A 164,900-nucleotide genomic window follows, 5' to 3' on the forward strand; every position below is an offset into this window, starting at 1 on the left:
CGCGGCCCTCGATGCGGGCCAGGTCCAGGTAGGCGAGCATGCCGCTGTAGTCGTCGGCCGATGCAGTCAGCGGCGCGGCAATCACCGCCAGCAGCGGCCAGGCCAGGGCCTTCATTTGCCACCTGCCGGGGCGGTGCCCTGCAGCGGGAACTGGCCCAGCGCGCCGCGCACCGTATCGGCGATGCCACGGGTGCTGTTGCCGACCGCGCCCAGCGGGCCACTCATTGCGCCGCCCAGACTGCTGCCGACCATGCCGTCGCCGTTGCGGCCCAGCGTGCCGCCCAGGGCCTGCTGGGTAACGCGTTCAACGGTGGTGCCGCCCGGCGCGGTCGTGGGAGTGATATGGCCTGCACCCATTCCCGCGTAGTCGGCATCGCTGAGCTCATCCATTCCGGAGGCCGGGTCACCGCTTCCGAGCGCCGCGGCGACCTCACGCTGCGGCTTCGGATCGGCGATCAGCGCGATGCCCGGTGGCGCCATGCGGTAGGCCGGCCGGGCCGCGACATCGCGCAGCAGGACTATTTCGCCCGGTTGTGCCTTCACACCCTGGCGAGCGCCGGACGCGCCTGCACCCGTGGCGACGGCCAGCAGGGCAAGGGCCAGCGATGCAGCCAGGCCACGAATCAGGGTGGTGCCGTCCATGCCGATCTCCCGCGATGGGTGCGGCGGAACCACGCATCAACCGTGCCAACTGCCAAAGGCTGGTGCAGCAGCCGATGCCGGTGGTGCGGGGGGGTGGGGTGCTGCCGGACTGTTACAGCGGCGTCGGGAAATTGTTGGGGTTGCGCAACCCGCAGGCGCCACAGGGCAAGGGGACGGCCGACTGTCGCATTGTTGTTACAGGTGCCGTCGCGGACTGCAACGGTGCCGCTTCAGCCGGTGATTTCTTGACGCGCTGCCCATTGCGCCGCCGTTTAGCGCGGCGCTAGGATCCGCCCAACAAAGGCCGCCGAGGTGGCCGTGGAAATCCCGGCGGAGGGCGGCACGCCGGCGATCGACTGACAGTCCGCCGACGGTGTCCGGATGCTGGGGGAAGCATGGCGGCGGTCCCGGAAGCTTCAAGCTCGCGCTGTGTGTTGTGGTTTGGCCAGCCGCTGCCGAACGAGCGCAGCGCGCTCGCGGCCGCAGGCTGGTACGTGCGCAGCATTCAACCCGACCCTGCCATGGCGATCGGGCTGCGTGGCCGTGATCGATTGCTGGCCGTGATCGATCTCCGCCACCTGGACGCAACGGCGTTGCAGCTGCTCGCGCCATGGATCGAACAGCACCTGCATCTGCCCTGGCTGGCAGTGCTGCCGCCGGGCGCAGGCGCCACACCGTCGGCATGGTTGCCCGTGCTGCAGCACTGTCCTGCGCGGTTCACCCTGCCATTCGGCCTGCAGGACCTGGTCTGCGCGATGCGCAGCCAGTTCGATGCGGATGATCCGCCCACCGACGAGGCCTGTGCAGGGCAGGGGCCGCGCGCATTGATCGGCGAAAGCCCGGCGCTGCATGCGGTGCGCACGGTACTGCACAAGTTCGCACCGGTCGAGCTGCCGGTGCTGGTCACCGGCGAAACCGGCACCGGCAAGGAGCTGGCCGCGCATGCGCTGCATGCGCTGTCCGGGCGTGCCGGCAAGCCTTTCATCGCAGTGAACTGCGGTGCGATTCCGGCCAACCTGGTGCAGTCGGAACTGTTCGGGCACGAGCGCGGTTCCTTTACCGGCGCCGACAAGCGCCAGATCGGCGTGTTCGAATCCGCGCAGGGCGGCACCGTGTTCCTGGATGAAGTGGGCGATCTGCCCGCCGAGGCGCAGACCAGCCTGCTACGGGTGTTGCAGGAGGGGACGTTCGAGCGTGTCGGCAGCAGCCAGTCGCTGCGTGCCGATGTCCGCGTGCTGGCCGCGACCCACGTCGAACTGGAACAGGCGGTGGCGCAGGGGCGGTTCCGCAGCGATCTCTATTACCGGCTCAACGTGCTGCGCCTGCTGATGCCACCGCTGCGCGAGCGCGGCGCCGATGTGCTGCTGCTGGCCGAGCACTTCCTGCGTTGCTTCCGGCGGCGCCACACGGTGCGCGCACGCGGCTTCTCGCCCACAGCGAGCCAGGCAATGCGGCGCTTTGGCTGGCCCGGCAATGTGCGTGAACTGCTCAACCGGGTGCAGCGGGCGGCGATCATGGCCGAGGGCGAGCTGATCAGCGAGCGTGACCTTGAACTGGGCGAACCGGCAGAGGTAATGCCCAGCGCGATGCTGCATGATGCGCGCGGCCAGGCCGAACGCGATGTACTGCTGCAGACGCTGCGCCACACCGGCTACAACGTGTCCGAGTGCGCACGGCAGATGCAGATTTCGCGGGTGACGGTGTACCGGCTGTGCCGCAAGCATCGGCTGGAGCTGCCGGCACAGCGCTGAGCCGGGTTGACGCCGCCGCCCGTACCACCGAGTCTGCGGCCAACGACCGCCGCCCTTGCCCTGCGCGAATGAACCAGAGCCCCGAACTGCTGCGCCGCCTGCTGCGTGCCAAGGACCGGATGGACCGGGCCAGCCATGAAGACTGGCCGGTTGCCCGCCTGGCCGAGGTCAGCGCGGTTTCCCCCGCCCACTTCGCGCGCTCGTTCAAGCAGGCCTTCGGCCTGCCACCGCACCGTTACCTGCTCAGCCGGCGCATCGAACGGGCGGTGGCGCTGCTGCGCGAGACCGAGCTGGCGATCACCGAGATCGCGGCGCAGACGGGCTGGACCAGCCTGGGGACCTTCGGCCGGATCTTCCGCGACATCACCGGCGACAGCCCGGGCAATGTGCGGGACCGCGAGCGCGCCGGGCACGCCGCGGCGGAGAGCGTACCCGAGTGCCATGCCCGTGCGGCGCAGCGGCCTGACCTCAACATCGCAGTTTTGGAGAAGCGCCGCCGCCAGGCGGTTGCTAACGTGGACCGCACCTGAGGGAGGTCCCATGACGAATACCGTGAACACGGTCGGCCTGTATGTACGCGACCAGGATGAAGCACTCGAATTCTACGTTGGCACGCTCGGTTTCGAGGTGCACACCGACGTGCGCAATGGCAGCTACCGCTGGTTGACGGTACGCAGCCCCGGCCAGGACGGTTTCCAGCTTGGCCTGTTCGTTCCCGGCCCGCCGACCCATGACGCGGCGACGGCGCAGGCGCTGCAGCGGCTGGTGGCCAAGGGGGCGATGCCGCCATTGGTACTGGCGGTGGATGACTGCCAGGCACGCTATGCGCAATGGCAGGCAAAGGGCGTGGAGTTCACCCAGGCACCGGTCGAGCGCTTCGGCGCCATCGACGCCGGATTCCGTGATCCGTCCGGGAACGGCTGGAAGATGATTGAAGCCCTCTCCGAAACGAGGCGTGGTCAATGAGTCGCGGTGGTTGGGCGCGGCCGGTGCACCGCTGGACCTCGATCGTGTTCACCCTGGCGGTGATCGCCAACTTCGTGGCGCGCGGGATGGGGCAGGGTGAACCTGCGGCGTGGATCACCTACTCACCGCTACCTCCGTTGTTCCTGCAGCTGTTCACCGGCCTGTACCTGTTTGCGCTGCACTACGCGGGCAAGCGCCGCAGCGCCTCGCTGGGCGCTGCGGGCTGAGCGTGGATCAGGCGACGGCGTCGACCGCGTAGCCGGCAAGCAGGGCCGGCAGGTCTTCCATGCGCTGGAAGATCACCTGTGCGCCGGCCGCGCGCAGCGCCTCCGGCGTGCTGTGGTGCGGGCCACCTTCGCTGAAGCCGAACACGGTCGCGCCTGCCGCAACGCCGGCGGTCGCCCCCGTAACGGTGTCTTCGATCACCGCGCAGCGCTTCGGGTCCACGCCCAGCGCGGCGGCGGCCGCCAGGTAGACATCCGGGTGCGGCTTGGTTTTCGGCATGTCCTGGCCGCTGTAAACGTGGTCGCCGAAGGCATCGAGGATGCCGACCTTGCCCAGCTGCAGCTGCACCTTGTGCAGGTCGGCACCGGAGGCACAGGCGATCCTGCCGCGGGTGGCCGCCGCAATCGCACGCACCGCCTCCGGCGCACCCTGGATGGCCTGCAGGTCACGCTCCAGCGCGATGTTGCGCTGCAGGCGGAATTCCTCCAGCCATTCCTCGGTGAACGGCTTGCCGGTGCGTTCTTCGATCAGGCCGGCCAGATGGGCCACCGACTGGCCGAGGAAGACTTCACCCGCCTGCGCCGGGGTCAGTTCCCAGCCACGCTCGGTGAGCATCTCGGAAAGCACGCGGGCCACCAGCGGCTCGGAATCGACCAGCACGCCGTCACAGTCGAACAGCACGGCATCGAAGGGAAAACGGGACATCTACAGCTCCTGGGGCAGGCGGTTGGGCGCGGGTATCCGCCATTTTCCCATAGCCGCGAGGCCGAGGCACCCGACGATCGCAGGTGCCTCGACGCGACGGGCCGATCAGCCCAGGTCGCAGCCCGCCGGCTGCGGCCAGGTGGTGGCCGGCAGCATGTTCTTCAGCGAGGCCGGTGCATTGATGGCCACGTAGCTGGCACCCAGCAGCTCTTCCAGGTCGGCGATGGTGACCAGGTAGCTGTCCAGGCTGCCCAGGTTGGCTTCATTGGGGATGATCCAGCTGATCGCCTTGGCGGTGCCGGTGTTCGGGTCGCGGGTGATGATCGTCTTCCAGAAGAATTCCGGGGTCGGGATGCCATGGCTGGCCAGGAAGTAGTCGTTGGAGGCGTCGCCGTAGACCACGCCGCCGTAGACGTCCACCGGCGCGATGTCGCGGTAGCACTCGGCCACGTTCTCAGCCTTCACCCAGATGCCCTGGTTGAAGCTGGACACCTGCGGCACGATGTTGGTCATGTAGTTGGCGCGGCGGATGTAGGTCGTGTTGTAGTCCATGTGGTTGGAGGTCACCAGGTGGCCACGGTCATAGCCGGACCGGATGCTGGCGTACGAGGCGGTGCTGGTCTGGCCGAGGCAGCCGGCCGGCAGGTCCGGGTCCTTGTAGAAGCTGGACGGACGCGCGGCCGAGCCGGTGTCGGCGGTGAGTGTGTATTCGTAGCGGGTGGCGCTGTGGATGCTGCAGTCGTAGGTCAGTACGAAGCCGCCCTTGTTGAGAGTGACGACCTGGGCCTGGGCGGCGCCGGCAAAGGCGCTGAGGACGAACGCGAAGAAGAAGCTTGCAAGACGCATTGCGGTGCTCCAGCAGAAGATTCAGGGCGCAGCCGTCCGCCCCGACCAGGCCGGTGCGAGGTTGGGGAATCGGTTGCGGAGAGGGGTGCTGCGGACTGCGGTGGAACGTGACCGCGACGACAGGGCCGCAGAGGCCGTGCGGTGTCGTAAGCGTCACAAGCTGGCGTCTTTCGGTCAATGACGAAACGACGAAGCTGTGACAGCGCGCAAGCACTGGCAATGTGTCAGACGGAGGAGGACGTCGCTGAAACGCGGGCGTGCTAGAGCGTCGCGATGCCTGTGGCTGTCGTCAGGGGTTCGCCTTCAACAGGTAATCACCCTTGCGTGTTCCCGGCACCAGCGACCACCCCGGCTTCAGCGACAACGACCATCCCGGACCCCATAGCGGCGGGTCTGCGTTTGCCGGTGCCTGCACGAACACGGCCTTCCAGTCGCCCTGCATCAACGCGCCGTCAGAGACGTCCAGGCTGCCCCAGGTGTCGGTCAGCCGCATCGTTGGATACACCGTGCCGTGGCCCGGCAACGGTTGCATCGCGTTGGGATTGAACTGGATGCGCATGCTGTGCAGATCCAACCGCACCACCGGGCCTGTCACGAAGCGCGCACGGTTGTGTTCCAGCTGCGCAAGGCGCTGTTGTTCGCGCAGCGTTTCGGCTTCGTGCAGCAACGGCCCGTCGTAGCGCGCGGCAGCGGCGCGCAGCGCGGTTGCATCCACCTGCATTGGGATGCGTGCCGCTTCGGCCAGGTGCCTGCCGAGATCCCGCGCGTGGCCGGCCAGATCGCGGCGCCAGCCAGGTGCGGCCTGGTCCAGCAGCAGGCCATACGCCGGGCCGGTGGCATAGGCGAAAGAGCGGACGAAGCTGCGATCGTCAACGTGTGCGCGAAGGTCATGCAGCGCTGCCTGGATCCGTGCCGACGGCGTTGGATTACCGACGAACACACCGGTGTACTCGGCCAGGCCCTCGTTCAGTTCCAGCGCCGCTTCTTCCTGCGCGGCTGCTGGGAAATGGCGGTATCGCTCGGCGCGGAATGCCAGCGCATCCGTCATCGCGCTGCGCAGTGCCACCGCATCGGTGGCTTCGAGTGCGTGCGCAAGTGCGCGCCATTCCAGCTGCAGCCAGTAGCGCCCTTCAAGCGTGTCCAGGTGTTCGTTTCCGCCCTCGCTCGGCGCGATGATGGGCAACGCCGGTTGCAGGCGATGGAACATTTCGTGAGCGAGCAGCGTGCTGCGACGGGACGCGTCCTGTGGCAACGGCCACAGCAGCTGCGTCCAGCGTGTGCCCGACCAGTCCACGGCAGTGTTGGCGACGATTGCATCCGCCGGAAGCTGGCCTGCGAACACGTTGCCACGTTCCTTCAGCACGCCACGTGCGTCTGCATGCGAGGCGATGACCTGCCGGCGCTTTGGATCAACCAGCATCATCGGCCCGCACAGGGATTGCCCCCATAGCCGGCCCCGGTCTCCATCGCAGAGCTGTTCGGCGTGCTGGAAGATCCTGTGCGCCGCCGCGTCGGATAGTTCCTGTTCGCTGGCCATCGCGGTACGCAGGGGACATAGCGCCAGGGCGACAGTAAGGACGAGGTGTGGCCTCATGACGTCGATCCATCCTTGGGATTCAGCGCTTCTAGCATCGATTCAAAGGGTGGGCAATGCAGCAAACGTCATGCTGCGACGCAAGGTGCCAGCCACCATTCGCACTGGTACGGTCCGAGCCGTTGCACCACCACCGACGGGGAGAGACGACGATGCGCAAGGTTCTGCTGCTGTTGCTCCTGCTGACCGGGTTGGCCCCCAGCGCCTGGGCGGCCACGGTCAAGACCACCCACCGGACCATTCCCAGCTGGGATGGAACGCCTCTCGGGGCCTTCGTCATCGAACCGCAGGATGCGGGCAGCGGCCGCTACCCGCTGCTGGTGATGCCCAGCAGCTGGGCCGTGCCCAGCGTCGAGTACGTGGGCGTGGCGCAGGCGCTGGCACGGCGCGGCTATGTGGTCATCAGCTACAGCTCGCGTGGCTTCTGGGAATCCGGCGGCAGCATCGACATCGCCGGCCCGGCCACGGTCGAGGATGTCAGCGCCCTGATCGACTGGGCGCTGGACAACACCCGCGCCGATCCGGCCCGCATCGGCGTTTCGGGCATCTCCTACGGCGCCGGCACCAGCCTGCTGGCGGCGGCACGCGATCCGCGCATCAAGGCGGTGGCCGCGCTCAGCGGCTGGGCCGATCTGCAGGCCTCGCTGTACAGCAACGACACCCCCAGCGCGCAGGGGATCGCCCTGCTGGTGGCGGCCGGATTGGCCACCGGGCGCCCCGGCACGGAGCTGGCCACCATCAACCGTAATGTGCTGGTTGGCAATTACCAGGGCGCAGTGGACTCGCTGCTGCCGGTGGCGGCCCAGCGCAGCCCTGCGGCCAGCATCGACGAGATCAACGCCAACCAGCCGGCCGTGTTCCTGGCCAACGCGTTCAACGACAGCCTGTTCCCACCGGGCCAGCTGGTGGACTTCTTCAACCGGTTGAAAGGCCCCAAGCAGCTGCAGCTGCGCCACGGCGACCATGCGCTCAACGAAGCGTTCGGGGCGCTGGGCATTCCCAACGAGGTCTATGACCAGGTGGGCGACTGGTTCGATCACTACCTGAAGGCGGTGGCCAATGGCATCGACCGCCAACCGGCAGTGCAGTTGAAGTCACAGAAGGGCAGCTGGAGCCGCTACCCGGACTGGAAGGCGACCAGCGACGGCGCTGTCAGCTACGGGTTGACCGCACCTTCGGGCCTGCTGCTGCCGACCGGCGGCCTGGCCGAGATGGGCGGCACGACCGGCTGGAACTACCGCATCGGCAGCGGCCTGCTGACCACGGCCAACTCCGGCGTGGCGATGGCCTCCGGCGCGCTGCAGATGATCAACCTGCCGCCGGGTGCCTATGTGCCGTTTGTCGGGCGTAGCGCTGCCGGGGTCTGGCAGGGGCCCGTGCTGTGGAGCCCGCGACGCCTGGACGGCGCGCCGGAGGTGCGCCTGACCGTCACCCCCAGCCGTGCCAACACCACGCTGTATGCCTACCTGTACGCCGAGGATGTGCTGGGCAATGGCCAGCTGATCAGCCACAAGCCGTACACGCTGCGTGGCGCCACGCCAGGGCAACCGAAGACGCTCGACCTGCGCCTGGAAGCGAGCAGCTGGAACCTGCCGGCCGGCAGCCGACTGACCCTGGTGGTCGACACGGTGGACCTGCGCTACTCCGGCATCAGCCAGCTGGGTGGGACGGTGACCTTCAGCTCGCCGGCCGGCGCGCCCTCGATGCTGAAGGTGCCGTTGCATTGAGACTGGCCAGGGGAGGAATGGGCCCATGACCATCGCGCGGCTGCTGCTTGCCGCGGTACTTGTTGCGCCAGGCGCGGCAGGCGCAGCGACGGATTGGCGGGGTACGCTGTTGACGGACCTGGCGGCTGCCGACGCGGCGATGCGCGGCAGTCATCCTGGCACGGTTGACCGGCAGAACCCGGGATTCGTGTTCCAGTTGCGGGATGCGCTGGCCGTTGCGCGGTCACGCGCGGACACGGTCGACAGCTTCGCCGGCTACTGGTGGGCCATGAAGGGTTTCGCGGCCTCGTTCAATGATGGCCATGTCAGCCTCAATGCGCGTGCCGCTGCGCCGGAGCTGCCGACGCAGTGGCCGGGCTTCCTGACCGGCTTCGATGGCGACGCGCAGGTGGTGATGAGCGTGGACGATGGCCCGGACCACCCGCCATTGGGTGCACGGCTGCTGTCCTGTGACGGCGTCGATGCGGCGACGCTGGCCGCGCGCCGGGTGGGCGACTTCAATGGGCGCTGGAACCTTCAGGCCAGCCGCATCCAGAGCGGTGGCGAGGTACTGCTGGAGCAGGGCAATCCTTTCCTGCCCACGCCGCACCGCTGCGTGTTCCGCGTCGATGGGCGCGAAAGCACCTACGCGTTGCGGTGGACGGCGCTCGATCCAGGGCAGCGCACGCAGCGGCTGGCCGACACCCGCCGCAGTTTCCGGCCGGCCAACGGCTGGCATGCCCTGCCCGGGGGCGGCTACTGGATCACCACCAGCAGCTTCAATGCCGACCCGGCCGCGCAGAATTTCAAGGAGCTGACAGCGCTGCTTGAAGCGCTTGCGCGGCTGCCCGAACCGCTGCGGCAGGCACCGCGGGTGGTGCTGGATGTACGTGGCAACACGGGCGGCGCGTCTCAGTGGAGCATCGAGCTGGCGCGATTGATCTGGGGACGTGCCGCGGTCGACGCGCTGCCGGAGCACAGCTGGGTGGAATGGCGGACGTCGGATGCCAACATCGCGCAGCTGCGCGGCTTCCTGCAGAAGCTGGAACAGGCGCCGGATGCATCGCCGGAGCTGGTTCGCATGCTGGAAACCGTCACAGCGGGGATGGCGCAGGCGCGAGGGCGGGGGGAAGCCCTGTGGCGTGAGCCGTCGGAGGCCGAGGCGAGTGCGGCGCCGGCGCCCGCCGTACCCGTGCGCGCGGGCAGGGTGTTGATCGTGGCCGATGCCGCCTGTGGTTCCGCCTGCCTGGATGCGCTGGACCTGTGGAAGCGCCTGGGTGCGGTGCAGGTGGGTGTCGAGACCTCGGCCGACAGCCTGTACATGGATGTGAGGCCGGACATGCTGCCCAGCGGACTGGCCCGGATTTCGGTACCGATGAAGGTGTTCCGCGGGCGGGTGCGCGGTTCGAACGAGCCTCACGCACCGGATCGCCGCTATGGTGGCGACATGCGGGATACGCCGGCGCTGGAAGCGTGGGTACTTTCGCTGCAGCAGCACAGTGGTACCGGGCCAGCGGGCCCTCCATAGGAGACCACCGTTTGAACACCCCAGGCCCTGATCCTGCAACCACGCCCTCCCAGGGCAGGGCGCTGCGTCGCTGGATGCTGACACTCGCCGCGTTGTTTGGCGTGACCCTGCTGATCTACCTGGTCAGCGCCCTCCTGCCACTGGCCAGGCCCGGTGGGATATATGGCGGAATGGGGGTGATGATGATGCTGCCGATCCTGTTGGCGTGCGCGGCATTGGCGGCACTGCTGGGCAGCTCGGTGGTTGCGGCGATTGCATGGTGGGTCGGGGTGCGCCGGATCGGGTTCGTTCTGGTGATGCTGATTGCTGCGTGCCTCAGTGCAGTCAGCTTCATTGCGGGCTATGACTCGCCACTGGGCAGGTGATCAGCGCAGGTCCGGCGGATTCATCGACGCATCGCGCACATGGGCATCGCCAGGCTCAGGTCGCAATCGCACTTCGATGTCCGGCGGGAACATGGGAATCCTGCTGGTCCGCATCACTGCCCAGCGCATCATTGCGTGCAGGTGGTTGAACGGCAGCATGGTCAACCACATCACCGCGGGCATCTGCGCGTCGGCGGCGAAGATGCGTTCCTTGCAGAATGCAAGGCTCTCGCGCTTGCCGTCCACCGGCATGCAGTACTGCACCGCATCCAGCACCGCTGCCGGCCCTTCCTCCATGTAGCGCCGCAGGAATTCCCAGTGCGCATGCGCATTCTCGATGCGGGAGGAGGCGATGCAGAAGGCGAATGTTTCCCTGACCGTCGCGCCGTCCGCGTCCAGGATCAGGCCGCGGACATCCCAGTTGCGCCAGCCGAAGGTTCCGGTTCCGCGACCCAGGGTGAAATAGATCTGGTCCCATCCCGCGCTGAGGATCGTCCCGTCCAACCGGAACACATGAACCTGGCGATGCTTGCGGTCGAGCACGATGGGGTAGTAGGTCCAGCGGAACAGTTCGCGGCACGCTACCCGCGCACTTGCTGCAGTGAACGCCGCAAGCATCGCCATGCTGATGAACACGGCTGCCCAGAGGCCATTCTCGTCGGGCAGCTTCTCCAAGACCAGCATCCACAGCAGCATCGACATGACGCCAACTCCGAACGCCACGCCTATCGCACCCAGCAGGGCGACAAAGCCGCGCGGGCCGTACCACCGATCGACTGAGACCAGGCAGTTCGAGTTCATCTTCACGACGCAGAGCTGGGCCAGCAGAGGCACGTCAAGACGCGTCTTCTGCCGCAGCCGATGCTCTCGATCGAACGCGGCGAGGGGACGGTTGCTGGGAAACCCCGAGGTGAAGCCGGTGAAGTCCATGGTCGCTCCTTGCTGCGTGGATTCTAACCAGTTCATCAGCGCGGCCGGAAAACGAAGCGCAGTCCTCATCCAGTGGCTTGCGTTGAAGGGCGTATCCCGGGAGACTCAGAGCGTTGGCGTTCCCGAATCGATAACAAGGATGCTGTCATGGCGCTTCAGCAGGAACTTCGCGACCTGATCAATCTGTCTCATGCGTTGGCCTGGAAGGGCGCGGGAGAATCGCCCAGCGCATCCAACATTCCCGACGAGCCCGGGCTGGTTTCGGCGTTTCTCGATGAATCCATACAGAATCAGCTCGAAGCCAGCCTTCAGAACGCGCTCGGCAGCAGCGCAAGCGTACAGGTCAACAGCATTTTCACCCACAAGACCCCATTGGTGACGCCTGAAGGCCGCAGTGCGGTGGAGATCGGTGATCTGCTGCTGGTGCGGCAGCACTTCGTTACGACAACGGACTCCGTCGAGGGGCGGGCGCTGCTCCTGCAGGCCAAGAGGAACAAGCATCCGGACAGCGGCGACATCTCGGAAGGCAAGCCGCAGATCCAGTATCTCCTGTACAAGGACTGGCCGCGTTTTCACGGTGACGGTCGCCTCGGCCACTGTCCGGACCCGACGCCGACGGGGGGCGTGGAGCAACCCTGGGACTTCAGTCTTTCCAATCCACTGGGCAGGTTTGGCCAGTATGTGGCCATCTTTGATGGCCAGGCCCACCCGCATCCGGCGGTATTACCGCTTGCTGTGCCCACGGCGGCTTTTGATGCATCACGTTATCCGCCTGATGGCGGGAAGGGGACGCCGAGGACAACATGGGCATGCGGACAGGTCCAGCCGACCCCAGCGGTCACGAACATTGCCTGCAAAGATGACTTTGCCGCGGTACTGGAGCAATTCTTCCTTGGCACCGTGGGTGAACACTTCACGCCCGGCACGGTGAGTGGCGACGACCATTGGTCGCGCTTTGTAACCACCATGCTGGGGGCGGCCACGCAATCCAGCTACACATTCCTGTCCTCCCGTACGAACGTGCTGAAACCCACTTCGCGCGGTGCGAAGATAAATACGCTTCTGGGTATCCAGCCCCTGCTCAAACTGGCGATCATGAAGGAGATTGATCGCCACTTTCGCAGTGCGGCGTTCACTGCATCGTTTGACTACGACCACGAGCCGCACTTCTTCCGCCGGGCGACTGAGCGTTCGGAATTCGTCAATCATCTCGCCCACATCCGGCAGAGGCTGCGCCGGGACCTCGATATCGAGTATGGCGGGTGGCTGCCGCCGGACGATATGCCCGGGCCGGACAGGAGTGGGGGAGGTCATGTTCCGATCCTCTCGATCGCCAGCAGTGGACCGAAACCGCTTCTGCTCGAGCCAAGAGAACCCCGCTTCCGAGGCGATTAGCATCGGTGCCAGTGCGCTGGCGGGGCACACTCTGGCCCCGCCCGGTTAGGGTCGCCCCGGATCATGCATGCCCCGCAGCTTTTTCTTGTTGATCTTGCCCACGCTGGTGCGCTCGATGGAATCCACGAAACTGACGCGTTCCGGAATCGCATAGCGTGAGATGTCGCCTGCGCGGCTGCGGGCTGCGATCAGTTCGATGATCTCGGCCTCGGTCACGTCACTGCCCGGCTGCCTGACCACCAGCGGCAGCGGCCGCTCGCCCCATTTCGTATCTGCGATCCCGATAACCGCCACTTCGCTGACCGCCGGATGCAGCGCGATGATGTCTTCCAGCGCCAGCGACGAGATCCACTCGCCGCCGGTCTTGATCACATCCTTGATGCGGTCGGTCACGCGCAGGTAACCGCCTTCGTCGATGTTGCCGATGTCCCCGGTATGCAGGTAGCCGCCCGCCCACAGCGCCTCGGACGCCGCCGGATCGTGCAGGTAGCCTTCGGTGAGCCAGGGCGCGCGTACCACCACCTCGCCGGTGGCGATGCCATCGTGGGGGACATCGTTCATGCCGGGGTCGACGATGCGCAGCTCGACCAGCGGCACCGGTATGCCGGCCTTGGTGCGCAGCGAGAGAACTTCGTCCGCATCGGTCACGGCCTCTGCATCGATCTGGGCGACGGTCAGCAGCGGGCAGGTCTCCGACATGCCATAGCCACCGAAGATGTCGATGCCGCGTGCCAGTGCCCGTTGCGCCAGCGCACGCGGCAGGGCTGCGCCGCCGATGATCACCTTCCAGTTGGCCAGATCGGTGTCCGCTGCAGCGGGGTGTTCCAGCAACATGTGCAGGATGGTCGGTACGCAGTGCGAGAAGGTCACCTTCTCGCGCGCGATCAGTGCCAGCAGGTTGGCTGGCAGGTAGCGTCCCGGGTACACCTGCTTGATGCCCAGCAGTGTGGCCACGTAGGGCAGGCCCCAGGCGTGCACATGGAACATCGGGGTAATCGGCATGTAGACATCACCGCGATGCAGGCGCCCCTGGGTGGCTGCACTCCCCAGCGCGGCCATGCCGGTGAGCGAATGCAGGACCAGTTGCCGGTGGCTGAAATGGACGCCCTTGGGCAGGCCGGTGGTGCCGGTGGTGTAGAACATCGTGGCACGGGTGTTCTCATCGAAGTCCGGGAACTGCGTGACTGCAGGGGCGCCGCGCAGGCCAGCCTCGTACTCGGTCACGAAACCCGCCGGCAAGGGTCCGACGGCATCCTCCAGCAGGATGCGCGTGCGCAGATCCGGCAGCTGCTCGTCGATACCGTCCAGTATCGGCAGGAAATCGCGATGGGCGAGCAGGACCCGCGCGCCACTGTGGTTGAGCGTGTAGGCAATCTGTTCGGGGGCCAGGCGCACGTTCACCATCATCAGCACCGCGCCGATCATCGGCACGGCGAAGTAGGCCTCCAGGTAGCGGTTGCTGTCCCAGTCCATCACCGCCACGGTGTCGCCGTGCTTGACCCCAAGCGAGGTCAACAGACCGGCCAGCTGGCCGATGCGTGCCTGCAGCGTCCGGTAGTCGAAGCGGACCGAATCGCCATAGACAATTTCCTGGCCTGGGTTCACCGCCAGTGGCGTGTGCAGCAGCTGCTTGATCAGCAGCGGACAGGTGGAGGCGCCGGCAGCAGCGGGGATTGGCATGGGGTGTCCTCGTGGGCGACGTATGGGTGGCCGCCCTTCATGCCGCCACACTAGCCGCACGCCCACGCGGCGCCAGCGTACCTAGGTACGCCTCCCCGAGGCGGGGCGATTTGCTACTCTCGCCTGCACATGCCAACCCTGCTCATCGCCGACGATCACCCCTTGTTCCGCGCGGCGCTGCATCGTGCGGCCGAAGAGGCGGTGGCCGACCTGCAGATCAGTGAGGCCGATTCACTGGACGGCGTGCTTGACGTGCTCGAGCGCCAGCCGATCGACCTGATGCTGCTGGACCTGCACATGCCGGGCAACCACGGCCTGGCCGGACTGGCCACGCTGCGCGCGTTGCAGCCGGGGCTGGCGATCATCATCGTTTCGGCCAATGAAGAGCCGCAGGTGATCCGCCGTGCCATCGACCTCGGCGCCGCCGGCTACCTGCCCAAGAGTTCAGGCCTGAACGAACTGCACTCCGCGCTGCAGTCCGTGCTGGAAGGCGAACGCTGGATACCTTCACTGCTGCGCGAACCGGTGGCCCGGGTCGGGGCCTTCAGCAAGGACGCCGACCTGGCCGCGCGCCTGGCCAGCCTGTCGGCGCATCAGTACCGGGTATTGAGCCTGGTGGCCGAAGGCCTGCTCAACAAGCAGATTGCGGACCGGCTCGGGGTGCAGCTGCGCACCGTCAAGGCGCACATGACACGGATCATGGAACGGTTGGGAGTCCGCAATCGCGCGCAGGCGATCCGCGTGCTGCATGAGATGGGACTGGCCGATCCGTCCCGGCAGATCGAAGACACAGCAGAGCGCTGACCGTTCAGGGCGTTGCCGCTGCGGGAGAGGCCAGCAGATGGTTGATCGCCCAGCGCAGCGCCAGTGGCCTGAAGGGCTTGCTCAGCAGTGACAGCCCTGTGCCGCGCACTGCCTCACGGGTTTCGGCGCCGGTATCCGCACTGAGGATCACCGTGGGCCGTGGCCCGTGTGCTGCCGCCAGGCGCGTGAACAGTTCAACGCCGGTATCGCCGTCATCGAGGTGGTAGTCGAACAGCCACAGTGCCGCATCGTGCGCAGCCGCTTCGATGCCTTCGGCACCGCGCAGGGCGATGACATCGCAGCCCCAGGACAGCAGCAGCTGCTGCATGGCCGCCAGTGCGTCGGCATCGTTGTCGACCACCAGCACACGGGTGCCCCTGAGGGTGCTGCCGGCGTTGGCAGGCGGCTCGATCCGCGGAGCCGCCGGTGCAGCACTGCGCGCCACGCAGACCGAGAACACCGCACCGCGATTGACCACGCTGCGCAACTGCAACGGTGCGTGCAGCAGGGCCGCGATGCGTTGCGCGATGGTCAGCCCCAGCCCCAGGCCCTGGCCATTGCTGCGGTCCACCCGATGGAATTCCTCGAACACCACCGCCTGCTGCTCGGCGGCGATGCCGGGCCCGGTGTCGTGTACGCAGATGGACAGGCATTGGCCGTGGCGACGCACGCCCAGCAGAACGCCACCGTGCCGGGTGTAGCGGATGGCATTGGCCAGGAAGTTCTGCAGCACGCGGCGCAGCAGCAGCGGATCGCTATGCACCCAGGCGTTGGTGCGCAGGTAACGGAACTGCAGACCGCGTGCCGTTGCCAGTACTGAAAATTCCTGCGCCAGCGGGTCCAGCACGGTTGAAAGTGCGAACGGGCGCGGATCGGCCACCAGCCCACCCGCTTCCAGCCGGGAGATGTCCAGCAGGCCGGACAGCAGGTCATCGGTGGAATCCAGCGCACCGCGGATCTGGCGCAGGAAACTGTCCAGGAAGCCGGATTCGATGTGCTGCGACATGGCATCGGTCAGCAGCTGTGCCGCGTGCAGGGGCTGGATCAGATCGTGGCCGACGGCCGTGAGGAAGCGGGTTTTGGCCGCGTTCGCGCGCTCGGCGTCCTGTACCGCCTGCTGCAGCCGGGCGGTACGGTCCTGCACGCGGCGCTCCAGTGTTTCGTTGCTGCGCTTCAGTGCATCCTCGGCGCGACGGAATGCGGTGACATCGGTGAAGGTGGCTACGTAGCCGCCACCGGGCATCGGGTTGCCGCGGATCTCGACGATGGTGTTGTCCGGGAAAACCCGCTCGGAGAGGTGCGGGGTGCCGCGCTGCATATGCGCGACGCGACGCTGCAGTGCCTGCTGCGGAGAGTCAGCGGGGCCCTCGCCGATCTTCAGCTGCGCCAATGCCCAGGCGGTGAGGTTGATCACCGGCTGCCCGACCTGCAGCAGTTCAGGCGGAAACCGGAACAGCGCAGCGTAACGGCTGTTCCAGGCCACCAGCTGCAGTTGCGCGTCGACCACGCTGATGCCCTGGCTCATGTTTTCCAGCGCCGCTTCCAGCAGGCGCTGGTTGAAGCGCAGTACCTGGGTCGCTTCGCCGACGGCACGGGTCACCGCTTCCAGTGGCGCGGCGCCCCCGTCGCGTGCGGCCTCGACCAGCAGGCGTGCCATGCCGGCGCCGACAACGGCGGTCAGTTCGCGTTCGACGGCAGTGACCCGGTCATCATCCAGCAGTTGCCCGGCATCTCCTGCCAGCAACTGGCGCGCACGCTCCTGGCCGAGGAAGCGGCCGGCGGTCTTCCGCAGCGAGGCCGCTGCCACCGCGTCGCGCCGCCGCGGCAGCGAAGGGCGCACCGCCCGCGATACCAGGGCAACGGTGAGCAGGTTGACCGCCAGGCTCGCGCCCATGCTGATGGCGATGTGGCCGGGCTGCATCCGCAGCGAGACCACCGTCAGCCAGTGCAGGCCCTCCGGGCTGGCGGCCGGTGCAGGGAGCACCATCGGCAGCAGTACCAGCCACAGCCAGGCCAGTGAACCCAGTACGATGCCCGCGACGATGGCCGGGGAGGGCGTGCGTGGGCGGTACACCGCCAGCAGCACCGCCGGTGCCAGCTGCGAGAGCGCGGTGAAGGACATCAGGCCGAAATCGCTGAGCGCCTCGGTATCGCTCATCGCGCGGCTGTACAGCCACGACATCAGGAACACGGCGAGGATGCCGGCACGGCGGAACGCCAGCACGCGCGGACGCAGGTCGGCATGCGCCACGCCGCCCTCGAAGCCACTGATCAGGCGCGAACCCAAGCCGTGGTTGCCGAGCATGATCGACAGGGTCAGGCCGGACAAAATCATCATGCCGGTTGCGGCGCTCAGGCTGCCCAGGTAGGCCAGCAGCGCCAGCAGGTGGTGGCCACCGGCCTGCGGCAAGGCCAGCACGTACAGGTCGGGCGTCACCGACGCCGGCAGCTGCGCGGCTCCGGACAGTGCCATCGGCACCGACGGCAGGCCGATCAGCAGCAGATAGACCGGAAACATCCAGCGCGCCGTTTTCAGGTCCGAGCTCTGGCGCAGTTCCACCACCCCGACATGGAACTGGTGGGGCAGGGTGAAGGCCGAGATCGCACCCAATGCGACCATGGTGAGGTAGTCCGGCACGATGGCCGGTGGCGGCAGCTGCGCCATCCTGTCCAGCAACGGCATGCCGGCCCGGTGCACCGACAATGCCGCATACAGGCCAATGGCCAGCAACGCGGCCAGCTTCAACAGTGATTCCAGCCCCAGCGCGACCACGATGCCACGGTTCGGTTCGGTGGCCGAGGCCTTGCGCGCGCCGAACAGCAGGGTGAAGGCCGCCATCGTCAACGCGAACCAGAACGACATGTCCAGGTGCGCGCCGGCCGGTGCGAAGCGACCGCCAAGCAATGCCCCCAGTCCCTGGCTGACGGCTTTCAGCTGCAGCGCGATATAGGGAATGATGCCGAACAGAGCAACCAGAGTGATGGTGAAGCCGAGGCCGCGATCTGCGCGCAGCCGGGCCACCACCAGGTCGGCGATGGTGGCACTGTTGTGCTGCTTGGCCAGGCGCCCCAGCCGCACCAGGAAGGGCAGGCCGAAGGCGAAGATCAGCGCCATCCCGGCCAGGGTCGGTGGAATCGGAAAGCCCCATTGCAGGCCCTGCGAAGCGGCGCCGTAATAGGTCCATGCGGTGCAGTGCACCGCCAGCGACAGCGCATAGATGGCCGGCCACGCGCGGGCCAACCGGTGCCCCTGGCGCTCGCCCCAGAGGGCCACGCCAAACAGCAGTACGGTCCACGCAATACAGGCGAACAGGACGACAGTGGGCGTCAACATCGCTCCAGTGTAGGCAGGGAGCCGGGCAGGCGGGTGCTACGGGGCAAGCACGATCAATGACAGCTGCTCAGCAACCAGTGCCAGCTCGCCATCGTCAACGCGTTCGACGGCCTTGCGCTGGGTGAGCAGCCACTGCCCCGGCTGGCGTGCATCCAGCGACACCAGCTGCGAGCGCACCCGTACGTCGGTGCCGCTGGGTACCGGCGCCAGGAAGCGGACCTTGTTCAGGCCGTAATTGAGGACATGGGCGATACCGGGGAATCCGGCCAGGGCCTCCACGTCGTCCTGCACGGTGAGCGAGAGCAGCAGGAAGCCGTGCGCGATGGTGCGCCCAGCGGGCAACTGCGCCTGTGCGCGCCGCGGATCGACGTGGATCCAGTTGTGGTCGCCGGTGGCGTCGGCGAAGGCGTCGATCGTTGCCTGCGTGATGCGCATGCCGGCGCCCACGCGTTCCTCCGCGGCCCACCGCTGCAGGGCCTGCAGCGCACTGGGCAGCGCGTCCGCCACAGGGCCGCTGCTCACCGCACACGCTCCAGCAGGGCCAGGATCGCATCGCGTGCTTCCGGCTCGGACAACATCGGTGCATGGCCGACGTCGGGCACTTCGACCAGGCGGGCACGCTCCGATGTCGCCGCCATCTGCCGGGCAACATCGGCCGGCAGGATATCGGACAACGCACCGCGCACCACCAGCACCGGCACCCGCGCGGTCAGCCCGCGCACCGCGCGCCACAGCACGGGGCGCAGCAGCCACAACAGCCAGGGACGCGTCGTGCGGATCACCGCCGGGTCGTAGTCCAGTTCCAGCCGCCCATCGCTGCGCGGGCGGAAGGTGCGCACCGCCATCGCCCGCCAGTCTTCGGTGCTGAAGCGCGGAAACGCGGCCTTGCCGATCGACGCCACATAGGCCGTGGCCTGCTCCAGATCCATCGGCGGCACCGGCTTGCCGGCGTACTTGCCAATCCGCGCCAGCGCTTCGCGCGGCACTTTCGGGCCGGCGTCGTTCAGCACCGCTGCGGAAATCAGCTGCGGTGCGCGCGAGGCGAGGGTGATGGTCACCAGGACGCCCAGCGAGGTGCCGATGAACACCGCCTTGTCGATGTTCTGCGCGCGCAGCAGCGCCACCATGTCATCTGCGTAGGTGCGCGGGTTGTAGCTGGACGGATCATGCGCACGTTCTGATCCGGCGCGGCCACGCAGGTCAACCGCGATCACGCGCCAGCCCACGGCAGTGAGGATGCCGGCGAGCGCATCGAAATCGGCGCCATTGCGGGTCAGGCCGGGGATGCAGACCACCGTGCCGCGGGCCGCCTGCCCGGTATCCGGTGCATGGTCACGCGCGTGCAGGCGCAGGCCATCGTCGCTGTTCCAGTACAGATCTACGTAAGACTGCATCATGCACGGGGTTTCCTGGAAATCGTATCGGATGCTCTAGAAATCGTAACGGACGCTGAGGCTATATTGGCGTGGCGGGCCGTAGAAGCCAATCAGCGTGCCGACCGCCGGGATGTTGTAGCCGGTGGTGCGGTACTCCTTGTCGGTCAGGTTGGTGCCCTGCAGCGAGAAGGTCCAGGCATCATCCAGACGCCAGATCACACCGGCATTGACCAGCCCGTAGCCGTCCTGGCGGATCACCGGGCTCAGATCAGTGGTCGGCCACACTTCGCTCTGGTAGCTGTAGCTCACCCGTGCCGACAGGTTGCTGCCGTTGGCCAGCTCGGTGCGGTATTCCACGTTCAACGCACCGGAGAATTCCGGCGCATTGGTGAACTTCATCTGCCTGGCCACGTTGACGCCGCGGTCCACGTATTCGTCGTACTTGGTGTCCAGCCAGGCCAGGTTGCCGGAGATCAGCCAGTGCTGGCTGGGCAGGTACTGGTATTCGACCTCCAGGCCCTTGACGGTGCCGGCGCCGGCATTGGTGAAGTCGCCGAAGAAGGAATCATCGATGCCATCGCCATTGGTATCCAGGCCGGTGAACACCGACAGCTGGATGTCCTTGTACTTGTTGTAGAAGGCCGACAGGTTCAGGAACAGGCGCTGGTCGAGGAAGGCCATCTTGCTGCCCACTTCATAGCTGTCGACGGTCTCGTCGTCGAACGGCTCGGCCGAGCGCGGTACCGCCACCGCGTTGGCGCGGATGTTGTAGCCGCCGGACTTGAAGCCACGCGTTGCCAGGCCATAGACCATGATGTCCGGGGTGATCTGGTAGTCCAGCGAGACCTTGGGCGAGACGTTCCTGAAGGTGGTCTTCTTGTCGAAATCCGCGGTCACCGCCACCGGCCGGCTGAAGCCCGGGTCGGCATAGAGGCGGTTCAGCACGATCGCCCGCTTGTCCTCATCGGTGTAGCGGGCGCCCACATCCAGCTTGAGCCTGCGGGTCAGGTCGAAGGTCCAATCCGCATACAGCGCGATGCTGTCGGTCAGCACCTTGCCCTGGTTGTCGGCGAACTGCGCGCTGAAGTAGTTGTTCTGGATCTGGCCACCGGCCTCGCCGCTGAACTGGTACAGGCCGACCACGCCGCGCACGCGACTGCCCGCATCGTAGTTCAGCTGCACTTCGTTGCTGACCTGGTTGTCGTTGTAGGTGCCGCTCACGTCGGCCAGCTTGACCGGCGTGGTATCGAAGTCGATGTTGGCCTCGCTGTCCGATTCGCGCTTGGCCACCACGTACTTCACTGCGATGTCTTCGTTCGGCCGCCAGTTCACCGTGGCCGACGCGCCCTTGGTTTCCACGTTGTTGAGATTGCGCATGCCCGAGCGGATGTCGTAGCGGCTGTCCATCGGCGGGTAGGGACGCAGGAACGGGTTCGGCGCCAGCATCTTCGAGCCGCGCATGCCGGACTGGTCGTCGATCCAGTCCAGAGCGAACTGCACGTCGAAGTCGTCGCCCGCATAGGCGCCAAGATTCAGGCGTGCCGCGTTGATCTGCTTGTCGCTGACCGGTTGGCCGTTGAAGGTGTTTTCGCCAAAGCCATCGTGATTCATGCTGGCCACTGCCACGCGCGCACGCAGGCCGCTGTCGGCGCCGCCGATCGGGCCGCCGATGGCCGCCTTGGCATCGAGCTGGCTGTAGTTGCCCACGGTGATCTGGGCGAAGCCCTCGGTCTGGGTGGGCAGGCCACGCGAGATGTACTTGATCGCGCCGCCGATGGTGTTCTTGCCGTAGAGCGTGCCCTGCGGGCCGCGCAGTACTTCGATGCGCGAGACATCGAACACGTCCAGCAGGGCGCCCTGCGGGCGCGCGATGTAGACGTCATCCAGATAGATGCCCACGCCCGGGTCGGCGCCCCAGGTCGGGTCGGACTGGCCGATGCCGCGGATATAGGCGGTGACCGTGCTGCTGGCGCCGCGCGCAGCGTAGATGGTGAGGTTGGGCACCTGCGCATCCAGGTCACTGATGTCCTGGACATTCATCCTGTCCAGCGCTTCGGAAGTGAAGGCGGTGACCGCCACCGGCACTTCCTGCAGGGTTTCCTCGCGCTTGCGGGCGGTGACCTTGATGCTGTCCAGGTTGGTCGGCGAGGCCGACCGGCCGGCCGGCGGCGCTTCCTGTGCCAGTACCGGCCCCGCGGCCAGCCATGCGCCGATCATGAGACTCAAACCATTCCGCTTCATCCGCTCCTCCCCCAGGCATGTCCGTATTGATGGCCCCTTGCCATCCCTGCAGCCAAGGCTAGCGGTGTCATCCGCCGCCAGCGAGTGGACCTAGGTCCAGTCGGCAGTGGCCATGGGATGCGGATACTGGGGGCGCCCCCGGCCGGGAACGCTCCCCGGTTCGCCTTCATCCACGACCCACGCATGAGGATCTGGCCATGAACTCCACAATCGATTCGATCAAGCGGGTGCTGCTGATGCTGTGCTTCTGCCTGGCAGCAGGCAGCGCTTCTGCCGCAGGCCCGGCCGGCCATTGGGATATCGGCCTGTACGGCAATCTGTTCGGCGCCCGCGAGTACCAGGTCTGGGTACCTGCCGGCTACGACGACGCCCAGCCGCTACCGCTGCTGCTGGTGCTGCACGGCTGCGTGACCGGGCCGAACCTGATGGGCGAGGCCTCGGGCTTCAACGATGTGGCCGATACCGAGCGCTTCATCGTGGTCTACCCACGACAGAACGTCACTGCCAACCCGGCGCGTTGCTGGAACTGGCAGCTGCCGATCAACCAGGCGCGCGACAGCGGTGAAGCGGCGATCCTGGCCGGCATCGTGGACAAGGTAAAAACCGGCTACAGCGTCGATCCGCACCGCGTCTACGTCACCGGCATTTCCGCCGGCGGTGCGATGACCTCGATCATGCTGGCCTGCTACTCGGACGTGTTTGCCGCCGGCGCCATCCATTCCGGTGGCATGTTCAAGGGGGCGACCACGATCTCCGGCAGCGCCTATGCACTGCTGGCCGGCAGCATCTACTCGCCCGACAGCAATGGCCGGCTGGCCTGGCAGTGCTCCGGATCGCCGTCGCCGCGACCGCTGCCGGTACTGGTGTTCCATGGCAGCGCCGATCTCACCGTCAACCCGGTGAACGGGCAGCAGGCCGTGCGCCAGTTCCTGCAGACCAACGATCTGGCCGATGACGGCCAGGACAATGACTCGGTGAAGTATTCGCCGACCAGCACCTATCACGGGCAGGTGCCGGGCGGCCGCGCCTATACGGTGGATACCTATGCCTACGGCGGCCGCACGCTGGTCCAGCATTATGTGGTGCAGGGCATGGGCCATGCGTGGAGCGGCAGCCAGTCGGGCCTGCCGTTCACCGACCCCAAGGGGCCGGATGCCACGCTGATCACCTGGTTGTTCCTGAAGGACTACCAGCGCTGAGCCTGCGCTTCAGCGCCAGGCCCGCGCAGGCGGGTGCTCCGTTCGGCCAGGAAGCGCTTGGGCGGAGCACCCACGGTCTTGCGGAACATGGTCACGAATGCGCCCGCGCTGTCGTAGCCCAGCTCATCCGCAACAGCCTGGACGGTCTTGCCACCGGCCAGCATCGGCAACGCGACCACCACATGCATCTGCCGGCGCCAGCGCCTGACACTCAGGCCGGTTTCAGCGGAGAACAGCCGGGACATGTTGCGCTCGCTCATGCCGATCCGGCCGGCCCAGACGTCCAGCGTTGCCCGCTCGGCGGGCGCGCCCAACATCGCACTGGCCAGCCGGCGCAGCCTGGACTCGGACGGCATCGGCAGGTGGATCCACTCTGGCGGCGCGGCAATGAGTTCGTCCAGGAGCACCGCCATCAGCCGCGCCTGTGCGCTGCCGTGCTCGTACTGCTGGGGATGATCTGCCACGCGTTCCAGCAGGGCCTGCATGAACGGGGTGATCGCCATCGTGCAGCACTGCGTAGGCAATCCCGGTGCCGCTCCGGGTTCAACGAAGACGACGAATCCATGCGGCTTACCGCTGCTGCTGGCCCGATGGGTCAGACCGCCCGGAATCCAGACCGCCCCCTGCGGCGGAACCACCCACAGGCCGGCATGGGTTTCCAGCGTGATCAGTCCACGCGTGGCGACCATCACCTGTGCCTTCCGGTGCTCATGGAAGGGCATTTCCCAGGCATCGGGAATGGGTTCCAGTCCAAGCACCATCACCGGCAGGTCGATCCGATCGGGGTAGTCAGGACCGACCTCGTCCTGCCCTGCAAGCGAAATCGTCACTTCGCTACCCGCCCGGTGTGCGTTGGGCGGGCCCTGTAGTGCCGTTCAGGCTCCGTCACGTGCCTGCTCCGGGTCGCGCCTGTGCCAGACGCAGATGAAACCCATCAGGACGTGGACGATGGGCGGGTCAGCACAGGGGGCGGCGACGGCCGCGGTGGTATCGTTCATGTGGGCATCCTCTGTCGTCGAGGATGGGAAGCGTATTCGGCGGCCGGAGCGGGGTCATTCGACAGTTCCGCCAGGTGATTCATCAATCCGGCCAGATGAGCGCAGCCAGATCCGATCGGGATGTCCAGCGCGCTGTGGCCAACGCGCAGCGCACGGCTACAGCAGCAGCAAGGCGCCGATCAGCGCGGGCGGCATCACCAGCGCACCGACGCGCAGGAAGTCGAGCGCGCTGACATGCTCGCCTTCGCGGCGCAGCGCTACCAGCCACAGCATCGTGGCCAACGAGCCGGTCACCGACAGGTTGGGGCCCAGGTCCACGCCCACCAGCAGCGCGGCCCGGGTCTGTGCCGGCAGATCGGCCATCTGGCCCAGCGATCCGGCGGCCAACCCCACTGGAAGATTGTTGGCCACGTTGCTCAGCAGCGCGGCAGCACCCCCGGCCAGCCAGCTGGCCTGCCCGGGCGATGCCTGTGCCAGGGCCTGCAATGCCCTGGCCGTGCTCTGGATGGCACCGGTCTGTGCCACGGCTTCCACCAGCACGAACAGGCCAGCCACCAGCGGCAGCACGCCCCACGACACGTGGCGCAGCATCGGCAGCGGGCTGCGGCGCTGCCGGATCGCCACCACGGCGACGCTGAGCGCCCCTGCACAGAACGTGGCCAGGCCCAGCGGGCCGTTCAGCGCCGAGGTCAGCAGCAGCACGCTGCCGGTGAACAGGACGCCCAGTGCGCTCAGCCGGCCACCGTCGGTCAGCGGCCGATGCTCCGGTGCCGCCACCAGCGGCTGGGCGATCTCGCGCCGATGGACCCAGCGCAGCACCAGGTAGGTGGCGCCGATCGCGGCCAGCGAGGGCAGTGCGAACTGCGCCAGCCACTGCAGCAGCGGTGGCATGTGCTGGCCGTACACCACCAGATTGGCCGGATTGGAAATGGGCAGCACGAAGCTGGCCGCATTGGCGATGAACGCGCAGACGAACAGGTAGGGCAGGGGGTTGGCACGCGCTGCCCGGCAGGCGGCGTAGACCGCGGGCGTCAGCACCACGGCCGTGGCATCGTTGGACAGAAACACCGTCACCAGCGTGCCGACCAGGAACACCAGATCGAACAGGCGCCGCCCCGAGCCGCCGGCATGGCGGACGGCATAGAGCGCCAGCCAGTCGAACAGGCCTTCGCGACGGGCGAGCTCGGCCAGCACCATCATGCCGACCAGGAACAGATAGACGTCACGGCCCTCGGCCACCGCACCCCAGGTCATGTCCAGCGATACCGCACCCAGCAGCGGCAGCAATGCGGCAGCCGCCAGCGCCCACACGTATTCCGGAATGCGGAACGGACGGAACAGCAGGCCGACCGTGGCCACGGCCACAGCCGCCCAGATCAGCAAGGGTGAGTAGGAAGCGGGCATCGGGCGGGGGATCTCGGCTGCGCCGGCACGCCACGAAGAGCAACGCGCCCGCTGCACCCACAGCAGTTCGGAGGGAGGCGGCATCATACCCTGCGAACTGTGCTGCAGCGGGCAACGACGCCCGGGCCGGGGTCAGGCCGAGAGTTCCTCGCGCACGATCCTCGCGCCTTCGCTGAGCGCGCGCAGCTTGCCCCGGGCGACATCGCGGGCCAGCGGTGCCATGCCACAGTTGGTGCTCGGGTACAGCTTGTCGGCATCGACGAACTGCAGTGCCCTGCGCAGGGTGCTGGCCACTTCCTCGGCGGTTTCCACCGTGCTGGAGGCCACATCGATGGCGCCGACCATCACCTTCTTGCCGCGCACCAGTTCGATCAGGTCGATCGGCACGTGCGAGTTGTGGCATTCCAGCGAGATGATGTCCAGGCTGGACGTCTGCAGCTTCGGGAACGATTCCTCGTACTGGCGCCACTCCGAGCCCAGCGTCTGCTTCCAGTCGGTGTTGGCCTTGATGCCATAGCCGTAGCAGATGTGCACGGCGGTTTCGCACTTCAGTCCTTCAACCGCCCGTTCCAGCGCGGCCACGCCCCAGTCGTTCACTTCGTCGAAGAACACATTGAAGGCCGGCTCGTCGAACTGGATGATGTCCACGCCGGCGGCCTCCAGCTCCCTGGCTTCCTCGTTGAGGAGCTTCGCGAACTCCCAGGCCAGCTTCTCGCGGCTCTTGTAGTGCGCGTCGTACAGCGTGTCGATCATGGTCATCGGGCCGGGCAGGGCCCACTTGATCGGCTGCGAGGTCTGCCGCCGCAGGAACTTCGCATCCTCGACGAACACCGGCTTCGGGCGGCTGACCGCGCCGACCACGGTGGGCACGCTGGCATCGTAGCGGTTGCGGATGCGCACGGTCTCGCGCTTCTCGAAATCGACGCCGCTGAGGTGCTCAATGAACGTCGTCACGAAGTGCTGCCGGGTCTGCTCACCGTCGCTGACGATATCGATGCCGGCATGCTGCTGTTCCTGCAGGGACAGGCGCAGCGCGTCCTGCTTGCCTTCGGTCAGCGCGTCGTCCTGCAGCTTCCAGGGCGACCAGAGCTTCTCGGGCTCTGCCAGCCAGGAGGGCTTGGGCAGGCTGCCGGCGGTGGAGGTGGGGAGCAGTTTCTTCGTCGACATTACGTGTTGTGTCCTGGGGGCGAATGGAAATCGATGGATCAGCGGGCAGCCCACTGCTCAAGCACGGCGCGGTACGGCTTGATGAAGTGCTCTTCGGTGAACCGGCCCTGCTTGACCGCCAGCTGGCTGCGCTCTTCGCGGTCGTAGACGATGCGGGTGGAGGAATAGTCCTGGTGCTTCAGGCTGGGCTGGTAGACCTTGCCGGCCACGGAATTGGCGTTGTAGATCTCCGGGCGGTAGATCTTCTGGAACGCTTCCATGGTGCTGATGGTGCCGATCAGTTCCAGGTTCGAGTAGTCGCCCAGCAGGTCGCCGCGGAAGTAGAACGCCAGCGGCGCGACGCTGCCCGGCGGCATGAAGTAGCGCACCTGCAGGCCCATCTTGTCGAAGTACTGGTCGGTGGGGGAGAACTCGCCCTGGCGGTACTCCACGCCCAGGATCGGGTGGTGGTTCTCGGTGCGGTGATAGGTCTTGCTGCTGGACACGCTGATGCAGATCACCGGCGCCTTGCTGAAGTTGGCGCGGTAGGCGTCCGACGCCAGGAAGTGCCTGAACAGCTTGCCGTGCAGGTCGCCGAAGCCGTCGGGAATGCCGAAGGTGGCCTTGCCCTCGTTGCTGGCCGGCAGCACCACGCTGAAGTCGTAATCGCGCACGTAGGACGAGAAGTTGTTGCCGACGATGCCTTCGGTGCGCGTGCCGGTCTGCGTGTCCACGATGGTCGGCCGCAGCACTTCGATCAGTGGGAATGGATCACTGCCATCGCTGCCGTCGATGTGCATCTCCACCGAGATGATGTCCAGCTCGACCGCGTAGCGGTCGGCATTGGGGTTGTCCCAGTGGGCCAGGTCGTTGAAGCGGTTGTTGATCATGCTGATCGTGTTGCGCAGGTTCTCCTGCCGCGAGGCGCCACGGGCCAGGTTGGCGAAATTGGTGGTGATGCGCGTGCCGTCAGCGGGCTGGTAGTCCTCGTTGAAGGGGATGCGCGTGATGCTGAAGGTAAAGCGGTCGGTCGTCATGGGTGGCGTTCCGGGTTGCGGGGTGACATCCGAATGCAGGCCTGCGGCATTCGGCATTCAAAGGGCTGCTGCGATCTCGGCGGTGGCCGGCGCGGCGCGATGGGACAAGGCAAGCAGCGGCAGCGCCCGCTGTACCGCCAGCCGCGCCCGCTGCATCAGCGCCTCGTTGTGCACGCGGCCATCGGCGAAATCGCGGTCGGTGGCATAGACGCCCAGCGGCAGCGTGCGGGCCTGGAAGAAGCTGAAGAGCGGCCGCAGCTGGTGGTCGATCACCAGCGCATGGCGTTCGCTGCCGCCGGTGGCGGCCAGCAAGATGGGGGTATCGACCAGCGAGTCCTGGTGGATGAAGTCGAAAAAGTGCTTGAACAGGCCGGTGTAGGAGCCGCGATAGACCGGCGTGGCCACCACCAGTACGTCGGCCTGCTCGACGGCGGCCAGCTGCCGCTCCACCGCCTCGGACAGCTGCGAGCGCCACAGCGCACCGGCCAGCTGCGGCGCCAGCTCGCCCAGCTCGATCAGGTGCGGTTCACAGGCAACGTCTTCGCCGATCAGGTCCATCAGGTGCTCGGCCAGGGTTGCAGCCCGCGAGGGGCGCTGCAGTCCGCCGGAAACGGCGACGATACGGAGGGGGCGGGTCATCGGTCTGCTTTCAGCTGGGGAGGGGCTGCTTCGGGCGGTCTGCGCGGACGCAGTCCTGCAGGCCGGCGGGGTGGCCGGGCGTACAGGCAACCGAAGGCATGGGCCGATGCTAGCCATGCCCTTCCATGACGTAAAATGGTATTACTTCACCAATCCATGAGCGGGATTCATCATCATGCTGGAGCGGATCCATCTCAGCATCGTGCAGCAGGTCGAGCAGCAGGGCTCGTTGACCGCCGCTGCCGGCGTCCTCAACCTGACCCAGTCGGCGCTCAGCCACAGCATGAAGAAGCTGGAGCAGCAGCTGGGCACCGATGTCTGGTTGCGCGAAGGGCGCAGCCTGCGCCTGACCCAGGCCGGGCAGTACCTGCTGGCGGTGGCCAATCGCGTGCTGCCGCAGCTGGACCTGGCCGAGGAGCGATTGGGCCAGTTCGCGCAGGGCGAGCGCGGCGCGCTGCGCATCGGCATGGAATGCCATCCCTGCTACCAGTGGCTGCTGAAGATCGTCTCGCCCTACCTGGCCGCGTGGCCGGACGTGGACGTGGACGTCAAGCAGAAGTTCCAGTTCGGCGGCATCGGCGCGCTGTTCGGCTACGAGATCGACCTGCTGGTCACGCCCGATCCGCTGCTCAAGCCCGGCCTGAAGTTCGTGCCTGTGTTCGACTACGAGCAGGTGCTGGTGGTGGCCAGCAGCCACGCCTTGGCCAGGGTAGACCACGTAAAGCCGCGCCAGCTCGGCCAGGAAGTGCTGATCAGCTACCCGGTGCCGTTCGAGCGGCTGGACATCTACAACCAGTTCCTGCTGCCGGCCGGCATCACGCCGCGTCGCCACAAGACCATTGAAACCACCGACATCATGATGCAGATGGTGGCCAGCGGGCGTGGCGTGGCCGCCATGCCGCGCTGGCTGGTGGAAGAGTACGCCGCGCGCATGGACGTGGTGCCGGTGCGCCTGGGTGCGAAGGGCATACCCAAGCAGATCTACCTGGGGGCACGCGAGGCGGACACCGCCATCGACTACCTGCAGGCCTTCGTCGAACTGGCCCGCAACAGCACGCCCATCGCCAGCAACGTGCGCGGGGGCGGGTGATGTCCGCACGTGCGCCTGCCCGGGCAGAGGCTTTCATCAGCAGGTATTCACTGGAGGTCAGCGCGAAGGCCCTGCCCGCGTTGCGCGCCGAAGCAGATCGCATCGCGCCCGGCACGATCATCTCCATTCCGTACCTGGCCAGCGAAGACGACAACGCGCGGCTGGCAGCGGCACGCATTGTGCGCCAGCTGGGTTTCGAGCCGATGCCACATCTGTCGGCGCGCCGCATCGAGTCGCGGGCTGCGCTTGAGCGTTTCATGCAGCGTGCCGCCAGTGAGGCCGGGGTGGAACGATGCCTGTTGATCGCCGGCGATCTGGCAGCGCCGGCCGGGCCGTTCGCCGACAGTGCCGCCATCATCGACACCGGCATTCTCGAAGGCTCCGGCATCAAGGTGGTCGCCATCGGCGGGCACCCGGAAGGCCATCCGGTGATGGGCAGTGGCGAACGCTGGCAGGTGCTTGAACGCAAGTGCCAGGCCATCGAGGCACGGCGCATGGCGCCGCTGATCATCACCCAGTTCGCCTTTGATGCCGACATCGTCCTGGCCTGGCTGGACGCACTGCGTTCGCGCGGCATCCGCGTTCCGGTGCTGGTCGGCGTGCCAGGGCCGGCCAGCATCACGCGGTTGGCGCGCTACGCCGCGATGTGTGGCGTGGGAGCCAGTGCCTCGATGCTGGCGCGGTACGGCATCTCGATCGGCCGGTTGCTGGGAACGGCCGGGCCGGAGGTATTTGTCGACCGCCTCGTGCAGGGGCTGACCGACGCCCATGGCGCGGTCAGTCCGCACTTCTTCCCGTTTGGCGGCATTGCAGCATCGCTGGCGTGGATCGAGCGCTACCAACGGCACGCACTGGCCTCCAGCCCCTCATAGGCTATCCGTCAGGTCAGCCCGGCAGGTCGCACTTCATCCGGCCGTCCACATAGTAGGGCTTCGGCACGTTGGGGTTCTCGCTGGTCTTCTCGAACACCACTTCGAACGAGGCGGCATCGGGCGTGCCCTTGCGGTCGGTACACGCATCCTGCAGCTTCTTTTTCACCGCCGTGATGCCGGCCTCGCGGTTGGCGCCGTCGGCGCTGTTGGTCAGGTTCACGGTCTCGGCCGAGGCCAGCGGGCTCAGGGCGAGCAGGCCGCCGGTCAGCAGCAGGGTGTGCAGCTTGGTCATGGGTCGCGCCTCGTGGGTTTCCAATGGACCCCAGCATAGGGTTGGGCCGTTAACGGCATGTGGCCGCAGGGGCCTGAGTCGGTGCACATCGCAGCGTAATCCGCGATGGCTGACAGCTGTCACTGGCCGCAACCCGCGTGGAAGCGAATAGTGAGCGTCAAGACGTAGACGCTCCGCCACCATTCAGCCGAGGGACGACCCATGAACATGCTCCAGCACCTTGCCTCGCAGACGCCGACCTGGGTCTGGCTGCTCCTGGCCTTCCTGATTACGCGCGGCATCGCCGCCATGAAGCCGGGCGAAACCTCCCTGCAGAAGCTGGCCGTCGTGCCAGTCCTGTTCACCGTCTGGGGCGCCTGGTCGATCAGCCACCGCTACGGGATATCCCTCAGTGCATGGGGTGAGTGGCTGGCCGGCATCGGCTCGGGCGCGGCGCTGGGATGGCTGCTACTGGGCCACGTGAAACTGACGCTCGACAGCGCCACCGGGAAGCTCTGGCGCAATGCGGACTACAGCGTGTTGCCGCTGCTGCTGGTCACGTTCCTGGTGAAGTACGGCTTCGAAGTCGCCTTTGCGGTCTCGCCCGCATTGACCACCCATGCCGGCGCCAGCGCGGCGTACCTGCTGCTGTCGGGTGGGTTCACCGGCCTGTTCATCGGCAAGTACTGCCGCTACCTGGCCTCGTTGCGGCTGGACGCGGCGGGCAAGGGGCTGGGGATCGCGGGCTGAATCGGTCGGTCGTGATGCGTCACGTTAATGCCGGGTCACGAAGTCGCGCAGCACGGATCGGGTTGATCGTATGGCCTTCGGGAACCCACTTGACAGGCCTGTGAACTGACCCCAATCTCGGCGCGGGGTTGCGCACAATGGAAGCTGCGCAGGGAATGTTATGTCACAGGGAGACGCGGCACCTTCGGTGCTGGGGGGAGAGCGTGCGCAGGATCGACAGGATCTGGCGTTGCGTGGTCTGGTACTGCTTGCTCAATTTCATGGCATTGCGGCCGACGCCAGTCAGCTGGCGCACGACGCTGGCCTGGGCGATGGCCCGATGGACGAAACGACCCTGGTGCTGGCGGCCCGCAAGCTGGGCTTCAAGGCGCGGATGGTATCGACGCCAGCTGCGCGCCTGGCGCTGTCCAACCTGCCTGCGCTGGCGCTCGGCGACGACGGTGATGCGTTCATCATCGCCCGCATCAGTGGCGATCAGGTACTGATCCACGACCTGGCCGAGAAACGTCCGCAGAGCATTGACATGGCCGCGCTCCGGCAACGCTACCGCGGGCGCCTGCTGCAGGTCGCATCGCGGGCCTCGGTTCTCGGTGAGCTGGCCCGGTTTGATTTCAGCTGGTTCATTCCGGCGGTGATCAAGTACCGGAAGATGCTGCTGGAAGTCTTCGTCGTCTCGTTCTTCATCCAGTTGTTCGCGCTGGTCACGCCGTTGTTCTACCAGGTGGTGATGGACAAGGTGCTGGTGCATCGAGGCCTGACAACGCTGGATGTGATTGCGATCGGCCTGGTGTCGATTGCCGTGTTCGACGTGGTGCTCAGCGGGTTGCGTACTTATGTGTTCGCCCATACCACCAGCAAGATCGACGTCGAGCTGGGTGCCCGGCTGTTCCGGCATGTACTGGCGTTGCCGCTGGCGTACTTCGAATCCCGGCGGGTTGGCGACACCATTGCACGCGTGCGCGAGCTGGAGAACATCCGCAACTTCCTCACCGGGCAGGCATTGACCTCGGTGCTGGACCTGCTGTTCACCGTCGTGTTCCTGGCCGTGATGTTCTACTACAGCGGCTGGCTGACCCTGATCGTGGTGATCTCGCTACCGCTCTACGCGCTCGTTTCGGCGGGCATCACTCCCGTTCTGCGCAAGCGGCTGGATGAGAAGTTCGCACGCGGCGCGGACAACCAGTCCTTCCTCGTTGAAACCATCAGTGGCATCGGTACGGTCAAGGCGAATGCAGTCGACCCGCGGGTGACGCGCACCTGGGACAGCCAGCTGGCCGGATATGTCAATGCGGGCTTCGGGGTCACCAAGATCGCGACCGTCGGCCAGCAGAGCGTGCAGCTTGTGCAGAAGCTGGTCAGCGTTGCCATCCTGTTCTGGGGGGCAAAGCTGGTCATTGATGGCGAGCTGTCGCTGGGCCAGCTGATCGCCTTCAACATGCTGTCCGGGCAGGTCGCCGCGCCGATCATCCGCCTGGCCCAGCTGTGGCAGGACTTCCAGCAGGTAGGCATTTCCGTCCAGCGCCTCGGCGATATCCTCAACACCCGCACGGAACTTCCCGGCAGCCGGATGGCATTGCCGCCCATCCGCGGTGACATCACCTTCGAGCAGGTCGGCTTCCGCTATCGCCCGGATACGCCGGAGATTCTCGCTGGCATCGATCTGCACGTACCGGCCGGGCAGGTGATTGGCATCGTCGGGCGTTCCGGGTCCGGCAAGAGCACGCTGACCAAGCTGGTGCAGCGCCTGTACACGCCCGAACGTGGGCGGGTACTGGTGGACGGGCATGATCTGGCCCTGGCCGATCCTGCCTGGCTGCGGAGGCAGCTGGGCGTGGTACTGCAGGAGAACTTCCTGTTCAACCGCAGCGTGCGCGAGAACATCGCACTGAGTGATCCGGGCATGCCGCTGGAGCGGGTGATCAAGGCGGCAACCCTGGCCGGCGCGCACGAGTTCATCTCGGCGCTGCCTGAGGGCTATGACACCAAAGTGGGCGAGCACGGTGCAGGCCTGTCGGGTGGCCAGCGGCAGCGCGTGGCGATCGCGCGTGCGCTGATCACCGATCCCCGCATCCTGATCCTGGATGAGGCCACCAGCGCCCTGGACTACGAGTCGGAGCATGCGGTGATGTCCAACATGCGCGAGATCTGCAGGGGGCGCACCGTCATCATCATCGCGCACCGCCTTTCCACCGTGCGCAGGGCCAACCGCATCGTCGTCGTCGACCGTGGCCGCATCGTCGAGAGCGGAACGCACGATGAGCTGCTGGCACAGCCGGGCGGACACTACGCGCAGCTGCACCGCCTGCAGCAGGGGGCAGCATGAAGCACATCCGTGATGCAGTCGGCGTCTTCGCCGCGCGCTACCTTGCCGTGTTCCGTAGCGCCTGGCAGGCCCGCCACGAGATGGACCCGCCGGCACGCAGGGCCGACGAGCGGTCCTTCCTGCCCGCACACCTGGAGCTGATTGAAACCCCTGCCTCGCCCACCGCGCGGTGGACATTGCGCATCATCATCGCGTTGTTCTGCGTGGCGGTGCTGTGGGCCAGTCTCGGCAAGCTCGATATCGTTGCGGTGGCGCCCGGCAAGACCGTCGTGGACTCACGGACCAAGGTAGTGCAGCCGGCGGAAACCAGCGTGGTGCGACGCATCCTGGTGCGTGACGGGCAGGCGGTGAAAGCGGGGCAGGTGCTGATCGAGCTTGATGCCACCGCTACGTCGGCCGACGTGGCCAAGGCAGGCGATGCATTGTTGAACGCGCGCATGTCCGCCCTGCGCCTGCGTGCCCTCGCCGAGGCCCTGGAGGATGGTGCAGCGCCGGTGTTCCATGTTGATCCGGACCTGCCCACAGACCGGGTACAAGCCGAGCAGTCGCTGGCGCGAAGCCAGTACGAGGCACTGCAGGCCAAGCGCCACAATCTGCAGGCCCTGATCGCGCAGCGCCGCGCGGAACTGGAAACCACCCAGGACTCGGTGAAACCCCTGGAGGAATCGGCGCGGATCTCCCGCCTGCGCGCCGACGACTATCGGCGCTTGCTGCAGGGCAACTACGTGGGGCGTCACGACTACCTGCTGCGCGAGCAGGAGCGTATTGCCGGCGAGCGCGATCTTGCTGCGCAGCGCAATCGCGTGCAGGAGATCCGGTCGGCCCAGCGCGCCGCCGAGGAAGAACTGAGGGTGCTGGTGGCCGACTTCCGGCAACAGACCCTGGATGGCCTGCGCGAGGCGCAGGAGCAGATCGGGCAGATGACGCCTGAAGTGTCGCGGACGGGGCAGCGTGACTACCAGATGACCCTGCGGGCCCCGGTTGATGGCACCGTACAGCAGCTGGTCGTGCACACCGTGGGCGGCGTGGTTACGCCGGCGCAACCGCTGTTGGCCGTGGTCCCCAGCGAGGAAGCGCTGGAGGTCGAAGCCACCATCCTCAACAAAGACATCGGCTTTGTGCGCACCGGCCAGGCGGTAACCGTGAAGGTGGAAAGCTTCCCCTATACCCGCTACGGCTACCTGACGGGGAAAGTAGTAAGCGTCTCCCACGATGCCATGCAGGACGAGAATCTCGGCCTGGTCTTCCCGGTGCGGGTGAAGCTCGACAACGCCACCCTGCAGATCGACGGGGTGCGTGTACGGATGACTGCCGGCATGAGCCTGAGCGCCGAGATCAAGACCGGGAATCGGCGGGTCATCGATTACCTGTTGAGTCCATTGCGCCAGCATGCAGGCGAGTCGCTGCGCGAGCGTTGATCCACCTTGGCGCCTGCGACGGGCGTCCATGCCACTCTACAAATGAGGTCATTCGTGCGAATGCTGCGCTTGCTCATGCTTCCGCTGCTGGCAATCCTGTCCGCGTGCCAGGACCCGCCACCCCAGCGCCCCGTACATGTGATGCTTCGACCCTACCTGCTGCGGCCCGGCGTTGACCCGGCTGGCGGCAACGCGGTGGTGGTCTACCTGAACCGCGACGACGGCCGCGTAAGGGAAGGGCCCGGCAGAGCGGCAGGGACGCCATGGACGACCGTCCGCCTGCTTGTCGGCGTCGGCGCCACGCTGCCTGCCTCGATGTCACTTCGAGGCGATGAGCGCGTCACTGATGAAGGCGATGGATTCCAGCGACTGGAACGCGACAGCGGGTCCCGGGTGCACAGCATGCTTCGCTTCATGGGCCCCTGCGGACACGAGGTGCTTGCCACCGCATGGTCGAACGACTCGCCGGGCAGGGGTATCTACCGTGCAGAAATGCAGATGGATGGATTGTACCTGCAGTACTCCTATGGCGCGGAGAGCCACGCCGACCATCTGCGCTTCGCGGCCTGGGCATATGCCTGGTACATGGGGGAACCCTGCTCGCAGCCGACGCAGGACACCGAGGGGGTATCCAGCAGCAGAACGCGCATCGCGCCTGGCGGGCATACCCCCTGATGCATTTGCAGTGCACTTCGTAGTGGTCTTGTTTTCCCCTCAACCTTCACCATGCCGCATCAAGGAAGAACATGTCCGGTATTCTCAATCTCGATTCGTCCCAGCGCACAACGCTGCAGAACTACAGCAACTCAGGCCAGCATGCCGAGGCCTATCGCTACCTGAGAGATCTTGCTGCATCCCAAGCCCGCACCTCGGACGCTGCCACGGCTGCCGAGCTCAACAGGATGTCCAACTGGTTCGATTCCGCTGGCAAGATCAATGCGAATGACGGCAGCCTGGTAAGCGACCTGGTCCGTGGTGCCACCATGTGGCAGGGCACAGTCAATGGACTCAACGCCAATGAGGCATGGTTCCAGCAGGGCTCCGATCTCCTTGCCAACACAGTGGTGAACGACGTCCTGGGCGGCCACGTGCAATCGCTGGGTGACATCATTGGCAAGGATGTGATGACCGCCGTGCAGGATATGCAGCTCGGCGAGGCTGACCGATGGGCGGGCACGCTGGGTGACCAGTTCGATCCGCCGCTGGGGCTGGGCGAGGATTTCGTCCAGGTGCAGAGCGAGGACGGATCGGTCACCGGCTACGTGCAGGATCTTGCCGCTGCCATCCTGTCGAACATCAACGGCGTGCTGCGCGCGGCCGGCCTGGAAGCGCCGCTCAGCGAGGCGATGGGCTGGGTCATGGACCATGGGTTCGGCCGCTTCCTTGACCTGCTCGGCGAGGGAATGGGCTGGGCCATGGACAATGGCCTGGGCCGTTTCATCGATCGGTTCGAGGATCTGGCGCGGCGCATCCGCGGCGACAACACCTACCGGATCGAGCGCTACGACCCCCTGGCACTGGATCTGGACGGAGACGGCCAGGTGCGCACGGTGGCCGAACGCGGCTGGGCCGGCACCCTGTTCGACCATGATGGCGATGGGATCCGCACCGCCAGTGGCTGGGTGGATGCGCGCGATGGCCTGCTGGTCCGTGACCTGGATGGCAACGGGCGAATCGATTCGGGTCGCGAACTGTTCGGCGACCAGACGCGCCTGGCGAATGGCCAGCGGGCCGCCAATGGTTTCCAGGCACTGGCGGCGCTGGATGACAACGCCGACGGCCGGATCGATCTGAATGATGCGTCGTTCGCCTCGCTTTCGGTGTGGCGCGACGCCAATGGCAACGGCATCACGGATGCAGGAGAACTGCTGACCCTGCAGGAGCTGGGCATCACGTTCCTCGGAACCACCATGGGCGGGGCCAGTGGCGACGTGGAGGGTGGCGCGCTGCTGGGCTCGTCAACATTCGGCCGCCGCGATGCGAACGGCATCGAGCAGACGCATCTGCTTCAGGATTTCAACTTCGACAACGACAGCCTGCGCTCCGACTATGCCGAGGATGTCGCGGTGCCCGAGGCCATCCGTGGGCTGGTCAACAGCCGCGGCATCGGCAACCTGCGCTCGCTGCACCAGGCCGCAGCGCTGTCCCCCGCGTTGCAGGCCCTGCTGATCAGCTTCTCTGCGGGGGAGACACGCCAGGTACAGCGTGACCTGCTGGACGATCTGATCCTGGAATGGGCACGCACCAGCCCCTACTTCTCTTCGCAGGCCATCCGCATCAACAGTGGCGGCGGTGTGGAAGATCCCAACTCCACCAACGTGGTGCGGCTGCGTCCCAACGAAGTACTGGTGTGGCCGGAGCCGACCTGGCTGGATGACGTCCAGACCATGAAGATGCGCGTGGTTGAAGCGATCATGGGCTACGCGCCGATTACCGATGTCTGGTGGGGAACGCAGACCGTGCAGCAGTACGTGCAGGTCTACGACGCGATCTTCGAAGCGTTCTATGCAACGCTCAGCAGCAAGTCGCGCCTGAAGGGCTATACCGACCTGATCCAGCCCACCTGGGATGTGCAGGCGGGCCAGGTCAGCTTTGCCTTTGCCGCACTGGAAGCCAAGCTCAACACGCGCTTCGCCAGCAGCCAGGCCGATGCCATCATCGACCTGGCTGAGCTGTTGCGGGCGCAGGGGCGATTCCTGCTGGGCAACGGCTGGGCCGCGGGCGAGACCATGCTGCGCAGCTGGCTGCTGCAGGCGGAGTCCCAGCCCGACCTAGGTGCGGCACTGGCCGCCGCAGGCCTGCAGCTGAGCAGCGTGGCGACGGACGGCTCGGTGGCAGGCAGCCTCGGCAGCAATGATGGAATCCTTGTCGGCCGCGACCAGGCCGCCGATGTGCGCGAGCAGTTGCGTGGTGGCGCCGGCGATGACCTCATCCTCGGCGGCGCCGGCGACGATCTGCTGGACGGTGGCCAGGGCAGCGACACCCTGTTCGGCGGCGCAGGCAACGACACCCTGTCGGGCGGCGCAGGCGCCGACCTCCTGTCCGGGGGCCAGGGTGAAGACACACTGGACGGCGGAGAGGGCGACGATCTGTTGTACGGCGACGCAGGCAACGACAGCCTGAGCGGCGGCGCCGGCACGGACCGTCTGGAAGGCGGGTTGGGTACCGATGCGCTCTACGGCGGTGCGGGCAACGACGTCCTTGACGGTGGCGCCGGCGACGACTACCTGCAGGGCGGAGAAGGCAGCGACCGCTATCTGTTCGGCCGTGGCAGCGGTCATGACCGCATCAACAACTACGACGCCTCCAATGGCCGTGTCGACACGCTCGAGATCGGCGCGGGCATCCTGCCTTCAGACCTCAAGGTCTGGCGCAGCGGCGACTATCTGTGCATCCAGATCATCAGTACCGGCGACCGTGTCGATATCCAGGACTACTTCCGCGCAGACGGCCAGAGTGACTATCGCCTGGATCGCATTCGCTTCTCCAACGGGGTGCAGTGGAGCATTGCCGATGTCAAGGCGCTGGTCCTTATTCCGGTACCGGGGGTGGACGATCTCTACGGCTACGACAGCGACGACATCATCCATGGCGGAGACGGCAACGAGTGGTTGAGTGGCCGCGGCGGCAACGACACCCTGACCGGCGGAGGCGGTGCGGACACGCTGAACGGTGACGATGGCAACGACCAGCTGGACGGTGGCGAAGGCGACGACCGCCTCAATGGCGGTGACGGGCAGGATCTGCTGGTGGGCGGCAGCGGCAACGATACGCTCGATGGTGGGGCCGGCGACGACCAGCTGTGGGGTGGCGTCGGCAACGATCAGCTGCGCGGTGGCCAGGGCAATGACGTGTACGGGTTCGCCGCTGGATTCGGCCAGGATGTGATCGACAATCATGACGACAGTGCAGGACGCCTTGACGCGATTTCGTTCGCCGCGGACATCGCGCCGACGGACATCATTGCCAGCCGGGTTGGCGACGACCTGCTGCTGGTGCGTGCGGGCAGCACCGATCGGCTGACGGTGTCGCGCTACTTCCAGAACGATGGCAATGGTCCCTCGCGCGTGGACGAGATCCGCTTTGCCGATGGCACGATCTGGACCGTGGCCGCCGTGCGCCAGCGGGTGCAGGTGGCCACCGCTGGCGATGACCATCTGCAGGGCTATGAAGGCGACGATGTTCTTTCCGGCGAGGGCGGCCATGACACCCTGTCCGGCGGGCAGGGCAACGACCAGCTGTTCGGCGGCGAAGGCGATGACACGCTGCAGGGCGGCGAGGGCAACGACCTGCTCGATGGCGGCCAGGGCAGCGATACGCTGGATGGCGGCGAAGGCGATGACCAGCTGTCCGGTGGGGCCGACATGGATGCGCTCTACGGCGGTGGCGGCAATGATGTGCTGGACGGTGGCGAGGGGCGCGATTGGCTGGCCGGGGAGCAGGGCAACGATGAGCTGCGCGGCGGTGCCGGCGACGATGAGCTGATGGGCGGGGACGGCAATGACATCCTGCAGGGCGATGCGGGCAATGACCGCCTGGCCGGTGGCAGCGGGGATGACCAGTACCGGTTCGCCAGCGGTGACGGCCAGGACATGATCCTGGATACCGAGGGGGCAACCACCCTGCAGCTTGTCGACCGGGCGCTGGCCTCGGCCGTGCTGCGACGGGACAATGGCGATCTGGTTCTGACCTTCCTCGACGGCAGTGCCGACCAGATCCGTCTTGAGCGCTATTTCGACCCGATCACCGGCCTGGCGGCCCTGGGGCTGTCGCTGGTGGCGGGCGGCGTCACCCGCCTGCTCGATCCGGCGGCGCTGGATCTGGCGGTCCTGGAAGCCACTCCGCTGGCCGACGTCATCCACGGCAACGCCGGCCAGAACATCGTGCACGCCGGAGAGGGTGACGACACGGTTCATGGCCATGACGGTGATGACACGCTGTACGGCGAGGCCGGCGATGACCGCCTGTTTGGCGGGCAGGGTGCCGACCTGCTGGAGGGCGGCGCTGGCAACGACTGGCTCGACGGCGGCGAGGGGGTGGATGAAGCGCGCGGAGGTGCGGGTGACGACACCTATGTGGTGGACAACAGCAACGACCGCATCGTCGAGCTTGCCGGTGGCGGTCGTGACCATGTCCTGAGCAGTGCCAGCTACGCACTGTCCGCGCAGCTGGAAACCCTGACGCTGACGGGCGCGGCGGACATCGACGGCACCGGCAACGAACTTGCCAACGTCCTCACCGGCAACGAGGGCGCCAACCGGCTCGAGGGTGGCGCCGGCGATGATCAGTTGTTCGGCGGCCAAGGAAACGACCGCCTGCTGGGTGGCAGCGGCAACGACGTGCTTGATGGCCAGTCCGGGGACGATCACATGGAGGGCGGCGCCGGTGATGACATCTACCACGTGGACAGTCTGCTGGACAGCATCGTCGAACTTGCGGGCGACGGGTTCGATGTCGTGCACGCCACCAGCGACTACACGCTGTCGGGCAACATCGAGCGGTTGGTGCTGGTGGAAGGGAGTGGCGCCATCACCGCCATTGGCAGCGCCGACAACAACGAACTGACCGGCAACAGCAACAGCAACCGCCTGGATGGCGGGGCAGGGGCCGACCGCATGGTGGGTGGCCTGGGCGACGACACCTATGTGGTCGACCAGGCCGGCGATGTCGTGGTTGAACTCGCCGGCGAAGGCCACGACACGGTGGAATCGAGCATCGATTATATGCTCGGCGATACCCTGGAAGATCTGGTGCTGACCGGCAGCGGCAACATCAGTGGCACCGGCAACGGTGGCAACAATCAGCTGACCGGCAATTCAGGCAACAACCGTCTCGACGGCGGCGCCGGTGGCGACCGGATGCAGGGAGGCGAGGGGGACGATTACTACGTCAACGACAGCAGCGGCGACTGGATCGTCGAGCATGCCGGGGAGGGCGTCGACACCGTCGAGCGTCGCTACGAGACAAACCTCGTGCTTGCCGATGAGGTCGAGAATCTGATCCTGGCCGTCGGCATCCAGACCGGCAATGGCAACGGGCTGGACAATGTGATCACTGGCAACGCCGGTGCCAATACGCTCGGCGGCTGGGATGGCGATGATCTGCTGTACGGCCTGGATGGCAATGATTCGCTGTTTGGTGGAAGCGGTAGCGACACCCTGTTCGGCGGCAGCGGCAACGACTATCACGATGGCGGCGAGGGCATCGACCGCATGGAAGGTGGGGCCGGCGACGATGTCTACATTGTCGATGACAGTGCCGACGTGGTGGTCGAGGCGCCCGGTGCCGGCAAGGACCAGGTCCAGTCCAGCGCCTCGTACGTGCTGTCCGACAACATCGAGAATCTGTTCCTGACCGGTACGGATGCCATCAATGGCAGTGGCAATGCGCTGGACAACTACCTGGCCGGCAATGCGGAAGCGAACATCATCCACGGGCTTGGTGGCAACGACACGATTGTCGGTGGCGGTGGCAACGACACGCTGATCGGTGGCAGCGGCGATGACAAATACGTCTTCGACGCCAGCAGCGGCACCGACACGGTGGACAACACCGGCGGAGGCTTCGACGGCGTGTTCTTCACCGGCGGCATCGGCCGTGAGCGGATCTCGTTCAGCCGAGATGGCAACGATCTGCTGATCACGCTGGACAACGCTGCAACGCCGGCCGTCCGGGTCACCAACCACTTCCTCGGCGGCGACGCCGCGATCGACTACGTGCAGCCGGACGGTGGTTCCTACCTGACCACCGCGCAGATCAACCAGATCGTTGCCGGCGGCAGTACCGGCGGGCAGTTCGACCAGGTCATCCAGGGCACCGCAGCCGGCGAGCAGCTGGCGGGCAGCGCCGGCAAGGATCTGATCGAGGGCCTGGGCGGTGCCGACACGCTGTTTGGCATGGGCGGCAATGACACCCTGCGTGGTGGCGACGGAAACGACTACCTGTCCGGCGGCAATGGAAGCGGCACCGGCTCGGGCGACGATCGCCTCGAAGGCGGGCTGGGCAATGACACGTTGCGTGGCGAAGACGGGAGCAACGTGCTCATCGGTGGCGCAGGCGACGATCAGTACGTCTATGGCGGCGGCATCGATGTCATCGACAACACGGGGGGCGGTACGGACTGGTTGATCTTCCAGAACGACATTTCGCTGTCCAAGCTCGCCTTCGCCCGTGATGGCGACAACCTGGTGATCACCGTCAACGGCAATGGCAACCAGAAGGTCACCGTCACCAATCACTTCCTCGGCGGTGACATGGCGCTGGACTACCTGCAGCCTGCAGGTGGCTCGGCGCTGAACACGGCGGCCATCAATGCGCTGGTGCCCGGCACCGGTGGCGGCAACCCGGGGGGCGGCAATGACGGCGACTATCCCTCACAGATCACCGGCACGGCGGCCGGCGAGCAGCTGGTGGGCACCAGTGGCCGTGATCGCATGCAGGGCCTCGGCGGCGACGACACCCTGTTCGGCATGGGCGGGGATGACAAGCTCGAGGGGGGCGATGGCAATGACTACCTGTCCGGTGGCAATGGCAGCTTCAGCGGCTCGGGCAACGACATCCTGATCGGTGGCGCGGGCGACGACCAGCTGGTGGGCGAAGACGGTAACGACCTGCTGTTCGGTGGCGCGGGCAACGACACCTACTTCTACCGCGCAGGCGGTGGCGTGGACACCGTGGACAACACCGGCGGCGGGACCGACTGGCTGTACTTCGACGGCATCGCGCGCAGCCGCCTGAGCTACTACCGGGATGGCGACGACCTGCTCGTGCGGGTGGACGCCGATGCGGGCCAGCAGATGCGGGTACTGAAGCATTTCCAGGGCGGGCAGTACGCCATCGCGTTCGTGCAGCCGGGGGACGGAGGCAACGCCATTTCGGCATCGGCCATCGCCGGCCAGCTCAAGCCACTTCCGGCCGCAACCACGCGTGCATCCGCCGGTACGGCAGATGCGTCGGCCAATGCGGAAGTGCGGCAGCTGATCGAGGCCATCGGTGGGTTTGCCGGTGATGCCGGCACCGGCTGGAGCGAGGCGCAGGGCGTTGTGGCCGAGCCGCTGATGGGGCATGCCGGCTACGATCAAGGGCATGCCACGAGGAACGCGATGCGCATCAGCGCGTGAGGAACGGGCTATCGAGGCGCCGATGGCGGCGCCTCGATACTTGGCTCTCGTTGTCCTGCGACGCGCCAGACCTGCTGCACCGCCGTCATGAAGGCGTCACACCGCGCCCGTACCTTGCGGCGCACTTCAGGGGGCAGGGGCGACGCAGGTGGCCGAACAGGCAAGGCGGCGGCTGGCGCGCATGTTCGAAGAGCACGCGCCACTATTGCGTGGCTTCTTCGTGCGACGCGGTGCGCGGCAGGACGCCGAAGACCTGGTGCAGGAAACCTATCTGCGCCTGCTGCGTGCGCATGAAGGCAAGGGCGAGCCGATCGCCAACCCGGAAGCGTACCTGTTCACCGTCGCGCAGAATCTGGCACGCGAGCAGGCCGCGCGCCGGCGCTGGTCGACCCTGTCCATCGAAGAAATCGAAGGCCCGGGCCAAAGCCTGGCCAGCGGGGAATGCGTGGAAGATGCCGCCGAACGGGAGCAGCGCCGCCAGCGCCTGCAGACGCTGCTGCAGACCCTGCCCGAACACACCCGGGCGGTGCTGGTCATGCAGTACCGCGATGGCTTGAGCTACAAGCAGATCGCCGAACGCATGGGCGTGTCAGCGCATATGGTGAAGAAGCATGTGGTGCGCGGGCTTTCGGTGTGCCGCCGGGCGCTGGCCGAACCGGCAGGGAGGTCGTGAGCGTGGCCATTGAACATCCATCGGCGCTGACCCTGGCCGCCGCGCAGTGGCACGCGCTGCAGCGCGAAGGCGACCTCAGCCCTTCGCAGCAGCACGCCTTCATGCAGTGGCTGCTGGTCTCCCCCGAACACCTGCGCGAGTACATGGCCATCAGCGAGGTGGCCGGTGCGTTGGGCGATGCGCTGCGCGGCATGCCGGATGACGTCGACGCACTGTTGAAGGCTCCCGCGCCGACGCGCAATGATCACAACGTCGTGCGGTTGTCGCCACGCCCGTCCGCGGCATCAAGCCAGCGCCGGGCACGGCCCGCACCCGGCTTGCCGCGCATCGCGGCCGCAGCGGCGCTGATGCTGGCTGTAGGCGCAGGCGCGACCGCCGCCTGGCCGCGCACCGGGCACTATGTGGCCGCACATGGCATGCCGCGGCAGGTCACGCTGCCCGACAGCACCGTCGTGCGCCTGGACGCTGAAAGCGAGATATCGGTACGCATGACCCTGCTGGGGCGGCGCGTCGAGCTTGAACGTGGCCAGGCCAGCTTTGTCGTGGCCAAGGACCGGCGCCCGTTCGCGGTACATGCTGCTGGCCTGCAGGTGACGGACATCGGCACCACGTTCGATGTCTCGCTGCTGCGCGAACAGGCCCGCATCGGCGTCAGCGAGGGGCGCGTGCACGTGCGCGGCGATGGTGGCCGCGGCCGCATGCTGGCCGACCTTGGCGCCGGGCAGGCGGCACAGGTCGACTACCGTGACCAGCGCGTGCGCATCCGCGAGGAAGACGCCGCCAGCATGACGGCATGGTGGACCGGGCGGGTGCTGTTCCGCGACGAGGCGCTGCGCGACGTGGCCGACCGTTTCAACCGGCGCAACACGCTGCGCCTGCACGTGAGCGATGACGCCGGTGCGCTGCGCCTGACCGGCAACCTGCGCGCGGATGACGTGGCGTCGCTGCGCGCATTCCTCGACCAGCAACCGACGCTGGTCACGCAGGTGGCACCGGACGGAATCCATGTGCGGTTGCGTGCTGGAGCGCCGCAGGCGCTGTAAGAAAAAATTCATCGAACAAGGGGTGCCCGATCGGCGCGCTGCGCACTCGTAGATGGGGAATGCAGGAACACACCCGTTCCGCGACCACCGCCATTCCCTACTGGACCCTACGATGCGCCGCACCCTGTTCCTTTCCATTGCCCTTGCACTGCAGATCACCGCCACGGCCGGCGCCAACGCCGCAGAACCGGCCCGCGTCGCCAGCGAAGCGATCGCCTCGCAGCCGCTGGATGGGGCGCTCAACGCGCTGTCGCGCCAGACCGGCCTGCAGTTCGTCTACAACGCGCAGAATGCCGGCAATCCGCGCACGCCGGGCGTGCCGGCCGGCCTCAGCGCGGACGCAGCGCTGACCCGCCTGCTGGCCGGCACCGGGCTGCGCTACCGGTATCTCAATGCCACCACGGTCACCATCGAGGCACAGGACGCCAGCGCGCCGGCCGGTACCTCCGCGCTGGCAGCACCCGGGGCGGTAGCGGGCGCAGTCGCGGCATCGGCACCGGCCAGCGCTGCGAGTTCCGGTGCGCAGGCGGCCAACCTCGAAACCATCCAGGTCACCGGCAGCTACAGCCGCAGCCTGGAGAAGGCCGTGGACATCAAGCGCGCCACGGTGGGCTTTTCGGATTCGATCGTTGCGACCGACGTGGCCGATTTTCCCGAACAGAATCTCGCTGAAGCCCTGCAGCGCATGCCGGGCGTGACCATCGAGCGCAACAAGGGCCTGGGCACCAAGGTCAATGTGCGCGGCCTGCCTTCGGAGTACACCCACGTTTCGATCAACGATCTGGCGACCGCCTCCGGCAGTGGTGGTCGCGACGTCGAATTCGACATGTTCGCCTCGGAGATCATCCAGCAGGTGACCGTGCAGAAGTCGCCCACCGCCGCCGACGAAGAGGGCGGCATTGCCGGCTCGGTGAAGATCTCCACGGCGCGCCCGTTCGACTACAACGAACGCAAGCTCGTGTTCTCCGCCGAAGGCGCGCACAACAGCATCTCGAAGGAGGTGGACCCGCGTTTTGCCTTCCTCGCCGCCGATACCTGGGGTGACTGGGGCGCGCTGGTCTCGTACTCGCAGTCCAAGCGCACCAACCGCACCGACTCCACCTCGGGCATCAACTTCCGGCCGTCCTCGCGATTCCTCACTGCCTCGGGCACCCGCGGCACCCAGGCACAGGCGGTGCTGCTGCGCGACGCGGGCGTCAACATCACCAATCGCAATGATGCCGAGCAGACCAACCGGGTCGTGTTCCAGGACAAGGTGGGCGACCGCGTCTATCTCAACGAGCAGGACAAGTGGGGCGCCACCGGGTCGTTGCAGTACAAGCCCAGCAACACCTTCAGCCTGACCTTCGACGCGATGGTCGGCGGCTATGACAGTACCGAGGACGAGTACGACGCGGCCGCCTATTCCGCGTCGAGTCGCAGCACGTTCGATACCATCCATGCCTACGATGCCACTACGCTGTCCGAGTACGGCATGGTGGTGCTGCGCGATGTGTCCTACACCGCCACCCAGCACGAGATGCTGAGCAAGGAGCGGATCAACAAGACCGACTACAGCCAGTACAGCATGGCGATGGACTGGAAGGGCGACCGTTGGTACGTGGATGCGCTGGTGGGCTACTCCGGCGCGGAAAAGACCTCGGATTTCTCCAATCTCAAGCACGTGGCCTATGCGCCGTCGCGCACCCGCTGGACCGGCAGCAGCGGTGAAACCATCCCGACTGCCGCCGCCGGCAGCTTCGACATGTACAACGACCCGGCCCGGTACCTGTTCGAGGCCTACGAGACCACGCTGGAGAAGGTGAAGGACGACAAGTACGCCGCCCAGATCAATGTCACCCGCCTGCTGGACATGGCCTTCCTGCCCGCGCTGCACACGGTCCGGTTCGGTGCACGCTATACCGACCGCTCCAAGGAACGCCAGTACGGCGAACTGAAGATCACCGGGCCGAGCGCGGGCAGCAGCGCCTGGGTCAACACCCGCACGATGGCCGACAGCCCGCTGCAGTACATCGACGACATCGTTCCCGGCGGCAGCTACTCCAACAAGGGCCTGGCCTGGCAGCAGATCTCCAACGACTACGCACGCAGCGCGTTCCGCTACGCGGGCTTCCAGACTCCGTTCGATCCTGGCCAGTTCTACCAGGTCGACGAGAAGGTGATGAGCTTCTACGCGATGGCCGACTTCGCCTTCGACATCGGTAGCGTGCCGTTCACCGTCAATGCGGGTGCGCGCTACGTGGATACCAAGGTCGATTCGTTCGGCTATCACCCGATCCAGCTGCCCAACGGCAGCACCGGCTACACCGACACCCCGGTGTCGAAGGACGGCAGCTATGACGATCTGCTGCCCAGCTTCAACATGACCGCCGAGCTGTCGCACGGCCTGCTGCTGCGCGCGGCGGCGTCCAAGGTGATGATGCGCCCGGCGCTGTCCGACATCGCCTACAAGCGCACCGCCAGCTGGGGCTCCTACCGTTTCACCGACGGCAATCCTGAGCTGAAGCCCACCTATGCCAAGCAGTGGGAGATCGGCCTGGAGAAGTACCTGGACAACGGCGCGCTGTTCGCCGCCAGCTACTTCCGCAAGAACATCGATGGCGTGGTGATCAACTCGCTGACCGGCGTGGTGCCGGATGTGGCGGTATACAACGCCAACGGCAGCCTCAATGGCATCTACGATTTCGACGTCTACCAGCCGGTGAATGCCAAGGGTTCCTACCAGGTCGATGGCGTTGAGCTGGTGGCACAGCTGCCGCTGAACATGTTCACCCCGTGGCTGGACGGGTTTGGCATCAATGCCAACTACACCATGCTGGACAGCTCGCTGGCCGGCGAATCCAGCCTGGGCATCCGCACCCCGATGCCGGGGCTGTCGGAGAAGACCTGGAACCTCACCGCCTACTACGAGAATTCGCGCTTCGACGCCCGCGTGTCCTACAACCACAAGGGCGCCTACGTCGAATCGATCGGCTACAACCTGTACCCGATCTGGCGCGATGCCTATGGCCAGATGGATGTGTCGATCGGTTACCGCATCACCGACAACATCAAGATCAGCCTGAAGGGCATCAACCTCACCAACGAGCGGACCAGCGGCTACACCATGGACCCGTCCTTCCCGACCATGGATGAGACCTCGGGCCGTCGCATCAGCCTGGGCCTGCGCGCGGACTTCTAAGCAGGCATCCACGCAGCGGCAGCGTGCGGACCCGCAAGGGTCCGTGCGTCGTCCGCGCGCTTTTCAGAGGTGAACCCATGAAGAACCTTGTAATGCTGGCGCTGTTCGCAGCGGCGGCCCCGGCATTCTCCGCCCCGGCGGCGGCAACGCAGGCAGACGACGCTGGCCGCCAATGGCTGGCCGGTGACCACCACGTGCACAGCGAATGGAGCGTGGACTGGGACCGCCGCACCACGCCGCCCACGCCGGTGCGTGGTGGCGACTCTCCCTACAGCCGCAGCCATAATGCGGCACAGGCCCGGGCCTTCGGCCTGCGCTGGATGGTCCACACCGACCACGGTGGCCCCGGCCACTCAACGGTCACCCGCGACCATGCCTATCCCGCACTGCTGCAGGCGCGCACCGATGTGCCCGACGTGATCCAGTTCAATGGCATGGAATTCGATGTGCCGGCCGGCGAGCACGCCTCGCTGATCATCGCGCCCGGCCCGCAGGAACGCGAGCAGCTGGTCATCGCCGAGCGGGACTTCAGCCGCAGCGAGCCACTGCACGGCAGCCGCGATAGCGAACAGCAGATGCAGGCGGCGCTGACATACCTGCGCGGCCTGGCCCCTGCGCCACTGATGTTCATCAACCATCCTTCGCGTACCGCGACCGGCATCGGCAAGTGGGGCGAGGTGACCTCGGACGAACTGCGCGGCTGGCATGCGGCCGCACCCCATGTGTTGGTGGGAATGGAGGGCGCCCCCGGTCACCAGGCCATCCGCAGCGAACGCGGGCTGTACCGTAACGCGGCCGCGCCGACATTGGGCGGCTACGACCAGATGACCGCGCAGGTCGGCGGCATCTGGGACCAGATGCTGGCCGATGGCATCCGCTTCTGGATCACCGCCAACTCCGACTCGCATGTGAACCTGCGCGATGGCGGACGCGATTACGACCCGGGCGAGTACAGCAAGACCTATGCATGGGCGCGGCCGGAGGCCGAAGACATCCTGGATGCCCTGCGCAACGGCCGCATGTTCACCGTCACCGGCGACCTGATCGACGCCTTGGAGCTGCGGGTGGCCGCAGGCGACTCCAGCGCCGGGATGGGCGGCACGCTGCTGCTGCCGCCTGTCCAGACTATGCAGGTGGAGGTGCGGGCACGGCAGCCGGCGCGCACCAACGCCAACGGGCAGCACCCCGCGCTGAAGCGCATCGAGCTGATCGTGGGCGGCAGGGATGAGGACGGTGCGCTGCAGATGCAGCGGCGCGGATTCGACGCGGCAACCTGGCAGCGTGACGGCGACTGGATCGTGGCGCGCTGGTCAGTGCCGGTGCCGCCGCGCGGTGGCTTCGTGCGGGTGCGGGGCAACAGCACCGGTGCGGTGGATGCACTGGCGGACACGCCCGGCGAGGATCCGTGGGACGACCTGTGGTTCTATTCCAACCCCGTCTTCGTCAGGGTTGCCGAGGGTGCTGTCCCGTCGCGCGAGTGACGTAGCACCGGCGCGCCTTTCGCGAGGGGGGACGGGCAGGGCGGGGGAGTTCCAATTGCAAATGACTCTCACTACACTTGCGGGATTCCTCCCCTCTGTCGCCCAGTGCGGCCCATCCGCCGGCTATCCAAGTGAATGTCCCGCCCCACCTGTGCAGACCGCAGGCATATGTCCTGAGGGCGCCGTGTCCGCGCTAGGCCGGGGCACGGGCAGGGCCGCGAACCACAACGCATCAGCAGAGGCCGGCCTGGCCGAAAGCGGCTCATCCACGGGCGGGAACCTGCTGGCCAAAGCCTATGCCCGTTGGCGGGCGCCCATCCTCCGCGGCCTTGCGCGTGTCAGAGGCGGAGACGCTGAGGACGCCCTGCACGACGGCGCAGTCAAATGGATTGCGGCAAACCCTTCGCTGGCCTCCAGCGACCAGCAGGGCGCCTACCTTCGCCGGACGGTAATGAACACCGTGGCCGATGAGTACCGCGAGCGCAGCGCAGGCCGCCACGTGCAGACCGTGCCTCTGGCAGATGCGGAGGATGCCGGCCACCCCATGGCCAGCGATGAATCACAGTGCCCGTTGCAGCTCACCGCACAGCGCCAGCGCCTGCAACGCCTGGCAGATGCGATGGCCGAACTGCCCGAGCGCCAACGCGAAGCCTTCGTGCTCTGCCGTTTCGATGGCCTGACCCAGGAAGAGGTGGCCGCCCGCATGCAGATCTCCCGGCGCATGGTGGTCAAGCACCTGTCGCGCGCGGTTGCCTACTGCCAAGTGCGGGTACGCTATGCGTCGCTGGAACAGATGCAGGAACTGCATCGGTCCAGCGGGGCGGGCGAGGTGTTGGCGCCTGCCATTGATGCCGATCTTCCCTGCCGATGACCGATCTCCCTTCTGCCGCAGGTTCTGACCCGTTTGCCCTGCACGAGGCGGCGGCCACGTGGCTGCTGCGACGGCAGGATGAGGACTGGCGCCCGGATGACGAGGCGGCCCTGCAGCACTGGCTCGCCGAAAGCGAGGCGCACCAACAGGCGTTCATCGACGTGGCCAGCACCTGGCACGACCTCGGCCAGCTGCCGCGCCCCGCCTTGGCCTCGGACACTCAGGCCGCGCCTGCGCCAGCGGCACCTGCCGCCCTGCGACCGGACGGCATGACGCGCCGCGCGCGGTCGCGACGCCTTCCTCGCGTGGCGACCGCTGCGGCTGTGGCGCTCCTGGCCCTGGGTTGCGTCGGCTACGGGTGGTACACCACGCCCAGCTACGTACAGGACGTGAGCACCGCCGCTGGCGAGATCCGTGATCTGCAATTGCCCGACGGCTCACGGATTTCGCTCAACGCGCGCAGCACGCTGGCCGTGCATTTCTATCGCTCCCGCCGCGAGGTAGTGCTCAGCCAGGGCGAGGCGTTCTTCGAGGTCGCCCCGGCGGCCGAGCGGCCCTTCACCGTCGATGCCCAGCGCAGCCGGGTGACCGTGGTCGGCACTGCCTTCAATGTGCGCAATGGGCCGGGCGAAGTGCTGGTCAAGGTGCTGCATGGGCACGTGCGGGTACAGCCGGACCGCGCCGAAGACACCACGCCCATCAGCCTTTACGCCGAACAGGGCCTGGCCGTTACCACCGCCACAGCCACGTATCGCCCCATTTCTGCCAGTGCAGACAGCATCGGCGGTTGGCGCAACGGGCGCCTGGTGTTCCGGCGCACCCCGCTGGACGAAGTGGCGCAGGAAGTCGCGCAGTATCTGGGCCACCCGGTCACGCTGGGCCAGCCAGGGCTGAAGTTCCTGCCGGTTTCCGGCTACGCCGCCACCGACGCCCCGGCCAGTTTCGTCGAAGCGCTGCCGGATCTGTTGCCTGTGCGGGTGACCCGCACGGCGCAGGGCGGCTATCGCATCGACGAGCGGCCTGTGACGCGCTGACGCCGCTGGAAGAAATTTTTCCAGCACGGGTTCCCACCCCATCGCTGTTTTCCGTTTACCCCAGTGAGGCCAGTGGTGGCCAAGCATGATGGAGCGGTAATGGGGTACATGAAGATCAAGCGCGCACTTGTCGCCCGCGCGTTCTCTACGGGTGTACAGGCCACGCGGCTGCCGCTGCTGGCCGTGTGCATTTCCAGCGCACTGGCTGCACCGGCCATCGCGCAGGCGCAGCCGGCACAGCGCATGCCGTTCAATATTCCGGCCCAACCGCTGGATGCGGCACTGCGCCGCTTCTCCGAGCAGTCGCGGCAGCAGGTGTTGTTCAGTGAGTCGGCAGTGGCCGGCCGTCGCGCGCCGGCCGTGACGGGCAGCTACACGCCGCAGGAAGCACTGGCGCGCCTGCTGGAGGGCAGTGGGGTACGTGTGAACGCCACCCGCCCCGGCGTGTTCACGCTGGCGCAGGACGCAGCATCACCTGCGCGCAGCAAGGATGCCCAGACCACCCTGCAGACGGTGAATGTGACCGCCAATGGACCAGGCGATGGCTCCTACACGACACGTGAGCTGAGCCTGGGCAAGCTGGGGCAGAGCATCCGCCAGACCCCGCAATCGGTCAGCGTGATCACCCGCCAGCAGCTGGACGACCGCAACCTCACCACGCTGGACGAGGCACTGGCGCAGACCACGGGCGTGACCAAGACCGCCCGCAACTTCGGCAACCACAAGTTCTCGATCCGCAGCTTCACCGTGGACGACAGCAACTATCTGGTCGATGGCGTGGCCGGCATCGTCTATGCCCCGGTGGGCTGGCTGCCGATCGACACCGCCGTGCTGGAGCGGGTTGAAGTGCTGCGCGGTGCCGGCGGCATGATGCTCGGCGCGGCCGACCCCAGCGGAGCGATCAACATGGTGCGCAAGCGCCCGCGCGACCAGGCCCACCTGGATCTGGCGGCCACGCTGGGCTCGTGGGACAACTATCGCCTCGAGGTCGACGGTGGCGGCCCGCTCAATGCCGCCGGTAGCGTGCGCGGCCGACTCGTCGCCGCCTACCAGGACCGCCACTACTTCCAGCGCGGCACCTCATCGAAGACGCCAGTGGCCTACGGCGTGATCGATGCTGACCTGGGCCAGGACACCACGCTCACCTTCGGCCTGCGACATCAGGCCAGTGACACCGACGGCTACTGGCTGTTCGGCCTGCCGCGCTACACCGATGGCGGTGCGCTGGACATCAAGCGTTCCACCTCGCTCATCCAGGACTGGAACCGCCAGGAAGGCTCCGTTGACGAAGCCTTCGCCGAAGCGGAGCATCGCTTCAACGAGCGCTGGAAGGCGCGCCTGTCGGTGAACCGCACCGAATCGGACCTGGACCAGCGCGTTGCGGTTCCGGTGGGCGGGGTGGACCGGGCCACCGGCATCGGTTCGCGCTTCTATGACATCTACTTCAACCGATCGCGCGTGCGCAGCGATGGTATCGACCTGCACACCACTGGCAGTTTCGACGCCTTCGGGCGCAGCCATCAGCTGCTGCTGGGGGCGATGTGGTCGCGCCAGCGCACCCGCCAAAGCTCGGCGGACCTGGCCATCGACGTGCCGATCGATGTCTACGCACCGGACCACAGCGCCATTGCACAACCACTGCAACCCGCGTGGGACTGGTCGGAAAACGCGCGTGCGCAACAAAGCGGCCTGTACAGCAACCTGCGCCTGCAGCTGGCAGAACCGCTGCACCTTACGCTGGGTGGCCGGCTGAGCTGGGTGAAGTACCAGTCCAACGATGGCTTCACCGGCGCCAGGAGCCGCGACTACGAACAGAAGCACGAGTTCACCCCGTACGCCGGCCTCGTCTACGACCTGGGCCCGCAGTGGTCGGTCTACGCCAGCTACGCCGATACCTTCCAGCCGCAGAGCTCCTACGTCACATCATCCGGTGCGGTGCTCGATCCCGCCATCGGCGCCAACTACGAGCTGGGCGTGAAGGGTGAATTGAACGATGGGCGCCTGAACGTCTCCGCTGCGGTGTTTTCCATCCGCAAGACCGGCAACGCCGTGGTGGACGCCTCCGACCCGGGCAGTTGCCCCGGCTCGCTGGCCTCGTCCGACTGCTACCGCAATGGCGGAAAGCTGCGCAGCAAGGGCTTTGAACTCGAAGCCAGCGGCGAACTGGCGCCCGGTTGGCAGATGATGGCGGGCTATACCCACGTCACCAGCCGCGACGATGAAGGCGCCACCATCAGCGCCGAAACGCCGCGCCACCTGCTGCGCCTGTCGACGTCCTACCAGCTGCCCGGCCGGTGGAATGCGTTCTCCGTGGGCGGTGGCGTCTCTGCACAGAGCAGCTATTCCTATCCGGCCTACGACGACCCGGACTGGCGCATGGGTGCGGCGGGACGCGCGGTGTGGGACCTGCGTGCCGGCTACCGGATCAATCCGCGCTGGAGCGTTGGCCTCAACGTCGCCAACCTGTTCGACACGCGCTATTACGCGATGATCAGCCAGATCCGCCGCGGCAACTTCTTTGGCGAACCCCGCAACGTGATGCTGACGCTGCGCGGCGCGCTGTGATCCTCCGCAACCGGCGGGGCAAGGGCATGCCCGCCACGGGGATGGCATGAAGGCGGGCTTCCGGCAGAGCATGTCGTGGCTGCACACCTGGTGCGGCCTCACCTGCGGCTGGCTGTTGTGCGCGATCTTCCTCACCGGCACGATCAGCGTGTTCCGCGAGCCGATCACGCGCTGGATGGAGGCCGGCCCGGTGCCGGCCTCCCCGCAGGAAATGGATGCAGGTGCGCAGGCAGCGCGGGCGCAGCAGTGGTTGGCTGCAAACGCCGCCGATGCCCGGGCATGGCAGATCCGTTGGCCTGCCCAGCACGGCTGGCCGCTGCAGCTCTCATGGGAGGATGACGGCGGCAGCGCGCACGAACGCTGGGTAGATACCGGCAGCGGCATGCCACAACCTCCACCACGCCTTCGGGAAACCGAAGGCGGGCGCCACTTCATGTCCTTCCATTACACCCTGCACGGCGGCATGGCCGGCTACTGGCTGGTCGGCTGGATCACCGCCTGCATGCTGCTGGCGCTGGTGTCCGGCGTGGTGGTGCACAAACGCATCTTCAAGGACTTCTTCACCTTCCGCCCGGGCAAGGGCCAGCGCAGCTGGCTGGATGCGCACAACCTGAGTGCCGTGCTGACCCTGCCGTTCCTGTTCATGATCGGCTACACCGGGCTGACCTTCTTCTACAGCAGCTATCTGCCGTGGCCCGTGCAGGCAGCCTATGGCGATGCCGATGACGCCTATGCGCGCTATGAAGCCGAACTGGCACCTGCGCGACCTGTCCCGGCCGGCATACTGGTCGCGGGCGCGCAGTTGCCGGACCTGCCGGACCTGCTTGCGCGGGCGCAGGCCATCAGCGGGCAGCGCCCGGCACTGGTGACCATCCAGGCGCCGGGCACGGTACACAGCGTGGTGGAAGTGGAGGGCCGCAAGCCGGTGGGGAACACCGGCAGGCACCTGTTGAGCGAGGCCAGCCGGGTGACCTTCGATGCGGCCAGCGGCAGGCTCCTGCAGCAGCATGCAGCGCATCCGCAACAACTGGGTGGCGTGCAGGTACACGAAACCATCGAAGCCCTGCACAAGGCCGATTTCGGCGGCTGGCCGATGAAGTGGCTGTACTTCATCAGCGGCCTGCTGGGCACCGCGATGATCGCCATCGGCACGCTGTTGTTCTCGCTCAAGCGGCGCAAGCGCAGCGAGCAGGAGTTCGGCGCCGCCACGGCAGGCATCTACCGTTGCGTGGAGGCGTTCAACGTGGCATCGCTGGCCGGGGTGGCGCTGGCAAGCATCGTCTACCTGCACGGCAATCGGTTGCTGCCACTGGAAATGAGCGATCGCAGCGCGTGGGAAATACGCATTTTCCTTCTAACCTGCGCGGCCTCGGTGCTGCACGCACTGTGGCGTCCACCGCGCCTGGCCTGGATCGAGCAGTTGTGGCTGGCCGCCGCACTGTGCCTGGCACTGCCCGTGGTGAATCTGGCAACCACCGGGCAGGGGCTGCTGATGTACCTGCAGCGGGGCGCATGGCAGCAGGCCGGGGTGGAGCTGGTCACACTGGCCTTCGGATTGATGCTGGCAAGAATGGCCCTGATGCTGCAGCGCCGCTGGCCACGGGCGCAGGAGGCCGCGCGCAGTGCCAAGCCTCCGCCCGGGCAGGGCGCGGCGCATCGCTGGCAGGTGGCGAGCCGCGTGCTGGCTGCCTCGGTGGGCGGCTACGTGTTCACCGCGCTCACTGCCACGGCACTGGCGCTGTTGCTGCCCTCACTGGTGAATGTACGCACATCCGTTTCGGTCCTGACCAGTTCGCTGCTGGGGTTCGTGCTGTTGATCGCGGTCGCCGTGGGCATTTTCAGCGCCCGCAATGTGGGAAAGGTGTGGCTGGTCGTGGCGGCAGGGAGCGCCCTGATGGGAGTGTTGGTGGCGATGCTGCGGCCGGGGTGAGGGCAGGGTGCACGGCTCGCCCTCACCACATTCACCCCGCAGCAGCGAAAATGCACCCCTGGGCGCGCCCTGGCGCGCGCCGCTCACTGCCTGCAGGATCGTAACGATGTCCAACACCCCCTTTGGTGAATCGTCATGCGCTGCCGCCGCCAGCGGTTGTGTCGAGGTGCGTGGTGCGCGCGAGCACAACCTCAAGAATGTCGATGTCTCCATTCCGCGCAACGCACTGGTGGTGTTCTCCGGGGTCTCGGGTTCGGGCAAGTCATCGCTGGCCTTCGGCACTGTGTTCGCCGAAGCGCAGCGGCGCTACTTCGAGTCGGTGGCGCCGTATGCACGGCGCCTGATCGACCAGGTGGGCGTGCCCGATGTGGATGCCATCGACGGCCTGCCGCCGGCAGTGGCCCTGCAGCAGCAGCGCGGTGCCAGCAATGCGCGTTCATCGGTGGGCAGCGTGACCACGCTGTCCAGCCTGGTGCGCATGATGTACTCGCGCGCCGGGGCCTACCCGGCCCATCAGCCCATGCTGTACGCCGAGGACTTCTCGCCGAACATGCCGCAGGGCGCCTGCAGCACCTGCCACGGCCTGGGGCATGTCTACGAAGTGACCGAAGCGCTGATGGTGCCGGACCCGTCGCTGACGATCCGTGAGCGCGCCATCGCGTCCTGGCCGCCGGCCTGGCATGGCCAGAACCTGCGCGACATCCTGGTCACGCTCGGCTACGACATCGACGTGCCGTGGAAAAAGCTGCCGAAGAAGGACCGCGACTGGATCCTGTTCACCGAGGAAACGCCCAGCGTGCCGGTCTACGCCGGGTTCACCCCTGCCGAGACCCGCGCCGCGCTCAAGCGCAAGCTCGAACCCAGCTATATGGGCACCTATACCGGTGCCCGCCGCTACGTGCTGCACACCTTTGCCAACACCCAGAGCGCGCTGATGCGCAAGCGCGTATCACGCTACATGGAAGGCAAGCTGTGCCCGGCCTGCCACGGAAAGCGCCTGAAGCCGGAGGCGCTGTCGGTCACCTTCGCTGGCGTGGATATCGGTGAGTTCATGCGGCTGCCGCTGGACCAGCTGGCGGAGCTGCTGGAGCCGGTGGCGCAAGGCGATTTCAGCGCGCACAGCAAGGGCGCTCGCACCCGCAGGAGTGCGACACCCCGCGATCGCGCGCGTCGGGCCGCGAGTGGCCAAGCGACCCACGAGGGCGCCCCCGACGTGCGGCTGACCTCGGCCCTGTCCGAAGAGAAACGCCTTGCAGCCCAGCGGCTGGCAGGCGGGGTGATGGCGCGGGTACGCCAGCTGCGTGAACTGGGCCTGGGCTATCTCTCGCTGGATCGCGCCACACCCACGCTGTCAGCCGGCGAACTGCAGCGCCTGCGGCTGGCCACGCAGCTCAGCTCGTTGCTGTTCGGCGTGCTGTACGTGCTGGATGAGCCCTCGGCGGGCCTGCATCCTGCCGACAGCCAGGCGCTGTACGACGCACTCGACCGGCTGCGCGACGGCGGCAACTCGGTGTTCGTGGTTGAACACGATCTGGAACTGATGCGCCGCGCGCAGTGGCTGGTGGATGTGGGCCCAGAGGCGGGCGAGCACGGTGGGCGCGTGCTCTACAGTGGCGAGCCCGACGGTCTGCGCAAGATCCAGGACTCGCGCACGGCCCGGTATCTTTTCGATCAGGTTCCTGCGCCCGCCAGCCGCCTGCGCAGCGCCGGCAACTGGCTGCAACTGCAAGGCATCCATCGGCACAACCTGCAGGGTGTGGACGCACAGGTGCCACTCGGGTTGCTGACCGCCGTCACCGGCATCTCTGGCTCCGGCAAGTCCAGCCTGATGGCCCAGGCGCTGCCGGAGCTGATGCTGCTGCACCTGGGGCACGAGCCGGTGGACGAGGGCACGGACAGCGAACCCACCGACGGGCCGAGCGTGATTGAAGCAACGCGAGGCCGCCTGGCCGGCGATGTGGATGCCATTCAACGCGTCGTGCAGGTTGACCAGAAGCCGATCGGGCGCACGCCGCGCTCCAATCTGGCTACCTATACCGGCCTGTTCGATCACGTGCGCAAGCTGTTCGCCGCAACACCGGCCGCGCGCCGCCGCCGTTTCGACGCGGGCCGTTTCTCGTTCAACGTAGCCAAGGGTCGGTGCGAAACCTGCGAAGGCGAAGGGTTTGTCAGTGTCGAACTGCTGTTCATGCCCAGCGTCTATGCGCCATGCCCGACCTGCCATGGCGCGCGCTACAACGAGGCCACGCTGAAGGTGCAGTGGAATGACCGCAACATCGCCGAAGTCCTGCAGATGACGGTGGACCAGGCGCGTGCGTTCTTCAGTGAAGAGGATGCCATCGCCCGCCCGCTGCAGTTGCTGCAGGAAATCGGCCTGGGTTACCTGAGGCTGGGCCAGCCGGCTACCGAGCTCTCAGGCGGTGAAGCCCAGCGCATCAAGTTGGCCACCGAGCTGCAGCGCAGCCAGCGCGGGCGCACGCTGTACGTGCTGGACGAGCCCACCACCGGCCTGCATGCATCCGATGCGGACCGGCTGCTGGTGCAGCTGCAACGGCTGGTGGACGCCGGCAATACCGTGGTGATGATCGAGCATGACATGCGCGCGGTCGCGCAGGCGGACTGGGTGATTGATGTAGGCCCCGGCGCTGGCGGGGCAGGGGGCACCATCGTCGCGAAGGGAACGCCGCAACAGGTGGCGCGGGCCAAAGGCAGCAGAACGGCACCGTTCCTTGCGAAGGAGTTGGCTTCCCTGTAGAGCCGAGCCATGCAGCGCCTCCTGCGGCAAAGCCGGTTGCTGGAGCGGGGAGGGGCGGGAAAACAAGAACGCCTGGCGAAGCGTGTAATGGCGAATCCTCTGGTGACGCTCCAGCCAGAAGCATCCACTTTGATGCTGCAGCGCACACAGAAAAGCACGGCCCAGCTAGTCCCATCCGGCTATAGGACACCAGCGCGACTCGACGCACACTTCGCCCCGTAAAGGCCGACGGGAGGGCGTGATATGAGTCTGCATGTGGGGAAGCTGCGCGGGTTGGCGGTGCTTCTGTTCCTGCTGAATCCCTTGCTTGCCGGTGCGGTGCCGGCAGCGCCGCCTGCATCGGCACCCGAGGTGATTCCGCTGTGGCCGCAGGACCACTGGCAGCAACGCGCGCGTGGCCCGGAACGGATCGGCGCCGAAGGCAGCGCGAAGGGCGCGGTCTCGGGAATCAGTAACTCGCGCATGGAGATCTACCGACCGCTGAAACCGAACGGAACAGCCGTGGTGATTTTCGGCGGCGGCGGCTACTTCCGCATCCAGATTGGCAGCGCCGCCAAGCCGACGGCGCAGTGGCTGCAATCGCTGGGCGTCACGGCCGCCGTGGTGTACTACCGGCTGCCTGCCGATGGGTGGGCGCCGGTTTCGCCCTTCCAGGATGGCCAGCGCGCCATGCGGCTGCTGCGCGCGCAGGCTGCAAGCCTGGGGGTCGATCCGGAGCGCATCGGCGCATTGGGCTTTTCCGCCGGCGGCAATCTGGCCGGTATCGTCGCCACGCGCTTCGATGCCCCGTTGTATCCGCCGGTGGATGCAGCCGACCAGCTGTCAGCGCGCCCGGACTTCCTTGGCATGATCTATCCGGTCGTTTCAATGCGCCCGCCGCTGGACCACACCCGGTCGAAGCGGGAACTGGCCAGCCAGAACGACGCACAGCAGGCCTATTCGGTCGAACAACACGTCCGCAAGGACATGCCGCCGGTGTTCCTGGCCCAGGCCGTGGACGATCGCACCGTGGATGTCGGCCACAGCGTGGCGATGTACCAGGCCACGCATGCGGCAGGCATTCCGGTGGAGCTGCATCTGTTCGAAGCCGGAGGCCACAGCTGGGGGTTGGGCAAGCCCGGGACATTGGTGGCGCAGTGGCCGCGGCTTTTCGCCAACTGGGCACGCAGCCACGGCTACCTCGGGCCGCCGCCTGTGCGGCTGCCGCCGCACGATGCCAGCGCGATACCCGCCGCCGCTGCTCAGCCACCTCGCTCGCTGGACGATGATGGCGCGGGCGACTGAGCCGCACACTGTATTTCATTCGGGAGAACTGCATGAACTCACTGAAGCGTGCCGCGCTTGGCGCGGCTGCCGGCGGCTGCCTGTTGCTGGCTTCCCCCTCTGTGCTGGCCGCGGCTGGCGATACCGAAGCCGGATTGCGCGCCCAGGTGCAGCAGCAGGCAAAGCAACTGCGCGATCAGGCATCCCTGCTGGAGCAGCTGAGCGCACGCCTGGCTGCGCTGGAGGGGGCCTCTCAAAGTACCGGCGTGGCACCCGGCAGCGATGCGGGCCTCGATGCACAGGTGGCTGCGGCCATCGCTGACACCCGCCAGGACGACATGGCCATTCTGCAGGCGCAGGTGGCACAGCTCGCCGCAACCGGGGGAGGCGGTGACGGCAATCTGCGCTGGCGCAAGGGTGGACCTGAGTTCCGCAGCAGTGATGGCCAGTTCACCTTCCACCCCCGCGGCCGGGTGATGGTCGATTTCAGCAGTACCCACGGTTCCGCATTCGACGCACGCAACATCACCGGCACCGACCTGGCCAGCGGCCGCCTCGGTGCCGAAGGTCGGATGGGACCACTGGGTTACAAGATCGATGCGGACTTTGCGGGCAACGATGTCTCGCTGAAGGACACCTATCTGTCCTGGGACACGCGGCTGGGTGGCCTGCCAACGGAAATCTACGTGGGCAACAAGCTCAAGGACCGTGGGATCGATGGTGGCACCAGCGGCGTCAATACACCTTTCATGCAGCGCAATGCGGTGGCGTCGGTCGGTGCCCAGCAGAGCGGGTACTACGGGCTGGGCGTCACCACCAAGGTGATCGGCGATGGCTGGCACGCCAGCGTGGCGGTGACCGGTGACGATATCGGCAATGAAAGCACGGCCAGCGACACCATTGCGTATCTGCTGCGCGCGCACTGGAACCCATTGCGTGGCCAGGCAGGCTTCGTGCATCTGGGAGGCTGGTACTGGTACGAGGATCTCGGCCAGGATGTCGGCAGCATCAACAAGGCCTCTCCGATCGCGCTGGGCTGGAACGGCAACGTGCGCGTGTCGGCCAGCTCCATCGCCAACGTCACCGACAACCGCGCCTGGGGGCTTGAGATGGGCGGAGTGTACGGCCCGGTGTGGGCCTTCGCCGAGCACACCACCCGCACCATCGAATCACGCACGGTCGACTCGGTCGACCAGCGGGCGACATCGGTCTACGCAGGCTGGCTGATCACCGGCGAGCGCCCCGGATTCAGCAGCCGCTCCGGGGTCTGGGGTACCACGCGGGTATTGCGTCCGGTGCAGGAGGGTGGCGTTGGCGCCTTCGAGCTGGCCGCGCGCTATGACCGCTACGACTTTCTCGATGCGGCCCGGGGCGGCGAGGGCACGGCATGGACGCTCGGGGTGAACTGGTACCTCAACAACTGGTCGCGCCTGATGCTGAACTACGTTCACTGGAAGACCGACAACAAGGTTGGCAACGCCCAGGGGCCTGACTCCGGAAATACCGTGGGCGTGCGAGCACAGGTTTCGTTCTGATGTGGAAGGGGCAGCAGGGTCATGGCTGCGACTGAAGTGCTTCCAGCACCCTGCAATCGGCTACGCGCCCGCCCGGGCAATTGCCGATCATCCGCTGCAGTTCGCCCTGCAGCGCCTGCAGGTCGCAGATCCGGCGCGCAATGTCGCCGATATGCGCCTTCACCACGTCGTCTACCGAGCTGCATTCGTGTTCGCGCTGCTCACCCAAGGCAATCAGCTCGCGGATCTGCTCGATGGAAAAGCCCAGCTCCCGGGCCCGGCGCACGAATGACAGCCGCCGTTGGTCCTGTGCACTGAAGTAGCGGTAATTGCCGTCGGACCGCAGCGGTGGCTGGAGCAGGCCGATCTTTTCGTAATAGCGGATGGTCTCGGCCTTGGTGCCGGTCTGGCGGGCCAGCTGGCCAATGGTGAGGTGGGCGGACATGGGCTTGACCTTGTAGGGGCTACAGGGTTGATAACGGCTGCCCCACCTCTTTTCAAGCCCAGGCCAGGCCTGGCCGGAGATACCCATGGATCACTGCTGTGGCCACAAGCGCCAGGAACTGGAAGCGCTGGCACTCCACAGTGCGCAACGGCGCGTGCTGGTGGCGGTACTGATCATCAACCTGGCGATGTTCCTCATCGAATTCGGCGCAGGCATCGTGGCGCGCTCAAGCGCGCTGCAGGCCGACGCTGTCGACATGCTGGGCGACGCCATCGTGTACGGCCTGAGCCTGTGGGCAGTGAACCGGGGTGCGCGCTGGGAAGCCGGTGCAGCCCTGGCCAAGGGAGTGCTGATCCTGGGCTTCTTTGTGTTCATCGTGCTGGAGGTCATCGCCAAGCTGGCAAACGGCGTCCCCCCTTCCAGCGGCGTGATGCTCGGTTTCGGCGCCATCGCGCTGGCAGCCAATCTGGTGTGCCTGGCGTTGCTGTGGCGGTTCCGCACGCTCAACATCAACATGAAAAGCACCTTTGCGTGCTCGCGCAACGACGTCGCCGCCAATATCGGCGTACTGGTGGCTGCCGGTGGCGTCGCGCTCACCGGTCGTGGCTGGCCGGATATCGTGGTGGGTGTGGTCATCGCGCTGCTGTTCCTGAAGTCCGCGGTGGGCGTCATCAGCGAAGCGTGGCCCGCATGGCGCGCGGCTGCGAAAGCGTGAGGTGAGGCAAGGGGCTCCGGCGAGATGCCAGAGCCCCAAGAGGCTCACTTTTCCTGCAGGAACGTCAGCAGGTCCTGGTTGACGCGATCCTTGTGCGTGTCGGTCAGGCCATGCGGTGCGCCCGGGTACACGATCAGCCGGGCGTTCCTGATCAGCTTTGCCGACTGGCGGCCGGAGATGTCGATCGGCACGATCTGGTCGTCATCGCCGTGGATGACCAGCGTCGGCACATCGAACTTCTTCAGGTCGGCGCGGAAATCGGTGGCCGAGAACGCGGCGATCGAATCGTAGGTGTTCTTGTGGCCGCCCTGCATGCCCTGCGCCCACCACGCATCAATCAAGCCCTGCGATACCTTCGCGCCCGGGCGGTTGAAGCCGTAGAACGGGCCCGACGGGATGTCCTTGTACAGCTGCGCGCGGTTGTCCATCTGCGCCTTGCGGATGCCGTCGAACACTTCAATCGGCAGGCCGTTGGGGTTGTCGGCGGTCTTCAGCATGAACGGCGGCACCGAGCTGATCAGCACCGCCTTCTTCACCCGGCCGGTGCCATGGCGGCCGATGTAGCGCGCCACTTCGCCGCCGCCAGTGGAGAAGCCCACCAAGGTCACGTCGTGCAGGTCGAGCGTGTTGATCACCGTGGCCAGGTCATCGGCGTAGTGATCCATGTCGTTGCCGTCCCAGGGCTGACTGGAACGGCCGTGGCCACGACGGTCGTGCGCGATGACGCGGTAGCCGTGGTTGGCCAGGAAGATCATCTGCGATTCCCAGCTGTCCGAGTTCAGCGGCCAGCCGTGGCTGAAGGTGACGACCGGGCCGTCCTTCGGGCCCCAGTCCTTGTAGTAGAGCTGCACGCCATCGGCGGTGGTGATGTAACTGGCGGTGCGGGCGACGCTGGTGATCGGCACCGGCTTGGCCGGTTCGGCGGCCTGCGCGGACAGGCCGGCCTGGACCGAGAGGGCGAGGGTGGCAACGGCCAGGGTGCGGGCGAAGGTGTTCATGCGGGAACTCTCATGGGTGGGTGGTGAGGCGTACTTTGCGCCCTGAATCAGGCGCCTGGGTGATGCAATGTCCGGATTTCTTGATAGATCGTCTTGCATGGATGTGCGCACCCGAGACGCTGCCAATCGCGCGTTGACAAGGTAGAACGTTCGTTCTACCTTGCAGCCATGAACAAGACCGGCACCGACACCGCGCAGAAGATCCTCGCCACCGCCGAGGCGCTGATCTACCAGAACGGAATCCATGCCACCGGCATGGACCTGCTGGTGAAGACCTCCGGCGTGGCACGCAAAAGCATCTACCGGCACTTTGAAAACAAGGACCAGGTGGCCGCTGCGGCATTGAACGCGCGCGACGTGCGCTGGCTGGACTGGTTCCAGCAGGCGTGCGACAAGGCCGACAGCCCCGAAGCGCGCATCCTCGGCATGTTCACCGTGCTCAAGGGCTGGTTCGAGTCCGAGGGCTATCGCGGCTGCGCCTTCATCAATACCGCGGGCGAGGTGGGCGACCCCGACGATCCGATTCGCCACATCGCAAAAAGCCACAAGCAGAAGCTGCTGGATTACACGCTGGAACTCACCACGCAACTGGATATCCAGCAGCCGGACGCGCTGGCGCGGCAGCTGCTGGTTCTCATGGAAGGCGCCATCACCGTCTCGCGCGTGATGGGCGACTACAACGCCGCAGACACTGCCAGGGATGTTGCAGAAGTGTTGTTGGAGCAGGCCAGGCGCTGACGCCTGAGCCATCAAAACCTGTCGAAGCACCCCGTTCATCCACTTGATTGGAGGCCCCACCGTGTCCACTGAAGCACCCCGTCCGCCGCTGCCGCCGTTCACCCTTGAATCGGCCATCGAGAAGGTTCGTCTTGCCGAGGATGGCTGGAACTCCCGCGATGCCGACAAGGTCGCGCTGGCCTATTCGCTCGACACCCGCTGGCGCAACCGCGCCGAGTTCACCCACGGCCGCGAGGAAGCGCGGCAGTTCCTGGCCCGCAAATGGAAGAAGGAACTGGACTACCGCTTGATCAAGGAACTGTGGGCCTTCAGCGGCAACCGAATCGCCGTGCGCTACGCCTATGAATGGCACGACGACTCCGGCAACTGGTTCCGTTCCTATGGAAACGAGAACTGGGAATTCGGAGCGGATGGGTTGATGGAGCATCGGTTCTCGAGCATCAACGACATGCCGATCAAGGAGAGCGAGCGCAAGTTCCATTGGCCGCTGGGGCGTCGCCCGGATGATCACCCGGGGCTGTCTGATCTGGGCATGTGAGCACGGCTGGCCGACATTCGCTTCACCCTCCATTGCGTAACCTGCACGCCACAGCACGTCATGCCTCACGGTGAGGCATGACGCGCGCCGAGGCTGGAATCGAGTGCTTTCACTCGCAGAACAGGAGGCAGGACGCGACCGTGAAGGCAGTTCCCATCATCATCGCAGCAGCACTGGCCACACCCTCGTTTGATGCGCGCGCGGCCAGCGAAGACCGCAACACAGCGCCCCATTTCGATCTCGGTGGCGCAGTCCGATTCAACTATGGCTGGCTCGATTACGGGCCCACCAGCCGCCTGCAGCTGGAGCTGCTTCGCGCCGACATCGATGCCGGTAGCGGACCTTTCTCCTTCTCCGCGCAGTACCGCTGGTACGACGGCTTCGATGCCGTGCATCACGCCTATGCGGGCTGGCAGTTCACCGACGCCACGCAGCTGAAGGCCGGCATCCAGCAGGTACCTTTCGGGCTGCTGCCCACGGTCTCGCAGAGTTTCTGGTTCGGGTCCGGCTACTACCTGGGCATCGAGGACGACTACGACCCCGGCGTGGTGGTGGTCCACCAGGCCGGCAACACCACCTGGCACCTCGGCTGGTTCTCGGGTGACGAATACGGAACCGGGGCCCGCTACGACCGCTATTCCTTCGATGTGGCACAGACCGATGCGTTGCCGTATCGCGAACGGCAGCGGTTCAATGTACGCGTCGAGCAATCGCGCGACTGGGCCGGCGGCGAGCTGCTGGTTGGCGCATCGGCCTTCGCGGGCAAGGTGCAGAACACCCGCAGCCTCCGCCATCACGACCACCAGGCCGTGGCCGTCCACGCGCAGTGGAAACGCGATGGCTGGGCCACCCAGCTGCAATGGGCGCGCTACCGCTACAGCGTGCCCGGCGAGCGCATCGCGCTGTCGGCGTTCCAGGCCCCGTTTGAAATCGCGGCCGAGGCCGATGTGCCCAGTGCCAACGTTGCCTATTCCTTTGGCCCGCGCGGCTGGCTGGACGATGTGACCTGCTACAACAACCTCAGCATGACGCGCCCGGTGGGGCACAGCAGCGGGGTGCGCGACTCCTGGCAGAACGTCACCGGCTGCAGCCTGCAGAAGGGGGTGATGCTCACCTATGTCGACTGGATTGCCGGCCGCAACATGTGGTTTGCCGGCGGCGATGGCATCGGCATCAACAACGGCGGCCCGTCGCGCTGGCATTCACGGCTGAACCTCAATATCGGGTTCTATTTCTGAAAGGTGCCGCGCGTCGGCTACGATGCCACGGTCGGCATCGTAGCCGGGGGCAGGGGACGCAATGGACATGCAGGCAGGGGGCGGGCTCGATTCGCCGGCAAAGACCGATTCGCAGGAACTGACCTTCCACTGGCTCTACCAGCGGGTGCAGGGGCTGGTTGAGCACAGCATCTACCCCAAGGCGGGCAGGGTGGAGAGGTGGTCGTTCCGTGTGGGCGCCCTGTCGGCCGCGATTGGCATTCTTGGCAGCCAGCTGCCTGACCGATGGCTTCCGCTTACGGCCGCGCTGCTTCTGGTCAGGGTGTGCCTGGCGGTGGAGATCGGAGGATTCGCCATAGGCGGCGTTCTCGCCGCCCGTCGCGGAATCCGCCAATTCGTCCAGCCACGGCTCTCGCATGCGCAGGAGATGGATGGCGAGTTTTCCCGGTGGCAAGGGGTAATCGCCGAACTCCGAGGATTTCCCAGGGTCGAGCGTGAGCGTCGCCTCAAGTACGTCAGCCACCTGCGCACAAGCATGATCGAGCGTATGGGCCTGATATACGGCGGGCTGCAACGTCTCGGGCCGTTCCCGCTGTTGATTGCCCTCTACCTGCAGTTCCGTGGATGGCAATGGGGTGATTGGGCCAGCGCCTTTGATGTCGGGGCGCTGGGTGCCTTCCTCATCTACGCTCTGGTGTTGCTCTACCTTGCGGGATGGATGCTGATCGGCCTGCGTACCCGCCTGGACACCTACGTCGCCCTGCTCGAAGGCTCCATCCACGAACCCGAGCCCCCGCAGCCAGCGCCCCAGTAAAGGCGAGCCATGCTCGACTACGGCATGCCACATCGCACACCATCAGGCACCTCGCCAGCCAACATCTGCAACACCCGATCCATCAGAACAGGCTCCGGCACGCCCGCCAGCACTTGTTCCAGATAGTCCACGGGTTGCAACTGCCCTTGAAGCAGTGCAAGTAACAGCGCAACAGCGGGCGCCCGCTGCTTCGCATCCAGCGAGACCTGCAACAGCACATGCTGCGGCCGCTTCTCCAGCCACAACACGGGCACGCCCTTGCAGTTAACCTGGAAAGAGGCGTCTTCATGCCGCTCCACGAACTGGAAGCCGTGCCCTGGCCGAACCTTCACGAACTGCGTCGCTTGCCGGCGCAGCTGTGAGAATCGTTCGTTGGAGACGCGCTGGAACGCGATAGGCGAGGGGACGGGTGGCTCAAACCACCGCGCCTGTGCCGCAATCACGAACCCAACGCACAAGGCCGTGGCCGCCCAACTGCACCAGGCCACTCAACCCTCCGGGCGCATTCGTGTACTGGCGTGCGCGGTGAGTCCCAGCCCGGCCATGATCAGCCCCTCCATGATGCGCGGACCGACGTCCTGCTCCAGTTCGCCGTTCTCGCGGGCCCGCTGCGCGGCCAGCAGGATCTCCATCACCACGCGAAGGCCCGCCAGCGAGCAGTCGGTGTCGGCCAGGGCAATGCGTCGGCCCGGCATCAGGTGGCGCTCTGGCCAGGGCTGGCCATCGGACGTGGCGCCCGAACCGATGCTGTCCAGCAGGGCAATGAGGGTGTTCCGGTCCAGTACGGGGCCGTTCGCGGGCTCTTCCTGGATCGGTTGCGGGGCAGGGGAGTAGCGCTTGGTCATGGCAGGGCTCCTTGCGGGCAGGCAGAAGCCGCCACCGATAAAGGTGGCGGACGGTGCGAGGTTCGAAACCCGGTGTGCAATCAGACCGGCGGGCGCAAGGCCCCCACGCACCGCCCGCCATAGCCGGCCGACGGATTGCCAGTCGGCACCGCGCGAGGTGGTGCCGACTGGCAAGCGCTTTTTACGATTGCACAACCGGGGTTTCGAAGCCCGACCACCGGTACTCGGTGGCACGGAGAGGAATACGCCCAGTTGTGCGCGATGCCAATGCAGTAAGGCCGATCCCGTCACCACATTCAACATTTTCAGAATCGTTGTATATGGCGCAATGTGGCTGAAGCCATGAGTTGCAAGGCTGTCGGCGATATTCGTGGTGCGGGCCTACAGACTGTCGGCATCCGCCCGACGATCCTGCGACCGAGGCAGATGCGACATGATTGCCAAAGGCCGCCTGGTGTCAGAAGCCCTTCAACGCGACCTTGGTCCGCTCCAGCCAGGCGGCATTGTGGCTGCGCGCGTGGCGCGACCAGTGCTGGGCATCTTCGATGATGCTGGCGAACAGGCTGCGAGCTTGCTCACGGTCGACCGGCTGCGTTTGTGCCATCAGCCACTCGCCGTAAAGGCAGCGGGCGGCCGCATCGTTTCCACATTCCACAGCACGCTCAAACGCGGCGCGGGCGCCGGGCGCCTGAGCGGCTGCCAGCGCCTGCGCATAGAGCAGGGTCTGTTCCGGCTTGCGGCGCACGTCCGGATGGCGGGCGAACAGGCCGTCCAGCGTCTCGACTGCAAGTGCGGCGTGTCCGGACTCAAGGCGGGCACGGGCAAGGCCGGTCAGAATGTAGGGGTCGTCACCCAGTGGCGAGCTTGCGGCCTGCTCAAGCAGGGTTCTGGCTTCCTCCGCCTGGCCGGCATCCAGCAGCGTCATCCCCAAGCGAACCCGGTTCTGCACGGTGGGCGTTCGCGACAGCTCAGCACGTGCGTTGCGCAGATCCTGACCCGGGTCCATGAGCTGCTTGGCTGAGCGGATTGCCTGCCGCGCGCCGCGCGAGTTGCGGGCTTCCGGGAAGTAGATCGCCAGGAAGTAGACGACGCTGCCTAACAAGGGGAACGAGAAGAGCAGGATGAGCCAGTAGAGGCTCTGGCCTGAGCGGATGGCGTGCACCGCGAAGTAGATGGCCGCCAGTACGTGGAGTCCGATTCCGATATAGGGCATGTGTGCAGCCTCGTCCTTGTGGGGGCTGGCACTATAGAGGGCGTGGGGTGGGGCGCCAATGGGGGCGACCTGGCATGGCGCGTCAGTTAATGAGCTCAAATCCTATGGAGAGCTATCTACTGGGGTCGAGTTGATGAAGAAGGTTTCACTCCGATATCGCTGGCGATTGCAGAAGAGCCTCAACGTCCTGATCTTGCTGTGTCACCCGGATGAGCAGGCAAAAGGCGCCTGGTGTCGTTTCCGGCGCGACAGTTTGCGGAAGTGCGGCAAGAAATTCGATGAATCGCAACTTCCTCACGAGATCGCCTCGGAATAGCTTAAGAGAATATTTAGCTTTGGACTGCGGCCAATCCGTAGGAGATTGCCGTAGCTCCTGATCGGAAAATTAGTGGGTCATTACAGCTCCGCTCAATAGAGGTTTGACAACGCGAAGCTATAGGCGTAGTTCTTTGCTCAAACAGCAGCTGACTTCCCTTTCACTCCCTATCCAAGGATGTAGCGAAGATGATTTCTGCCAAGGACAGGCGGGAGGGAAAATCCCCCCGTTGTAATTATATTAATTCGCGACTTTGCTCGATCATCACGGGCGCAGCGCTTACGTTGGGGGCTGGGTTCCACGCCTCGGCGCAAGATGGGCTCTTCAATTACCAAGAATTTGAGAAGCGGATAAAGAGCGCGCAGTCGCTCGCCGCTATCTCTACCGATGAGGTGTTTGGCGATCGGACCGCAGGCTTCGACGGTAGTACGGAGTTCTTCATTGAGGACGTGTCCATTCCCGGCAACTTTGACCTTCCTGTGAGCGTCGCTCGACGCTTTTCGGTGGAGGCGACTAACCGAGGATTTCGCGATAGCGAGACCAAGGGTCTGACACTGTTCGATGATTGGGAAATCGTCGTGCCTTATATGTCGGGCGTGTGGACCAAAGGCGCTGGATGGATCACGGGTGACCAAGGGGCTCAGACCACGCAGCGTTGTTCGGTCAACACCGCGCCCTTGCTGCTGGAGACCTGGGGCTACACCGACATCGGCTTTGGCATCGATGTGAAGTGGAATGGCGGAAACGGCGAGGAACTTCTGATTGCCGATGACCCGTCCTATGCCTCTGCGCCAGGCCTTGAGGTACCCAAGTGGATGACAGCGTCCAGAGCGCGATTCACTTGTCTGTCTGCAACGCGCAACGGATACCCAGGCGAGGCGTTCGTGGGGCATACGCCCGATGGCAAGAAGTACTTCTTTGACTGGGGAGCGGAAAAGCCCTACGCCACAGCCAAGGCCGGGAGTCGCATGATGGCGCGTAAGCGCGTCTACCTTCTGGCATCGCGTGTTGAGGATCGTTATGGGAACTGGGTGTCTTATAGTTACGACGGGTACCGGCTCACCAGGATTGAGTCCAGCGATGGACGCCGGATTGACCTGAGCTACGATGGCGACGGCCGGGTGACCACAGTCACGGCCAATGGGCGAGTTTGGCGGTATGCCTATGTGGGCGATACGGAGGGAAATGACGGCGGCTTGTCCCAAGTGACACTCCCGGATGGCTCTGCTTGGACCTACAGTCATCGCGGGCGGCTTCAATCAAGCCTTCCTTTGCGTGGCGGTGACGATGGGGGCGGGTGCGAGATCCGCGCGGGCAATGCCCCTCCACCCACGCAGATGACGGTAACCTCTCCGTCAGGTGCTCAAGGCATCTTCGACTTTGAAATGGAGCTGTTTATCCGCTCTGATCCTTGCAACGGACTCCTTCCGTCGCATTACGATGCATGGTCCTTGAAGAAGCGCAGCATCATGGGGCCTGGGCTGCCTTCGATGGTGAGTACGCGAGATTACAACCTGCAGTTGCCGGGAGGCGGGCGCTGGTCCAGCCTGACCAAGCCGGATGGCACGCAGATTCGCGAACGCTATGGCGCAGATCCGGGCCTGAACGAACGAAAGCTCCTCCAAAAGCAGATTCTGGACGCGGCCGGCCAGGTGCAACGTGACGAGCTAAGTACCTACACCTTTGGTTCCGAGACAGGGCCGTTTGCCGTCCGGGTAGGGCGGTCAATTGGACTTCAGTCAGGCCAGTTCTTGGCGGGCACGCTGAGTGCGCTAAGCGAGAGCCAGTTCAGTCAGGATGGCGATACCTATCGCGTGGTCTACAGCGACTTCAATCGCAATGCCCGTCCAGCACGCGTGACTTACACCGGCCCTTCCGGATCCAAGGCCGAGATACGAGAGCATCTTGATATGCCCAACCCTTGGGTCTTGGATCAGGTGTTGAGCGTCAAGGAGGTTGCGTCCGGGAAGGTCACCACGCGATATAGCTATGACGCCATGGCCAAGCCGAATGCCGTCTATCGCGCTGGAGCGCTGCTGCAGAGTGTGACTTATGCCGCGGATGGCACGATCAGTACGGTGCGTGACGGAAAGGGAAATACGACCCAGATCCAGGACTGGTATCGGGGTGTACCGCGACTGGTCACCAATCCTGATGGCACCACCAACAGCATGTCGGCCGACGGAAACGGGTGGATCACCTCAACCACGGATGCGCTGCAGAGGACCACGTCCTATCAGCACGATTCGATGGGTCGCGTGAAGGAGGTCCAGCCACCCGTCGATGAGAACCAGTGGACCAAGACAACCATCTCGTTCCAGCAGGTCGCGGCCGATGAGTACGGCCTTTCGCCGGGACACTGGCGAGTCGATAACGCTCAAGGGGCACGGCGTCAGGAAACTTATCTCGATGCGCTTTGGCAGCCGCTCCTGGTGCGCGAATACGATGCAGACGACATCGCGGGGACCCAACGGTGGGTCAGGAACAGCTACGACAGCGAGGGTCGCCCGATCTTCACTTCCTACCCTTCAAAGGATAGCAATGTGGCGACCGGCACCTGGACTGAGTACGACGCACTTGGGAGGAAAACTTCCTCGGCCCAGGACAGCGAGCAAGGCCTGCTGATCACGACCATTGCCTACAGCAGCAATGCTACGACTACCGTCGTTGATCCGCTCGGTCATCAGACGATTACCCGGTTCGATGCCTTTGAAGGACCGGACTATGAAAAGCCTGCGCAGATCATTCGTGCCGACGGAAGCAAAGTCAGCATAAAACGGAATGCATTTGGCCTCACTACCGAAGTGGCCCAGTCCGCAAACTGAAACCACGTCAAGGATGGCATTCGTGAACACTGAAAAACTGCGCATGGCCGCGGCGGTTCTGCTGGGGCTGATGATCATCTTCGTGTGCCAGGTGGCACACGCTGACGCTTGGATTGAACTTACTGGGCCAGCCCAAATCTCCTACACGGCACCAGCAACCTATCAGTTGCAGCTCAAAAGTGGCGTCACAAGCACTGGCCCCAAAGCGGAGTATCTGGAAGACATACAGCTCACGCGCAATAGCCAAGTGATCTCCCGACTTCCGAACGGGACCTATACCGAGAACGGCCTGTCGGCGGGCACGTATCAGTATGTCTACAAGGCATTTGGCGTGCGCAACTTCAATGGCAATGAGTCTTACAGACAGCTGATCTCACCCACGATCACGGTCACGGTGGCGGCACCGCCAACCCCTTTTGACGGCGCGGAGTACGTTTCCGCAAGCTGGCCTAATTCGGCCGATAGAGGAACCCCGTTCAGCGGTACTGTCACCTTCCGGAACACGGGCAACACAACGTGGCGAGCAGGGGAAGGCTATCGACTGGGTCAGGCCGAGCGCTACGTTTCCGGCGCCACGAAACTCGGAATTGCCGAGGTTGCTGTACCCCACGACGTGGCTCCGGGTGGCACAGCAACGTTTGCGTTCAGCGGAGTAGCGGCCAGTGAAAACGGACCGACAACGCTCCAATGGCAAATGAACCGGAATGGTGCTCGCTTCGGTAGCACTAGCAGCGAGCAGATCTTTGAGACGACCGGAAGGCTCAATCGCGGCGTCATGTATGAGCAGGAGGTCCCGACCAGCATGGAGACCGGGCGGACCTATCGAGTCAAGCTGAAGTTCACCAACACGGGCAACACGACGTGGTCGGCGTCGGCGGGCTATGCATTGGGGTCCTGGAATCCCAATGACAATGTCCGCTGGGGTAGGGCGCGGGTTCCAATGCCGAATGACGTCAGTCCACAGCTGCCTGCGTTCTTTGAATTCGACGTGGTAGCTCCTTCATTGCCAGGTGTCTACAGCTTCCAATGGCGGTTGCTGGAAGAGGGCAAAGAATGGTTTGGTCGCGAAAGCGACAATGTCCAGGTCACGGTCAGCGGGCCGCCGTCCAAGGTAATCGGCAACATCGATGGTGTCACCAGCGACGGTCAGATTCGAGGCTGGGCGTGCTCGACGGGCATTGATTCGTCGATTGACATTCATGCCTACACAGGTGGAGCCGCCGGCAGTGGTGGGACGATCTTCCTGACCGGCAAGGCCGACTTGGCGAGTGAGCCGGCCGTGGCTGCGTCCTGCAACGCGGGAGGCAATCACCGCTTCTCGCTTCCAATGAGCAACGAGCAACGCCGCCAGCGTGCCGGACAACCGATCTACATCCATGGAATATCCCCCGTTGGACAACCCAACAACACCATTGACGGCTCCGGATCAGTTGTAGTGCCTGAAGCGCCCAGTGGCACGCTTTCCGCAACTCCCGCCACGTGCCAGATTGCATCGGATGCCCAGACCTGCAACATCACCTTGGTCTGGTCGGCCACGGATTCGCGCGCAGAGCTAAAGCGTGATGGCGGCTCGGTGGTAGGCAGTGGAGCCAGCGGCTCCGTTGTTGTGCCAATCGGTGCCGGAATGAGCCGCTTTACGCTCTCGGTCGCCGGCGACGCGGTTGCCACGGCAGTCGTCACCGCCAAGGCCGCTCCTGTCGTGCCCGTCAATCCAGACAATCCGGCCCCGACGGTTGCCCGGAGATACGTCTACGACGACAACCTCCGGCTATGCAAGGTCATCGAGCCAGAAACCGGGGCGACTGTGCTTGGCTACGATGCGGCCGGAAACATTGCTTGGAGTGCAACAGGACTCGACTTGCCCAGCCTGACGGCATGTGATCGTGAGTCACCCCAGATCGGTGCTCGTCGCATATCCCGCAGCTACGATTCCAGCAATCGCCTCCAGGCTGTTGTCTACCCTGATGGCCTGGGTGATCAGCAACTGGAATACACCCCTACTGGCCAGCTGAAGAGCGAACGGGTATTCAATCAGGACCGGGTGCCAGTGGTGACTACTCGCACCTACAACTCACTCGGGGCGGTGGCCAGTCAGAGCCGTGTCGTGGGCAATGCGGGCGTGAGAACCTTGGCCTTCGGCTACGACTCGCTGGGACAGCACATCCGTACCGACTATCCCGATGGCTACTCCGTCCGGCAATTCGTGAACGCCTTGGGTCAGCCGGTGCGGTTGCAGGACGGCAGTGGTGCGGTGCTCGCCAGCAACATCATCTATGCTCCCAGCGGCGAAGCCATCGCGCTTACCTACGGCAATGGCATCGTTCGTAGTGTGACTGAGAACGCGCGCCAACTGACCGGTCGCATCGTCGACGGTGGTGTGGTCGATCTGAACTACAGCTATGACGCGGCGGGAAATATCACCCAGATCCGCGATGGAGTGCGCGGTGATTCTGGGACAATCAGCCTGGACTACGATCGCCTCGATCGACTGGTTCAAGCCGGCGCTCCAACCTATGGGGGCAATGGGCAGTACACGTTCGGCTATGACACGCTGGACAACATCGTCTCGATGCGACTGCCCGGCAAGCGCGAGCGCACGTTCCACTACGACGCCCGCAATCGTCTGGAGCTGTTGCGCGATCCAAGTGGCAATGGCGTGTCTGGCTTCTCCTATGACAGCGCCGGCAACCTGGCGGCGCGCAACGGCCAGAAGCTCACCTACGACATGGGCGGTCAGCTGCGTTCCGTGGGAGGGGCGCAGAAATACTACTATGACGGAGCAGGACTCCGTGCCTACGCATCAGCATCAGCTTCGTCGCCATCAGAGAGCCCACCCGGATTGGGCGAGCCCCCCATCACCGAGACCCATGGTTGGGATAACTCCATCCCAGGACGCAGAGGCAGTGAATTGGCTCTCTTGGCAGGTGATCTGGACCGCACCTGGCACTACTTGGTGGGCGGGGAACTGATCGAATCCACCCAGGACGGGGAAACTTCCGACTACGTCTACCTCGGCAAGCGGCTGCTGGCGATTCGTACCAACTCTTCCGCCGGTACAAAGCTCACTTACCTGCATCATGACGCGCTCAATAGCTTGGCGGCCACGAGCGGTGCCAATGGAGCGGTACTCACGCGCCACTTCTGGTCGCCGTATGGCGAGGTCGATGCGGTACCTTCTGCAAGTATTCCCGGCTACTCCGGTCATCTTGCAGATTCCGATACCGGGTTGGTCTACATGGGATTGCGTTACTACGATCCACAGTTGGCAAGATTCGTCTCTCCCGATCCATTGGCGGCCAGCACCTCCGGCGGGCCGAATTTCAACCGCTATCGGTACGCCAGCAACAACCCGTTCCGGTTCTCAGACCCGACTGGGGCGTGCGATCAGATGACCGGGTCTCATATCTGCAATGGCAGTGGTTTCGCGGGAGCCAACCTTAGTGGTGCGCCCCAAACGCCGGGCGGAGTACCCAAGCACAACCCCAACGCGACGGCCCCTGCGGAGGCAGTCAAGGCGACCGGGTTTGATGCTTTCGCGGAGTACTTCGGTGAACGGAACTGGTTCATCGGACCAGGAAGCTTGACCGATCTCGACGCGATGTCAGAAGCAATTGTCGTCCCCCTGATGAATTCGCCAGCAGGATCAACCGCGACAGGCGGTCTCAAGCTCGCCTCTGCGATGGTCGTACTGCGCGAAGCCAATGCCGCAAGGGGCGCAGCCGGTCCGGCAAGCAGCCTAGCAAATGCAGCTCTCCTAAGGATGCAGTTGAAGGCCGAGTCAGTAGCCGGCGCACTACTGCCTTCCAAGATCATCGGTTACTCTAGGCATGGGCTGAATCAGGCGATCTCTCGCGATGGCGTGGGTGTGGCGCCGGGCGCAATACTCGATGCAGTCAGGAGCCCGCTGAGCATCACCGGACAAAGTGGCGGGCGCTTCATGATGACAGGGAAAGATGCCGTGGTGATCGTCAACCACCAAGGGAAGGTTATTACCACCTGGGCAACAAACGCAGCGGGGGTTCGATGACTAGGCGTTCTGCGAAAAACGAACAACAGATGCTGTCCTTGGCCGAAAAGGTTCTTGCCGCTCGACATGCTGCACCTGTGCTTGCAGAGCGATTGGCAGGCAGTCAAGTTACGTCGGACGACCGCAAAGCGATCATCCAAGTGATTGCGGATGAATTGTGCGAAAAGGGCTTCGATAATGAATCGGAGCCCTCTGCGTACGGGCAAGAACTTGAGCGACTGATCGACTATTTGAACAGGCCGAACCTGAAGTAGCACGTCGCACTCAACTCTCGCCATCGAAGATGTCCGCTCTATCCAGCCCGAGATCGCCAATGGCGAAACGCAAGCTCAAGGCCACCCGGTCTTCGGCGTGGTCCTCATCTGGGTATCCAGCTGATGCCCAGAATCCGAGCGCCGCCTAAACAACGGCTGGGAACAGTTACGAAATGCCAAGGGCGATCGGCTGCGCTGCCGCGAGCACTGAACCGGGGCTGTAAGGCGCCCCCCCCCCTACGGAAGCACCTCACACGCGCTGGCGAGGCGTCGGCCCCGGTACCGGTGCCGGCAGGACTGCGGCCACTGGATCGGTGTCAGGGCCAGCCATCGCCCTGGACAACCGCCGTTGGCGACGCGCCATCAATGTGGCTACGTCGATCACTATCAAAGCCCTTGAGGGCCGCTTGAGCTTTGTGGGGCAGGGCGAATCCAACTGCCAAACACAGCGCAATTCCGCCATCAGCACACCAGGGCTAGTGGCGGGTTGTCGTGGGGACATTAAGAAGGAAATTGTCGTGCAACAGTCAGCCAGCCCTGTCCCGAAGCTCTTCAGCCAATTCCTCGAACTTCGCAAAGTTGCCTTTCACGGTGCCCGCTGTTTCCGAAAGTCCGACGAGAAAAGAGTTCGAGTTCGGGTTGCAGTCATGCGTCACATCATCGTCGCCAAGGAACATGTCGGCCACCAACTGGAACTGGACTATGTTCGCCACCAGCCGCCTCAAGGCGATAGCCGACTCCCTATCCAGGATTCGATAGTCCTCGCTATCGAAAGAAAAGCTGGATGTTGCTGCAACCAAAGCACGAACGGTCCCCTTAGCTACGTAGCCCGAGCCAAAGTTGGGCTTCCCATCTTTCTCAGCCTTTCTGAAAGCACGATCTATGCGAAGGCAGGTCTTTGCCTTGTCGATCACTGCATTGATCGCTGCCTTCCGACGCTCTTCCCGCTCGCGATCCTCCTTGTCCGCACTCACGACACTGCGGCGGTGCGCCTCGGCGGTGAGTGCGAGTGCTCCCAATCCGATTACCCAAGCGCCGTAGGCAGCAGCCCAATCTGCTTTGCTCCCAGTGTCATCACCGGGAAGCTCCCAGCTCAATCCCACGCTAAACCAAACAGCCGCCGCTCCAGCGCAGAAAGCAACTGCAACGATCGCCGCGAGGGCTGGCGTCGATACCTCCATCTTCTTCCCCATACCGCTCTCCGTAGCTCATCTATGGACAGGCGAATTCTGGCATGCCCGAGCCCCAAATTGCCTTCGCCCTGTTGAGGGCCATTCTCGGGGGTGTTCTCGCTGGTGCTCACCCACAACGTGCTGGGCTACATCGTGGGCGCCGTCGTGAAGTCGGTCAGTACAGAGCGGGATTGACCACCCCAAGCTCGACGCGCTGGGGTCCGATCAACGGTATTCCGTGCGGTTCTATGCGGCCACTGGCACCGGCAAATACGAAACGGTGGGCACAGAGGTCCGCAAGTACGATCCGGCCATTTGGGAGCTCTACCACGGCCTGCAGCCGGGCATTGAGTCCAATGACGTGTACAAGGGCAACACGCGCACTCTGTGGAAGACGCTGCGCGGTCCAGCAATCCTTATGGCGCTCGCGTTGATTGTCGGCGTCGTGATGCTGGGGCGGCTCTTCATCGCAGATGGCACTACGGTGAGCGGACAAGATCAAAGGCGTTGTTGCCTCGCAGAAGGCCGCGATTCCGGCCATTGCCCACGCTCCCGGCGCTCAGCCTGCAACGGTGGTGACAAAGGTGGCTGAGCCTGCGAAGGAGAAAGAGCGCCTTCCAGCGGGCGTGCAGTACGTGCTAGACATGACTGCCAATGCCAGGGAGCGGCATGCCGGCTGGCATGGGCAGCGCGACATTGTGGAGTTTCGTGCTACAGGCGGCGGTCAGGCGCTTGATCGATTCACCACTGAGCAGTTGTGGGCGCTTGGGTGGTCGGTTACGCGTACCGAATTTGGCGTGCTACTGAGCGCCAAGGGGCACGAGATCATCGCCACGACTTGGTCCGTGGACCCGTTTGGCGAGCAGTCCGATGCTACGACCGCGCGCATAAAGGCTGCGGCGGGGTCGCCTGTGACGAGCGCAAGCGAGACACAGCCGACCACCGCCGCGGCGAACGGGAGCACCCTAATTGCAGTTGGGAAGCGCCCCTTGGGCACGTTCCCCGAATCGCCGCCTTATCCGACCAGTTTCTGAGGCGTGATGCGTCACGCAAATAGCCTGTATCGAGTACTATCCCTCAATCCAACGGGGGCGAAATGGACATTCGATCAGGCCTAGTTCTGGCTCTGCTGTTGCTGTCGGCGCCGATGCATGCGCAACAACTACACTCCGCAACCGGCCCGCAGCCGTTGCCCAGGTACACACCGCCAGCGCCGAAGGCGAACAATCTTGGTGCTGAGCCGCTCAAATGCCGGCGACACGTCGATCCGCGCATTCGGCTCTATTGCGCAGAAATTGAGCGATCCCTGATACAAGGGGAATCGCGTCGTCAAGGCACACCAACGCCATCGAGCGAGATCGTTCGCATGCCAGCCTACGGTGGCGCCGAGGCAAAGCAGCTGGGTACCGCCTGCATGGGCGGCATTGCAATGCGCCGTCTAAACAACGGCTGGGAACAGTTGCGAAATGCCAAGGGTGAATGGGTGCGTTGCCACGACCAGTAGTTAGCCGTTTTCACGAGAGTAGGGGGCTCATATGGAATCTGAGGTTGTTCTTGGCGTAGTGACTGGCGTATTGACAAGCGGCCTATCCGGTCCATGGACCGCCATTGATCTGAATGAGAGTGCTGCAATCAGATTCAGCATGGATCTCAAGCAGTCCGCACACGCCCTGCGCGGCACCTGCATGATGGAGCTCTATTCAACGGATAACGAGTTCAAGGTCATGCTTGATGTGACTGGCGACCTGTGGGAGGGCTACATCAGCCTTACTCTAAAGCCGGAAAACCGAAAGATATCCTCATACTCCGTTGCACTACTTAAGGTTGCAGGTGGCGGCATGGCGTTGGTCGGCGGCCATCTTTTCCGCAACGTCAACGATGAGAAGGTTGACGACATGATCGTGAGTTTTGTCCGTGGATCTGGCAACAGACATCACGTGATCGCTTTCAACGAAGCGGCAGCCAAACTTCAAACAGCGTACGCAAATGGTCCAGCGCGCCCCCCAGAGCTGGAGGGTGCGACACGCGATTCTGGCGAAGAAACTGACGAAAGTGGAGAGAAGCCATGACGCACGAACGCGGCCATAGCCCGATACAGTATTTCGCATAATGTATATTATGTTCAACGCCAGATCCGTGCCCAGTTGACTGGATCCCCCGGACAGCCTCCCCATAGCCAAGTCTTCCAGCCATCCGTCCCAGTCAGCGCTCCCAATCACTCCCCACAGCGCCGGTAGTCAAACGGAATCCGAAGGATCTTCCCATCATCCCCCGGCCCCGAGATGCTTGCCTTCAATGAAGCACCATCACGCCGGTACTCGATGCGATTCGGAAAATCATGCTGCGGATTCTCAAACACCACCCAGTTCTCGCCATGCTCGGCAATGACGAACGTGGTCGGCGCCACGCCATTGGGTTGCACATGCAGACCGGCCGTTTCGCCCGCCGGCACGAGCCGCATGTACTCGAATGACTCCATGCTGCCGCGGCTCAGCGTGCGGGACATCCCGAGTAACGCGCCGCCGGCTTCCGCCAGCCAGACCTCGTCCAGCCGCCGTTCGTCGGTGCCACCGCACCAATGCCCGGCCAACCAGTCGAACTCGGCCGGCGCCGCGTTGGCCGCGCCGCTCGCCAACGCCAGTCCTGCACCCAGCATCACCATCTTCGACCTCGACATGCCCTGAGCTCCTGGTTGGGTTCGCCGCAGGTTAACGGCAAGGCGCCCGGCCCGCTTGTAAAAACGCGCAGGATGGCGTCCGATGCCGCATGGACTACTTCGAGCACGCTGCCCCCGACGATCTGCGCCGGCATGTCCAATGCCTGTGGTGGCTGCGGGACGAGGCGCCCGGGAATGACGTGCAGGTCATCTACCCCGATGGCCGTTGCGAGCTGATTGCCGAGCTTGGGGTGCCGCTGCATCTACATGGGGCCGATGGTCGGATTCGCTCTGATCTGCCGTTCTGTTTTGCGGCTCAGCAATGTGGCCCGATCCGCCTGCAGGCCGTCGGCACGGTGTTCTGCGCCGGGGTGCGGCTGCAGCCGACAGCGAGCGCTCTGGTTGCTGGCCCTCGGTTGCCCGGGCTTCGCGACCAGGCGCCGGACCTTTACACACTGGATGCTGCCTTTGCCGAAGTGTTCAGCACGGCCGCCCGCGCCAGTGCGGCAAGCGGTTCGCCCGAGCCGCTCTGGCAGATCCTGCGCGAACGCTGCGCCAGCTTTGCCCTGGATGAGCGCGTTGAACAGGCGGTTGCGGCGCTGGATGCCATCGAGGGCGACCTGCGTATCGCCGAACTGGCCCGCCGGATTGGCGTCTCGTTGCGCACCCTGCAGACGCGCTTTCTGATCGCTGTGGGCATGACACCCAAAGAGTATGCCCGTGTCCGCCGACTGCAGGCGCTGTTGCGCACGTTGGATGGCGAAGCAGCCAGCATCGCCTCGGCCGCCGCGCGCCATGGTTACAGCGACCAGGCGCATGCCACGCATGACCTGCTGCGCTGGACCGGCGTCACACCCGGCAGACTGGTCCATGCACTGCGCGGCGATCGCTGCAGCCGCGATGCGTTGCAGCTGGCGGCGGCGTTTGTACGTGGAACCAGTGTCGGTCAAGCGCCATGAAACCCCTGCTCTACCAAGCCCTTGACATCGGACGACCCATTACGATCCGTTCGGGGCCCGATTGAAACCTGGCCGCGCTGTGACCTTCTGCAACTCGATGCAGCGCAGAGCGAGTGCGCTGCCACCATCGTCACCTGCCTTGATCGAACCATCGTGGGACAGCAGCACGGCTTCACGCCTCACCCGATACGCCGAATCCGAAGATGCCCGCGTTGGTTCATCCACACCCCCTTGAAGCGGGGCTCCTGGCAAGGCGGATTCGGGAATCGATCCAAGAACCGCGAGCTGAGCGCACAAGCCCGCGTAGTAGGCATAGTACTCATCCTGCCCACGGGCATCCCCGGCAATTCGACCGAGTATATGAAAGGGCTCATGCGCCACTAGATCAACAAGATTTCCCTCTCGTCTTTCTTGGTTACCGAATGCCGCCACCGCCAACGCAAGGTGCGCCGATCGATATCCGAAACTCCACCTGCTCACGGAAATGGATTGCCCTTCAGGCACGATGATGACCGAATAGCGGGTACCGCGCTTGGGGAACCATCGCTCCGCTTCGGTGGCGGGGGCGTCTATGTTCCGGCAGGTTCTTTCAACATCTGGCTCGACGCCCGGGTAGATCTCAAGTTGGATGCTGTGTGTGACAGACTCGCATACCTTGATCTCAGGGGGGGGCGGACGCAAGATTCGATCCAGGTAGATAGCTCTCACTGCGCAGGTAGATCCAGCCTGCCAGAAGGGTCGAGCTGACCGATGTGTAGCCTGCGGATGAGACCTGCGGTGGCATGCTCTTTGGCTGCAGGGCACAGGCGCCCATGAAAGTGCAGAGTGCGAAGACGCAGGATGTTCGCAAGATCATGCTCGCTCTACTCCAGGCCGCTACAGAAACCGGTGCATCACAAACACGTCCACCAGCCCCAGCGTTCGATGCCGGAATGCCTCCGGTAGCGTTCCAACCACGGCAAACCCCAGCTTCCGGTACAACGCGACGGCCGGCGCATTGGTGCTGACCACGTAATTGAACTGCATGGCCAGGAAGCCTTCCGCCCTCGCCCGGTCCAGGCTGTGCTCCACCAGCGCCCGGCCAATGCCGCGCCCCTGCACTGTCGGGTCGACCACGTAGGTGGCGCTGGCCACGTGCGCCCCCCGATCGGGGAAATTGGCGCCCATCCTGTACATTCCGACTACGTGGTCTTGCAGAAGCGCCACATAGGCCGGCTGCAGCCCGAACCAGTGGCCCTGGAAGGTGCTGGCCTCGAAGGTGCCGGCGAACGGTAGCGCATCCTCGGTCGCAATGGCGGCCCTGAAGATGGCCCACATGGCGTCGAAGTCTCCCGCAGTGGCAGCCCGGATTTCCATGCGATTCCTCGCGGTTCGGCGTAGTGGCCAAGGCGGACACTAGCAGAAACAAACCACGCGGCCGCGGCTGCTTCACGTACCGCCGCCATCGGTTCCGCAATAGTTGACGAAATTCCGGCCTGCAGAGCAGTACATGCCCCCTACTTCCGCGCGCATCCCGCACCGTTTTCGCCGAGGGCGCATTGCGGGCTATGTCCTGCTGGGCATCTACGCGCTCTACCTGCTGGCGGGCAACATCTTCCTCAACACGCCGCTGTTCGACCAGGTCACCAACCGCAAGCCGCACAAGTTCGTGATGACCACCGGCCCGGCCATCACGCTGTTGCCCGGCCATGTGATTGCCTGGAACGTGCACATGCGCGGCCACGTCAATCACACCGTCTACGTGCTGCACGCCGAGCGCGCCAGCGCCCGGTTGGCGGTGTTTCCCCTGTTCAAGCGGGAAGTCCGGGTGCCCCGGCTGCAGGCCACCGGGGTCTCCGCCGAAATCAGCCGCGTCGAGGAAGCCATTCCGCCCCCTCCCCGTAGCGATCAGGGCTGGACCCTGCGCTTCGATGCCATCCACAGCGACAGCATCCGCAGCGCTCGGTTCGGCAAGCTGTTGATCATCGGCAAGGGCCAGGGCACGGTCGGGTTCCTCAAACAGCTACGCGGCGGCCCGTCCGAACTGTTCGATTCGAAGGTCTCGTTCAGTAAAGCAGACACCAGCTATGACGGTGTGCAGCTGCTGGGCGACATGAACCTGACCGCGCGCTTCAGCTATCCACGCCACTACCGCGACCAGGCGCCCGGGCTGGCCAAGCTGAAGATCCTGCATGCCCAGCTGGACGTGGATGCACGCAGCCAGGGCCTGCGCATGGACACCGATGCACAGCAGCCGCGCATTTCCAGCGCGCCGGTGCCCGGCCGCCTGCAGCTGGCCGCCCACCTGATCGACGGCCAGCTGCAGCCCGGCGATCGCGCGCTCTGGCAGGTTCCGCTCTATCTGGGCGATGGCGCGCCCGATCGTGGCCTGCTCGCCCTGCAGCTCGATGTGGCCAACGACCTGCGCCTGCAGGCGCGCCTGCCGCCTCGGCCGGGCTCGGGCAGCGAAGTCGATGCGGACATCCACATCACCGGGCGTGAGATCCCGTTCCAGGCTCCAGCGCAGCTGCTGGAGCGCAGTTCCGGCACCGTGCGCGGCGAATGGACCTTCACTTCGCTCAACTGGATCCCTGCGCTGTTCGTGCGCAAGCCGTGGCTGCAGCTGGATGGCGGCGGCACGCTGAAGGCCGACCTGCGCCTGCGCCATGGCGAGCTGATCGAAGGCAGCACCGTGGACATTCCCTCAGCGGCCGCCGTGGCCGAAGTTGCCGGCGTGCGCCTGGCCGGCACCGCCAGCGCGCATGGCGAATTGAAGGCCGGCACGCCCAATCAGGCACAGCTGGCGATCCGGCTGCCCCGTTTCAGTGCACGCCCCAGCGATGCCAAGGACGTGCGCCTGTTCGATGGTCGCGACCTGGCCGTGGACCTGACCGGCGACGGCCGCCTGCAGGAACTGCGCAAGGGTGTACGCGCCCGGCTGCGTTTCAACGAAGCCACCATTCCGGATCTGGCCGCCTACAACCGCTATCTCGGCTCATCGCAGCTGCGCCTGCTGCGTGGCACTGGCAGCCTCAGTGGCGATGCCACGCTCGACACCGATGGCCGCGTTGGCCATGGCACGGCGCGCCTGCTGGGTCGCAATGCCAGCGCCAAGGTCGCAGGCCTGGACATGGGCGGCGACGTGGACGTGAACGCAACCCTGCGCCGCGGCGACTTCAACCAGCGCCACTTCGACCTGTCCGGCACCACCGTCGAACTGCGCAATGTGCAGGTGGCCGGCACCGAGTCCAGCAGCGCATGGAAAGGCCGTGCTGCGTTCAAGCAGGGCCGCATCGACGCGCAGTCCCCGTTCCAGGTGGACGCCACCACCGACCTGACCCTGAGTGATGCACGCCCCCTGCTGGCGGTGTTCGCCTCGCGCACCGACTACCCGCGCTGGACCTTGTCGCTGCTGGATTCCGGCCAGGTCGATGCGCAGGCCAGGCTGCGCTGGCGGCCGGGCCACCTGATCATCGACGGTCTGCAGGCCGAGAATGATCGCCTCTCGGTGCGCGCACGCCTGGATCTGCTGGAGCAGCGCAAGCGTGGCGACCTGTATCTGCGCTGGGGGCTGCTGGGTGCTGGTATCGAGCTCGATGGGGACAAGCGCCAGTGGCACCTCGCCAAGGCGCGCGAATGGTTCGACCAGCGCCCTTCCCTGCTGCCTACAAGCCAGGGCGGGAGCGCCGCGGGCACTTCAGACTGATCGCCGCCGGCCTGCATCCATTTGCCGCCTCCGTTCGTATGAGGGGGCATAGGCATCATGGAGTTGTACGCAATGAAGCGGAGTTCACAGGCACTGGGTCTTCTGGGATGGTTCGCGGTTACCTTTGCGGCGGCCGCATTGGGCGCGTGGGCCTCCACGTCCGCTGCCAGCTTCTACGCCAGCCTCACCCTGCCGGCCTGGGCACCGCCTGCCGGTGTATTTGGGCCGGTCTGGACCTTGCTCTACGCAATGATGGCGGTTGCCGCCTGGCTGGTCTGGCGGGAGCGCGGCTGGCGCGGTGCGCGTCCGGCGCTGACACTCTATCTAGTGCAGCTCGCGGTCAACGCCTTGTGGAGCTGGCTGTTCTTCGGCTGGAAGCTGGGCTCACTCGCCTTCGCTGACATCCTTGTACTGATCGTGCTGGTTTGCGCGACGATCTTCGGCTTCCTGCGCATCCAGCGGGCCGCCGCAGTACTGTTGCTGCCGTACCTTGCTTGGATCTCGTTCGCCTCGGCGCTCAATTTCGCCGTGTGGCGCGCCAACCCCGGGGTATTGTGAAGCACCCATCAGAGCCCTCAAGTCTGTGCGGCCACCTGCGGCTGCCAGGCACGCAACAACGACGGCTTGAATGCCTGTTGGCCGCAGCCGGCAGGGCAACGCACCACCCGTGATGCGGAATGGCTCACCAGTCCCTGCCCTTCCTCGGCCTTGAACACCGTTTCGCACGACAGGCAGCGGGCGACCAGCGAGTACAGGTGCAGCAGGCGGCCACTGGCCGGGTCCTGCAGCGCATCCACGTCCAGCAGTTCGAACTGGCAGCTGTCGGGCAGCATGCGATACGGCATGGAAGGCAGGGTCTGCAGGTTCACGGGCGTGGTGGCTCAAGGAGGTTGGCCTACGGTAGGCAACCCGGTGTGCAGCGAGCGTGCAGCGCGCATGTACCTTCTGCGAAACGCGAAAGTGCCCGCTGCACGGCGAAAATGAAGAATTCAGTTTTCAATGAAAGGCTCTTCACGCTTACGAAGTGGTATGCGAATGCACGCTTTTGCTTCACCATCACCGGATACCGGATGCAGTGCTGGGTTGTCCCCGTCTGGGATGTTCCCGTCATCCATGAATCATGAGTGCCGCCTTTGATGCCTTCCGTTGAGTCCAAGCACGACGTTGCGCTGTCCCGTTGTGCACGCGAACCGATTCATACGCCGGGCGCAATCCAGCCGTACGGTGTGCTTCTGGTACTGGAACCGCAGTCACTGCGGGTGCGCGAGCGCGCCATCAGCCAGCCCCGGCTGCTGCAGCAGTTCGGCGAGCCGCTGATGCAGCACGTCAGCGAGGTACTGGGCGGCGTGCTGGCGCCGTTCGAGGCGTTGTTCCAGCAGGCCGCGGTCGGCAGCAGCGCCCACGTCGGCGCCGTGCACCTGGACGGCCACGGCCGGCATCAACTGCTGGTGCACCGCTCCGCCACCGACCTGCTGGTCGAGCTGGAGTCGCCCGTTCCTGGCCAGCCGGGCTCGCTGGAGGAACTCTACCCGGCCATCCGCGAGCTGATGACCGCCATCGAGTCGGCCACGACGGTGGAAGACCTGTGCCAGCTGGCCGCCGAACACATGCGCCGGCTCACTGGCTTCGATCGCACCCTGGTCTATCAGTTCGACCCCGGCTGGAACGGCATCGTGGTGGCCGAGGATGGCAACGGCCTGTTGCCGTCCTACCTGGACCTGCGTTTCCCCGAGTCGGACATTCCGGCCCAGGCCCGCGAACTGTATCGCCGCAACCGGGTACGGCTGATCGCAGACAACAACTACACCCCTGCCCCGCTGATGCGCGCCGAGGACCATCGCGACGCACCGCCCACCGACCTCAGCCTGGCGGTGTTGCGCAGCGTTTCGCCGGTGCACATGCAGTACATGCGCAACATGGGCACCGGTGCATCGATGTCGGTGTCGCTGGTGCACGAAGGCCAGCTGTGGGGCCTGGTGTCGTGCCACACGGTGCATCCGCGCCGGCTGCCCTACCACGTGCGCACTGCGTGCGAGTTCATGGGCCAGATCCTGTCGCTGCAGATTGCCCTGAAGGAACGTGCGCGGGCCATTGAAGAACGCGTGGCGCGCCGCTCGGTGCTGGTCAAGCTGCTGGCCCGCATGGCGGGCGACGAGGACTTCATGGCCGCGCTGCGCCACGACGAAACCAGCCTGCTGTCGCTGACCGGCGCCGCTGGCGCGGCCATCGTGCACAAGGGCGACTGCATGCGCGCGGGCCTGTGCCCGCCCGCGGCCGACGTGCTGGCCCTGGCCGATTGGCTGGCCGCACAGCAGGCCGGGCAGGAAACGTACTGCACCGACCATCTGGCCGGCGACTGGTCGCCTGGCGTGCGCCTGGCCGACGTGGCCAGCGGCGTGCTGGCGGTGTCCATCTCGCAGCTGCATGACAGCTACCTGATGTGGTTCCGCCCCGAGGTGGTGCGCACTGTGCGCTGGGGCGGCGACCCGCGCAAGACCGCCGCGCCGGACGTGGCGCTGTCCCCGCGCAGCTCTTTCGAGGCCTGGAAGGAAACCGTCCAGCAGCGCAGCCTGCCGTGGAATGACGCCGACCGCGATGCCGCGCACGAGATGCGCACCGCCATCGTCGACATCGTGCTGCGCAAGGCCGAGGAAATGGCCGAGCTGAACGAGCAGTTGATGCGCAGCAACAAGGAGCTGGAAGCCTTCTCGTACTCGGTCAGCCATGACCTGCGCGCGCCCTTCCGCCACATCGTCGGCTATTCGGAGCTGCTGGGCAGCTCGGCCGGTGAACGCCTCAACGATACCGAACGCCGCTTCCTCGACACCATCGTGGAATCGGCCAAGTCGGCCGGTACGCTGGTGGACGATCTACTGAGCTTCTCGCAGATGGGCCGTTCCACCCTTGGCCGGGTGCGGCTGGACATGGCCGCGCTTGCCGAGGACGTGCGCAGGAGCCTGGCATTGGACTACGCCGGCCGCGACGTGCAATGGACGCTGGCACCGCTGCCGGAAGTGCAGGCCGATCCGACGATGATGCGCCTGGTCTGGCAGAACCTGCTCTCCAACGCGGTCAAGTTCACCCGCGAGCGCGAGCATGCGGTGATCGAGGTCGGCCATGAGCGCAGCGAGGAGGAGGATCACTTCTTCGTGCGCGACAACGGCTGCGGCTTCGACATGCGCTATGTCGACAAGCTGTTCGGCGTGTTCCAGCGCCTGCATCACGTCGAGGAATTCGAAGGCACGGGCATCGGCCTGGCCAATGTACGCCGTATCGTCAGCCGCCACGGCGGCAGGACCTGGGCCGAGGGTGAGCCCGGCAAGGGCGCCACGATCCACTTCACCTTACCCCGTTCCACAGGAGATCACCCATGAGGGACCTGCGGCCGATCCTTCTCGTCGAGGACAGCCCCAAGGATGCCGAGCTGACACTGGCCGCGCTGTCGCGCTGCCAGCTGCTGAACGATGTCATCCATGTACGCGACGGCGCCGAAGCGCTGGACTACCTGCGCTGCGAAGGCAAGTTCGCCGGCGCCAACCACGGTGGCCCGGTGGTGGTGCTGCTGGACCTGAAGCTGCCCAAGGTGAACGGCCTGGAGGTGCTGGAGCAGGTGCGCGGCGACCGGGCGCTGAGCAGTACGCCGGTGGTGATGCTGACCTCCTCGCGCGAAGAGCAGGATCTGGTGCGCAGCTACGAACTGGGCGTGAATGCTTTCGTGGTCAAGCCGGTCGATTTCAAGGAATTCTTCGATGCCATCCAGGGGCTGGGCATGTTCTGGGGCATCACCAATCAGCCGCCGCCCCATCGCCCCAACGGATCGGGTCAGCACAATGCATGATGGATCGCGCCGCAGCGAGCGCCTGCGCATCCTCATGCTGGAGGACAGTGCGCTTGATGCGGAACTGATCACTGCACAGCTGCAACGCGCCGGCCTGGATTTCGAGGCCGAGCGGGTGTGGTCACGCAACGCCTTCATCGAGGCGATCGACCATCGCGCGTTCGATGTGATCCTGGCCGATCACGTGCTCCCGGGCTTCGACGGCGATGCTGCCCTCGCGCTCGCACGCGAGCGGATTCCGCACACCCCCTTCATCTTCGTATCAGGCACGCTTACCGAGGACCTGGCGGTGCAGGCACTGACCCGCGGCGCACGCGACTACGTGGTCAAGCAGCGGCTGCAGCGCTTGCCGGATGCCATCCGGCGTGCCCGGCAGGAAGCCCGCGAACGCACCCAGCTGGCCGATGCACAGGCCGCGCTGAATGACAGCCAGGCCCAGCTGCAGCAGGTAACCGATGCAGTGCCGGCGTTGATCGCCCAGCTCGACAAGGAGCACCGCTACCGGTTTGCCAACAGGGCGTTCCTGGACTGGCACGGCATCAGCCTGGCTGAACTGCTGGGTCGTAGCGCGCGCGATGTCAGCGGCATTTCCGCGTTCGAGCATGCGCTGCCCAGCCTGCAGCAGGTGCTGCGGGGCGAGCGCAGCAGCTTCCAGGTGGAGCTGGCGCACCGAAGTGGCGAGTCACGCTTCGTGCAGATGGACTGCGTGCCCGAACGCGGCCCCGACGGGGAAGTGGTGGGCTACATCTGTCTGGGCAGCGACGTTTCCGGATTGAAGCAGGCCGAACTGGCGCTGCGCGAGGACAACCAGCTGCTTGAACGGCAGGTGCAGGCGCGCACCACCGAGCTGCGGGCCAGCAAGCGACGCCTGCAGGCGATCTTCGAATCCAGCTTCCAGCACCAGGTGCTGCTGGATCTCGCAGGCCAGGTGGTGGATGCCAACATCGCCTCGCTGGCCGCGGTGCTGGCCGACAAGCCCGAGGTGATGGGCCAGCGTTTCGGGCAGTCACCCTGGTTCGCTGGCACCGATGGCGTCGGCGAGACCGTTGACCGGGCCGTTGCCGATGCCGCCAAGGGGCACAATTCGCTGCATGCGCTCGACCTGGAGTTGCCGACCGGCCGGCGCAGCTTCGATTTCTCGTTCCGCCCGCTGCTGGATGCCGAGGGCGCGGTCACTGCCGTGGTTTCGGAGGCGGTGGAAACCACCGCCCGGCTGCAGGCCGAACACGCGCTGCGGCAGTCACAGAAGATCGAGGCGGTGGGCCAGCTCACCGGCGGCATCGCCCACGATTTCAACAACATCCTCACCGTCATCTCCGGCAACGTCGAGCACGCCATGCTGCTCAGCGAGCGAGCCGGCGAGCCGGGGGCGATGGTCGGCCGTGCGCTGGACAATGCGCTCAAGGGCGTGGGCCGCGCCGCCAGCCTGACCCAGCGCCTGCTGGCGTTCGCCCGCCGCCAGCCCTTGCACAGCCAGGCCGCCAACCTCAACGAGCGCCTGCTGGACATGCATGACATGCTGCAGCGTGCACTGGGCGAACTGGTGCAGCTGGACATCCGCGTCGCAGAGGACATCTGGTGCATCGAGATCGACGTCAGCCAACTGGAGGCGTCCGTGCTCAATCTGGCCGTCAATGCCCGCGACGCCATGCCGCACGGCGGTCGGCTGATCATCGAAGTGGACAACAGCCATCTCGACCACGACTACACTGCTCTGTTCCCTGATGCAACGCCGGGCGAGTACGTGATGCTGCGGGTCCGCGACAACGGCCACGGCATGGATGCGGCCACGCTGGCGCGGGTGTTCGAGCCCTTCTTCACCACCAAGCAGGTGGGCCGGGGAACCGGCCTGGGCCTGTCGATGGTGCACGGCTTCGTCAAGCAGTCCGGCGGGCATGTGCTGATCGATTCGGTGGAAGGCGGCGGCACCAGCATCACCATGATGTTCCCGCGCTCGACGCTGGCCCTGCCCTGTGAGGGAACGGCGCCGCAGACCGGGCTGGCCGGCTATTCGCCGCGCGAAGAGACCATCCTGGTGGCCGAGGACAACGATGATGTCCGTGCCCATACCGTGGACGCGCTGCGCATGCTGGGCTACCGCGTGCTGGAAGCACACGACGGCCCTTCGGCCCTGCGCCTGCTGGAGCGCCCTGACACCACCGTCGATCTGCTGTTCTCCGACGTGGTGATGCCTGGCATGTCGGGCTGGGAACTGGTGCGCGAAGTGCGCGAACGCTGGCCGGACGTCGCGGTGCTGTTCACCTCGGGCTACCCGCGTGACCACGATGCGGTCGGCAGCCAGGGCCGTGCGGTCGCGCTGCTGCCCAAGCCGTTCACCCGCAGTGATCTGGCGCAGGCGGTACGCACCGCGCTGGAGGCCGCGCTGCACTGAGGTCAAGGCGCCGGATCGCGCACTCCCGCTGCGATCCGGTTGATGTCCGCGCACTCCACCGTGGCCGGCGGATGCTCCCGGCCGGCCAGCGCGATCATTGCCTGGCCCAACGCCAGATTGCTGGTCACCAGCGAGGGCGCGATCGCGCCTGCCAGTTTCATCAGCGGCGCGCCACCCCAGTACAACGGCTTCAGCAGGCCATGGCGGGTGCCGGTGCCTTCCACCGGGCGCACGCCACCCGGGCGCAACATCACCGTGCGAACCGGCAATGCCTGCAGCGCCTGCTCGGTTTCACCCTTGATGCGCAGCGGCATCAGCCGGCTGCCCGCATCTGCGCCCGCACCGGACACATACAGGAAGCACCCTTGCGGATTGGCCGCTGCCCACGCCCGGGCAACGGCCAGCGTGGTGTCCAGCGTAACGCGACGGTATTCGGCCTCGGCGGTGCCTACCGGTGGCGCACCGGCACAGTAGAAGCAGGCATCGAACCCTGCCAGTTCATCCTGCCGCGCTTCGATGTGCAGGAACTCCGGCACGATCAGTTCGCTGCCGGCACCGCGCAGGCTGCCCGGATGCCGGACCAGCGCGGTCAGCTCAGCCACCTGGCGCGAGCGCTGGCAGGCCAGGGCCACGCCCTGCCCCACCAACCCGGTAGCGCCGGTCAACAGAACCCGCAATGCACCGGCAGCCGCCATTGTGGTCACCCTAAAGCTTGACGAAACGCTGGATCTTCCGCGCCAGCCAGCCACTGAACACCAGCGGCGCATCCAGCGCGGACACGCAGATGCACGGCACACCCGGTGCGGTGACGGGCTGGTGCTCCACCTCCTCATCCAGGTCCGCCACATCGCCCGGCGCGAACAGGCCCAGCGCGTCGTTGTACGAACCGCGCAGGATCTGGGTCAGTTCACTGCGTCCGTGGCTGTGCATCGGCAGGCACTTTCCCGGCGCGATCTTCAGCATGATCAGCGATGGCATCTGTTCGGCGCGGATGCAGTGCACGCCCGGTGCCATCCAGCGCCAGCGCAGGGCTGCCAGCGACGCACCGAAGTACGGGTGCAGCGACGCCGGCAGGTGATCAGGATCGGCCTCCGGGCGCTCCCGCCGCGGCACGCTCGCCGCCAGGGGCAGGCTGATGGGCGACTCGCTGGCAAGCTGCGCCAGCATCGCCTCGCGCAGCGTGCTCCGGCGTGCGTCACCTTCGGCTGAGGCAGGTTGCGTCTGCTCCAGCAGCACCGACCCGATCGCCTCGGCGTCGCGCAGGCGCTGGCGGCACTGCGGACATTGCTCCAGGTGGGCGCCGGCCACGATGCTCAACGGGGCAGGCAGTGCACCGGCCGCATAGCTCATCAACGTGGATTCGTGCAGATGGTGGTGCGGGTTCACGGCGCACCTCCCACTTTCGACTGCAGTTGCAGGAACGCGCGCCGCAAATGTGACTTGACCGTGCCCAGCGGCATGCCCAGCGCCTCGGCAATCTCGCTGTGGCTCTTGGCTTCGAAATAGGACATCCGCACCAATCGCGCCTGCACGGCAGGCAGCTCGTTGATGCGCTGGCGCAGCCACGCCTGGTCGGCGAACTGTTCGGCGCTGCTGCGTTCGACCAAATCCAGGGTTGCCGCGTCCTCCACCGCCGCCTGCACCTGCAGCCAGCTACGCTCGCGCCGCACCCGATCAATATGCAGGTTGCGGGCAATCCGGTACAGCCAGGTACTCAGCGCCCCTTGGGCGGCATCGTAGTCGGCCGCGCGCAGCCACAACCGCAGCAGGCATTCCTGCGCCAGTTCTTCGGCCACCGCATCCGGTGCCCCCAGGCCGCGCAGATAGACGCACAGCCGTGGCATGAAATGGTCGTAGATCCGCATGAAACAGTCGCGGTCGCGCAGGCGGGCGACCCTGTCCATGTCACCGGCCCAGTTCGTCGGCTCGCTGCTCGGCTGCTGGGAACTGGACACGATGCGTGCGGTATCGAAGGTGAGGAGAGTGCTGGCGGCGTCAGGGTACATCTGCGTTCGCGGCGGGCAGGTGAAGGTCTGTCCTCTGTACGCGCACCGGTGGCGATTGGATGCAGGCGACCTGCTGCATCCGAGCGGCCACCGGCGCCGTATGTCTTCTGACCTCCCTCTCCGGATGAACCCCATGCGTGCCGCCTGGCTGCTGCTCTGCCTGCCCCATGCCGCGCTGGCGGCCCCCTGGCTGCGCACCGAGGGCATTGCCACCTCCGCACAGGGGCAGGCGCTCTATCGCGAAGTGCACTGGCAGCGCGACGCGAGCGACGGTGCCGAACGCTGGGTGCTGTACCAGTGCCCGGATGGGCGCCCCTTCGCCCGCAAGCACCTGCCCGCGACATCCCGCCCGCAGGCGCGCGGCTATTCGCTGGATGATCTGCGCAGCGGCCAGAAGGCGCAGATCGAGGTGGCCGGCGGCAGTGTCCTGATCGACTGGAAGGAGGATGCCGATGCGCCATCGCGCCAGCGCCGCCTGGAACTGCCCGCTGATGCCGTGATCGATGCCGGCTTTGATACCGCCGTGCGCCAGCATTGGCCCGCGCTGATGCGCGGCGAGCGCATCTCGCTGCCTTTCCTGGTTCCAGGGCGGCAGCGCTATTTCCCTGTGCAGGTTCGCCGGACTGGCCCCCTGCGCTGGCAGGGGATGGCCGCGCAGCAGATCGAGGCCAGCCTCGACACCTGGTATGGCGGCATCGCACCGCGCCTGCAGCTGGTCTATGCCGATACCGACCGACGACTACTGGAGTTCCAGGGCACCAGCAACCTGCGCGATGCACGGGGCCGCTATCCGCAGGTGGTGGTTCGATTCGCCGCTGCTGCGCGCGCAAGCAGCGCCAGCGAATGGCAGCAGGCCTGGGCGCAACCACTCGTCGCCAGTTGCGGCGTGACGTCCAGGTGAAGCCAAACTAACAGCGAAAGCACGCATCCAGTAGGCATCGTGCTGCGTAGAGAGAGAACACACGCCCCCTTTCGAGACCCCTCATGGCCTCTGCAGCGCCCCTCCCCCGTCGCCGTTGGCGCCTGCTGCGCACAGTGCAGCGCTGGGTCGACACCGGCAGTGCTGCAGACGGCGCCGTCGACCGCCCCGGGCGTATCGACTGGCTGCGCGCGGTACCGTTCGCACTGATGCATGTGGCGTGCCTGGCGGTGGTCTGGGTGGGCGTGTCATGGACCGCAGTGATCGTTGCGGCGGCGCTCTATGCCGTGCGCATGTTCGCGATCACCGCGTTCTACCACCGCTACTTTTCGCATCGCACCTTCCAGGCGTCGCGACCGGTGCAGTTCGTATTCGCTGTTATCGGGGCCGCCAGCGTACAACGCGGACCACTGTGGTGGGCCGCGCACCATCGCCACCATCACCGCCACGCCGATCAGCCGCTCGACCCGCACTCGCCGCGTGAAGGCGGCTTCTGGCGCAGCCACATGGGCTGGTTCCTGACCCGCGAGGCTTTCGCCACGGATCTGTCGCGCGTTCCCGACCTGGCGCGCTTCCCGGAACTGCGCTGGCTGGATCGCTTCGACACTGCTGTTCCCGTACTGCTGGCCGCAGCGCTGTATGCGCTCGGCGCCGCCCTGGAGCGCTGGACGCCGGGCCTGCACACCTCGGGACCGCAGCTGCTGGTGTGGGGCTTCTTCATTTCCACCATCGTGCTGTTCCATGCCACCGTGACCATCAACTCGCTGGCGCATCGATTCGGCCGGCGCCGTTTCGAGACCCGCGATGACAGCCGCAACAACCTCTGGCTGGCCCTGCTTACCTTTGGCGAAGGCTGGCACAACAACCACCACTTCTTCCCGGGAACCGTCCGCCAGGGCTTCCGCTGGTGGGAGGTGGACCTGACCTGGTACGGCCTGCGCGTGATGGCGGCCCTTGGCCTGGTAAAGGGCCTCAAGCCGATTCCCGAGTGGGTGCTGGCCAAGGCGAGGTACTGACATGCGCATCGCGATCATCGGCTCCGGCATTGCGGGCCTTGCCAGCGCCTGGTGGCTGGACGGCGAACACGAGGTCACGCTGTTCGAGGCCAACGATTATCTGGGCGGCCATACCCATACCCACGACGTGCAGGTGGATGGTCTGCAGATGGCGGTGGACACCGGCTTCATCGTCTTCAATCCGTTGCACTATCCGCTGCTGACGGCATTGTTCGACGAACTGGGCGTGGCCTCCCAACCTACGACGATGAGCTTCTCCCTGCACAGCGAGCGCAGCGGCGTGGAGTACAACGCCACCTCGCTGGACGGCCTTTTCTGCCAACGCCGCAATCTGCTGTCACCCCGGTTCTGGGGCATGCTGGCCGACCTGCGCCGGTTCTACCGGGACGCGCCACTGCTGCTGGCCGAGGATGAAGGCCCTACCCTGGGCCAGTACCTGCATGCCCAGCACTATGGCGAGGCATTCATCGAAGAGCATCTGCTGCCGATGGCATCGGCGCTGTGGTCCTCCCCCACCCGCTCGGTGATGGAGTTCCCGGCCCGTTACCTGGCCCAGTTCATGGCCAACCACCAGATGCTGCAGATGACCGGGCGCTCGCCCTGGCGCGTAGTGAGCGGCGGATCGGCACGCTATGTCGACGCCTTGCGCGCCCGCTGGCGCGTGCGTGAGCGGTTGCAATGCCCGGTGCATTCGGTCGAGCGCATGCCGTGGGGTGCGCGCGTGCACAGTGCTGCCGGCGTGGAGGGCTTCGATGAGGTGATCCTGGCCTGTCACAGCGACCAGGCGCTTGCGCTGCTGGGTGACGCAGACCGCGTCGAACGCGAAGTGCTCGCGGCCATCCGCTACCAGCCCAACGAAGCGGTGCTGCACACCGACGCAACGCTGCTGCCGCGCGACCGGAAGGCCTGGGCCGCATGGAACGCGCACGTGCCGCGTGACCCGTCTGCGCCCTGCACGGTCAGCTACTGCATGAACCTGCTGCAGGGCCTGCCCGGTGACACGCCCCTGGTGGTGACGCTCAACCGCAGTGAGGCGATCGATCCGGCCAAGGTCCTGCGCACGCTGCGCTACGCCCACCCGGTGCACGACCACGCTGCCATCCGGGCCCAGCAGCGCTGGCCCGAGCTGCAGGGTCGTCGCCACACCTGGTTTGCAGGCGCGTACTGGGGCTGGGGCTTTCATGAGGATGGAATCCGCAGTGCGCGGCGCGTGGTCGATGCGCTGCGTGCCTGCGAGCCGCACCGGCTGCTGCCGGCAGCCGGCGAGATCGCGGCATGAGCGCCAGCGCACTCTATTTCGGGCAGGTGATGCATCGGCGGCATCACCCGCACCCGCATGCGTTCCGTTACCCGATCGCGCAGCTGCTGCTCGACCTGGACGAGCTCGATACGGTGTTCGCTGGCCGCTGGCTGTGGTCGATCAATCGGCGCAACCTGGCCGAATTCCGCCGCAGCGACTACTTTGGTGATTCCACGCGGCCACTGGCCGATGCAGTACGCGACCACGCCGCGGCCACGCTCGGCTTCCGGCCTGCCGGCCCGGTGCGCCTTCTTACCCACCTGCGCTTTGCCGGGCATGTATTCAATCCGGTCAGCTTCTACTACTGCTACCAGCCCGATGGCAGCACCCTGGACTGCATCGTGGCCGAGATCACCAACACCCCGTGGAAGGAACGGCATGCCTATGTGCTGCCGATCTCCACGGCCACCCATGAAGGCACCTCGCTGCGCTGGCAGTTCGACAAAGGCTTCCACGTCTCACCCTTCATGCCGATGGACTGCCGCTATGACTGGCGCTTCAACGTGCCCGGCGAGGACCTGCGCGTGCACATGCAGGTCTGGCGCGACGGTGTCCGCCAGTTCGATGCCACCCAGGCCATGCAGCGCCGCGCACTGGATGGCCCTGGCCTGGCCCGGGTGCTTGCCTGCTATCCGCTGATGACGCTGCAGGTGGTGGCCGCCATCCACTGGCAGGCCTTGCGCCTGTGGCTGAAGCGCAACCCCGTCCACGACCACCCCAACCTTGCCGGGAAACCGCGATGAACTCGATGACTCCTTCGGTCGCGCTGCCGCGCCCGGGCGCACTGGATGCCTTCCTGCGCCGCCGCCTGCTGGCCCAGCTCGCCCCGCTGCGCGCGGGCCGGCTGTGCGTGCGTGACGCGCTCGGCGAGGTGTGGCTTGGCGATGCCCGAGGCGAACTGCATGCCACCGTCACCATCGACGACCCGGCGTTCTACAGGAAGGTTGCCGCGCAAGGCAGCGTCGGCGCAGGTGAGAGCTACATCAACGGTGAATGGCGCTGCGACGATCTGGTCACGCTGATACGGCTGCTGGTACGCAATCGCGATCTGCTCGACAGCATGGAACACGGCCCAGCCCGCGTCGGCGGCTGGCTGCTGCGTGGCTGGAACCGCCTGCGCCGCAACAGCCGCGAAGGCAGCCGCCGCAACATCGCCGCGCACTACGATCTGGGCAACGACTTCTTCGCCCTGTTCCTGTCGCCGGACCTGATGTATTCCTCGGCGCTGTTCTCCGATGAAAGCGAATCGCTGGAATCGGCCTCGCGGCGCAAGCTGGACCGCATCTGCCAGCAGCTGCGGCTCAGCCCCGGCGATCGCGTGGTGGAGATCGGCACCGGCTGGGGCGGCTTCGCCGTGCATGCCGCTACGCACTATGGCTGCCACGTCACCACCACCACCATTTCCGCCGAACAGCATGCGCTGGCCGCAGAACGCGTGCAGGCCGCCGGCCTGCAGGACCGGGTCACCCTGCTGATGCAGGACTACCGCGACCTGCAGGGCCAGTTCGACAAGCTGGTCTCAATCGAGATGATCGAGGCGATCGGCGCCGAGTACCTGGACACCTATTTGGCCACGTTACAGCGCCTGCTGAAGCCGGACGGCGTGGCCCTGCTGCAGGCGATCACCATCGAGGATCACCGCTACGAACAGGCCCGGCGCAGCGTCGACTACATCAAGCGCTACGTCTTCCCGGGCAGTTTCATTCCATCGATCAACGCGATCATGGCGGCCAAGACCCGATCCAGCGACCTGCAGCTGATCGCCCAGCAGGATTTCGGGCACTCCTATGCGCTGACCCTGCGCGCCTGGCGCCAGCGCTTCCTGGCGCAGTTGCCCGAGGTGCAGGCACAAGGCTTCGACGCGCGCTTCTGCCGGCTGTGGGAGTTCTACCTGGCGTATTGCGAGGGCGGCTTCCTCGAACGCTCGATCGGTGTATCCCACCTGTTGCTGGCGCGCCCCGGCCATCGGCCGATCACGGATGCGGACGGCGGGCACTGAGATGAGCCGCTTCTGGACCAACCTGCTCGGCAACCAACTGGTCTGGCTCAGCGCCGTGGCCGGCGCCGGTCGCGGCTGGCAATGGCCCGCACTGCTGGCTGCGTCGCTGTACATCGGCAGCCAACTGCTCACCTCGCCGCAGCCGAAGCTGGACCTGCGGCTGCTGGCGTGGGCGCTGGCCTGCGCCTGGCTGGTCGACGCCAGCGCAGCGGCCAGCGGCACGGTGCGTTATGCCGCCGCCGCGTTCGGTTGGGCGCCGCCGCCGTGGATCATGGCGCTGTGGGCGGCGTTCGCGATGACGCTGACCACTTCGATGCGCTTCCTGCAGCGGCACGCCGCGCTGCCGATGCTGTTCGGCCTGCTGCTGGCGCCACTGGCCTACCTCTCTGCTGCGCGCGGCTTTGACGCAGTGCGGTTCGCAGCGCCGGCATGGCACGGCCTGGTCGTGCTTGGCGTTGGCTGGAGCATCGCGCTTTCCCTGCTGTGCAGCCGTGCCCGGCGCGGATCGCTCGGCACGCCACAGCCACCCCTCGCTGGAGCGCCGTCATGATCGAGCTGTCATGGGTGCTGTTGTACGCCGTGCTGATAATGAGCTGGGGCTGGGCCTGGCAACGTCGCCACACAAACATCGGGGTGGTTGATGTGCTGTGGGCCAAGGGCGTCGGCGCATCTGCACTGTTGCTTGCGTTGCTCGGCGATGGCGCGCTGATGCCACGGGTGGCACTGGGCGCGCTCGGCGGCGTGTGGGGCAGCCGCCTCGCCCTGCATCTGTGGCACCGGGTCCGTCACGAAGCGGAGGACGGACGCTATCGCTACCTGCGCGAACACTGGCATGGCCACCAGGGAAAGATCTTCGGTTTCTTCATGGCCCAGGCCCTGCTGATCATCCTGTTCGCCCTGCCCTTCGTCGCGGTGGCGGCCAACCCGCGGCCCGGGCTGTCGATCTGGATCGTGGCCGCTGCGGGGGTCTGGCTGCTCAGCGTGGGGGGTGAAGCGCTGGCCGACCGCCAGCTGGCCCGCTTCCGCGCCAACCCGGCCAACAAGGGCCGCACCTGCCGGGATGGCCTGTGGCGCTACTCACGGCACCCGAACTATTTCTTCGAATGGCTGCACTGGTTCACCTATGTGCTGTTGGCGGTCGGCTCGCCGCTGTGGTGGCTGGCCTGGGCCGGTCCGCTGCTGATGTATGTGTTCCTGCGCTACCTCAGCGGCATTCCGTTCACCGAAAAGCAGGCCCTGCGCAGCCGCGGCGACGACTACCGCGACTACCAGCGCACGACCCCGATGTTCTTCCCCTGGTTCCCACGCCCCTCCAAGGAGCACGCTGCATGAACGCGATCCCGTCACAGAACCCCACCGAAGCGGGTGAGAGCGGGCTGATCGCCTGGGCCGAGCGTGGCTGGGTTCCGGATGCGGCGTTGCGCGCCGGCATCCGGCGCCTGTGCGCGCAGCGCCTGCACGAGGAAGCCGAGGGCGGCATCGAGGGCCAGTCGGCCCGCTTCAACCGCCGCATCGCCGAACTGGCCGACAGCCCACTGGCGCTGCATACCGATGCCGCCAACCGCCAGCACTACGAGGTACCCGCCGCCTTCTTCCAGGCTTGCCTGGGCAGGCAGCTGAAGTACAGCGGTTGCTACTACCCGACCGGCAACGAGACCCTGGACCAGGCCGAAGACGCAATGCTGGCCCTGTACGGCGAACGTGCCGGGCTGGCCGATGGCCAGCACATCCTGGAGCTGGGTTGCGGCTGGGGCTCGCTGACCCTGTGGATGGCCGAGCGCTATCCGCTCGCCCGGATCACCGCCGTGTCCAACTCGAACAGCCAGCGCCAGCACATCCTGGCGCAGTGTGCGTCGCGTGGGCTGCACAACGTCGAGGTACTCACCCGCGACGTCAACCAGCTGGAATTGCCACCTGCGCAGTTCGACCGCTGCGTCTCGGTCGAAATGTTCGAACACGTGCGCAACTACCAGCGCCTGCTCGCGCGCATCGCGCAATGGCTGAAGCCGGAAGGTGCACTGTTCGTGCATATCTTCGCGCATCGCACGCTGATGTATCCGTTCGAAACCGACGGCGGTGACAACTGGATGGGCCGGCATTTCTTCACCGGCGGGCTGATGCCTGCCGCCGATACCCTGCTGCACTTCCAGCACGACCTGCAGCTGGAGCAGCGCTGGCTGATCGATGGCACCCATTACCAGCGCACCGCCGATCATTGGCTGGCCAACCAGGATGCGGCCCGCGACCGCGTGATGCCGGTGCTGGTTGCTACCTACGGCGAAGCGGCCGCACGGATCTGGTGGCAGCGCTGGCGCATGTTCTGGATGGCCTGCGCCGAACTGTTCGGCTACGACGACGGCCAGCAGTGGCTGGTGGCCCATTACCTGTTCCGTCCCCGCTGAGGTGTGACATGCGCATGTTCTCGTTGCTCCCCCTGCTGGCGGTCGGCCTGTTCGGCACCGGCTGCAGCTCCAATGACACACGGCCTCTGCCACGCCCGCCATCGGTGGACGTGCCGCGTTTCATGGGCGACTGGTATGTGATCGCCCACATTCCCTCGCGTCCTGAGCGCGAGGCGTTCGACGCAGTCGAAAGCTACGCGCTGAGGCCCGATGGGCGCATCCAGACCACCTTCACCTATCGCAAGGGCAGCTTCGAGGCGCCACAGAAGTCGATGCATCCCATCGGCCGGGTCGAAAAGGGAGGCAACGGCGCGGTGTGGGGCATGCAGTTCATCTGGCCGATCCAGGCCGAGTACATCATCGCCTGGCTGGCCGATGACTATGGCCAGACCATCGTGGCGCGCAGCAAGCGCGACTATGTGTGGTACATGGCACGCACGCCACAGGTATCGGACCGCGATTACCAGCAGGCGGTGCAGCGCATCGCCGCGATGGGGTACGACACCCGGAAGCTGCGACGGGTGCCGCAGTCGGTGCGATGACCTCCTGCTACGGCGCTGCGCGGCCGCTACGCCAGCACTTCGCACCGGGCTGACACCGCGCATCCACGGTGTTGATGCAGCAGGCCGCACACTGCGGTTCCCCACGTGAAACAGGCACCACCGGCATGCATCCCGAATCCCGCCCGCACACCTGCAACCTGCTGCTGGTGGAGGACCAGTTCGACCTGGCCAACCTGATGGAACAGGCACTGCAGCAAGAGGGCGACCAGGTCACGCATGCCTACAGCGTGTTCGATGCGCTGGAGCTGCTCGACACCCGGCAGTTCGACGGCGCCGTGCTGGATGTCGAACTGCGCGACGGCGTGGTGTTCCCGGTTGCCGATCGGCTGGCCGAGCTCGGCGTGCCCTATCTGTTCGTGTCGGCGGTCTATGACCAGCTGGTGCCGGCAAGGCATCGCGGCGCCCCGTTCGTTGCCAAGCCGTTCCATCTCGAAAAGCTGCAGCGGGCCGTGCAGCACGCCATCAGCGGCAGCCGCGCCACTGGATCGGCGGGGCCGGACAGCAGTCCTCGCAATCAGACGCCCCCGCGCAAGACCTGCTGATCGACCGGTCGCCCCGCCCGGCCCACTCCCCGCACTCAATCCAGCGCGAACCCTGCGACCCTGCCCTCTTCGTCGGGGCGGATCATGTACGGCATGAAGACACCGGGGCCGAACGTGGCCACGTAGCGGTACATCGTGCCCTTCTCGCTGGCCTGCGTGCCCTTGAAGATCAGGGCGGAGGGCGTGCCGTAGGGCCCGATCGCCTTCGCCAGCCCAGCGCCCAGCCCCGCCTCCAGCTTTCCGCGCAGGCTCGCATTGAAGTCCGCGTAGCCGCTTCCGGCCTGCAATTGTTCAAACGTCGCCCGTGCACGCGCCGTCACCGCAGCCTCTTCGCCAGGCGCAGGCCGGCTCCACGCAGCGACGATGGCGGGATGAAGCGCACTGAAGACCGCATTGGTCAGCGTGATTCCGGCCTCCGGCGTCTTGTCTCCCAGATTGGTGAAGGCAATGATGCGCAGCCCAAGCCCGGGGAAGTACTCGTCGGCGGTGGTGAACCCCTGCGAGCCACCGGTATGGCCGATCCGGGCCTGGCCGTAGGCCGCGTTGACGAACAACCCCAGCCCATAGTCGGCGCTACCGCCCTCAGCGGTGTGAACCGGGGTGGTCATTTCACGGTAGCCGGCCGGGCTGATCACCTTGCCCGCGCTCAGGCCACGATCCCAGCGCGCGAGATCGTCAAGCGTACTGACCAGGAAGCCGGCAGCCCCACTCCAGTCCGGGTGGAAATAGGGTGATCGGCGCAGCACGCCCGCCTCGTGCCGGTACCCCACTGCCATGCCATTCAGTCGCTCCGTATCGGCGAGGGTGAAGGTGTTCCGCATGTCCAGCGGCTCCAGCAGATGCTGGCGCACGTAGTCGACGTAGCGTTCGCCCGATACCACCTCGATCACCCGGCCGAGCAGGATGTACCCGGTATTGGAGTACGACCAGCGGCTGCCCGGCGCGAAATCGAGAGGACGATCGCGGACGCGCGCGACCAGCCGATCAAATGCAATGGGCTGCGTCACCAGCGCATCGACCTCCTGTTCGGGCCCGTCGAAATAATCGTGCAGGCCGCTGGTGTGGGACAGCAGCTGGCGCAGGGTCACCTCGTGCGCATGCGGGGCGTCCGGCAGATGCCTGGCAAGCGGATCATCCAGCATGAGCTTGCCGGCCTCCTGCAGCTGCAGGATCGCAGCGGCGGTGAACTGCTTGGTGATCGAGCCGATCTCGAAGGGCGTGTCGGTACGCACCGCCAGGTCCCGCGCCCTGTCGCGCTGGCCATAGGCCTTGGCGTGGATCAGGCGCCCGTCCTGGAGGACCATCACCGCCGCACCGGGAACATTGAAGCGACGCATGACCTGGCCGACGCCACGGTCGATGCCTTGGATCACGGCCGCATTCAGTGCGCCGTTCGCGCTGCCTGAGGCATCGCCACCTGCCACTTCCGTGGCAACAGCGGGCGCGACGCTGCCCGCCACCGCCAGCAACAGACTCCCCAGGGCAATCCAGATACGTGCCGTGCGCATTCCCGAGCCCATATAATTCAAATTTAGACTATAGTTTGAATTATGAACTCCCCCGCCGCAAGCCGCGCCACCCCGGCGGCGCTCACGCTGACACCCGCCCAGCTTGCCGCGATGGCCTCGCCTACACGCATGGCAATACTGCAGCGCCTGGACGCGGAGGGTCCGGCCAGCATCCGCGAACTCGCCGAGCGCCTGGGCCGCCCCGCCACCGCGCTCTACCACCACCTGGCGCACCTGCAGAAGCACGGCCTGGTACGCATCACCGAACACCGCGACACCGGCCGCCGGCCCGAAGCCGTGTACGCGGCGGCCTCGGCACGGCTGTCCTCCCGCGATGCGGTGCGTACCCCGGCCGGCCGGCGGAGCCTCGTTCGCGTGGCGACGCGCGTGGTCGCCGCCACCCTGCGCGCGTTCGCCACGGCCGCCAGCCACGCAGCCGCCCGCTTTGAAGGACCGCACCGCAACTGCGCGGTCCGCCACCTGTCCTTCCGCGCCGACCACGAACGCCTCGCCCGCATCAATGCATTGATCGAAGCGCTTGAGACCACCGCGCTCGATGCTGGCCCGCAGGGCGATACCGTGCTGCTGACCGTGCTGATGGCGCCCGCCGCACACACGCCGCGCAGCGCATCGACCTGACCGCCCCGTCCATCGCCCTCATCAATGAACATTGCCGACTTCAATATTCATTGACGATCGATACTTAGGAATAATCGCAAAAATCCAACAAATTCGATGTGCAACACGGCAACAGCGCCAGAATGGTCGCCACGCCCGCGGGCGCTGACCACCTCTGTGCGCATGAATGGATATCCTGCACCGCGCCGGCTGCGACTGGCACTCCTGGACGATCACGAAGTCGTCCGACGCGGGACCGCACTGCATCTGTCCCGGGACATCCGCTTCAGGATCGTCGCCAGCCATGGGCACAGCGATGCGTTCATCCAGGATTTGCAAAGAACACCGGTGGATGTGGCCATCATCGACCTGACGCTGGCGCGCGGGGATCGCGAGTGCATGGAGCTGGTGGGACTGCTGCGCGCGGCATTCCCAGCCATCCCCCTGCTCGCCTTTGCCACCCTGTCACCCAGCATCCACATCGGCCCGCTGATCGACGCCGGGGTCAGGGGCGTGGTCAGCAAGGCCGAGCCGCTGCCCCTGCTTTCCGAAGCGATCGTGCGCGTGTCGCTGGGGCTGGACCGCCTGCCCCCCGACTGCAGGAATCCGGCGGACAGCGAAGACCTCAGCCGCAACGAACGTGAAGTGCTTCACCTGTTGCTGGCCGGCCTCACCGTCTCGGAGATCGCCCAGCAGCGCCATCGCAGCATCAAGACGGTCAGCACGCAGAAGAAGGCCGCGCTACGCAAGCTGGGCCTGCGCAACGATGCGGAGATCTACGCCATGCGGCAGCAACTGGAGTCACTGTGAGTCGGCGCCAACGCCCGCGCCCGATCCCCGCCCTGCTGCTGGTCCTGTTGCTGTTGCCGACGGTGTCGGCCGGGGACCCGCCGTCGCCGCCCTGGGCGGCGGGACGCGAAGTCCGCGTGGCGACAGCGCCCTCGCTGCGCCCCTTGCCACCGGCATTGGCTGATACAGCGCCGCTGCCCACCCTCGCCCACGGCTACGCCACGCTCGTGGCACGCCACTCCCAGTTGCGCTTCACGGAACATCCCTACCCCAGCACTGATGCATCGGTGGCGGCGGTATGCCAGGGACAGGCCGACCTGGTGCTGGTCATCGGTGCAGTACGGCCGCTGCATCAACCCTGCGCAGGCCTTGTAGCCTCGGCTCCCTTCCGCGGCGGCAAGACCGTCCTGGCCGGCCGCAGCGGTGGGCGCCTGCCGCACGATGTCGCGCAACTGGACGGGCGGACACTGGCCGTCGTCAATGGCGGGCCTTATGCCGAATGGCTGCAGGTGCATCACCCCGAGCTCCACCTGCTGCACCTGCCTGACCGGCACGCAACACTGGTGGCTGTCGAGACCGGCGTCGCTGATGTCGCGATTGGCCTTGAATCGACGCTGCAGCCGATGATCCGGCGCCACTTCGGCGGCACGCTGCAGCTGCAGCCTTTCGAGAGCGCATTCTCCACCGACCTGTACCTGATCGTGCGCAGCATTGACCGCCAACTGCTGGCGCGCATCGACCAGGCACTGCACGACATCACGCTGGAAGAGCATGCCGGCCTGCTGCAACTCTGGGCCCGTCAGGCACTACCCGCCTCGATCCAGCGCATGTTCGACCAGATGCGCATGCCGCCGCCGCACTGGCTTCTGGCTCTGACCGCGCTGTTGGCCGGTCTGCCGATCCTGTGGCATGTCGCGGCCCGTCGCACAAGGCGTGAGCGCCGCCGTGATGCCCGCGCCGCGGGCATGGTCAGCCATGAGATGCGCAATTCGGCTCAGGCGATGCTGATGTCGATCGATCTGCTGGGCCGATCGCCCCTGGCCAACGGTCAGCGCGAGCTGCTTGCGGCCGCGACGGCCGCCGGGCGCTCGCTGCGCAGCCTGCTGAACCGGTCACTGGATTTCTCGCGCCTGACCGGTGGCAGCTTCAGGCCACGCGCAGGTGCCTGCAATGTGGCCTCGCTTTGCCGGCAGTCGCTGGACGCGATCCGGCCCCAGGCCCGGCTGAAGGGCCTGCAGCTTCGATTCGACTGCACCCCCGATCCTGTACCGGTTGTCGCACTGGATGCCGAAGCGCTTCGTCAGATTGTCGACAACCTGCTCGGCAACGCAGTGAAGTTCACCGATGCCGGCGGCATCGAGCTGCGCGTGCAGCTGGCGCCGCCAATCGAGCCCCGGGCGCTGGTGCTGGATGTGATCGACAGCGGCATTGGCATTGACACCAGGCACATCGGGCACCTGTTCCGCGCCTTCCAGCAGGGCGAAGGCGGCCAGATGCGCGGAGGCAGCGGCCTCGGCCTTTCCATCGCCCGCGAACTGGCCCGCGCCATGCGCGGCGACCTCACCGTGCACAGCGTCGTGGGGCGCGGCAGCCGCTTCACCCTGTGCCTGCCGGTACAGCCCGCCGGCAGCGATGTCGTGGTCCCGGATGAAGCTGCCCTCGGCTGCCCGCTTGCCGGCCTCGACCTGCTGCTGGTGGAGGATCATCCATTGAACCGACAGATCATCGCCGAGCAGCTGCGACGGCTCGGCGCGAGCGTGCATGCCGTTGCCGACGCTGCAGACGCCTTGGCCGAGCAGAGCAGGGCCCCGCGCCCGGTCGTGCTGATGGATATCGGCCTGCAGGGCATGGATGGCTACACACTGGCGCGGCAACTGCGCGGCCAGGCCCGCGGGCCACTACGACTGGTGGCGCTGTCCGCCCGCACCGGGCGCAGGCACGTGGCGCGTTCACGCAAGGCCGGATTCGACGCGATGCTGACCAAGCCGCTGCAGGTCACGCCATTGCTGCAGGCGTTGCAGCTGACGCCCATCACTGGCGACGCATCGCCCAACCCGGTTGCGGCGCTGGGCCCCGCGCATCTGGCCGACATCCACGGCGAGCTGACAGGTATCGAGCGGGCGCTCGCGGATCGCGATGCAAGGGCGATGCGCCATCATGCGCACCGCCTGCAGGGAACACTGCAGATCTGCGGCGCCGCCGAACAGGCCGAGATCGCGGCCGACCTGTGGGAACTCGGCCATGACACCGCGCCGGACTGGATCGATGCGCGGCGACTGCTGCAGGTACTGTGGCACTGGCATGGCTCCCGCACTGCGGAAACCATGCCTGCCAACTGATCAGGCGGCCAGGCGCTCGACCTGGCGACGGGTCAGGTCATTGAAGCGACCCAGCGACATCAGGTGCTGGTGGATCAGCGCCAGCCAGCCGCTGCGATGCCACTCCACCACGGTCGCTTCCGGCAGTGCAACGAACTTCTCGACGTCGACCACCTGGAAACCATTGAGGTTGAACTCGCGGCCATCCGGGGTACGCACGGTGGCGTTGCGCTCGACCAGCAGGCCGTTGTCGATCAGGGCCTTGGAGAAGGCCTGGGTCTGCTCGTGCTCACGGGTGAACTGGCCACAGAATTCCAGCGCCTGCTGCACCATGTCGGTGGCCTTGCCGTCGACGAACAGCGGCTGGCCTTCGTCACCGCCCTTGACCACGCGCGGGCTCTCTTCATCGATGCCCAGCAGGAAGTCGTTGTCGGCGCCGGTGTCGATGAAGATGAAGGGGTGGCGACGCAGGTAGGCCGGGACATAGGCCTCGTCTTCCCACAGGCCGTCCTTGATGAACAGGTTCTCTTCCGACACGCCGACGGCGGCCATCGGCACCGCGGTCGGGCCGGCGAACAGGATCGGGAAGTGGTGCAGCGCCAGCGAGAACTCGCCCAGCACCAGCGGAATGGCGTTGTTGCCGGCGGCGAACTCGAGCTTGCCCGGCAGGACGCGCAGATCGGCGTGCACATCGGCCTGCAGCGGCACCGGACGGGTGTAGAACAGGGGAGCACCGCTCGGCGCTGCTTCGGTGGTGGTGTCGCTGGTGGTGGTCATCTTGGGAACCGTTCGATCATGCGCGCCTGCCATCCCGGGCGCGCCAGCGGGAACAACCTGAATCCCGCATTATCAACAAGCTCGATGACAAGGGCCACCCCGGCGAGGGCCTATTTCAGCTGCAGGGGGTATCGCTGCCACAGCACGTGGACGAGAAAACCGGCCAGCTCGGTATCACGGGCGCTCACCGCAGCGCGGATCTTGTCCAGCAGCACCATGTCCGAACAGGAGCGCACATCGGCGTGATTGGCCTGCCCTGCCCTGCGCGCACGGTAGCGCGCAGCCCGCTGTGCATCACTCATTGCGTACCCGAACTTGGGCGGACGACCGCGCTTGCGCGGCAGGGTCAGCTCCAGGGTTCCGGGGTCTTTGTCATCACGCATGGGCGGGGTGCGGGCGGCGGCGAGCAACGGGGGGTGCGCAATTTATCGTGAGGCATCACTTTAATCCAGCTTTTTCTGCAGTTTTGTTGCATTGCAGTGCAAATGAATCACGCCTCCCACAGCAGAATCAGGCCACGCGTGGATGCCCTCACCAAGGCCCACACAAAAAAGGGAGCCCGCGAACGGACTCCCTTCACCTTCCTCATGCAGCGCGTACGGGCTCGTAACCGTGCAGATGCGCCTCGCTGCTGGCCCGCCCCTGGCTGAGCGAACGCAGCGAGGTGGTGTAGCCCACCAGCTGCGCCAACGGTGCGAATCCGCTGACCTCGGCGCGACCGTCCTGGTCCTCGATGCGGGCGATGCGGCCGTGACGGCGATTGAGGTCGCCGACCACGTCGCCCACCGACGCCGAGGGCGAATGCACCGTCACCGCCATCACCGGCTCCAGCAGCTGCGTGCCGCCTTCTGCCAGTGCCGCCTTGATCGCCTCGGCGCCGGCGCGATGGAACGCCATTTCCGAGGAATCCTTGGCATGGGTCTGTCCATCGACCAGGCTGACCTCGATGCCGACCACCGGATGCCCCTGCGGGCCTTCCGACAGCGCGGCGCGCACGCCCTTCTCCACCGCCGCGATGAAGCTGCGCGGCACCACGCCACCGACGATGCGATCGTTGAACACGACCTCACCGTCCTCGCGCGGCGCCACGTCCAGCACCACCTGCGCGAACTGACCTTGGCCTCCGGTCTGCTTGACCAGCCGCCCTACCACGCCGGCCACTGCACGCATCGGCGTCTCCTGGTAGGCCACGCGCGGCGCACCCACGCCCACCTCGACCTTCCATTCGCTGCGCAGGCGCTCGACCATCACCTCCAGGTGCAGCTCGCCCATGCCCCAGACCAGGGTTTCTGCCGTATCGCGATCAGTCTCGACGCGGAACGACGGGTCCTCCTGGGCCAGGCTGGCCAGCCCTTGCGCCATCCGGATCAGATCGGCGGCGCGCGCCGGCTCCAACCGCCATGCCAGCACCGGTGCCTGTGCCTGGATGTTCTCCAGGCGCAGCGGCTGCGCGCGACCGCTCAGCGTTTCACCGCTGACCGCATCCTTCCAGCCCAGCACCGCGACGATGTCACCGGCCACGGCCTGTTCGATGTCGTGGGTCTGGTCGGCCTGCACCCGCACCAGGCGGCTCACACGCCGCCCCTGCGGATGCTGCGAACTGGCCACGGCATCGCCGACCTTCAAGGTGCCCGAGTACAGCCGCACGAAGCTCAGCGCACCGTGCTGCTGGTGGGTGATCTTGAACAACAGGCCGGCCAACGGACCATCCGGATCCGGCGGCAGCACCACCTCGCCATCCTCGCTTTCAGCGACCACGGCCGGGCGATCCAGCGGCGATGGCAGGTAATCGACCACCGCGTCCAGCAGCGTTTCGATGCCCTTGTCCTTGAACGCCGCGCCGGCCAGTACCGGCACCCCGGCACCGGCCAACGTTGCGCGCCGGATGGCTGCACGCAGCTGTTCCGCATCGATCACCCGGCCTTCCAGCCATGCATCGGCAAGTGCCTCATCGTGGTCGGCTACGGCCTCGACCAGCGCATCGCGCTGCGCCTGCCACAGCGTGCGCGCCGCGTCGTCCCACGGGGTGATCGTCGCCGCAGCGCCGTCGTGCCACTGCAGCACACGCTCATCGACCAGGTCGACCCAGCCGTTGAAGTCGCTCTCGCTGCCCAGCGGCACGCCCAGCGCCCACGGTCGCGCGCGCAGCTTGTCGTGCAGCTGCTCCAGCACACGCTCGAAGGAAGCACCGACGCGATCCATCTTGTTGACGAACGCGATCAGCGGCACGCGGTGGCGGCGCGCCTGGCGCCACACGGTCTCGGACTGCGGCTGCACGCCATCCACCGCCGAGAACACGGCCACGGCGCCGTCGAGCACGCGCAGCGAACGCTCGACTTCAATGGCGAAGTCGATGTGGCCTGGGGTGTCGATCAGCGTCAACCGATGCGCCGGCAGGTCGCGCGGCGCCCACTGCGCCTGCACGGCGGCGGCGCCGATGGTGATGCCACGTTCGCGTTCGATCGCCGAGAAATCGGTGGTCGCATTGCCGTCGTGCACTTCGCCGACGCGATGGATCTCGCCGCTCTTCCACAGCAGGCGTTCGGTCAGCGTGGTCTTGCCGGCGTCGATGTGGGCAATGATGCCGAGGTTGCGGCGACGGGAAAGGGTCTGGGTGTTCATGAATAGGTTCCTGCAAAGCCAACTTCGGGGGCCGCGCACCCCGGTTGGCGACAGGGCGCGCGGCTAGCGTTCGGTCTCGGCGATCTGGTGCATGGCACGTTCTCCTTGCGGTACATCGGGTTACGAAATGGCACTGCGGAAACGAAAAGAGCGCCCCGGAGGGCGCTCTGTCGAAGGTCCAGCGATGGCCGTTTCAACGGCCTCGTGGGGCTCTAGGCAGACACGCCCGTTCCGCGCTTGCGCGGGTCAGGGTGAAAAACTTCAGGAGCGGCATCCGGTTCATGGGGCGCATTCTAGACCTGCCAATCTGGCGCGCAAGTGAATATTGCACACATCAATGGAACGATGCGCACCACTGCAGACCCACTCCAGAGGTGGCTGCAATCGGCCCCTGGCGCCTTACTTGCACCCATGCAGCGTGCGGGCCTCCGCCACGGTCGCTGCACGGTCATCCCCCATCGAGACCCATCCTTTCAGCGACATCGCCGGATCCACCTGTGCCTGGCGCGGGCCGCCATGGATCACCACCTCGGTCCAGCTGCCGACCGGTAGCAGCTCGGACAGTCTCGCCGCCTGGTCGTCCTCGGTGCTGAACATGTCGTCCGGCGACGCGGGCTTGGCATTGTTCACGGTCTCGGTCTTGCGCGCCCATACTCGCAGCGCTCCATCCGGCATGCGCTGAGTGATGACGTCATGGCGCTCCACACCGTAGGCCCACGTGTTCTCGCCAACACCACGGGTTTCGCTGCCGTCATCCGCGACCGCGACCACCTCGCCCGCCGGTCCGATCACTCCTGCCACCGCACCCAATCCCGACATCAGTGCCTGGTAGACGATCATCTGCCGCTGCTCGGTCGTCAGCGAACCGACATCCGTCTTGCCCGCAGGCAACTTCAGATAGGCCGCTTCCTTGCACAACACCAGTACCTGCTGGCCGTCCCAACTCACCGACATTTCCTCGTTGGCGAAGTACTGCGTCTTCAACGACGTAACGGTGCCATCCTTACCCTCTGAATGCCGCGTCTCGATCAGCGAGGCGTTCTCGGCTGCATCGGCCAGCGAAACCGGAGAGGTGGCAGCCGCATGGGCGGCACATACGGAAGCAAGCAGGGCGGCAAGCAGCACGCCGCGCGGAGCGGTACGGAACATGGGATCAGTCCATTGAAGAAGACGAAACCGCGATGATACGCGGTGAAGGCACACGGACGTCCGCTCAGGTCACCACCACCAGCGGCACACCACGTCGCGGATGCTCCAGCACCACCACATCCTGCTGATAGACCCGCTGCAGGTTGTCCTCGGTCAGCACCTGCAGCGGCGTACCGTCTGCGGCCACCCTGCCCTGCTCCAGCAGCACGATGCGGTCGGCATAGCCGGCCGCCAGATTAAGATCGTGCAGTACTACGATCACGCAGGCACCGGCTTCGGCACAGGCACGCACGCTGCGCAGGGTCCGCTCCTGGTGACGCAGGTCCAGCGCGGCGGTCGGCTCATCCAGCAGCAGCAGCGGCGTGTCCTGCGCCAGCACCCGCGCAAACGTGGTGCGTGCGGACTCGCCACCGGACAGCTGCTGCACTTCGCGCAGACGCAGCGCCTGCAGTTCGGCGGCATCGATCGCCGCTTCCACCTGGGCATCATCGGCAACCGGGTCGGGCGGGTGCGGCAAGCGCCCCATCGCCACTACCTCTTCCACGCTGAAGGCGAAACGCACGCCATGTTCCTGCGGCATCACTGCGCGCTCGCGTGCCAGTGGCCCCGCTTTGTAGCCTATCAAGGGTTTGCCGCGCAGGCTCACCTCGCCCGCATCGGCACGAAGATCACCGGCCGCCACCGCCAGCAACGTGGATTTGCCCGCGCCATTCGGGCCCACCAGCGCGGTCACCGTCCCCGGCTCGAATGCCAGCGAGATGCCATGCAGGATCTCGCGCTGCTGGCGGCGCACCACCACCTCGTGCAGTTTCAGCAGTTCGCTCATGGTGCGGCCTTGCGGCGCTGCTGCAGCACCAGCCAGAGGAAGAACGGCGCGCCCAGCGCAGCCGAGAACAGGCCCAGCGGAATTTCAGCGGGCGGGTCCAGCGTGCGCGCCGCGGTATCGGCCACCACGATCAGCAGTGCGCCCAGCAGGCCGGACAACGGCAGCAGCCAGCGATGGCCGGGGCCAACCAGCAGGCGCGCCACGTGCGGCACCACCAGGCCAACGAAGCTGATCGAACCGGCAAAGGCCACCGCCGCGCCCACCAGCAGCGCACTGAACGCGACCAGGCGGCGACGCGTGCGGGTCACATCCAGGCCGAGGTGCTGCGCCTGGCGCTCGCCCAGCGCCAGCATGTCGAGGGGTGTGGCCAGCCGCTGCAGCGCGAACACGCCGATGGCGAACAACGGCACCACCGCTGCCACATCGGCCCAGTTGGCGCGTGCCAGCGAGCCCATCTGCCAGAACACCAGCGATTGCAGTTCGCTTTCGCTGGCAATGTAGGTAAGGAAGCCGATCAGCGCCGAGCAGAACGCCGCCATTGCGATACCCACCAGCAACAGGGTGGCATTGCCACTGCCCTTGCCCGGGCGTGCCAACGCGTAGGTCAGGCCGATCGCCAGTGCGCCACCAATGAACGCGGCGACCGGCACCAGCCAGCCCGCCGCACCGGCAGCACCGAGCACGATGGCGGCCACTGCACCCAGTGCCGCGCCCTGGCTGACGCCAACGATGCCCGGATCGGCCAGGGGATTGCCGAACAAGCCCTGCAGGCTGGCGCCGGCCATCGCCAGCGATGCGCCGACCATCGCACCGAGCAGCGCACGCGGGATGCGCAGTTGCCAGACCACGGCCAGGTCGCGACTGCTGACCGCCTGCGGATCGAGCAGGCCCAGCTTCACCCCCAGCGCCTGCACCACCTCCAGCGGTGGCAACCGCAACGGACCCACGGCAAACGACGCCAGCACCGCCCCCAGCAGTGCCAGCAACGCCACCATCAACATCACCCGCCCGCGACGGCGGCGCCGATCCGCCGGACTCATGCCTTCGGCAACGCCGCCAGGGCCTTGGCCAGCGCCAGCGCACCGGCACCGGAACCGACGCTGGTGTACTTCAGCTGCACGTCCGGCATCACCCAGACCCGATTGGCCTGCCCGGCCGGGGTCTGCTTCAGCGTCGGATAGGACTTCCACAGGCCTTCGGCCCCGCCGAACAGCTGCAGGTCATGCTCGGTCACCACGATCACCTCCGGTGCTGCCGCGACCACGCCCTCGTTGCTCAGCTGCGAGTAGTTCTTCACCCCCGCTTCGGTACCGATGTTGACGCCACCGGCCAGTGCGATCAGCTGCGCCGAGGCGCTGTCGGCACCGGCCACCGTCGGCGCGCCACCGGCGCCGGTCGCAGAGACGTGGATCACGCGCGGCGCATGGCCCAGGCCCTTGCCAATCGCTGCAGCCTCATCGAGCTGACGCTGCACCTGCGTGGCAAGCGCCTGCCCTGCCTCGGCCAGCCCGAGTGCAGCGGCGACCTTGCGCACCTTGTCAGGTGCCGGCTGCAGATCGTCGATGACCACCGCCGGCTCGCCCACTTCGCGCAGCTTCTTCGCCAGCTCGGTATGGCGGCGCAGGCTGTTGCCCAGGAACAGCGAGCCCTGCAGGCTCAGCACGCCCTCTACGCCGGTGGTGCGATTGAACAGGAACTGGTGCGGCGCGGCCAGGCCCGCCTGGGTGGTGGTGTTGGTCGGCGCGGCGAAGACCTGCTTGCCAAGGCCCAGCGCCTCGATCACCGCAATGACATCGTCGCCACCGGCGATGATGCGGCTGGTGTCGGCCACCTCGATATCGGCGCCGTCATCGGAATGCACCTTGGCCGGCAGCACAGCCTTCTGGTCGTGCACGGCCGGCATCTCGGCACCGGCCACGTGTTGCCAGCCTGCCGGCAACGCACCTTCAGCCGCCGCCGTGGCGACCGGCGCCTCGGCAGGCTTCTGGCCCTCGGACGGGGCCGACGCACCGCCGCAGGCGGACAGCGCCAGCGAAACAGCCAGGGGAAGCGCACACAGGCGCAGACGGGACGCGATGTTCATGGAGGTTCTCCTTGCTGGCCGGGCAGCACACGCGCCGCCCGGCCCGGTGGCTTACTGCTTCGGGGTGATGCGGGTGATGCGGTCACCCTTCGGGTCTTCGGCACCGCGCGACTTGTTCACCGCGAACACATTGCCCTTGCCATCGGCGCGGACGTGGTTCGGCAGCGTGCCGCCATCGAGGTTGGCGACCACCTTGCCGTCGCCGTTGACCACGGTGACAGTGCCGGCGCCGCGATTGCTGACGTAGGCCAGGCCGGAGGCATCATCGAAGGCCACGTTCAGCGCACCGGCACCAACCGGCACGTCGTGCAGCACCTTGCCGGCGGCCACATCCACGATCAACAGGTTGTCGGTGCCCTGCGAGGCAACGTACAGCCGGTTGCGTTCCGCATCGAAGGCGACGCCGGAGGCGCTGATCGAATTGCCCAGGTCGATGACCTTGTCGACCTTGCCGCTGGCCACGTCGATCACCGCCGCTTCCGGCGTACCGATGCTGACGGTGAACAGCTTGCCGCCCTTCTCGTCCAGCACCAGGCTCATCGGGGTGAACTTGCCGTCATCGACGCCGGACTCCAGCGTCACCGCCGGCAATTCCTTGAAGGTCTTGGCGTCGAACACCGACAGGTGGTCCTCACCCGTCGCCGAGGCGAACACCTTGCCGTGGGTGCCATCGACCACCACGTCGCGCGCATGCGGCACGGCATCGACCGGGAACTGGTGGACCAGTGACAGATCCTTCTGGCGATAGACCGCGATCGAGTTCTGGCGGGTATTGGTGACCCAGACGTTGCCGTTGGTGTCATCCACGCCGACGCCGTAGACCGCATACACCGCGCCATTGGTGCTGCCCGGCACCTGGGCGGGGGTGATCGCCGTGGTCACCTTCAGCGTCTTCGGGTCCAGCTTCAGCAGCTGCGACTGGGTCACCGGCGGGCGGCCCACCGCCGAAGTCACGAACACCGCGTTGCTGGCGGCGCTGTAGGCGGACTGGTACAGGCCCGGCACCAGCTTGTTGGACTGGGTGGCGAACTGCGCCTGGCCCGACAGCGGCAGCTGCGGCGAGACGCGCAGCTTCAGCACCGTGGCTGCGGCCGGCTGGCTGGCACGCACCACCACCGGGTGGGTGCCCGGCACCGCATCGGTCGGAATGCTCAGCTGGGTCTTGAAGTTGCCATCGGCGTCGACCACCAGCGGCTGCGCGTTGAGCACGCTGTCGCCACGCAGCAGGCTGACCTTCTGGCCCGGCACGAATCCGCGACCGACCACGTCGGCGGTACTGCCGGGAACCACGTTCTCACCACGTGAGACAACCTCGCCCTTGAAGGTGGCGTTGGCCGGCTGGTCGAACACCGGCTGCGCGGTGGCAGTCACCGCCAGCAGCAGGCCGGCGGCCAGGGAAGTGAGACGGAAAGACGGACGGAACGACATGGAAGGCTCCTTGCACACGTAGGCCGCGCCACGTGACGCGGGATTCATCGGTTGCCTGGGCCGCTGCACGCCGGCAGCCTCGCCTGGGTAGTGGGGTCGCACGGCATCGCGTGCGAGGGAATTCATTCGGCGGCGTTGTCACCGCCACTGGGAGCGCCATCGCCCGCGCTGCGATCGGTGACGCCATACAGCTCATGCAGTGCAGCGTGGAACGAGGCCGGCAGCATCGGGCCGTGGCCAAGGCCGGGAAACTCGCGGTAGTGCACGCTCAGTCCGGGCACCTTGCCCAGCCGCTCGGACAGCTGCATCGCTGCGTCCGGGGTGGCGCCGCCAATGCGGCGCAGGTGCGCGACCACGCGCGGATTGTTCATGTCGCGCTTGCCGCGGTCACCGACGCGCTCGGCACCGCCCAGCATCAACCAGAGCGTTGCGTGCTGGCCATGCACATTCTGCACGAACTGCTGTTCCGGATCGCCCAGCGCCGCACCCTGGCTCCACCACAGCGACGGACTGGCCGCTAGATAGGACTGGAAGGCTGCGGGGCGGGTGTACAGCGCATTGAGCACGAACAGGCCACCCAGCGAGTGGCCCCACAGCGCTTGCTGTTGCGCATCGATGCGTGCGCGACGCTCGACTTCCGGCTTGATCCGGCGTTCGATCACATCGAGGAACGCTGCAGCGCCGCCTCCCACCGCCTGGGTCGTGCCGCTCTCGTCGTCGGCGCGATCGATCCACGCGGTGTAGTCGCGGGTGCGCGCCTTCGAATCGATGCGCAGGTCGTTGTCGTAGCCGATCAGCACCAGCACCGGCGGCGCCTTGCGTGCCGCCAGCTCGGCCAGGATCGGCTGGTCCAGTACCATGGCCACGGCATTGCCATCCAGCGCATACAACACCGGCAACGGCGCCTTGCCAGCATGGGCCGGGATCGCCACGTTCACCCGCCAGCGGCGTTGCTGGTCAGGGCTGTCCACCACGAAATGCTCGAAGCGATAGCTGGCCGCCGGCTCATCGAGCACGGTGTGGCCGATCTTCTGCAGCGGATTGCGCTGCTGCGCATGGGCGTACGGAGTGGCCAGGAGCAGACCCATCATCAAGGCGGCCAGGCCGCGGGCCAACCGGCCCCGGCGCGAAGGCAGGACGAAATGCTTCATCAGCGGCGGCAGAAGCGGCCCACGGCCGCCGGTTCACAAGGGACCGCAGTCTACCTCAAACGCGAATGATTATCACATCGATCACACGTCACACTGTGTATCACGCGCGCGCATGCCCGCTTGCACAGGGGGCGGAATTTCACCTATTTTGCCGCACACGGGGGCATTGGACCGCCCCGCTTCCAACGCTGCCATGGAGGGCGGGCCGTCTGCCGCCGACCGGGTCGCGTTCATCCGCGCCACGACCGCCATGGGATCGGATCCCATGATTGTGAGACCCCTTGAAGCAAACCGCACTGATCGCCCTCACCCTCGGCCTGCTCGCGCCGCTGGCCGCCCACGCCGCACAGGATCTTCCGACGCTCTACCAGGCCTTTGAAGAAGCCGGCAATTCCACGCTGAGCATGGAAGAACTCAACCAGACGGTGACCTTCACCGCCGTGGCGCTGGGCGTTTCCAGCAACATGGCGGGCGAACCGCTCATCGAGGCCGGCGATGACCAGGGCAATGTCCTGGCCCGGCTGACCACCTCCGATGATCAGCAGGCGGCCAAACTGGGCGCACTGGAAGAAGGCGCTGTCTTCAGCGCCAGCTGCACGCTGCAGTTCAGCTCCGGCACGGACTACCTGTCTTTCGGCGATTGCACCATCAACTAAAGACGAAGCCGGCCAAACGCCGGCTTCTTTTCTTTGCCTCTGTAGCGTCGAGCCATGCTCGACTCGTGCAGCATCACGGCCCCGTGGGCACCGGGCCATACGGATTTTCCTGCGGCGTACCCGGCAGCAGCGAGAAGATCATGATCACGATGCCACCGCCCGGCACCAGTGCCAGTAGGAACAGCCAGCCCGACTGGTTGCAGTCATGCAGGCGGCGCACGGTCACGGCAATCAACGGCACGATCGTGGCCAGCCCCATCACACCCAGCAGCACCACCATGCCGATCAGGATGCCGGCCAGTGCATCGGCACTGTTGCGCAGGAGGATTGCCAGCACACCGGCCAGCAGCATCACTGCGGTTGCGAGCAGGAACAGGAACAGCTGGTACATCCAGTACTCGCGGCGGTTGGCGCGGCCCTCGAACTGGGCGTAGCGCTTCAACGGCAGAATCATTTCCTGCACGGCATCGATCCTTGAAAAGAGAAGCCGCGCAGTGTGCCAAAAAAGCGGGCTCAACGGCCTTTTGCCGCCCTGGCCGCTTCGCGCTCCACGCGCAGCCGGTCCAGCTTTTCCTTCAACTTGATTTCCAGGCCGCGTGGCACCGGGTTGTAGTACACGCGCTCGCCCATCGCATCCGGGAAGCCGGTCTGGTCCAGCGCAATGCCGCCTTCGGCGTCGTGGTCGTACTGGTACTCGGCACCGTAGCCGAGCTCCTTCATCAGCTTGGTCGGCGCATTGCGCAGGTGCAGCGGCACCTCTTCGGTGCCACTCTCGCGCACGTCGGCCTTGGCCTGGTTGAACGCCGCATAGCCGGCATTCGACTTGGCGGTGCTGGCCAGATAGAGCACCAGCTGGGCAAAGGCAAGCTCACCTTCCGGGCTGCCCAACCGCTCGTAGATGTCCCAGGCCTCCAGCGCCATGCTCTGCGCGCGCGGATCGGCCAGGCCGATATCCTCGATGGCCATGCGGGTCAGCCGGCGCGCCAGGTAGGACGGATCGCAGCCGCCGTCAAGCATGCGGGTCAGCCAGTACAGCGCGGCATCGGGGTTCGAGCTGCGCACCGACTTGTGCAGCGCCGAGATCTGGTCGTAGAACTGCTCGCCGCCCTTGTCGAAGCGTCGGGTGCGATCTGCCAACACCTGGGTCAGGGTCTGCGGGGTGATGCGGCCACCCTCGCCACCCGCCAGTTCGGCGGCGATTTCCAGCAGGGTCAGCGCACGTCGCACGTCGCCATCGGCGGCGGTGGCGATTTCCAGCAGCAGCTCGGGAGCGACCTCGATGCCCTCTTCGCCCAGGCCGCGCTCACGATCACCCAGCGCACGCTCCAGTGCTTCGACGATGTCGGTGGGCGAGACGCCCTCCAGCACATGCACGCGGCAACGCGACAGCAACGCCGAGTTCAGTTCGAACGACGGATTCTCGGTGGTGGCGCCAACGAACAGGATGGTGCCGCGCTCGATATGCGGCAGGAACGCATCCTGCTGCGCCTTGTTGAAGCGGTGGACCTCGTCCACGAACAGCACGGTGCGCCGGCCTTCGGCGAAGCGCTGCGCAGCTTCGGCCAGCACCTGGCGCACTTCCGGCAGGCCGGACAGCACAGCGGAGATGGCACGGAATTCGGCGTCGGAGTACTCGGCCAACAGCAGCGCCAGCGTGGTCTTGCCACAGCCCGGCGGCCCCCACAGGATCATCGAATGCACGCGCCCGGATTCAACTGCGCGACGCAGCGCGCTGTCCGGCGCCAGCAGACGCTTCTGCCCGACCATTTCGTCCAGGGTGCGCGGGCGCATGCGCTCGGCCAGCGGGCGCAGATGTTCCCGATCGACGCTCAGCAGATCGGGGCCGGGGAAGGAAGTTGAACGATGTCTTGGCACAGGGTCATTGTACCGCGAGAGCGTGCCAACCAAGGTTGGCACCCACCACGGCGGCCGGGCCATGATCGGTAGTGCCGGCCGCTGGCCGGCAGATCAAAAGCGTGTCAACCAAGGTTGACACCCACCAATTCGGTTCCGGTTGAACCGACCAATTCGGTTCCGGTTGACACCCACCAAGGCGGTGCCGGTTGGCACCCAGGTAGCGCCGGGCCAAGCCCGGCGTCCCCGATCAGTTGCCGATGACGTCGGTGCCCTTCGGCGGGGTGAAGCTGAAGGTGCCGGCGGCGAAGCCCGGGTTGCGCTTCCAGCCGCTGAAGGTGATCACGGTGCGCTGGCCGACCGCGTCGGTGATTTCCATCTTGGCCAGCCCCTGGGCGTTGAAGCCCAGCGCGGCGTACTGGAAGCTGGCTTCGGTCTCGCGCTTCGGCGACAGCGACAGCCACTGCAGGCCGTCGCGCTGCGCGGCCTCTTCACTGACGTCGTACTGCTGCTCCAGCAGCGCCGGATTGATCAGCGCGGTCAGCGGGCTGTTCTGCTCTTCCTTGCCCTGCTCGCGCACGGTGGCCTGCTCCAGGTCCGGCTCGTACATCCAGACCTTCTTGCCGTCGGCCACGATCAGCTGCTCATGCGGGCGCACGTACTCCCAGCGGAACAGGCGCGGCGCAGACAGGGCAACGCGGCCACTGGTCGATTCCTTCACCTTGCCGCGGCTGTCGAACACCTGCTGGCTGAACTGGCCATCCAGGCCCTTCAGGCCGCTGGTAAAGCTCTTCAGGTCTTCACGGGCACCGGCCCAGGCGCTGCCGGCAGCAGCACAGGCGACGGCAAGGGTGGTGGTGGCAAGGAAACGACGGACGCGGAAGTTCATGCAGGAATCCTGTGGGCGCATGCGCCAGGAAAGGTGGTAGCCAGTGTGCCCGGGCAAAGATGAATGGGCGATCAGGGCGACATTATGCCGCCCCGAACGTCCATCGGCGATTCAGCCGCCTGCCGCTGGCAGCTTGCCGTACAGCACCTGCCCGCGGAAGCCGCGACGCACTTCGCGGTACAGCGCGCGGAACGCCGGGTAGTCCTGCGGCTGGCACAACGCCTCCGGCCCACGCACCGCGTTCTGCTGCAGGCGGTGGCGCACGATCACGTCCTGGCCCTCGCGGCTCCAGTCCACCCGGTACTCACCGGCGGCGTTGCTGAAACGCTGGCTGGCCGGAATGGCGATGATCGGTGCGTTGGCCGGGAACTGCAGGCGATAGGTTTCCTCGCGCAGGCTGGCGTTGCAGTAGAACGGGGTCTCGTTGGCCGGCGCCGATGCGGTGGCGTACAGCCCGCGCACCGACTCGCCACCCGGCGGGTCCGGCACGGCCATGCCGCCGGCCACGCTGAAGTCGGCATAGTCCTCGGCCTGGAAGGCCATGCGGTAGCCGAACGGCCGGGTCAGGTCGACCGGCACGCCCTGGATCTGCAGCTGCCCTCGCCCATCGAAACCGGACGCGGCCATGATCTGCTCTTCAGCGCGCGCACGGTTCTGCGCATTGAGCTGGGCGAACTGCGCGCGCATGCCGATCTCGGCGTTCTCGCCCAGCTTCGGAATCGTTTCACCACGCAGATTGCCATTGGCATCGAAGGTGAAGCGCACCTCCATCGACGTGGCATTGCGCTGCGGCGTGTTGGCCGGCGTGCGTGCCAACGTGGCATCACGGGTACGCATCACCGGTGCACCGAGGTCACCTTCCGGCAGCTGGCCGAAGCGCGCCCACGCGGTGGTCGAATCCAGGTACAGATCGAACTCGGGAATGTAGGTGATGGCGTGGTTGAAGCGGCCCAGCACCGGAATCTTCGGCAGGGTCGGGCCACCACCGGCGCCGATCAGTACCGGCGAACTGGCAATGCCCTTGGCCGCCAGCAGCGCCTCGAGGATCGTCACATGGTCCTTGCAGTCACCATAGTGGTTGTCGAGGATGCTCTGCGCGCTGTTCGGCTCCAGGCCGCCGTTGCCCAGGTACACCGCCACATAGCGGATGTTCTGTGCCACCCAGCGGTACAGTGCATCGGCCTGCTCGCGGCGGTCGCTGATGCCCGTGGTGATTTCGTCTGCCAGCGCCTGCAGTTCAGGCGTGACCTGCGCCGCAGGACCCGCCTTGAGCTGGTAGGCGCGGCCCATCTGCGACCAGTCACGATAGGTGCTGGCCATGATGTTCGGGCCAAACTCCCAGCCCGCCGCCGACCAGTTCTGCGCCGGCATCGCCTCGTGGCGCTGGTAGCGCCAGCGCCACTGCGCCTGGCCGTTCTTTACCGTCGGGCGATCGCTGCCCTGCACGCCGCGGCTGTCGACGAACATCGGCAGGTTGGCCGGTGCGCTGAGGGTGACCTCGGCGTCCTCGTACTCGGTGAAGACATTGAAGGTTTCCCACAAGCCGAAATAGCCGGGGAAGTACGGCGTGGCCTGGGTGCGACGCACCTGGTAGTACAGGCGCGTGCCCGGGGCCAGGTTCGGGAACACGATCACCCGCACCTTGCGGTCGGCGTACATCGCCGCCGAAGCGCTGGAGTAGCTCTCCTGGGTGTAGATGCGGTCGGCCGGCACGTCGCGGCGCTGGCCGTCGGCGGTGATGGTGTAGGCGCCCAGTACTTCCAGCGTCTCCATCTTCTCGCTGTAGCTCAGCCGTACCTGGCTGAACTGCTCGACGGAGGCCTTGGTCTTGAGCAGGACTTCGTAGGTTTCGGTCTGCACATTGCCCGCATCCGGCCGCACCTGGTAGTCGGCGCGGTAACGGACAATGCTGAAATTGTTGCTGGCTTCGGTGTCGCCGCTGGTGGAAGGCGGCGCCGTAGCGGGCGCGGAGGTGGCGGTGTCTGCCAGTGCCGGGCCGGCAGCCAGGAAGGCTGCCAGCGCCAGTGCCAGCGCGCTGGGTACGGGGTGAAGCATGCGTCGGTTCCTTGGACGTCGTGGGGGATACGTCGGGTCTTACTTCGGCGGCGGCGGTGCCAGCACCGTGCGGTCGCCGTTGTGCTCGGGCGGGCTGACCACGCCGGCCGCTTCCATGGCCTCGATCAGTCGCGCTGCACGGTTGTAGCCGATCTTCAGCCGGCGCTGCACGCCGGAAATCGAGGCACGGCGGGTCTCGGTGACCACCCGCAGCGCTTCGTCATACAACGGGTCGGACTCATCGCCGGCAGAGCTGTTCTCGGGCAGGCCGGTGGCGCCGACGACCACGCCGTCACCCATCGTCTGCACTTCGTCCAGCACGCCGTCGACATAGTCGGCCGGGCCCATCGCCTTGAGGTGTTCGACCACGCGGTGCACTTCCTCGTCGGAAACGAAGGCACCGTGCACGCGCTCGGGCATGGCGGTGCCCGGCGGCAGGTACAGCATGTCGCCGTGGCCCAGCAGGGTTTCCGCGCCGGACTGGTCGAGGATGGTGCGCGAGTCGATCTTCGAGCTGACCTGGAAGGCAATGCGGGTCGGGATGTTGGCCTTGATCAGGCCGGTGATCACGTCCACCGACGGGCGCTGCGTGGCCAGGATCAGGTGGATGCCGGCCGCACGCGCCTTCTGCGCCAGGCGTGCGATCAGCTCTTCCACCTTCTTGCCGACGATCATCATCATGTCGGCGAATTCGTCGATGAAGATGACGATGAACGGCAGTGTCTCCAGCGGGCGCGGCGCCTCGCCCAGTTCCGGGTTCGGCTTGAACAACGGGTCCATCAACGGCTGGCCGGCGTCCTGGGCTTCCTTCACCTTCTTGTTGAAGCCGGCCAGGTTGCGCACGCCCACCGCGCTCATCAGCTTGTAGCGGCGCTCCATCTCGGCCACGCACCAGCGCAGGCCGTTGGCAGCCTCCTTCATGTCGGTGACCACCGGCGCCAGCAGGTGCGGGATGCCCTGGTAGACACTCAGTTCGAGCATCTTCGGGTCGATCATCAGCATCCGCAGGTCTTTGGGCGAGGCCTTGAACAGCAGGCTCAGCACCATCGCGTTGACCGCCACCGACTTGCCCGAACCGGTGGTACCGGCCACCAGCAGGTGGGGCATGCGCGCCAGGTCGGCCACGGTCGAGCGCCCGGCGATGTCCTTGCCCAGCGCCAGGGTCAGCACGCTGGCCGACTTGTCGTATTCCTTGGAGCGCAGCAGCTCGGACAGGTAGATCATCTCGCGGGTGACGTTGGGGATTTCCAGGCCGATCACCGACTTGCCCGGAATGACGTCCACCACACGCACCGACTTCACCGACAGGCCGCGCGCGATGTCCTTGTCCAGCGAACTGATCTGGCTGACCTTGATGCCCGGTGCCGGCTCGATCTCGAAGCGGGTGATGACCGGGCCGGGATTGGCGCCAACCACCTGCGCCTCGATGCGGAAATCCTTCAGCTTGAACTCGATCTGCCGCGACAGCGCGTCCAGGGTTTCCTTGTCATAGCCCACCGGCTGCGGCTTGGGATCGTCCAGCAGGGCCAGCGGCGGCAGGTCCGAGCCATCGCCGTTGACGCCACGGAACATCGGGATCTGCGTGTCGCGCTTGGCCCGGTCGCTCTTCTCGATCACCGGCTCGGGGCGCGGCTCGATCTTCACCGGCTCGCGCTTGGCGCGCACCTCGGCATCGGCCTTGCGCACCTCCTGGCGCTCCTCGCGCATCACCCGGGTCTGCTGCCACTCGGTGACTTCTTCCTTCTTGCGCGCCAGCAACGGTGCCAGCGACATCACGCCGCGGCCGATCTTCTCCATCACCGTGAACCAGGACAGCCCGGTGGCCAGGGTGATCGAGGCCAGCAGCAGCACCAGCACGAACAGGTTCGCGCCCAGCGCACCAAAGCCCACCGTGAGCGAATTGCCGACCAGCTTGCCCAGGATGCCGCCGGCGCTGGACACATCGCCACTGAACAGGCGCACATGCAGGAAGCCGGTGCCGGCGATCAGGAAGCCGACCAGCCCGACCAGGCGCAGCGCGGGGTCCAGGTCGTTCTCGCCCTTGCTCTCGCGCTTGAGGCCGAACATGGCGATCCACGCCAGGGCGCCCAGCACCACCGGCAGCAGGAAGGCAACGTAGCCGAACAGCTGCAGCAGCACGTCGGCGATCCAGGCCCCGGCGCGACCGCCCAGGTTGTGTACCGGCGCGACCACGCTGCCGGTATGCGACCAGCCCGGGTCGGTGGCTGAATAGGTGAACAGACTGGCCGCCAGGTACAGCAGGGCCGGCGCGATGGCGATCAGGCCAAGGTCGCGCCAGAGGCGTTGGCGGCGTGGATTGTCGGTCGTCGCCGCCGCGGCCGTGCGACGTGACGCCTTGCTGTCGTCGGACTTGGAGCGTTCGGGGACCTGCTTCGCCACCTTAGACCATACCTTTGGAATGCGCTGTTAGTGATTGATAATAAATGAGACGGCGTCAGTTTTCAGTTATGCGACGTTTCACGGGGTATCCGGGGCGCCGCAACCACCGCTGGATGACGGCGTTCTGTTCATCGGCTTGAATCGCCCTGCCCCAGCCGCCACTCTATGACCAGCCACGGATGCTGCGCAAACATCGCCAGCGCCTTGTCCCATCTACCTTTTCGCGAGTCTACATGAGCACCAGCCTGCCCTCCCGCCACCAGCGCCTCGTCATCCTCGGTTCCGGCCCGGCCGGCTGGACCGCCGCCGTCTACGCCGCCCGTGCCAACCTGAAGCCGGTCGTCATCACCGGCCTGCAGCAGGGCGGCCAGCTGATGACCACCACCGAGGTGGACAACTGGCCCGGTGACGCCCACGGCCTGATGGGCCCGGACCTGATGGCGCGCATGCAGGCCCACGCCGAGCGTTTCGAGACGGAAGTCATCTTCGACCACATCCACACCGCCGACGTGTCGCAACGCCCGTTCAAGCTGATCGGCGACAGCCACGAGTACACCTGCGATGCCCTGATCATCGCCACCGGCGCCACCGCCAAGTACCTGGGCATCCCGACCGAGGACGAGTTCAAGGGCCGCGGCGTGTCCGCCTGCGCCACCTGTGACGGTTTCTTCTACCGCGACCAGGACGTGGTCGTGGTCGGCGGCGGCAATACCGCCGTGGAAGAGGCGCTGTACCTGTCCAATATCGCCCGCAAGGTCTACCTGGTCCACCGCCGCGACACCTTGAAGGCGGAAAAGATCATGCAGGACAAGCTGTTCAAGAAGGTGGCCGAAGGCAGGATCGAGACCGTCTGGCACCACCAGGTGGAGGAAGTGCTGGGCAACGATGCCGGCGTGACCGGCGTGCGCGTGAAGTCCACCCTGGACGGCAGCACCCGCGACATCGACGCCCACGGCTTCTTCGTGGCCATCGGCCACCACCCGAACACCACCCTGTTCGACGGCCAGCTGGCGATGAACAACGGCTACCTGGAAATCCGTTCGGGCCTGGGCGGCAACGCCACCCAGACCTCGGTGGAAGGCGTGTTCGCGGCCGGCGACGTGGCCGACCAGCACTACCGCCAGGCAATCACCTCGGCCGGCTTCGGCTGCATGGCCGCACTGGATGCCGAGCGCTACCTGGACGCACAGGGCAAGGCCAGCTGAAACGCTGAGCTCGACCCACGAGAAAGGCCGGCGCCACAGCGCCGGCCTTTCTCGTTGCGGAAGGCAGGGCTGAACCCTTACTCGGCCGCCAGGTACTCCACCTTTGCGGTGAGCACACCCTCGCCCGCCGGACCGCCATCGGTCGAGTACACGAACAGGGGCTGATCTTCCAGCGCCACCACTGCCGGCAGATGGTCGGCCAGTGCGATGTAGCGGTACTCGACATCCATCGAAATGGTGTTCGAGTACGACTCCTGGTGGCCCCACTTCCTGTAGTAGCTGGATTCGATCGCGATCACGAACGACTCGCCATTGCCCTTGATGTCGTGGGCGGTGCCAACGCTGTCATGGATGCGGTACTGCACGCCAATGCCCGGGTGCGACGTGCTGAAGGTGGTGTAGCCGTCGATCTGGCCGACCGGGTGCTCCTGGGCCAGCAGATCGCCGCGCAGGGAGACCACCATCGGCTTGCAGTCAGCAAAGGCGACCAGGCTGTTGCCCGGCTTCTGCCAATCGGTCATCGGCTGGCCGACGCCCTTGAACTGGTACCCCTGGCTGATGCGCCACAGCGCGGTGTTGCCACCGGCCTCGCAGAGCTGCGGCGTGGTACCCGCCTGGGCGGCAGTGGCCGGCGCTGCGGCAGTGAGTGCGGAAAACGCGACGACAGCGGCCAGCGCGCACGACAACGGGGCGAACGTTCGGACCATGTAGTACTCCAATAGGTAGAGGGGCCGACCGGCCCCTGTGCGGGCGTCGGCAGACGGAAAGCAGTCTTTCCACCAGCGATGCTAGGAACGCGCCGGCCGCCCCGAAATAGGACAACGCCCAAATCTGTGCCGCGCCCACCGACGGGGGTTCCTGGCCACCGTTGCCTGCGGAGCCCTCCGGATACTGCTCATCGAAATCTCTACCGTTGTAGAAGAACTTCGTTCCTGTAGCTGGGACAATGGGCCTGGCGGCTTCAAGAGCACCATTCGAAATGAATCCTTGCAGGTCTTCCAATTCTGCGCCGCCCTCCCCAGGCAACTCCCCTCCCCATAAATCGATTCGGGTCAGCCCGGTCGCTACGTCGTACGTAGCAACGGCTTCCAGCGGACTTTCCCCATGATTCTGTAGACGGTAGGCATCAAGCGCGTCCTGGCTTGCGCGAGTGACGATGGCATTCCTTGCGGAATCCGAATCAACAGGACCTCGCCGGAACGCAGGGTGCTCGGCCTCGACCTGGCCTGTCAACGCAAGCATTGCGGTCAACGCGGTTGCAATATTGCTGCTTTCCCATTCGGTAATGGCTGGACGACCCAACGGTCGCCCCTATCACTATCCGTATGTGAAACCGAATGGCGCTGCACAGCGTCTGCTTTGCTGTGATTTCGTATTTTTCTCGTCGTCTTCAAAGCCGTCTACGGCAATCGGCCCCCATCTGACCTATCCTTTCCCCTCATGCCCTCCACCCGCTTCCTCGACTCCCTGCAGAACATTCGCGCCACCGATTGGGACGCCCTGCACGACGGCCGCAACCCGTTCGTCAGCCACGCCTTCCTGTCCGGACTGGAAGAGCACGGCTGCCTGCGCGAGGACTGGGGCTGGCAGCCGCAGCACTTCACCCTGTGGGAAGGCGACACCCTGGTCGGCGCCATTCCGGGCTACCTGAAGACCAATTCCCACGGCGAATTCGTCTTCGACCACGCGTGGGCCAACGCCTACGCGCGGCATGGGCGCGACTACTACCCGAAGTGGCTGGGCGCGGTGCCGTACTCGCCGGTAACCGGGCCACGCCTGCTGACCCGTCACGATTCGGAACGGGCTGTACTGCTATCGACGCTGCGCGAGCACCTGACCGGGCTGGCTGTGTCCTCGGCGCATGTCAATTTTCACACCGTCAGCGACGACGCTGCCTTCGGTGACGACTGGCTGCTGCGCGAAGACGTGCAGTTCCAGTGGCAGAACCCGGGTGACTGGACCACCTTCGATCAGTTCCTGGGTGCGATGGACCACAAGCACCGCAAGAACATCCGCCAGGAGCGCGCCAAGGTCGCCCGCCAGGGCATCAGCTTCCGGGTGGTGCATGGCGATGAGGCCAGCCGCGCCGATCTGCAGGCGATGTACCGCTTCTACCTGCAGACCTTCCTGGAGTACGGGAATGCGCCGGCACTGACGGAAGCCTTCCTGCGCCATCTGGCCATTACGCTTGGCCGCGGGCTGGTGTTGTTCGTGGCCGAGCAGGACGGCGAGCCGATTGCGGGCGCACTGTGCCTGCGCGGGGGCGACACGCTCTATGGCCGCTACTGGGGTGGCGCCACCCTGCCCGGCCTGCATTTTGAGACGTGCTACTACCAGGGCATCGACTATTGCCTGCGCGAGGGACTGGCGCGTTTCGAGCCCGGCGCACAGGGCGAGCACAAGCTTGCGCGCGGATTCATGCCGACGCGGGTGCGCAGCCGGCACTGGGTGGCCGATGCGGAGTTTGCAGAAGCGCTGAAGGACTGGTGCCGACAGGAACGGCGCGATGTGCGCCGGTACCAGCAGGAACTGCAGGGACATGGGCCGTTCCGCGAGCGTGCCAACCAAGGTTGGCACCCACCAGAGCAATAGCGACAGCCGCACGCATCCGTAGAGCCGAGCTTGCTCGACTTGGGCGATGCCGAAAAGCGTGCCAACCAAGGTTGGCACCTACCAGAGCAATAGGCCCAAGGTTGGCACCCGCCAGAGCAATGGCGGGAACGCTGCTCAGGTGCACTGCCAGAAGTGCCCGCTCACCCGGCACGTCCCGCACCAGAACGTATAGAGCATGCCGCCGCTGCCCCACAGCAGCATGCCCTCACCCGTGGTCGGCAGCGTCGAATCAAGCTGCATCACGAACGGCATTTCCTGGCCGCAATCGATGCACGCCGGGTACCAGGCACTCTGCACCCAGCTGGGCGCGCCACCCACGCGCGCGAGATTCTGCCGATGATTGGACTGGCCCCAGTCCTGCTGCTGCCAGCGCGCGCTGTCCATGGTCGCCAGGCCCACATCGGCCAGCATCAGATCGCCGCTGTCGGTGGGCGTGTTCGGCACCGCGCGGTACTGGCTGGGGTGGCAGCTGGGCAGGCCCTCGCCGTCGTGACGGTAGAAGCGCACCGGCGGTTCCTCCCAGCCACAACAGTCCAGGCACAAGCCAAGCGTGATCTCGCCTGTGGCGCCCGGCTGCAGCGCGGCAGCATCCGTCTGCAGCAAGCGCTGCAGCGGTGCATGACACCCCCCGCACAGCGTCTCCAGCGGCCCACCGATCCGGCCGGCATGGCGCACCTGCCCGCCGTTCCAGGTGGGGTGCAGGCGCCAGATGCGCTTGCGCCAGCCCGGCTCGTCGGCCAGCTGGGCACGATGCTGCGCGCCGCCGAAACGGATGTGCAGCGGCCGCTCTCCATGCAGGCGCCGCGGATGCGGACCGTCGGCAACGCCAGCCCAATGCGCCCAGACCTCTGCGTCCAGTCGCCCCCAGTCGGCCAGATAGCCGCGCGCAGCGGCATAGGTCGCGGGCTGCGCCGCCAGCAGCAGCGCCCGTGCCCGCGGTATTTCACGATCATCATCGGCTTCGGCCAACGTCTGCGCCCAGGCTGCCGCCAGTGCCGGCGGCAACGCCCACCACAGCTGCGAGGCCAGTTGCAGCTCATCTTCGATGGCCACGCCCAGCAGGGCATCCCAATCGTCCTGCAGCACCTGCGGGGCCTGGTAGCTGGCGAACTCGATCACGCCGGCCAGCAGTTCGCCGCGCTCGCCGTCGCGATAGCGCCGCCAGGCGTCGGTGGCAACCGCGGGCACCACCTCATCCGGCAGCAGGTCCAGCGCCATGTCGAGGAACGCCGAGCCTGGCGAGCGCCGCGCCAGCGCCTGCAACATCAACTCACCCAGCTGGCGCGGCTGCTCAGCGGCCAGCGTCAACAGCATGCCCAGGCTGTCGTTGCGTGTGCGCGGGCTGTCGTGCACATCGAGAACGGCGCTGATCGGGTCGCTCATGCGAAGGCTCCTTGCCGCGGGAAGGTGATGGTGCCAGACATCGCGCATGCCTGCGGCGAATACAATGCAGGCATGACCCGCCAGCTGCCCTGGCGCCTGGCCGATGCGCCGGACGCCCCCTTCCCGCCGGCCGAGACTGCGCTGCGCCAGCCCGATGGCCTGCTCGCGGTGGGCGGCGACCTGCACCCGGTGCGACTCCTGAACGCTTATGCCGGCGGCATCTTTCCATGGTTCAGCGAGGGCGAGCCGATCCTGTGGTGGTCGCCCGACCCGCGCATGGTGTTCCGCACCGAGGGGGTGCACCTGTCCAGCCGATTCCGTCGCCAGCTGCGCGGCAGCACGTGGGAAGTCACTGCCGACACGGCCTTCAGCCGGGTGATGCAGGCCTGTGCCGCCGCGCCGCGCCCGGGCCAGGATGGCACCTGGATCAGCCCGGCGATGGTCGAGGCCTACAGCCAGCTGCACGACCTCGGTTTCGCCCACTCCTTCGAGGTCTGGGACCGGCAGACGCTGGTCGGGGGCATCTACGGGGTGGCGATCGGGTCGATGTTTTTCGGCGAAAGCATGTTCAGCGGCGCCAGCGGTGGCTCCAAGATCGCACTGGCTGCGCTGGCGGCCACCCTGCGTGGCTGGGGCTGGACGCTGATCGATGCGCAGGTGGAGAATCCGCATCTGCTGCGGATGGGGGCCGAGCACCTGCCGCGCGCCGAATTCCTGGCGCATGTGCGGCAAGCCGTGCGCGGCAGCGGGCGCGAAGGCCCGTGGACCGGGGCGGTCGGACGGCTGCCGGCACGGGATTCGGCCGGGGGTTAACACAAACTTTGCAAGCTGGCCCGGTCACGCGTAAAATACTGCGCCTTAGGCCCAGCGTGGCCGTTTTCTGAACCGCACAGGACTACATGTCGAAAGACGATTCCATCGAGTTCGAGGGCACCGTCAGCGAGACGCTGCCGAACACCACTTTCCGCGTTCGTCTGGAAAATGGGCACGAAATCATTGCCCACATCTCCGGCCGCATGCGCAAGAACTACATCCGCATCCTTACCGGTGACCGGGTCAAGGTTGAAATGACCCCGTACGACCTGACCAAGGGTCGTATCACCTACCGCATGAAGTAAGCGGTCGGCGCCTGGCGCCACTCCGACAAGGCCAGCCCTGGTTGCTGGCCTTTTGTCATGCCTGCAATCCGGCCCTGCCGAAGGTCATCGTGACCGAACTCACCGTGACGTCGGTCAGCCCTGCTTGCGGCAGATTCACATCTGCATCGGCGACGGCAATCTGCAATCCGGTCCAGTCCGGATCGCTACCCCCTCGCACCGCCATGAAGATGCCCTTCCTGCTCACCGCCCTCACCCTGGCCGCGGCCAGCCTGCTGGCGCCGACCGCCCAGGCCGCCGACACGGCCCCCGCCCAATGCGTACCGCTGACCGGCGAGCAGCAGATCGTACGCGCCGGCGCAGACAAGAACGTGCTGCTGCGCACGGGCGACGACCACTATGTCGTGCACTTCCGCAACAGCTGCACGTCAGCCGTGCGGGCCTCCCACCTCGGCTTCAAGACCGACGGGAAGGAGGCGACTGAACTGTGTGGTGAAGGCCGCAGCCAGCTCGACACCGGCCGTGGCACCTGCGACGTGGCGCGCATCGAGCCGATCGATGCCGAGCGGTTCAAGCGCGAAGCGCGTCTTCGCAGCCGCTGACCGCAGACACGACAAGGGCGGCCGAAGCCGCCCTTGTCGCTGCGCGGTGCCGGGCTGCCCCCGGCGCCGGCTTACTCCACCGTCACCGGCAACAGACGTTCCGGTTCGGCCTGGGTTTCAACCACCAGTTCGTCGTCGCGGACGTCGATGCTGACCTTGCCACCGTTCACCAGCTTGCCGAACAGCAGTTCGTCGGCCAGCGGTCGCTTGATCTTGTCCTGGATCACGCGGGCCATCGGACGGGCACCCATCAGCGGGTCGAAGCCGTGGTGGGCCAGCCAGTCGCGCGCGGTCGGGGTGGCCGACAGGCTGACGTGCTTGTCCTGCAGCAGCATCTCCAGCTCGATAAGGAACTTGTCGACCACGCGCAGGATATGCTCGAAGCCCAGTGCCTGGAACTGCACTACCGCGTCGAGGCGGTTGCGGAATTCCGGGGTGAAGGCGCGGCGGATGGTCTCCATCGCGTCGGTGGCATGGTCCTGCTTGGTGAAACCGATCGAACGCCGCGAGGCCTGCGCCGCGCCGGCATTGGTGGTCATCACCAGCACCACGTTCTTGAAGTTGGCCTCGCGACCGTTGGTATCGGTCAACACGCCGCGGTCCATCACCTGCAGCAGGATGTTGAAGATGTCCGGATGCGCCTTTTCGATCTCATCCAGCAGCAGCACGCAGTGCGGCGTCTTGACGATCTTTTCGGTCAGCAGGCCACCCTGGTCGAAGCCGACGTAGCCCGGGGGCGCACCGATCAGGCGGCTGATCGAATGCGGCTCCATGTACTCGGACATGTCGAAGCGGACCAGCTCGATGCCCAGCTGCAGCGCCAGCTGCTTGGTCACCTCGGTCTTGCCGACACCGGTCGGGCCGGCGAACAGGAAGTTGCCGATCGGCTTTTCCGGGTTGCCCAGGCCCGAGCGGGCCAGCTTGATCGCCGAAGACAGCTTCTCGATGGCCGGATCCTGGCCGAAGATCACCATCTTCAGGTTGCGCTCCAGGTGCTGCAGCACATCCTTGTCGGTGGCACTGACCTGCTTGGCCGGAATGCGCGCCATCTTGGCAACGATCGCTTCCACTTCCTCGACGTCGATCAGCTCCTTGCGCTGGCCTTCCGGCAGCAGGCGCTGGCGGGCGCCGGCCTCGTCGATCACGTCAATGGCCTTGTCCGGCAGCAGGCGGTCGCCGATGTGCTTCACCGACAGATCCACCGCTGCCTGCAGTGCCTCGTCCGAATAGGTCACGCCGTGGTGCAGCTCGTACTTGGACTTCAGCCCCTGCAGGATCTCGTAGGTCTCGCCGACGGTCGGCTCGACGATATCGATCTTCTGGAAGCGGCGGGCCAGCGCCCGATCCTTCTCGAAGATGCCACGGTACTCCTGGAAGGTGGTCGAACCGATGCAGCGCAGCTCACCGGAGGCCAGCGCCGGCTTGATCAGGTTGGACGCATCCATGGTGCCGCCCGACGCCGAACCGGCACCGATGATGGTGTGGATCTCGTCGATGAACAGCACCGCATTGGGCACCTTCTTCAGCGCGGTCAGCACGCTCTTCAGGCGCTTTTCGAAGTCGCCCCGGTACTTGGTGCCGGCCACCAGCGCGCCCAGGTCGAGCGAGTAGATCACGGCATCGGCCAGCACGTCGGGCACCGAACCCTCGACGATGCGGCGTGCCAAGCCTTCGGCAATCGCGGTCTTGCCCACGCCGGCCTCGCCCACGTACAGCGGGTTGTTCTTGCGGCGGCGGCACAGCACCTGGATGGTGCGCTCGATCTCGTCGGCGCGGCCGACCAGCGGGTCGATGCGACCGGCCCGGGCCTGTTCGTTGAGGTTGCTGGCGAATTCGGTCAGGGCGTCACCCTTCGGCTCGCCCTCCCCGCCCTCGATGCGGCCCTCGCCTTCGGAGGACGAGGACGGCTGCTCGCCTTCCTCACCCAGCTTGGCGATGCCGTGGGACAGGTAATTGACCACATCCAGCCGGGTGACATCCTGCTGGTTGAGGTAATAGACGGCGTGGGAGTCCTTCTCGCCGAAGATGGCGACCAGCACGTTGGCGCCGGTGACCTCCTTCTTGCCCGAGGACTGCACGTGGTACACGGCCCGCTGCAGCACGCGCTGGAAGCCCAGGGTCGGCTGGGTGTCGCGGCCGTCATCTTCGGCCAGGCGCGACACCGAGGCCTCGATGGCCTGCTCAAGTTCCTGGCGCAGGCGTTCGGCGTCGGCCCCACAGGCCTTCAGAACGGCCTGGGCGGACGGATTGTCGAGCAGTGCCAACAGCAGGTGTTCGACCGTCATGAACTCATGCCGGGCCTCACGGGCGCGCTTGTAGCACTGGCCGATGGTGTGTTCGAGGTCTTTGCTGAACATGGATTACTCCGGCGGCAGATGGGGACAATATGCGGCCTGACTACGCGATTTCCATCACCCTAGCGGATTGCTGCGTTCAGATGGCGTTAGCAGTACACATCGCTTGATCTTCATTCACTCCAGGACAGCCCGCCCAGCATGAGCGAACCCTACCTGAGCCGCTGGCGATTGCGGCGTGATGGCGCATCCATCAAGACGCCCCATGCCCAGCTCTGGCCGGTGCTGACCGCCGCCGGCGCGCCGGCGATGCTGAAGGTAAGCAGCGAAACCGAAGAGCAGAACAGCCATCGCCTGCTGCGCTGGTGGGACGGTGACGGCGCCGCCCACCTGCTGGCCCACGAGGGGCCGGCGATCCTGATCGAGCGCGCCCGCGGCGACTCGCTGCGGCAACGCTCGATCGACGGCGACGATGACGCCTGCACCACGATCCTGTGCCAGGTCCTGCGGCGGCTGCACCGGCCACGGAGCACGCCGCCAGCGGAACTGGTCTGCCTGAGTACATGGTTCGCTGACCTGCTGCAGCCAAGGGCGGCGCTGTCGCCACTGCTGGAACAGTGCAGGTCACTGGCGGAAGAGCTGCTGCAGGACGAACAGGAGATCCGGCCCCTGCACGGTGACCTGCACCACGACAACGTGCTGGATTTCGGCCCGCGCGGCTGGCTGGCGATCGACCCCAAGCGGCTGCTGGGCGACCGTGCCTTTGATTACACGACGCTGTTCAGCAACCCGGACCTGTGCGGCCCGGGCATCCATGTGGCCACGCGCCCGGAGCGGTTTGCCGCCCGGCTGGAACAGGTGAGCACGCTGGCCGGCCTGGAGCGCCGCCGCCTGCTGCGCTGGATCGCGGCCAGCATGGGGCTGTCGGCGGTGTGGTTCCGCGATGACGGCGACCCCGCGGACGTGGACGAGGCAGTGGCGCGGATGGCGCTGGAGGCGCTGGCGGCGGGGTGATCCGCACTTGGCAGGTGCCCACCCTGGTGGGCACACCCCGTCCGGGATCGATGGAGGCCTGTGCCCTGGCAGGTGCCCACCTTGGTGGGCACGGCCCGTCCGGGATCGATACAGGCCTGCGCCCTGGTAGGTGCCCACCTTGGTGGGCACAACGGGTCCGGAATCAATGTGCCCGGACGAGAATCAGTAGCCGGTCAGGCCTTTTCCATCGTGCACAGCAACGGATGCTGGTTCATCCGCGAGTACTCGTTGACCTGGGCGACCTTGGTCTCGGCCACTTCGCGGGTGAACACCCCGCACACGCCGCGGCCACGGGTATGCACGTGCAGCATCACCTGCGTGGCCTTGTCCAGGTCCATGCTGAAGAACTGCTGCAGCACGTCCACCACGAAATCCATCGGGGTGTAGTCGTCGTTGAGCAGCATCACCTGGTAGAACGGCGGCGGCGCCACTTCCGGGCGCGCGGGCTCCACGGCAACGCCGTGCTCGTGATGGGAATCGGGGGAAGACTCATGGGGCATCCACCCATTATAGAGGTTGCGCCCGGCCTGCGTCGGCCTGCCGCGGATTGGACGACACGGACGCCCACCGTCACAATTGCAGCTTCTTTCAAATCTGTTTCACAGGATCTTCATGAAAAGGACCCTTCTGCCTGCCCTGCTGATCGGCCTGGCCGCCGCCGGCTCCGCCGCCGCCGCGACCGAGGCCGACAAGGCCGTGGCCCGCCACCTGGACAAGCTAGGCTACACCTATGAGGTGGACGAGGACGGCGATTACCGCATGGTCTTCGACGTCGAAGGTGGCCGCACGCAGATGGTCTATGTGCGTTCGTCGGTGGAAGATTTCGGTACCCACAACATCCGCGAGATCTGGTCGCCGGCCTACATCTCCAAGACCAAGCAGTTCCCGGTGGCCGTGGCCAACCGCCTGCTGGAAGATTCGCAGGATGCCAAGATGGGTGGCTGGGTGAAGCAGGACACCACCGCCATGTTCGTGGTGAAGATCGACGCCGATGCCACCGCCGACCAGCTCAGCGACGCCATCGATGCGGCCATCCGCACCGCCGACGCGATGGAGCTGGAACTGACCAAGAAGGACGAATTCTGAGGTGAACACCACGCCGGACCCGCGCTGGGCACCGCACGCCACCGTCGCCACCGTCGTGGTCGACGGCGGCCGCGTGCTGCTGGTCGAAGAGACCATCGAGGGCCGGCAGGTGCTGAACCAGCCCGCCGGCCACCTCGAACCGGGCGAAAGCCTGGCCGAGGCGGCCCTGCGCGAGACCCGCGAGGAAACCGGCTGGACGGTACAGCTGACCCATTTCATCGGCTGCTACCAGTGGACCGCCGGCGACGGCACCGCCTTCCTGCGCTTCTGCTATGCGGCACGCCCGCTCTCGCATGACCCGGCGCAGCCGCTGGACACCGGCATCGACCGCGCGCTGTGGCTGGCCCCGGCCGAGCTGCAGTCCGCTGGCCAACGCCTGCGCAGCCCGCTGGTCTGGCAGGTGGTGGCTGATTTCCTGGGGGGCCAGCGCCATCCCCTTTCGCTGGTCAGGGAGGTCGCATGAGCACTCCACGGGTGATGGTGGGCGTCTCCGGTGGCGTCGATTCCTCGGTCGCCGCCTGGCGCCTGGTGCAGCAGGGCGAGGCCGTAGCCGGGCTGTTCATGCAGAACTGGGCTGATGACGGCAGCGGCGACTGCCGCGCCGAGGATGACCGCCGCGATGCGGTGGCGGTCTGCGGCCTGCTCGGCATCCCGTTCCACTTCCGCGATTTCTCCAGCGAGTACTGGCAGGGCGTGTTCGAGCACTTCCTGGCTGAGTACGCCGCCGGCCGCACCCCGAACCCGGACGTGCTGTGCAACCGCGAAGTGAAGTTCAAGCACTTCCTGGACGCAGCGCGCGAACTGGGTGCCGAGCGCATCGCCACCGGCCACTACGCGCGGGTGACCCAGCGCGGCGGCCAGTGGCTGCTGCTGCGTGGCGCCGACCGCTCCAAGGACCAGAGCTACTTCCTGCACCAGCTCGGCCAGCAGCAGCTGGCGGCCACGCTGTTCCCGATCGGCGATCTTGAAAAGAGCGACCTGCGGCGGATCGCGCGCGACGTCGGCCTGCCGACCCACGCCAAGAAGGACTCCACCGGCATCTGCTTCATCGGCGAGCGCGACTTCCGCGAGTTCCTTGGCCGTTACCTGCCGGCCAAGCCGGGCCAGATCCTCGACCCGGCCGACGGCAGCGTGATCGCCGAGCATCCGGGCGTGTTCTATTTCACCCTGGGCCAGCGCGAAGGCCTGAACATCGGCGGCGTACGCGGCCGTCCGGCCGCGCCGTGGTACGTGGTCGGCAAGGACGTGGCCAGCAACGTGCTTTACGTTGACCAGGACCGCGAAAGCCACTGGATGCTGTCTGACCGCCTGCGCTCGGAAACCGCGCACTGGATTGCCGGTGCGCCGCCGGCGCGGCGCTTCGAATGCACCGCACAGACCCGCTACCGCCAGCCCGACGAGCCGTGTACGGTCGAGGTGCTGGACGATGGCAGCGTGCTGGTCAGCTTCGCCCGCCCGCAACGCGCCGTCACCCCCGGCCAGTCGCTGGTGCTGTATGACGGTGACGTATGCCTGGGTGGTGCAGTGATCGCCGCCACCGATGCGCCGCTGGAACAGCGCCTGCGCAACACCCCTTCTCCTTTTGAGGTAATCGCTGCATGAGTTTCACCGTCGACGACCGCGTCCTGGCCTTGGCCGGCATTGCCCAGGCCCTGCAGCAGGTACGCCGCATCGCCGATACCGGCCATTCCGACGCCGCCGCCGTGCGCACCGCCGTGGACAGCGTGTTCCGCGTCGATGCGTCCTCGCCACAGGAGGTGTTCGGTGACCGCGACGCGCTGAAGGCGGGCCTGCGCCTGCTGCACAACTACTTCCGCAGCCAGGGCCAGGACCCGATCCTGCCCAAGCTGGCGCTGTCGGTGCTGCAGCTGGAGCGGCGCTTCGTGCAGGACGGGGCGACCGTGAACAAGGTCGCCTCGGGCATCGAGCGCGCCCAGCGCCAGGCCACCGAACTGGGCGACAGCGGCCACCCGGACGTGCTGGCCAACCTGGGCGGCCTGTATGCCGACACCATCAGCCACCTGAAACCGCGGGTGATGGTGCAGGGCAACCCGCACTATCTGGGCCAGGCCGGCGTGGTCGCCGAGATCCGCGCCCTGCTGCTGGCCGCGGTGCGCTCGGCGGTGCTGTGGCGGCAGCTGGGCGGCAGCTATTGGGACTTCCTGTTCAGCCGCAAGGCGATGATCGAGGCCGTGGACCGTCAGCTGGCCTGATCTTCACCCACCATCGCCGGGCATCGCCCGGCGAGCGCGCCGCGCAACGACGCGCCAGGCGCCGGAAAACCGGCGCATTCAGAATGCACTTCAAGGCACATCGACGTTAAAGAGAAAGGGGGTACGGCCGATACATCCTCCGTGCACCTCCCGAGAACGTCCATGTACTCACGCATTTTCATCCGTCTGGCCGCCCCCCTGGCTCTGACCCTGCTGCTCCCCTTCGCCATCGGTTTCGAATGGCCGGCCGCCCTGCGCTGGGCGATCCTGACCACGATGACGCTGAGCTGGCTCGGCTTTGCGTGGTGGACCACCCGCGCCCAGGCGCACCGTTCCCCGGAACATGCCCGTGTGCTGCGTGAGCAGGACCAGCTGCTGACCGAACTGCGCAACTTCGTCGGCAACGAGATCGACGGTTCGCGCGGCGAAGTGGAACGTGCCCGTGACCTGATCCGCCAGGCCGTTTCCAGCCTGGGCGGCAGCTTCGATGCGATGAACCGCAAGTCGCGCCAGCAGAGCCAGGCCCTGTCGCGCATCGTCGACCGCGCCGGTGATGAAGGCAGCGCCGGCCTCGACGTTGCCCGATTCGCCCAGCACGCCAGCCATCGCATGGAGCAGCTGGTGGAAGCGCTGGAGCAGGTCAGCGGCCAGAGCAGCACCACCGTGCAGCACATCGACCAGATGGCACAGCACCTGGACGGCATCTTCGCGCTGCTGGAAGACGTCAAGTCGATTGCCGACCAGACCAACCTGCTGGCCCTGAACGCTGCCATTGAAGCCGCGCGTGCCGGTGAAGCCGGTCGTGGCTTCGCCGTGGTGGCCGACGAAGTGCGCAACCTGTCCGAGCGCTCGACCACGTTCAACGAGCAGATCCGCAAGCTGGCGCACAGCTCCAAGGACGCCATCGCCAAGGTGCGCGAGACGGTCTCGCACATGGCCTCGCGTGACATGGACCGCTCCCGTGAAGCGCGCCAGGAAGCGGCGGCGATGCTCGACAACGTCGCGCAGATCAACGCCTCGCTGGGCGACGGCATGCGCGAAGTCTCCGATTGCGCCCGTTCGATCGATGGCAGCGTGGCCGAAGCCGTGCGCGCCCTGCAGTTCGAAGACATCGCCACCCAGGCGCTGGGCGGCGTGCACACCCACCTGGACCGCCTGACCGCGATCAACCGCGAAGCGGTGGCCCTGCAGGAGCTGCTGCACCGCAATGGCGGCGTGTTCGACGAAGAGATCGCCACCGCCCTGCAGCGCACCGGCAGCCGCCTGCGCGAACTGCGCAGCGAATGGGAACGCCCGCCGCACAAGCCGGTTGCCCAGCAGAGCATGGGCGCCGGTACCGTCGAGCTGTTCTGATCCTGATGTCCGCTGCCGCCACCGGCAGCCCGCAAGGCCCCGGTTCGTCCGGGGCCTTTGCCTGTGACCCGCCGTTGGATGCATCCTGTACGCGCACCATGACCCTGATCCGCGCCCTGCCCTCCCTCACCGACACCGAGCGCCCGCGCAACGCGAGCGTGCGTGAGCAGCTGCAACAGCTGGAAGATGTGGCACGCGAGGAGATCCGCGAGCTGCAGCAGCTGGCGGATGCGCGGCCTGCGCCGTCCCGCGCGGACAACGAACTGCTGGGCCTGGCGTGGGACCTGGGCCTGGATGGGAATTCCCTGTAGATCCACGCCATGCGTGGATGATTGCGCATGCCGGCATTCGTGCCGACCAAGGTCGGCACCTACCAGAGCGGGATTCTGATGCGTGGATGATCGCGGGCGCAGGTATGCGTGCCGACCAAGGTCGGCACCCACCAGAGCGGGATTCTTGCGCGTGCGGGCATTCGTGCCGACCAAGGTCGGCACCTACCAGAGCGGGATTCTTGCGCGTGCAGGCGTTTGTGCCGACCAAGGTCGGCACCCACCAGAGAAGGTCGGCACCCACCAGAGCCGGTCCAGATGCGGTCAGCGCACCAGCACCACTTCGCCGCTGGCGTCGGTGCGCATGGGTGCCGGGTGCTGCTGGCGCAGCCACTGCGCCAGGTCACGCGGGCTGAGCGGGCGCGAGTACAGGTAGCCCTGGATCTCGTCGCAGCCCTGGCGGCGCAGCATGTCTTCTTCCTGGTGCGTTTCCACGCCTTCAGCCACCACCTTCATGCCCAGCGCGTGGCCCAGATGCACGATGGCCTGGGTCACTTCGGCCGTGCCCGAGTCATGCAGCATGCCCTGCACGAAACTACGGTCGATCTTCAGGCGCCCCACCGGGAAACGGTTGAGATAGTTGAGGTTGGAGAAGCCGGTGCCGAAGTCATCCACGGCCAGGGGCACGCCATGCCGTTCCAGCACGTCGAAGCAGTGGCGCAGGATGTCAGTGTCACGGATCAGCGCCGACTCGGTCAGTTCCAGCTCCAGCCGCTGTGGTGGCCAGCCGTGCGCGTGGCAGATCTCGATCACACGCTCGGCGAAACCACGGTCACGCAGCTGCACCGCCGACACATTGACTGCGATGCGATCGAAACGCAGGCCAGCGTGGTCCCAGGCCGTCGCCTGCCGGCAGGCTTCGTTCAGCACCCAGTCGCCGATGCGCACGATCTCGCCGCATTTTTCGGCGATGGGAATGAACTCAGCCGGGCTGCAATAGCCGATGCCCGGACGATGCCAGCGCAGCAGCGCTTCGATCGCCGGCGGCTCGCCCTGGTGCGCGTGCAGCAGCGGCTGATAGGCCAGGCTGAACTCTTCGCGTTCGATGGCGCCGTGCAGCGCATGCTCAAGCTCAAGCTTGCGCTGGATGCGGGCCAGTGCGTCCTGGCTGTAGTACTGGTAGGTGTTGCGCCCGGCTTCCTTGGCCGCGTACATCGCGGCGTCGGCCGCGCGCAGCAGCGAATCGAAGTCGGTCTGTGCATCACCCAGCATCGCAATGCCGACGCTGGCGCCCACTTTCAGGGTGGTCTCGCCCCGTCGCAGCGGCTCAGCCAGCGAGGCGATCAACTTGCGTGCCACGTGGCCAGCGTCTTCCGGCTCGGCCAGGTCGCGCAGTACGACGATGAATTCGTCGCCGCTGAAACGCCCGAACAGATCGTTGTTGCGCAGGTTCTGGTGCAGCCGGGTGGCGGCCGCCTTCAGCAGCGCATCACCGGTGGCGTGGCCGAAGCTGTCGTTGATGGTCTTGAAGCCGTCCAGATCGATGAACAGCATGGCCAGCGAGGTACCGCGGTCACGCGCTTCCTCGATGGCTTCGGCGGTCTGTTCGCCGAGCAGCACGCGGTTCGGCAGGCCCGTGAGTAGATCGTAATGCGCCAGCAGCTCGATGCGCTCGTTGGCTTCGCGCTCGCGGGTGATGTCACGGAACAGCACCACGAAGCGCGGCGGCAGGCCATCCCGCCGGTCCAGCTCGACCAGCACCTGCACCCATACCCGCAGGCCGGACTGCCGGTAGAAGCACAGGTCCAGCTGTTCGGGCAACCCGCCGCCGGCAATCCGGCCCAGGGCCGCCTCGAAGGCGCCGCGCGAATCTTCGGTGTACAGCGCCAGCGCCTGGTCGAGGGTGATCGGCTCCTTGCGCAGGCCGTGGATGCGATAGCACTCCTCGGTCCACTGCATGTGCCGGGTCTGCACCTCGATCTCGCAGCCGCCGATGCGGCCCAGTGCGGAAACGCGGTTCAACAGTTCGGTGCGCCAACGGATCAGCGCATCGGTCTGGTGCTGTTCGGTGATGTTCTGGACCTGGCCGAGCAGTCGCTTTGGCTGTCCCTCCATGTCCATCAGCGGCTGCATCCACAGCCGCAGGTGCTGCGAGGGCTCGTTGCCGCGGGTCAGCTCCAGCTCCAGGTTGGCGGCGCGACCATCGCGCCACAACCGCCGCCAGGCCGCGCGCAACGCGCCTCGCGAGCGCGGGTGCAACTGCTTGAGCCAGCGCCGCTGGCCGGGCACGGCGCCCTGCTCCAGCGCCAGCAGCGAGCGCAGTTCCGGCGACCACCAGAAATGACCGGTGGTCGGATCAAACGACCAGCTGCCCATGCTGGCGATGCGCTGCGCCTCGCTCAGGTGCAGCTGCTGTTCCTGCAGCAGCGATTCCAGCTGCTTCTGCTGCTCGATATCGGTATGCGTGCCGACCATGCGCAGCGGCTGGCCATCGGCTGTGCGCGCGACCACGCGCCCCCGGTCCAGGACCCAGCGCCACTGGCCATCGGCCTGGCGGAAGCGGAACTGCGCACTGTACTGCTCGCTCTGCCCGCGCAGATGCTGGTCCAGTGCCGCACGCACCTGGCCGATGTCCTCGCTGTGAACGCGTGACAGCATCTCGGTGGCGGTCTCATCGCCGAGCGCTGGGGTGCGCGCCACGCGGTCGCTGGGAATATCCCAATCCCACAGGCTGTGGCCGGCACTGTCCAGCGCCAGCTCCCAGCGCCCGCCGCCGTCGATGGGCGTTGGCTCGGGAACACTCAGCGTGAACGCCAACAGGTTGCCGGCGCCATCGTGCACGGCGCGCAGGTGGCCGTCGTAGTGACCGCGCGGGCCGCCGGGCAGCGTACAGGCCACGATGCCGCCATCGGCGGCCATCAGGCGCAGATCTTCCAGCATCGGCGCATAGGCCGCCACGGTGGCCGGCAGGCCATGCTCGCGCGCAGCCGGATTGGCCGCCAACGGGCGTCCCGTACGGTCGACGATGACCAGCGCCGACGCAAGCGGGTGCTGCAGCAGGCTGGCGATGATCCCTTGGTCCACGCGATCTTGCTCCGGATGACACGCCCGTCAGCGGGGCACGCAGTGGTTAACGGCGCCTGCGGCGGATAATTGAGTGGTCAGGGCACACCCGCGCGGTAAGATGGCCGGCGCCCCTTTCATCCCTCCCATCCATGCCCGCAGACCCTACCGGCAAGGCCCCTGTTTCCGACCCGCGGATGGCGCAGGCGCTGAGCCGCGACCGGCGGCGGGTGGTGCTGAGCTACCTGGTGATGGCGCTGGCCTGGATGATCGCGACCGATGGCGCGGTGCAGGCACTGGTGCCCGACCCGCAGCAGGCCGCGCTGTGGCAGGGCCTGAAGGGTGCATTCTTCGCCCTGGCCAGCGCCGGGCTGCTGTACCTGCTGTTGCGCCCGCTGGCCGAGCACGTGCTGCAGACCCATGCCCGGCAACAGGCGTCGGAACTGCGGCTGCGGCAGATGTTCGAGGGCAATCCCGGCCCGATCCTGGTCTACGACCTGGATACGCTGGCCATCCTCGACGCCAACCCCGCCGCGTGCGCGACCTTCGGCTGGGAACGCGACGAGTTGCTGGAGCAGACCATCGATGCGCTGTGGCCGCCAGGCCAGGACCAGGCCCTGCAGACCAAGCTGGAAGCGATCCGCGAGGCGCCGGAGGAACTATGCATCCTGCGCACGCAGCTGCAGCTGCGTGACGGCAGTCAGCGGCAGATGGAACTGCGTTCCAATGCGATCAGCTACGACGGCCACAATGCCCGCCTGCTGATCGCCATCGACCGCACCGCCGAGGACCTGGCGCAGCTGCGCCGTGACCAGGCGCTGGCGCGGGTGGAAGAAGCGCACGAGCTGGCCCGCATCGGTGCATGGGAGCTGGACCCGTCCACGGCCCTGGGCCGCTATTCCAACCAGGTCTATCGCCTGCTCGGCCGCCGCCCGCCCGAGGCGCGCCGCTGGCACCGCTTCGACGAACTGCTGGTGCCGGCTGACCCGGCCACCGCCACCCAGACCGAACAGCTGCTGTCCGAGCTGTGCTCCGGCGACCCGGTGCAGGTGGACGTGCTGCTGCCGTTGCTGTCGATGGACGGCCGTGCATTGATGGTGCACCTGCGCGCGGCCAGTGGCATTGATGAGTCCGGCCGCAGCCGCGTGCTGGGCACCCTGCAGGACGTGACCGAGCGGGAACAATCGCGGCGCCTGCTGCGCGAGCGCGAGGAACAGTTCCGCGAGCTGGTGCGGGTGCTGCCCGATGGCGTGGTGATTCTCTCCGACGAGCACGTGCTGTACGCCAATGCGTGGGCCGCCAGCCTGTTCGGCTATGGCAGCCACACCCTGCTGGGTGAGCCGCTGTCAGCGCTGGTCGCTGCAGGTGACCTGGCGCGGGTTCGCAGCCAGCTGCGCGCCGGGCAGCCGCACCTGGGCCCCGGGCACAGCAGCGTGGTGGCGATGCAGCGCGCCGACGGCCGCAGCTTCCATGCCGGGCTGGCGGTGGGTGAAGTGCGCTATGGCGGCCGCGACTGCAAACTGCTGATCGTGCGCGACCTCAGCGATTCCGAGCGCACCCGCAGTGCGCTGGAAACCAGCAACCGCGAGCTGCAGGCGATGGCCGGCCGCCTGTTCTCGCTGCAGGAAGACGAGCGCCGCGCGATCTCGCGCGACCTGCACGACGACATCGGCCAGGCGATCACCGCAATCAAGCTGTCGGCCTATGCGGCGCAGGACGAGGATGACCCGCAGCGCCGCGCCGAGGACCTGGCGCAGATCGTGACCCTGGCCGACACCACCGTGGCCAAGCTGCGCGATATCTCCACCCTGCTGCGCCCGCCGCAGCTGGACGCACTGGGGCTGGAGGCCGCGCTGAGCTGGCAGGCACGCGTGCTGTTCCGGTCCTCGCCGGTTGAACTGCTGGCCGAGATCGAGCCGCTGCCGCACCGCCCGGACAACAGCATCGAACAGGCCTGCTTCCGCATCGCGCAGGAGAGCCTGACCAACGTGCTGCGCCATGCGCGCGCCAGCCAGGTGCAGCTGCAGCTGCGTGACGTCGGGCAACGCGGGCTGCACCTGCAGATCCGCGATGACGGCGAAGGTTTCGACCCGGATGGACCGCGCGGGCTGGGCCTGATCGTGATGCGCGAGCGCGCGCAGAGTGTCGGCGGCCATGTCCGGATCGAGTCCGCGCATGGCGAAGGTACCCTCGTCGACGTCCACCTCCCCTACCAGGCGGCCGGCATGGCCGCCGTCGAGTCACCGGAATACTGAGCCTATGTGGAATCCCAACCTGCCCCCGGTCAGCATCGATGATGCACCCGACCGCCTTGGCGCCGGCAATCCCGAGCTGCAGGCGATGGTCGCCGACGCGGCTTCGGGCGGTACCGCGCTGATGCTGATGCATGTGGACATCGACCACTTCGCCTCGGTGAACGAGAACATGAGCGCGGAAGTGGGCGACCAGGCCCTGGTGCTGGTGGCGCAGCGCCTGCAGTCCTACCTGCGCGGACGTGGCAAGTTGTGGCGCCACGGCAGCGACGAATTCCTGATCGCGGTGCCGCGCACCGCCGACCTGCCGCTTCCGGAAGACTTCGCCGAGGAGATCCGGCAGCAGATGGAGCTGCCGCTGTCGGTGCTGCCGTACACGCTGTTCATGACCGGCAAGCTGGGCGTGAGCCTGTGCCCGGAACATGCCAGCAGCACTTCGCGCCTGCTTGACCACGCCGAAGACGCGCTGTACCAGGCCGCGCGCGAAGGCGGCAACGCGGTGCGCATCCACGCGGTGGATACCCCGCCCAGCGCGCACAGCGAGAGCATCATCGCGCGGCAGATCGTCGATGCGATTCCCAACGGCGAGTTGAAGCTGCGCTACCAGCCGCTGGTCAGCGCCCGCGATGGCCACGTGGTGGGCATGGAGGCACTGCTGCGCTGGCAGTCGCCCACGCTGGGCATGCTGGTACCCGAACGTTTCATGCGTACCGCCGAGCGACTGGGGATCATCGTGCAGATCGGCACGTGGGTACTGGAAGGCGCGCTGAAACAGGCACGCATGTGGCGCGACCAGGGCTTCGATGACTTCACCATCGCGGTGAACGTCTCCACCCTGCAGCTGCTGCGGCCGAACTTCTTCGCCGAGGTGATGTCGCTGATGCAGGCCGCCGGTGTTCCGGCGCACATGCTGACGCTGGAGATCAACGAAAGCGCGCTGACCAACAACGTCAATTTCGTGCACGAGACGCTGGCCAACCTGCGCAATGAAGGGATCAGCCTGAGCCTGGACAACTTCGGTACTGGTGATTCCAGCCTGAGCGCGCTGGTGCGCTACCCGGTGGACAAGCTGAAGATCGACCGCAGCTTCATCAAGAGCGCGCCGGCCGGCAACCGCGAGGCCGCCATCGCCCGCGCGATCATCGCCATGGGCCACCAGCTGGGCATGACCGTGATCGCCAATGGCGTCGAGTCGCAGGCGCAGCTGGGCTTCCTGCGCCGCAACGACTGCGATGTGTTCCAGGGCTACCTGTTCGGCGAACCGATGTCGGCCGATGCCGCCGGCATGACCCTGCGCCGCCGTTACCTGCGCCCGGAGGCCTTCGCCGAGACCCGCCCCGACCGCACCCTGCTGCTGCTGGATGACGAGGAGAACGTGCTGCGCTCGCTGGTGCGGCTGTTCCGCCGCGACGGCTACCGCATCCTGGCCGCCGGCAACGTGCGCGATGCGTTCGATCTGCTGGCGATCAACGACGTGCAGGTGATCCTGTCCGACCAGCGCATGAGCGACATGAGCGGTACCGAATTCCTCGGCCGGGTGAAAATGCTGTACCCGGATACGATCCGCCTGGTGCTGTCCGGCTACACCGATCTGAACACGGTGACCGACGCGATCAACCGCGGCGCGATCTACCGTTTCCTGACCAAGCCGTGGAACGACGACGAGTTGCGCAAGCACATCCACCAGGCATTCCGCACCTACGAGGAGCAGCGCCGCAGCAATGCCGGGCCGGCGCCGGTTGAAACCGGCGAGGGTGGCGAGGATCGCCCGCAGCGGTAACCGGCGTTGTAGAGCCGGGCGCTGGCCGGCTACCCCGCGGCACCTGCTTTCATGGGGTTGCCGGCCAGCGGCCGGCACTACCCCAAGCCGTCAGCGCGGCTGCTTCACCGGCAGCACCACGCGGAAGCGCGAGCCGACGCCCGGGGTGCTGTCCAGGTCGATGCGGCCGTGGTGCTTGTTGATGATGCTGTAGGAGATCGACAGGCCCAGCCCGGTGCCGCTGCCCACCGGCTTGGTGGTGAAGAACGGATCGAAGATGCGCTGGCGCAGTTCCGGCGAGATGCCGCCGCCGGTGTCTTCGAACTCGACCCAGACATGATCGCCATCAACGCCGGTGCGCACGGTGATGGTGCCGCGCTCGGCGATGGCGTGGCCGGCGTTGAGCAGCAGGTTCATGTAGACCTGGTTCAGTTCCGACGGCAGGCACTCCACCAGCGGCAACTGGCCGAACTCGCGCACCAGGGTGACCTTGTACTTGAGCTCGTTCCAGATGATGTTGATGGTCGATTCCAGGCCCGCATGCAGGTCGACCAGCTTCCACGACTCATCGCGACCGGAATACGAAAAGTCCTTCAGGTCGCGCACGATGCGGGTGACCCGCTCGATGCCCTCGCGCGACTCGGCCATCAGCTGCGGCAGGTCGCGGCTGATGAAATCGATGTCGAGGCGGTCGCGGATATCGTCGATCTCCGGAATCAACGCCTTCGGGTCCGGCGCACGCAGGGCGCGCTCGTAGGCCTCGATCACGGTGAACAGGCTGCGCAGGTATTCCTGCAGGCTGCCCAGGTTGGAGTGCACGTAACCGATCGGGTTGTTGATCTCGTGCGCCACACCCGCGGCGAGCTGGCCGATCGAGGCCATCTTCTCCGACTGCAGCAGCTTTTCCTGGGTGCCGTTGAGGCGCAGGTAGGCCTGGCGCAGTTCGGCGTGGCGCTGCTGCAGCTCGCGTTCGTAGTCTTCCTGCCCTTCGATGTGGCGGAACAACGCCAGGAAGTGCCCTTCGCCAACCGGGCCGTGGTGGTACAGGTGGGCGATGACCACGCCCTCGCCCAGCGGCAGGCTGCCGTTCCAGTGACCATGCTGGCGCGCCTGCTCCAGCGCGTCGGGCGGCAACAGTTCACGCAGGCGCTGCGGCGGCGGCAATGCGCCGTCTTCGCCGTTGGCCAGCAGGTTCTGCGCGGCCGGATTGGCCAGGGCCACCTGCCCGTCCTCGGTGAACAGCAGCAGGCCTTCGCGCAGGCGCTCAAGCAGCGCCTGCAGCACCGGCTGCGGCGGAAGGGGGGCGGTAACCAGGGCGTTGGCAGCGGACACGGCAACTCGGGGCGTTCGAACAGGCGCCCAATATACGCGGTCACGCGGCGGGCTTCAGCCCGCAGGGAGGGGGTGTGCGATCGCCGTCGCGTCAGGCGACGGCGAGGGGGCGGCGGGCGGTGACCGTGTGCGACTGGCCCTTGGCGTCGTAGGCCGAGGCGTCTTCGGTACGGCCCAGCTGGCGCAGCGCCCAGTTGACCTCACGGCGGCGGCGCGACAGCAGCACACCGTTGGCCCGGTTGCGTTCGGCCAGTTCCTGCAGCTGTTCGCCCTCGCCGACCGGCGGTGCGCCTTCCAGCGCACGCAGTGCTTCCAGCTTGGCGCCGGTGGCACGGATCAGGGCGTGCACGTCGTGCTCGACCAGGGCCTGGCGCTCAACGTCCAGGGCCTGGGCGAGACGCTGCAGCGGCTCGCTCATCGCTGCGGTCATCCCTGCAGCTGCTGGTCCAGATCGAGCATGCGCGAAGCGATCGCATCCGGATTGATCTTGTAGGTGCCGTTCTGCAGCGACTCGCGCACGGCGGCCACGCGCTGGGCGTCGATCGCCGGGGCGGTGGTCAGCTCACGCTCGATGGCCTGCAGATTGGTGGCCTCGCCGGTCAGGCGCAGGCTGTCGGCGGCCTCGACCGGGCGTGCCGGCGAATCGCTGCTGACGCCGGGCTTGCTGGCCGGGGTCGTCACGCTGCGCAGTGCTTGGGGGACCTGCAGGTTGCCGTCGATTTTCTGGCTCATGGGGTGTCCTGGAGTTGCCGTTCACAAGGGATAACGGCCGCTGGGCCGTGATCTTTAGGGATATTCTGCGGTAATTCAACGCGCCACGATTACGTCACCTGCGGCATCGACCGTGCCCTGCACGATCCTCCGCGAGGACAGGTTCTCCACCGAGACCCGTTCATTCTCGCCCGCGTCACCCATCGCACGGCCGGCAATGCGCACCTCGACCGAGCCGCGACGCGACACCAGGGCCACATTGTCTCCTCGCTTGATGAGACGCTGCACCACCAGGTCGTTGTTCGACAGCAGGGCCCCGGCCTGCAGCGGACGGCGGGCAATGCGGCCGATCGCCGCGTTGGGATCGGCCAGCACCGCACCGGCAATCCGGGCAGCATCACGCTGGGCAGTGGTGATATCGGCGGCGGTGAGGGTTTCTCCAGTGCCGATTCCGCGATTGAGCACCAGCACGGTCTGGTTGCGCCGTACCTTCACCGGCACGAACAGGCGCCAACCGCCTGCATCGGGACAGCTGACCTCCACCGTGGTGTTGGCAGTGGGCTGCACCTGCAACGCACCGCCACACTTCGGCAGGCGCAGCGCGTCGGCCACCTGGGCCTCGCCTTCGCTGCCGGCCGGCAGCGTCGTCAGCGCTGCTGCGCGGATGCTGGCCACGGGCTGCCAGTCAGCGGCGCCCGCCCAGGGCGTGGCCAGGGCCAGGGCGATGGCATAGAGAAATGTGACCCGGCGCATGGCGCCTCCTGTCGAGGGGATCTGGCCCAGCTGCGTGCAAGGCGCGTGCCAGAGGATCGGGATCGGGATCGGTAGAGTCGACTGTTAGTCGACTATCGCGCAGTCGACTAACAGTCGACTCTACAAATGCGGTGCGGGACACATGAGCGTCACGCCACCCTCAAGTTCCGGAGCTGCCGCGCCGATACAGCAGCCATGTCCCATGACCTGCTCAACCGGATCGACCAGCGGACCCGACTGGCCGGCCACAACCGCCTGGCGCTGCTGCTGTTCCGTCTCGGCGGACGTCAGCTTTTTGGCGTCAATGTCTTCAAGGTGCAGGAAGTCCTGCGCCGCCCGGAGCTGTTCCAGGTGCCCGGTCTGCCCAGCCAGTTCTCCGGCGTGGCCGACGTGCGGGGCCGCTCGGTGCCGGTGCTGGACCTGGGCCTGGCGATCGGACACCCCGAGCGTGAGCCCGATGCGGACACCTCGCCCGGCTACCTGGTCGTCACTGAATTCAACCGCTCGATCCAGGGCTTCCTGGTCAGTGGCGTGGAGCGCATCGTCAACATCGCGGTGGAAGACATCCACCCGCCGCCGGAGCTGGGCGCTGAATCGAGCTACCTGACCGCCGTGACCCGCTTCCAGGGCGAGCTGATCCAGGTGATCGACGTCGAAAGCGTGCTGGCCGACATTGCCCAGGTCCGCGGTGAAGCCGTGCTCGACCCGGCGATGGCGATGCCCTCCGATGGCCCGCAGCTGCAGGTGCTGGTGGTGGACGACTCGCGCGTGGCCCGCCAGCAGATCCGCAGCGTGCTTGACCAGCTGGGCGTGGGGGCGACCCTGCTGTCCGATGGCAAGCAGGCGCTGGACCACCTGCTGCAGATCCACGCCTCGGGCGAGAACCCGGCCGAACGCTACGCGATGGTGATCTCGGACATCGAGATGCCGGCCATGGACGGCTATACGCTGACGACGGAAATCCGGCGGCACCCGGGCCTGGCCGGCCTGTACGTGCTGCTGCACACCTCGCTGTCGGGCGTATTCAACAATGCGATGGTCGAGCGCGTGGGCGCCAACGCCTTCGTCGCCAAGTACTCGCCGCACGAGCTGGCCGACTTCGTGCTGGACCGCCTGCGCAAGGTCGCACTGGCGGCCTGACGGCCCGCCGATCCGGTAGTGCCGGCCGCTGGCCGGCAACCGCAGGCACATCTCAGAGCCGGCCAGCGGCCGGCACTCCCCTCCCCTGTTTGGCACACCGCTTGCAGCTTCCCGGGCAACGTTCCCGTGGGAGTGCACCGTGCGCAACCTGATTACCGACTACCTGGGCGTCCATGCCCAGGCCATGCCGTTGCGCGAACAGCGGATGAAGCTGATCGCCAGCAACCTCGGCAATGCCGACACGCCCGGCTACAAGGCCCAGGACCTGGACTTCGACGCTGCCCTGCGCCACGCCCAGGGGCAGGATGCCAATGGCCTGATGGCCACCACCCACGAACAGCACTACGAGATCAGTAGTGGCCTGAACCCGTTCCAGATCGCGCGCGAAGGCGTGCAGCCCAGCCTGGACGGCAACACCGTCGATCCCGATGCCGAGCGCGCTGCCTATGGCCGTGCCGCGCTCGAGTACCGCGCCTCGCTCAGCTTCGTCGAGAGCAAGGTGCGTTCCATGCTGACCGCGATCACGGGGCAATAAGCCATGAGCAACCTGCCGATCTTCGACATCGCCGGCTCCGCGCTGCAGGCGCAGTCGGTGCGCATGAGCACCATCGCCTCCAACCTCTCCAACGCCGACACCGTCGCCGGTTCCGCCGACGCCGTGTACAAGCCGCTGGAGCCGATCTTCCAGGCCGTCACCAGCAAGAACGATCCGAACATCACGTCAGTGAAGGTGAAGGAGATCACCCAGAGCGAGGCGGCGCCGATCAAGCGCTACGAGCCCGGCCATCCGCTGGCCGACGCCGACGGCTACATCTACCAGCCCGATGTCGATCCGGTGGCGCAGATGGTCAACCTGATCTCGACCTCGCGCAATTACCAGGCCGGCGTGGAGATGTTGACCACGGCCAAGGAACTGGCGCTGGCCACCCTGACCATGGGCCGCTGAGGCCCGAAGTACCGGATACCGCCATGACCACCACCGTCAACAACCAGACCAACCAGGACGTCTACGCCGCGCTCGGCCTGAACGCTCCGAACAGCAACGCCACGAAAAAGAAGAACACGCTGGACCAGGCCGATTTCCTGCGGCTGATGACCGAACAGCTGCAGCACCAGGATCCGCTGAAGCCGATGGACAACACGCAGATGGTCGCGCAGATGGCGCAGATGTCGACCGTGCAGGGCATCACCGATCTGAACAAGACGGTGAAGGGCTTCCAGGAATCGATGGCCAGCGACCAGGTGCTGCGTGGTGCGGCGCTGGTCGGCCACCAGGTGCTGGTGCCGTCGGAAAAGCTGGTGCTGGAGAAGGAAGGCAGTGTTGAAGGCACGGTCGCCGCACCCTCGGCCGGCATCATCACCGTGGACATCACCGATGCCAACGGCACCAAGGTCACCTCGCTGAGCGTGGAGGCCAAGGCTGCCGGCGAAACCGCCTTCCAGTGGGACGGCAAGGACGCCAACGGCAAGCGCATGGAACCCGGCAAGTACAGCGTGGTGGCCAACCACGTCGACACCGCCGGCAAGAGCACCAAGCTGTCCACCTACGTGCAGGCCCCGGTGGAAAGCGTGACCGTCGGTTCCGACGGCCTGTACCTGAATCTCAAGGGCCTGGGCACGGCCCCGATCGACTACGTGCTCCGCGTCAGCTGAGCCGCACATCCCGCACTTACCAGGAGCATCCCATGGGCTTCAATGTCTCGCTGTCCGGCATCAATGCCGCCAACTCCGACCTGAGCGTCACCGCCAACAACGTCGCCAACGTCAACACCACCGGCTTCAAGGAGTCGCGCGCCGAGTTCGCCGACCTGTTCTCGGCCACCGGCTACGGCCTGTCGAAGAACGCCGTGGGTTCGGGCGTGCGCGTCTCCAACGTTGCCCAGCAGTTCAAGCAGGGCCACAACGAACAGACCGGCCGCAGCCTGGACATGGCCATCTCCGGTGAGGGCTTCTTCACCATGAACATGAACGGCACCCGCGTGTATTCGCGCGCCGGCAATTTCCAGACCGATGCCTCCGGCTTCGTGGTCAATCCGCAGGGCGCACGCCTGCAGGTGTTCGCACCGAATGCCGACGGCACCAACTTCGATTCCGGCCGCATCGTCGACCTGCAGCTGCTGACCACCGACAGCGCACCGAAGCAGACCAGTGAAGTGAAGGTCGGCTTCACCCTGCCGGCCAACGCCAAGCCGCCGACCGTCGCCACCTTCGACCCGACCGACTCCAACACCTACAACCACTCCAGCGGCGGCATCACCGTGTACGACTCGCTGGGCGTGAGCCATATCCAGGTCTCGTACTTCGTCAAGGGGGCCAACCCCAATGAGTGGACCGTTCGCAATTACGTGGACGGCCAGCCGGCCGGCACGCCGACCCCGGTCACCTTCGACAACAGCGGCAAGCTCACCGCACCGACGGACGGCAAGGTCAGCCTCGGCACCTTCACCCCCAACACCGGCGCCGGCCAGTTGAACATGACGCTGGATATCACCGGCTCGACCCAGTACGGCGAGAAGTTCGCCCTGCGCAACACCCAGCAGGACGGCTATGCCGCCGGCAAGCTCAACGAGATCACCGTGTCGGAGACCGGCGTGGTCTACGCACGTTACTCCAACGGTGCCGACAAGCCGCTGGGCCAGGTCGCGCTGACCACCTTCAACAACCCGCAAGGGCTGGAGTCGAAGGGCAACAACCTGTGGGTGGATACCTTCAGCTCGGGCACGCCGCGTACCGGCATGCCGGACACCTCCAACCTCGGCAAGATCCAGGCCGGTTCGCTGGAAGCGTCCACCGTCGACCTCACCGAGCAGCTGGTCAACATGATCACCGCGCAGCGCAACTTCCAGGCCAACGCGCAGATGATCACCACCCAGGACCAGATCACCCAGACCGTCATCAACATCCGTTGATGAGCTGCTGACCCTGCTACGGAACTCCCCGCATGGATAAAGCCCTTTACGTGGCGATGACCGGTGCCCGCGCCTCCCTGCAGGCGCAGGGTACGCTCAGCCACAACCTCGCCAACTCGGACACCCCCGGCTTCAAGGAAGCGCTGGCCAACACCGAAGCCTTCCCGATCCGCGGCCCGGGCTTTGCCTCGCGGGTGGATGCGCTGCACGTCGACGCCGGCTTCAACCGCCGGCCCGGCGCGCAGCACATCACCGGCAAGCCGCTGGACCTTGCACTGCAGACCGGCACCTGGCTGGCCGTGCAGTCCAGCGATGGCAGCGAAGCCTATACGCGCGGCGCTGCACTGTCGGTCACCCCGAACGGCCAGCTGGTGACCTCCAGCGGCCGCCCGGTGCTGGATGACAACAACAATCCGATCGCCATTCCGCCCTACCAGGCGATGGAGATCGGCGCCGACGGCACGATCTCGATCATCCCGCAGGGCGAAGGCCCGCAGACCATGGCCCAGGTCGGCCGGATCAAGGTCGTGCAGGCCCCGGACGAGCGCCTCGAGCGCGGCCTCGATGGCCTGTTCCGCAACACCGACCCACAACAGCCGTTCGCACCCGCACAGGGCACCGCCGTGCACAGCGGCCAGCTGGAAGGCAGCAACGTCGATGCCGCCGGCGCACTGGTGCAGATGATCCAGCTGCAGCGCCAGTACGAAATGCAGGTGCAGGTGATCAAGCACGGCGACGACAACGCGCGCAGCGCCAACAGCCTGCTGCGCCTGGGCAGCTGACGGAATTCCGGCGCCGCCCGAGCGCGGCGCTGGCACACCGCTTGCAGAACCGCTACCAAGGGCCGCATCGCGCGGCCGGCTCCACCAGACAGGACACCGAAGATGAACCAGGCATTGTGGATCGCGAAAACCGGACTGGATGCGCAGCAGATGCGCATGTCGGTGGTTTCCAACAACCTCGCCAACACCAACACCACCGGCTTCAAGCAGGACCGTGCCAGTTTCGAAGACCTGCTGTACCAGCAGGTGCGCCAGCCCGGCGGTTCCTCGTCGGCGCAGACGCAGCTGCCGACCGGCCTGCAGCTGGGTACCGGTGTGCGCGTGGTGGCCACCGCCAAGAACTTCGAACAGGGTGGCCAGCAGCAGACCGGCCGCGCCCTGGACGTGATGGTCAACGGCCGCGGTTTCTTCGAGGTGCAGATGCCCGACGGCAGCTCGGCCTACACCCGTGATGGCTCGTTCAAGATCAACCAGGACAGCGAGCTGGTCACCAACAGCGGCTATCCGGTGCAGCCGGGCATCCAGATTCCCGAAGGCGCGCAGTCGGTGACCATCGGTACCGACGGCACCATCAGCGTGAAGATGGCCGACGGCGCCGCCTCGGTGGAAGTGGGCGCGTTGACCCTGACCGACTTCGTCAATCCGGCCGGCCTGCAGGCCCGCGGCGAGAACCTGTTCCTGGAGACCACCGCCTCCGGCCCGGCACAGAACGGCAACCCTGGCCTCAACGGCCTCGGCACCGTGGTGCAGGGCGCGCTGGAAGGCAGCAACGTCAACGTGGTGGAAGAGCTGGTGTCGATGATCGAAACCCAGCGCGCCTACGAAATGAACGCCAAGGCGATCTCCACCACCGATTCGATGCTCGGCTATCTCAACAACAAGCTCTGACCGGCCCAACCGGGAAACCGCCATGTCGCCCATTTCCACCTTCGCCCGCACTGCCCTCGCCTGCGCCGTGGCCGCCCTGCTCGGTGGCTGCGTGATCGCCGGCGACGTGCGCCCCTACGCGGCGATGGCGCCGATCCAGCCGATCATGCCGCCGCAGGCCGCGCCGACCGCCGGTGCGATCTACGCTGCCGGCCCGACCCTGCAGCTGTATTCGGACCGTCGCGCACGCGATGTCGGCGACCTGCTGACCATCACCCTGCTGGAAAACACCACCGCGCAGACCAGTGCCAACACCGCCACCAACAAGGAGTCGAACCTCAACCTGGGGACGCCCTCGATCCTCGGTGCGCCGGTCACGCTGGGCGGCAAGGACATCCTCAGCGCGTCGGCCACCGGCAAGCGTGATTTCACCGGCAAGGGCAACAGCGCGCAGAGCAACCGGCTGCAGGGCAGCGTCACGGTCACCGTGGTGCAGCGCCTGCCCAACGGCAACCTGGTCGTGCAGGGGCAGAAGAACCTGCGGCTGAACCAGGGCGACGAACTGGTGCAGGTGCAGGGCATCGTGCGCCCCGGTGACATCAGCCAGGACAACACCATTCCGTCCAGCCGCGTGGCCGAAGCCCGCATCGTCTACGGCGGACGCGGCCCGGTCGCGCAGTCCAACGCGATGGGCTGGTTGAGCCGCTTCTTCAACTCCGGCCTGACGCCGTTCTGAGTATGGCCATGAAAGCTCTCTTCTCTTCCACGTGGCAGCGACGCATCGCGTCGCTCTACGGATCATTCTTCCTTCTGCTGGCAATGGCTGCGCCGGCCAGCGCCGAGCGCATCAAGGACCTGGCCCAGGTCGGCGGCGTGCGCGGCAATGCGCTGGTGGGTTATGGACTGGTGGTGGGCCTGGATGGCAGCGGTGACCGCACCAGCCAGGCACCGTTCACCGTGCAGAGCCTGAAGAACCTGCTCGGCGAGCTCGGCGTCAACGTGCCGCCGAACGTCAACCCGCAGCTGAAGAACGTGGCGGCGGTGGCGATCCATGCCGAACTGCCGCCGTTCGCCAAGCCGGGCCAGCCGATCGACATCACCGTGTCCTCGATCGGCAATGCGGTGTCGCTGCGTGGCGGCTCGCTGCTGATGGCTCCGCTGCGCGGTGCCGATGGCCAGATCTACGCGATCGCCCAGGGCAACCTGATCGTCGGCGGCTTCGGTGCGCAGGGCAAGGACGGTTCCCGCGTCTCGGTGAACGTGCCCAGCGTCGGCCGCATTCCCAACGGCGCCACCGTTGAACGTGCCCTGCCCGATCCGCTCGCCAATGGCGGCGACATCACCCTGAACCTGCACAACAACGATTTCACCACCGTCTCGCGCATGGTCGCTGCACTCAACAACGCCTTCGGCGAGGGCGCGGCGCGTGCCGTCGATGGTGTGACCGTGGCGGTCACCGCACCCACCGATCCCGGCGCGCGCATCGGCCTGCTGGCACGCATCGAGAACCTGGAGCTGACCCCGGGCAGCGGGCCGGCCAAGGTGGTGGTCAATTCGCGCACCGGCACCGTCGTCATCGGCCAGCAGGTACGGGTCGGCCCGGCCGCGATCTCGCATGGTTCGCTGACCGTGACGATCCAGGAAAACACCAACGTCAGCCAGCCCAACGCCCTGTCCGGCGGCCGCACCGTGGCCAGCCCACAGTCGACCATCACCGCCACCAACGACGGCAGCCGCATGTTCAAGTTCAGCGGCGGCACCACCCTGGACGAAATCGTGCACGCGGTGAACGCCGTGGGCGCGGCGCCGGGCGATCTCATCGCGATCCTGGAAGCCCTGAAGCAGGCCGGCGCACTGAGTGCCGAGCTCGAGGTGATCTGACATGCGCATCAATCCCGCATTCGATCTGCACCCGGCGCAACAGAACGATCCGGCCAAGATCGACAAGGTCGCGCGCCAGCTGGAAGGCCAGTTCGCGCAGATGCTGGTCAAGAGCATGCGTGACGCCAGCTTCGGCGATTCGCTGTTCCCCGGCGAGAACAAGATGTTCCGCGACATGTACGACCAGAAGATTGCCGAGGCGATGACACGCGGCAAGGGCCTGGGCCTGTCGGGCATGATCAGCCGCCAGCTGTCCGGCCAGGCCGCCGACGGCCCGGCGCTGGATACCCGCGTGGACCCGGCCAAGGCCAGCCGCGCCTACCAGCTGAACGCACCGGCCAGGCCGGCACCGTCGCTGCCATTGGAGGACGGCAGCCAGACCGTGCGCCTGCTGCAGCAGATGGCGGCCGGCGCACAGTCGGGCGCACAGGCCGCGGTGGCACCGATGGAGCAGGCACTGGACCTGATTGCCGGCCGCGAGAGCAGCAGCATGCACCGCTCGCTCGGCACCGACGATCCCTACATCGGCAGCCTGCAGGGCGATGACTGGGCGGCCGGCAACGACCAGTGGGCGGCGACTGCCAGCAATCGCGGCACCGCGATCAGCCCGGCCGAAGCCCTGGCCACCCGCACCGCCGTGGCCCAGCTCGGCGAGCATACCCCGGAGGGCTTCGTTGCCAGCATCTGGCAGCACGCGCAGAGCGCAGCCAAGGAGCTCGGCGTGGATGCCCGCGCCCTGGTCGCCCAGGCCGCGCTGGAAACCGGCTGGGGCAAGCGCCACATCAAGCATGCCGACGGCAGCACCTCGCACAACCTGTTCGGCATCAAGGCCAATGGCTGGAGCGGCCAGCGTGCCGTGGCCGGCACCCATGAGTATGTCGATGGCGTGCGCCGCAACGAGACCGCCAGCTTCCGCGCCTACAGTTCGCCGGCCGAAAGCTTCGCCGACTACGTGCGCCTGTTGAAGACCAGCCCGCGCTACCAGCAGGCCCTGCAGGCCGGCACCGACGTGCAGGGCTTCGCGCGCGGCCTGCAGCGTGCCGGTTATGCCACCGACCCACGCTACGCCGCCAAGATCGCCGCGATCGCCGGGGGGCCGACCATCGAGCGCGCCGTCAGCGCCGTAGCCGACGCCGGCACGCGCCTTGGCCAGACCTTCGCCAGCACCGCAACCGCGGCGCTGGGTATCACTCGTCGTTGAGGAACCCCATGTCCAGCGTACTTTCCACCGGTACCGGTGCCCTGCTCGCCTTCCAGCGTGCGTTGGCGACCACCAGCCACAACGTGGCCAACCTCAATACCCCGGGTTACAGCCGGCAGAAGGTCAACTTCGCCACCGCTGATCCGCAGAACTACGGCTATGGCACGGTCGGCAACGGCACCCGCATCACCGACATCCGCCGCACCGCCGACCAGCTGGCGATCTCGCGCCTGCTCGACAGCAGCGGCGAGCTGGCACGCCTGAAGCAGCTTTCCGGCATGGCCGACCGGGTCAACTCGCTGTTCTCGGAAGGCGCGACCAACATCGCCGGCGTCTGGTCGAACTTCTTCGACTCGGTCAGCGGCCTGTCCTCCAATGCCTCCGGCACCGCCGACCGGCAGAACATGCTCGACGGCGGCAAGGCCCTGGCCAATCGCTTCGTGCAGCTCAACACGCACCTGAACAACCTCAATGGCGAGGTCAACAACGGCCTGCTGGCCGGTGCCACCGAGGTCAACCGCCTGGCGCAGGAGATCGCGCAGATCAACGGCGCCATCGGCACCAACATCGCCAACGCCGCGCCGGACCTGCTTGATCGCCGCGACCAGCTGATCACCCAGCTGATCGGCTACACCGGCGGTACGGCGGTGATCCAGGACGGCGGCATCATGAATGTCTACACCGCCGGCGGCAACGCATTGGTGGTGGGCACCACGGCGACCAAGGTCACCACCGTGGCCGACCCCTACCAGCCCGAGCGCCTGCAGCTGGCGCTGGAGACCCAGGGCAACACGATCCGGCTTGACGCAAAGGCCGTCGGTGGCCAGATCGGCGGCCTGCTGGAATTCCGCGACACGGTGCTGACCCCGGCCCAGGCCGAACTGGGCAAGCTGGCCGTCGGCCTGGCCGAGACCTTCAACCAGACCCATCACCAGGGTGTGGACATGTATGGCCAGCTGGGCGGTGATTTCTTCAACATCGGCAATCCGCGCGTCACCGCCAACAATGCCAACACCGGCACGGCCAGCCTCAGCGCCACCTATGGCGACCTGGGCAAGCTGGACGCGCAGAACGTGGTGCTGCAGTTCGATGGCACCCAGTGGAAGGCCAGCCGCGCCGACACCGGCGCCAACGTGCCGCTGACCGGTACCGGCACCGCCACCGATCCGCTGGTGATCAATGGCGTCAAGCTGGTGGTCGGCGGTACCCCGGCTGCCAATGATCGATTCCTGCTGCAGCCCACCGCAGGCGTGGCCGGCAGCATGGAAGTGGCGATCACCGATCCCTCGCGCATCGCCGCCGCGGCGGCGGTGAAGGGTGCTGCCGCCACGTCCAACACCGGCACCGGCAAGCTGAGCGGGGTCACCGTCAGCGATTCGACCAATGCCAACCTGCGCAATCCGGCCGCGATCGTGTTCACCTCGGCCACCACCTACACCATCGATGGTGGCCCGCCGCAGACCTACACCCCGGGCCAGACCATCAGCGCCAATGGCTGGAGCTTCGTGCTGGACGGTGCGCCGAAGGTCGGCGACACCTTCAACATCACCCCGACCCCGGCCGGCTCGTCGGACAACAGCAATGCCTCCCGGCTGGCCAAGGTGGAGAGCGCGAAGGCGTTCAACAGCGGCACGGTCACCCTCAACGGTGCGCTGGGCGGCCTGACCACCCAGGTCGGTGCCGCGGCCCGCTCGGCCGAGTACTCGCTGGAAGCGCAGCTGGTGATCAACGACAAGGCGCAGGAAGCGCGCGATGAAGTGTCCGGCGTCAACCTGGACGAGGAAGCGGCCGACATGCTGCGCCTGCAGCAGGCCTATCAGGCCGCCTCGCAGCTGATTTCCACCGCCGACAGCATGTTCCAGACCATCCTGGGAGCCGTCCGCCGATGAGCAGCCGCATCTCCACCAGCATGATGTTCAACCAGTCCGTGTCGCTGATGATGGCCAAGCAGGCCAAGCTCAGCCACCTGGAGCAGCAGATCGCCACCGGCAGCAAGATCGTCAGCGCCAAGGACGATCCGGTTGCCGCCGGTGCCGCAGTCGGTCTTGACCGCAGCCTGGCCGCGCTTGACCGCATGAAGCTCAATGCCGGCAACGTGCAGAACCGGCTGGGCGTGCAGGAAAACACCCTGGCCCAGGTCAACGACCTGATGGCGCGCGTCAATGATCTGACCATCCAGGCCAGCAACCCGGCGCTGAGTGCACCGGACAAGAAGACCCTGATCACCGAGCTGAACCAGATCCGCGATGGCCTGCTGTCACTGGCCAACGCCGACGATGGTACCGGCCGCTACGTGTTCGGCGGCACCAACGACGGTGACCCGCCGTTTGCCAAGATCAACGGCAAGGTGGTCTACCGCGGCGACCAGACCCAGCGCCAGATCGAGGTCGGCCCGGATACCTACGTGCGCGATGCGCTGCCCGGCAGCGAGATCTTCATGCGCATCCCCACCGGCGATGGCTTTGTCGATGGCGGCGCGGCGGCTGGCAACACCGGCAACGGCGTGCTGACCAACATCACCCGCGACGGCAGTGACAGCTGGAACGGACAGTCCTTCAGCATCCGCTTCACCGCTGCCGACCAGTACCAGGTGCTGGATGGCGCGGGCAATGTCACCGGTACCGGCACCTACAAGGCCGGTGACAACGTGGAAGTGAACGGGGTGCGGTTGCAGATCACCGGTGCGCCCGCTGCGGGTGACAGCTTCAACGTCACGCCTGCGAGCAGCCGCGACATCTTCGACACCATGGACAAGCTGATCGCCGCGCTGGATGCCGACACCGGTACCACCGCGAAGATGTCCGCGCAGCAGAACGAACTGCAGAGTGCCCTGCGCGACGTGGCACGCGCCTCCGAACGCATGATCGATTCGCGTGCCGCAGGCGGCGCACAGCTGAAGGCATTGGACAACGCCGCGGACATGCGCGAGGCCAACGGCGTGACCCTGAAGACCACGCTGTCGCAGATGCGTGACCTGGACTATGCCGATGCGCTGAGCCAGTACCAGCTGCAGAGCACCGCGCTGCAGGCGGCACAGACGATCTTCTCGCAGATGCAGTCGATGTCGTTGTTCAACAAGATCCGCTGACGCTTCCCTCGGGTCACCCCTGAAAGGCCGCGATGCCCTGCATCGCGGCCTTTTTCGTTTCTGCGCCGGGCACCACGCCCGCTGCGGCGGAATGCCCGTGATTACCCATCAAGGCCGGCGCTGGCCCGCCGATACCTTCATCAGCGCTGGTCGGGCCTGCCCCGACCGCCCCTTTCCGGGATCGCCTTCATGCCCTTCCAGGGCTGAAAAGCCCGGGAAAAACAGCCTCCAGCACCGAATCACGGCTCCAGCGGAATTCACGGCTAAAGGTTGTTGACAAAGCGCCGTTATTCATTTGGCAACAGCGAAGCACACAGCCACACAAAAAAACCGGCGGCGCTTCGTTTCATTCACCAACGGGTTCCATATAAGAGGAGACGACCCCATGGCACAGGTAATCAACACCAATACGATGTCGCTCAACGCTCAGCGCAACCTGAGCACCAGCGGCAGCTCGCTCGCTACCACCATCCAGCGCCTCTCGTCCGGCCTGCGCATCAACAGCGCGAAGGACGACGCGGCCGGCCTGGCCATCAGCGAGCGCTTCACCACCCAGATCCGTGGTCTGGACGTGGCCATCCGCAACGCCAACGACGGTATCTCGCTGGCCCAGGTCGCCGAGGGTTCGCTGAGCGAAGTCGGCAACAACCTGCAGCGCATCCGCGAACTGGCGGTGCAGTCCTCCAACGCCACCAACTCGGCCAGCGACCGCAAGGCCCTGCAGGCCGAAGTAACCCAGCTGGTCTCGGAAGTGGACCGCGTCGCCAAGCAGGCCGATTTCAACGGCACCAAGCTGCTGGACGGCTCTTTCACCAGCCAGCTGTTCCAGGTCGGTGCCAACGCCGGCCAGGCCATCGCCATCAACAGCGTGGTCAACGCCAAGGCCGATTCGCTGGGTGCCGCCTCCTTCGCCAACGGCTACACCGGCACCGCGCTGGCGACCGACAAGGCCACCGCCGACACCACCTACTCCGGCCTGCAGATCTCGGTCACCCCGCCGGGCGGCACCGCCACCACGATCACCGTCAACGACTTCACCGTGAAGGCGGGCGAGTCGATCACTTCGGCCACCTCCGCCGCGATCAACAACAAGCTGGGCGAAACCGGCGTCATGGCCTCGGTCAATGCCGGCGTGATCAGCCTGGCTTCGGTCAAGGACGGCCAGACCTTCACCCTGGGCGTCAGCGCCGCCACCCCGCCGACCGGCGCCACCGCCGCGACGATCGCCGGCCTCGGCCTGACCGAGACCAGCACCAATGGCGGCACGCTCACCGGCACCTCGGCCAGCTTCGTCAAGGACCTGAACGTCACCACGGCCGAAGGCGCGCAGAAGGCGCTGTCGATCGTCGACAAGGCCTTGGAATCGGTCAACAGCGTCCGCGCCGACCTCGGCGCGATCCAGAACCGCTTCACCTCGGTGGTAGCCAACCTGCAGACCTCCTCGGAGAACCTGTCGGCCTCGCGCAGCCGTATCCGCGATACCGACTTCGCCAAGGAAACCGCCGAGCTGACCCGCACCCAGATCCTGCAGCAGGCCGGTACGGCCATGCTGGCCCAGGCCAACCAGGTACCGCAGAACGTGCTCAGCCTGTTGCAGCGCTGACATGAGCCGCCCCCGGGGCACGTCGGGGGCGTCTAACCCAACTCACGTGCAACCGCTCAAGGACCTCTCCTCATGGCACAAGTCATCAACACCAATACGATGTCGTTGAATGCTCAGCGTAACCTGAGCACCAGCGGCAGCTCGCTGGCCACCACCATCCAGCGCCTGTCCTCCGGTTCGCGCATCAACAGCGCCAAGGACGACGCCGCCGGTCTGGCGATCTCCGAGCGCTTCGGCACTCAGATCCGCGGCACCGACGTCGCCATCCGCAATGCCAACGACGGTATCTCGCTGGCCCAGGTCGCCGAAGGTTCGCTGACCGAAATCGGCAACAACCTGCAGCGCGTCCGCGAGCTGTCGGTGCAGGCGTCCAACGCCACCAACTCGGCCAGCGACCGCAAGGCGCTGCAGGCCGAAGTGACCCAGCTGGTCTCGGAAATCGACCGCGTCGCCAAGCAGTCGGACTTCAACGGCACCAAGCTGCTGGACGGTTCGTTCTCCAGCCAGCTGTTCCAGGTTGGCGCCAACGCCGGCCAGGCCATCGCCATCGACAAGACCATCGATGCGAAGGCCAATGCCCTGGGCGGCGCCAAGTTCGATACCAACGCGCTGGCCCTGGCCGATCCGACCGCGAATGCGGACTTCACCACCACCGGTCTGTCCATCAACGGTGTGGCCATCGCCGATGTCTCGGTCAAGCAGGGCGCCGACGCCGCTGCCACCGGCAAGGCCTCGCGTGAAGCACTGGTGACTGCGATCAACGCCAAGATCGGCGAAACCGGCGTCTACGCCGAAGTGAACGGCACCGCCGGTGTCACCCTGACCTCGGTCAAGGACAGCGTCAACGCCGATGGCTCGTTCAAGGCGATCACTGCCACTCCGGGTACCTGGGCAGGCAACACGCAGGCCACCTTCAACGCCACCGCCGCCGGCGCGGCACCGGCCTCGAAGTACGCCAGCAACCTGGACGTCAGCACCGTGAAGGGCGCCCAGCAGGCGATGGAAATCGTCGACAAGGCCCTGGGTGCGATCAACAGCACCCGCGCCGACCTCGGTGCGATCCAGAACCGCTTCACCTCGGTCGTAGCCAACCTGCAGACCTCGTCGGAAAACCTGTCGGCGTCGCGCAGCCGCATCAAGGACACCGACTTCGCCAAGGAAACCGCCGAGCTGACCCGCACCCAGATCCTGCAGCAGGCCGGTACGGCCATGCTGGCCCAGGCCAAC

The 164,900-nt window shown here is 66.2% G+C and carries 143 protein-coding genes (1 of these 143 only partly in view); 87 read left to right on the plus strand and 56 right to left on the minus strand.

The annotated features are described in order from the left end of the window. On the minus strand, positions 1 to 115 hold the 5' end (the start) of the coding sequence (locus AC5P7U_RS03340) for a FapB/FapC family functional amyloid domain-containing protein (protein ID WP_197562916.1). 503 nt of this gene lie to the left of the window's left edge; 115 of the gene's 618 nt are visible here — the first part of the coding sequence; it begins with the start codon at positions 113 to 115; the stop codon falls past the left edge of the window. After that, positions 112 to 642: a FapA family amyloid fibril periplasmic chaperone gene (locus AC5P7U_RS03345; protein ID WP_197562914.1), complete on the minus strand. Its 531-nt coding sequence runs from the start codon at positions 640 to 642 to the stop codon at positions 112 to 114. The genes AC5P7U_RS03340 and AC5P7U_RS03345 overlap by 4 nt, the downstream gene beginning before the upstream one ends. A 395-nt stretch (positions 643 to 1,037) precedes the next feature. On the opposite strand from AC5P7U_RS03345, the gene AC5P7U_RS03350 reads away from it, so the two are divergent. From AC5P7U_RS03350 to AC5P7U_RS03365, 4 genes are all read left to right on the plus strand, one after another. Further along, a complete protein-coding gene (locus tag AC5P7U_RS03350; RefSeq protein ID WP_197562912.1) occupies positions 1,038 to 2,393 on the plus strand; it encodes a sigma-54 interaction domain-containing protein in 1,356 nt (451 codons plus the stop codon). Positions 2,394 to 2,461: 68 nt separating this feature from the next. After that, entirely contained in the window at positions 2,462 to 2,923 is a 462-nt protein-coding gene (locus AC5P7U_RS03355) for a helix-turn-helix domain-containing protein (RefSeq protein ID WP_197562910.1), read from the plus strand. A 10-nt stretch (positions 2,924 to 2,933) separates the two neighbouring features. After that, the gene (locus tag AC5P7U_RS03360; RefSeq protein WP_197562908.1) at positions 2,934 to 3,359 is read left to right on the plus strand and encodes a VOC family protein; all 426 of its coding nucleotides are present in this window, start codon (positions 2,934 to 2,936) and stop codon (positions 3,357 to 3,359) included. Beyond that, entirely contained in the window at positions 3,356 to 3,586 is a 231-nt protein-coding gene (locus tag AC5P7U_RS03365; RefSeq protein ID WP_197562906.1) for a hypothetical protein, read from the plus strand. The genes AC5P7U_RS03360 and AC5P7U_RS03365 overlap by 4 nt, the downstream gene beginning before the upstream one ends. Positions 3,587 to 3,593: 7 nt before the next feature. Here AC5P7U_RS03365 and AC5P7U_RS03370 read toward each other — a convergent pair whose 3' ends face one another. The 3 genes from AC5P7U_RS03370 to AC5P7U_RS03380 all read right to left on the minus strand — a co-directional run bounded on the left by AC5P7U_RS03370 (position 3,594) and on the right by AC5P7U_RS03380 (position 6,729). After that, positions 3,594 to 4,289, minus strand: coding sequence for an HAD family hydrolase (locus AC5P7U_RS03370; RefSeq protein ID WP_197562904.1), 696 nt, complete (start codon positions 4,287 to 4,289; stop codon positions 3,594 to 3,596). Between the two features lie 105 nt (positions 4,290 to 4,394). Beyond that, the gene (locus tag AC5P7U_RS03375; protein WP_006446468.1) at positions 4,395 to 5,135 is read right to left on the minus strand and encodes a DNA/RNA non-specific endonuclease; all 741 of its coding nucleotides are present in this window, start codon (positions 5,133 to 5,135) and stop codon (positions 4,395 to 4,397) included. Positions 5,136 to 5,424: 289 nt separating this feature from the next. After that, positions 5,425 to 6,729: a hypothetical protein gene (locus AC5P7U_RS03380; RefSeq protein WP_414554658.1), complete on the minus strand. Its 1,305-nt coding sequence runs from the start codon at positions 6,727 to 6,729 to the stop codon at positions 5,425 to 5,427. Positions 6,730 to 6,881: 152 nt separating this feature from the next. Here AC5P7U_RS03380 and AC5P7U_RS03385 point away from each other — a divergent pair, with 152 nt between their 5' ends. The 3 genes from AC5P7U_RS03385 (at position 6,882) to AC5P7U_RS03395 (ending at position 10,328) form a co-directional block, all read left to right on the plus strand. Next, positions 6,882 to 8,456 (plus strand): S15 peptidase family protein, encoded by a 1,575-nt coding sequence (locus tag AC5P7U_RS03385; protein WP_197562902.1) that lies wholly within the window; start codon positions 6,882 to 6,884, stop codon positions 8,454 to 8,456. 25 nt (positions 8,457 to 8,481) lie between these two features. Beyond that, positions 8,482 to 9,963: a hypothetical protein gene (locus AC5P7U_RS03390; protein WP_197562900.1), complete on the plus strand. Its 1,482-nt coding sequence runs from the start codon at positions 8,482 to 8,484 to the stop codon at positions 9,961 to 9,963. Between the two features lie 101 nt (positions 9,964 to 10,064). Continuing rightward, positions 10,065 to 10,328 (plus strand): hypothetical protein, encoded by a 264-nt coding sequence (locus AC5P7U_RS03395; RefSeq protein ID WP_414554659.1) that lies wholly within the window; start codon positions 10,065 to 10,067, stop codon positions 10,326 to 10,328. Here the strand turns inward: AC5P7U_RS03395 and AC5P7U_RS03400 are convergent, their stop codons facing one another. Then, the gene (locus AC5P7U_RS03400) at positions 10,329 to 11,258 is read right to left on the minus strand and encodes a DUF6708 domain-containing protein (protein WP_197562896.1); all 930 of its coding nucleotides are present in this window, start codon (positions 11,256 to 11,258) and stop codon (positions 10,329 to 10,331) included. Positions 11,259 to 11,405: 147 nt separating this feature from the next. Here AC5P7U_RS03400 and AC5P7U_RS03405 point away from each other — a divergent pair, with 147 nt between their 5' ends. Further along, entirely contained in the window at positions 11,406 to 12,653 is a 1,248-nt protein-coding gene (locus AC5P7U_RS03405; protein WP_197562894.1) for a hypothetical protein, read from the plus strand. Positions 12,654 to 12,698: 45 nt separating this feature from the next. On the opposite strand, the gene AC5P7U_RS03410 is transcribed toward AC5P7U_RS03405, so the two are convergent. Beyond that, entirely contained in the window at positions 12,699 to 14,333 is a 1,635-nt protein-coding gene (locus AC5P7U_RS03410) for a fatty acid--CoA ligase (RefSeq protein ID WP_197562892.1), read from the minus strand. A 129-nt stretch (positions 14,334 to 14,462) separates the two neighbouring features. On the opposite strand from AC5P7U_RS03410, the gene AC5P7U_RS03415 reads away from it, so the two are divergent. Next, positions 14,463 to 15,137, plus strand: coding sequence for a response regulator transcription factor (locus AC5P7U_RS03415; protein WP_197562890.1), 675 nt, complete (start codon positions 14,463 to 14,465; stop codon positions 15,135 to 15,137). 4 nt (positions 15,138 to 15,141) lie between these two features. Here AC5P7U_RS03415 and AC5P7U_RS03420 read toward each other — a convergent pair whose 3' ends face one another. The 4 genes from AC5P7U_RS03420 to AC5P7U_RS03435 are packed head-to-tail and all read right to left on the minus strand — an operon-like array spanning position 15,142 to position 22,064. Further along, positions 15,142 to 18,471 carry a hybrid sensor histidine kinase/response regulator gene (locus AC5P7U_RS03420; RefSeq protein WP_495220791.1) on the minus strand — a complete coding sequence of 1,110 codons (3,330 nt, stop codon included), beginning with the start codon at positions 18,469 to 18,471 and terminating at the stop codon, positions 15,142 to 15,144. 36 nt (positions 18,472 to 18,507) lie between these two features. After that, on the minus strand, positions 18,508 to 18,993 hold the full coding sequence (locus AC5P7U_RS03425; RefSeq protein ID WP_414554661.1) for a MaoC family dehydratase: 486 nt from the start codon (positions 18,991 to 18,993) through the stop codon (positions 18,508 to 18,510). Continuing rightward, positions 18,990 to 19,868 (minus strand): alpha/beta fold hydrolase, encoded by an 879-nt coding sequence (locus AC5P7U_RS03430; RefSeq protein ID WP_006446335.1) that lies wholly within the window; start codon positions 19,866 to 19,868, stop codon positions 18,990 to 18,992. Before AC5P7U_RS03430 ends, AC5P7U_RS03425 begins: the two co-directional genes overlap by 4 nt. 33 nt (positions 19,869 to 19,901) lie before the next feature. After that, the gene (locus tag AC5P7U_RS03435; protein ID WP_495220792.1) at positions 19,902 to 22,064 is read right to left on the minus strand and encodes a TonB-dependent receptor; all 2,163 of its coding nucleotides are present in this window, start codon (positions 22,062 to 22,064) and stop codon (positions 19,902 to 19,904) included. Positions 22,065 to 22,285: 221 nt separating this feature from the next. On the opposite strand from AC5P7U_RS03435, the gene AC5P7U_RS03440 reads away from it, so the two are divergent. Next, on the plus strand, positions 22,286 to 23,287 hold the full coding sequence (locus AC5P7U_RS03440) for an extracellular catalytic domain type 1 short-chain-length polyhydroxyalkanoate depolymerase (RefSeq protein WP_197562884.1): 1,002 nt from the start codon (positions 22,286 to 22,288) through the stop codon (positions 23,285 to 23,287). Here AC5P7U_RS03440 and AC5P7U_RS03445 read toward each other — a convergent pair. The 6 genes from AC5P7U_RS03445 to msuE form a co-directional block, all read right to left on the minus strand. Beyond that, positions 23,275 to 24,117 carry an AraC family transcriptional regulator gene (locus AC5P7U_RS03445; RefSeq protein WP_197562882.1) on the minus strand — a complete coding sequence of 281 codons (843 nt, stop codon included), beginning with the start codon at positions 24,115 to 24,117 and terminating at the stop codon, positions 23,275 to 23,277. The two genes, AC5P7U_RS03440 and AC5P7U_RS03445, sit on opposite strands and share 13 nt — an antisense overlap. Positions 24,118 to 24,162: 45 nt before the next feature. Continuing rightward, positions 24,163 to 24,285, minus strand: a complete 123-nt coding sequence (locus tag AC5P7U_RS03450; protein WP_308307824.1) for a hypothetical protein — start codon at positions 24,283 to 24,285, stop codon at positions 24,163 to 24,165. A gap of 156 nt (positions 24,286 to 24,441) precedes the next feature. Next, entirely contained in the window at positions 24,442 to 25,689 is a 1,248-nt protein-coding gene (locus AC5P7U_RS03455) for an arsenic transporter (RefSeq protein WP_197562880.1), read from the minus strand. 132 nt (positions 25,690 to 25,821) lie between these two features. Beyond that, positions 25,822 to 26,856: a methionine synthase gene (locus AC5P7U_RS03460; protein ID WP_006446276.1), complete on the minus strand. Its 1,035-nt coding sequence runs from the start codon at positions 26,854 to 26,856 to the stop codon at positions 25,822 to 25,824. A gap of 38 nt (positions 26,857 to 26,894) precedes the next feature. Continuing rightward, a complete protein-coding gene (locus tag AC5P7U_RS03465; RefSeq protein ID WP_197562878.1) occupies positions 26,895 to 27,872 on the minus strand; it encodes a DUF1852 domain-containing protein in 978 nt (325 codons plus the stop codon). A gap of 57 nt (positions 27,873 to 27,929) precedes the next feature. Beyond that, positions 27,930 to 28,511 (minus strand): FMN reductase, encoded by a 582-nt coding sequence (gene msuE / locus AC5P7U_RS03470; protein ID WP_197562876.1) that lies wholly within the window; start codon positions 28,509 to 28,511, stop codon positions 27,930 to 27,932. 175 nt (positions 28,512 to 28,686) lie between these two features. Here msuE and AC5P7U_RS03475 point away from each other — a divergent pair, with 175 nt between their 5' ends. Further along, positions 28,687 to 29,601, plus strand: a complete 915-nt coding sequence (locus tag AC5P7U_RS03475; RefSeq protein ID WP_006446222.1) for a LysR family transcriptional regulator — start codon at positions 28,687 to 28,689, stop codon at positions 29,599 to 29,601. Then, a complete protein-coding gene (locus AC5P7U_RS03480) occupies positions 29,601 to 30,473 on the plus strand; it encodes a methylenetetrahydrofolate reductase (RefSeq protein ID WP_197562874.1) in 873 nt (290 codons plus the stop codon). Before AC5P7U_RS03475 ends, AC5P7U_RS03480 begins: the two co-directional genes overlap by 1 nt. 13 nt (positions 30,474 to 30,486) lie before the next feature. Here the strand turns inward: AC5P7U_RS03480 and AC5P7U_RS03485 are convergent, their stop codons facing one another. Beyond that, positions 30,487 to 30,765 (minus strand): hypothetical protein, encoded by a 279-nt coding sequence (locus tag AC5P7U_RS03485; RefSeq protein WP_197562872.1) that lies wholly within the window; start codon positions 30,763 to 30,765, stop codon positions 30,487 to 30,489. A gap of 201 nt (positions 30,766 to 30,966) precedes the next feature. Between AC5P7U_RS03485 and AC5P7U_RS03490 the strand changes: the two genes are divergently transcribed. From AC5P7U_RS03490 to AC5P7U_RS03565, 16 genes are all read left to right on the plus strand, one after another. Further along, on the plus strand, positions 30,967 to 31,494 hold the full coding sequence (locus AC5P7U_RS03490) for a DUF6622 family protein (protein WP_006446216.1): 528 nt from the start codon (positions 30,967 to 30,969) through the stop codon (positions 31,492 to 31,494). Positions 31,495 to 31,654: 160 nt separating this feature from the next. Next, positions 31,655 to 33,817: a type I secretion system permease/ATPase gene (locus AC5P7U_RS03495; RefSeq protein ID WP_006446214.1), complete on the plus strand. Its 2,163-nt coding sequence runs from the start codon at positions 31,655 to 31,657 to the stop codon at positions 33,815 to 33,817. Further along, entirely contained in the window at positions 33,814 to 35,235 is a 1,422-nt protein-coding gene (locus AC5P7U_RS03500; protein ID WP_197562870.1) for an HlyD family type I secretion periplasmic adaptor subunit, read from the plus strand. Before AC5P7U_RS03495 ends, AC5P7U_RS03500 begins: the two co-directional genes overlap by 4 nt. 75 nt (positions 35,236 to 35,310) lie before the next feature. After that, a complete protein-coding gene (locus AC5P7U_RS03505) occupies positions 35,311 to 35,910 on the plus strand; it encodes a hypothetical protein (RefSeq protein ID WP_197562868.1) in 600 nt (199 codons plus the stop codon). Between the two features lie 71 nt (positions 35,911 to 35,981). Further along, on the plus strand, positions 35,982 to 43,355 hold the full coding sequence (locus AC5P7U_RS03510) for a calcium-binding protein (RefSeq protein WP_197562866.1): 7,374 nt from the start codon (positions 35,982 to 35,984) through the stop codon (positions 43,353 to 43,355). Positions 43,356 to 43,536: 181 nt separating this feature from the next. Continuing rightward, positions 43,537 to 44,028 carry an RNA polymerase sigma factor gene (locus AC5P7U_RS03515; RefSeq protein ID WP_080357342.1) on the plus strand — a complete coding sequence of 164 codons (492 nt, stop codon included), beginning with the start codon at positions 43,537 to 43,539 and terminating at the stop codon, positions 44,026 to 44,028. Then, on the plus strand, positions 44,025 to 45,071 hold the full coding sequence (locus AC5P7U_RS03520; RefSeq protein ID WP_414554664.1) for a FecR family protein: 1,047 nt from the start codon (positions 44,025 to 44,027) through the stop codon (positions 45,069 to 45,071). Before AC5P7U_RS03515 ends, AC5P7U_RS03520 begins: the two co-directional genes overlap by 4 nt. 112 nt (positions 45,072 to 45,183) lie before the next feature. After that, on the plus strand, positions 45,184 to 48,252 hold the full coding sequence (locus AC5P7U_RS03525; protein ID WP_197562862.1) for a TonB-dependent receptor: 3,069 nt from the start codon (positions 45,184 to 45,186) through the stop codon (positions 48,250 to 48,252). Between the two features lie 77 nt (positions 48,253 to 48,329). Beyond that, positions 48,330 to 49,733 (plus strand): CehA/McbA family metallohydrolase domain-containing protein, encoded by a 1,404-nt coding sequence (locus AC5P7U_RS03530; RefSeq protein WP_414554665.1) that lies wholly within the window; start codon positions 48,330 to 48,332, stop codon positions 49,731 to 49,733. Between the two features lie 184 nt (positions 49,734 to 49,917). Further along, complete coding sequence (locus tag AC5P7U_RS03535; RefSeq protein ID WP_197562860.1) at positions 49,918 to 50,604, plus strand: RNA polymerase sigma factor; 687 nt, start codon at positions 49,918 to 49,920, stop codon at positions 50,602 to 50,604. Next, positions 50,601 to 51,638 (plus strand): FecR domain-containing protein, encoded by a 1,038-nt coding sequence (locus AC5P7U_RS03540; RefSeq protein WP_197562858.1) that lies wholly within the window; start codon positions 50,601 to 50,603, stop codon positions 51,636 to 51,638. The genes AC5P7U_RS03535 and AC5P7U_RS03540 overlap by 4 nt, the downstream gene beginning before the upstream one ends. Before the next feature lie 108 nt (positions 51,639 to 51,746). Next, positions 51,747 to 54,203, plus strand: coding sequence for a TonB-dependent siderophore receptor (locus tag AC5P7U_RS03545; RefSeq protein ID WP_414554666.1), 2,457 nt, complete (start codon positions 51,747 to 51,749; stop codon positions 54,201 to 54,203). A 46-nt stretch (positions 54,204 to 54,249) separates the two neighbouring features. Beyond that, entirely contained in the window at positions 54,250 to 56,133 is a 1,884-nt protein-coding gene (locus AC5P7U_RS03550; RefSeq protein ID WP_197562854.1) for a PepSY-associated TM helix domain-containing protein, read from the plus strand. A 106-nt stretch (positions 56,134 to 56,239) separates the two neighbouring features. Beyond that, positions 56,240 to 58,888 (plus strand): excinuclease ABC subunit UvrA, encoded by a 2,649-nt coding sequence (locus AC5P7U_RS03555; protein ID WP_197562852.1) that lies wholly within the window; start codon positions 56,240 to 56,242, stop codon positions 58,886 to 58,888. Positions 58,889 to 59,131: 243 nt separating this feature from the next. Then, positions 59,132 to 60,172: an alpha/beta hydrolase gene (locus tag AC5P7U_RS03560; RefSeq protein ID WP_197562850.1), complete on the plus strand. Its 1,041-nt coding sequence runs from the start codon at positions 59,132 to 59,134 to the stop codon at positions 60,170 to 60,172. A gap of 32 nt (positions 60,173 to 60,204) precedes the next feature. After that, positions 60,205 to 61,686, plus strand: coding sequence for an OprO/OprP family phosphate-selective porin (locus tag AC5P7U_RS03565; protein ID WP_197562848.1), 1,482 nt, complete (start codon positions 60,205 to 60,207; stop codon positions 61,684 to 61,686). 19 nt (positions 61,687 to 61,705) lie between these two features. On the opposite strand, the gene AC5P7U_RS03570 is transcribed toward AC5P7U_RS03565, so the two are convergent. Continuing rightward, positions 61,706 to 62,197, minus strand: coding sequence for a MerR family transcriptional regulator (locus AC5P7U_RS03570; RefSeq protein ID WP_462364143.1), 492 nt, complete (start codon positions 62,195 to 62,197; stop codon positions 61,706 to 61,708). Between AC5P7U_RS03570 and AC5P7U_RS03575 the strand changes: the two genes are divergently transcribed. Further along, entirely contained in the window at positions 62,196 to 62,825 is a 630-nt protein-coding gene (locus AC5P7U_RS03575; protein ID WP_197562846.1) for a cation efflux transmembrane domain-containing protein, read from the plus strand. The genes AC5P7U_RS03570 and AC5P7U_RS03575 overlap by 2 nt on opposite strands. A 44-nt stretch (positions 62,826 to 62,869) precedes the next feature. On the opposite strand, the gene AC5P7U_RS03580 is transcribed toward AC5P7U_RS03575, so the two are convergent. Continuing rightward, complete coding sequence (locus AC5P7U_RS03580) at positions 62,870 to 63,823, minus strand: alpha/beta fold hydrolase (RefSeq protein WP_197562844.1); 954 nt, start codon at positions 63,821 to 63,823, stop codon at positions 62,870 to 62,872. Between the two features lie 168 nt (positions 63,824 to 63,991). Between AC5P7U_RS03580 and AC5P7U_RS03585 the strand changes: the two genes are divergently transcribed. The 4 genes from AC5P7U_RS03585 to AC5P7U_RS03600 all read left to right on the plus strand — a co-directional run bounded on the left by AC5P7U_RS03585 (position 63,992) and on the right by AC5P7U_RS03600 (position 67,130). Then, a complete protein-coding gene (locus AC5P7U_RS03585; protein WP_197562842.1) occupies positions 63,992 to 64,561 on the plus strand; it encodes a TetR/AcrR family transcriptional regulator in 570 nt (189 codons plus the stop codon). 61 nt (positions 64,562 to 64,622) lie between these two features. Next, complete coding sequence (locus AC5P7U_RS03590) at positions 64,623 to 65,099, plus strand: nuclear transport factor 2 family protein (RefSeq protein WP_049458548.1); 477 nt, start codon at positions 64,623 to 64,625, stop codon at positions 65,097 to 65,099. Between the two features lie 140 nt (positions 65,100 to 65,239). Next, positions 65,240 to 66,337: a hypothetical protein gene (locus AC5P7U_RS03595; protein ID WP_197562840.1), complete on the plus strand. Its 1,098-nt coding sequence runs from the start codon at positions 65,240 to 65,242 to the stop codon at positions 66,335 to 66,337. A 61-nt stretch (positions 66,338 to 66,398) separates the two neighbouring features. Next, positions 66,399 to 67,130: a hypothetical protein gene (locus AC5P7U_RS03600; protein ID WP_197562838.1), complete on the plus strand. Its 732-nt coding sequence runs from the start codon at positions 66,399 to 66,401 to the stop codon at positions 67,128 to 67,130. 17 nt (positions 67,131 to 67,147) lie between these two features. Here AC5P7U_RS03600 and AC5P7U_RS03605 read toward each other — a convergent pair whose 3' ends face one another. The 3 genes from AC5P7U_RS03605 to AC5P7U_RS03615 all read right to left on the minus strand — a co-directional run bounded on the left by AC5P7U_RS03605 (position 67,148) and on the right by AC5P7U_RS03615 (position 69,188). After that, positions 67,148 to 67,618, minus strand: a complete 471-nt coding sequence (locus AC5P7U_RS03605) for a hypothetical protein (RefSeq protein WP_006445411.1) — start codon at positions 67,616 to 67,618, stop codon at positions 67,148 to 67,150. Then, entirely contained in the window at positions 67,619 to 67,975 is a 357-nt protein-coding gene (locus AC5P7U_RS03610) for a hypothetical protein (protein WP_006445408.1), read from the minus strand. A gap of 457 nt (positions 67,976 to 68,432) precedes the next feature. Then, complete coding sequence (locus tag AC5P7U_RS03615) at positions 68,433 to 69,188, minus strand: tetratricopeptide repeat protein (protein ID WP_197562836.1); 756 nt, start codon at positions 69,186 to 69,188, stop codon at positions 68,433 to 68,435. A gap of 504 nt (positions 69,189 to 69,692) precedes the next feature. On the opposite strand from AC5P7U_RS03615, the gene AC5P7U_RS03620 reads away from it, so the two are divergent. Genes AC5P7U_RS03620 through AC5P7U_RS03630 form a run of 3 tightly spaced genes read left to right on the plus strand, consistent with a single transcriptional unit; the run spans position 69,693 to position 76,610 of the window. Then, positions 69,693 to 72,329, plus strand: a complete 2,637-nt coding sequence (locus tag AC5P7U_RS03620) for an RHS repeat domain-containing protein (protein ID WP_308307847.1) — start codon at positions 69,693 to 69,695, stop codon at positions 72,327 to 72,329. 13 nt (positions 72,330 to 72,342) lie between these two features. After that, on the plus strand, positions 72,343 to 76,356 hold the full coding sequence (locus AC5P7U_RS03625) for an RHS repeat domain-containing protein (RefSeq protein ID WP_495220794.1): 4,014 nt from the start codon (positions 72,343 to 72,345) through the stop codon (positions 76,354 to 76,356). A 29-nt stretch (positions 76,357 to 76,385) separates the two neighbouring features. After that, positions 76,386 to 76,610 (plus strand): hypothetical protein, encoded by a 225-nt coding sequence (locus tag AC5P7U_RS03630; protein WP_197562831.1) that lies wholly within the window; start codon positions 76,386 to 76,388, stop codon positions 76,608 to 76,610. Between the two features lie 527 nt (positions 76,611 to 77,137). Here the strand turns inward: AC5P7U_RS03630 and AC5P7U_RS03635 are convergent. Beyond that, a complete protein-coding gene (locus AC5P7U_RS03635; RefSeq protein ID WP_197562829.1) occupies positions 77,138 to 77,803 on the minus strand; it encodes a hypothetical protein in 666 nt (221 codons plus the stop codon). Between the two features lie 217 nt (positions 77,804 to 78,020). Here AC5P7U_RS03635 and AC5P7U_RS03640 point away from each other — a divergent pair, with 217 nt between their 5' ends. From AC5P7U_RS03640 to AC5P7U_RS03650, 3 genes are all read left to right on the plus strand, one after another. After that, entirely contained in the window at positions 78,021 to 78,374 is a 354-nt protein-coding gene (locus tag AC5P7U_RS03640) for a hypothetical protein (protein WP_308307849.1), read from the plus strand. A gap of 52 nt (positions 78,375 to 78,426) precedes the next feature. After that, positions 78,427 to 78,816: a hypothetical protein gene (locus AC5P7U_RS03645; RefSeq protein ID WP_308307850.1), complete on the plus strand. Its 390-nt coding sequence runs from the start codon at positions 78,427 to 78,429 to the stop codon at positions 78,814 to 78,816. Between the two features lie 609 nt (positions 78,817 to 79,425). Next, positions 79,426 to 79,851, plus strand: a complete 426-nt coding sequence (locus tag AC5P7U_RS03650; protein ID WP_197562826.1) for a hypothetical protein — start codon at positions 79,426 to 79,428, stop codon at positions 79,849 to 79,851. A gap of 146 nt (positions 79,852 to 79,997) precedes the next feature. Here the strand turns inward: AC5P7U_RS03650 and AC5P7U_RS03655 are convergent, their stop codons facing one another. Then, positions 79,998 to 80,459 (minus strand): DUF6265 family protein, encoded by a 462-nt coding sequence (locus AC5P7U_RS03655; protein ID WP_197562824.1) that lies wholly within the window; start codon positions 80,457 to 80,459, stop codon positions 79,998 to 80,000. 89 nt (positions 80,460 to 80,548) lie between these two features. Here AC5P7U_RS03655 and AC5P7U_RS03660 point away from each other — a divergent pair, with 89 nt between their 5' ends. After that, entirely contained in the window at positions 80,549 to 81,397 is an 849-nt protein-coding gene (locus tag AC5P7U_RS03660; RefSeq protein WP_006445282.1) for a helix-turn-helix domain-containing protein, read from the plus strand. A 39-nt stretch (positions 81,398 to 81,436) separates the two neighbouring features. On the opposite strand, the gene AC5P7U_RS03665 is transcribed toward AC5P7U_RS03660, so the two are convergent. Then, positions 81,437 to 82,078, minus strand: a complete 642-nt coding sequence (locus tag AC5P7U_RS03665) for a hypothetical protein (protein WP_197562822.1) — start codon at positions 82,076 to 82,078, stop codon at positions 81,437 to 81,439. 195 nt (positions 82,079 to 82,273) lie between these two features. Continuing rightward, on the minus strand, positions 82,274 to 82,753 hold the full coding sequence (locus AC5P7U_RS03670; RefSeq protein WP_006445280.1) for a GNAT family N-acetyltransferase: 480 nt from the start codon (positions 82,751 to 82,753) through the stop codon (positions 82,274 to 82,276). A 133-nt stretch (positions 82,754 to 82,886) separates the two neighbouring features. On the opposite strand from AC5P7U_RS03670, the gene AC5P7U_RS03675 reads away from it, so the two are divergent. Both AC5P7U_RS03675 and AC5P7U_RS03680 read left to right on the plus strand, forming a co-directional pair. Then, complete coding sequence (locus AC5P7U_RS03675; protein WP_006445279.1) at positions 82,887 to 85,082, plus strand: AsmA family protein; 2,196 nt, start codon at positions 82,887 to 82,889, stop codon at positions 85,080 to 85,082. A gap of 72 nt (positions 85,083 to 85,154) precedes the next feature. Further along, positions 85,155 to 85,640, plus strand: coding sequence for a TspO/MBR family protein (locus AC5P7U_RS03680; protein WP_197562820.1), 486 nt, complete (start codon positions 85,155 to 85,157; stop codon positions 85,638 to 85,640). Positions 85,641 to 85,657: 17 nt separating this feature from the next. Here the strand turns inward: AC5P7U_RS03680 and AC5P7U_RS03685 are convergent, their stop codons facing one another. Further along, entirely contained in the window at positions 85,658 to 85,951 is a 294-nt protein-coding gene (locus AC5P7U_RS03685; protein ID WP_006445277.1) for a hypothetical protein, read from the minus strand. A 267-nt stretch (positions 85,952 to 86,218) separates the two neighbouring features. Between AC5P7U_RS03685 and AC5P7U_RS03690 the strand changes: the two genes are divergently transcribed. The 3 genes from AC5P7U_RS03690 to AC5P7U_RS03700 are packed head-to-tail and all read left to right on the plus strand — an operon-like array spanning position 86,219 to position 91,312. Next, positions 86,219 to 88,456 carry an ATP-binding protein gene (locus AC5P7U_RS03690; protein WP_006445276.1) on the plus strand — a complete coding sequence of 746 codons (2,238 nt, stop codon included), beginning with the start codon at positions 86,219 to 86,221 and terminating at the stop codon, positions 88,454 to 88,456. Continuing rightward, on the plus strand, positions 88,453 to 88,920 hold the full coding sequence (locus tag AC5P7U_RS03695; protein WP_006445275.1) for a response regulator: 468 nt from the start codon (positions 88,453 to 88,455) through the stop codon (positions 88,918 to 88,920). Before AC5P7U_RS03690 ends, AC5P7U_RS03695 begins: the two co-directional genes overlap by 4 nt. Beyond that, on the plus strand, positions 88,913 to 91,312 hold the full coding sequence (locus tag AC5P7U_RS03700; RefSeq protein WP_006445273.1) for a response regulator: 2,400 nt from the start codon (positions 88,913 to 88,915) through the stop codon (positions 91,310 to 91,312). Before AC5P7U_RS03695 ends, AC5P7U_RS03700 begins: the two co-directional genes overlap by 8 nt. A 2-nt stretch (positions 91,313 to 91,314) precedes the next feature. Here the strand turns inward: AC5P7U_RS03700 and AC5P7U_RS03705 are convergent, their stop codons facing one another. From AC5P7U_RS03705 to AC5P7U_RS03715, 3 genes are read right to left on the minus strand one after another with little or no spacing between them, the layout of a single operon-like run. Further along, positions 91,315 to 92,007, minus strand: coding sequence for a Rossmann-fold NAD(P)-binding domain-containing protein (locus AC5P7U_RS03705; RefSeq protein WP_006445272.1), 693 nt, complete (start codon positions 92,005 to 92,007; stop codon positions 91,315 to 91,317). Positions 92,008 to 92,017: 10 nt separating this feature from the next. Continuing rightward, positions 92,018 to 92,698, minus strand: a complete 681-nt coding sequence (locus tag AC5P7U_RS03710) for a ChrR family anti-sigma-E factor (RefSeq protein WP_006445271.1) — start codon at positions 92,696 to 92,698, stop codon at positions 92,018 to 92,020. After that, entirely contained in the window at positions 92,695 to 93,318 is a 624-nt protein-coding gene (locus tag AC5P7U_RS03715) for a sigma-70 family RNA polymerase sigma factor (RefSeq protein WP_197562818.1), read from the minus strand. The genes AC5P7U_RS03710 and AC5P7U_RS03715 overlap by 4 nt, the downstream gene beginning before the upstream one ends. A 133-nt stretch (positions 93,319 to 93,451) precedes the next feature. On the opposite strand from AC5P7U_RS03715, the gene AC5P7U_RS03720 reads away from it, so the two are divergent. The 10 genes from AC5P7U_RS03720 to AC5P7U_RS03765 all read left to right on the plus strand — a co-directional run bounded on the left by AC5P7U_RS03720 (position 93,452) and on the right by AC5P7U_RS03765 (position 102,059). Continuing rightward, entirely contained in the window at positions 93,452 to 94,219 is a 768-nt protein-coding gene (locus AC5P7U_RS03720; RefSeq protein WP_197562816.1) for a hypothetical protein, read from the plus strand. A gap of 83 nt (positions 94,220 to 94,302) precedes the next feature. Next, positions 94,303 to 95,253 (plus strand): acyl-CoA desaturase, encoded by a 951-nt coding sequence (locus tag AC5P7U_RS03725; RefSeq protein WP_006445267.1) that lies wholly within the window; start codon positions 94,303 to 94,305, stop codon positions 95,251 to 95,253. Between the two features lies 1 nt (position 95,254). Continuing rightward, positions 95,255 to 96,532 (plus strand): NAD(P)/FAD-dependent oxidoreductase, encoded by a 1,278-nt coding sequence (locus AC5P7U_RS03730; RefSeq protein WP_006445266.1) that lies wholly within the window; start codon positions 95,255 to 95,257, stop codon positions 96,530 to 96,532. Further along, positions 96,529 to 97,296, plus strand: coding sequence for a DUF1365 domain-containing protein (locus AC5P7U_RS03735; protein WP_197562814.1), 768 nt, complete (start codon positions 96,529 to 96,531; stop codon positions 97,294 to 97,296). The genes AC5P7U_RS03730 and AC5P7U_RS03735 overlap by 4 nt, the downstream gene beginning before the upstream one ends. Further along, positions 97,293 to 98,552 (plus strand): SAM-dependent methyltransferase, encoded by a 1,260-nt coding sequence (locus AC5P7U_RS03740; RefSeq protein ID WP_006445257.1) that lies wholly within the window; start codon positions 97,293 to 97,295, stop codon positions 98,550 to 98,552. Before AC5P7U_RS03735 ends, AC5P7U_RS03740 begins: the two co-directional genes overlap by 4 nt. A 1-nt stretch (position 98,553) precedes the next feature. Continuing rightward, the gene (locus tag AC5P7U_RS03745) at positions 98,554 to 99,102 is read left to right on the plus strand and encodes a DUF2878 domain-containing protein (protein ID WP_197562810.1); all 549 of its coding nucleotides are present in this window, start codon (positions 98,554 to 98,556) and stop codon (positions 99,100 to 99,102) included. Beyond that, on the plus strand, positions 99,099 to 99,884 hold the full coding sequence (locus tag AC5P7U_RS03750) for a DUF1295 domain-containing protein (protein WP_006445255.1): 786 nt from the start codon (positions 99,099 to 99,101) through the stop codon (positions 99,882 to 99,884). The genes AC5P7U_RS03745 and AC5P7U_RS03750 overlap by 4 nt, the downstream gene beginning before the upstream one ends. Further along, complete coding sequence (locus AC5P7U_RS03755) at positions 99,881 to 100,954, plus strand: SAM-dependent methyltransferase (protein ID WP_006445254.1); 1,074 nt, start codon at positions 99,881 to 99,883, stop codon at positions 100,952 to 100,954. Before AC5P7U_RS03750 ends, AC5P7U_RS03755 begins: the two co-directional genes overlap by 4 nt. An 8-nt stretch (positions 100,955 to 100,962) precedes the next feature. Beyond that, on the plus strand, positions 100,963 to 101,496 hold the full coding sequence (locus AC5P7U_RS03760; protein ID WP_006445253.1) for a lipocalin family protein: 534 nt from the start codon (positions 100,963 to 100,965) through the stop codon (positions 101,494 to 101,496). Positions 101,497 to 101,621: 125 nt separating this feature from the next. Beyond that, entirely contained in the window at positions 101,622 to 102,059 is a 438-nt protein-coding gene (locus AC5P7U_RS03765; protein WP_197562808.1) for a response regulator, read from the plus strand. A gap of 35 nt (positions 102,060 to 102,094) precedes the next feature. Here AC5P7U_RS03765 and AC5P7U_RS03770 read toward each other — a convergent pair whose 3' ends face one another. Continuing rightward, entirely contained in the window at positions 102,095 to 103,567 is a 1,473-nt protein-coding gene (locus tag AC5P7U_RS03770; protein WP_197562806.1) for a serine hydrolase domain-containing protein, read from the minus strand. Positions 103,568 to 103,609: 42 nt separating this feature from the next. On the opposite strand from AC5P7U_RS03770, the gene AC5P7U_RS03775 reads away from it, so the two are divergent. From AC5P7U_RS03775 to AC5P7U_RS03785, 3 genes are all read left to right on the plus strand, one after another. Next, positions 103,610 to 104,206, plus strand: a complete 597-nt coding sequence (locus tag AC5P7U_RS03775; protein WP_197562804.1) for an ArsR/SmtB family transcription factor — start codon at positions 103,610 to 103,612, stop codon at positions 104,204 to 104,206. A gap of 96 nt (positions 104,207 to 104,302) precedes the next feature. After that, positions 104,303 to 104,995 carry a LuxR C-terminal-related transcriptional regulator gene (locus AC5P7U_RS03780; protein WP_495220797.1) on the plus strand — a complete coding sequence of 231 codons (693 nt, stop codon included), beginning with the start codon at positions 104,303 to 104,305 and terminating at the stop codon, positions 104,993 to 104,995. Then, the gene (locus AC5P7U_RS03785) at positions 104,992 to 107,313 is read left to right on the plus strand and encodes an ATP-binding protein (RefSeq protein ID WP_495220798.1); all 2,322 of its coding nucleotides are present in this window, start codon (positions 104,992 to 104,994) and stop codon (positions 107,311 to 107,313) included. Before AC5P7U_RS03780 ends, AC5P7U_RS03785 begins: the two co-directional genes overlap by 4 nt. Here AC5P7U_RS03785 and AC5P7U_RS03790 read toward each other — a convergent pair whose 3' ends face one another. The 9 genes from AC5P7U_RS03790 to AC5P7U_RS03830 all read right to left on the minus strand — a co-directional run bounded on the left by AC5P7U_RS03790 (position 107,314) and on the right by AC5P7U_RS03830 (position 117,328). Then, a complete protein-coding gene (locus AC5P7U_RS03790) occupies positions 107,314 to 108,069 on the minus strand; it encodes a SapC family protein (RefSeq protein ID WP_049458102.1) in 756 nt (251 codons plus the stop codon). Positions 108,070 to 108,179: 110 nt separating this feature from the next. Beyond that, on the minus strand, positions 108,180 to 108,452 hold the full coding sequence (locus AC5P7U_RS03795) for a hypothetical protein (RefSeq protein ID WP_005409616.1): 273 nt from the start codon (positions 108,450 to 108,452) through the stop codon (positions 108,180 to 108,182). A gap of 202 nt (positions 108,453 to 108,654) precedes the next feature. Continuing rightward, positions 108,655 to 110,691 carry an elongation factor G gene (gene fusA, locus AC5P7U_RS03800; protein WP_197562800.1) on the minus strand — a complete coding sequence of 679 codons (2,037 nt, stop codon included), beginning with the start codon at positions 110,689 to 110,691 and terminating at the stop codon, positions 108,655 to 108,657. Positions 110,692 to 111,090: 399 nt separating this feature from the next. After that, the gene (locus AC5P7U_RS03805) at positions 111,091 to 111,840 is read right to left on the minus strand and encodes a hypothetical protein (protein WP_197562798.1); all 750 of its coding nucleotides are present in this window, start codon (positions 111,838 to 111,840) and stop codon (positions 111,091 to 111,093) included. A gap of 64 nt (positions 111,841 to 111,904) precedes the next feature. Beyond that, positions 111,905 to 112,666 carry a heme ABC transporter ATP-binding protein gene (locus AC5P7U_RS03810; RefSeq protein ID WP_006445180.1) on the minus strand — a complete coding sequence of 254 codons (762 nt, stop codon included), beginning with the start codon at positions 112,664 to 112,666 and terminating at the stop codon, positions 111,905 to 111,907. After that, positions 112,663 to 113,706 (minus strand): FecCD family ABC transporter permease, encoded by a 1,044-nt coding sequence (locus AC5P7U_RS03815; RefSeq protein WP_049458106.1) that lies wholly within the window; start codon positions 113,704 to 113,706, stop codon positions 112,663 to 112,665. The genes AC5P7U_RS03810 and AC5P7U_RS03815 overlap by 4 nt, the downstream gene beginning before the upstream one ends. Continuing rightward, positions 113,703 to 114,749, minus strand: coding sequence for a heme/hemin ABC transporter substrate-binding protein (locus AC5P7U_RS03820; RefSeq protein WP_006445178.1), 1,047 nt, complete (start codon positions 114,747 to 114,749; stop codon positions 113,703 to 113,705). The genes AC5P7U_RS03815 and AC5P7U_RS03820 overlap by 4 nt, the downstream gene beginning before the upstream one ends. 51 nt (positions 114,750 to 114,800) lie before the next feature. Further along, the gene (locus AC5P7U_RS03825) at positions 114,801 to 116,177 is read right to left on the minus strand and encodes a YncE family protein (protein WP_308307863.1); all 1,377 of its coding nucleotides are present in this window, start codon (positions 116,175 to 116,177) and stop codon (positions 114,801 to 114,803) included. Between the two features lie 122 nt (positions 116,178 to 116,299). After that, positions 116,300 to 117,328 carry an alpha/beta hydrolase gene (locus tag AC5P7U_RS03830; protein WP_197562794.1) on the minus strand — a complete coding sequence of 343 codons (1,029 nt, stop codon included), beginning with the start codon at positions 117,326 to 117,328 and terminating at the stop codon, positions 116,300 to 116,302. Positions 117,329 to 117,609: 281 nt separating this feature from the next. Between AC5P7U_RS03830 and AC5P7U_RS03835 the strand changes: the two genes are divergently transcribed. Continuing rightward, positions 117,610 to 117,984 carry a hypothetical protein gene (locus AC5P7U_RS03835; RefSeq protein WP_006445088.1) on the plus strand — a complete coding sequence of 125 codons (375 nt, stop codon included), beginning with the start codon at positions 117,610 to 117,612 and terminating at the stop codon, positions 117,982 to 117,984. A 73-nt stretch (positions 117,985 to 118,057) separates the two neighbouring features. On the opposite strand, the gene AC5P7U_RS03840 is transcribed toward AC5P7U_RS03835, so the two are convergent. The 5 genes from AC5P7U_RS03840 to AC5P7U_RS03860 form a co-directional block, all read right to left on the minus strand. After that, on the minus strand, positions 118,058 to 118,447 hold the full coding sequence (locus AC5P7U_RS03840; RefSeq protein ID WP_197562792.1) for a DUF805 domain-containing protein: 390 nt from the start codon (positions 118,445 to 118,447) through the stop codon (positions 118,058 to 118,060). Between the two features lie 50 nt (positions 118,448 to 118,497). Next, a complete protein-coding gene (locus tag AC5P7U_RS03845) occupies positions 118,498 to 119,775 on the minus strand; it encodes a replication-associated recombination protein A (RefSeq protein WP_414554884.1) in 1,278 nt (425 codons plus the stop codon). A gap of 313 nt (positions 119,776 to 120,088) precedes the next feature. Continuing rightward, positions 120,089 to 120,727, minus strand: a complete 639-nt coding sequence (gene lolA, locus AC5P7U_RS03850) for an outer membrane lipoprotein periplasmic chaperone LolA (protein WP_006444852.1) — start codon at positions 120,725 to 120,727, stop codon at positions 120,089 to 120,091. 111 nt (positions 120,728 to 120,838) lie between these two features. Further along, positions 120,839 to 122,782, minus strand: coding sequence for a DUF3857 domain-containing protein (locus AC5P7U_RS03855; protein ID WP_006444743.1), 1,944 nt, complete (start codon positions 122,780 to 122,782; stop codon positions 120,839 to 120,841). A gap of 39 nt (positions 122,783 to 122,821) precedes the next feature. Further along, the gene (locus AC5P7U_RS03860; RefSeq protein WP_049458114.1) at positions 122,822 to 125,182 is read right to left on the minus strand and encodes a DNA translocase FtsK; all 2,361 of its coding nucleotides are present in this window, start codon (positions 125,180 to 125,182) and stop codon (positions 122,822 to 122,824) included. A gap of 233 nt (positions 125,183 to 125,415) precedes the next feature. Between AC5P7U_RS03860 and trxB the strand changes: the two genes are divergently transcribed. Continuing rightward, complete coding sequence (gene trxB, locus AC5P7U_RS03865) at positions 125,416 to 126,387, plus strand: thioredoxin-disulfide reductase (protein WP_008265109.1); 972 nt, start codon at positions 125,416 to 125,418, stop codon at positions 126,385 to 126,387. Positions 126,388 to 126,464: 77 nt separating this feature from the next. On the opposite strand, the gene AC5P7U_RS03870 is transcribed toward trxB, so the two are convergent. Continuing rightward, entirely contained in the window at positions 126,465 to 127,094 is a 630-nt protein-coding gene (locus AC5P7U_RS03870; protein ID WP_495220799.1) for a hypothetical protein, read from the minus strand. A gap of 733 nt (positions 127,095 to 127,827) precedes the next feature. Between AC5P7U_RS03870 and AC5P7U_RS03875 the strand changes: the two genes are divergently transcribed. Continuing rightward, positions 127,828 to 128,979: a GNAT family N-acetyltransferase gene (locus AC5P7U_RS03875; protein WP_495220800.1), complete on the plus strand. Its 1,152-nt coding sequence runs from the start codon at positions 127,828 to 127,830 to the stop codon at positions 128,977 to 128,979. 135 nt (positions 128,980 to 129,114) lie between these two features. Here AC5P7U_RS03875 and AC5P7U_RS03880 read toward each other — a convergent pair whose 3' ends face one another. Next, positions 129,115 to 130,383, minus strand: coding sequence for a hypothetical protein (locus tag AC5P7U_RS03880; RefSeq protein ID WP_197564544.1), 1,269 nt, complete (start codon positions 130,381 to 130,383; stop codon positions 129,115 to 129,117). 72 nt (positions 130,384 to 130,455) lie between these two features. On the opposite strand from AC5P7U_RS03880, the gene aat reads away from it, so the two are divergent. After that, a complete protein-coding gene (gene aat / locus AC5P7U_RS03885; protein ID WP_495220801.1) occupies positions 130,456 to 131,196 on the plus strand; it encodes a leucyl/phenylalanyl-tRNA--protein transferase in 741 nt (246 codons plus the stop codon). A gap of 86 nt (positions 131,197 to 131,282) precedes the next feature. After that, positions 131,283 to 131,501: a translation initiation factor IF-1 gene (gene infA, locus AC5P7U_RS03890; RefSeq protein ID WP_005409596.1), complete on the plus strand. Its 219-nt coding sequence runs from the start codon at positions 131,283 to 131,285 to the stop codon at positions 131,499 to 131,501. A gap of 55 nt (positions 131,502 to 131,556) precedes the next feature. Here infA and AC5P7U_RS03895 read toward each other — a convergent pair whose 3' ends face one another. Beyond that, positions 131,557 to 131,706 (minus strand): hypothetical protein, encoded by a 150-nt coding sequence (locus tag AC5P7U_RS03895; RefSeq protein WP_197564546.1) that lies wholly within the window; start codon positions 131,704 to 131,706, stop codon positions 131,557 to 131,559. On the opposite strand from AC5P7U_RS03895, the gene AC5P7U_RS03900 reads away from it, so the two are divergent. After that, positions 131,705 to 132,082: a hypothetical protein gene (locus tag AC5P7U_RS03900; protein ID WP_197564547.1), complete on the plus strand. Its 378-nt coding sequence runs from the start codon at positions 131,705 to 131,707 to the stop codon at positions 132,080 to 132,082. The two genes, AC5P7U_RS03895 and AC5P7U_RS03900, sit on opposite strands and share 2 nt — an antisense overlap. Before the next feature lie 71 nt (positions 132,083 to 132,153). Here the strand turns inward: AC5P7U_RS03900 and clpA are convergent, their stop codons facing one another. Then, positions 132,154 to 134,439 carry an ATP-dependent Clp protease ATP-binding subunit ClpA gene (clpA, locus tag AC5P7U_RS03905; RefSeq protein ID WP_308308929.1) on the minus strand — a complete coding sequence of 762 codons (2,286 nt, stop codon included), beginning with the start codon at positions 134,437 to 134,439 and terminating at the stop codon, positions 132,154 to 132,156. Positions 134,440 to 134,577: 138 nt separating this feature from the next. On the opposite strand from clpA, the gene AC5P7U_RS03910 reads away from it, so the two are divergent. After that, positions 134,578 to 135,390 carry an APH(6) family putative aminoglycoside O-phosphotransferase gene (locus AC5P7U_RS03910; protein ID WP_006444567.1) on the plus strand — a complete coding sequence of 271 codons (813 nt, stop codon included), beginning with the start codon at positions 134,578 to 134,580 and terminating at the stop codon, positions 135,388 to 135,390. Between the two features lie 194 nt (positions 135,391 to 135,584). Here AC5P7U_RS03910 and clpS read toward each other — a convergent pair whose 3' ends face one another. Next, a complete protein-coding gene (gene clpS / locus AC5P7U_RS03915; RefSeq protein WP_006444529.1) occupies positions 135,585 to 135,911 on the minus strand; it encodes an ATP-dependent Clp protease adapter ClpS in 327 nt (108 codons plus the stop codon). Positions 135,912 to 136,023: 112 nt separating this feature from the next. Here clpS and AC5P7U_RS03920 point away from each other — a divergent pair, with 112 nt between their 5' ends. The 6 genes from AC5P7U_RS03920 to AC5P7U_RS03945 all read left to right on the plus strand — a co-directional run bounded on the left by AC5P7U_RS03920 (position 136,024) and on the right by AC5P7U_RS03945 (position 140,374). Further along, positions 136,024 to 136,497 (plus strand): hypothetical protein, encoded by a 474-nt coding sequence (locus AC5P7U_RS03920; RefSeq protein ID WP_006444527.1) that lies wholly within the window; start codon positions 136,024 to 136,026, stop codon positions 136,495 to 136,497. A gap of 1 nt (position 136,498) precedes the next feature. Further along, positions 136,499 to 136,960, plus strand: a complete 462-nt coding sequence (locus AC5P7U_RS03925; protein WP_006444525.1) for an NUDIX hydrolase — start codon at positions 136,499 to 136,501, stop codon at positions 136,958 to 136,960. Continuing rightward, on the plus strand, positions 136,957 to 138,099 hold the full coding sequence (gene mnmA, locus AC5P7U_RS03930) for a tRNA 2-thiouridine(34) synthase MnmA (RefSeq protein WP_197564548.1): 1,143 nt from the start codon (positions 136,957 to 136,959) through the stop codon (positions 138,097 to 138,099). The genes AC5P7U_RS03925 and mnmA overlap by 4 nt, the downstream gene beginning before the upstream one ends. After that, positions 138,096 to 138,710: a high frequency lysogenization protein HflD gene (gene hflD, locus AC5P7U_RS03935; protein WP_008267693.1), complete on the plus strand. Its 615-nt coding sequence runs from the start codon at positions 138,096 to 138,098 to the stop codon at positions 138,708 to 138,710. Before mnmA ends, hflD begins: the two co-directional genes overlap by 4 nt. A gap of 162 nt (positions 138,711 to 138,872) precedes the next feature. Then, entirely contained in the window at positions 138,873 to 140,063 is a 1,191-nt protein-coding gene (locus AC5P7U_RS03940; protein WP_008268676.1) for a methyl-accepting chemotaxis protein, read from the plus strand. A gap of 98 nt (positions 140,064 to 140,161) precedes the next feature. Next, a complete protein-coding gene (locus AC5P7U_RS03945; protein WP_049457666.1) occupies positions 140,162 to 140,374 on the plus strand; it encodes a hypothetical protein in 213 nt (70 codons plus the stop codon). Between the two features lie 282 nt (positions 140,375 to 140,656). Here the strand turns inward: AC5P7U_RS03945 and AC5P7U_RS03950 are convergent, their stop codons facing one another. After that, positions 140,657 to 143,416 (minus strand): bifunctional diguanylate cyclase/phosphodiesterase, encoded by a 2,760-nt coding sequence (locus AC5P7U_RS03950; protein WP_197564549.1) that lies wholly within the window; start codon positions 143,414 to 143,416, stop codon positions 140,657 to 140,659. 131 nt (positions 143,417 to 143,547) lie between these two features. Between AC5P7U_RS03950 and AC5P7U_RS03955 the strand changes: the two genes are divergently transcribed. Continuing rightward, the gene (locus AC5P7U_RS03955; protein WP_495220802.1) at positions 143,548 to 145,650 is read left to right on the plus strand and encodes a sensor histidine kinase; all 2,103 of its coding nucleotides are present in this window, start codon (positions 143,548 to 143,550) and stop codon (positions 145,648 to 145,650) included. Between the two features lie 4 nt (positions 145,651 to 145,654). Then, entirely contained in the window at positions 145,655 to 147,427 is a 1,773-nt protein-coding gene (locus AC5P7U_RS03960) for an EAL domain-containing protein (RefSeq protein WP_197564550.1), read from the plus strand. A 90-nt stretch (positions 147,428 to 147,517) separates the two neighbouring features. Here the strand turns inward: AC5P7U_RS03960 and AC5P7U_RS03965 are convergent, their stop codons facing one another. From AC5P7U_RS03965 to flgA, 4 genes are all read right to left on the minus strand, one after another. Next, on the minus strand, positions 147,518 to 148,738 hold the full coding sequence (locus tag AC5P7U_RS03965; RefSeq protein ID WP_006444180.1) for an ATP-binding protein: 1,221 nt from the start codon (positions 148,736 to 148,738) through the stop codon (positions 147,518 to 147,520). Positions 148,739 to 148,829: 91 nt separating this feature from the next. After that, positions 148,830 to 149,168 (minus strand): flagellar protein FlgN, encoded by a 339-nt coding sequence (locus AC5P7U_RS03970; RefSeq protein WP_006366325.1) that lies wholly within the window; start codon positions 149,166 to 149,168, stop codon positions 148,830 to 148,832. Further along, a complete protein-coding gene (flgM, locus tag AC5P7U_RS03975) occupies positions 149,165 to 149,470 on the minus strand; it encodes a flagellar biosynthesis anti-sigma factor FlgM (RefSeq protein ID WP_006444133.1) in 306 nt (101 codons plus the stop codon). Before flgM ends, AC5P7U_RS03970 begins: the two co-directional genes overlap by 4 nt. Before the next feature lie 75 nt (positions 149,471 to 149,545). Then, positions 149,546 to 150,202, minus strand: a complete 657-nt coding sequence (gene flgA, locus AC5P7U_RS03980; RefSeq protein WP_049457670.1) for a flagellar basal body P-ring formation chaperone FlgA — start codon at positions 150,200 to 150,202, stop codon at positions 149,546 to 149,548. A 195-nt stretch (positions 150,203 to 150,397) separates the two neighbouring features. Between flgA and AC5P7U_RS03985 the strand changes: the two genes are divergently transcribed. From AC5P7U_RS03985 to AC5P7U_RS04050, 14 genes are all read left to right on the plus strand, one after another. Next, positions 150,398 to 151,342 (plus strand): chemotaxis protein, encoded by a 945-nt coding sequence (locus tag AC5P7U_RS03985; protein WP_008267639.1) that lies wholly within the window; start codon positions 150,398 to 150,400, stop codon positions 151,340 to 151,342. 139 nt (positions 151,343 to 151,481) lie between these two features. Then, positions 151,482 to 151,877 carry a flagellar basal body rod protein FlgB gene (gene flgB, locus AC5P7U_RS03990; protein ID WP_005409576.1) on the plus strand — a complete coding sequence of 132 codons (396 nt, stop codon included), beginning with the start codon at positions 151,482 to 151,484 and terminating at the stop codon, positions 151,875 to 151,877. 3 nt (positions 151,878 to 151,880) lie between these two features. Further along, on the plus strand, positions 151,881 to 152,288 hold the full coding sequence (gene flgC / locus AC5P7U_RS03995; protein WP_005416461.1) for a flagellar basal body rod protein FlgC: 408 nt from the start codon (positions 151,881 to 151,883) through the stop codon (positions 152,286 to 152,288). Positions 152,289 to 152,311: 23 nt separating this feature from the next. Then, complete coding sequence (locus AC5P7U_RS04000) at positions 152,312 to 152,995, plus strand: flagellar hook assembly protein FlgD (RefSeq protein ID WP_006443955.1); 684 nt, start codon at positions 152,312 to 152,314, stop codon at positions 152,993 to 152,995. Positions 152,996 to 153,027: 32 nt separating this feature from the next. After that, positions 153,028 to 154,251, plus strand: a complete 1,224-nt coding sequence (gene flgE / locus AC5P7U_RS04005; protein WP_006443953.1) for a flagellar hook protein FlgE — start codon at positions 153,028 to 153,030, stop codon at positions 154,249 to 154,251. Positions 154,252 to 154,283: 32 nt separating this feature from the next. Next, a complete protein-coding gene (locus tag AC5P7U_RS04010; protein ID WP_006443951.1) occupies positions 154,284 to 155,033 on the plus strand; it encodes a flagellar basal body rod protein FlgF in 750 nt (249 codons plus the stop codon). A gap of 102 nt (positions 155,034 to 155,135) precedes the next feature. After that, a complete protein-coding gene (gene flgG, locus AC5P7U_RS04015; protein WP_005409571.1) occupies positions 155,136 to 155,921 on the plus strand; it encodes a flagellar basal-body rod protein FlgG in 786 nt (261 codons plus the stop codon). 22 nt (positions 155,922 to 155,943) lie between these two features. Further along, positions 155,944 to 156,636, plus strand: a complete 693-nt coding sequence (flgH, locus tag AC5P7U_RS04020) for a flagellar basal body L-ring protein FlgH (protein ID WP_008266280.1) — start codon at positions 155,944 to 155,946, stop codon at positions 156,634 to 156,636. 2 nt (positions 156,637 to 156,638) lie between these two features. Further along, a complete protein-coding gene (locus AC5P7U_RS04025) occupies positions 156,639 to 157,781 on the plus strand; it encodes a flagellar basal body P-ring protein FlgI (protein ID WP_495220804.1) in 1,143 nt (380 codons plus the stop codon). Position 157,782: 1 nt separating this feature from the next. Beyond that, complete coding sequence (flgJ, locus tag AC5P7U_RS04030) at positions 157,783 to 158,982, plus strand: flagellar assembly peptidoglycan hydrolase FlgJ (protein WP_006443846.1); 1,200 nt, start codon at positions 157,783 to 157,785, stop codon at positions 158,980 to 158,982. Between the two features lie 8 nt (positions 158,983 to 158,990). Beyond that, entirely contained in the window at positions 158,991 to 160,871 is a 1,881-nt protein-coding gene (gene flgK / locus AC5P7U_RS04035) for a flagellar hook-associated protein FlgK (RefSeq protein WP_006443844.1), read from the plus strand. Further along, the gene (flgL, locus tag AC5P7U_RS04040) at positions 160,868 to 162,070 is read left to right on the plus strand and encodes a flagellar hook-associated protein FlgL (protein ID WP_197564917.1); all 1,203 of its coding nucleotides are present in this window, start codon (positions 160,868 to 160,870) and stop codon (positions 162,068 to 162,070) included. Before flgK ends, flgL begins: the two co-directional genes overlap by 4 nt. Before the next feature lie 385 nt (positions 162,071 to 162,455). Then, the gene (locus AC5P7U_RS04045; protein WP_053449679.1) at positions 162,456 to 163,673 is read left to right on the plus strand and encodes a flagellin; all 1,218 of its coding nucleotides are present in this window, start codon (positions 162,456 to 162,458) and stop codon (positions 163,671 to 163,673) included. Between the two features lie 72 nt (positions 163,674 to 163,745). Then, a partial coding sequence (locus AC5P7U_RS04050) for a flagellin (RefSeq protein ID WP_495220805.1) occupies positions 163,746 to 164,900 on the plus strand: 1,155 nt, incomplete at its 3' end.

It is taken from the genome of Stenotrophomonas sp. YJH_SMC_57 (assembly GCF_059369755.1).

Bases quoted from the DNA above. Each gene is read 5' to 3' on its own strand.
- AC5P7U_RS03830 (WP_197562794.1), bottom strand. From the start codon at position 117,328: ATGAAGCATTTCGTCCTGCCTTCGCGCCGGGGCCGGTTGGCCCGCGGC.
- AC5P7U_RS03450 (WP_308307824.1), bottom strand. From the start codon at position 24,285: ATGAACGATACCACCGCGGCCGTCGCCGCCCCCTGTGCTGACCCGCCC.
- AC5P7U_RS03700 (WP_006445273.1), top strand. From the start codon at position 88,913: ATGCATGATGGATCGCGCCGCAGCGAGCGCCTGCGCATCCTCATGCTG.
- AC5P7U_RS03460 (WP_006446276.1), bottom strand. From the start codon at position 26,856: ATGTCGACGAAGAAACTGCTCCCCACCTCCACCGCCGGCAGCCTGCCC.
- AC5P7U_RS03770 (WP_197562806.1), bottom strand. From the start codon at position 103,567: ATGCGCACGGCACGTATCTGGATTGCCCTGGGGAGTCTGTTGCTGGCG.
- AC5P7U_RS03375 (WP_006446468.1), bottom strand. From the start codon at position 5,135: ATGCGTCTTGCAAGCTTCTTCTTCGCGTTCGTCCTCAGCGCCTTTGCC.
- aat (WP_495220801.1), top strand. From the start codon at position 130,456: ATGACCCGCCAGCTGCCCTGGCGCCTGGCCGATGCGCCGGACGCCCCC.
- AC5P7U_RS03490 (WP_006446216.1), top strand. From the start codon at position 30,967: ATGAACATGCTCCAGCACCTTGCCTCGCAGACGCCGACCTGGGTCTGG.
- AC5P7U_RS04045 (WP_053449679.1), top strand. From the start codon at position 162,456: ATGGCACAGGTAATCAACACCAATACGATGTCGCTCAACGCTCAGCGC.
- AC5P7U_RS03825 (WP_308307863.1), bottom strand. From the start codon at position 116,177: ATGTCGTTCCGTCCGTCTTTCCGTCTCACTTCCCTGGCCGCCGGCCTG.
- fusA (WP_197562800.1), bottom strand. From the start codon at position 110,691: ATGAACACCCAGACCCTTTCCCGTCGCCGCAACCTCGGCATCATTGCC.
- AC5P7U_RS03845 (WP_414554884.1), bottom strand. From the start codon at position 119,775: ATGCGCCCGCGCACCCTGGACGAAATGGTCGGGCAGAAGCGTCTGCTG.
- AC5P7U_RS04000 (WP_006443955.1), top strand. From the start codon at position 152,312: ATGACCACCACCGTCAACAACCAGACCAACCAGGACGTCTACGCCGCG.
- AC5P7U_RS03705 (WP_006445272.1), bottom strand. From the start codon at position 92,007: ATGGCGGCTGCCGGTGCATTGCGGGTTCTGTTGACCGGCGCTACCGGG.
- AC5P7U_RS03810 (WP_006445180.1), bottom strand. From the start codon at position 112,666: ATGAGCGAACTGCTGAAACTGCACGAGGTGGTGGTGCGCCGCCAGCAG.
- clpA (WP_308308929.1), bottom strand. From the start codon at position 134,439: ATGTTCAGCAAAGACCTCGAACACACCATCGGCCAGTGCTACAAGCGC.
- AC5P7U_RS03755 (WP_006445254.1), top strand. From the start codon at position 99,881: ATGAACGCGATCCCGTCACAGAACCCCACCGAAGCGGGTGAGAGCGGG.
- AC5P7U_RS03560 (WP_197562850.1), top strand. From the start codon at position 59,132: ATGAGTCTGCATGTGGGGAAGCTGCGCGGGTTGGCGGTGCTTCTGTTC.
- AC5P7U_RS03505 (WP_197562868.1), top strand. From the start codon at position 35,311: ATGCTTCCGCTGCTGGCAATCCTGTCCGCGTGCCAGGACCCGCCACCC.
- AC5P7U_RS03920 (WP_006444527.1), top strand. From the start codon at position 136,024: ATGAAAAGGACCCTTCTGCCTGCCCTGCTGATCGGCCTGGCCGCCGCC.
- AC5P7U_RS03970 (WP_006366325.1), bottom strand. From the start codon at position 149,168: ATGACCGCAGCGATGAGCGAGCCGCTGCAGCGTCTCGCCCAGGCCCTG.
- trxB (WP_008265109.1), top strand. From the start codon at position 125,416: ATGAGCACCAGCCTGCCCTCCCGCCACCAGCGCCTCGTCATCCTCGGT.
- AC5P7U_RS03380 (WP_414554658.1), bottom strand. From the start codon at position 6,729: ATGAGGCCACACCTCGTCCTTACTGTCGCCCTGGCGCTATGTCCCCTG.
- AC5P7U_RS03565 (WP_197562848.1), top strand. From the start codon at position 60,205: ATGAACTCACTGAAGCGTGCCGCGCTTGGCGCGGCTGCCGGCGGCTGC.
- AC5P7U_RS03455 (WP_197562880.1), bottom strand. From the start codon at position 25,689: ATGCCCGCTTCCTACTCACCCTTGCTGATCTGGGCGGCTGTGGCCGTG.
- AC5P7U_RS03405 (WP_197562894.1), top strand. From the start codon at position 11,406: ATGGCGCTTCAGCAGGAACTTCGCGACCTGATCAATCTGTCTCATGCG.
- AC5P7U_RS03760 (WP_006445253.1), top strand. From the start codon at position 100,963: ATGCGCATGTTCTCGTTGCTCCCCCTGCTGGCGGTCGGCCTGTTCGGC.
- flgC (WP_005416461.1), top strand. From the start codon at position 151,881: ATGAGCAACCTGCCGATCTTCGACATCGCCGGCTCCGCGCTGCAGGCG.
- AC5P7U_RS03370 (WP_197562904.1), bottom strand. From the start codon at position 4,289: ATGTCCCGTTTTCCCTTCGATGCCGTGCTGTTCGACTGTGACGGCGTG.
- AC5P7U_RS03730 (WP_006445266.1), top strand. From the start codon at position 95,255: ATGCGCATCGCGATCATCGGCTCCGGCATTGCGGGCCTTGCCAGCGCC.
- AC5P7U_RS03515 (WP_080357342.1), top strand. From the start codon at position 43,537: ATGTTCGAAGAGCACGCGCCACTATTGCGTGGCTTCTTCGTGCGACGC.
- AC5P7U_RS03910 (WP_006444567.1), top strand. From the start codon at position 134,578: ATGAGCGAACCCTACCTGAGCCGCTGGCGATTGCGGCGTGATGGCGCA.
- AC5P7U_RS03585 (WP_197562842.1), top strand. From the start codon at position 63,992: ATGAACAAGACCGGCACCGACACCGCGCAGAAGATCCTCGCCACCGCC.
- AC5P7U_RS04025 (WP_495220804.1), top strand. From the start codon at position 156,639: ATGGCCATGAAAGCTCTCTTCTCTTCCACGTGGCAGCGACGCATCGCG.
- AC5P7U_RS03900 (WP_197564547.1), top strand. From the start codon at position 131,705: ATGAAGATGCCCTTCCTGCTCACCGCCCTCACCCTGGCCGCGGCCAGC.
- AC5P7U_RS03430 (WP_006446335.1), bottom strand. From the start codon at position 19,868: ATGATGCAGTCTTACGTAGATCTGTACTGGAACAGCGACGATGGCCTG.
- AC5P7U_RS03775 (WP_197562804.1), top strand. From the start codon at position 103,610: ATGAACTCCCCCGCCGCAAGCCGCGCCACCCCGGCGGCGCTCACGCTG.
- AC5P7U_RS03580 (WP_197562844.1), bottom strand. From the start codon at position 63,823: ATGAACACCTTCGCCCGCACCCTGGCCGTTGCCACCCTCGCCCTCTCG.
- AC5P7U_RS03610 (WP_006445408.1), bottom strand. From the start codon at position 67,975: ATGACCAAGCGCTACTCCCCTGCCCCGCAACCGATCCAGGAAGAGCCC.
- AC5P7U_RS03875 (WP_495220800.1), top strand. From the start codon at position 127,828: ATGCCCTCCACCCGCTTCCTCGACTCCCTGCAGAACATTCGCGCCACC.
- AC5P7U_RS03750 (WP_006445255.1), top strand. From the start codon at position 99,099: ATGATCGAGCTGTCATGGGTGCTGTTGTACGCCGTGCTGATAATGAGC.
- AC5P7U_RS03615 (WP_197562836.1), bottom strand. From the start codon at position 69,188: ATGCCCTATATCGGAATCGGACTCCACGTACTGGCGGCCATCTACTTC.
- AC5P7U_RS03650 (WP_197562826.1), top strand. From the start codon at position 79,426: ATGGATCTCAAGCAGTCCGCACACGCCCTGCGCGGCACCTGCATGATG.
- AC5P7U_RS03415 (WP_197562890.1), top strand. From the start codon at position 14,463: ATGCCAACCCTGCTCATCGCCGACGATCACCCCTTGTTCCGCGCGGCG.
- AC5P7U_RS03645 (WP_308307850.1), top strand. From the start codon at position 78,427: ATGACTGCCAATGCCAGGGAGCGGCATGCCGGCTGGCATGGGCAGCGC.
- AC5P7U_RS03690 (WP_006445276.1), top strand. From the start codon at position 86,219: ATGCCTTCCGTTGAGTCCAAGCACGACGTTGCGCTGTCCCGTTGTGCA.
- AC5P7U_RS03365 (WP_197562906.1), top strand. From the start codon at position 3,356: ATGAGTCGCGGTGGTTGGGCGCGGCCGGTGCACCGCTGGACCTCGATC.
- flgE (WP_006443953.1), top strand. From the start codon at position 153,028: ATGGGCTTCAATGTCTCGCTGTCCGGCATCAATGCCGCCAACTCCGAC.
- AC5P7U_RS03390 (WP_197562900.1), top strand. From the start codon at position 8,482: ATGACCATCGCGCGGCTGCTGCTTGCCGCGGTACTTGTTGCGCCAGGC.
- flgJ (WP_006443846.1), top strand. From the start codon at position 157,783: ATGCGCATCAATCCCGCATTCGATCTGCACCCGGCGCAACAGAACGAT.
- AC5P7U_RS03985 (WP_008267639.1), top strand. From the start codon at position 150,398: ATGTCCCATGACCTGCTCAACCGGATCGACCAGCGGACCCGACTGGCC.
- AC5P7U_RS03555 (WP_197562852.1), top strand. From the start codon at position 56,240: ATGTCCAACACCCCCTTTGGTGAATCGTCATGCGCTGCCGCCGCCAGC.
- AC5P7U_RS03600 (WP_197562838.1), top strand. From the start codon at position 66,399: ATGGACATGCAGGCAGGGGGCGGGCTCGATTCGCCGGCAAAGACCGAT.
- AC5P7U_RS03660 (WP_006445282.1), top strand. From the start codon at position 80,549: ATGGACTACTTCGAGCACGCTGCCCCCGACGATCTGCGCCGGCATGTC.
- AC5P7U_RS03815 (WP_049458106.1), bottom strand. From the start codon at position 113,706: ATGAGTCCGGCGGATCGGCGCCGCCGTCGCGGGCGGGTGATGTTGATG.
- AC5P7U_RS03350 (WP_197562912.1), top strand. From the start codon at position 1,038: ATGGCGGCGGTCCCGGAAGCTTCAAGCTCGCGCTGTGTGTTGTGGTTT.
- flgH (WP_008266280.1), top strand. From the start codon at position 155,944: ATGTCGCCCATTTCCACCTTCGCCCGCACTGCCCTCGCCTGCGCCGTG.
- AC5P7U_RS03510 (WP_197562866.1), top strand. From the start codon at position 35,982: ATGTCCGGTATTCTCAATCTCGATTCGTCCCAGCGCACAACGCTGCAG.
- AC5P7U_RS03620 (WP_308307847.1), top strand. From the start codon at position 69,693: ATGATTTCTGCCAAGGACAGGCGGGAGGGAAAATCCCCCCGTTGTAAT.
- flgA (WP_049457670.1), bottom strand. From the start codon at position 150,202: ATGCGCCGGGTCACATTTCTCTATGCCATCGCCCTGGCCCTGGCCACG.
- AC5P7U_RS03345 (WP_197562914.1), bottom strand. From the start codon at position 642: ATGGACGGCACCACCCTGATTCGTGGCCTGGCTGCATCGCTGGCCCTT.
- msuE (WP_197562876.1), bottom strand. From the start codon at position 28,511: ATGACCCGCCCCCTCCGTATCGTCGCCGTTTCCGGCGGACTGCAGCGC.
- AC5P7U_RS03420 (WP_495220791.1), bottom strand. From the start codon at position 18,471: ATGTTGACGCCCACTGTCGTCCTGTTCGCCTGTATTGCGTGGACCGTA.
- AC5P7U_RS03805 (WP_197562798.1), bottom strand. From the start codon at position 111,840: ATGTTCCGTACCGCTCCGCGCGGCGTGCTGCTTGCCGCCCTGCTTGCT.
- AC5P7U_RS03820 (WP_006445178.1), bottom strand. From the start codon at position 114,749: ATGAACATCGCGTCCCGTCTGCGCCTGTGTGCGCTTCCCCTGGCTGTT.
- flgL (WP_197564917.1), top strand. From the start codon at position 160,868: ATGAGCAGCCGCATCTCCACCAGCATGATGTTCAACCAGTCCGTGTCG.
- AC5P7U_RS03475 (WP_006446222.1), top strand. From the start codon at position 28,687: ATGCTGGAGCGGATCCATCTCAGCATCGTGCAGCAGGTCGAGCAGCAG.
- mnmA (WP_197564548.1), top strand. From the start codon at position 136,957: ATGAGCACTCCACGGGTGATGGTGGGCGTCTCCGGTGGCGTCGATTCC.
- AC5P7U_RS04010 (WP_006443951.1), top strand. From the start codon at position 154,284: ATGGATAAAGCCCTTTACGTGGCGATGACCGGTGCCCGCGCCTCCCTG.
- AC5P7U_RS03680 (WP_197562820.1), top strand. From the start codon at position 85,155: ATGAAGCGGAGTTCACAGGCACTGGGTCTTCTGGGATGGTTCGCGGTT.
- AC5P7U_RS03715 (WP_197562818.1), bottom strand. From the start codon at position 93,318: ATGTACCCTGACGCCGCCAGCACTCTCCTCACCTTCGATACCGCACGC.
- AC5P7U_RS03765 (WP_197562808.1), top strand. From the start codon at position 101,622: ATGCATCCCGAATCCCGCCCGCACACCTGCAACCTGCTGCTGGTGGAG.
- AC5P7U_RS03570 (WP_462364143.1), bottom strand. From the start codon at position 62,197: ATGGGTATCTCCGGCCAGGCCTGGCCTGGGCTTGAAAAGAGGTGGGGC.
- AC5P7U_RS03630 (WP_197562831.1), top strand. From the start codon at position 76,386: ATGCTGTCCTTGGCCGAAAAGGTTCTTGCCGCTCGACATGCTGCACCT.
- AC5P7U_RS03870 (WP_495220799.1), bottom strand. From the start codon at position 127,094: ATGGTCCGAACGTTCGCCCCGTTGTCGTGCGCGCTGGCCGCTGTCGTC.
- infA (WP_005409596.1), top strand. From the start codon at position 131,283: ATGTCGAAAGACGATTCCATCGAGTTCGAGGGCACCGTCAGCGAGACG.
- AC5P7U_RS03400 (WP_197562896.1), bottom strand. From the start codon at position 11,258: ATGGACTTCACCGGCTTCACCTCGGGGTTTCCCAGCAACCGTCCCCTC.
- AC5P7U_RS03635 (WP_197562829.1), bottom strand. From the start codon at position 77,803: ATGGGGAAGAAGATGGAGGTATCGACGCCAGCCCTCGCGGCGATCGTT.
- AC5P7U_RS03575 (WP_197562846.1), top strand. From the start codon at position 62,196: ATGGATCACTGCTGTGGCCACAAGCGCCAGGAACTGGAAGCGCTGGCA.
- AC5P7U_RS03675 (WP_006445279.1), top strand. From the start codon at position 82,887: ATGCCCCCTACTTCCGCGCGCATCCCGCACCGTTTTCGCCGAGGGCGC.
- AC5P7U_RS03695 (WP_006445275.1), top strand. From the start codon at position 88,453: ATGAGGGACCTGCGGCCGATCCTTCTCGTCGAGGACAGCCCCAAGGAT.
- AC5P7U_RS03855 (WP_006444743.1), bottom strand. From the start codon at position 122,782: ATGCTTCACCCCGTACCCAGCGCGCTGGCACTGGCGCTGGCAGCCTTC.
- AC5P7U_RS03880 (WP_197564544.1), bottom strand. From the start codon at position 130,383: ATGAGCGACCCGATCAGCGCCGTTCTCGATGTGCACGACAGCCCGCGC.
- AC5P7U_RS03530 (WP_414554665.1), top strand. From the start codon at position 48,330: ATGAAGAACCTTGTAATGCTGGCGCTGTTCGCAGCGGCGGCCCCGGCA.
- AC5P7U_RS03500 (WP_197562870.1), top strand. From the start codon at position 33,814: ATGAAGCACATCCGTGATGCAGTCGGCGTCTTCGCCGCGCGCTACCTT.
- lolA (WP_006444852.1), bottom strand. From the start codon at position 120,727: ATGAACTTCCGCGTCCGTCGTTTCCTTGCCACCACCACCCTTGCCGTC.
- AC5P7U_RS03960 (WP_197564550.1), top strand. From the start codon at position 145,655: ATGTGGAATCCCAACCTGCCCCCGGTCAGCATCGATGATGCACCCGAC.
- AC5P7U_RS03795 (WP_005409616.1), bottom strand. From the start codon at position 108,452: ATGCGTGATGACAAAGACCCCGGAACCCTGGAGCTGACCCTGCCGCGC.
- AC5P7U_RS03740 (WP_006445257.1), top strand. From the start codon at position 97,293: ATGAACTCGATGACTCCTTCGGTCGCGCTGCCGCGCCCGGGCGCACTG.
- AC5P7U_RS03790 (WP_049458102.1), bottom strand. From the start codon at position 108,069: ATGACCACCACCAGCGACACCACCACCGAAGCAGCGCCGAGCGGTGCT.
- AC5P7U_RS03945 (WP_049457666.1), top strand. From the start codon at position 140,162: ATGACCCTGATCCGCGCCCTGCCCTCCCTCACCGACACCGAGCGCCCG.
- AC5P7U_RS03355 (WP_197562910.1), top strand. From the start codon at position 2,462: ATGAACCAGAGCCCCGAACTGCTGCGCCGCCTGCTGCGTGCCAAGGAC.
- AC5P7U_RS03540 (WP_197562858.1), top strand. From the start codon at position 50,601: ATGACCGATCTCCCTTCTGCCGCAGGTTCTGACCCGTTTGCCCTGCAC.
- AC5P7U_RS03440 (WP_197562884.1), top strand. From the start codon at position 22,286: ATGAACTCCACAATCGATTCGATCAAGCGGGTGCTGCTGATGCTGTGC.
- AC5P7U_RS03940 (WP_008268676.1), top strand. From the start codon at position 138,873: ATGTACTCACGCATTTTCATCCGTCTGGCCGCCCCCCTGGCTCTGACC.
- AC5P7U_RS03550 (WP_197562854.1), top strand. From the start codon at position 54,250: ATGAAGGCGGGCTTCCGGCAGAGCATGTCGTGGCTGCACACCTGGTGC.
- flgM (WP_006444133.1), bottom strand. From the start codon at position 149,470: ATGAGCCAGAAAATCGACGGCAACCTGCAGGTCCCCCAAGCACTGCGC.
- AC5P7U_RS03545 (WP_414554666.1), top strand. From the start codon at position 51,747: ATGAAGATCAAGCGCGCACTTGTCGCCCGCGCGTTCTCTACGGGTGTA.
- AC5P7U_RS03735 (WP_197562814.1), top strand. From the start codon at position 96,529: ATGAGCGCCAGCGCACTCTATTTCGGGCAGGTGATGCATCGGCGGCAT.
- AC5P7U_RS03745 (WP_197562810.1), top strand. From the start codon at position 98,554: ATGAGCCGCTTCTGGACCAACCTGCTCGGCAACCAACTGGTCTGGCTC.
- AC5P7U_RS03780 (WP_495220797.1), top strand. From the start codon at position 104,303: ATGTGCAACACGGCAACAGCGCCAGAATGGTCGCCACGCCCGCGGGCG.
- AC5P7U_RS03495 (WP_006446214.1), top strand. From the start codon at position 31,655: ATGTCACAGGGAGACGCGGCACCTTCGGTGCTGGGGGGAGAGCGTGCG.
- AC5P7U_RS03385 (WP_197562902.1), top strand. From the start codon at position 6,882: ATGCGCAAGGTTCTGCTGCTGTTGCTCCTGCTGACCGGGTTGGCCCCC.
- clpS (WP_006444529.1), bottom strand. From the start codon at position 135,911: ATGCCCCATGAGTCTTCCCCCGATTCCCATCACGAGCACGGCGTTGCC.
- hflD (WP_008267693.1), top strand. From the start codon at position 138,096: ATGAGTTTCACCGTCGACGACCGCGTCCTGGCCTTGGCCGGCATTGCC.
- AC5P7U_RS03485 (WP_197562872.1), bottom strand. From the start codon at position 30,765: ATGACCAAGCTGCACACCCTGCTGCTGACCGGCGGCCTGCTCGCCCTG.
- AC5P7U_RS03465 (WP_197562878.1), bottom strand. From the start codon at position 27,872: ATGACGACCGACCGCTTTACCTTCAGCATCACGCGCATCCCCTTCAAC.
- AC5P7U_RS03895 (WP_197564546.1), bottom strand. From the start codon at position 131,706: ATGGCGGTGCGAGGGGGTAGCGATCCGGACTGGACCGGATTGCAGATT.
- AC5P7U_RS03720 (WP_197562816.1), top strand. From the start codon at position 93,452: ATGCGTGCCGCCTGGCTGCTGCTCTGCCTGCCCCATGCCGCGCTGGCG.
- AC5P7U_RS03360 (WP_197562908.1), top strand. From the start codon at position 2,934: ATGACGAATACCGTGAACACGGTCGGCCTGTATGTACGCGACCAGGAT.
- flgK (WP_006443844.1), top strand. From the start codon at position 158,991: ATGTCCAGCGTACTTTCCACCGGTACCGGTGCCCTGCTCGCCTTCCAG.
- AC5P7U_RS03525 (WP_197562862.1), top strand. From the start codon at position 45,184: ATGCGCCGCACCCTGTTCCTTTCCATTGCCCTTGCACTGCAGATCACC.
- AC5P7U_RS03480 (WP_197562874.1), top strand. From the start codon at position 29,601: ATGTCCGCACGTGCGCCTGCCCGGGCAGAGGCTTTCATCAGCAGGTAT.
- AC5P7U_RS03655 (WP_197562824.1), bottom strand. From the start codon at position 80,459: ATGTCGAGGTCGAAGATGGTGATGCTGGGTGCAGGACTGGCGTTGGCG.
- flgG (WP_005409571.1), top strand. From the start codon at position 155,136: ATGAACCAGGCATTGTGGATCGCGAAAACCGGACTGGATGCGCAGCAG.
- AC5P7U_RS03725 (WP_006445267.1), top strand. From the start codon at position 94,303: ATGGCCTCTGCAGCGCCCCTCCCCCGTCGCCGTTGGCGCCTGCTGCGC.
- AC5P7U_RS03670 (WP_006445280.1), bottom strand. From the start codon at position 82,753: ATGGAAATCCGGGCTGCCACTGCGGGAGACTTCGACGCCATGTGGGCC.
- AC5P7U_RS03410 (WP_197562892.1), bottom strand. From the start codon at position 14,333: ATGCCAATCCCCGCTGCTGCCGGCGCCTCCACCTGTCCGCTGCTGATC.
- AC5P7U_RS03625 (WP_495220794.1), top strand. From the start codon at position 72,343: ATGGCATTCGTGAACACTGAAAAACTGCGCATGGCCGCGGCGGTTCTG.
- AC5P7U_RS03955 (WP_495220802.1), top strand. From the start codon at position 143,548: ATGCCCGCAGACCCTACCGGCAAGGCCCCTGTTTCCGACCCGCGGATG.
- AC5P7U_RS03435 (WP_495220792.1), bottom strand. From the start codon at position 22,064: ATGATCGGCGCATGGCTGGCCGCGGGGCCGGTACTGGCACAGGAAGCG.